Raw genomic sequence first — 222,998 nt, 5'->3', positions numbered from 1 at the left:
CATCAACGAGACCGACGTCGTGTTCGGCGGCGAGAAGCGCCTGTACAAGGCGATCAAGGAAATCATCGAGAAGTACGATCCGCCGGCGGTCTTCGTCTACCAGACCTGCGTGCCCGCCATGACCGGCGACGACATCAACGCGGTCTGCACGGCAGCCTCCGCCAAGTTCGGCAAGCCGTGCATTCCCGTCAATGCACCGGGCTTTGTGGGCCCGAAGAACCTCGGCAACAAGCTCGCCGGCGAGGCGCTGCTCGACCACGTCATCGGCACCGTCGAGCCGGAGGTGACCACCCCCTACGACCTCAACATCATCGGCGAATACAATCTTTCCGGCGAGCTCTGGCAGGTGAAGCCGCTGTTCGACGAGCTCGGCATCCGTATCTCCGCCTGCATCTCCGGCGACGGCCGCTACAAGGACGTCGCGTCGTCACACCGCGCTCGCGCAGCGATGATGGTGTGCTCCAAGGCGATGATCAACGTCGCCCGCAAGATGGAGGAGCGCTACGGCATCCCGTTCTTCGAGGGCTCGTTCTACGGCATCCAGGACTCCTCGGATTCGCTGCGCGAAATCGCGCGTCTCCTGGTCGAGCGCGGCGCTCCGGCCGATCTGCTGGATCGTACCGAGGCGGTGATCGCCCGCGAGGAAGCCAAGGCCTGGGCGGCGATCGAGCCGTTCAAGCAACGGCTCACCGGCAAGAAGGTGCTCCTGATCACTGGCGGCGTGAAATCGTGGTCGGTGGTGGCGGCGCTGCAGGAGGCCGGCATGGAGCTGGTCGGCACCTCCGTGAAGAAGTCCACCAAGGAGGACAAGGAGCGCATCAAGGAGCTGATGGGCCAGGACGCGCACATGATCGACGATATGGCGCCGCGCGAGATGTACAAGATGCTCAAGGACGCCAAGGCCGACATCATGCTGTCGGGTGGCAAGTCGCAATTCGTGGCACTGAAGGCGGCGATGCCCTGGCTCGACATCAACCAGGAGCGCTCGCACGCCTATATGGGCTATATCGGCATGGTGAAGCTGGTCGCCGAGATCGACAAGGCGATCTACAACCCGATGTGGGAGCAACTGCGCAAGCGGGCGCCCTGGGAGACGGCCAGCAACAATTGGCAGGCCAGGGCGATCGCTCAGGCCAATGCCGAAGCTGCCGCGCTCGCGGCCGATCCAGTCGCAGCTGAAGCCGCGCGGCGTGCCAAGAAGATCTGCCACTGCAAGACGGTCGACCTCGGCACCATCGAGGATGCGATCAAGGCGCATGGCCTCACCGACGTCGCCGGTGTGCGCACGCACACCAACGCCTCTGGCGGCTGCGGCGCCTGTGCCGGTCGGGTCGAGGACATCCTGGCGGCGCAGAAGGCGCCGGCCGAGCTGCTGCAGGCGGCGGAGTAGGAGCGCTCATGGCCAAGGTCATCATCGGAAAGAAGGCCTGCGCGGTCAATCCGCTGAAGATGAGCCAGCCGATCGGCGGCTCGTTCGCCTTCCTCGGCCTGCGCGGCGCGATGCCGCTGTTGCACGGCTCGCAGGGCTGCACCTCGTTCGGCCTGACCTTGTTCGTGCGCCACTTCAAGGAAGCGGTGCCGATGCAGACGACCGCGATGAGCGAGGTCGCCACCGTGCTCGGCGGCTACGAGAATGTCGAGCAGGCGATCCTCAACATCCACAAGCGACAAAAGCCGGAGATCATCGGCATCTGTTCCACCGGGGTCACGGAGACCAAGGGCGACGACGTCGACGGCTACATCAGGCTGATCCGCGAGAAGCATCCGGAGCTGGCGAACTATCCGCTGGTCTATGTCTCCACGCCGGATTTCAAGGACGCGTTCCAGGATGGCTGGGACAAGACCGTCGCCAAGATGGTCGAGGTGCTCGTCGACAAGCCGACGTCGACAAGGCGCGATCCAGCGCGGGTCAACGTGCTGCCGGGCTGTCATCTGACGCCGGGGGACATCGAGGAACTGCGCACCATCATCGAGGATTTCGGGCTGGAGCCGTCGTTCCTGCCGGATATCGGCGGCTCGCTCGACGGTCACATCCCCGACGAGTTCACACCGACGACGATCGGCGGCATCGGGCTGGAGGAGATCGCGGTCATGGGCAGCGCGTCCTGGACGATCGCGATCGGGGCGCAGATGAAGCGCGCGGCGGAGGCGATGCAGGCCAGGACCGGCGTTCCATACCGGTTGTTCGAACGTCTCTGCGGGCTGCTGCCGAACGACGAGTTCATGACGTTCCTGAGCGAGATCTCGGGACGCCCGGTGCCAGCGAAGTATCGCCGGCAGCGTGGCCAGCTCGCCGACGCGATGCTGGACGCGCATTTCCACATCGGCGGCCGCAGGCTCGCGATCGGCGCCGAGCCGGACCTGCTGTTCGACGTCGCCAGCATGCTGCACGACATGGGGGCCGAGATCTCGGTCGCCATCACCACGACGCAGTCGCCGGTGCTCGAGCGGATGCCGTGCGAGGAGGTGCTGATCGGCGATCTCGAGGATCTGGAGAATCTCGCGAAGCAGCGCGACTGCGGGCTGATGATGACGCATTCGCACGGCCGCCAGGCTGCCGCGCGGCTGAAGATCCCGTTCTACCGGATCGGCTTTCCGATGTTCGACCGGCTGGGGGCAGGGCATCTGCTGACGGTCGGCTATCGCGGCACCCGCGACCTGGTGTTTGCGCTGGCCAACCTGATCATCGCCGACCGCGAGGACAATCATCAGCCGACGCCGGATACCTGGATCGATCCCTGGAAGGATTTCCAGCAGGCATCGCCCGAATCCGCCGTCGTGGCGCCTTTGCATTGACGCTTGAGGAGAAAGGACCGACGACATGAAAGTCGCATTCGCTACCCAGGATCTGAAACGCGTCGATGCCCATTTCGGCTGGGCCAAGAACATCGCGATCTACGATCTCGATCCCGAGGGCTACCGCTTCGTCGAGAGCGTCGAGTTCGACGGCGATCTCAAGGAGGACGGCAACGAGGACAAGCTGGCGCCGAAGATCGAGGCGATCAAGGATTGCGCCATCCTCTATGTCGCCGCGATCGGAGGCTCCGGCGCAGCGCGCGTCGTCGCCAACAACATCCATCCGATGAAGGTCAATCAGCCCGAGGAGATCACCGATCTCCTGGGCAAGCTGCAGACCGTGCTGAAGGGGACGCCGCCGCCGTGGCTGCGCAAGGCGCTGGCGAAGGGCCAGGAACGCGCGCTCGATTTCGAGGAATGAGGAAACCACCATGTCCGATACCGCGGTAGCCGTCGAAACCGTCCCCGCCGAGCAGCGGCCCTTTGTCAAGGAGCTGATCAAGGTCTGGCGTGCCCAGGACACCCATGGGGCTTGGGAGGGCAAGAAGGATGTCGATCTGCTCGAGCCCTACATCCTGGACAAGGAGAAGCGGCGCGCTTTGCCGATCATCGGCGATCCCGATCCGGAGACGATCTGGCGGCTCGAGCTGTTCTTCAACGCGGTCGCGCTGTCGATCGAGAAGGCCACCGGCGTGATGATCTCGCCGATGCTGAAGATGAGCCATGAAGGCTTCGGCCGCATGGTGCTGATCGGCGGCCGGCTGATCGTGGTCAACAAGCAGCTGCGCGACGTGCACCGCTTCGGCTTCGACAATCTCGCCAAGCTCGCTGACGAGGGCGACAAGTTCGTCAAGGCCGGCGTCGAGATGATCGAGAAGTTCAAGGATGTCGCGAATTACTGAACTGTGAGGATGAGAGATGAGCGACCTGGACACCCTGAAGGCCGAGATCAAGAAGCTGTCGGCGCGCGCTATGGATGCCAAGATGAACCTGCATGATCTGTCGGAGGAGCTGCCCATCAACTGGGACCAGATCCTGCCGACGGCGCAGAAGGCCCACGAGGCGTTCGCCGAGCTGGAGAAGAAGCGGGCCGAGCTGAAGAAGCTCGAGGCCGCGTGAGCCTGTACAAGGACCCGTCACCATGTCCAATTCAACCCGTGACGGCCGCGACTGGCGGCCGGACTACCTAGTCGCGATCGATGCGGCCAAGTGCATCGGCTGCGGGCGCTGCTACAAGGTCTGCGGCCGCGAGGTCATGACCCTGAAGGGCATCAACGACGAGGGCGAGTTCGTCGAGCTCGACGACGACGAGGATGACGAGGTCGAGAAGAAGATCATGGTCATGCACGACACCGGCGCCTGCATCGGCTGCGGCGCCTGCGCCCGGGTCTGCCCGACCAACTGCCAGACCCATTCGCCGGCGGCCTGAGACTGTCGAGCGTGCCGTCATGCTGCGGATGGAAGCAAAGTTCACAATCGGCCAGGTGACCCGGCATCGCGTCTACGACCTGCGCGGTGTCGTGTTCGACGTCGATCTGTCGTTCTCCGAGGAGGAGGGCTGGCGGGCGATCACGATGGATACGCGGCTCGATCGGGAGCAGCCGTTCTACTATCTGCTCGCCGAATGCGGCGACAGCAGCTACATCGCTTATGTGCCCGAACAGAACCTGGTCGCCGACGTCTCGGGCGAGCCGGTCAAGCATCCGGACATCGGCGAGCTGTTCGACGTCGATGACGGCGGCGGCTATCACTACCGTGGCCGGATTTTTCAGTAGCAGGGACGGATGCGCGCCACAGCGTCATTGTCATTGCGAGTCGCCGCAGGCGACGAAGTAATCCAGAGTCCTCGCGCCGCCCTGGATCGCGTCGCTGCGCTCGCGATGACGGGCATTGGTCCGTAGGGTGGGCAAAGGCGCCTGGGCGGTCTCTCAATAGGGGATTCGGTCTCACGCGCCGTGCCCGCCGTCCATCTGCGCATCCGGAACGATAATGGTGGCACACCATCGGACGCCGATTCGCGTCGCCCGACGGCTTTGCCACCCTACGAGTCTTTTCCTGCCGCATCCATAGCGGCACAGTTCATCCATGCGTCATTCCGGGGCATCGCGCAGCGATCAGCCCGGAATCCATAGACACGAATGTTTCTTGTTTTCGCAGACAGGCGCCACGGACATCTCGCGCCTCATAGCCGGTCGTTGCTATGGATTCAGGGCTCGCACTGCGCGCGCCCCGGAATGACGGCGGAGGGAGGTGCGCACCACTCCGAATGTGGCGCCTACTCGATTCCCTGTTCCCTGGCCTTCCACATCGCGGCGATGCGGAAGCGTTCGTTGATTGCGGCGGGGTTGGCGAGAATCTCGGCCTGGGCGGCGGCAAACGCGCTCTCGACGATCGCGGCCTCGTCCTTCGTCAGCGTGATCCGGCCGGCCATGTGGGTGGCGTCGGGCGCGGCCTCCCAGATCTTGCGCCGGTTCGGATGCAGCTTCACCTCGACCAGCTCGAACGCCTCGAGCTCGCCTTCGAGGCAGATTGCCAGCCCGATCACCTCGACCTTGCGGCCGTCCTGCGTCGTCTTGACCAGGGTCTTTGCCATGCTCGTGCTCCCGCCATCCAAGTCGCTTTGTCACGCCGCCGCCGGCGTGTCGTCGAGCTGGCTCCATTCCGCCCAGGCGCCGTCGTGGACGGCCGCGTTCGGAACACCGAGGCGATAGAGCGCCAGCGCCAGCATGCAAGACGTGATGCCCGAGGCGCAGGTGGTGACGATCGGCTTCGCCAGATCGACGCCAGCGGCGGCGAAGCGGGCGCCGAGCGCATCAGAGGCCAGCAGTTCGCCGGTGTCGGGGTCGACCAGATCCGCCCAGGGCAGATTGACGGCGCCGGGAATGTGGCCCTGGCGCTTGAACGTGAACACGTCCGCCTGGGTGCCGTCGAACTTGCCCGGCCCACGGGCGTCGACCAACTGCGCGCCGCCACTGTGCAGCAAGCTCTGTACGGCGTCCGAGGTTGCCACAAGCTCCGGCCTGAAGCTCGCGCTGAAGCTCGCCGGCACGGGGCGCACAGGCGTCATCTCCGCCGGCTTCTTCTCCTTGGTCCATTTGCCGAAGCCGCCGTCGAGCAGGGCGACGTTGTCGTGGCCGAAGGCGCGGAACATCCACCACACACGGCCCGCGGCCGAGCCGCCATAGTGACGGTCATAGACGATGACCCGGTCGGCATTGCTGATGCCGAGCAGCCCGACCTTGTGGGCGAAATCCTCCGATGACGGCAGCATGTGCGGCAGCGGGCTCGACTTGTCGGCGATCTGGTCGATGTCGAAATGCACCGAGCCCGGCAGGTGCCGGCCGCGATATTGCGTACGGCCGTCCAGGTTGGTGCTCGGATGGTGCCAGGTGCAGTCGAGGATCTTGATAGCAGGGTCGGACAGATGTTGTGCCAGCCATTCCGAGCTGACCAGGGCGTCAGAGGTGTCCGTGTTCATGGATGCGCTCGCGATGTCGTTCCAACAGAGATGCCGATCCGATGATTGCACGTGGCGCGTCAGAGCGTCTTCGGCATCGGATAGCCCGGGCGCGGATGCGTGTCGTAGTATTCCGGACGCTCCGGCCAGCCGCCTTCGGCGATGATCTTGAAGGTCGCGACCGTGACCGGCGCGCCGGGCGAGCATGATATTTCGGTGAACTTGATCTCGCGCTCGCCTGGGCCGGCGGAGAAATCGGCGACAGTGGTGCCGTCCGCCTTGCGCGCCCGCGCGAAGCCAGGCGTGCCGACGGTGGCCGCCGGTACCGATGCCGCAACGAAGTTCGGCTGCTCGAGGCCGTCCGCCGCGGGGCCGAAGGCGGGCGAGCCGAACGTGAAGGTTGCGAGCACGCCGCTGCGGTCGACGGCCTTGTCTGCAGTGATCGGGCGTGCCACTGAGTAGACCGTCAGCGTGCCGCCAGCCAGCGCCGCCTTGATGTCGTCGAGCGAGCTCTCGACGAATTCCAGTGCCACGTTCATGTCGATCTCCTTACAAAGCCGCGTTTGCAGGAGAAATTTTCAAGTTCTGTGCCAGTCTCCCGCAGCGGCGAAGAAGGCGAGGCGAACAGGCGGAGTTGCGCGAATCTTGCAACGTGGTCCTTCAGCGAGCCGACCGCCGCTCTCGCTGGGCCGAGAGCGGCAATGTCGGACATGCGCCAGACATCGATGAGGCCTGACATGACGACCGACGTCGCCTACGCCATCTGCAGCTTCAACGACATTCCGAGCCGCCGCGCCATGGGCTTTCAGCTCATGATCGTGGCCGAGGACGGCAGCCATCGTCCGTGGCCGATCTTCGTCATCCGCTGGGGCAAGCAGGTGTTCGGCTATCTGAACATGTGCCCGCACGACAAGGTCAATCTCGACTGGGAACGCAACCAGTTCCTGGACGGCAACGGCCTGCGCATCCTGTGCGGCAAGCACGGCTCGCTGTTCGAGATCGGCACCGGACTCTGCGTCGACGGCCCGTGCAAGGGCGAGAGCCTGACGCCGGTCGCGCTGAGTGTCCTCGACGGCGACATCTGCGTGACCGGCGTGACCCTGGTCGAGGATGACGAGGAGGCTGAAGAGACGGGTCTTCAGTGTGAAGAAGGCTGAGCTCTCACACGAAGTCCCGGCGCGAGCGCCGGGACTTCAGCTTGCGCGTGAAGGAACGAGAGTCAGACCGGCCGGTTCTCGTTACGGTTCTTCACCGGCTCCATCTTGGCCAGCGCATCTGCATAGGCGATGACTTCATAGCTCTCGCTGAACTTCTTGGCGGCATCGAGCACGTAGTCGAGCTTGCCGGCGGTATCGAGCTTCTTGATGTCGTTCTTGTCGATTCCGAGGAGATCCATCATCTCCTTCCAGACGGTGGATTCGTCGCAGGGCAGCACATAGAACGTGACGTCGCCCATCTTGATGCGGTACTTCGCCAGCAGATCGATGTTGTTGCAGAACATGAAGTAGCTGCCGTCCGGCGTCAGCAGGCCCTTGAGCACCTCGACCGCGGTCTCCAGATAAGCCAGCGAGTGGATGTAGCCGACGAGCACCGGAATCGTCGCCTCGCCGTCGTTGACGATCGTCAGCACCTGCTCGATCGAGAAGTCCGGCGGGCGCTTCTCGTCCGCAACCTGGGTCTGGAATTTCAGCGCGATGTCGCCGCGGAAGCCGAACCGCCCCGGCTTGGTGGTCGGCGCCTTGAGTACGGCGTTCAACAGCCGTCCTTCCTTGTCGAGCTGCGCGAGCGCGGTGGTCTCGATTGCAACCGTCTTCTCCAATGTCGTCATCAGCAATTCTCTCGCATGTCCTGGTCAGCCGTTCGCCGCACGGCGCGGTCGAAAAGGGCTGGAATGCAAATTGTCTGCCGATGTGTGCTGCGCCTTGATTCACTTGGTCTTTCGCCCGCGACCTCCGGCATTGTCGGGTTTCCGCCGCGACATTCCTTCGGCACGTCCGTGGCCCGGCGTCGGTCATCCGTGTCGGAAACCCGACACGCGTCGGAAACGCCACAGCGACGGCATGAAAACATGAGGTCTTTCAGGCGATTGTTGCATGGCACGGGACTTGCCAATCCCATTCGCAACAGCCGAATGGGAAAGGGCGAGACGATGATGATCAACCTGACCGACAGCGCCATCAATGCGGTTCGCAACGCGATCACGACCTCCGACAAGCCGGTCGACGGCCTCAGGATCATGGTCGAAGCCGGCGGCTGCGCCGGGCTCAAGTACAACATGGGTCTCGTCAGCGGCAGCGAGCCGGAGGACACCGTGATCGAGCGCGAGGGCGTGCGCGTGCTCGTCGATCACAAGAGCCTCGAATATCTCGAGGGCACGACGATCGATTTCGTCATCGCGCTGGAGGGGTCCGGCTTCACCTTCGAGAATCCGAACGCGAAGTCGAGCTGCGGCTGCGGCAAGTCGTTCGCCTGATCTTTCGCTCGATCATTCAAAACGCGAGAAGTGAAACCATGCTGGTCGAATCCCAGGGCATCGTCGAAGCGCCGTCGCAGATGAGCGAGCGCGAGCGGATCATCCGGGCCGTGATCGAGGAGGTCCGTCCGAATCTCAAGCGCGACGGCGGCGATTGCGAACTCGTCGAGATCGACGGCAACAAGATCATGGTCAAGCTCGCCGGCGCCTGTATTTTCTGCAAGCTCGCCAGCGCGACGCTCGAAGGCATCCAGGCGCGCATGATCGAAAAGCTCGGCGAGTTCGTTCGCCTCGTTCCGGTGGCCGGCGCAGCCAAGGCGCGGCATTAAGGAGCGGTCTTGCGCCCGGTCTATCTCGACAACAACGCGACGACCCGCGCGGATCCCGAGGTCGTCGCCGCGATGTTGCCGTTCTTCACGGACCAGTTCGGCAATGCGTCGTCCTCGCATGCGTTCGGCAGCGAGGTCGCCGGGGCCGTGAGGCAGGCGCGCAAGAGCCTGCAGACGCTGCTCGGCGCCGCTTTCGACCACGAGATCGTCTTCACCTCGGGCGGGACGGAATCCGACAATGCCGCGATCCTGTCGGCGCTCGACGCGCAGGAGGGCCGGAACGAGATCGTCACGACGGCGGTGGAGCATCCCGCGATCCTGTCGCTCGTCGAATACCTCAGGGACAAGCGGGGCGTCGCGGTGCATCTGATCGGCGTCGATGCCGCCGGCCGCCTCGATCTGGAGGCTTACCGGCGCGCGCTCGGGCCGCGCACGGCGATCGCCTCGGTGATGTGGGCAAACAACGAGACCGGCACGCTGTTTCCGGTTTCCGAGCTGGCCAAGCTCGCGCATGAGGCCGGCGCGCTATTCCACACCGACGCCGTGCAGGCGGTCGGCAAGATCGCGATCGATCTGAAGAGCGCCGATATCGACCTGTTGTCGCTGTCGGGCCACAAGCTGCACGGTCCCAAGGGCATCGGTGCGCTGTATGTCAGAAAGGGCACGCCGTTCGTGCCGCTTCTGCGCGGCGGCCCGCAGGAGCGCCGGCGACGTGGCGGCACCGAGAACGTGCCCGCGATCGTCGGGCTCGGCAAGGCGGCCGAGCTCGCTGGCCGACATCTGGCCGATGAGCAGGGCCGGGTGCGCAGTCTGCGCGACCGGCTGGAGCAGGACATCATCCAGAGCGTCGGCCATTGCGCCGTGCTCGGCGATCCGGACCATCGCCTGCCGAACACCTCCAACATCGCCTTCCAGCATCTGGAAGGCGAGCCGATCGTGATGCGCCTGAACCAGGCCGGCATCGCGGCTTCGCTCGGCTCCGCCTGCGCGTCCGGCTCGATGGAGCCGTCGCATGTGCTGCGCGCGATGAACGTTCCGGCCGATCTGCTGCGCGGCGCCGTCCGCTTTTCCTTGTCGCGCGACACGTCGACCGAGGACATCGAGCGCGTGCTGCAGATTCTGCCCGATATCGTCGCCAGGTTGCGCGAGACCTCGCCGGCCTGGCTGCAGCATCATCCTCCGCAATCGGCGGACCCCCTTCGATCCACGGAGCTCACGCAATGAAAGTCATGATCCGCCGCTCGCCGGAAACGGGCCTGTCGATCTACGTCCCCAAAAAGGACCTCGAGGAGCCCATCGTCGAGTCCGAGCACGAGTCCTTGTGGGGCGGCTGGATCCGCATCGCCAATGGCTGGGTGCTGGAATTGCCGCAGATGGCCGCCGACACGCGGCTGCCGATCACGATCAATGCGCGCAAGCGCGGTGGCGAAGGGGACGAGTGATGAACGCGCCGCTTCCTCATATCGACATCGTCAAGCAGGCCGATGCCGAGGCCCTGCTCAAGGACGTTGTCGCCGGACTGAAGGCCGGCAAGGTCGTCCCGTTCCTCGGTCCCGCCGTGTCGGAGCAGTCCGGCGCCGACGTGCCGATGAATCCTGAAGCGCTGGCCGCGTTCTTCGGCACCAAGGTGGCGCTGCCGCGCCGCGCCAAGGGCAATGCGTGGGCTTCAGCCCAGCACATCGAGAGCACGCGCCACCGCTCGACGGTGACGGCGCTGATGGCTGAAGCCTTTGCCGCGCCGGTCGCGCCGACACCGCTGCAGCAGCATCTGGCGTCGCTGCCGCTGCCGATGATCGTCGACAGCTGGTATGACGGCGCCATGCGGACGGCGCTGGCTGGACGTACTGACTGGGGCGAGGTGCAGGGCATCACCCGTGCCGGCATCGGCGAGGACCGCTGGTATCGCTTCTATGACGCCGCGGGCGCCGAGAGCGATCGCGAGAAGGCTGCAAGCTGGACCACGCTGCTCTACAAGCCGCATGGCGGGATCACGCCGGCCAAGAACTTCCTGATCACCGATGCCGACTATGTCGAGGTGCTGACCGACATCGACATCCAGACGCCGATACCCGACACGGTCAAGGACCGGCGCACCGACCGCAGCTTCCTGTTCATCGGCTGCCGCTTCAACGACCAGCTGCTGCGCACCTATGGTCGCCAGGTGATCAAGCGCTCCGGCGCCGAGCATTACGTCCTGGTCGAGCCCGACTCATTGTCGAAGAACGAGCTGAAGTTCTTCATCGCCGAGCGGTTGACGCCGATCGCGATTCCGCTGGTCCGCGCCACCGAGATCATCATCGGCGGCTGAATACAACCAATCGATCGGATCATCGGACAGCGCGGTCGCATGCCGCGCTGTCTTGCTGTTCGGCTTGAGGCCTTGGCCGAGTCTGTAACGTTTCTAACATCCGCGCGATCGCGAGCCTCTCGCATGTTGGCAAGGCGACAGGCGCAATCATTTCACTAACACGTTGATAGTCCGGCGAAATGACCGCTTCCGCAGCGTGGCACGCGAGTTGCTGAACCATCGTCAAGGCGGTTTGCGGCTCGCCAGCAACGTAAGGAGCGGACATGGACGCGTCAGTGCAGCACGAACAGGCGACGATACCGGACGGCGACAAGCTGAGCTCGGTGATGCAGACCATCGCGGAACACAAGGGTTGCGGCACCTCGGGCGGCAGCGGCAAGGCGAGCTGCGGCTCGGGCGCAGGCGAGAACGACCTTCCGCCGGAGATCTGGGAGAAGGTGAAGAACCATCCCTGCTACAGCGAGGAGGCGCATCATCACTACGCGCGCATGCATGTCGCGGTCGCGCCCGCCTGCAACATCCAGTGCAACTACTGCAACCGCAAATATGACTGCGCCAACGAGTCGCGTCCGGGCGTGGTCAGCGAGAAGCTGTCGCCGGAGCAGGCCGCCAAGAAGGTGCTCGCCGTCGCCTCGACCATTCCGCAGATGACCGTGCTCGGGATCGCCGGTCCCGGCGATCCGCTCGCCAATCCGGAGAAGACGTTCAAGACCTTCGAGCTGATCGCCCGGACCGCCCCGGACATCAAGCTCTGCCTGTCGACCAACGGCCTCGCGCTGCCCGACCATGTCGACACCATCGCCGGATTCAACGTCGATCACGTCACGATCACGATCAACATGGTCGACCCTGAAATTGGCGCCAAGATCTATCCCTGGGTGTTCTGGAAGCACAAGCGCTACACCGGCGTCGAGGCGGCCAAGCTGCTCACCGATCGCCAGCTGCAGGGCCTGGAGATGCTTACCGAGCGCGGCATCCTCTGCAAGGTCAACTCGGTGATGATCCCGGGCGTCAACGACAAGCACCTCGTCGAGGTCAACAAGGCGGTGAAATCGCGCGGCGCGTTCCTGCACAACATCATGCCGCTGATCTCGTCGCCGGAGCACGGCACGGTGTTCGGCCTGACCGGCCAGCGCGGCCCGACGGCGCAGGAGCTGAAGGCGCTGCAGGACGAGTGCGAAGGCGAGATGAACATGATGCGGCATTGCCGCCAGTGCCGCGCCGACGCCGTGGGCCTGCTCGGCGAGGATCGCTCGGCCGAGTTCACCACCGACAAGATCATGGCGATGGAGGTGAACTACGACATCGACAGCCGCAAGGCCTATCAGGAGGCGGTGGAGAGCGAGCGCGTCGCCAAGGTCGTGGCGAAGCAGGAAGAGCTCGCCTCGCTCGCCGGCCAGTCGAGCGACATCAAGCTCTTGATCGCGGTCGCGACCAAGGGCTCGGGCCTGATCAACGAGCATTTCGGTCACGCCAAGGAGTTCCAGGTCTACGAGCTCTCCACGGCCGGTGCCAAGTTCGTTGGTCACCGCCGCGTCGACCTGTACTGCCAGGGCGGCTATGGCGACGAGGACAGCCTGGAGACCGTCATCCGCGCCATCAACGACTGCCATGCGGTGTTCGTGGCCAAGATCGGCGGCTGCCCGAAGAGCGACCTGCAGGCGGCGGGCATCGAGCCGGTCGACCAGTTCGCGCACGAGTTCATCGAGAAGTCCGCGATCGCCTGGTTCAAGAGCTATCTCGACAAGGTGAACAGCGGCGAGATCCAGCACGTCGTGCGCGGCGACGCCGAGATTCGCCAGGGCGCCCTGATCTCGGCGGCGTGACATCAGACCCCGGCGGCGCGATCCCGCCGCCGGGTCCCTTCGACAGGAGCCTTTGATGACCTTGAAGATCATTGCCTCGCAGTGCACGAGCTGCTCGGCCTGCGAACCCGAATGTCCGAACGTGGCGATCTCGGAGAAGAACGGCACCTTCGTGATCGATCCGAAGAAGTGCACCGAGTGCATCGGCCATTTCGACGAGCCGCAATGCGCGGCGGTCTGCCCGGTCGACAACACCTGCGTGATCGACAATTCGTTCCCGCGCTACCAGCCGCCGGCTTGAGGGAGACCGAGATGAACTTCACGCTCACGCCGGCCGCGCAGAAATTCATGCGCATGATGCTGCGGGCCGACGGCACTGCGGGTTCCGGCTTCCGGCTCGCCGTCTCTCCCGGCGGCTGCTCCGGGCTCGCCGCCGACATCAGCGTCCTCGCCGCACCCCAGCCCGGCGATGCGGTGGTCGAGCGAGACGGCGTCAGGCTGTTCCTGCCGGCAGAGAGCCGGCTGCTGCTGGACGGCGTCACCATCGACTTCGCGGATACCGCGACGCAGACCGGCCTCGTGTTTCACGATCCGAAACAGGTCTCGTGCTCGACCCATGCCTTGAAGGCGCTGGAGCACTAGGACAGCTCGCCATGCCCACCGATGCCCGGCCCAGCTCTCAGACTGCCATCGAGGACGCGCTGCTCGCCGACGCGCTGCTCGGCGGCGGCCTGCCGGAGGAAGCCGAGTATCATCTGTGGCAGGCGGGCCAGAGCTATCATCTCGACGAGGTTGCGGAGACGCATCTGAAGGAGGCGGACGCGCTAGCGCCTGGGCATGCGGCGGTCCTGATCGGCTTCTACCGCTTCTATTTCTACAAGGGACGGCTCGCTGACGCGCTGCGGATCGCCAAGCGGTGCCTCGCCAAGGCGGCCGTCGAAAACCGCTTGCCACCGCACTGGCGCGACGTTCGCGCCGGTCATGCCGAGTTCGGCAGCTATGACAACATGCTGCCGCGCTTCTTCATGTTCACCTTGAAGGGATACGCCTATTTGCAGATGCGCCTCGGCAATCTCGTCGAGGGACGGCTTGCGGTGCAGAAGCTGCTCGAGCTCGATCCCAGCGACAAGATCGGCGCACGCGTCCTGCTCGAGGTGGTCGACCGGGTGGAGCTCGACGATGAATGACGACATCGACGAGGCCATCGACTGGCAGGGCAACGAGATCAGTTGCGCGGGCTGCGAACACGCGCCGCTCAACGCATCCGGCGGATGTCGCCTTCGGCACGCCTGCGTGCACGATCGCTACGCCCGTCGCATCGACCGCTTCTTCAATTGGAATCCGGCGCTCGCCAACGGCTACGTCAAGCATCCGCACTTCGAGGTTCGTGCGATCGCGGCGAAGCATGCCAGCCCGTTCTTTCTGCCGCCGCTGCTCGATGATCCCGAGGAGACGGTGCGCTGGAACGCCGCGCGGCGGCTGCCGAAGCGGCTGGTGCTGCGGCTGCGCCATGATCCGCATCGCGAGGTCCGCATTCGGATCGCGACCGTGCTCGATCCGGAAGACCTGATGCCGATGATGATGGACGACGACTATTACGTCCGCCTCGTCGTGGCGCGCCGCATCGTGCCGTCTGTGCTCGGCCGCATGATGGGGGACCCGGAGGCCGAGGTCCGCCGCGTCGTCGCGCGGCGCATCCCGAGCGACTGGCTGCTCGGCATGATCAGCGACCCCGATCCACGGGTACGGCTCGAGATCGCCGAGCGCCTCGTGCCTGATCTTCTCACCGCGATGCGCAAGGACGCCGATTGGCGTGTGCGTCACGAGGTTGCGAGCCGGATCGCGCTCAGTGAGCTCGCCGAGTTGGCGCGCGACGAGGATCCGCTGGTGCAGGAGATGGCGCGCGGCCGGCTCGACAATCGTTCCGGAGCTGCGATGGAGAAACCGGCATGAGCAACATCGTTCGTGACAGCGAGGTCGTGGAGCTGTCCGCGCCGCCGTATTTCGCGTTCGGCGAGAAGGTCAAGGCCAAGCGTACGATCCGCAACGACGGCACCTATGCAGGCAAGGAGATCGGCGAGATCCTCGCGAAGAAGGGCGAGGTCGGCTACGTCGTCTCGATCGGAACCTTCCTGCAGCAGTTCTACATCTACGGCGTCGAGTTTCTCGAGAGCGGAAACCGCGTCGGCATGAAGCGCAAGGAGCTCGAATCCACCGTTCCCCGCGGGGAGGCCGAGGACGAGCTGCCGCTGCCGGGAGCAACCAGATCATGATCGAGCCACGTCTGCCTAGATATCAATGGGGTCAACGCGTGAAGGCGCTGATCGATCTCGTCAACGACGGTTCGTTCCCGAACGCGCCGGCCGAGGCGAAGCTCGTCGGTGTCGGCGACTTGGGCGAGATCGTCCAGGTCGGCACTCACACCGAGGCGAACATGCCGATCTATCTCGTCGAGTTCGGCGAGCAGCTCGTCGTGGGCTGTCTCGAAGAGGAGATCGTCCCGGTCTAGGGAGATGTTCTGCCATGATCGCAGCCGCGCTCGAGCCCAGCGTCGTCCTGCCTGCGCATCCCAACGAACTGGATCGCAAGCGGATCGAACGCGCGCTGAAGTCGCGCAAGCGCTATCGCTACGTCGAGCCGACGGTGTCGCCGGCGACTGAGGGCTATCACGTCCAGAGTCCGTGCTGCTCGCGCAACATCGACAAGGACGGCGGGGTGATCGACGTCGCGCTGCTGCGTCATGACGCCGCGAACGCAATGTGGAAGCTGTTCTGGAGAGATCACGGTCGGGGGATTTGGGAGCTGCACAGCGTGCATCGGCGGTTGACCGCGGCGGTTGACGAACTGAACGCCGATCCCGAGCGGATATTCTGGCAGTAGCAAAGAGGACGGGTGGCATGGCGCTTGCCGAGCAGGAACTGAATGAGATCGAGCAGGTCCTCACCGGACCAGATGCCGGCAGCGCGGCGTTCGGCGAACTGCGCCGTCGGTTTCCCAAGCTGGCGCTGACGCGGTGTGATGCCTCCGACGTGACAGAGGCGCCGTTCCGCAGCTATCCGGCGTTCGATCTGCATCTGCTCGACGCCAGCGAACATTGCGCTGGGGTCACCGACGATCCGGCGAAGGCCACCGGCCTGATCCTCGCCCGGCGGAGCTGATCATGATCAATCCCGTTCTGGTGCACGATGCGGATCGACAGGAGCAGGACGAGACCGAACTTACGCCGGTTGGCTCCGACTTCATCCCGCTGTCCGATCCCGACATCACGACGGCGGAGATCGCGGCGGTCGAGGCGACGCTTCGCTCGCCGCGGCTGTCCTGCGGTCCGCTGGTGGAGGAGTTCGAGGCAACGTTCGCCGCCTATCTCGGGCGCAAATATGCCATCGCCGTCCCGAGCGGAACGCTCGGTCTGCTGCTGATTCTGAAGGCGATGGGGATCGGGCCCGGCGACGAGGTGATCGCGTCGTCGTATTCGTTCCGCGAGATCGCGCATGCGATCAGCATCGCCGGCGCCAAGCCGGTGTTTGCCGATATCGACTACTATTCGGGCACGCTGGCCCCGAGCAAGATCGAGGCGCGCATCACGGAGCGCACCAAGGCGATCCTGGCCGGCAACACCAACGGCCACCCGGCCAAATGGTCTGAGCTGCAGGCGATCGCGAAAGCCCACGAACTGCCTGTCATCGAGGATTCGACCGAGGCTATCGGCTCGAGATACAAGGGGGCGCTGGTCGGCACATTCGGTACGGCCGCGGTGTTCGACTTCTCGCAGCCCTTCGCGCTGACCTGCGGCGAGGGCGGCATGGTCGTCACCGACGACGTCGACATCGCGGTGGCCGTGCGTCGGCACCGGTCGCACCGGCTCGACGAGCGCGCATCGGTCGTGGTCAGCAGCAGCGCGTCGCACCAGGCCGTGATGAGCGACGTGACCGCCGCGCTCGGGCTGGCGCAACTGAGGCGGATCGACGAGATCCTCGAGCGGCGCAAGCTGATCGAGCAGATCTATTACAGCGAGGTGCAGTCGTTCGAGGGCATCAAGGATCCCTATGTCGGTCCAGATGTCACCGAGGTGAACTGGTTCCTCTACCAGGTCCATCTCGGCACCCGGTTCTCGAAGTCGAGCCGGGACTCGATCGTCGAGGATCTCAGGGTCGAGCAGGTCGAGGCGGTGGCCTATTCGAATCCTCTGCATCTGCAGCGACACTATTTCGACATGGGCTATCGCCGTGGCGATTATCTCGTGACGGAGAAGGTGGCCGATCGTGTGGTGGCCCTGCCGTTCCACGTCCATCTCACCACGGACCAGATCGCCTTCATCGTTGCGACGATGAAGGACGCCTCGGTCAATGTCGGGGCGGGCGCCGCGATCTACTGACACCAGTTGAACTCAACCCAGCAAAGGAGACATTCAATGGCAACTCTGACGGTCATGCCCTCCGGCAAGACGATCGAGGTGGGCGAGGGCACCACCATTCTGGCAGCGCTGCTCGGCGCTGAGGTCGAGATCCAGCACAAATGCGAGGGCCAGGCAAAGTGCGGCTCCTGCCACATCTTCCTGCAGGAGGGACGCAAGGGCGTGTCGAAGGTGACGAAGCTCGAGAACGAGAAGCTCGACACCATCGTCGGCGTCGGCTCGAAGTCGCGCCTCGCCTGCCAGGCGACCATCCTTGGCACCGAGAACGTCAAGATCGAGCTGCTCGGCTTCGGTTCAGGCCTGTAAGAGGAGGATACCATGGACAATTTGACGCTGCATGTCCGCTTCGCCAATGACGGCACTGTCGCCGAGATCAGCGAGCGCCCCGGGGACCTGACGCCACAGCAATGGTTCGACAAGTTGAGTGCTGCGATCGGCATGAAGGCCTATCAGACCTTTGCCGGAGGCCGCGGCGTGTTCAAGGTCGACCGTGACCAGATCGAGGCCCTGAAGACCGCAGCCGTCTCGTGACGGCGGCGGTGTGACCTTCGATGCGAGCGGCAGCATGAGCGCGGATGCGGGACAGGCGTGTCGATTCTTCGTCTCGTACACCGGCGTCAAGCTGCCGCTGCGGCTGGTGACTGCGATCGCGCCGGAGCAGCTCTCGAACCGGAACACGTTCATCCGCGGCTATTTCGATGCCGACGGCGTACTGACCGGGTTCGAAAAGATCGTCTATGGCGAGATCGAGCTCACGCACTGCTACAGCTACCATGCCAATGGGGCGCTGAGCCGGGCCGAGATCGTGATGCTCGACGAGGATCCGGTGACGCTGAATTTCGACGAGACCGGCGCGCCTGTGGCCGCGCACGACGCTGCGTGAGCGGGAGGGACCGTGACTGTCGCCAAGCTGATCGAGGCTCTTGCCAGCATGCCGAAGGACGCTATCGTGCTGATGGACAGTGGCGGCGGTTTGTCGCGTGTCGATGCGCTGGAGCTCGTGGACCAGCAGGGCCCGGGGGCGCCGGCTGAGGTCATCCTGCAGCCGAGCTTGGACGAGTAGAGACAGGAACGACCGATGGCGGATGCTGGGACTTCAGAGACCGGGACTTCAGAAGCGGGACCGGTCGTCACGCCCTATGAACGAATTGGCGGCGCCGTCGTGGTCGATCGTCTGGTCGAGTCGTTCTACCACCGGATGGATACTCTGCCCGAGGCGAGGGCCATCCGCGACATGCACGGCACCAATCTTGGGCCGATCAAGCACATCCTGAAGCGATACCTCTCGGAATGGCTCGGCGGCCCGAAGCTGTATTCACCTGAGAAGGGGCATCCGCGGCTGCGTCAGCGCCATATGGGCTTTCCCATCGGCAATGCCGAGCGCGACGCCTGGCTGCTCTGCATGCGCGGCGCGCTCGAGGAGACCGTCAGCGACATCGAGGCCCGCCAGGATGTCGACGCCGCGATGACCAAGCTTGCCGACTGGATGCGCAACCAGGCCGGCAATCCGCACGACGCGCGGGCCGCGCGACCGTGAGCTGAGAGGTAAGCCGCGGTGCTCAAGAATGGGCCCTCTCTCCTTGTGGGAGAGGGCATCGCCGGCCTCTCCACATATTTGGTCGGGTGAGGGGGGCTCTCTGCGAGGTGGCGCCCGGCGAGAGAGACCCCTCACCCAACCGAGTCTGCGGCGCTGTCCTGCATGCCCTCTCCCACAAGGGGAGAGGGCGCTGTATCGCGCAGCGAGCTTGTAGGTGATCCGAAGGTTCTTGTAGTCCATCGGACCACAACTAGTACCCAACTAATACAACGGAACGCCGAAGAAATTCTCGTCGTCGCCGCCCCAGGCGCGGTGCAGCGCCAGCGCGTTCTGCCATTGGACCAGCTCGGTGCCGCTGGCGTTGCGGTGGGTGATCTTGCCGTCCGGATGCTCGGCGAGCAGAAAAGGCTTGCCGTTGCGGATGAAGCGGTTGAGATCCTTGGTGTCGTTGGGGCGCACCACGCAACGTGGCCGCTCGTCGATCAGGATGGTGGTCGGCAGCATCGCGACGCTCTCACTCCATCGGATTCTCAATCGGTCGGCGGTCCCATGTCGTCGTCGGCCTTCTTCTTCTTTTTCTTGTCGGTCTTGGCGAGCGCGTAGGCGCCGGCATTCTTCAGCGTGATCGGCGGCTGGCCGACGACGTATTGCGAGATCCACGCCAGTGTCCGCTCATGTGCCAGCGCGGCTGCAGATTCATCATAGGTCTCGCCGTTGCCGTCGAACGCATGCGCGGCATTCGGATAGGAGAATGCGCTGACCTCGGGATGATAGGCGCGGAACATGGTCACCTCCGCGAACGGCACGACGATGTCGGCCTCGCCGAAATGGAGCAGGGTCGGAATCTTGCGCTTGGCGCCGGCCGCATTGACGACACCTGTCGCGTAGTAGCTCACCGCGCAGGCCACGCCGGAGACGCGGTTGGCCGCGTCATAGGCCAGACCGCCGCCGGCGCCGAAGCCGACTACCGCCACCTTGCCGCAGTCCTTGACGCTGTCGACGGTCGACTGGACTTCGGCGAGCAGCGGCGTTGCCGGATCCGGCACGGACTTGGCCGGCTCGCCCTCCACCGTCGATTCGATCGCCGCAGGAGGTGACAGCTCCGGCGCAATCACGACATATCCGCTGGCCGCAAAGGCATCGGCGATCTTGCGTAGCCTGCCGGCAGCGTCAGCGCCGTCCGGCAGGACGACGATCGCCCCCTTCGGCGCGTCGGTGGGATCGGCACGAAACGCCTGAAAGGTATGGCCGTCGCTGGCGGTCAGCTTGATCGTGCTCTCCGTAGGCATGTGATGCTCCTGCTTCCGTTGCGCGGTTGGCGCGCGTTACAACAAACCCAGCTCCAGCGCGGTCTCTTCGGACATGCGCGACTTGTCCCAGGGCGGCTCGAACACGAGCGTGACTTTCACCGATGCGACGCCGTCGACGGCCTGCACGGCGTCCTCCACCATGCGAACGATCTCGCTCGCGACCGGGCAGCCGGGCGCCGTCAGGGTCATGTCGATCTCGACGGCGCCGCCGCCCTCGTGCGCGATCCGATAGACCAGCCCGAGATCGTAGACGTTCACCGGAATCTCCGGGTCATAGACCGTTCGCAACGCCGCAATCACGCTCTCGGCTGCACTCTGGGAGCCGGTCGCTACGGCGGTCTGCGCCGGGGAAGGAGGGGGCGGGGCGTGCATGGTCATCATGCGTTGGTTCCTCTCATGATCCTGGTTCGCACCGGGGGATGGTCGTTGCAATTCGAGTCATGTTTCGCTTCGCTCGTGCATGGCGTCGCCTCATTCCGGACCGAGCCCCTCGGCCAGCGCGGCGACGACCGGCCATCCGACGGCGCCGGTGGGATCGAGTCGCCGCAGCGCCGCGAGCATTTCGGCTGCACCCTCGGAATCAGTCTTGCGCAGGTGGATGAAGGCGAGGGCCTTCAGCGTGTAGAGCGCGAAGCGGCCGGCGCCGTCCGGCAGCGGATCATGCGGCGTCCAATGCCGCCAATCACGTGGCCAGCCGGCCTGGCGCGCCGCTTCGGCAAGGCCCAGCTCGGCGACCGCCTCTGCCTCGTCGAGATGGCCCTGATAGGTGTGAATCTTATATAGGCAGAAGTAGGTCGGAAGCTGCTGCGGAGCGGCCGCCAGCGCCTGGCGAAACAGCCGATCCGCTTGCGCGTGGTCGCGGCGGTACGCCGCCACGCCCTGTTGCAACAGGGCATCGATCTCTTGCGGCAGATCGCCGAAGTTGATCGTGTCGGGTTCGCTGACGAGTTCGAGCATCTGCATTGACCTCGATCAAATCACTGCAAGACACGGACCGTTTTCGCGCGGGCGCAGCAGTGTCGAAGCCGGCACGAGGCGGGTGGAAGAACGGGCCGATGTTGGATTTTGAACGCCGCTTCCTCGCCGCCCCGCGGCCGATGTCGCAAACACGACGCGACGCTTGCGCGATTTGGCGTGGACACGTCGTCAGATGCCGGCGAGCCGGCGATTGCGGCGCGCAAATGACTGGTTCGGAGCTTGCATGATGCCGTCATCAATCCAGCGGAGCAGCAGCGATGGCGATGGCAGCAACGGATATCGAGCGTCTGATCAAGGAGGCGTTCCCGGATGCCGTTGTCGTGATCGAGGATCTGGCAGGCGATGGCGACCATTATTCGGCGCGCGTCACCTCACAGGCCTTCGCTGGGAAGAGCCGGGTGCAGCAGCATCAGATGGTCTATTCGGCTCTCAAGGGCCAGATGGGCGGCGTGCTGCACGCGCTGGCGCTCGAAACGTCATTGCCGAAGTGATCGTTGCGGCCCGGCTGATCGGTCGCATTCAGGGAAAGGATCCAGTCCATGTCGACATCCGAACGCATTCAGAAGCTGATCGACGGCAGTGATGTCGTGCTGTTCATGAAGGGCGTGCCGGCCGCGCCGCAATGCGGCTTCTCCGCCGCGGTGGCGCAGATCCTGGCCAAGCTCGACGTGGCGTACGAGAGCGTCAACGTGCTCGCCGATCCCTTCATTCGCGAAGGCATCAAGGAGTTCTCCAACTGGCCGACCATTCCACAGCTCTACGTGAAGGGCGAGTTCGTGGGTGGCTGCGACATCGTGCGCGAGATGTTCCAGGCCGGCGAGCTCGCGACACTGCTCGCCGACAAGGGCATCAAGGCGCCTGCGTCATGAGCGATGCCGATGTCGCCGAGGCGGATGACGCGTTCGAGATTCCGCAGCTCTACAAACACCACGCCTTCGTCTGCCTGACGCAGCGCCCGCCCGGACATCCGCGCGGCAGCTGCGGCGCGCTCGGCGTGCAGCCGCTGTGGGACCGGCTGACCAAGACCATCGAGGCGCAGCGGTTGACGGACATCGGCGTCACCGCTGCCGGCTGCTTCGGCTTCTGTAGCGCCGGACCGATGATGGTGGTCTATCCGGACGGCGTCTGGTATCGGCCGACCACCGCTGAGGATATCGACGAGATCGTCGAATCCCACTTCAAGCAGGGCAAGCGTGTCGATCGCCTGGTCATGGTGTTGAAACGCTGACGTGCTGACCGGAGCCGCTCAGCGCGGCTCCGGACAAGGTGTCGACGCCTCCGGACGCGTGCAGCCCTGGACGTTGTCCAGATCGTCGCACTGCCGAAGCAGCGAGATCACGGGTTCACGATCGAAGCCGGCGCAGCACTGGCCGCCGGCTTCGATCAATGGCCGGCGGATCAGCAGCGGATCCTCGAGCATCAGGTCGATGGCCGCGACGGCTTCGATCGTCTCTGGCTCGATCTCTCCTGATTTCACGCGCGGCGAGGCTGGATTGAACCAGGCCCAGACGGGAGTCCCGGCGAAATACGCACGCAGCCGCTCGCCGGTCCAGGGCTCGGTCAAGAGATTCCTGGCGACGACATCGTGGCCGGCGCGCGTCAGCATCAGCTTCTGCCGGGCGTTGGTGCCGCAGCCCGGCTTCTCGTAGAAGACGACGGTCGTCACGTCAGGCGCCGCCGAGCTGGACGAGCTGCGCGCCGCCGGCGCGGCCGAGAATGGTGTCGACCTTCTTGCGCACCGACTCGATCGTGAGCGGCTTGACCACGGCGCCATGCGCGCCGGCCTTGAGACCCTCGATCGCGATCGCCTCGTCCGCCTTGGCGGTCACGATCAGAATCCGCACGCCCTTGAACTTCGCCAGGATCTCGCGGACGAGCTCGGGTCCGCGTTGCTTCAGGAAGGACACCCCGAGCAGCACCACGTTCGGCGCCAACCAGTCGACGCCCTTCTCATACGCCTCCTCCGGAGTCGCCAATTCATGTGTCTCGATCTCGTCGTGCAACATGAACTGCAGGGCCGCGCGCGTGATCTCGTCGTCGTCGATCACGAACACGCGCCGCTGGTCCACGGCCTTGGCCGTCTCCACTCCGATCTGCATTGCATCCTCCTCAACGTTGTCAGCGTCTGTGCCGCAGGGCTGCGGAGAGGACCTAGCAAATCTCGTTCCGGGCGCCGCGCGGCTGAAAAGTCGCCGCCGTTGTGTCGTTTCGGACAGCACCGCGCGTCGTCGCATCTTGCGAAGCATTCCGATGTCGGGTTTGCAACAACCCGCCATCGCGCACGGAATGCTCCGCATCTCCTTTAAATCATGACTGTTTTTGACGCCGTGCGCGTGCTGGCACAGCCGTTGCAAAACTGGGCCCAGGCAATGGTTGAGGGCTGAGTGCACGCCGACGCTTCGGACGAGCGATGCTCTCCTTCCCAACAACCCGTCTGCCGGTTCGGACACAGAGAGGACGCGGTCACGCCTCGCGAACAGCGCGGGCGCGACATAGGCAATCGGTTGATGGAGAGCAGAATGTCATCACTGCGACAAATCGCATTCTACGGCAAAGGCGGCATCGGCAAATCGACGACGTCGCAGAACACGCTCGCGGCGCTCGCCGAGATGGGTCATCGGATCCTGATCGTCGGCTGCGATCCCAAGGCGGATTCGACCCGTCTGATCCTGCACGCCAAGGCGCAGGACACCATTCTCAGCCTGGCCGCCGCCGCCGGCAGCGTCGAGGACCTCGAGATTGAGGAGGTCATGAAGGTCGGCTATCGCGACATCCGCTGCGTCGAGTCCGGCGGTCCGGAGCCGGGCGTCGGCTGCGCCGGCCGCGGCGTCATCACCTCGATCAACTTCCTCGAGGAGAACGGCGCCTATGAGGACATCGACTACGTGTCCTACGACGTGCTGGGCGACGTGGTGTGCGGCGGCTTCGCGATGCCGATCCGCGAGAACAAGGCGCAGGAGATCTACATCGTGATGTCCGGCGAGATGATGGCGATGTATGCCGCCAACAACATCTCGAAGGGCATTCTGAAGTATGCCAACTCCGGCGGCGTGCGCCTGGGCGGCCTGGTCTGCAACGAGCGCCAGACCGACAAGGAGCTGGAGCTTGCCGAGGCGCTGGCCAAGAAGCTCGGCACGCAGCTGATCTACTTCGTGCCGCGCGACAACATCGTGCAGCACGCCGAGCTGCGCCGCATGACCGTGCTGGAATACGCGCCGGACTCGGTCCAGGCCGGCCACTACCGCTCGCTGGCTCAGAAGATCCACAACAACGGCGGCAAGGGCATCATCCCGACGCCGATCACGATGGACGAGCTCGAGGACATGCTGATGGAGCACGGCATCATGAAGGCCGTGGACGAGAGCCAAATCGGAAAGACTGCCGCCGATCTCGCCGCAACGGCTTAAGCAGTCTTGGTACCGGCCTTCCTCCCGTCGGAAGGCCGGTACCTCATCGCATGTCCCGTCGACATGGCGGCAGGGGATCGCGCTATGACCATCGCAATCGTGGGCGTCTCGGAATCCGTTGCTGCCGGCCTGCAAAAGTCGCCGCGCAGCGGCTCGTTCGAAGAGGACAAGCGGCATCACGGCCGCGAGATCTACCGCCTGCTGACCGGCGTCGATCCCGAGGACGCGCTGATCGACAGCGACATCGGCTTCGACCGTCACGTCATCGCATCGATCCTCTCTGTCGCGGCGATGGAGCACGGCGTATTGGCGGAGCGCGCCGGCCTTTCGACCGTCGAGCTGATTGCACTGCTGGCGCAGTTGTTTCCGGCAGCCTCGATCGACTCCTCATGGCTGCCGTTCACCGGGGCCGTGGCCGCGCCAGACGACGACGAGATCACGATGGTCCGCGATCTGCTCGCCGCGCAGCGCTCCACGGACGGCGAGGTCGGCCGCTGGCTCGCGGCCATGGTGGCGCGTCGCGCGATGGAGCCCAACCATCTCTGGGAAGATCTGGGCCTGCGCGAGCGGTCCGAGCTGTCGCGGCTGCTGATGCGCCACTTCGCGCCGCTGGCGAGCCGCAACGCCAGAAACATGCGCTGGAAGCGCTTCTTCTACCGCATGCTGTGCGAGGACGATGGCTTCGTGATGTGCACGACGCCGGTCTGTACCCAGTGCAACGACTTCGAAGTTTGTTTTGGCGAGGAGAGCGGCGAGAGCCGGATGGCCGAACGGCGACGCGAGGTGGCGCTGCAGGAGGCGGCGGGCGCCGCGATGTGAGTTCGAGGACCGTGACGATGTTGTTGGACAGCCAGCTTGGATTCCCGTGCAACTCCGACAGCGGACGTTGTCCCCAGGCGGAGACTTGCGAAGCTGGCGAGATCCTGATGCGTCGATGCGAGGACGCGCTGCGTCGGGCCGGGTTGCGTCCTACCCAGCAGCGTCAGCAACTGAGCCGGATTCTGTTCGGCGGCGGCGACCGCCACATCACCGCCGACGCGCTCTATGCCGCTGCCGTTGCTTCGGGCATGAAGATCTCGCAGGCCACCATCTACAACACCCTCAACCAGTTCGTGGAGCTCGGACTGCTGCGGCAGATCGGCGTGGACGGCTCGAAATCATTCTTCGACACCAATACGACCGTGCATCCGCACTTCTTCTATGAGGACGAAGGCGAGCTCGTCGACGTGCCCGAACAGGTCGCGTTCGAGCAGTTGCCCGAGCCGCTGCCGGGCTACGGCATGGAGCGGATCGACATCGTCATCCACCTGCGCCGCAGGCGCCACGCCTGACGGCAGCCTTGGTCGCCGCGCGGTCCAGGCGCGGCGCTGGCATGTCTCTCCGCATCGACGTTCGATGTCCGACGCTGTCACGAATCCGACAATCCGGGACGTTGGAAAAACAATCGGATATTCAATTGGTTGGCGTGGTGTCCGGCGGTGGCATGGCCGTTGCTGAGTGAATGGCAGGCCGCAACGGAGCGTCGTGCTTCTGGCGGCCACACACAGGTTGCGACGGAGCGAGTGAATGCCAGACGTCTCCGGACAGCGCGGGTCCAGGAATGCCCGAGATGCCGGCTCTGCCAACGGGAGCGCGGTCTCGGGGAGCCCGATGCCCCGGGTCATCCTCAACGATACCACGCTCCGCGACGGCGAGCAGGCGCCGGGCGTCGCCTTCGCTCTCGGAGAGAAGGTCGCGATCGCCCGTGCGCTGGCGCGAGCCGGCGTTCCCGAGATCGAGGCCGGCACGCCGGCAATGGGGGCCGACGAGATCGCTGCCATCAGGGCGATCGTCGAGGCCAGTCTGCCCGCGACCATCATCGGCTGGTGCCGGATGCGCGAGGCGGATGTCGATGCGGCGATCGCGGCCGGCGTCTCGATGGTGAATGTCTCCATCCCGACATCCGACGTGCAGATCGCCGCCAAGCTCGGCGGCAGCCGCAGTGCCGCGCTGGAACTGCTCAAGCGCGTGGTCGGCTATGCGCGGAGCCGCGGACTGGCCGTTGCCGTCGGCGGTGAGGATTCCTCGCGCGCCGATGTCGGCTTTCTCGCCGAGGTGATCGCGACCGCAAAGTCGGTCGGCGCCCGGCGCTTCCGCGTCGCCGATACGCTGAGCGTGCTCGATCCGGACGCGACGTCAGCTCTGGTCGGCGCCTTGCGCGCGACCACGGACCTGGAGATCGAGTTTCACGGCCATGACGATCTCGGTCTTGCCACCGCCAACACGCTGGCGGCGGTCAAGGCGGGCGCGACCCATGCATCGGTCACCGTGATCGGCCTCGGCGAGCGCGCCGGCAATGCTCCGCTGGAGGAGGTCGCGGTCGCGCTGCGGCAGCTCTACCGGCGCGAGACCGGCATCGTGCTGGCCGAACTCGATCACGTCGCCAATGTCGTGGCGGCCGCTGCGGCGCGCGCCATTCCACTCAACAAGGCCATCGTCGGCGAGCACGTCTTCACCCATGAATCCGGCATTCACGTCGATGGCCTGCTGAAGGATCAGCGCACCTACCAGGCGCTCGATCCGGTGCTGTTCGGCCGCTCCAACCGGATCGTGATCGGGAAGCATTCCGGGCTGTCGGCGATCACCTCGCTGCTGTCGGATCTGCGCCTGCCGGCGAGCGCCGACCAGGCTCGGCACATCCTGGCGCGCGTGCGCAGGCATGCCGTCGTTCACAAGGGGCCGGTGCCGAAAGAGGCCGTTGCGGCCATCTGGCGCGAAGTCTGCGATCACCCGCTGGCGAGCTTTGCCTGATCATGAGCGACATCGTCGATACCCCCATTGCAAAGCCGATCGTCGTCGAGGCGAGCCGGCCCTCGCTGCTCCGCCTGATCCGCGAGGACATTGGCTGTGTCCGCTCGCGCGATCCGGCGGCGCGCAGCGAAATCGAGACCCTGCTGACCTATCCCGGCATTCACGCGCTGATCTGGCATCGCCTGGCGCATCGGCTGTGGATTCGCGGCTGGCGTTTTCCGGCACGATTGTTGTCGTGGCTCGGACGCTTCCTGTCGAATGTCGACATTCATCCGGGCGCCGAGATCGGCCGCCGCTTCTTCATCGATCATGGGGCCTGCGTCGTGATCGGTGAAACTGCCGAGATCGGCGATGATGTCACGCTCTATCACGGCGTCACCCTGGGCGGCACGTCGTGGTCGCCAGGCAAGCGGCATCCGACGCTGGACAGCGGTGTCGTCGTCGGCGCCGGCGCCAAGATTCTCGGCCCGATCACGATCGGTCCGCGGACCCGCGTCGGTGCCAACTCCGTCGTCATCCAGAGCACGCCGCCCGACGTCACCGTGGTCGGCATCCCTGCCAAGGTGGTGCGGCCTGAATTCACCCATCGGCGGACCGTCGGACGCATCGATCTGGATCATCATCTGATGCCGGATCCGGTGGGTGAGGCCCTTGCCGTGATGCTGGACCGGATCGAGTTTCTCGAAGCGCAGCTCGCTCACATCAGGCAGAAGGTGCGCCAGGGACCGCCGCCTCCGGCGCCGACCTCGTTGTGCGAGGTTGATCCGATTTCGAGTCAAGGAGCAAAGCAATGACTGTGGCAACGCCGAACGTTCTGGACCAACTGAAGCAGACCTCTGCTGCCGAGGAATTCTTCAAGCTGCTCGGTGTCGACTACGATCCCAAGGTCCTCAACGTCTGCAGGCTGCATATCCTCCGCCGGATGGGACAGTACCTCGTCAGCGAGGACTTCTCCGGCGTTTCCAATGAGGACGTCGCAGCCCGCTGCAAGTCGTACCTCGAGAAGGCCTATCAGGACTTCCTCGTCTCGACGCCGCTCGATCAGCGGGTGTTCAAGGTGCTCAAGGAGGCGGTGGCGCCGCCGAAGCCGGCTCCCAAGCCATTCGTGTCGCTGACGACGCTCAAGTAACGCATGAACTAACGATCGCTCCCAGAAGCGCCGCCAGCACCACTGGCGGCGCTTCTGCTTTCAGGCGAGCGGTGCGCTCTCAAAGTCCTGTCGCATTCCCGACGCGTGTTGCTTGCGACGTGTCGGACCTCGGCGGCGAGTTATCAGAAGCAGTTCAGGTTCATGCGCCAAGGTGTTGAATCCGTGCCGATAATCATCGCGGCCGAAACTGGTACGACAATTGCTGTCCTGATCGCAGGCCTACACACCCGGAGTGATCGCATGCATATCGTCGTCTGCATCAAGCAGGTTCCGGACTCCGCGCAGATCCGCGTTCATCCGGTGACCAACACCATCATGCGCCAGGGTGTGCCGACCATCATCAACCCCTACGACCTGTTCGCGCTCGAGGCGGCGCTGCAACTGCGCGACAAGTTCGGCGGCGAGGTGACGGTGCTGACGATGGGGCCGCCGTCCGCCGAAGACTCGCTGCGCCGGGCACTGACCTACGGCGCCGACCGCGCCGTGCTGCTGACCGATCGCTTCTTTGCCGGCGCCGATACGCTGGCGACCACCTATGCGCTGGCGACAGCCATTCGCAAGATCAGCGAGACCTTCGGAGCGCCGGACATCGTGTTCACCGGCAAGCAGACGATCGACGGCGACACCGCGCAGGTCGGCCCGGGCATCGCCAAGCGTCTGGGCCTGCTGCAACTGACCTATGTGGCGAAGATCAACGAGGTCGATCCCGTCGCGCGCACGATCGAAGCCGAGCGTCGCTCCGAGGGCGGCGTTCAGGTGCTGAAGACCAGGCTGCCGTGCCTGGTGACGATGCTGGAGGCGACCAACGAGATCCGCCGCGGCGCCATGGCCGATGCGCTCCGTGCGGCGCGCGCTCAGATCGTGACCTGGAGCGCCAAGGACGCCGGCGTCGAGGACATCTCGAAGTGCGGCCTGAAGGGCTCGCCGACCATCGTGAAGCGGGTCTTCGCGCCGTCGGCCCGGGCGGAGAAGGCGACCATGGTCGACTTCTCGAACCGTGCGCCGGCCGACGCGCTGATCGAGGAATTGTTCAAGCGGCAGCCGAAGCTCGAGGCCGAGCTGACGACGTCAGCACACGGCTTCTGATCCAGACGGCTTTTGACGGACCAAGGGACGACGATCATGAGCGAACCCACCAAAGCACCGCCCGCCGCAGCCGGTCGCGCCGCGACCAAGAAGGAGCTGCCCGAGCATTTCAAGGCCTACAAGCACGTCTGGGTGTTCATCGAACAGGAGCGCGGCCAGGTTCACCCGGTGTCCTGGGAGCTGATGGGCGCCGGACGCAAGCTCGCCGACAAGCTGAAGGTCGATCTCGCGGCGGTCGTGATCGGTCCTCCCGGAGACGCCGTGCAGCATGCTGCCGCGGAGTCGTTCTGCTATGGCGCCGATCTCGCCTATATCGTCGCGGACAGCGTTCTCACCGACTATCGCAACGAAGCCTACACCAAGGCGCTGACCGACGTCGTCAACACCTACAAGCCCGAGATCCTGCTGCTCGGCGCGACCACGCTCGGCCGCGACCTCGCGGGCTCCGTCGCGACGACCCTGCTCACCGGTCTGACCGCCGACTGCACCGAGCTCGACGTCGATGCCGACGGCTCCCTGGCCGCGACGCGGCCGACCTTCGGCGGCTCGCTGCTCTGCACGATCTACACGCTGAACTACCGGCCGCAGATGGCGACCGTCCGCCCGCGGGTGATGCCGATGCCGGACCGCGTCGAGAGGCCCGCGAGCCGCGTCATCGAGCACAAGCTCGGTCTCGTCGAGGAAGATATCGTCACCAAGGTGCTGTCCTTCATTCCGGATCGCGATTCCGCCAAGTCCAATCTCGCCTATGCCGACATCGTCGTGGCCGGCGGGCTCGGGCTCGGCTCGCCGGAGAATTTCCAGCTCGTCAAGGGACTCGCGTCGGTGCTCGGCGCCGAATTCGGCTGCTCCCGGCCGCTGGTGCAGAAGGGCTGGGTGTCCTCGGATCGGCAGATCGGCCAGACCGGCAAGACCATCCGGCCCAAGCTGTATATTGCCGCAGGCATTTCCGGCGCGATTCAGCATCGGGTCGGTGTCGAGGGCGCCGATCTGATCGTCGCCATCAACACCGACAAGAACGCGCCGATCTTCGACTTCGCGCATGTCGGCATCGTCACCGACGCGATCCGGCTGCTGCCTGCGCTGACGGAGGCATTCCGTGCGCGTCTGTCGCCGCATTCGCGCGATCGCATCGCAAGCTAGGCACCAGAGAGGGAGCAGGGCAATGATCGAGGAACGTTTCGACGCGATCGTCGTGGGTGCCGGCATGGCCGGCAATGCGGCTGCGCTGACCATGGCTCAGCGCGGCATGAAAGTGCTGCAGCTCGAGCGCGGCGAGTATTCCGGCTCGAAGAACGTGCAGGGCGCGATCCTCTACGCCGACATGCTGGAGAAGCTGATTCCGGACTTCCGCGAGGAAGCGCCGCTCGAACGCCATCTGGTCGAGCAGCGCTTCTGGATGCTCGACGACAAGTCGCATGTCGGCCTGCACTACAAGTCGGACGACTTCAACGAGGAGAAGCCGAACCGCTACACCATCATCCGTGCCCAGTTCGACAAGTGGTTCTCGTCCAAGGTCAAGGAAGCCGGCGCCACCGTGCTGTGCGAGACCACCGTCACCGAGCTGGCGCAGGACGCCTATGGCAAGGTGATCGGCGTCAGGACCGATCGACGCGATGGTGAGATCCATGCCGACGTCGTCGTGCTGGCGGAGGGCGTCAACGGCCTGCTCGGGAGCCGCGCCGGCCTGCGCGAGCGACCGAAGCCGGAGAACGTCGCGCTCGCGGTCAAGGAGATGCACTTCCTGCCGCGCGAAACGATCGAGGCGCGCTTCAACCTGAAGGGCGACGAGGGCGCCGTCATCGAGGCCGTCGGTACGATTTCCCGCGGCATGACCGGCATGGGCTTCATCTACTCCAACAAGGAGTGCATTTCGCTCGGCATCGGCTGCCTCGTCTCCGACTTCCAGAAGACCGGCGAGACGCCCTACGGCCTGCTCGAGCGGTTCAAGCAGCATCCGTCGGTGGCGCCGCTGATCGAGGGCTCGGAAGTCAAGGAGTACTCGGCGCATCTCATTCCCGAAGGCGGCTACAACGCGATCCCGCAGCTCTGCGGCGATGGCTGGGTCGTGGTCGGCGATGCCGCCCAGCTCAACAACGCCGTTCACCGCGAGGGCTCCAATCTCGCGATGACCTCGGGGCGCATCGCGGCCGAGGCGATCTTCCAGGTGAAGTCGCGCCGTGATCCGATGACCAAGGAGAACCTCGCGCTCTACAAGAAGATGCTGGAGGACTCCTTCGTCATCAAGGATCTGAAGAAATACAAGGACATGCCGGCGCTGCTGCACAACCAGTCGCAGAACTTCTTCCTGACCTATCCGCAGCTCGTCTCCAAGGCGATGCAGAACTTCGTGCGCGTCGACGGGACGCCGAAGAAGGAGAAAGAGAGCAGCACCGTGCGCTCCTTCGTGAATGCAAGGTCATGGACCGGCCTGTTCGGCGACGCCTTCAGGTTTGCCCGGGCGTGGCGATGATTGGTGAATGAACGAGACAGCTTAAGCGAGGGAGATCAGACATGAGCACGGACGTCGCAGTCAGGGTCGAAGACAAGCTGTTCTACAATCGCTATCAGGTCGATCCCGGCCGGGCCCATATCAAGGTCCGTCCGCATACGACGCCGACGCCGCAGTTGAAGGCGCTTCTCAAGGCCTGCCCGGCACGCTGCTACGAGCTCAACGACAAGGGCCAGGTCGAGATCACGGTCGACGGCTGCATCGAATGCGGCACCTGCCGGGTCATCGGCGAGGCCAGCGGCGACATCGAGTGGAGCTATCCGCGCGGCGGCTACGGCGTGCTGTTCAAGTTCGGCTGATGCCCGTCGGATCGCGCAGGTCGACGAGGCGCCGCAAACCGGTGCCGGATCATCAATCCTATATCGTTCTTGATATAGGTCATTGAGTTCGGGCCCACGTTCTGCTTACATGCTGGGGCAGCAGCGAAGCGCAATCGATGAGGAACAGCACGTGAAGCTGAGCGCACGAAACGTCTTGCCGGGACGGATCATCTCGGTTGAAAAGGGAGCGACCACCGCCCACGTCAAGGTGGAGCTCGCCCCGGGACTCACGGTCTTCTCGGCGATCACCAACGAGGCGGTGGAGGAGCTCGCGCTTGCCGTCGGCGACAGCGTCTCCGCCGTCATCAAGTCGTCGGATGTGATGATCGGCAAATAGGAACATGGCGCCGAATTGTTGCGCCGATCAGCCGGTCGATGCGTGGCGCGCGCGCAGGCCGAGCCACCAGGTTTCCATCGCCGAACGTGACGGCTGCAGCAGCGTGCCGAAGTCGCCCGCAAAGCTCCGCCAGTCGTCGATGCATTTCTGCGGCACGGCCGTCAGTACCGGAATGCCCGAGGTGATCGCGTCGGCCAGCTCGCCGCGCAACCCGCTTCCCGCAGCCTCCTGCTTGGAGAACTTGTTGATCACGATGAGGTCGGCATGGGCTGCGATCGCGCGGTGAACGGCCATGCCGGCTTCGGCAAGGCCCGCGGTGTCGAGCTTGCAGGCCGTCGATCCGGCGCCGAGGTCCTGGCAGATCGAGATCGTGTCGCCATTGCCGAGATCGATCACGTCCATTCCGCTTTTCTTGCCGACCTCGTCTCTCGTATTGCGCTGAACGATGCCGCCGACCCGGACGCCCCGTCGCAGCAGCTCCTGGGCAAAGGCGTCCAGCAAGGCATCGGCATCGTCGCCCGGTCCATAGAGAATCGCGGCGAGACGGGGCTGATTGACCTCAACGGGGGCAGGAAGATCGTGCGGGATCATGCGGGGCCTGGCGATCGGAGACGGGCAGCGACCAGGGTTTATATAGAGGATGCAGCCTGTGGAGAAAGAGCAGATGTCGCGCGCGCCGACCATCGCTACGCACAATGATCTCGAAGCGCTGCTCCGCGACGATGTCCCCTATGGCGACCTGACGACGGAGACGCTCGGGATCGGCGCCGAGCCGGGCCTGATGCACTTCGCTGCGCGCGGCCGCATGGTGCTGGCATTGGCCGAGGATGCGGCGGCGTTGATCGAGCTCACGGGCTGCCATGTCGAACTGTTCGCCGGCAGCGGAACGGTGCTGGAGGAGGGGGCTCCGATCCTCCGTGCAGACGGCGCGGCGGCAGGCCTGTTGCGGAGCTGGAAGGTGGCGCAGACGCTCATCGAGATCTGGTCCGGCGTCGCGACCGGGGCGGCTGCGATCGTCGGCGCGGCGCGGGCGATCAGGCCGGGCATTGCGGTCGCCTGCACGCGTAAGAACGTCCCCGGCACCAAGCCGTTCGCCGTCGCCGCGGTGAAGGCTGGCGGCGCGGTGATGCATCGGCTCGGCCTGTCGGAGACCGTGCTGGTCTTTCCGGAGCACCGGGCGTTTCTCGGCGATGCGTCGCTTGCCGACGTCGCGGAGCGGTTGCGGCGGAGCGCGCCGGAGAAGCGGATCGTGATCGAGGTCACCACGGTCGAGCAGGCGGTCGCCGCCGCCGTGGCCGGCTTCGACGTGATCCAGGCCGAGAAATTTCTGCCTGCCCAGATCGCTACGCTGGCGGAGCGGATCGCCATCAGCGCGGCGCTACAGCGTCGGCCGATCATTGCGGCCGCGGGGGGCGTGAATGCGCAGAACGCCGCCGCCTATGCTGCGGCGGGCGCGGACGTGCTGGTCACCTCGGCGCCCTACCTCGCACGTCCCTGCGACGTGCAGGTGCGGATCAGCCCTGCCTCAGCCGCGGCTTGACCGCACGACCTGGCTACTGTGGGTGCCGCGGCGCGGCGCGCTTCTGGCGGTTGGCTCGCCATTCCATGAATTCACGGAACAACCGGGGATCGGCTGAAACGCCGCTCGCCTGCATATCGTTGACCTGTGCATTCGCCCCCAGCATCTGGGGAGGCGGCGTATTGCGATCGAGCCAGTCCTGTGCCGTCTTGAATCTTGTCCAGCCCGCGATCGGCGCCAGCGGCGCCACCTCCTGCCATTTCGGGTGGTATGGCGGCCGTTGCAGCGCCTGCATGTTGCTGAAGAAGGCTTCGACCAGCAGAGACAGCCGGCGGTGACGGTCGCTGCCGGCCGGCCAGTTGAACGACGCCAGCACGGCCTCGGCCGCGATCGTGTTCACCGGCGCCGAGGCGCCGACGAGGTTCGGATAGTCCTCGGCGGACAATTGCGCCGGCAGGTAGTCGTCGTGCAGAGCCTTGTCGTAGTCGACGGGCACCAGGTGCAGATTGGGATCGTTGACCTGGCTCAGCCATTGCACCGGCTTGCCCTCGACCGTGATGATCGCGTCGATGTCGCCCTTGCGCAGCATATCCAGCGCCAGCCGCGGTTCGATATAGAGCAGATGCGGCCTGATCCCGAGGCGCTCGAACACGTTGATCGAGGTGACGAAGGTGCCGCCGTCGGGCAGGTCGACGGCGATGGTCTTGCCGTCGAGCTCGCTCAGGCTGGTGATAGATCTCGGCGCCAGCACGTGCATCTCCTCGTTGAACAGCTTGGTGACATAGACCAGTTGCTCGCGGATGTTGTTGGCGAAGTCCTTGCGCTCGAGAAAGGCCAGGGTGTCCTTGCGGATGATGCCGGCGTCGACGCCGCGCAGCAGCAGGATGTCGGCGACCGATTGCACCGAGCCGCGGCCGATCACGGGAAGGATGCGCAGCTCCGTCCCCTTGTCGAGCGCCGATGCGAGGTCCGCACCCATGTTGGCATAGGTGCTGCCGAACGAGCCGGTCATCAGCGTGACGGTATTGGCATTCAGCTGGTTGGCCAGATCGCGCTTCGCCGTACCGTAACGGAAAATGGTCTTGAAGGAATCGCTGACACTGCCGGGATCGATACCGCTCCGCACCGGACCGAAGCGCTGCCACTTCCCGCCGGTGAACTGCATCATCTGCATCTGCTCCAGCGGCGCGTGATCATGGGGGCTGGTGTTGACGGTGATGCCGGGCGTCAGCATCGGCAATTTGAGGCTCTTCAGGGATGCCGCCTGCTTCATGATGTTGTCGCGCGACAGGTCGTCGCCGCAACTCCGCAACACCGCGACCATCGCGTTTGCCGCGAGGTAGCCGAAGGTCGCAAGACCATTGCTTCTCGGTACGTCCGGCAGATAGCGGTCCATGAAGGCGGACCATTCGCGGTAGGATGGATCGCCCGCCGCCGCGGCCTCCTCGCCCTCGTAGTAGTAGCCCGCGGACAGGATGCCTTCGGCATTCTGCAGGCCGGCCGGCTGCATCACGGCGGAGACCGATTCCGAGACTGTCGAGATGATGTGGTCCGGATGCCAGCCGAGCTCGGCCGCGCGGCGGATCGCCATCACGGCAAATTTGGGTGTGGTCACGTCGAAGAAGATGTCGGCGCCGGAGGCCTTCAGCGTGGCGATCTGCTGATTGACGTTGGCGTCCGTCACCTTGTAGCCGGCTTCCGCGACGATCGGAAGCTTGCCGCCCAGGCCGTCCTTCAATCCCTTGACGTAGTCCCTTCCGAAATCGTCGTCCTGATAGAGAATCGCGATCTTGCCGCGGCTGTGGGTCTCCAGCAGGTACTGGGCATAGACGTGCGCCTCGGCCTGGTAGCTTGGCTGAAAGCCCATGGTCCACGGAAAGTCGTGCGGCTGGTCCCATTGCGAGGAGCCGGATGCCACGAACAATTGCGGGACTTTGTTGGCGTTGAGATATGGGCGCACCGCCAGGTTGGGGGCCGTGCCCAGGCTCGCAAACATCAGCAGGACGTTGTCCTCCTCGACGAGCTTGCGCGTCATCTCCACCGTCCTCTGCGGCGCATAGCCGTCGTCGTAGGAAATGAAGTTGATGCGCCGGCCGTTGATGCCGCCCTCGGAATTGATCTTGTTGAAGTAGGCCGCGATCGTCTTGCCGATGACACCATAGGCGAGAGCCGGGCCGCTATAGGGCATGGTGTTGCCGATGCGAATCTCGTTGTCGGCGGCGACCGCTCGATGCCCGGCCAGCGCCAATGTTGCGGACAGAGCCAGGACGAGGCATGCGGCTGTTCGAGAGCGGCTGTTCGTTGCATCCCGTGGTTTGCGACGTCGGCTCCATCTAGCGGCCAAGCAGGCGCGAGCTGCAGCATGGATGCCCTGCATCACCAGTCCTCCCATCGATATGTGATTCTCGAGCGCAGCAGATCGCGGCCGCCCGTCTCGCCGGGAGCGGTCCGGGTCGCGTCTCGAGCGCTCCGAGATTGATGCGTTACCGTGCAGCCGAGATGCGTCGGCTGGCTTCCGGCGATCCTTGCTCCGCAGCCCTGAGATACCAGGCCCGTGCCTTGGCTGCGTCGGGAACGGCACCGAGCAACCGTGATTTCGTCAGTTCGGCCGGGTCGTAGGTGCGCGCGAGCAGGAGGGAAGCGTCCGCAATGCCGGCGTCGGAAAGCCGCGTCAGAATCAGCCGCGCGCTGGCGACGTCGCCCGCGGCGAGCAGGTCGCGTCCGCGCTTCATCAGCCCGTCGACCTCGTCTCGCGGCAGCGGAACGGTCGGGCGGGGCGAGGCCATCGGCAGCGCAGGGGAGGGAGGGGAGACCGCCGGCGCTGCGGCGGCCGGCGCTGGCGACGTCGGCGTCGAGGGCCATGGCCGCATCGCCAGTTCTGTACTGCTGGGAGCCGCGAGCGCGGCGACCGTCTGCGGGGGATCTTCCTGGGCAACCTTGGCTTCCGCGGGATCGATCTGGGCCAGGCTTTCCAGCACGGCGGTCGGCATGATCGGGCTCTTGCTGCCCGGTGTCGGCCCGCCATTCTCGAAGGAGACCATGTTGACCACCATCATGGCGATGGAGGCCGCGATGCCGACGGCGGCACCGATCTTGATGATGCTGCCCAGCCGGAACGATTTGTCCGGATCCTCCGGCGGCAGCGGCATCACGACGGGATCGAGCTTCGCGCTCCAGGCGCGATGCACCTCCTCATCGTCGAGGTCAAGGGCCGCCGGCCGCGCCGGCAGGGAGCTTGGCCGGGACACCAGATGATGCGGCAGGGGCACGCCGTCGGCAGGCGGATCGAACGTCGTCGGGCCGGCCTCCGTCTGGCGGCGGCGCGGCGCATATCTGCGGAGCTCTTCGCTCGCCCAGGGCGGCGCTGGCTTTGCCGGATCGTTCTGATCTGGAGCACTCATCACTAGCCTCCTGTCTCCGACGAACGGGTCGTGGGAGATAGCTTCAGGACGTCGGGCGCGCGCGGTCCAACCGAAGCGCACATGATGCGACATCGGGGACATTGCATCAACGCTTCCGTCGAGACCGACAGGTCCGGTTTCCTTCCGACATGCACGCCATTGTTTTCGCGCGCCCTGGTCACAATCGATGTTGCTTGGTCCCTAAGCTGATCAATGTTCTTGTCGGGAAGGGTGAGCAGGTAAGGCTATTTGATGGAAATTTCCCGGCGCGCCGCATCGGTGATTGCTCGCGATGCGCGAGACCGGGGGCGATTTCTGCGCTTTGCAGAAAGATCGGGTGGAGTATCTGGATGCCGCAATCCTCTCGACTTTGCCGCGAGGTCAGGGGCTTAGCGGGCCGAGGAGTTGCAGGCGCGCCAGGAAATTCTGCAACTTAGGCGAGAGGTGGGGAAAAACAAATGCGGCCGGACAATGCCGGCCGCATTCACATATCCGATCGATTTTTACTCCGCCGCCAGCGCGACGGACACACAAGCGGCTTCGATCGCAACGGCAACCGACTGGATGATGGCGGCAAAGCGGACGGCGGTCTGGATCGTGGCCGCGGGCACGCCCGCATCCTGCAGGACCTTCTCATGCGAATCGATGCAGGTGCCGCAGCCGTTGATGGCGGACACCGCGAGCGACCACAGCTCGAAATCGGCCTTGTCGATGCCTGGGTTGGCGATGACGTTCATCCGCAGCCGGGCCGGCATCGTCGCGTACTCCTTGTTCGAGGCAAGGTGCACGAAGCGGTAGTAGACGTTGTTCATGGCCATGATCGCGGCGGCCGATTTTGCCGCCGCCAAAGCGGCGGGCGACAGCTGCGTGGCTGCAACCGATTCGAAGGCCGCAACGACGCTCGGATTGCGAGTCGCAATCGCGCAGGCGACGAACAGGCCATATTTGGCCTGCGGCGACAGCGTCTCGTCGGACGCCATGGATGACAGATTGAGCCTGACATCCTTGGCGAAGTCCGGGATCTGGTCCTTCAACTGCTCGATCGACATGATCAGGCGACCTTCAGGGTCTCGCCGCCGACTTCGCGATTGCACGGGCAGAGCTCGTCGGTCTGCAGCGCGTCGAGCACGCGCAGCGTATCCTTCGGAGCGCGGCCGACATTGAGGTTGGTCGCATAGACGTGCTGGATGGTGTTGTCGGGATCGACGATGAAGGTGTAGCGGTAGGCGACGCCATCCGGCGAACGAACGCCGAGGCCGTCGACCAATGCGCCCTTGGTGTCGGCGAACTGCCAGATCGGCAGCTTGTGCAGATCCTTGTGGTCGCGGCGCCAGGCGAGCTTGCAGAACTCGTTGTCGGTCGAGCCGCCGAGCACCACGGCATCGCGGTCCGCGAAGTCCTTCGCCAGGCGCGCGAACTCGGCAATCTCGGTCGGACAGACGAAAGTGAAATCCTTCGGATAGAAGAAGATGATCTTCCACTTTCCAGGGAAGCTGGTCTCGGTCAGGGTCTCGAAGGCGCTCTCGCCCTTCTCCTCCTGCAGATGAAAGCCGGGTTTCACGCCGACGATTTCAAACGATGGCAGCTTGCTTCCAATTCCGAGCATTTTGCACTCCAAGAAAATTATTGCGCTGCAATAGCGAGGCGCATTGTGCATTGCAAGCGATATGCCATTCGTTTTTAGTATCAGGGGATTGTCGAAAATCCGACACTCGGCGGCGCCATGCTGCAAATGCGAGGACGTGGCGGCGGGGAGCTTGCAGATGCCGCCCGCTTGGGCGGTTTCGAACGTCGGCTTCGCGACATGGTGGTCCGACATTGAGCGGCGGCAGCCGGAGGGCACGCATCGTTGTCTCGTCAACAGGAGGTTGACGTCCCGCCTGGTCTGGGCGCCGCGCGACCTCGTATTGACGGTCGAGCCGGCGGCCGACGTGCAATTTCTTTGTGCGGCCCAAGTGGCAAAATTGACATTATCGCCTTTGTTGCGATGCACGTTTGACCACGGCGACTCCTGAAGCGGCAGCAAGGCGACAAGCCGTCGGCAGATCACGGCGCGGCACGGCGCAAGGTGTCGCACAGCGCACAGTGTTGTCAGCTTTTCAGCAAATCGCGTCTGTTATTTCGCCTTGCTGCACGACGACCCGACCATAGTCTCCTCGCAGATTTTCATTGGCCTGGGAGGAGTTCATCACCATGAGCGAAACTGTCTCGGCATCAAATGCAAGCGCGAGCCTGTCGATCGACCGACGACGATTTCTCGCAACCTCGGCCGCGCTCGCGGCAGGATGGGGAGCGTCCTCGCTGTTCGGAACCAGGAGCGCGGCGGCGGCGGGACTGAAGACGGTGCGCTTTAGCGAGGCCGTGCACAATCTCGGCTACATCAATCTCTACGTCGGCATGCATGCCGGCATCTTCAAGAAGAACGGTCTGGACATGCAGGTGAGCGCCGCTGGCGGCGACACCCAGACCTTCGCCGCGGTGCTCGGCGGCTCGGCCGATTTTGCCATCGGCGACGCGACCATGGCACAGATATCGCGTGAGAACGGCGGTCCCGGCGTGGTCGTCGGGACGGTCGTGCAACGCGCGCACTATTTCGGCGTCTCCAAGACGCTGGAGCCGATCACCGACCCGAAGGCGTTCAAGGGTCTCAGAATCGTGACCTCGCCCGAGCCGAACACCAACTACAGCGTGGCGAAGCGCCTTCTGGAGAAGGCAGGACTGAAGGTCGGTGTCGATGCGACCATCGTCCCCGTCAACCCCGGCACCGAGATCGCCGCGATGCTGGCGGGCCAGGCCGACATCGCGATCGCCTATCAGCCCAGCGTGGCCGCGGCGGAGGCGCAAGGCGCCAAGGTTGTGTTCGACTTCTCGAACTACATCGGTCCGTTCTGCAATACGGGGATCATGGTGCTGCCGACCACGATTCAGAAGGACCCCGAGATGGTGCAGGCGCTGGTGACCTCGTTCGAGGAAGCCTCGCGCAAGACCTACGCCGACCCCGCCTTCTCCAAGGAAGTCGCACGCAAGGAGTTCCCGGACCTGCCCGGCGAGGTCGTCGACAAGGCGATCGACGCCGAGCTGAAATATCTCATTCCGGCGCAGTCGGTGATCACCAAGACGGACCAGTGGGCGAACCTGATGGAAATGCAGGTCTATCTCGGCAACGCCAAGGGCTCGGTGCCGTTCGATCAGATCATCGACAACTCCTTCGCAGAGAAGGCGATCGCCAGCCTCAAATGACCGAGGTGACCGGCATGATGCAGGCCGCGCCGGGCGCCATCGCAGCGCCTGCGCCGCCGCTCGTCGTCGAGCATGTTGCCAAGAGCTACGAGCTTGACGGCGGCCGCGTGGTGCCGGTGATCGGCGATCTCAGCCTGACATTGCGAGAGGGGGAGATCGTCAGCATCGTCGGCCCGTCCGGTTGCGGGAAGACGACGCTCCTGAACACGCTGTGCGGATTGTTGGCGCCGGATGCCGGCCGCATCCGCTGGCACGGCCGCGAGGTCGCCGGCCAACCGCAGAATGTCGGCTACATGTTGCAGAAGGATCTGCTGCTGCCGTGGCGGACCGCGCTCAGCAACACCATGCTGGGACTCGAGATACATGGCGTTCCGGCCGCCGAAGCGGAGGACCGCTGCCGGGCCTTGCTCGACCAGCTCGGGCTGCACGGCTTTGCCGACCACTATCCCGCGACCCTGTCCGGTGGCATGCGCCAGCGGGTGGCGCTCGCGCGCACGCTGGTCAATGAGCCCGACGTGCTGCTGCTCGACGAGCCGTTCGCCGCGCTGGATTTCCAAAGCAAGCTCCTGATCGAGAACGACACGGTGGGCCTGGTCCGGCAGGGGCGCCGTTCGCTGCTGCTGATCACCCACGACATCGAGGAGGCGGTGTCACTCGCCGACCGGGTGATCGTGCTGTCGAAGCGGCCGACGCAGATCAAGGCGGTCTACGACATTGCGCTCGGCAGCGAGCGCCGCGACGTGATCTCGGTGCGGCAGACGCCAGGCTTCAGTGACTACGTCCGCAGCATCTGGGCCGATCTCGACGTGGTGCTGCAATGACCGCCGACATCGACGCGCCGCCGGTCCGCTCGGCACCGACACCGGTCTCCGAGGCACGGGCGGTTCGGACGCCGACACGTGGGCGGCGATGGCTGCATCTGCGCACCACGCTTGCCGTGCTCGTCACCCAGCTTCTCGTCCTGGCGGCCTTCCTCGCCTTCTGGGAATATGCGACCGGGCAGAACAAGGCTGCCGCCTTCATGTTCGGCTCGCCGTCCGCCATCCTCAAGTTTCTCTCGCAGATGGCCTATGACGGCAGCCTGTGGCGCGATACCTCCGTCACCGGGCTGGAGACGCTGCTCGGCTTCTTCGTCGGCAACTGCATCGGCACATTGATCGGACTGTCGCTGTGGTATTCGCGCTTCGTCTCGCGCGTGGTCGAGCCGTTCGTGATCGCGCTCGGCTCGATTCCGATCATCGCGCTGGCGCCGATCATCATCATCTGGTTCGGCACCGGGCTGATCTCGAAGGTTGCGATGTCGACTTTGTCGGTCGTGATCGTCGCCCTGGTGACCTCGTACAAGGGTGCCACCGGCGTCGATCCCGACCAGATCAATTTGTTCCGCACTCTCGGCGCGTCCAAGTTCCAGATCTTCCGCAAGCTGGTGGTGCCGGCGTCGCTGACGGACATCTTCGCGGGGCTGAAGCTCACCGTCGGCTTTGCCCTGATCGGCGCGATCGTCGGCGAGTTCATGTCCTCCTCCGAAGGGCTGGGGCACGCCATCTTCAAGGCCGGGTCGCTCTATATCATTCCGAAGGTGTTCGCCGCGCTGGTTGCGACGATCGCGCTGGCGCTGGTGCTGACTTTTGCGGTCGGCAAGATCGAGCGGCTGCTGATGCCGTGGCGGCGGCAGCCGCGATGATGCAACGACGTTGGAGATAGCAGGAGTGATCATGTCAAAGCGCATCGGCAAGGCCGGCAACATCAAATACGCGCTGTCGGGCGACAATGAGTTCATCGCGACCGTCGATCCCGGTGAGATCTTCGTCGTCGAATGCGCGATCAATGTCAACGACGGCACCATCCGCGCGCTCGGCCAGCAACTGGTCGAGAGCGACGTGACGCTGCCCTACGTCAACGGTGCGACTGGCCCGATCGAGGTGCGCGGCGCCAAGCCTGGCGACATGTTGCGGCTCGACATCATTGACATGGAGCTCGACCGGCTCGGCTTCACCGCGCTGTGGCCGGGCATCGGCATGTTTCCGGACTGGGTCCGGCGCAAGGAGTTCGGCATCCAGACCCGCGTCGTCGCGGTCGAGGACGGCCACGTGCTGTGGAACGAGCATGTGAAGCTTCCGGTCCGGCCGATGATCGGCGTTGCCGGGGTCGCGCCGGTGCATGGCGCGGTGCTGACGGTGGACAACGGGCCGCATGGTGGCAATCTCGACGTTCAGGAGATCACCTCCGGCAACTCGGTGTTCTTCCGCGTCAACAAGGACGGCGCGCATCTTTTCCTCGGCGATTGCCACGCCATCCAGGGCGACGGCGAAGCCAACGGCATGGGCGCGATCGAGATCGCCGCGAACCTCACCGTGAAGGTGTCGTTGGACAAGGCTCCGGCGCGGCTGAACCATCCGCGAATCGAGACGCCGACGCACATCTGCACGCTGGGCTGCGCGCGCCCGCTCGAGGACGCGATGCGGATCGCGTTCGAGGAGATGATCAACTGGCTGGAGGACGATTGGAGGATTCCGGCGCCGGAGGCCTACATGCTGCTCGGCCAGGTCGCCGAGGCGCGCTGCACCCAGGTGGTCAATCCGAAATACACCTACATCTGCAAGGTCAACAAGGCTCTGCTCGCCGGCTATCACGGTTGAAAACCGAAACTGATTGAAAGGAGACGATCATGGATCTGGGATTGGCCGGCCAGAGCGTGCTGGTGACGGGCGGCAGCAAGGGTATTGGCCTTGCGATCGCGGAATTGTTCGCCGAGGAAGGCGCCGGTGTCGCGATCTGCGCGCGCGACGGCGACGCAGTCGGCAAGGTCGTGACGACACTTGCGTCGAAAGGCGTGAAGGCGTGGGGGCAGGGCGTCGACGTCGCCGATCCCGTGGCGCTGAAGGGCTGGGTCGACGGCGCGGCAAGGGAGCTGGGCGGAATCGATTGCGTGGTCTGCAACGTCAGCGCGCTCGCCGTGGGCGACTCTCCGGAGACCTGGGAGAAGTCCTTTCGCACCGACATGATGCATACGGTCAACGCGATCGCGGCAGCAATTCCTTACCTGGAGCAGTCGAAGTCGGCCTCGATCGTCATCATCTCCAGCGTGTCGGGCTTTGAAGTCGATTTCGCCGCCGGATCCTATGGCGCGATCAAGGGTGCGCTGATCCATTACGCCAAGGGCCTCGCGCATCAACTGGTCGGCAAAGGCATTCGCGTCAACGCGGTGTCGCCGGGCAACACCTATTTCGAGGGCGGCATCTGGCAGAACATCGAGAATGGATCGCCTGACCTGTTCAAGACCGCAATGGGCTTGAATCCGACGGGGCGCATGGGAACAGCCCAGGAGGTGGCCTACGGCGTCGTGATGCTCGCAAGCCCGCTCGCAAGCCGCATTTCGGGAACCAATCTGATCATCGATGGCGCCCTGACGAAGGCGGTGTAGGTCCGACGAGATTGCCGGTCGCGCTGTTCGACCGGCAGGCGCGGCCGCACCATGCGGCCATGCCGAACCGACGTCCCTAGATGCGCTGGACGGCCGTGAGCGGCCAGTCTCCGATGATGCCGAACCGCTGGCGGGCGTTGGGCTGGCGGAACAACACGATCCGGTCGATCCGGAGCTCTGTCAGCGACAGCGCCGCAAATCTCTGCTGCAGCATCGTCAGGATCGGCCGGCGTCGTTCGTCGGACAGCCGGCAGGTCAGCGTCATGTGGAAGCGGAAATCCTCCATGACATAGGGATAGCCCCAGCGATCGAGATGATCGCGCTGTCGTGGTGTCAGCAGGTCCGGCTTGCGCCGTGCACGGTCCGCGGCGGTCATCGGCGCGCGAAACGGCTCGAACGCCCGGACACAATCGGCTGCGAGCTGTTGCAGCGCCGGCGAGGGCTCGCCAGGGATCATCGCGACGAAGCCGCTGATCGAGTCCACGATGGGACGAATGATCGGAATGGCGCGCGGCCTTGCCGCGAACTCCGCACAGGCGTCGCGGAGCGAGGCTTCGCTCTGCGCATCGGCCAGTTCGAACGGCGCCTTCAAAGTGGCGTGGAAGCCATATTTGCGCGGGTCCGCGCTCAGCTCGGCCCAATCGGGAACCGCGCGAACGACTTCTTCCGGAAAGCTCGGCTCGTCGCCGCTCCAGGCGTCGTAACCCAGCAGGCTCGCGCCGAATCCGGCCAAGCCCGTCGTCGCCGCCGGGGCGTAGTAGATCGCGTAGCGGGGCGCATCGACCATGATCTGCTACTCCGCCGCGATGGTGCGCACGGGCACTGCGTTCAGCCGATGGGTCTCGGCCAGATAGACCAGCCGGCCGGACGCGATGACGGCGACGACGCGGGGGCGCAACGGCACGCGGTCATCGACCAGAATGACGTCGGCGCGGCGGCCTTCGGCCAGCGTCCCGCGGTCCGCCAGTCCGGCCGCGCGTGCGGGGCCGCCCGAGATCAGATCCCAGGCGCGTGCCAGCGGCAGAACGCCGTCCGCCGCGAGCCGATACGCCGCCAGCAGCGGCGCTGGATAGTAGTAGTCGGAGGCCAGCACCGAGCAGAGGCCCTTGGCGATCATGTCGCTGGCTCGCGTCCACCCGGTATGGCTGCCGCCCCGAACGACGTTGGGCGCGCCGAAGACGATCGCGTCTCCGCCCTGAGCGGCCTCGCGCGCAGTCTCCTCGTTGACCGGAAATTCCGCGATGGTCACGCCCTGGCTGCGAAACGCCTTGCGCATGGCCGGGCTGTCGTCGTCGTGCGACAGCATGCGGACGCCAGCCTTGCGTGCGATGTCGGCCAGCCGCGCGATCGAGGCTGGAACGGCATCCGCGCGAGAGGCGATGCGCGCGACCAGCCGGTCGAACTCCGCGCCGGGCAGGCCGGTGCGGTCGACCATGCGCTGGCGCTTGTGCGGCGTGTCCAGGCTCGCGACCGTCGAGTCCATGTGATCGTTGAAGGCGAACAGGTCGACGCGCCGATCGGCGAGCCACTGGCCGATTTCCTCCTCGTCGTCGAGATTGAAGGTCTCGTGGCGCAGATGAAAGCGCGTGTCGGCCGCGAGCTGCGGGCGCAGCGCTTCGATCGATTCGAGCAGCCGCCGCGCATTGTCGGCGCTGCGCAGGCCCGGCTCCCATGACCAGGTCGTTGCGTGGAAGACCGTGGTGATGCCATTGCTGACGGCCTGGCGGTCGCTGTCGATCAGCGCGACGTCGGTCGGGAAATCGACCCCGGCCCGCGGCATCATCTGGCGCTCGAACGCATCACCGTGGATGTCGACGATGCCGGGGAGCACGGTGAGCCCCTCCGCGTCGAGTTCGAGACCTGACCGGCACCCCGGTGTCCCGATGCCGGCGATGACGTCGCCGGATATGATCAAGGAGGTGTCCACGAGCTCTGTGTCGACGAGGCAGCGGCCCCGCGAGATTGAGATATCGGTCATGGGGCGGCACTCTGCCGTACCGGGACGCGGGCGTCGAGAGCGGCCTCGTATTTATCCAGGAACGCGGTGATCTCGAGCTTGCGGAAATCGGGCAGCGCCGCGCGCAGCGCCTCGTGCTTCCAATCCCACCACGCCAGATCGAGCAGCCGCTGCTCGACCTCGCGCGGAAACCGGCGCTTGACCGGGCGCGCCGGATTGCCGGCGACGATCGTATAGGCCGGAACGTCCTTGGTGACGATGGCGCCAGCCGCCACGACCGCGCCGGTGCCGATGTTGCGGCCCGGCAGCACGATCGCGCCATGGCCGATCCAGACGTCGTGTCCGATCCGGACATGATGCTCTCGCCGCCAGGCGAAGAACTCGGCATCGTCGGGCTCGCCTGGAAAATAGGCGCTGGCGCGATAGGTGAAATGGGCCTGCGTCGCCCGCTGCATCGGGTGGTTGCCCGGGTTGATCCGGGTCATCGCCGCGATCGAGCAGAACTTGCCGACCGTCGTGTAGGTGATCTGGGAATCGTTGACCACGTAGGAGTAGTCGCCCATCGTCACCTCCTGCAGGATGGTGCGGGCGCCGATCTCGCAATAGGCGCCGAGCGTCACGTCCTGGAGCTTGGCCGAAGGGTCAACGGTAGGTTCAATCGAAAGCAGCTTGCCGGCCATCTCGCATCCTGTCTCTACGCCTGTGAAGGTGTTGGGTCTCCCCTATGACAGAGGCGTGACATCTGCATGACTGCCGACCGGCATGTGGACGGATGTGGCGCCGCAGTGTTGCTGTCACATAACTGTAGAATCGAGACGTTAGCGATAGGCCAAAGCGAGGCGTCTGGAGAATTCAATGCTGGTGGTGGATGGCCTGACGTGCCGTTTTGGCATGAAAGCCGCGGTCGACAATGCGTCCTTCTCTGTTGCACCCGGCAGCTTCGTCGGCGTGATCGGGCGTTCCGGCGCGGGCAAGTCGACCCTGCTGCGGTCCATCAATCGCCTGAGTCCTGTGAGCGGCGGCCGCATTCTCTTCAAGGATCTCGATGTGACGGCGCTGCGCGGCCGCGACCTGCGGCAGTGGCGCGCGCGCTCGGCGATGATCTTCCAGCAGTTCAATCTGGTCGGCCGATTGGACGTGCTCACGAACGTCCTGATGGGGCGACTCGCCGAAATCCCGTCGTGGCGCTCTCTGGCGCAGCTCTGGCCGGCGGCGGATGTTGCCATGGCGCTGTCCGCGCTCGAGCAGTTCGACATGGCCTCCCTCGCCGCGCAGCGCGCCGATCAGCTTTCGGGCGGGCAGCAGCAGCGCGTCGCGATCGCGCGCGCGCTGGTCCAGAATCCGGAAATCATCTTGGCCGATGAGCCGATCGCCTCGCTCGATCCGCGCAACACCAAGATCGTCATGGACGCGCTGCTGCGCATCAACAAGCATTTCGGCATCACCGTGATCTGCAATCTGCACTCGCTCGATCTGGCGCGCGGCTATTGCGACCGATTGATCGGAATGGCGAATGGTCGGGTCGTGTTCGACGATCTGCCGGCGGCGCTCACCGGCCAGATCGCGCGCGAGCTGTACGATCTGGAGGCCGACGAGGTGATGCCGCCGGCAATGCCCAAAGCTCCCGAATCCGTTCCGGCTGTCGGCAAAGTTGCCGTCGCCTGATTGCCTGCGTGCTGCGGGCGCATCTGTCGTGTCAATCCTGACATCGTCCCCTGAAACTTGAAGGACGTTCCATGATCAATCGTCGTCTCATTCTGGCCGGTTTGGCCGCTCTGTCGTTCGCTTCGTCCGCCTCGGCCGAGGACTGGCGAACCAAATATCCGGAGATCACCTTTGCCGCGATCCCGGCCGAAAACGGCTCGGGTGTCGTCGAGCGTTACACGCCGTTCGTGAACTATCTTTCCAAGGAGCTCGGCGTCAAGGTGACGCTGCGCGTCGCCAATGACTATGCCGCGGTCATCGAGGGCCAGCGCGCCGGCAACATTCACATCGGCTATTATGGTCCGGCCTCCTTCGCCCGCGCGCGCGTGACGGGCGTCAAGACGGACGCTTTCGTGATCGACGTCAACTCGGACGGCTCGAAGGGCTATTATTCAGTGTTCTACGTGCTCGCCAAGAGCCCGTACCAGAAGCTCGAGGATCTGAAGGGCAAGAATCTCGGCCTGGTGGACCCGAACTCGACCTCTGGCAACAACATGCCGCGCTTCAAGATGAGCCAGATGGGCATCGACCCCGACACCTATTTCTCCCAGGTCATCTTTACGGGCAGCCACGAGAACGCCGTGCTTGCCCTGGCGCAAGGAACCGTCGACGTCGCCGCAAACTGGTGGAACAACGGAGATGACTCCAACCTGACCCGCATGCTCACCAAGAACATGGTGAAGTCGGCCGACGGCACGCCGCTGAAGAAGGAAGATTTCCGCATCATCGGCAAGTCGGACATGATCATCAACTCGCCCTACGCCTATCTCAGCGACCTGCCCACCGACATGAAGGCCGCAATCAAGCAGGCCTTCCTCGACGCGGCAAAGAAGGATCCGGAAGCCTTCGCCAAGCTGTCCGACGGCAAGAACAAGCCGTGGGAGGCGATCTCGACGGAGGACTACAACAAGACTGTCGAGCTGATCAAATTCGTCGACTCCCTCCGCAAGAAGGGCTCGTAAGCGTTGCATCGGGCCGGCGGTACCGCGTCCCCGAACCCCCCGCCGGCCGATTTGCGCCCTTGCACCGACAAACATGTCGTCAGCCGTCGCCATCCTGCCTGAACAGCAGCTCGAACCTCTGCAGCGCGCCTACCGCAAAGCGGTGGCGCGCAAGCGTCTGCGTGCAGTGGTCGTGCTGGTTGCGTGCGGCCTCGTGCTGTTCGTTTCAGCCATCGGTTCGGAGGTCAACCTCCGAACGCTCGTCACCTATCTCGGCAACTTCCTCAGCTATTTCGACCGGCTCTTCACGCTCGACGACGGACACCGGGTGTGGACCAACCTGCCGGAATGGTTCTGGGGTCTGCGCAAATGGACGCGGCTTCTCGGTGAGACGATCCTGATCAGCTATGTCGGAACCATGCTCGGCGCCGTCCTGGCGTTTGCATTGAATTTCCTCGCGGCCGAGAACACCTCTCCTGCATCCTGGCTGCGCTTCGCGGTCCGGCGCCTGCTCGAGTTTGCCCGCACGGTGCCGGGCATCGTGTTCGCTCTGATTTTTGTCATGGCCTTCGGATTGGGGCCAATGGCCGGCGTATTCGCCATCGCGATCCACTCCTGCGGTGCGCTCGGCAAGCTGTTTTCGGAGGTCGTCGAAAACGTCGACATGAAGCCGGTCGAGGGAGTCCGCGCGACCGGTGCCGGCTGGCTGTCCTGCATGCGCTTTGCCGTCCTGCCACAGGTCGTCGCAGGCTACACGAGCTACACGTTGCTGCGGTTCGAGATCAACGTCCGCGAGGCGTCGGTGATGGGCTTCGTCGGTGCGGGCGGCATCGGCCAGGAGCTCGTCGTCGCGATCCGCAAGTTCTACTATTCCGACGTCAGCGCGATCCTCGTTCTGATCATCCTGACGGTGTTTGTCATCGACATTGGCACGGGGCTGCTGCGCAGCCGTCTCTTCGGCAGCGAAGGCCGGGCATGATGCGAAAGCTGGACGAGATCGATACCGCCGCGCTGCGATCGCGATACCCAGGCGTGTTCGAGCGGCCGGCGTCCGCCCGTCTGGCGACGCCGCTGGTGGCCGTTGCCGCGATGGGCATCTTCGTGTTCGGCCTCGTCGAGCTCGGCTTCTCGCCGACGAGGCTGTTGACGGGCATCAGTCAACTCGGTTGGATCACCCTGATGATGCTGCCGCCGGATCCCGGCGCGTCGCTTCCGACCTATCTGAAATCGATGGGAGAGACGCTGTCGATTGCCATGCTCGGCACGATGCTCGCGGCCGTGCTCGCGCTGCCCGTCAGCCTGCTCGCGGCGCGCAATATCGTCCCGTCCGCAATCTTCCGCTTTCCGGTACGGCGGCTGTTCGACAGCATCCGCGGCGTCGATACGCTGATCTGGGCGCTGGTCTGGATCAACGTCGTTGGACTCGGTCCATTCGCCGGTGTGCTCGCGATTGCCGTGTCCGACTTCGGCGCGTTGGGCAAGCTGTTCTCGGAGGCGATCGAGGGGGCCGACCGGCGCCAGGTCGAGGGCGTTCGTGCAGCCGGCGGCAGCGCGCTGCATGAGATCCGCTTCGGCCTCCTGCCGCAGGTTCTTCCCGTGATTGCCGGCCAGGTGCTCTACTTCATCGAATCCAACACGCGCTCGGCGACGATCATCGGCATCGTCGGCGCCGGCGGGATCGGGCTGCAACTCGCCGAGCAGATCCGCGTGCTGGAATGGCAGAAGGTGTCGTTCCTGATCCTGATGATCCTGGTGGCGGTGGCCGCGATCGACTGGATCTCGGGCAAGCTGCGGTTTGCGATCATCGGCCGCCGCGCCATCGCTTGAACGGCGTGGCATCCGAAGGTTGCGATCGTTTGCCTACGAACGATCAGGGTGCGGCGTCCGCTGTGTGTGCTGCACCCGGTGTCGCAAATCCTTCATGTGCCGCCTTTAGGGGAAGCTCCGGAACTGGCCGTGATGCCAGGAATACGGAGTCTATCTTCATGAAGCTCACCCGCCTCGTTCTCGCGCTGCTCGCGCTGTGCGTCGCCGCATCGTGGCAGCCGGCCAAGGCTGCGGACGTCATCTGCTACAACTGTCCGCCGGAATGGGCCGACTGGGCCTCGATGCTCAAGGCGATCAAGACCGATCTCGGCTACGACATTCCGCACGACAACAAGAACTCCGGCCAGGCGCTGGCGCAGATCCTTGCCGAGAAGAGCAACCCAGTCGGCGACATCGGCTATTTCGGAGTCACCTTCGGAATGAAGGCGAAGACGCAGGACGCGCTCGAGGCCTACAAGCCGGCGAACTGGGATCAGGTCCCCGCCGGCTTGAAGGATGCGGATGGCTACTGGACCACGATCCACTCCGGTACGCTCGGCCTGTTCGTGAACAAGGATGCGCTTGGCGGCAAGCCGGTCCCGGCCTGCTGGAAGGATCTGCTCAAGCCGGACTACAAGGGCATGGTCGGCTATCTCGACCCGAGCTCGGCTGCCGTCGGCTATGTCGGCGCCGTCGCCGTCAATCTCGCGCTCGGCGGTTCGCAAGCGAATTTCGAACCTGCCGTCACGTTCTTCAAGGACCTGCGCAAGAACGATCCGATCGTGCCAAAGCAGACGTCCTACGCGCGTGTCGTCTCGGGCGAGATCCCGATCCTGTTCGACTACGATTTCAACGCCTACCGCGCGAAATATACCGAGAAGGGCAATTTCGAGTTCGTGATTCCCTGCGAAGGCTCGGTGGTCTTCCCCTACGTCGTCGGCCTGGTGAAGAACGCACCCGACAAGGACAAGGCGAAGAAGGTGATCGACTATCTGCTCTCCGACAAGGGCCAGGCGATCTGGACCAATGCCTATCTGCGCCCGGCGCGCCCGATCGAGCTGCCGGACGCGGTGAAGAACAAGTTCCTGCCGGACAGCGACTACGCCCGCGCCAAGAGCGTGAACTGGGGCGATATGGAAGCCGCGCAAAAGGGCTTCGTCGATCGCTATCTGTCCGAAGTCCGCTGAAGGAGCACCGCGCCTCCGCCGGAGAGGATCCGGCGGAGGCGCACTTGATCACATGTCGCACAGTTCATTCGTCCGGCTCTGCCTGCTGCCATTGGCAGCCGTCACCGCGGCCTTCTTCCTGCTTCCGATGGCGAGGCTGCTCGTCACCGGCGCCGAGGGACCGCACGGTCTGGCCGAATATCTCGCGATCATCCTCGAGCCGCGCTACCGCACGACACTTCTCAACACGCTGGCGCTGGCGGCGGCCACCACGATCGCGACCCTGGTCATCGCGACGATCGCCGGCCTGTTCCTGCAGCGTCACCGGTTTCCCGGCCGCGCGCTCCTGGTCGCGATCCTGACGTTTCCGCTCGCGTTCCCGGGCGTCGTGGTCGGCTTCATGATCATCCTTTTGGCTGGCCGCCAGGGGCTGATCGGCGAGATCTCGTCCCGGCTCACCGGCGACAAGCTCGTATTCGCCTATTCGATCTACGGGCTGTTCCTCGGCTATCTCTATTTCTCGATTCCGCGGGTGATCCTCACGATCATGGCTGCCGCGCAGAAATTGGATCCGGGCCTGGAGGAGGCCGCGCGCTCGCTCGGCGCCGGCCCCTGGGCCGTGCTGCGCGACGTGATCCTGCCGGCCTTGACGCCGGCGCTGATCGCGTCCGGCGCGATCGCGTTCGCGACGGCGATGGGCGCGTTCGGAACGGCATTCACCTTGGCCACGAACATCGACGTGTTGCCGATGCTGATCTACACGGAGTTCACGCTGGCCGGAAACCTTGCCACCTCGGCGGCGCTCTCGGTCGGGCTTGGCCTGATGACCTGGCTGATGCTGGCACTGGCGCGCTCCTTCGCCGGCAGCTCCGTGGCAGCGGCAGGGTAGGCACGTGCGCGACAGAGCCATCTTCATCCTTCAACTGCTGTTCACATTGCTGGTCGCTGCCTTCCTGGCCGTGCCGGCCGGCCTTTCGATCGTGGCGGGTGTGACCGTCAACTACTTTCGCGGCATTCAGTCCGGCGTGACCTTGCAGTGGGTGGCCCAGGTCTGGGAGCTCTACGCGGGCACGATCATGGCGTCGATCCTGATCGCGCTGGGCACGCTGGCGGTCACGCTCGTGGTCGGTGTTCCCGCGGCCTACGCGCTGTACGTTCGCGGCGGACGGCTGGCGCGGCTGGTCGAGGAGATCATCACCTTGCCGCTCGCGATTCCCGGGCTCGCCATCGCGCTGGCGCTGTTGCTCACCTATGGCGGGGCCGGAAGCTTCCGTCGCTCGTGGCTGTTCATCCTCGTCGGCCATGTGATCTTCACGATGCCGTTCATGGTGCGGTCCGTCATGGCGGTGTTCTCGACGATCGACGTGACATCGCTCGACGAGGGCGCCGCATCGGTCGGCGCGGCGCCCTGGCGACGCTTCATCGACGTCATCGTTCCCAATGCCGCGCCCGGCATCCTGGCGGGCAGCCTGATGGTGGTGACGCTATCTCTCGGAGAGTTCAACCTGACCTGGATGTTGCACACGCCGCTGACCAAGACATTGCCGGTCGGCCTCGCCGACAGCTATGCGTCGATGCGTCTCGAGGTCGCGTCCGCCTACACGCTGATCTTCTTCGTCATGATCATCCCGCTGCTGGTGGCCATGCAATGGGTCGACGAGAGAGGAAGCCTGCGGTGAGCACGATGACCCGGCATGGAGCCGCCCTCAAGGTGGAGAATTGCGGCAAGACCTTTGCCGACGGGACGTGCGCACTCGCGCCGGCCACGCTCGACATCGCACAGAGCGAGACGCTGGTGCTGCTGGGGCCGTCCGGTTGCGGCAAGACCACGCTGCTGCGGATCGTGGCCGGGCTCGAAACGCCCGATGCGGGGGGGCGCGTGCTGTTCGACGGCAAGGATCTGACGCGACAGCCGATCGAGAAGCGCAATGTCGGCATGGTGTTCCAGTCCTACGCGCTGTTCCCCAACATGACGGTTGCGGACAATATCGGCTACGGGCTCAAGATCCGCCGCGTGGCCAAGCCGGAGCGCGCCGCGCGCGTCGCCGAGCTGGTCGCGCTGACCAATCTGGGCGGTCTTGAAGACCGGCGCATCGATCAGCTCTCGGGCGGTCAGCGTCAGCGCGTCGCGCTGGCGCGCGCAGTCGCCATCCGCCCGAGCGTGCTGCTGCTCGACGAGCCGCTCACCGCACTCGATGCCGCCTTGCGGGAGCGCCTGCGCGGCGAGCTCAACGGCCTGTTGCGCACGCTCGGCATCACGGCGATCTACGTCACGCATGATCAGGCTGAAGCCATGGAGCTCGGCGACCGCATCGTCGTGATGCGCAAGGGCGCGATCGCCCAGATCGGGACGCCGCAAGAGGTCTATTTTGCGCCGGCCGATCGTTTCGTCGCGGAGTTCGTCGGCGCGGCCAACATCATCGAGGCGCCGCTCGACGGCGGCCAGCTCGTTCTGCCGGGAGGCCGGCAGCCGATCGCCGATCCCGGTCCGCGCAGCCAAGCGGTGGCGATGGTTCGGCCGGAAACGATCGCGATCGTCGACCCCGCGGCATCGAGCCTGAGCGGCGTCGTCGACAGCGTCCGCTTTGCCGGCGACCGGCAGCGGATCATCGTCCGCGATGCCGCCTCGATCGCACTGACCGTGGACGCGCCGAATACGATCAGGGTCGCTGCGGGCGAGCGGATCGGCCTGCGGATTGCGCCCGAGTCCATTCGTCTGCTGCCGGAGAAGGGTTGATCAGCCGATGACCAAGAGCCCCGTCACCATTGCCCAGATCTCCGACCTGCACATCAAGGCGCCCGGCCGGCTCGCCTACCGCCGCGTCGATACGGCGCGTGCGCTGGCCCGTTGCATCATGGAGCTCAACCGGTTCGCGCCGAAGCTCGATCTGGTGGTGATCTCGGGCGATCTCGCCGATACGCCGTCGCCGGCCGAGTACGATCATCTGAAAGATCTTCTTGCCGGCCTCGAGATTCCATTCGCCGCCGTACCAGGCAATCACGATTCCCGCGAACTGATGCGCGCGGCGTTTCCCGGCGCTGCTCATGAGCAGTCGGCGCCACTGAACCAGCATGTGGAACTGGCCGGTCTCGATCTGCTTCTGCTCGATTCCAGCGTGCCCGGCCATCCGCATGGCGAATTGGACGAGGCGAGTCTACAATGGCTCGATGCCAGGCTGTCCACCTCCAGCGAAAGGCCGGCCCTGCTGTTCCTGCACCACCCGCCATTCACCACCGGCATCTGGCACATGGACCGGCAGAACCTGCGCAATGCCGACGATCTCGCGGCGATCCTCGCGCGCCATCCGCGGGTGCAACTGATCGGATGCGGTCACGTTCATCGCGCGACGCTGACCCGGTTTGCAGGCATTCCCTGCACGATCTGTCCAGCGCCGAACCATGCCGTCGCGCTCGATCTGGCCGAGCTGCGCCCGCCATCCTTCCGGGTCGAGCCGCCGGCCTTTCACCTTCATGCCTGGTTTCCAGGACCGGGATTCGGAACGGTCGTCACCCATCAGGTGCCGATCGGCGATTTCGACGGGCCGCATCCGTTCTTCAATCAGGACGGCTCGCTCATCGACTGAGCGCGCACGGGGGAGTAGCGGACGTCTGGTCTAGCTCTCCACCTCGAACGTCACGCGCTCCGCGGCGAAACGCGAGCGCTTGCTGACGAGCGGCGTCCCGTCGGCATCGACATCGGTGCTGTCGACCACCAGCACCGGACGGCCCAGCGCGAGGTCGAGCCGCGCGGCGTCGCTCGCGTCGGCGATTGCCGCCGTGATCCTGGTCGCGCCGCGGCGATAGTCGCGAATGCCGTAATAGGCGAGCAAGGCCGTCATCGAGCGCACCGACGCGAAGATGTGGCCGGCCTCGGGGAAACGCTCGGCCGACAGCCAGGATGTGCTCACGCAGATCGGCGTCTTGTCGGCGAGACGCAGCGCCTCGATCCGCACCAATGGTGCGCCCGTCTTCAATCGCAGCTCGCGCGCGAGCTCGCGCGTCGCGGGCTCTTCGGACGCTGCGATCAGCTGTCCACGCGGCTCGCGCCCGCCGGCCCCCACGATCTCGGAGAACCTGGTGCGCGATCTCAGAGGATATGACAGACGAGGCGCTTCGACATAGGTGCCGCTGCCGCGCTCGGCGCGCACGAGGCCGCGCTCCGCCAAGGTCGCGAGCGCGCGACGCACCGTATGACGGTTGACGCGATAGGTTTCGGCGATTTCGGTCTCGCCGGGCAGGCGCGTTCCGGCCGCGAAGCGGCCGTCGGCGATGTCGCGCTCGATGCCGTCGGCCACCCGCCGCCACAGCGCCACGCCCGAGTCGGCGCCTTGCATGCTCATCCACGGCTCTCCGCTGTCCGGCCTGAAATCACGCCCATGTCATCAAACAGTCATGGCGCTTCGCTACGAAGTTGTCTATTAACATAGACAACTTCGAGACGGCAAGATCGGGATGACGATGGACGGCGAGACCACGATGCAGGACCGGCGCAGGGCGGCGATGCGGGTATTGGCGCATGCCTCGCATGCGGACATCCGCGCCAGGCTGAATGACCTCGCGGTGCCTGAGTATCGCGATCTTCGTCCGGCGGAGAATGGCCTGGTGATGCTGCGGGGACGGATCGGCGGCGACGGTGCGCCGTTCAATGTCGGCGAGGCGACGGTGTCGCGCGCCGCGGTGCGGCTCGAGAGCGGCGAGGTCGGGTTCGGCTATGTGCTGGGACGCGACGCCGGCAAGGCGCGCCTGATCGCGCTGTGTGACGCGATGATCCAGTCATCAAGCCATGTGCGATCGATCGAGACGCAGGTGGTCGCACCGCTGCAGGCGCAGATGCGTGCATCGCGGGCCCACCGCGCGGAGCAGGCTGCGGCCACGCGTGTCGATTTCTATACGATGGTGCGAGGAGAAGGCTGATGGGTGCCGCCGCTTCCGATCTGCAGCCCGGCTTCGCCGACAATGTGCTGTCCGCGCAATCCACCTTCCGTATCGTCATGGAGGCCATGGCGCGTCCGGGAAGTCTGCGACAGGTCGAGGGCAATGTCGGCCGGCCGTCGTCGTTGATGCCAGGTGCCGCCGCGATCGCGTTAACCCTGTTCGATCACGATACGCCGATCTGGCTTGATGCGCCGCTCGCCGGCACGTCCGAGGTCGGCGCCTGGCTCAAGTTTCACACGGGGGCGCCGATCGTCGCCGACGCGGCGCTCGCCTGCTTTGCAGTCGCGGCGGACCCGGAAACGCTTCCCGATCTGACTTCATTCGCGCTCGGCAGTGCCGAATATCCCGATCGCTCGACGACGCTGGTCCTGCAGGTGCCGAGCTTGTCCAGAGGTCCGGCGTTCGAGCTGCGTGGTCCGGGCATCGACGGGACGACATCGTTCCGTGCGACGGTCGCGCCGACTGACCTGTTCGAGCGGCTGTCGATCAATGAGAGGCTGTTTCCGCGTGGTGTCGACGTCGTGCTGGTCGATGGCTCGTCCATCGTCGCCATCCCGCGAACGACCCGGCTCGTTTCCGCAGGAGAGTGAGGCATGTATGTCGCCGTCAAGGGTGGCGAGCGCGCCATCGAGAACGCGCACCGGCTGCTGGCGCATGAGCGCCGGGGTGATCGCGATGTGCCGGAGCTGTCGCTGGCGCAGGTCTCCGAGCAGTTGGGGCTCGCCGTCGATCGCGTGATGAGCGAAGGCTCGCTGTACGATCGCGAGCTCGCGGCGCTGGCGATCAAGCAGGCGCGCGGTGATCTGATCGAGGCGATCTTTCTGGTGCGCGCCTTCCGCGCAACGCTGCCGCGCTTCGGCGCGAGCGAGCCGGTCGATACCGGCGCAATGCGGGTGCAGCGGCGTGTCTCGTCGACCTTCAAGGACATTCCCGGCGGCCAGGTGCTCGGGCCGACCTTCGACTATACGCATCGGCTGCTCGATCCGCAGTTGGCGGCCGGCGTCGAGCCGGAGCTGCCGGCCCGTGCCGAGGCGCCGAATGCGCCGACGCCGCGCGTCACCGACATTCTCGGACAGGACGGGCTGATCGAGCCGTCGCCGCAAGCCGAGGTTGGCGCGCCGGTCGGCGATCTCACCCGCGATCCCCTGAGCTTTCCCGCCGATCGCGATCTGCGGCTGCAGAATCTGGCGCGTGGCGACGAGGGCTTTCTGCTCGCGCTCGGCTACTCGACCCAGCGCGGCTATGGCCGCAACCATCCCTTTGCCGGCGAAATCCGCTTCGGGGACGTCGAGGTCGAGTTCGTGGCCGAGGAGGTCGGCTTCGCGGTGCCGCTCGGATCGGTCGAGCTGACCGAATGCCAGATGGTGAACCAGTTCAAGGGGTCGGCGACCGAGCCGCCGTGCTTCACCCGCGGTTATGGCCTCGCCTTCGGGCAGAGCGAGCGCAAGACGATGTCGATGGCCCTGGTCGACCGTGCCCTGCGCGCGCGCGAGCTCGGCGAAGACATGGTTGCACCGGCGCAGGACGAGGAGTTCGTGATGTCGCACTCCGACAATGTGCAGGCGACCGGGTTCGTCGAGCATCTGAAGCTGCCGCATTATGTCGACTTCCAGTCCGAGCTCGGCCTGCTGCGCAAGCTGCGCCAGGAGTTCGCCGAGGCCAATGCCGCTCCCGAATTGAAGGAAGCTGCGGAATGAACGCACCGGCCTACAACTTCGCCTATCTCGACGAGCAGACCAAGCGGATGATCCGCCGCGCCATCCTGAAGGCGATCGCGATTCCCGGCTATCAGGTGCCGTTCGCGAGCCGCGAGATGCCGATGCCCTATGGCTGGGGCACCGGCGGCGTGCAGGTCACTGCGGCCATTCTCGGTCCCGACGACGTGCTCAAGGTCATCGACCAGGGCTCGGACGATACGACCAATGCGATCTCGATCCGCAAGTTCTTTGCCAAGACCGCGGGTGTCGCCACCACGACCTCGACGGAAGCGGCGAGCGTGATCCAGACCCGGCATCGCATTCCCGAGGCGCCGCTTCACGAGGGGCAGGTGCTGGTCTATCAGGTGCCGATCCCGGAGCCGCTGCGCTTTCTCGAGCCGCGCGAGACCGAGACCCGCCGCATGCATGCGCTGGCCGAGTATGGCCTGATGCACGTCAAGCTCTATGAGGACATCGCGCGCTTCGGTCACATCGCGACCTCCTACGCCTATCCGGTCAAGGTCAATGCGCGCTACGTGATGGACCCGTCGCCGACGCCGAAGTTCGACAATCCCAAGATGGACAATTGCCCGGCGCTGCAATTGTTCGGCGCGGGACGCGAGAAGCGAATCTATGCCATTCCGCCCTATACGTCGGTCGTCTCGCTGGATTTCGAGGACCATCCGTTCACGCGCTACAAGTTCGACGCGCCCTGCGCGCTGTGCGGCGCGGAGGATTCCTACCTGGACGAGATCGTGACCGACGACAAGGGCAGCCGCATGTTCGTCTGCTCCGACACCGACTACTGCGAGGGCCGCCAGGCATCCGGACATTGTGGCGCGCAGAGCGCCGCGCCGCACAAGGAGAGCGCCCATGGCTGAGATGATCATGGCTGAGATGATCAGCGCATCCGATCAGCCGCTGCTCGTCGCGGACGGGCTCGCGAAGAGCTACGGCCGGTTGGCGGCCTGCCGCGATGTCTCCTTCGTGCTCTATCCCGGCGAGGTGCTCGCCATCGTCGGCGAGTCCGGCTCGGGCAAATCGACACTCTTGCAGATGCTGTCGGCGCAAATGGCGCCGACGTTGGGCCGCGTGTCCTACCGCATGCGCGACGGCGTGCTGCGCGATCTTGCCGGGCTTGGCGAGGCGGAGCGCCGCTTTCTGTTCCGAACCGATTGGGGCTATGTCCATCAGGACCCGGCGCAGGGCCTGCGCATGGCGGTCTCCGCCGGCGCCAATGTCGGTGAGCGGCTGATGGCGGTCGGCTGGAACAACTATGGCCGGATCAGGCAGACGGCTTCGTCCTGGCTCGATCGCGTGGAGATCGATGTCGCCCGCATCGACGATGCGCCGCGGACCTATTCCGGCGGCATGCGGCAGCGGCTGCAGATCGCACGCAATCTGGTGACCGAGCCCAGGCTCGTGTTCATGGATGAGCCGACCGGGGGCCTCGATGTCTCCGTGCAGGCGCGCCTGCTCGACCTGATGCGCAGCCTCGTCAATGAGCTCGGCCTGGCCGCCATCGTCGTGACCCACGATCTGGCCGTGGCGCGGCTGCTGTCGCACCGCGTGATGGTCATGAAGGAGGGGCGGGTGATCGAGACCGGCCTCACCGACCAGGTGCTCGACGATCCGCGTGAGCCGTACACACAGCTCCTCGTGTCCTCGATCCTGCCGCCATGATGCAAGAGCCCAATGCGATGACCGTGATGATCGATGTCGAGAATGCAGAGAAGACCTTCACCATGCATCTGCAGGGCGGCATCTCGCTGCCCGTGGTGCGCGGCGTGTCGTTCCAGGTCAGGTGCGGCGAATGCGTCGTGTTGTCGGGACCGTCGGGCGCTGGCAAGTCGTCGATCCTGAAGATGATCTTCGGCAATTACCGCTGCGACGGCGGACGCATCGGCGTCCGGCACGTGGGCGCGATGACCGATCTCGCCGGCGCCGAGCCGCGCCTGGTCCTGAATGCGAGGCGGCAGACCATCGGCTATGTCAGCCAATTCCTGCGCGCGGTGCCGCGGGTCCCTGCACTCGATGTCGTCGCCGAGCCGCTGCTCGCGGCCGGCGTGCCGCGCGAAGACGCCCGGGGGCGGGCAGGCGCGCTGCTGCGGCGGTTGAACATTCCCGAGCGGCTGTGGTCGCTGCCGCCATCGACCTTCTCGGGCGGCGAGCAGCAGCGGGTCAATATCGCCCGCGGCTTCATCTCCGACCTTCCGGTGCTGCTGCTGGACGAGCCGACCGCGTCGCTCGACGCGGCCAACCGTGCGGTCGTGGTCGACCTGATCGCGGCAAAGAAGAAGGATGGAGTGGCCATGCTCGCGATCGTCCATGATGACGAGATCCGCGCGCAGATTGCGGATCGCACGGTCGACGTCACGACATTCGCCGCGGCGGCATAGAGGTAGACATTGCAGATGAGCGCGAACATGTCCGATATCGTGATAGGCAATGCCAGGCTGGTCCTCGCCGACCGCGTCGTCGAGCAGGGCTGGGTGGCGATCGCCGGAGGCCGGATCGCGGAATTGGGCGAAGGGGCTGCGCCGGCCGGCAGCCTGGATGCCGGCGGCGACCTGCTGATGCCCGGACTGGTCGAACTGCATACCGATCACCTCGAAGCGCATTTCGTGCCGCGCCCGAAGGTCTATTGGGACCCCGTCGCTGCGGTCATTTCCTATGACGGGCAGCTTGCGACCGCGGGCATCACGACGGTGCTGGATTCGCTGCGCGTGTGGAGCGAGGAAGGCGCCGAGGGCGTCGACGGTCAAGCCAATGTGCTCGCGGAGGCGATCGCGACGGCGCGCGACGGCGGCCTGCTGCGGTCCGATCACTTCCTGCATCTGCGCTGCGAAGTGCCGATGCCGACCGTGGTCGAGGAGGCGCGGCAACTGGCGGGGCGTCCGGATGTGCGGCTGATGTCGCTGATGGATCATACGCCCGGGCAGCGCCAGTTTCGCGACGAAGGCAAGCTGCGCGACTACTATCGCGGCAAGAGCGGCGGCAAGACCGATGCCGAGCTCGACGTGATGTTCGCGCGCCGCTTCGCCTATCAGCAGGCCTACGCGGCGCCGAACATGCGCGGCATCATTGCGCTGGCAAAGACCCATGACGTGCCGCTGGCCAGCCACGATGACACGACGGAGGAGAACGTCGCCGACGCAATCAAGGACGGCATCGCGGTCGCGGAGTTTCCGACCACGATGGAGGCCGCGCGGGGCCTTCACCAGGCGGGCATCAGCATCCTGATGGGCGCGCCGAACGTCGTGCGCGGCGGGTCTCACTCCGGCAATATCGCAGCCGTGGACCTCGCGCGCGAGGGCCTGCTCGACATTCTGTCGTCGGACTATGTGCCGTCGAGTCTGCTGATGGGCGCGCTGCAATTGCCGCAGCGGGTGCCGTCCATCGAGCTTGCCGCCGCCGTCCGCACCGTCACCAAGGCGCCTGCGGACGCCGTCGGCCTGCATGATCGCGGCGAGATCGCCGTGGGCAAGCGTGCGGACCTGATCCGGGTTCATGTCGCGGGCCAGTTGTCGGTCGTGCGCAGCGTCTGGCGGGAAGGATTGCGGGTGGCATGAGCGGAATCGAGCCTGCTTCAGCGACGACATCCGGGAAGCTTGGTCCGGGACGCCTGATCCTGGTGGTCGGGCCGAGCGGCGCGGGCAAGGACACCTTGCTCAACGTGGCGCGTCGCGAATGCGCCGGCGATGACCGGGTCGTCTTTCCGCGGCGGATCGTCACCCGCGAGGCCTCGGCTTTCGAGGATAATCTCGAGATGAGCGCGTCCGCTTTTCGTGAGGCGCTCGGTGCCGGTGAGTTCGCACTGCACTGGGAGGCCCACGGGCATGACTACGGCGTGCCGCGCGCGATCAAGGATGACATCCTGGCCGGCCGCACCGTGGTCGTGAATGTCTCGCGAACGATCATTCCCGCCGCGCGCCGGGACTATGCCGACGTCGTCGTCGTCGCCATCACTGCTCCGGCGGATGTTCTCGCCGAACGGCTCGGCAAGCGGCACCGTCCGAGTGACGGCGATATCGGTGAGCGCCTTCACCGGGTGGTGAGCGAGGACGCCGCAGCGGATGTCACGATCGTCAATGTCGGCGATCCCGAGCCGCACGGTCACAGACTGGCGGATATCATCAAGCGGCCGATCGACGCAGGACCGATCGGATCAGAGGGGGGACGCGGCCATGTCGATCATCACAACGATTGAGCAGCTCGAGGCGATCTATGGCGAGACGGGGCTGGCCTCGACGGCGAAGGTGGCTGATCGCGTGACGCCGCACTACCGGATCATGATCGAGCAGTCGCCGTTCGTGGCGCTCGCGACATGTGGTCCCGAAGGTCTCGATTGCTCGCCGCGCGGCGATCTCCCCGGATTCATCCGCATCCACGACGACAAGACGCTGATGATGCCGGACCGCCGCGGCAACAATCGCGTGGATTCCTTGCGCAACATCGTGCGCGACCCGCGGATCGCTCTGCTGTTCCTGATTCCGGGATCAGGCAACACGCTACGTGTGAACGGGCATGGTCATCTGTCGACGGCCCCCGATCTGTTGGAGTCGTTCCGGATGGAAGGCAAGCTGCCGCGCTCCGTCCTCATCATGACGGTGGAAGAGATCTACTTCCAATGTGCCCGCGCGATCGTTCGTGCCGATCTCTGGAACCCGGATAGGCGTGTCGATCCGCAGCAACTGCCGACGCCGGGGCAGATTCTCGCGGCGATGACGGCCAACGACATCGACGGCGCGGCGTACGATCGCGAGTGGCCCGAGCGTGCGCGGAAATCCATGTGGTGAGTTCGGCGCGCAGCGCTTCGAAGGGCGGGCCGCGCTCCGAAACATCAGGCTGCGACATCGAGCAGGCGTGAGGATCCCCTGACGAGCACCTTGCGGCCGGCCATCGTGAGTGTCGCTGCGCCATTGTCCATAGAGACGAGTCCAAATGCGGTGAGCTCGTCGACAATCATGCCGTTCAGCCTGCGGCGTTCACGCGCGGGAACGCGAAGCGCCTTCAGCGTCTCCCATTGGTCCGGCGTGAGTTCGTGTTCGAATTCCGCGTTCATGCTGCCTCGAATGTTGGCGTCCCGCACCCGTCTTAGAAAGTCCGCGTGACGAAGATGCGACCTTCATGCATCCGTACTGATACGGTCCACGTCATTACGCTCGAACCCGTCCGCGATTAATTCAAATTTGAATGATCGCAAATGTGGTGCTGCATTGCAGCTCGCCGTGTTGGTAGCGGTGAACGATCGTCCGTCGTTAACAAATAATTAAGGCATGGGGGCAGCGCACAATGGTAACGCCGCTGTCACATCGGTGTGTCACACGGCGCCATCGTCCTGCTCGAATCGGCCGGCGCAGGCTTGAAGCGAAAACACGTTGAATGGCTGACCTGATCGACGTTCCGCCGCTGCCGTCGAACCGCAGAATCTGGTGGCGCAGCCTGGGCGGACTGGCCTTGAGCCTGTCGATCGCGGCTGTGGCGGTGTACGTTCTCACACGCGCCGTCAAGAAGCTCGACTTTGCCCATGTCCTGTTGATCGTCGAGGCCACCGACCGTCATCTGATCGCGGCGGCGCTGGCATTCGTCCTCCTCTCCTACGCCAGCCTCACGCTCTACGACCTGTTCGCATTGCGGACGATCGGCCGCCGCGACATTCCCTATCGTGCGGCCGCGCTTGGCAGCTTCACGAGCTATCCGATCGCGCACGGCATCGGCGCGGTCGCGTTGATCTCGCCGTTGGTTCGATACCGGATCTACGCGCCGTACCGGCTCGGGGCGATCGACATCGCCAATATCAGCTTCCTGACCGGGCTGACCTTCTGGCTCGGCAATCTCACCGCCCTCGGCCTGAGCTTGATGATCGATCCGGACGCCTTCGGCTGGGTGGAGTATTGGCCGCCGGCGCTCAACCGGGTCGTTGCGGCCGCGCTGCTCTGCGCCGTCACCGCCTTCGTGGTGTGGAGCTGGCCGGGGCGGCGAAGCAGACGATGGCCTGTGCGGCTGCCGTCCGGGCCTGCCGTGCTGATGCAGATCGCGGTCGGGCTGTTCGAGCTCAGCACCGCGGCGCTGGCAATGTATGTGCTCATGCCGGCCGAGCTCGGCATCGACCTCGCGCGGCTGATGGCGGTCTTCATCGCCGCGACCTTGCTTGGATTCGCCAGCCATGCCCCGGCCGGCATCGGCCTGTTCGATGCAACGATCCTGCTGGGTCTGGGCGGCGTTGATCAGGAGCGGCTGCTCGCGGCGCTGCTGATCTTCCGTGCGCTCTATCACCTGCTGCCGTTCGTGATCGCCCTCATCGTCTTCGGCAGCGTCGAGCTGTCACGATCCTGCCGGAGGCCGTCGACGGTGTCAGACCGGCGAGTTCAGCTTCAGCCCGATCATGCCGGTGATGATCAGCGTGAGGCAGAACAGTCGCGTCGGATCCGCCGGCTCGCTGTAGAGGACGATGCCGGCGAGGATGCTCCCGGCCGCGCCGATCCCGGTCCATACCGCATAGGCGGTGCCAAACGGCAGTGAGCGCAGCGCAAGCGACATCATCGCGAAGCTGAGCAGGATCGCGGTCACGGTCGCGACGCTGGGCCAGAAGCGTGTCAGGCCGTCGGAATGCTTCAGGCCGAGCGCCCAGATGATCTCGAGCATTCCAGCCGCAAACAGAGCAAGCCAGCCGTTCATGACGGCCGTGCGCCCAGGCGCGCGACAACGCCCGCGGCTCTGAAGCCTGCTTCGCGAAGCCGCGGATCGCTTGCACCGATCAGTCCGGCCATCTGGTCGTCTCCGCGCCGGTCGAACCTGATCTCCATCTGCATGGTTTGCGCGACGCGCTGATGACATTGCGGGCGCCCATGCAGCCATCGGCGCGCGGCTTTCTATCTCTCCTCCATCATCGTGAACACGAAGCCCGTCATCGTCGCGCCGACGGCAAATGACAGCGTCAACACACCGACGAAGATCACGAACGTCACGTGCGGATCGACACTGTGGGCGATCAGGGTCGAGATGCCGAACGCATCCAGTTGGGTCAGCCCGAAGGCGAAGCCGAGCCCCATGGCGATGCCCATCAAGGTGTGGCAGGCCAGCTCGATCAGGATGGCCGGATTGACTACTGCGCTGCGTCGCTTGGGCGGCATGGGCTCGGACTCCACGCTATGGCCGATGAACGCTGGAACGGCGATCGTTGTTCCTGTGCCGGCTGGCAAAGCCGATTGCCAAACCCAGCCGACTGCGGCTACGGAAGACCGAGGTTCGGTCGCGGAGAAGCACAGGCTCGAACGGCCCGCAAGGGGCCGGCGCGCGACCGGGCGGCGCGGCGTCGCGCAATCCGAACAGGGAGGATGACAACCCATGACGAACGCCATTCGTTTCCACAAGACCGGCGGTCCCGAGGTTCTCGCCTGGGAGCAGATCGAGGTCGGCAAGCCCGGCCCCGGCGAGGCGCGCATTCGCCACACGGCGGTCGGGCTCAACTTCATCGACATCTACAATCGCTCCGGGCTCTATCCGGTCCAGCTTCCGAGCGGGCTGGGCAGCGAGGGCGCCGGTGTGATCGAGGAACTGGGCGAAGGGGTGACGGACCTGAAGGTGGGTGACCGCGTCGCCTACGGCTCGTCCCCGCTCGGCGCCTATTCCGAGGCGCGGCTGATGCCGGCCGCGCTGCTGTTGAAGCTGCCCGACGAGATCGACGACAAGACCGCCGCCGCGATGATGCTCAAGGGCCTGACCGCCCAGTACCTGATCCGGCAGACCTACCGCGTGAAGGCGGGCGAAACCATCCTGCTGCATGCCGCGGCCGGCGGCGTGGGCCTCATCCTCAGCCAATGGGCCAAGCATCTCGGCGTTCACGTCATCGGCACCGTATCCAGCGACGACAAGGCGCAACTCGCCAAGGCCCACGGCTGCGAGCACACCATCATCTATACGCGGGAGGACTTCGTCGCACGCGTCGGCGAGATCACCGGCGGCAAGAAGGTGCCGGTGGTCTATGATTCCGTCGGCAAGGACACGTTCCTCAAGTCGCTCGATTGCCTCGCGCCGCTCGGCTACGCCGTGCTGTTCGGCCAGTCCTCCGGCACGGTCGATCCGCTCAATCTCGGGCTGCTCGCCCAGAAGGGATCGCTGTTCGTGACCCGGCCGACGCTGTTCACCTACGCCGCCAGGCGCGAGAGCCTGGTCGCGATGGCCAACGAGCTGTTCGACGTGGTCAAATCGGGCGCGGTGAAGATCGAGGTCAACCAGACCTATCCGCTCAAGGAGGCGGCCCGGGCCCACGCCGATCTCGCGGCACGCAAGACGACCGGTTCGACCGTCTTTCTGGTCTGATCTGGCGCAGCCGGATCAAACCTGCTCGTGCTTGCGCAGGTCGTGGAGGTGATCGAACCGGACGGCCTGCAGGTCGGCGTTCCGCCCATCGATCTCGGGCAGGGCGGCTTCGGACATGATGTCGGCGGTGACGTCGGCAACCGATCGGTCGACGATCTCGTGGATGAAGCTGACGTTCGCATATTCGCCCGACGCGATGCGCGCCACGACGTCGCGCCGGGTCATCTCAGGATCGACCACGGCCTCGCGTCCGCGCCGGCCGTAGTCGATCATCACGACGAAATACTGCATGGAGCGCCGGTTCGCCTTCGGCTGACTGTGATGCTCCATTATTTCTTAAAATCAGAATTTTGTCAAGACTGATTCGGTCCACCCTCGCCTCACCGACTCCATCCCAGCCTGCGCGGCCATCACCACACCGGCATCAGCCGCGGAAATAGTCCAGGCGATGTAGCGTGGCGTCCGGAAGCATGTTCCCGCACGCCATGAAGACCGCGTCATCGCCCGTTACTGCACGTTGAACGTCGCGCCGGGACATTCGGTGGTCACGCTGATCGGGATCGCCTGCGCCGCCGCCGCGGTCGGCTTCGGCTTCGCAACCACCTTCCAGCGGCCGGGCTTGTTCAGCCAATATCTGTGCCTCGATGTCGCAATGCGGCGCTCGGTATAGGTCGTGCCCTTCCAGATCAAGGGGCCCTTCGGCTTCGGTGCCGCGACCTCATGCCATGGTCCGAACTCGCCGAAGTCCATGAACCACAGATGCCATTCGAGCTTCTGATATTCATGGTGGGACGCAACCACCTCGACGATGGGGCGGCCGTTCAGCCACGACACCTCGTCCTCGAGCGGCTTGATCTGCTGGCAACGGGTATGCAACGGCTCCTGAACGCGAAGCAGATCGTCTCGCTGGCCTTGCGTGAGCATCGCCGAGGTGACGGGCAGTCCCACGTTCGGATCATCGGCCGGATATGAGCAGATCGGCACCGTCGGCGGCCCCTGGCCCGTCCAGGGATTGTTGCTGCAATAGACTCGCCTCGTCACCGACGAAATGCCGGTGGTCGCCGTTTCCTCCGCCTTTCCGGTTTCCCGGTCCCAGACACCGCTGAACGTCGTCTTTTGATTCGGCGGACAGGCCACGGTCTTGTGGGCCGTCCACCAGTGCGAAACCTCGAATTCATAGTACGAGTAGCGCGGCTCCGGATACAGCACGGCCCTGACGCTGGTCAGCGCGTGATGCGCTTCGCACGCCGTTCCATAGGTATCCAGCCAGCACACGAGGTGGAAGTTTTCGTTCGGCCAGCATCCCGCACGCGCCGACGACGTGAAGCCGAGTGCGGCGATCACCAAGCTAAAGGCAAGAAGATATCTCCGCATGGCGTTTCCCATGATGGCGTTTCCCCATGTCCTGCCTGTGCAGCCACAGGTTGATGGTGAGTTTGCTCTGGCGCGGCGTCTGGTCCTTGATCGGGATCAATCCGCTTGCGCGACGTCGTCGACCTCGGCCGGATATCGGCGATGACGCGACGGCGCAGCAGGTCCGGCTCGCTGTCGGGCGCGTGTATCGTCGGGGCGGGCCACCGCTTGGAGCCGAGATAGCGCAAGACCAGCCTGTCCCACCAGTCGCTCTGCGTCGTATCCAGGATTGCAGCGTTCAGGCGCTTTCGAATTGGGCTGCCTTCCGCGAGAGATGGCGAGCAGCTGCGGGTCGAGGACTGATCCGGGCGCCAGGCGCGGCTGGTGGCAAGGCGTCACGCCCGTCGGGCGAATCAGGGGCGATGCGCCCGCACGATGGTCCGTTTCATGGCCTTCGATCGCCTGCAGACGACGTGTGCGGAAACGCTTGTTTTGGGCGAGGCTTCAACGCATTGCCCCGGTCCGGCCCGCCGGGCCGAAAAATTCTTCTTTCTCTTTTTCAGAATTCGTGATTGTCTAGGCGCATCCCGCCTCGTGGAGAGGGCGTATCGCGGTCGTCACGACACGTGGAGGCGGGGAGTGATGGGCGAGCCGGTTTGCAGCGTGGTCATTCGCGCGGACGACCAACATCGGCTCGCACGGTCAAGTCGCGTGGTCCTGATACTCCGATGCCAGTATCAAGCCTGCGCCGGCGCTGACAGCGCCGCGTGGGTGACGGTGACCAACAAGCCCGGCGCACCGGGGAGAACGCGAAGCAGCCGTGAAAACCATCGCGCAGGGAGGGCCGGATCGTTCCGGCTGGACCTGTGGTACCTGCCGCCTGCATTTTTTGAGCAGGCGGGCCACGGGCCTCAGTCGAGGTCCGGCCTTCCCTGCACCCTCTCGTTTGAAGAGGGTGAGACCACTGTATCACTCGGACGCCTGGGGCGCCGCGAGACCATGGACGCACATCCCCATATGTCGCTCAGAATTGTCGATCACGACGGCGCAACAGGCGCGGTGCCCACCCTCCCCTGGAGGGAGGGGATGCAGGGGGAGCGCCTCGGCGTCCCCTGCATCCGGCCTCGAGTCTTACTTGTTTGCCGCGCGGGCGCGCGACTTGGCGGCCGCCTTGGCGCGGATCCGCGAGATCTGGCCGCGCGGCAGGGTGACGAAGATCTCGCCGATCCAGTCCAGCTTGACCCCCACGATCGGCTTGGCGTTGAAGCTCTTCAGATTGACCACGGACGGCGATTTGCCCCGTTCGATCGTCTTCAGGTAACGCTCGCCGGACTTGAGGCGCACCACCGCCTCCTCGCCGTAGAAGCTCGACAGCGGGTGGCGCTGCTCGCGGTAGACCACGATCACATCGCCGTTCTCGTATTTCGGCAGCATCGAATCGCCCGTTACCTCGAAGGCGATGGTCTCCTCGGAGATCGGGAAGGGCAGGGCGACCTCGCCGAGGCCCTCGACGGGCACCTGCTCGTAATCGGGCTCGATCACCGAGCCGGCGCCGACCCGGCCCATGATGGGGACGGAATTGAGCTCGAGATACTCCGTAATGAGCGGAATCTCGGCCGCCTTGATCAGGCGCTGGCCGCCGAGGATCTCGGAGACCGCGCCCGGCCGCACGCCCATGGCGCGGGCCAACCCTCCTTTCGTCTTTCCTGGCTTCTCGAGTGCACGCTCGATCATGGCAACGTCCAACATGGCTTTGACCTCTTTTGCGAATCTCGGAAGACATTATATGTTTCGAATAATCAGAACTCAAGCTTGACTTTTTCTTCGGAATATCGGAAGATTTGGCCGTCGGGTGAGCCGGCGGGTCCGGCGGCCCCGACCCAGAAGGAAGAGGCGAGAATGCAATCCACAGATTGGCCAGACCAGCATTCCAAGATGCTGTGCGAGCTTCATGCCCAGGGGCGGTCCTATGCCGAGATCGCGCGCGCCCTCAATGCGCAGTTCGGAACCGCCTATACCCGGAACGCGACGCTTGGCCGCGGCAGGCGGATCGGGCTGGCCGCGCCGGGCGGGCCGAAAGCCGCGCGATCCACGCCCCGGCCGATGTCCGCGGCGCCCCGAACCGGACGGCGGAGCCCGGACGCGGCGGCCCGGCCGATGCCATCCGCGGCGAAACCCGCGGCGGCCGTCAAGCTGCGTTGCGTCGGCATCAGCCCGCGCCTGCTGTCCCTCGACCAGCTCGAGCGCAACGATTGCCGCTATCCCTATGGCGGCGACCGAGACGACGATCCCATCACTTTTTGCGGTCATCCGCGCCAGCCCGGCTCCTGCTACTGCACGCCGCACTACCATCTGACGCGGCTTCCGCCCGAGGAAACCGCTTCGCGCCCCGCCGGCCCTTTGATCCTGCGGCTGGTCGCGGCCGCGTAGAGCGCGGCAAGCCCGACCCGAACCGACCCCATTCATTTTCCGGAGACGAGACATGGCGCGCCCCCGACGCAGCAAGCCCCATCGCATGTCCAAGACCCACGACCGCAGAGCTCACGACCTGCCGCGAAATGCAGACGTGATTCCCGTAGAGATCGACGACCCGCTGGCGCTTGAGCCCGGCGAAAAGATCGTCGCGTTGCGATCGGTCCGCAGCGACCCGCTCGGCCGGCTGCACGCGCACAAGCAGATCGATGACGCCCAATACCGGGCCGGACGGGCGTTCCAGAACGATTGGGAGCGGGCCGAGCGAGGCCCGCAGGCGATCGATCCCTCGCGCGAGCACGTTGACGGCGCCCGCGGGCGCGAGCCGGTCACCGAAGGCCAGAGGCGGGCGGTGCTGCGGCTCAACCGCGCCGAGCGCGAGCTCGGCGCCGACGGCGCGGCGATTACCCATGACATCCTGGTGCACGGCCTGACCATGGAGCAGGTCGGACACAAGCGGGGGCTCGCCAGCCAGCGCTGGAACGACTATTTCGCCCGCCGCTTCAAGGAGTGCCTGGACCGGCTGGCCGTGGTCTACGGGTTTTCCACCGACAGGGTCCCCAGGACATGCGATGGGGCCGTGCGATCGGGCCATCGGGGCGAGAGCTAACGGCTGGCCCGACCGGCCTCGTTCCGTCGTCGACGGTACGAGCGCCGGTCGGACAATCGTTTCGTTCAGGGATGGGGCGCCACGACATAAGTGGTGCTGTAGGGCTCGACGCGCAGCGAGGCATGCGACAGCAGAGCAATCTTGGCCGAAGGTGCAATCTGCAGCTCGCCGTTCGGGCCGCGATGAACGTTGTACTGCCAGGCCGCGAGGTCGCCTTTCTGCGCCAATGCGCGCGCAACGGCGCTGGCATCGTTCCCGCCGATCGTAGCCAGCTCTTCGCTATTGAGACCGATGACGATCTCATCCTTGACGGTCACCACCTTGAACAGCGAGGTCGCGCTGTCGCCGGCGCTCGCCATCGAAGCGGTGAGCGCCAGCGTGGCGACGGCGCTGAAGAATGGGCGTGTCAGTCTGGAAGGCATGAGGACTCCTGTTGCCGACGGCATGATGGACGGCGTCGGTGTGCAGCCATTGGTTCCCGACGGGCGGCCATCGGTTCGCAGAAATCGATGCGGCGGTGGGCTGAACCAGGAGGCGTGACGTCGCGTCTAAGCACGATTGCGGGATGCGTACGTGCCGCCGGACGGCCGGTTCGTCCTGAGTTGACACAGGTCAAGCTGCACGCCCGGCCATGTTGTATTCGGGAATGAGTGAAGTGAAGGGTGATGCCATGTTCAGCGGGAAATATCGATCTCCTTCGGCCGGTGGAAAAATCGCGATTGCGGCCGTCGCGGCCATCGCCGTGGTGGCAAGCGCGCCGGCGCCGGCCCATGCGCGGGTGGCGGGTCCGGCCAACAAGCCGGCGGTCGCGACGGCGACAGCCGGCGATTTGACTGATCTCAGCGCTCGCCGGCGCTACCGCCGCGTCTACAGGGGCAATCCAGCCGCCGGCTTGGCCATCATGGGTGCAATGATCGGCACCTTCGGCGCAATCGCCGCGCATCAGAACGACGACTATTATTACTATGGGCCCGGCTATTATCCCGGCCCCGGCTATTACGGGCCGCCGCGGGTGTACTACGCACCGCGGCCCTACTATGTTCGCCCGTATTACGGTCACCCGTATTACGGCCCGCGCGGTTACTATTATCCGTACTGAGGTGACGCGGCGCTCCGTCGACGTTGCGGCGTTGGCTCAGAAGCCACCGGCGCTGAAACGGAGCGGCTGCACGACGTCGTATGCCGCCTTGCTGATCGGGACCGCGTAGTCGACGGTAAGCGGTCCGAACGGCGAGGCCCAGGTCATGCCGACGCCGACCGAGGAGCGCAGCACGTTCCTGTTCGCCACCTGGACATTCTGGGTCGGGCCGCGGTAGCCGAACACGGTCCCGGCGTCGACGAAGGCCGATGCACGCAGGCCGTATTCCTGCGGCAATCCGGGAATGTTGCCCTGCAGCTCCGCCGTGGTCGCCCAAAACAGGCTGCCGCCGACATTGTCCATCGTCGATCCCGGCGTCAGATCGCGCGGTCCGAAGCCGCCCGGCGCGAAGCCGCGCACCATGGTGGGACCGCCGAAGAAGCTATTCAGCAGCGGCGCCTGCTGGCCGCCCCATCCGGTGATATAGCCGCCTTGCGCGCGCACCATGCCGGTCAGGTCGCTGTTGATCGATCGATAATAGCGGACGTCGCCTGTGGTCCGTAAGAAGCGAACGTCGCCTCCGAGGCCGGCGAGATCCTGCGTCAACTGTGAGCGGATGCCGCTGGTCGGCACCTTGTTGTTGTCGAGGGTGCTGTAGGTGACGGTATTGCCGAGCGAGGACACCGTCTGCCGTCCGGCTGCGACCGCCTGCCGGACCGGCAGGGACACCGCCGCCGGCGAGATCCCCGGTGCGAGCACCACCCTCTGGTCATAGAGCGAATAGCGCCACAGCATGGCCGTCTGCTCGCTGACCGGCATGCCCAGGGTGAGGGCGCCGCCATAGGTGTTGCTGCCGAACGATTGGAACGTGCTGACCATGCTCTGTCGCGCGAACAGCTCCATGCCAGGTGTCGTTCGACCGAGGGCGTAGGGCGAGGTGAACGACAGGCTGGCGCCTCGCGCGAACTGGCCGTAGGTGAAAGTGGCCTGCGCAGTGTTGCCGGTGCCGAGCACGTTGCGGTCACCGATCTTGACCTCGGCGAGCAATCCGTCCGTGGACGAATAGCCGCCCGAGACGTTGAAGTCGCCGGTCGCCTGATCGATGGCCTCGACGTCCAGCACCACGCGATCGCTGGCCGAGCCCGGCCGCGTCGAGATCTTGACGGTCTTGAAGTAGTTGAGGTTGCGCAGGCGACGTTCGGCGCGGTCGATCAGCGTCCTGTTGTAGGCATCGCCCTCGCTGACGTCGAACTCGCGTCGAATCACGTCATCATGCGTGCGCGTGTTGCCGTGGATCTCGATGCGCTCGACATAGCTGCGCCGTCCCTGCTCGATCTGGAAGATGACGTCGGCCAGCCGATCCTGCGCATGGCGCGTGATCCTGGGCTCGACCTGCGCAAACGGAAGGCCGAGCTTGCCAAGCTCGGCCGTCAGGACCTCGGAGGTCTTGTCGATCTTGCTCTGGTCGAACGTGTCGCCCTGCTGCGCCAGCACCAGCGGACGCAGGCGCTCGCACGTCAGCCCCTGCACGTTACAGGAGATGTCGACCACCGCAAGCCTATAGAGGACGCCTTCCTCGATCGCAAAGGTGAGGTTGTAGCCGCCATTTGCCGCGTCATAGTCGACGCTCACGTTCGTGACCTCGGCATCGGCGTAGCCGTGGTTACGATAGTATTGCCGCAGCAGTTCGCGGTCCTCGTTGACGCGATCGGCGTCGTAGACGTTGCCGCCGGTCACGAAGCTCAGCACGTTGGTGGCCGAGGTCTTGATCACTGCGTGCAATTGCCGTGCGCCGTAGGCCCGGTTGCCGGTGAAGCTGATCGCCCTGACCGGCGTCTTCCTGCCTTCGGTGATGGTGAAGACGAGATCGACGCGGTCGTTGCCGCGATCGATGATCTCCGGGACCACGCGGACGTCGTCGCGTCCCACACGATGATACGCCTGGATGATGCGGGCGACGTCGCCCTGGACAGTTGCGCGCTGGAGGCCGGCACGCGGCGTTGATAGCACCGCGCCCGTGAGCTCCGCATCCTTCACCTTCTTGTTACCTTCGAAGGCGACGCGATCGAGCACTTTTGCTTCCGAGACGCGGACCACGGTCCGTCCATCGGCGCGGCTGATCTTCACGTCGTCGAACAGTCCGCTCCCAACCAGCGCCTTCAAGCCGGCGTCGAGCGCGGCGGCGTCGTATCGCCCGTTGACGTCAGCGTGAAAATAGGATCGCACGGTGTCGGCATCGACGCGCCGATTGCCCTGTACTGCAAGGGCTTCGCCCGCTACGGCCGGCGGCGCAGACGTCAGCACCGACAGTGTCGCAACGATCAATGCGACGTGTCGCGATCTGCTGTCTCCGCGGTGACGGCTGTTCCGGGCGGTCAACATGCACGCATCTGCCTGCTCGTCATGCCCAGATGCAAGAGCCGGTGGACGGCCAAATCATGTCGAGGCCGTGGAGACTTGGCGGCCTGCGATCACGCCTGCGAAGGGTGGCCGGCAGGGAACCGAGCACGGCCGCAGATTCGACGCAGAGTCGATTCAAACGGCGTGCAGCATCGTCCTCATCCGTACGCGCCAGCAGATGCTGATGCGGCGAACGTTTGTCGGGAGCAGACCATGCGCGCGATCGCCTTGGCCCTCATCGCTTGCACTTTCGTTCAATCAGCTCTTGCTGCTGCGGTCGTCCCGGAGATCGACCCACGCGCGTCGCTCGGTGTCGTCCAGAACTGGATCTACAACTATCGCACCAAACCCGACTACGCCCATGTGCCGGCGGCGGTCCGGGTGCTATTCCATTCACAGACGTTCAAGGAGCCGGAGAACGCGGGCATCTATCTCGGCTTCATCGCGGGGGCGATCGGCTCCAATCCCGCCAAGGCCGAACAACTCGTCAACAGCTTCTTTCCCGTGCCTCCCGAGGAGGAGTGGGTGGTCGTGCGAGCCATCGCTTATTCAGGTCTGCCTGACTGGCGCAATCTCATGCGCAGGGTGGCGCCGAAGATGCCGGGCCGCCGCGTGATGATCGACGGCTATCTCAGCGGCGCACAGCCGACCTTGATGGACATCCCATTGGAGGAAACGAAGCCTGGCGTGATGGACAAGCTGCGTGGCGCATTGACGCAGAATCCGTTCAAGAAGGAGGAACGCAAGCTCGACACGCGGCTCAGCTACGCGACCCACCAGGATCTGCTCGACATCCTCTGGGGCTATTACTTCGCAACCGGCTCGCGCGTACCGATCCAGCGTATCGTCCAGATGCTGCCTTGGTCGAAGAGCCGAGACACGGTCGACAAGCTGACGATCGGCAGCATGGCGCGCTATACGCTTGCCAGCTACTCGGTGCGCGATGCCAGCCTGCGCGACTATCTCCGGGAGGAACTGGCGCGGCAGTCGGGACCGGTCAAGGAGCCGCTCAGGGAGGTGGTCGAGGCCGCCGATACGGTGCAGCTCGGCGCCGTCCGCAAGGATGCCGTCGCCGCCGTCGAGGAGCTGAAGACCAAGGGCTCGGATGCCCGGCGCAACATGGATTTCTGGGGACAGCTCGGCGTCGGCGCCCTTGCGCTCGGTTGTGTCTCGGCGGCCGCGCTGGGGCAGGTCGCCGTCGGCATCCCGTGCGTGATCGGCGGTTCGGCCTCCCAGGGCCTGCTCTCGTTCTGGGAGAAGCAGCAATAGGCCCTCGGTGGTGCAGCGGCGGCGTGCGTTGGAGGCCGAGGAAAGGGAGAGCCGGTCGAGTCGATCGGCGGGGCGTCGGGCACTCAGGGGGCTCTTGATGCCGAAGCGGCCCGATCGCGCGCCCGATGTGCACACTCAAGAGTTGTTCGGCTTTTCGTATCCTCTACGAAAAGTAGAAAAAGCAGTCGGCGCGCAGTCACTGCTGGCACGCCTATGAAAAAATCAGGACAGGCTGGCTTTCACTGCGGCCGGATAAACCGGCTCGCGGTGAACCTCCGCGCCAGATTCGTCGACGACGACGATGGACAGCCTGCGGTCGGTGATGCGCGGGTCGTGCCGGAGGCGCCGGGCCAAATCCCGGCTGTGCTCGATCGCCCCTGCACTCGTCGCAAATTCCAGGCCGGTCCGGTCTCTGGTCGGAATGCCATCCTTCATATCGAAATAATAAGTGCGCATGGTCTTCCTGCAGCCGCTGTGTCGCGGGAGTGGGCACGGATCCCGGACAGGATCCGCAACCCATTCTTCCCCCAAGCAAACTATAGAAGACCTCTAATGTGGAGGACAAGCTTACCGCTTCCGTAATCCCCCCGCCTCGTTCGGTAAACGACCGTTTCCACTGGTATCGTCAGCCAGAAACTGCCAGAAGGCTCAAATTGTGACGCCGAAATCAACCAACCGGTCAGTTCGGCTTGCTGCAAGAGTTGTTCGCTGGCATACTTTCAACCTCTTCGGGTTCCGCACGGTCGATTTCCAGGCGGGCCATCCTGAGGATCAGGGTCGCAGTCGTCAGACCAAGACTTTCAGCCTCGATTGCTGCAGTATCTACCTTGCGTGCAAGGCCTTCACGTTTGCTAAGGACTGGCATTACTGTTTCCTGCCAAAGGTGCGAGATGAAGAATTCAACATTCATCGCGGAGCTGCACACGAAGCTCGGAGCCCCATCGAGCGAAGCCGTGGAAAGCCTTCGTCTGCTGAAGGCATTCCTGAAGCTGGCTCCGGGCCAGCGCATCGAGGTGATCGAGATGGTTGAGCGGTTGACCGCGGAGTCCCTTTCGGAGACCGATCGCCCTCTGTCCTGAGCTCATCCCTCCCGATTGCATGCAATGGTTGCGGGCGGTCGCGTCGCGATCGCGTAGATTGCATCATCCAGCGCTTCCGATTCGTGCAGCGTCCCGGCCGGCAGCAGAATCTTGTCGCCGGCCGTGCAGATGCGCTCGCCGCCTTCCCAACGAAACGTGAGCCGTCCCCGGATCACGACGAGGATTTCGTCGACCGGGTGGGTATGAAAGGCGTGAACCTTGCCGGCCGCATCGTGCTGCAGCTCGATGCAGCCCTGCGTCGGCAACAGCGCCAGGATGTCGGGATCGATCGCAAAGCTGGTCTTCGTTCCAGCGATGATCTGGGTCATGCGGCCTGCTCCTTGTCTGCGATGGACGATGGCTTGGTCTGCGCCAGCTTGTGGAAGGGACAGGCCGGCGGCGGCTGGTTGTCGTCGTAGAGGAAATACTGCTTGAACTCCCGGCCCTCCGGATTGCCGTAGCGTCCGAGCTGGGGCGACGGCGCCGTCGTGTCGAACGGGACCAGCCGTTTGCGCACCTCGCCGAAGGCCTTGGCGGCGGCCTCATCGGTGCCGAGCATCCGTTCGAACACCCAGCGCGGTTGGAAGGTCAGCATGAATGCGCTCGAGCGACGGCTTTGCCGCATCACATGCGCGGGTGTGCTGCAGACCACGAAGATCGGCTCTCCGGCAAACGAGAACTCCCACATCGGATGATCGACGGTCTCGGGAATTTCGGCCGGCCACGGCTGGCTGTCGACGCGGGCCAACTGATCGAGGATCTTCCAGAACTTCTTGTAGTAGGAGTCGATGGTCTGAACCGGGCGCGGGCGGGTGAACAGCACCAGCGAGGTGTTGGGCCCGTGCGAGCGGCTCTCGGAGACGAACAAGGCGAGCTGCTGGCCGAGCACATCGATGTCGATGGGGTCGAGAAACAGATAGCGAAGCTGATCGTGACGATAGCCCGCGACGCCGTATACGCACGGAAAGGGTCTTGCTTCGCTGCTCATCTGAGCCTCGAATTCCGAAAACAGGACGCTCTGCCAGCTTCCGGCCTGATGGCCGGATCGGACTTCGTCCCTTCTCAAATACAAACGCGACATACTGACCCTCTCTGTTTTTTATGCTTAAGTACGAAGTATCAATTTGCGCCTCATCATCAGCGGCCCAAGCAGTCCAGGAAGCGACATCAGGAGAAGAATCTCGATCAGGGCTGCGTAGCCGGAATCGCTGGCAGCACTGCGCAGGCTTGATCCGATGTCGGGGTTGAGGCCGCTCGCACTCACCATGGCAAAGGCGATCACCGGCTGAGCCAGTCCGGCAAAAATGCCGGCGGCCGTCGTATTGATCGATGCGCCGACGCCGATGCGCTCCGCCGTGTAGAGATGCTTGGTGCTTTTCAGGATCAGCGGCACGGTGCCCCCGGCCACCAGGCCGAGCAGGGCGAACACCGCGCCGACATAGAAGAAGCCGAAGCTGTGCGCCATTGCCGGCAACAGCATCACGACGAGCAGCATGCGCAGGAAGGTGATGGAGATCAGAGCTGCATTGAGCGACTGCATCCGGTCCGCGGCATGGCCGAGAAAGATTGATCCGATGGCGTTGCCGACCATGAAGGCGAGCAGGGGGCCGCCGGCCGCCGAGGGCGAGATGCCGAAATAATGCGCGACCATCGGGATGCCCCATACGCCGGCGAGCGTGGTCACGACCGCGAAATGCGCGGCGAAGCTCATGGCGCAGCCCCATGTCGCGGCCGATCCGAGCGCATGCCAGCTCGTGACCAGGACGCTCTTCAGCGTCCTGCTGGTGTAGTTCGCCGGTGCGGATTTCAGGGTCGCGGACGCGCAGGCGAAGTTCACGACGCCGACGCAGGCGATGAAGAGAAAACAGGCGCGCCAGCCGAAGCCGCTGACCGCAGCAGCGAGCGGAGTCGTGGCGAGGACGCCGCCGACATAGCCCGATACCTGGGAGACGCCGGACATCAGGCCGAAACGCTGGTCGGAAAAGCTCTGCGCGACGAGCTTCAGCAGCGCCGTGAACACCAGCGCGTCGCCGCAGGCCACGACCACGCGCGCGATGAAGACGTCGAGCAGGGTGGGCGACAAGGCGAAGGCGGCGCTGCCGAGCACGGATGCCGTCATGCTGCACAGCACGACGCGCTTCACACCGTAGCGGTCGACCAGAACGCCCGCGGGGATTTGCATCAATGTGTAGCCCCAGAAGTAGCTGGAGGCGAGCATCGCGACGCCGGAGGCGTCGGTGCCGAAGTCCCGCATGAAGTCGAGGCCCACGGTCTGCGGCGACATCCGCTGCAGGAAGGCGATGGCGTAGGCGAACGCGACCGTTCCCCACGCGACATAGGCGCGATCGAAGAACCGGAGCGGAGAGGACGCGACCGCCTGTTGTCCAAGCGCCGCCATCACACCCTCGCGTAGCCGACGGAGAACAGGGCGTCGGCGGAATCCGGGATGATCCGCGACATCGCGGTCTCAACCAGCGAGGCCCTGCCGTGATAGTCCTGCCTGATGTGCTGGATGTGTCCATAGGCGCCACGCATGATCATGTGGGGCACCTCGAGCTGCTTGCCCGGATAGATCGTCGCACACATCTCGACGCAGGCGGCCTGCAGCTCGGCATCCGCGGACTCGTCGAGCAGCGACGGCGCGACTCTCTCGCAAATCTTGGCGTTGGCCGCCCACACGATCGGGTTGCGCGTTCGCCATCCGTACAGAATTTCCTCGCCGGGCGTGGCCGACCCAGGATGCTTGAGGATCTGCGACGTAAAGAACCCATACAGGCCACGGCCCTGATGTGCGGGTAGTACTTCGGTCCCACTGCGGTAGATGGCCAGCCGCTGCGCGATCGTCATCACGCGATAGACCGAGAACGCGACCAGTCCGATGTGATCGTAGACCAGAACGAGGCTGTATTTGCTGTCGAATGGCGACGAGGTCGCGGTCCAGTGGGGTTCGATTGCTTTCCAGTTAATGGCAATGATCGAATTCATCGCATCCATGATCGGCTGCCGATCAGGCTGCTGGATCTCCGACGCATCGGAGAAGCTGTAGACGGTGTAGTCGTCCCAGGGCGAGGCGACCGTCTTGTATCGGCCGTCCAGGTTGCGCGACATCGCGTGAACTCCAGCACTGCAAGGTCGAGCTATACAGGCGGGGCTCCGATGGCTTAAAGGACAATATGCCCTCGAATTCTGCCAACTCTCCCCGGCGTGCTGCGGTGCGTCGAGATGGTGCCGAAAGGCGGCTGGCGATCTTCGCCTTTCCTGGAGTGACACTGCTCGACGTCTCCGGCCCGGCACAGGTGTTTGCCGAGCTCAGCGAGATCGAGCTGCCGGCGCCGGGCTATGTGCTGAGCTACGTGTCCAAGGAAGGCGGGCTTGTGCCGACCGATGTCGGCCTGATGATCGACACTGCGCCACTCTCATCCCTGAAGCCTGAGGAGGTCGATACGCTGCTGATTCCGGGGGGGCCCGGCATCTGGAAGCTGCGGCAGGACGAGACGGTGATGCAGTGGATCGGCCAGGTGCTTCCCGGCGCCCGCCGCATCGCGTCCGTCTGCCTCGGCGCCTTTGCGCTGGCCTGGGTCGGAGCGCTGGAGGGCAGGCGGGCCGCGACACATTGGCGCTATTGTCCGCGCCTGCAGGACAGCTTTCCGAACGTGAAGGTCGAGCCCGACGCCATCTTTGTGCAGGACGGCCGGGTCTGGTCATCCGCAGGCGTGAGCGCCGGCATCGATCTCGCGCTGGCGATGATCGAGGAGGATTTCGGTCATACGATCGCACTCGACGTGGCGCGACGGCTCGTCGTCTTTCTGAAACGTCCTGGCGGCCAGAGTCAGTTTTCGACCGTGCTGGCGGCGCAAGCGTCCGACGTCGAGGGTCGGTTCAGTGCGCTGCATGCCTGGATCATCGAGAACATCGCCAGCGATCTGCGGGTCGAGGCGCTGGCCGCGCGAGCCGGCATGACGCCGCGTACCTTTGCCCGCACCTATGTCAGCCGTACCGGGATGACACCGGCACAGGGAGTCGAGGCGCTCAGGGTCGAGACGGCGCGCCTCCTACTCGAAAGCCGCCAGGTCGAAAACGTGGTCGAAATCGCCAAACGGGCTGGCTTTGGCGACGACGAGCGCATGCGGCGGGCGTTCCTGCGGCATCTCGGTGTGTCGCCGTCGGAGTATCGGCGTCGCTTTTCGGGCTGATCGGCGCTTGCCGCGACCGCGGCTGACACTTTTCGCCGGAGTCGAGGCCGCTCCCTTTGCCTTCAAGTTAATCCCGTCGCTCGCGTTGCGGCCAGAGCGGCCATGAAGTGTGCGATCGCTCTAAGGCTTCCGTAAAATGCCACGGGTAAAACGCTGAAAATTCGATGCAGATCCGCCCCTGCAGAGCAGTGGGGAAAGGCCAATGACCAACATCGTTCCCTTTCGCACGAGAGTACTCTTGCCTCACGCCGCCTTTGCAAGGGCGCAAGCGAAGGCCGCGGTTGTGGTGGCCGGGGCCGTCCACACGGACAACGTGCGAGCCGGTGCATTCGGCGTCAGGGAAGATGTGAGAAGAACTGTCCTCCTCCTCGATCTTGCCCTGCAGCATGCGCGAGAACTCTCAGGCTTCGTTTCGGACGAGCGCGCGCGGCTGACCTATGATCGTCATCTCGCTTCGATCGAGCACGCGCTGCAGATCGCGCGCCAACGTCTGGCCGCGCTCTGACAGGCGCTTGCCGGCTTCTTCCCGCATCCATTTGCACGGCGACGCAGGGAGTCGGATGTGGTAGTTGGATCTGTCGTGGAGGACGCAACGATGACCCAAACCAAACTCGAAGTGCCCGCTGAACTGCGGGACCTGGCCGAAAAGACCATCTCGCAGGCGGAAAAAGCGTTCGAGATGTTCTTCGACGCAGCCGGCAAGTCGATCGGCACGGTTCCCGGGCCTGCCGCCGACATGTCCAAGCAGGCGCTCACTCTCACCGAGCAGAACATCAAGACGGCTTTCGAGCACGCGCGAAAGCTCGTTCACGCCACCGAGCTCGAGGAGGCGATGCGGATCCAGTCCGAGTTCCTGCGCAGCCAGTTCACCAACGCCGGTGAACACATGAAGACGATCACGGCGAGCATCATGTCGGCCGCGAGCAAGGCGACCGAGCCCAAGAGCTGAACCGCGAGCCTTGCCGTCGCAGGAGCGACGGTCTGCATGGACGGAGCTCGGCGGCAGCGCTGCCGCCGAATGGGCGCGGGCGGACCAGACGGGCGAAGGAGCCTAGCCCTATTTTCGCAGGCTGCCGATATAGGCGGCGATGTCGGCTGCCTCCAGCCGGTTGAGCGGAAAGCTTGGCATCTTTGGATGCGGGTCGAGCAGGAAAAACGCGACCTTCTCTGGCGTGAAATCCGTCTTCTTAGCAATCTGGGCGAAGGAGGGAACGTCCGCGCTGGCCTGCTTCTGCGTCCCTTCGATGAGGTGGCATGAGGCGCACCAGCGACGGGCCAGATCTCCGCCGTGATCCGGATCGGCGGCCCAGGCCGGTGTCGATGCCGCAGCCGCGATCGCGATCGCGATAACTCTCATCACCGAGGCGTGCATCAAGAAACTCCTGATCTTTGTCTGTTGGGTGGTGGCGCACCTCGCCCAAGTGGCGGCGAGCGGCTCATGAAGGAATGTTTCGCCCCTGGAGAGGGGCGATCTTGGCCGTTCCGCCGCGCAGGCACGCGGCGCGTCGATGAATCTCGACGTCAATTACAGCACGATTTGGGAAAGTGGGACAGGTCGATCCGGCTGACGATCGCCTTCAGGAGCGCGGTCGCACGGCGCAGCCAAGACATATCGGTCGGGCGAGACACGTCGGGCGAGGCGGTGATCGTCAACTCTTCCGCAACGTAGGACATGTCGAGCCCTCCCTGTCGCTCAGCATCTTTCCGCTCAGCCTGTTGACGAGGTGCGTACCGCCACATGCGGGGCATGCGGCCGCCTCATAGGCGTCGAACTGGTCGGCAAGAGCCGGGTGTGGCCAAGCCGATCTGAACGTTCGATCCCGTCTGGGAGCAGCGAAAAACGAGAGTTTCCATCGTCTGAACATGACAAATGCCGGCATCGATGCCTTGATCTGTCTCAACAGACGATGAGCCGACCGGCGCTCGCCGGACTGCCAGGGAACAGAATGTCAGGTCAGGCTATGCGATACAGCCTTCGCCCTGTCGATCCGTTCGGCGACGTTCACCGTGGACACGGAACCCGTCTGGGCCGCACGGAGGGCCGCATCGATCTTCGACTTCACGCGCCGCGCCGCGAGCGCGGCGAGTCTGGTCTGGGTGCGTCCGGTCTTGATCTGATCGCCAAACTCGTACCGCCATTCCCAAATGTCCGGTTCAGCAGTCGCCACGACCGTATATTGGACACCTCGGTGGATCACGGAACCCCCCTGTCAACACTTCCACTCAAAGTCAACGTCTAACCAATCTACAATCAATCCGGGCAAATACGGGACTGGAACAATTGCCAGCTCCGCGGTTGGTGAGATGGTTAACACCACCATGCCGACAATGTTCCGCAGGCACCCGGCTTCCGTGCACACTTTTCCAGTGCGGATATCGGCTGTGCACAATCGGCAAATCGCGCGGGGCAACCTGAAGACGCAGACGGGGGGCGCGTTCGAGGGCCCGAAATCTGCCAGAAGGGCGGACGACGCGTGTTTCGGATTCGAGTTCCGATCGATGACCGGCAGGAGATATTAAGGCACGACATGCCGGAGTCGATGTTGGTCCGCCATCCCGAGACGAGGTCCATCTTGTTTGCCGATGATCAAGAGCTGGCGAAGACAGATAGCGTGGCAGCCGGCAACGGGAACGGCAACGGACGGCGTGACCTCCGGGTCGACGCGTGCCGGGGTCTCGCCCTCTGGTTCATCTTCATCGATCATGTTCCAGACAACTCGCTGGCGTGGCTGACGCTGCGCAATTACGGTTTCAGCGACACCTCCGAGGTGTTCGTCTTCATCTCCGGCTACACCTGCATGCTGGCCTATGGCGGAGCGCTGCGGGACCAGGGCTGGGCGACCACGGTGGTGCGGGCGTTGCGGCGTGCCTGGGAGATCTATGCGGCGTTCCTGGTCCTGCTGCTCGCCTATGCGGCGCTGGTCTGGGTGATCGGCGGCGGCACGCGCTTCGTCGACGAGACCAACACCGGCTTCTTCTTCCGCGAGCCCGGGCCGACGCTGGTGCACGTGGCGCTGCTGCAATTCGCGCCGGTCAACACCGACATCCTGCTGACGTTCGCAATCCTGCACTTCTGCTTTCCCGTCGTGCTGTGGCTGATGATGACCAGCGCGACGCTGACGCTGGTGCTTTCATTCCTGCTCTACATGATGGTTCAGCTGTTCAGCTGGCAGGTGCCGGCGTGGCCGAGCGGCGAGCTGTATTTCAATCCGTTCGCCTGGCAGTTCCTGTTCGTGATCGGCGCCTGGTACAGCTATGCCGGCACCACGCGGCTGCGCCGGCTCCTCGACTCGCCGATGCTGCTGGTCGTGGCGATCGGCTATCTCGTCTTCAGTCTGCTGATGGCGCTCAGCTGGGAGTTCAAGAGTCTCGAGAGCCTGATCCCGTCCGGCATCAGCGGCCTGATCTATCCGATCTACAAGAGCCACCTTGCGCCGGTGCGGCTGTTGCATTTCCTGGCGCTTGCCTTCGTGGTGTCACGGCTGGCGCCGCCGCAATGGAAGGGGCCGATCCGTCCGCTGACGACGGCCATGATCAGGTGCGGTGAGAGCTCGCTCTCGATCTATTGCGTGGGTGTGCTGCTGGCCTTTCTCGGCCAGGTCGTGCTGACCGATGTGGCGAGCGGGTTCGCGATGCAAATTCTGATCAGTGTCGCGGGGATCGCGATCATGATCATGGTCGCCACGCTCCTGACCTGGGAGTCGCAGCTCGACCGGCGTGGACCGCGGCTGTTCTGAGCGCCGCCCTTCAGCGCCGGCGCGCGACCGCGACCCCGAACAGGAAGGCGACGAACAGGCTCGCGAGCGGCGCCTCGCGGGTGATCGCGCTGACGGTCGACAGAGCGGTCCCGGGCCGCCGCGCGTCCCTTGCCGCTTCGCTGAGCCGGTCGACGGCCGCACTCAAGGTGCCGACCATCTCCCCGAGTGTGCGCGACATGTCGGTCGCGGTGTCGAGCGCGCGTTCGGCGACGCCCGGCTGTGGAGGAGTTTCGAACGTTTCGCTGCTCACTTTGGTCGCCTTCCTGCCGCGGCTCGTCGGATTGGCCCCCCGTGCCGACGCGATTCGGCCGAGGGCGGATGTGACGTTCCTGAAAATGCCGTCTGATGCGATTGGTTCCCATGGACCGAGACGCATCGCCGGCGAAGCACGCGGTGCAAAATCGCGCTACGCTGGGCGGCCGGCCGTCGATGAAAGGATTCCGTCTTGGCTTCTCCAGACCTTACAGCGCCACATCGCATTGCCGTCCTTGGTGCGCCGATCGATCTCGGCGCGTCGGTCCGCGGCACGCTGATGGGGCCGGCTGCGCTGCGCACCGCAGGTCTCATCAACGTGCTGGAAAGCCTAGGGCTCGACGTTACCGACTACGGCGATGTCGGCATCGCCGACATGACGGAGTCTGCAGACGAGCCGCCGGCGAGGGCCAAGCACTATCGCCAGATCCAGCGCTGGTCGCGGGTGCTGGCGCGCCGCAGCCATGACCTGGCCCGGACCGGCGCCATTCTGGTGTTTCTCGGCGGCGACCATTCGCTATCGATGGGGTCGGTGAACGGGGTCGCGCGCCATTGCCGCGAGATCGGGCGGGAGCTGTTCGTGCTGTGGCTCGACGCACATGCCGACTACAACACGCCGGACACCACGATCACGGCGAACATGCACGGCATGTCCGCCGCGTTCTTGTGCGGCGAGCCGGGTCTCGACGGCCTGCTCGGCGACGAGGCACGCGCGTCCATCCCCCCGGATCAGCTGGAGCTGTTCGGCATCCGCTCGATCGACAGGGCGGAAAAGGAGCTGCTGCGTCTCCGGCGTATCAGCATCGCCGACATGCGCGCCATCGACGAATTCGGCGTCGGCGTGCTGATGCGCCGGATCCTCGACAGGGTTCGTGCGCGGAACGGCGTCCTGCATGTGAGCTTCGATGTCGACTTCCTCGATCCCGAGGTGGCCCCCGGCGTCGGCACGACCGTACCTGGCGGCGCGACCTATCGCGAGGCGCATCTCATCATGGAGATGCTGCACGATTCCGGCCTGGTCCGTTCGGTCGACATCGTCGAGCTCAACCCGTTCCTCGACGAGCGCGGCAAGACTGCGCGCGTCGCGGTCGAACTGATCGCGAGCCTGTTCGGTCAGCAGATCACGGACCGGCCGACGCCGACCAATGCGATCGTTCCGGATCAATAGAGCGGATGCCTCCTCGCTCGACCTCGGTGAGCCCGAGGCATCCGCGATCTCGGGCTCAGTAGCGGGCGTCGTACATCTTCGACTCGACGAAGCCGAGCAAATCGTTCGGCGCGGGGCCCGTGGCGAGCCCGTTCTGATAGGCAACGCCGGCCACCGCGGCGCCGATATGGGCAGACACCTCGCGGATGCGCGGCAGCGCCGGGTAGAGGCTGCCCTGCTCGAGATCGGCGCCGGTGACGCAGTTCGCCAGGGTATGCGCGGCGGCCATGAACATCTCGTCGGTCACCAGCCGCGCGCCGCTGGCGATGGCGCCGAGGCCGACGCCGGGGAAGATGTAGGAGTTGTTGCCCTGACGCGGCACGAAGGTCTTGCCGTCGAGCTTGACCGGATCGTAGGGGCTGCCGCAGGCGAACAGCGCGCGGCCCTGGGTATAGCGATAGGCCGACTCCGCCGAGCATTCCGCCTTCGAGGTCGGGTTGGAGAGCGCAAAGATGATGGGGCGCTCGTTCAGCTCGGCCATGGCCTGCAGCACTTCCGGCGTGAAGGCGCCGCCGACGGCCGCCACGCCGATGATCGCGGTCGGCTTCAGCGTCCTGATCGCGGTCAGGAAGTCCGCGATCGGCGCCTGGTCGTGCGCATAGCGCAGCTTGTGGCCGTGCAGGTTCTCCCGCCCCTTGATGACGAGGCCGCGCGAGTCCGTCAGCCAGTTGCGCCGCAGCGACTCTGCTTCGGACAGGCCCTCGGCCATCATGGCGGAGACGACGAGATCCGCGATGCCGGTGGCCGCCTCGCCGGCGCCGAGGAACAGCACCGTCTGGTCGCGGAGCTTGCCGCCGGTGATGCGCAGCGCCGAAAACAAGCCGGCGAGCGCCACCGCCGCGGTGCCCTGGATGTCGTCGTTGAAGACGCAGGCGTCGTCGCGATATTTGTGCAGCAGCTTGAACGCGGCGTGGTTGGCGAAATCCTCGAACTGGATCAGCACGCCCGGGAAGGCGGCGCGGGCCGCGGTCATGAACTCGTCGACGAAGGCGTCATAGGCTTCGCCAGTAAGGCGCTTCTGGCGCAGCCCGATGTAGTAGGGGTCGGCCAGAAGCTCTTCGTTGTTGGTGCCGACATCGAGCATGACGGGCAGGCACTCTTCCGGATGGATGCCGGCGCAGGCCGAGTACAGCGACAGCTTGCCGACCGGAATGCCCATGCCGTTGGCGCCGAGATCGCCGAGACCCAGGATGCGCTCGCCGTCGGTGACGACGATCAGCCTGGCGCGATACGGCCAGTTGGCGAGGATCTCCGCGATCCGGCCGCGGTCGTTGGCCGAGATGAACAGGCCGCGCGGACGCTGGAAGATCAGACCGTATTTCTGGCAGGCGAGGCCGACGGTCGGCGTGTAGATCAGCGGCTGGATCTCGTCGATGTTGTCGCAGACCACCCGGAAGAACAGCGCTTCGTTGCGGTCATGCAGCGCGTTCAGTGCGACATACTTCTCCAGGTCGCTGGACAGGCTGCGAAGATTGACCAGGATCCGCTCGGCCTGGGCCGGCATCGACATGACCCCGGCGGGCAGGAAGCCGCGCAGGCCGAGCGCATCGCGCTCCTGCTCGGTGAAGCCGGTGCCCTTGTTGAGCAGCGGATCGCGCAGCAGCGCGAGTCCGCGCGGAGAATAGGGGGGGAGCGTCGATGCGCTCATGCGTTGCGGCTGGGTCAAGGCAGTCTCCGAGGTCCTTTGTTCGAGCACCGCCATACCGGCGCGCGCCCGGCGTTGATCGGCATCAATCGCGGCGGGATGGCGGGAACGGACTGTTAACACAGTTTACGTTCCGCGTTGCACCAATGACGTTGTGCAACTGCGTTGCAGCCGACGCAGAGGGACATGCGATGGCCGCTAGGCGCGGCCCGTGACGAATGACCACAGCAGCGCCAGCACGGCGATGGCCATGATGCCTGTCCCCATCCATCCCAGGGCGATCAGCCAGGACCGTCCGCGGAAGCGGCCCATCAGCCCGGCATTGGACACGATCACCATCATCATCGCCATGATCGGCACGGCGGCGATGCCGTTGAGCACGGCGCTCCACACCAGCATGTGGATCGGGTCGATGCCGGTGAAGCCGAGCCCGAAGCCGATGATCGTGGCGGCAGCAATGATGCTGTAGAAGCCGACCGCCTCGTCCGGCTTGGCCTCCAGGGTCGCGTGCCAGCCGAAGATCTCGGCGACGGCGTATGCGGCCGAGCCCGCCAGCACCGGGATCGCCAGCATGCCGGTCCCGATGATGCCGAGCGCGAACAACAGGAAGGTGAAGTCGCCCGCGAGCGGGCGCAGGGCTTCGGCCGCCTGCGTCGCCGAGTCGATTTTGGTGATGCCATGCGCGTGCAGCACCGTGGCGGTCGTCACGATGATGAAGAACGCGATCGCGTTGGAGAAGATCATGCCGATCGTGGTGTCGATCCTGATCCGGCGGAGGTCGGGGTGGTCCTTCTTCGACAGCTCGCGCAAGGGACGGTCGACCTTGCCCTGGTTCATCTCCTCGACCTCCTGCGAGGCCTGCCAGAAGAACAGGTAGGGGCTGATGGTGGTGCCGAGCACAGCCACCACCGTCAGCAGATAGTCGGCCTCCGTCGAGAGGCTGGGCCAAACCGCCGCGAGCAGCGCCGTGCTCCAGGGTACTTTGACCATCAAAGCGGTCGCGACGTAGGCGAACAGGCTGAGGGTCAGCACCTTGATGAAAGGTGCGTAGCGGCGGTAGGGCAGGAATACCTGGAGCAGCGTCGACCCGGCGGCGAAGATGAGCGCGTGCTCATGATTGAGACCGCCGATCACCAGCGACAGCGACTCCGCCATCGCCGCGATATCGGCTGCGATGTTGAAGGTGTTGGCGCCGACCAGCAGCGCGACGAGGCCGAAGACGATCCCGCGTGGCGCAAGCGCGGTGATGTTGGCCGCCAGCCCTTTGCCGGTGACACGGCCGATGCGCGCGCTCACCAGCTGGATCGCGATCATGAAAGGCGCTGTCAGAAAGACCGTCCACAACAGCCCATAACCGAACTGCGCGCCGGCCTGGGAGTACGTTGCTATTCCCGACGGGTCGTCGTCAGCGGCACCGGTCACGAGACCTGGACCCAACAGCCGGAATACGCTCCAGGGCGACCGTCTCGGTGTGTTCGGTTCAGATGCAACGGTCGTGGCCATGGCAGCGCTCCCCCGGCGGTGTATGTCTCGAAGTCGCACGCCCCCTTTTTGTTCCCGGCTCCGGAACCGGAGGGGAGTACCAGCGTTCCAGATCACGTCGGATTTCGACCAGGGGGAGCGCGTGCCGGACGAGCGGCAAACAGGGCATGATCAGGAGCTCGGCTTGGCCGAGCGCGAGAGGCTTTTTTCCGGAGGCAGCGAGCTGGCCGGACTGATGTTGCGGTTCGATTGGGAGGGCACCTCGATCGGACCGCCGGAGCGTTGGCCGCAGAGCCTGAAGACGGCCGTCAGGATCATGCTGACATCCCAACAGCCGATCTGGATCGGTTGGGGAAGGGAGCTGATCTATCTCTACAACGATGCCTACAAGACCATCATCGGCGGCAAACATCCGTGGGCTCTCGGCCGACCGATCTCTGCAGTCTGGCACGAGATCTGGGAGGACATCGGTCCGTTGCTGGCCAAGGCCGGCGGCGGTGACCAGGGCACCTATGTCGAGGCGCAACTCCTGATCATGGAGCGCAACGGCTTTCCCGAGGAGACCTACTACACGTTCTCCTACAGTCCCATTCCGGACGACGATGGGTCAGCCGGAGGAATCTTCTGCGCCAACACCGATGACACTCAGCGCGTGATCAGCGAGCGCCAGCTCTCGTTGCTGCGCGAACTGGCAAATGCCGGGGCCGGGGCCCGCAGCGTCGATCAGGCCTGCGCAAGCTGCGCGGACGCCTTGGCGCGGGAGTCGCGCGACCTTCCGTTCGCGATGATCTACATGACCGACCCGGACGGCGAGGCGGCGCGACTGGAGGCCTTGACCGGTATCGACCGTGATCATCCCGCCGTTCAGCCGAGGCTGAGAATTCAGCCGGAAGGAACGTGGCCTCTGGCTGAAGCGCTGAAGCTGCAGAATGCGGTGCTGGTTCGTGACCTTCCGCGGCGGTTCGGCCTCAGCTTTCCGACCGGCGGATGGCGTCAGCCGCCACAGCACGCCGTTGTGCTTCCGCTGCCCGCGTCGGGGGAAGCCGGCGGCTTCCTCATCGCAGGTCTCAATCCGTTCCGCCTCTACGACGAGAGCTATGCCCGCTTCCTGAACCTCGTCGCGGGGCAGATTGCAGCGGCCGTCAGCAATGGCGGGGCCTATCAGGCGGAGCGGCGCCGGGCGGAAGCGCTGGCCGAAATCGACCGCGCCAAGACGACGTTCTTTTCCAACATCAGCCACGAGTTTCGTACGCCGCTGACGCTGATGTTGAGCCCGCTGGAAGACCTGCTCGGCCGCGCCGAGGCCCAACTCACCTCCGAAGCGCGATCCACCCTCAGCCTGATCCACCGCAACGGCATTCGTCTGCTGAAGCTCGTGAACACGCTGCTCGACTTTTCGCGCATCGAGGCCGGCCGCATGACCGCGCATTTCGAGCCGATCGATCTTGCGGGTTTCACTGCCGAGCTCGTGTCCAACTTCCGCTCGGCGACGGATCCTGCCGGCCTGCGTCTCACCATCGACCCCACGCGCCTGTCCGAGCCGGTGTATGTCGACCGCGACATGTGGGAGAAGATCGTTCTCAATCTAATGTCGAATGCGTTCAAGTTCACCTTCGAAGGTGAAATCGCGGTGTCGATCGGCTTGTCCACGGACGGCGATCATGCCGAGCTCGAGGTTCGCGACACCGGCACCGGCATCCCGCCCGGCGAGCTGCCGCATTTGTTCGAACGCTTTCGTCGCATTGATGGCGCGCGCGGCCGATCCTTCGAGGGTAGCGGCATCGGTCTCGCTCTCGTTCAGGAACTGGTGAGGCTTCATGGCGGGGAGATCGCCGTAGACAGCGAACTCGGCCGCGGAACGGTTTTCACCGTGCGAATTCCGCTAGGCTCGGCGCATCTGCCGGCGGGCCAGATCGGACCTTCCCGTGTCCTGGCCGTTACCAACGTCCGTGCCGAAGCCTACATCGAGGAGGCGCTCGGGTGGCTGAACGGCGGTGGGCCGTTCGAGCCTCCTCACCCGTCATCATCCGATGACCTCGGTGTTCGCTCCGCGACGGCATCGGCCCGTGATCGCGTGGTGCTCGCGGACGACAATCCCGATATGCGCGACTACGTCCGCCGTCTGCTTGCCGAGGACTATGACGTGGAGGCGGTCGGCGATGGCGTCGCGGCCCTCGAGGCCGTCCGACGGCGCCGCCCCGATCTGGTGCTGACCGACGTCATGATGCCGGGGCTCGATGGCTTCGGCCTGCTGAGAGCGCTGCGCGGCGATGCGCAGCTTCGCGACATTCCCGTGGTCATGCTGTCGGCGCGCGCCGGCGAGGAGGCCAAGGTCGAGGGACTCGATGCCGGGGCGAACGACTATCTCACCAAGCCGTTCAGCGCGCGCGAGCTGCTGGCGCGGGTGCGCGCCAACATCGATCTGTCGCGGGTGCGGCACGAGGCCGAGATCACGCTGCGTGAGCTGAACGAGCGTCTGGAGACGCAGGTCTCCGAGCGTACCGCGGAGCTGCAGGCCAAGGAGGCGCGCCTGCGGACGATCTTCGAGGCGAGCTACACGTTCCAAGCGCTGCTCTCGTCCGATGGGACGCTTCTGGACGCCAATGCGACCTCGCTCGAAGCGATCGCTGCGCCGCTGCACGAGGTCGCAGGGCTGCCCTTCTGGGAGACGCCGTGGTTTGCGGGTACGCCCGGCATGCCCGAGGTGATCAGATCGCTGGTTGACGCCGTCGCTCGCGGCGACGAGGCCCGCCAGGAGCTGCAGCTCGAACTGCCGGTCGGAGGCTCACGCTGGTTCGACTTCCAGATGCGGCCGGTGCGGGATGAGAACGGACAGGTGACGGCCATCGTGCCCGAGGCGGTCGAGCTGACCGAACGGCGCCAGGCGGAGGAGGCGTTCCGCCAGGCCCAGAAGATGGAGGCGATCGGCCAGCTCACCGGCGGCGTTGCGCACGACTTCAACAATCTGCTGACCGTGATCCGGTCGTCGGCGGACCTGTTGCGCCGGCGGGAGCTGTCCCCGGAGCGCATGCGGCGCTACGTGGATGCGATCTCGGACACGGCGGATCGCGCCGCCAAGCTCACCGGACAGTTGCTCGCCTTCGCGCGGCGAACGCCGATGGAGCGCCGCGTCTTCGATGCCGCTGTTCATATCGAGCGGATCGAGGAGATGCTGCAGACCGTGCTCGGCGCACCGGCTGTGATCAAGCTCGATCTCGCTTTGCGCCCGCTTCCGGTCGACGTCGACATCAATCAGTTCGAGACGGCGCTCGTGAACCTCGTCGCCAATGCGCGCGATGCGATGGAGGGCCGGGGCGTCCTGACCATTCGCGGCGAGATCGTCCGGGAGGACGGTCGGTCCGGGCAGCCGTCGTTCGTCTCCATTGCGGTCAGCGACACCGGATCCGGCATCCCTCCAGATCAGATCGACCGGATCTTCGAGCCGTTTTTCACCACCAAGGGTGTTGGGCGCGGCACCGGTCTCGGCCTGTCCCAGGTGTACGGCTTCGTGCATCAGTCCGGCGGACGGGTGCTGGTCGATAGCGAGCTCGGCAGGGGCACGACGCTGACATTGTTGCTTCCGCTGACGGACAAACCACTGGGACCGCGCGAGCGGAGCGAGCAGGATGCCGAACAGCTCGCTGCGCGCTGGAGCGTGCTGGTCGTCGAGGACAACCCGGAGATCGGCGAATTTTCCACGCAATTGCTCGAGGACCTCGGCTACCGGACGGTGCTTGCGCGCAGCGGAACGGATGCACTGCGGATGATCGACGAGAATCCCGAGAGCTTCGATCTCGTGCTCAGCGACGTCGTGATGCCCGGCATGGACGGGGTGACGCTCGGCCAGGAAATCCGCCGGCGGTTGCCGATGATCCCGATCGTGCTCAACAGCGGTTACAGTCATGTCCTCGCTGACGGTGACCGCCACGGTTTCAGCCTGATCCAGAAGCCTTACTCGGTCGACGAGCTGTCGCGCGTGCTGCGCCATGTCATGGCCACGCGAGCGGCAGGCGCGAAGCCGGCGCCGTCGGCATGAGACGCGCGGCAGCTTTCCCCTGACCCCGGTCGGCTTCGCGCGATCAGCACTTGAAGGATCGCGCTTGACCGGCGTATTTTCGGTGCTGGGGGAAGTCTCATGGCACACGAGGAATGGCGGCTGCGCGGCGGTCGGACGCAGCGGCAGATATCTGCTCTTGTCGCGGGCGCGGCACTGGTCATGAGCGGCAGTGCCCTTGCCAAGGACGATGAGGCGGATGAGCCGGCGGGTCTTGCCAACGTCTATATCGATTTCCGCACGAACTACGCCTATCTGCCCGGCGGGGCGTTGTCGACGGGCCTCGGCGACACCTCGCTGTTCGGAACGCTGTCGCAGCTCGCAACCTTGCGCAAGCTGCTCGACCGGCCAACCTTGCCGGGGCGCCCGCAGCTCTCGGCCCCGACCAACCAGGGCGTCGGCGTCGACGTTCCGCTCACGGCGGATCTCGGCGACGCGCTCTCGCTCTATGGCGGCTTCACCGGCAGCGCGTCCTACAACGGCCTGTCCGGTTGGTCTGACGTCGCGGTGACGAGCTGGTTCCTCGGCTTCCAGGCCGATGTCTATCAGCAGAACGGTGGCGCATTCCCGACCTTGACGCTGCAGTCGACGCTGACGCGGTCGGTGCCGGACTCGCCGTTGGCGACAACGTCGTTCAATACGGTGGTCGAGGCGAAATACGCGCTCGACCCCGACGAGATGCGCGGCTGGCTGGCGGGCATCCAATATGCTCACACGGAGATCGACACCGTTCTGGCGCGGATCGGCGACACCACCGCCGGCTATGTCGGCGGCTTCTATCAGTGGGACAACAACTGGAAGGTCTCCGCGCGGGTCGGGCTGCAGTCGTTCGGCGGTGCGCAGCTGCTCGCCCTCGCGCCGATCGCGGCCTACACGCAGCCACTGGTCAGGCTCGATCTCGATCGCATGGATGACGACGACAATCGCCTGTTCGGCATCACGGCGCAGATCGCATGGGCGCCGAAGCCGGTCTATCAGCTGACCGTGCGAACGCCGCTCTACGCGATCAAGAACTGATCGTCGACGCTGCTATCGCATGCTGACAAACTTGCCCCAGAGGCCCGCAAGCAGCGCACCCGTCATCATGTAGTGCGGCTTATCGCAGAACAGGCTGCCGTAGCTGCAGACGTCGGCACCGACCGATCCGAGCTGATGCTGCGCGGCCGCGTAGAACAGCGCGGACAAGGCGGCCAGAACGACTGCGACGACATACATCAAGAAACCTCCTTCCGGCTCAGCCCGACGAGCTGCGAAATGAACTGACGATCGGCGCGCATTTGGGCGCTTGACACGTCGGGCAAATCAGGCGCATTTTGCCAACGTCGAAAAAATCATAGAGCCCGCGCCGATCAGTCGGCAGCGGGCTTTTTATGTTTCAGGAAAGGAATTCGCGCGGCGGTTATCGAAATCGGAAAACCCGATCGCCGCATTTCGATCAAATTTGACACGTCGGGCAAATCACTGACAAAATGTCAGCATCGAAATTTCCGAAATTGCGGTGGCCGCAGCCCGCCAACAGCGGTGGGCTCCTGTTCGGGGATGCTGGCGCGACTGCTTCCGGATCACCTCATTTTGCCGTTCGGCAGCGTGTGCTCTCATAGTCATCCGGATGTTGACCGTCCCGCGCGAACGGGGTGGTCGCGGGCACGATGATCGTCGTCGTGCCCGCAGCGGTCCCTCACGCGAGGGATAAGGTTCGCGCCCGAAGCGATCGCGTTGGCCGCGATCCGCCGCGCCTTTCTGTTTTCAACCGATCGGGACAGGACGATGACCGTCTATCTGATTTCGCTCGCCCTGGTAAGGCTCGTCGCGATCGCCGCCGGCGATGCGCTGTCGTGACCACGTTCCAAATCCACTTTGCAAGATTCCGGAAGCGACCATGTCGAAGACGATCACTGAAATGAGAGCCGATTTCCAGCACCTGCGGCGCTGGCGCAAGAGCGTGGAGCAGGCTCAGAGCTACACGTTCAAGGCCGTCATCACGGTCATCGCGACAGGTCTGATCGGTGCGATCTGGCTCGGCATCAAAGTCGTGCTCGGAAGGTAATGCCGTGCCAGCCAGGACCTTACGGCGAGACCGCCGCTTCCGCATCAGGGAGGTCGACGCTTGCGAGCCTGACGTTCTCGACACCTTGAAGGAGCTCCATGCGCGCACATTCCTCGATTGCGCGCCTCTGCCTGATTTCGAGAGCGGACAATGGTGGATATCGACCGAGCTCGGACGGCCCGTTGCCTTCGCCGGAATGACGCCGTCATCCCTCGGCAAAGGCATCGCCTACCTTTCGAGGGTTGGTGTTCTCCAAGAGCGGTGTGGTTACGGCCTGCAGCGGCGGCTGATGCGTGCGATCGAGCTGCGCGCGCGCCGCTCGGGACTGGATTGCATCGTTTCGGACACGACCTGCAACATCGTTTCCGCGAACAATTTCATTCGGTGCGGATATGTGTTGTTCCAACCGGGCCGGCCCTGGGCCTGGGGGAACTCGCTTTATTGGTGCAAGATGATCCGGCGGTGAGCTGTCGACCGACGCCTTATGCAGATTGCATTGCGCTGCAGCAGAACTAGCCCGGCTCGACAGCTCCGAGCCAGGCTTTTTTTGCGGCTGCCGTTGAGCTAACCATGCGTTGTCGGGATGTTGGAGACAAGCTGCGCCCGGCAGTGAATGGAAGATCGCTTCAGACGATCAAAGCAACGGGAAGGACTCTGGGATGCCGGCCGAGGTCACCCTGCCAGAGCGTGCGCCACGGCCGCCTGACGCGCCGACCGCGCTGGCTGGTCTGCTGGTGATCGACTTCACACGTGTCGTCGCAGGGCCAGCGTGCACACAGACGCTGGCCGATTTCGGCGCCGAGGTGATCAAGATCGAGCAGCCACTCACGGGGGACGATACCCGGGCATACGAGCACGCCGAGCTCGGCGGAGAGAGCGCTGCGTTCCTCAGCCTCAATCGGAACAAGCGCGGCATGGTGTTGGATCTCACGATCCCGCAGGCCAGAGACGTCGCGCGTGCGCTGATCGCCAAGGCCGACATCGTCGTGGAGAATTTCTCGTCGTCCGTCATGGAGAAGTTCGGGCTGGACTATCAGGCATTGTCCAGCACCAATCCCGGGCTGATCTATTGCTCGATCTCGGCTTACGGACGCTCCGGTCCATTCGCGTGGCGATCAGGGTTCGATCCGATCACCCAGGCCGAAAGCGGGTTCATGTCCCTCAACGGTTTCGCCGACGGTCCGCCGGTGCGGACCGGTCCTCCGATCGTTGATCTGGCCACCGGCATGTCCGCCTGCAATGCCATCCTGTTGGCACTTGCCGCCCGGCAGCGGCTCGGTCGCGGGCAGCACGTCGAGGTGGCGCTGTTCGACATCGCGTTGGCGATGACAGGCTTCTCCGGAATGGCGTATTTGATGAATGGCGTGAACCCCACGCGAACGGGAAATTCGCCGAACGACTCTCCGACGGTCGGCGTCTTTGAAGCGTCAGATGGCCCGCTCTACATCGCATGTGCCAACGATCGGCTCTACCGCCGGCTGTCGACTGAGGTGCTTGGTCGTCCGGATCTCCTGAGCGATCCTCGCTTTGCCACGCGAAGGGCGCGATGGGTCAACCGTGCGCAACTGCGCGGCCTCATCGCCGACATCCTTGCCACGGAACGGATGGATGTCTGGATATCCCGGATGAACCAGGCTGGAGTTCCGGTTGGACGCGTTCGAACGGTCGAGCAGGCGTTCAACGCGGCCGAGGTCCGGATGCGCGACCGCACCTGTCGTATTCCGCACCCGACAGCAGGCTCGATACCCAACGTCGAGCCTGCAATCACCATGAAGCTCACACCAACCGTCGAGCCGACGGCGGCGCCGCGGCTCGGTGAGCATACGGCCGCAATCCTGCGCCACAGGCTTGGGTACACCGAGCAGGAGATCGAAGCCCTGCGTCGGGTAGGGACGTTCGGACGCAATAATCCGGGAGCCTGAGGGCATCGTCACTGGTGCCGGACACGGAGGAGCGGCAGCGTCCTCAGCAGCCATCAGCCGGCTTTGGCCATCTCATCGTCTTCCGGTGAGTTCAGGTACATGCCCGACATGGTGTCGACCCAGCACAGATGATCATGCACCTTCTTGACGCCAGAGATGTTCTCGGTGGCAACGATTGCCGCCTGCCGCGACCGCTCCTCGGTAATGACGCCGCTCAGATGAACGATGCCGTCCTTAACGATGACGGACAATCCGAACGGGCACCAGTCGTTCTTCTCGAGGGCGTCGATCACGCGGTTGCGGATGTGATCGTCGTCGGCCGTTGGATCCGGAACCTGCCGCCCGAGCGCGGCGACCGCTTGCAGCAGGTTCGCCCGTGACACGATGCCGATCACTCGGTCTCCCTTGACCACGGGCAACCGCTTCACGTGGTTCTTTTCCATCAGTTCCACGATCTCAGCCAGCGCGGCGTCCTCGGTGATCGTCAAGGGAGACTTGGTCATCACCTCTGACACTTTGCGACCATGCTCGTGGACGAAGTCGGCCGCCGACTTTCCGGGCCCGAGAATGAATCGCAGCCAGCGGCCGCGCTTTCGCCCGGTGCCGATCTCCGTTCGGCGGATGAAATCGCCTTCCGAGACGACGCCCACCAGCTTTCCGCCGGGATCGACCACTGGAAGGCCGCTGACGTGCCGTTGAAGCATGATATTTGCCGCATCCACGATGGAAGTGTCAGGGGTGACGGTGATGACGGGGCGGGTCATGATCTGATGGGCGCGCATGGCGAACTCCAATGTCAAAAGCTAAGAAAAAGTAACCCGCTGCCACGGTCTCGAATTGACGCAGGTCAAAGCAGGTGCCGCCGCCGTCATTGACGCAGCTCAAGGTCTTGGCTTTGAATTGCAGCTATACGGCCTTCTGATCCAGCGAGAGGAGAGGTGCCCATGTCCGAGTTCTCCGGGACCAAGATCCTGGCCGACGAAACGGCCGAACTGTCCGAACGTGTCGCTCTCTCCAACAAGCACGCACTTGAGCTGCTCGTTGGTTCCCAGCAGATCATCATGGAGGAGATTCTGTTTGCCAGCAACGAAGTGCTGGATCGCGCGCGTACGGAGACGCATCTGCTGGCCGAGTTCGTGTCGAAGCTGGCCGGCGTGCATTCCGTGACGGGAATCCAGGCGATGGTTCAGGAATGTGGACGGCATCAGATTGATTTCGTCAGGCGTGATTGCGATCGACTTTTCAAGCACGGGCAGCGCCTGATTGATGCCAGCGTGAATCTTATGGGGCAACGGTGGCGAAACTGAAGAGTGCGGGTGTGTCGCGTCCCGAACGGGAACGCGAAGGAACGACCGACAACGACCGAAGCAGTGCCGTTGTCTCTGCAGGGACCTCTTTGAAGCCGGCTGCTGCGCTCGCCGCATCCGACGCAAAGTTGCTCTCCCGCGAAGCCGACGCGAGTTCCGGCGAGCTTCGACGCGAGGATCACGAGCTGGACAAGGCCTTCAGCGCGATGCTGGCTCGGCTCACCGGCGGAATTTCCCCGGCCGCTCTATCAATGGCGTATCTGGATTGGGCTTGTCATCTGGCCACTGCACCTCAGCGCCAGATCGAAATCGTTCGAGATGCCTGGTACGGCGCAAAGCACGTCGCTGAACGGTCCCTGCATTTTGCAGACCCGAATCGTGGTCCTTGGGACCTGATCAAACCGCAGGCGAACGATCATCGCTTTTCCACGCCGCAATGGGCGACGTACCCGTTCAACTTGTTCGCCCAGGCGTTCCTGCTCGGGGAAGATTGGTGGCACAAGGCGACGACCGGCATTCGTGGTGTCGACCCCGCCAACGAAGCCGTCGTCGACTTTTCAATTCGTCAACTGCTCGACATCTTCGCACCATCGAACTTTGCCGCGACCAACCCGGAAGTCTTGGAAAAGACGTTTCAAAGCGGTGGAGAGAACCTGATCTTCGGCTGGCAGAACTGGCTCGCCGATATCATGCAGGTAATGCAGCCCGGAAAGATATCGAGCAATGGTGAGTTCGTCGCCGGCAAGACCGTCGCGACCGCACCGGGCAAGGTTGTGCTTCGCAATCAGTTGATTGAGCTGATTCAATACCTGCCGACGACCGAGAAGGTGCGACCAGAGCCGGTCCTGATCGTACCGGCTTGGATCATGAAATATTACATCCTGGATCTATCGCCGCACAATTCGCTGGTCCGATACCTGACCGACCAAGGCTTTACGGTTTTCATGATCTCCTGGCGAAACCCCGGCGCGGAAGACCGGAATCTTGCGTTTGACGACTACCGCTCGCTGGGCGTCATGGCGGCCCTGGAGATGATCGGAACGATCATTCCGAATACGCCGGTTCATGCCGCAGGCTATTGTCTCGGCGGAACGCTTCTTTCGATCACGGCGGCGGCCATGGCACGGGACGGTGACCAGCGTCTGAAGACGATCACGCTGTTTGCGGCGCAGACCGATTTCACCGAAGCGGGAGAGCTGACGCTCTTCATCAATGAAAGCCAGGTCGCCTTTCTCGAAGACATGATGTGGGAGCGTGGATATCTCGACACCACGCAGATGGCGGGCGCATTTCAATTGCTGCGCTCCAACGATCTGATCTGGTCGCGTGTCTCGCGCGACTATCTTCTCGGTGAGCGCGCGAATCCGAACGACTTGATGGCATGGAACGCAGATGCGACGCGGCTGCCGTATCGGATGCACTCCGAGTATCTGCGCAAGCTGTTCCTGAACAACGATCTCGCCGAGGGGCGATATCGGGTCGAGGGGAAACCCGTTTCGCTCTCGGACATCCACACGCCGATGTTCGTGGTCGGGACCCTGCGTGATCACGTTGCGCCCTGGAAGTCGACTTACAAGGTCCACTACGAAGTTGATGCCGACGTCACTTTCGTGCTTGCGAGCGGCGGCCACAATGCCGGCATCGTGGCGCCGCCGGGCGAGCAGGGGCGCTCCCATCAGATGCGGACCAAGGCAGCCGACGCGCCATATCTCGGGCCGGACGAGTGGCAGAGCACCTCGCCAAAACTGGAGGGGTCATGGTGGCCGGCGTGGACGGCGTGGCTTGGACAGCAGTCGGGTGCACCGGGCGCGCCGCCGCAACTCGGGGCAGATCGTTCAAATGATCTCGGAGACGCGCCGGGCGACTACGTGCACACGTAGTCGCCGCTTGTGGCGGTCAGGCAGCGTTATTCCACCGGACTCAGGTGCCGATCCGGAGCAATGATCGGCTTCGTTCCAGTGTCGTCTCGGCCGTGCCCGACGCATCCACCCGGAGCCAATCCAGGGCGCCGATGTCGTAGCGTTCCTGATCTTCGGCAATTCCAACCGTTGCATCGGACGCATCGTCGACTCGATGGTGGATCCGCTCCTGCCGGCTGCGCAAATCTGCGACGAGGAAGAGGCCGGCAAAGGGCACCTTCAGCCGGTTCGCGAGATCATGGATCGCCTGTCGTTCATCCGAACGTGCAAACACGGCGTCGACGATCACCGTGAAGCCTTGTGAGAGCACGCGGCCGGCCTGCGTCGTCAACTCTCGATAGACCCGTGCACTCGATGCCGGCGTATAGGCCGCAGCTGGGAGGCGTTCGGTTTCCTTCACGCCGGATAGTTGCTTGCGCAGCACGTCGCTGCGCAACACGATTGCTCCCGGTGGAGGAGCCAAGAGGGGAGCCAGAGCCCGGGCGAGCGCAGATTTTCCCGTTCCCGATAATCCGCCGACGGCGACCACCCTCGGCTCCGCCGGCCGAATGAGGCTGCGCGCAAGTTGGAAGTAGCTCTCTGCGATCCCGATGGTCGCAGAGCGGTCTGCCTCCGAGTGTTCGGCATCACTGCGGTCGAGCCTTGCAAGAAAGACTTGCGCACGGATAGCGGCCCGGATCGCCATGAACAGAGGCAGAGCAGCCAATCCACCGGTCTGGTCGGGCGCAGCGATCGAGAGGTAGCGATTCAAGAGATGGTTGGCGGCGATCGACTGCCCGAAGTGCAAGAGGTCCATCAATGGAAACGCGAGATCGTAGAGGACGTCGATCGTGGCTATCCGGTCGTCGAACTCGATGGCGTCAAACAGCACCGGCTTGTCGTCGATGAGAACGATATTTGCGAGATGGAGGTCGCCGTGGCAGCGCTTCACGTGCCCCTCTTTTGCGCGTTGCTCGAGCAGGGGACAGAGCCGTGTGAAGGCCGAGTGGCAAAGAGCGCGGAGTTCTTCGATTTGCGTAGCGTCAAATAGTGGGACGTTTCGAAAGCTGGCGACGAACGCGTCGACCCAGACTGGAAGCGACTGCGTCCACGCGTTGGACGGCATCCGGGTGGCCACGGCATGCGACGCCGCGATCGTCTCCGCCAGACGTTCGCCCAAGCCGATCTCCAATTGCTGGTGGCCAGCGAGGTGATCGAGTGTCCGGCTGTCATCGAAGCGACGCATCTCGACGGCATATTCGACCGGAGTGCCGGATCCATCGACTTCGAATGATCCGTCTGGCGCCTTGGTGATGGCGACGACACGCCGATAGATGTCTGGAGCAAACGGGTGATTCATCTCCATTTCCTTCGCGCACGCTGCCTTGCGCCGATCGAGCGTCGAATAGTCCAGAAATGGCAGCCGAACGGCGCGCTTGATCTTCAGAGCGCGGTCGCCGATCAGGAACACTGAAGCCGCGTGCGTGTCGATCCGGCGGACACCTGGATGTCGGGTGGTATTGCCCAAGAAGGAGAAGACCAGTTCCTGATCGGATGGTGATGCCATGGGCGGGGTTACCACATTCACTTCAAAAGTCCGGGATAAGCACCGCCGCGCCGACGACGTCACCCCGCCTCAGGCGGGCCAGAACGTCATTTGCGTCGGACAGCGGATAGGGCGTCGTATGGGTCCGTATCTGAGCCTGCTGCGCGACCTGCAGGAAATCGAGACCGTCCTGTCGCGTCAGGTTGGCGACGGACACCACTTGGCGTTCTCCCCAGAGAAGGGAATAGGGAAACGTCGGAATGTCGCTCATATGGATACCTGCGCAGACCACCCGGCCACCCTTCCGAACAGCCCGCAGAGCGGCCGGAACAAGCTCGCCAGCTGGCGCGTAGATGATGGCCGCGTCCAGAGCAACATCGGGACGCTGGCCCGCCGCTCCGGCCCATGTGGCGCCAAGTTGGCGAGCCAGATCCTGCGCAGCCTCGTCGTGCTCGCGGGTGAACGCATAGATCTGACGCCCCTGCCAGCGGGCCACCTGGGCAACGATGTGACCGGCCGCGCCGAATCCGTAGATGCCAAGCCTCTCGGCTTCCCCTGCCATGACCAGGGATCGCCAGCCGATCAGGCCGGCGCACAACAGCGGTGCGGTGGCGATGTCATCCTCCAGACCATCGAGCGGGAATGCATAATTTGCGTCGACGACGGTGTGGGTCGCATAGCCGCCATCGCGCGTATAGCCGGTAAACGTCGGCTGGTCGCAGAGATTTTCCATACCACGTGCGCAGAACGCGCAATGGCCGCATGTATGCCCCAGCCATGGAATTCCGACGCGTTCGCCGAGCCTGTGCGTCGTCACACCAGGACCAATCTGATCGACATGACCGACGATCTCGTGTCCGGGGATGAGCGGATACCGGATGTCGGGAAGCTCACCGTCGTACACATGCAGGTCAGTGCGACACACGCCGCATGCCCTGATCTTGACGCGGATCTCACCGGGACCAGGATCGGGGTCCGCGAGTGTCTCGGGCTGCAGAGGCGCTCCAGGCTTTCGCAGAACCATCGCTCGCATCGGAGAGCCTCCCGGACGAATTTGCAGGGTAATAAGATAATCAGCCCGGCAATCGTTTGATGCTCATCAAGGACTTGGTCCGAATACTGCGGCCTACCGAGCAGAACCGGCAGGCGCAGTCAGGGAACGGAGCGGGGTTGCATCCGTCACCATGCTGGGATGATAAGTCGCGCTAGACCGGCTGCGGATTGAAACTAAGATCAGTCTCCGGGATTCACCCGCCTTTCACCGACTGATGTTGGACGTGCAAATGTCGACCTACCGAATGCGGAACCTGCTTTTGCCACGCTCCATCGCTCTGATCGGAGGAAGTCCGCGACCTAACTCGGTAGGGAAGGCCATTCTCGACAATATCGTCAAGGCGCGGTTCGAGGGCAAGCTTGGCCTGGTCAATTCTCGCTATCGGGAAATATCCAATATCGCAGCCGTTGGCAGCCTCTCCGAACTGGCGTTTGTGCCGGAACTGGTGGTGATCACGACGCCCCCCCCTTCGATCCCGGATCTCATTCATCGCGCAGGCGCGTTGGGGACGGCAGGGGCTTTGATCATTACCTCGGGTCTCGGGCACGGAGAGGGGTCGCTCGCCGACCAGGCCGAGAAGGCGGCGCAGAAATACGGCATGCGTCTCATTGGGCCGAACTGTCTCGGAATCATGATGCCTACCATCAAGCTCAATGCGAGCTTTTCGGCACACATGCCGGTTGCAGGAAGCCTGGCGCTCATTTCCCAGTCCGGCGCTATCGCGGCGGGGATGGTAGATTGGGCTGCTCAGCGCGGTGTAGGGTTTTCTGGAATCGTCTCGATCGGCGATCAGTTGGACGTCGATCTCGCAGATCTTCTGGACCACTTCGCGTTGGACGGTGGGACCCGCGCGATCCTGCTCTACATCGAAGCCGTCAAGGACGCGCGAAAGTTCATGTCCGCGGCGCGAGGGGCGGCAAGGGTCAAGCCGGTTGTGGTCGTAAAGTCGGGCCGCGGTGCCGTCGGTGCGCAAGCTGCGGCGACACACACGGGCGCGCTGGCGGGAGCCGATGCCGTCTATGATGCGGCTTTTCGCCGGGCCGGCGTTCTGCGGGTCTCCGATCTGCGCGAGTTGTTCGACTGCGCCGAAACGCTGGGGCGGGTGGAGTCGCCCATGGGCAAGAGGCTCGCCATTCTCACGAATGGCGGCGGGATCGGCGTGCTCGCCGTGGATCGACTGGTCGAGCTCGGAGGCGTGCCTGCCGCACTTTCGCCGGTCGTACACGACAAACTTGACGCCATCCTGCCGCCGACCTGGTCCGGATCCAACCCGGTCGACATCGTCGGCGATGCCGATGCCGCACGCTACACGCTCGCGCTCGAAGCGCTGCTCGCCGATCAAGCCAACGATGCAATTCTCGTCATGAATGTTCAGACCGCGATTGCATCCGCGAGCGCCATCGCCACGGCTGTCACCGAGTTCGTCAGTACCTATCGAAAGCAGCACCGGCGCTGGGCAAAGCCGGTTCTGGCGGCATGGGTCGGCGCGGAGCAGCCGGTCATCGAGACCTTGAGCGGGGCAGGAATTCCGAACTATCCAACCGAGGATGATGCCGTTCGCGGCTTCATGCATCTCGTTCGTCATCGGGAGGTGGTCGAATCGCTTGCCGCTGTCCCGCCGGCCATGCCGAGCTCTTTTGCGCCCGACGTCGACGCAGCCCGCGGAATTATAGCGACAGCCCTCGCCGACGGGCGGACCTGGCTCGATCCGGTCGAGATCAGTCGCCTGCTGGAGGCTTACGATATTGCGATGGTGCCGACGTTCGCTGCGTCCTCGGTCGACGAGGCGGTCGGGTATGCGGAACAGTTGTTCGCTCAAGGCACAACTGTCGTTCTCAAGATTCTGTCGAGAGATATCATTCACAAATCCGACGTCGGCGGTGTCGTGCTCAATCTCACCACGGCCGAGGCCGTGCGTAACGCGGCGAACGAGATCATGGCCCGCGCGAAGGCCCTTCGGCCCGACGCACGGATTTCCGGCGTGATCGTGCAAGCCATGATCGTCCGCGCCAAGGCGCGGGAGCTGATCATGGGCATTGCCGACGATCCGATCTTCGGAACCGTGATCGTGTTCGGCAGGGGCGGTACCGCCGTCGAGATCATCAACGACAAGGCGCTCGGTCTGCCTCCGCTCGATCTCCATCTGGCGCGAAACCTCATCGAGCGGACGCGCGTCTCACGATTGCTGCGCGCTTATCGTGATGTCCCCGCGGTCAAGCCCGATGCAGTCGCACTGGTGCTGGTCAAGCTTGCGCAGCTTGCAGCAGACGTTCCCGAGATTCGCGAACTCGATATCAATCCGCTGCTCGCCGACGAGAGCGGCGTCATGGCCGTCGATGCGCGCGTCGCCGTCGGCAGGGTTCCGCCGAAATTCAAAGGCTCTGGTCCGTCGAATTTCGCCGTTCGGCCCTATCCGAGCCAATGGGAACGGCATCTCCAGGTCAAGGACGGCTGGCGGATCCTTGCGCGACCGATCCGACCCGAGGATGAGCCAACCATTCATGAGTTCCTCAAGCATGTCACTCCGGAAGACCTGCGTCTTCGATTCTTTGCCCCCATGAAGGAGTTCACGCACGAGTTCATCGCGCGCCTGACGCAGCTCGACTATGCGCGCGCGATGGCTTTTGTGGCGCTCGATGAAGCGACAAACGAACTGGTCGGCGTCGTGAGGATTCACTCCGACTCGGTTTACGAGAGCGGGGAGTACGCGATCCTGTTGCGGTCGGATCTCAAGGGACGCGGACTCGGCTGGGCATTGATGCAGCTGATCATCGAATACGCCAAGTCGGAGGGCCTGAAAATGATCTCCGGCGACGTCCTGCAGGAGAATGTCGTCATGCTGGAGATGTGTAGGAACCTCGGTTTCGAGGTCAGAACCGATCCAACCGAGCGCGACCTTTGCAATGTCAAACTCAGGCTCTAAGCTTAGTGTTTGGTGTCCTCTCACCGGATCCATCGGTTCAGGTCGGATGGTGGTCGTCATTCGACGGCGGCCTCGCCGCCTCGCCTTCGGAGGCGCCATGCGAGCGGAGAGTTCTGATGATCATCGTCGCAACGGGAACGATGAGCAGCGGAATGAGGCTGTTGAGCGGATGGTTGACCACGCTCGAGATCCGGGACTGCAAAGCTCGTGCTTCCAACTGCAGCGAGTCCATCGCCGAGGAGTGAATCTCGTTGGCTAGTTCGAGTTCCCGGCCGGACGGTGCACGGGATGCGATGATCAGGAGGATCGCCGCAATCGCGATATTGCAGGCTCCGAGTGCTGCGGCTGCCACGACCGCAGAGGTGATCTGGACCAACGCAAGGTAGGCCGCCAGCTCGAACATCAGGAGGCCAAAGACGGCGATCAGCGCCGCAAAGGCCCGGAGGCCGAGTCCGACGAGCAGATGCCGGAGCCTGATGTCGGCAATGACCCGGTCCGTCCGCCAGAGAAGGCGCAAATGTTTAACGACATTTTCGGTATCCACTTAAGTTCTCCGCAGCAGGAGGCCAACCGCGAGCCCGAAGGCGAAGGCCGAAGCTGTCGCCGCGATCGGACGATCCCTGATCATCCGCTCCACCTGAACGTCGGTCTCACTTAGACGCATGTCTAGCCCCTCGATCGCTGCAGCGAGCATTCCGGCAGCTGGTTGCGCGTCCGGGTTGTCACGCGGCGCACCCGCGCCCCGCAACAGCTGGCTTAGCTCGCGCGTCAGGCTCTCCAACTCGGTCCGGAGCGTCGTCGGGTCGATGGCCATGTTTTGTCCTCGGGTCAAAATCACTGTAGAACGTAGCTCGGCACGATGCTTGATTTCGCTCAACCCGTTGCGCTGACGGGATTGACGCAGATCAAGCGAGGCAGATCGGCGCGATTTAGGAACGGGTGTGCCTCGGCACGCCGAATGAGGGAGACATCCAATTGCGTGCTCATCCGGGACTTACCGCCGCGACGACGGAGGATGTGCTCGAGCTTCGTCCGAGCGGATCATGGGTGTCCCTGAACGTGGCAGAGCTCGAGAGCTTGACCAGCTCTGTCGGCAACAGCATCAACAGCGCGACTGCGGTGAAGCTTGATCTTGGAGCCGTCAGCGAAATCGATACCGTGGGGGCTTGGTTGCTTGAGAAGCTCGGCCGCCGGGCTGCTGTTGGCGGTCGGCGGGTCGAGACGACCGGGGTGGCAGAAAACTACATCGGCCTCGTCGAGGAGGTCCGGCAGGTCAATCGGCGAGCCGTCGCGCCGGCACCGAGACTGAACCCGATCCTTGCCAAACTCACCGACCTCGGTCGTTCGAGTCTGGGGGCCGCCCAGGATATCAAGGTGTTTCTGGACATGTTGGCCGCGCTGTTCTTTGCGCTGCTGCGGACGCTGCGCCGGCCGCGATCTCTGCGCGTGACCTCCCTCGTCTATCAGATGTACCGCATCGGATGGCAGGCCATTCCAATCGTGGTGTTGATCACGTTCCTGATCGGCGCCATCATTGCCCAGCAGGGGATCTTCCATTTTCGACGTTTCGGTGCCGAGTCTTACGTCGTCGACATGGTCGGAATTCTGGTCCTGCGCGAGCTTGGCGTTCTGATCGTCGCGATCATGGTGGCAGGACGGTCGGGAAGCGCCTACACGGCCGAGCTTGGATCGATGAAGATGCGCGAGGAGATCGATGCGCTGGTGACGATGGGACTTGATCCTGTCGAGGTGCTGATCCTGCCCCGTATCGTTGCGTTGATCTTGACCTTGCCAATTCTCGCCTTCATTGGCTCGATGGCTGGCCTGTATGGAGGAGGGCTGGTGGCCCAGCTCTATGGCGGCATGGGACCGGCAATCTTCATCGCCCGGTTACACGATGCCATCTCGGTGACGCACTTCGAAGTGGGAATATTGAAGGCGCCGTTCATGGCCTTGGTGATCGGCATTGTTGCCTGCAGTGAGGGACTTCGTGTGAAAGGTAGTGCCGAATCGCTGGGGCAACAGACTACGACATCCGTGGTGAAATCCATTTTCCTGGTCATCGTGCTCGATGGTCTTTTCGCCGTGTTCTTTGCGTCCATTGGAATGTAGCAATGGATGATCTTGGCGTGTCCAGCGCGATCCGCGTGACCGATCTCGTTGTCGGGTTCGGCCGGCAGCTCGTTCTGAACGATCTTTCGCTCGACGTTCGTCGCGGTGAGATTCTCGGGTTGGTAGGCGCGTCAGGCGGCGGAAAATCCGTCCTGATGCGGACGATCATCGGGCTCATTCCTCGGCGCAGCGGGTCTATCGAGGTCATGGGGACAACCCTTGGGAGCGCCGAGGAGCGGACGACGCAGGCGGCAGCGAAGCGCTGGGGAATTCTGTTCCAGCAGGGAGCTCTGTTCTCGTCACTGACGGTCAAGCAGAACGTTCAGTTTCCGCTGCGCGAGAGCCTGCAGATGTCGCAGGAGTTGATGGATGAGATCGCGATAGCCAAGCTCGAAATGGTCGGCCTTCGCGCAGAGGACGGTGATAAATTCCCAGCCGAGCTATCCGGTGGCATGACGAAGCGCGCGGCGCTGGCGCGCGCCCTCGCTCTCGATCCGGCGATCGTATTTCTTGACGAGCCGACCTCCGGCCTCGATCCGATTTCCGCCGGCGACTTCGATGCCCTGATCAAGACGCTCCAGCTGACGTTGGGATTGACGGTGTTTATGGTGACCCATGACCTCGCCAGCCTCAACACGGTCTGCGACCGTGTCGCTGCGTTGGCCGATGGCAGGATCGTGGCGATTGGTCCTATGAGCGACCTCCTCCGATCAGAACATCCATGGGTCAAAGCCTATTTTCACGGCAAGCGATCCCAGATGCTGCAACCAAAAGCGAGTTGAAAGATGGAAACCCGTGCACCCTTCGCTGTCATCGGCGGCTTCGTGCTGGCGGCCATCGTCGCAATCTTTGGCTTCGTTTACTGGCTCAACAACACCGGAGGACTCGGTCCTCGCACGACCTATCACGTGCAGTTCGAGGGCTCGGTGCCCGGCCTGCTGGTCGGGGCTGCCGTTCTGTTCAATGGAATCCGGGTCGGCGAGGTGACCGAGCTCGGTCTGGCGGCGAACGATCCGCGTCGGGTCAACGCAACGATTTCCGTGGCGTCGACGACTCCCGTGCGCGCCGACACCAAAGTAGGGTTGGAATTTCAGGGGCTGACAGGAGTGCCGGTGATCGCGCTGGAGGGTGGCGCGTCGGCAGGAGCGGCGAGTGCCGTATCGACCTTGATTGCAGAACCGGGCGCCGGACAAAGCATGACGCAGGCCGCCCGGGACGCCCTGCGGCGTGTCGATGCAGTTCTTGCGGAGAATGCAGGGCCGCTCAAAGATACGATCGCCAACCTCAAGACATTCTCAGACGGCCTTGCGCGGAATACCGGCAAGCTCGATGGAATCGTCTCGGGTCTGGAGAAAATGACGGGAGGCGGTGCTCCAGCACAGAAAGTCACCTATGATCTGAGCGCGCCGCGAGAACTGGGGCCGGTCAACAAGACCATCAAGGGGCAGCTTGCGATACCTGAGCCCACGGCCGTGGCGATGCTGCAGACTCAGCGCATGCTATTCACGCCAACAAAGGATTACCCGGGGTTCGGTGATTTCCTGTGGGCTGACAGCATCCCCAAGTTGTTGCAATCACGTCTGATCGATGCCTTCGAGAATTACGATGTGGCCCACGCTCCGCTGCGGACATCCGATCTGGGCCAGCCGGATTTTCAGCTGCTGATTGATGTCCGCCGTTTCCGGATCAATGCCGATACCGCCGCGGTGGAGATCGGCCTGTCGGCTCGCCTCGTCGACAAGAACGGCAAGGCCATCGCGTCTCGGCTGTTTGACGAAAACCAGCCCGTTGTCCGGCTTGATCCTGCTGATGCCGTGTCCGCCTTCGACGAGGCCTTCGGCCGGATTGCCAAATCGATTTTGACCTGGACGATACAGGCGCTCTGAATCGACGGGGCTATTCCAAGCTCTTCAAATACGAGAGCAGATCGTGGATCTGCGGCGGCGCGAGCTGGAATTGGGGCATGGCCGGGTGACCAGTCATGATCCCCTCCGCGAGCGCTTCGCCCAACGATTCGATCGGGTAGCGGAGATGCAGGCTGCGGAACGGAGGGGCCGGTTCGAAGGGGCTCTCTCCCGTTCGACCGATGGCGTGACATCGTGCGCAGTGGGCCTTCGCGAAAGCCTGTCCGCGTTGCTCTGCTGTCGACGCTGCGTATGACGGTGTCGCCAACATCGTGGCGGCGAGAAGGTGGCACAGAACAAGCCGCTGCATTCACGATATCCATTGGTGTTGGGAGTGGCGGCCACGATAGGGCCCGGATTGTTGGTTCGTTTGATTTGAATCAATCGGAACTTCGAGCGTCCGTTAGAATGCAACCATTCGCTTTGCGCTTGGCCCACCGGAGCCCTCGTATGAAGACGTCTCTTGTTGCAATCGATTTCCACGGGCAGGCCTGTGCCGATTGTGCCGTGCGGGGATTCAGTGTCTGTGCGTCGCTCGACCAGTTTGAGATGCGCGAATTCGAGCACCTCAGCCGCCGAGCCCATTTTGCGACCTGCGAGACGGTTTTCGCGCAAGAAGATACGTCGTCCTGCTTCTACAATTTATTGGATGGGGTCATGAGGCTCTACAAGCTTCTCCCCGACGGACGCAGGCAGATCGTCGGATTTGCGCTGCCCGGCGACTTCGTCGGCATGACGACGGAGGAACGGCACGGATTTTCGGCTGACGCGATCGGTCCCGTCACCGTCTGCCAGTTCGCGAAGGGACCGTTCGGACGCTTTGCCGAGGACAAGCCGAATCTGCTGCGCCGGATGAACGAACTGGCCGTGCAGGAGCTGAATCAGGCGCGTGATCACATGGTACTTCTCGGACGCCGATCAGCCGAGGAGAAGGTCGCGACATTCCTCGTTGGCTGGAGGGATCGGCTGGTGGAGCTTCGGGGGGCCTCTAACATGGTACCGTTGCCGATGAGTCGGCAGGATATCGCCGACTATCTCGGGCTCACCATCGAGACCGTCAGTCGAACGTTCACGAAGCTCGAACGGGAGGGCATCATCGCGATCCTGCCCGGGGGCGTCTCGCTTCGGGACTCGGCGCGAGCTGAAGCAATGGCTGCTGCCTGACATCGCGGGCGAAATCCGTATTGCATTGATCTGGATCAAGGACTGTCGCGCAGCCGATAGGGAACTGTGTCTCAAACTCGAACAGGGGGAGAGAGACATGCCGCTGGACGCTATGATGGTCAGCTTTGCAGTTGTGGGGGTTTTTGTCGGGTTCGCTGCGGTCCTGCTTTGGGCTGATTCACAGACAAGGCATCGGGTGTGAGGTACAGGCTGCCCTTGGGCTGCGGCATCTTGCGCTCAGAAGAGTAGCGCTGCCGGTCCGACGGGGCGGCTGGACGACTCTCACGCGTTGCACAATGTATGCAGGGCCCGTCCCGGCGGCGTAAACGCCTCCGGCGTCGATTGGCACATGGCTTCGCCGTTGAGCGTTCGCCGCATTTTCCTGGACAATCCGCCGATCTGCCGTATTCCGAGATGCAATGAAATCGAGGATCGGTGGTCGCAAGTCCGAGGGATCGTTTTTGCTGGTGGCTGTAGGCGTGTCCATAGTCCCCTGATATCCGCGGGGCCTTGGCCACCAGCTTTGGACATTTCCCTTGGGCGGCGGTATTCGGACGCCTGGGAGATGCGGTGTGACTGAGGAAAAGCGGGCGAGCGTCCGACCTACCAATAACGGCAAACTGTCGGTGCTGCGTCAGCATCCGATTTTTCGTGAGCTCGAGGCTGATGCGGTCGATCAGCTCTGCCGCTACGCCAAGCCGACATCGCTCAAGCGCGGTGCAACCATCTTCTCAAAAGGCGATCCTGGCTCGAGCTTATATGCCGTGATCAGTGGCACCGTCAAAATCAGTGTCTCGTCGCCCGACGGCCGCAATGCCATCCTGAACCTGATCAGCGCGGGTGAGATATTCGGCGAGGTCGCCGTGCTCGACGGACGAGAACGCACAGCCGATGCAACGGCCAACACGAATTGCGAGATACTGGTCATCGATCGGCGCGAATTCCTGCCGTTCGTGAAGAGCCAACCGGTGCTGGCAATGAAATTCATCGAGCTGCTTTGCGATCGGCTGCGCTGGACCAGCGACCAGGTCGAGCAGGTCATCCTTCAGGATCTTCCTCGCCGCCTTGCCAGTGCACTGCTCGGCCTGACCGACAAGCGCAAGCTGGATGCCGCGAGCCGCACCATTGCCATCACTCAGCAGGAGATCAGCGAAATGGTCGGCATGACGCGGGAGAGCATCAACAAGCAATTGCGTGCGTGGGCCGCGCGGGACTGGGTCCGCCTCGAGCACGGGGCGATCGTTCTTCTGAATCCCGAGCCGCTACGCGGATTGGCAGAGACCGGTCAAGACGAGGACGAGTAGGGGCCGAGAGGCATTTTCCGGCGTCCTGCTGAACCGATGATGGCCGCATCCGGCCAGCGATCGATCGTGATCTTGACCGCATCCTTGGCTGGAACCTGCCGGCTGTGGGGATGGTCTTCGCGATAGGCGAACACGGTACAGAGCAGGATCCGCGAGAAGCCGAGCAGCAGTCCCGGGAATATACCCGCCATGAGCAGCGCGCTGATCGAGAACGCCCCACCGGTCGCGCGCGAGTACAGGACGGCGTTGTGGCTTGGTGGCGCCAGTACAACAGGACGGCCATCGGTTCGGGCCAGAAGGTCGCGCTGTTCAGGACGTAGGCGCGTGAAGACCGCCCAAAGGATGAGGGCTGAGATCAGCACGAGCGCCGTCACGCCCGCGATGACGCAGGCGAGATGCAGCGCATCCATCGCCGGAGATGGAGTCCGGCCATCGTAAGCCTCCCGATCGTCCGAACCGAGCGCGCGGTCTACGCGATGTCCTGAATGCGCTTAATCAGTTCTTGGTGCTTCGGACCGTATTTGTCCCAGACCGGCTTTACGGCCTTCTGGAACGGCGCCTTGTCGGCGATTTCGACGATTTCGGAGCCGGCGGCCCTGGCCTTCTCCATCGCTTCCCGCTCGTAGACCTTCCAGAGTTCGCGTTCCTCCATCTGTGCTTCGCGTGCGAACTTCTTGATCAAGGTCTGGTCGTCGGTCGACAGGTTCGCCCAGGCGCGCTTCGAGAACGCGAGGACTTCTGGAATGACGAGATGCTGGGTGAGCGAATAGTACTTCGCGGCCGTGTAGTGACTGCTGAAGACGTAGCTCGGTAGATTGTTCTCGGCCCCGTCGATCACGCCGGTCTGCAGCGCGCTGAAGACCTGATCGTACCCCATCGCGACGCCGTTGCCGCCGAGCGCGTTCATCATGTCGATGAAGATGGGATTGCCGATCACGCGAATCTTCAGCCCCTTCACGTCCTCCACCGTCCTGATGGGCTTCTTGGTATTGTAGATGCTGCGCGCACCCGAATTCATCCAGCAGAGTGCGACGAGATTTGCGCTGGCATTGGCGCTGACGCGGTCCAGAAGGTCCTGACCGATCGGACCGTCCATCATCTTTTCCGAATGTTCGATGCTCTTGAACAGGAAGGGCATGTTGACGACGTTGACGTCATCGACGATCGGGCCGAGCGCGCCGGCGCTGACCCGCAGCATCTGGATCGCCCCGATCTGGGTCTGCTCGATGGTCTCTTTCTCGCCGCCGAGCTGAGCGGACGGATACATCTGGATCGACAGCCTGCCGCTGGTGGCCGCCGCAAGCTTCTTGCCGAGGTTTTCTGTTGCTGCAACCGTCGGATACCCCGGCGGCTGAACGTCGGATGCCTTGAACACCGCCTTCGATTGCGCAAGGGCGGCCGAGATCGGCGGCAGCGTTGCAACGCCCGCAAAGCCCACGCTCAGTCTGATGAAATCGCGTCTTTTCATGGCGTCTCTCCGCCGAAGTGATCGTGTCGCCGCAAGGTTCGATGCGATCATCTCGCTAGCTTGGTTGATCGAAATACTCTGGATTCTTGGTCTGAATTTCAGAGATGTCGTCGAGCAGGCGTTCCAGATGACTCGCCATGGCAGCCCGGGCACGATCCGGATCGCGCCGTTCGATGGCCTGAAGGATTGGTTCGTGCTCTGCGATCACTTCGGCCATCCGTCCGATCTGCGGCAAGGTCAGGCGGCGATAGCGGTCGACGTGAACCTTGACCTGAACGATCAGCTTCCAGATACCGGGATAGCCGGCGACCTCGGCGATGCCAGCGTGAAACATCTCGTCGGCCTGGTGGAAGGCTTCGCGATCCTTTGCGGCGCAGGCCTCGCGCTGACGTTCGAGGGTCGCATGCAGGTTGAGCAACTGGCTCGATGTTGCATGCTCGGCCGCCAGCCGTGCGGTGGTCTCTTCGAGAGACTTTCGGATGATGATGGTCTCGGGGAGTGCTGCGACCGGAATGCGCGAGACGAAGATGCCGGACTGCGGAAAGATCTCGACCAGCCCTTCGTCCGAGAGCTTCAGAATGGCCTCGCGGACCGGTGTCCTGCTGACGCCATAGGCCGTCGCGATCTGCGCTTCCGAAATCGGTTCGCCCGGCAGGCGCACGAGCGACACGAGTTCCGACCTGAGATCGGTGTAGATGCGTGACGCTGCTGTCGCGCCGCGGGGTCGACCATTGCGGCGCATGCGGGCCACCACGGGCCGTGGCGCTGCGGCCAATTTCCTCGGGGGGCGACCGGACATTTTCGTTTCCTCAACTGATATATTAATATATGAAACTCGCTTTGCAATCGAAATTGCCGTCAGCTGAGGGCTCGTGATGGTGCGCTGCGATGTAGACCGTCGCAGGCAGCAAACACGAGCACGCAACAAAGCCTATCGTCTTTTCTTGCCGTCTTCATCTCGCCCCTAACGGCGGATCAGCCGTCGTCGGCGGCGACTTGTCCACGTCCAGAACCAGATCTGCGGTGATGCAGACACGTACGAATCTTGTTCATGCGAATGCCTCGCGAATGCTCTCGGCGGATGCATTCTTTGATGCTACCAATCGGGCATGAACCAGCAGACCCGCGTCGATATCCGCCATTCCACCTGCCCGCACGATTGTCCGTCCGCCTGCGCGCTCGACGTCGAAGTGCTCGATCGGAAGACGATCGGCCGCGTTCGCGGCTCGAAACGGCAGACCTATACGGCTGGCGTGGTTTGCGCTAAGGTCGCGAGATATGCCGAGCGGATTCATCATCCTGAAAGGCTGATGCATCCGATGCGTCGCGTCGGTCCGAAAGGATCAGGGCATTTTGCACGCATCTCTTGGGACGAGGCATTGGACGAGATCGCGGAGCGGTTTCTCCAGGCGGAGCGGGATTTTGGCGCTCAGTCGGTATGGCCGTATTATTACGCGGGCACGATGGGTCTCGTGATGCGCGACGGCCTCAATCGTCTCACCCATGTGAAGAAGTATTCGCGATTCTACTCGACGATCTGCGCCAATGTCGCGCGTATCGGCTTTGCCATCGGCACCGGGAAGATCGCCGGCGTCGATCCGCGGGAAATGGCGCTCTCGGACCTGGTCGTGATCTGGGGCACGAACCCGGTGAACACGCAGGTCAATGTCATGACTCATGCCGCGCGCGCCCGAAAAGAGCGGGGCGCCAAGATCGCCGCGATCGATGTCTACGACAATGAGACGATGAAGCAGGCCGACATCAAGATCATCCTGCGCCCGGGCACCGACGGCGCCTTTGCCTGCGGCGTGATGCACGTGCTGTTTCGCGACGGCTTTGCCGACCGCGCCTATATGGAGAAGTACACGGACTGCCCTGCGGAACTCGAAGCGCATCTGCAGACGCGGACGCCGCAATGGGCATCGCAAATCTCTGGCGTTCCCGTGGCCGAGATCGAGGCGTTCGCCCGTCTGGTCGGAGAGACGAAGCGCACCTTCTTCCGGCTGGGTTACGGCTTCACCCGTAGCAGGAACGGTGCCACGCAGATGCATGCGGCATCCTGCATTCCCGCGGTGACGGGCGCCTGGCAGTACGAAGGAGGCGGGGCCTTCTTCAACAACGCCGCGCTTTGGCACTTCGATGAGTCGATCATCGAGGGCCATGACGCCGTGGATCATTCCACCCGCTTCCTCGATCAGTCCCAGATCGGGCGCATCCTGACGGGAGACGCGGTGGCCCTCTGTGGAGGCCCGCCAGTCAAGGCGATGCTGATCCAGAACACCAACCCGATGACGGTGGCGCCCGAGCAGGAGCTGGTTCGCAACGGATTTGCGCGCGAAGACCTTTTCGTCGCCGTCCACGAGCAGTTCATGACCGAGACGGCGCAGATGGCGGACATCGTGCTGCCCGCCACGATGTTCATGGAGCATGACGATCTCTATTACGGCGGCGGCCATCAGCACATCTCGGTCGGACCGAAGCTGATTGATCCACCGGGTGAGTGCCGCTCCAACCACGAGGTGCTGCAAGGCCTGGCGCGGCGGCTGCGGGCTGTGCATCCGGGCTTCGAGATGTCGCCGCGCGAGCTGATCGATGCGACGTTGAAGAAGAGCGGCCATGGCGATATCGCCGGGCTCGAGGCCGATGTCTGGCGTGACCTTCAGCCGGACTTCCGCACGTCGCACTATCTCGACGGCTTCGCGCACAGGGACGGCAAATTCCACTTCAAGGCCGACTGGGCTCATCCGCCATTCGGACGCGTCATGGGCAATCCGGAGCGCATGCCGTCATTGCCCGACCATTGGGCGGTGACCGAAGAGGTCGATCAGCAGCATCCGTTCCGGCTTGCAACCAGTCCCGCACGCTCGTTCCTCAACACCTCCTTCAACGAGACGCCATCGTCGCAGGCGCGGGAAGGGGCCCCCTCCGTCATGATCCATCCGCTGGATGCAGCCCCGCTCGGCATCGTCGACGGCGACATCGTCACGCTCGGCAATGAGCGCGGACAGACCTCGCTTGCGGCCCGGCTGTTCGACGGAGTCCGGCGCGGAGTGTTGATCGCCGAATCGATCCATCCCAATCGCGCCCATGTCGGGGGACGCGGCATCAACGTGCTCACCGCCGCCGACACCGTCGCCCCGATCGGGGGCGCGGCCTTCCACGACAACAAGGTCTGGCTGCGCAAATCGGCAGGCTGACCCACTGGGGCAAGCCGAGTTATCGAAAATCCCTTCTGATTCGAGGGCCTTATTCGCCCCTCACCCCGAGAGGCGGGGCTCGCAGGATCATTTTACCCTTCTTGACGTTTCACATTCTCTTCTTGAGCGCCGCTCAAAAGCGCGATATATATTTTGAGCGTTGCTCAAAATATGGAGAAGTCTCATGCAGGTTCTCGACTCTCGCGCTCCCCATTTTTTTTCGACCAATGCGCCGACAGGACTGAACGGTCTCGCGCGGTTCGCGTCTCACCTTTTGACGGCGCGCGTCGAGCGGATCGCAAATGCTTGTGATGTTGCCGGTCTGCTGGCTGCGCGGCGAACGAGGCGGCTGGCGGGACAACGTCTGTTTCGTGCCGCCGGGCGCGAAGGGCACCGGCTGCGCCGTGGCGGCCTGTTCGGCTGCTTCCACTACCTGAGCGAACTGACCTGACCTCGTCTCAAATCCCGATCTGATGCGCAACGAAGCGGTCACCATGTCCTCGCGTCCCACCCCCTCCGTCCCGTTGCCATCGGTCTGGATAAGCCTTTTGCACACGACCTTCGCGCTATTTTCCATCCTGGTCGGCGACCAACAACAGAACGCCTAACCGCATGACCGCGTCTAACGGGATGCATCGCCGGCTCCGCCTCATTTCATCACCAACCTTCAAGACTCTTGCGATCCTTGCGGCCAAGCCGCTGCAGCACATCAGGAATCGATCATGATCAAGCAGTTGATGTCGTCGCGCCGTTTTGCCCCGCTGTTCTGGGCTCAATTCTCCTCGGCGCTGAACGACAACGTCCTGAAGAATGCGCTGGTCATCATGCTGCTCTATGGCGCCGTGGCAACGCATGGCGACGCGCTTGTGACCGTGGCGGGCGCCGTCTTCATCTTTCCGTTCTTCATCCTGTCCGGGCTCGGCGGCGAGCTGGCGGATCGATATGTTAAGGGAATCGTGGCGCGCCGGCTCAAATTCGCGGAGATCTTCGCCGCAACCTTTGCGGCGCTGGGCTTCTTTCTGCATTCGATCCCGCTGCTGTTCGTCGCCCTCGGCATGTTCGGTGTCATTGCCGCGCTGTTCGGTCCCGTGAAATACGCCATGCTGCCCGATCAACTGACGGTCGGTGAGCTCGCAACCGGCAACGCGCTGGTCGAAGGCGCGACCTTCATGGCCATCCTGATCGGCACCATCGCCGGCGGCCAACTCGTCTCCGGCTCGTCGCACATGGGATGGGTCGCTCTCGCCGTCATCGGCCTCGCGTTGATCTCCTGGGCGTCGGCCTCGCGCATTCCGCATACGTCGCCGTCGGCCCCCGATCTGCGCATCACGGCCAATCCCTGGACCTCGACCTCGCACCTTCTCAAGTCGCTGTACGCCGCGCCGCGGCTGTGGGACGGCATGGTGATCGTGTCCTGGTTCTGGCTGGTCGGCGCCGTCGTGCTGTCGCTGCTGCCGGCGCTGGTCAAGGATGTCGTCGGCGGCACCGAGGGCGTGGTCACTCTGTGCCTCGCCATCTTCGCGATTGGCATTGCCATCGGCTCGCTGTTCGCAGCGCATCTCAGCCACGTCAGGCCGAATCTCGCGCTGGTGCCGATCGGCGCCATCCTCATGGGCGTGCTCGGCCTCGATCTGTCCTGGGCGATCGGGACGACCGAGGCCGCAAAGGGCCTCACGCCGCTCGCCTTCGTCGGCTCTTGGGCGGGCGCGCGCATGCTGATCGATTTCGCCGTTTTCGCCTTTGGCGGCGGCCTGTTCGTGGTTCCGGCGTTTGCCGCCGTGCAGGCCTGGTCGGAGCCGACCGAGCGCGCCCGGGTCATCGCTGCCGGCAATGTGCTGCAGGCCGCCTTCATGGTGGTCGGCTCGCTGGGGGTGGCCGGCCTGCAGGCCGCAGGCGTCTCGATCGCCTGGATCTTCCTCGGTCTGGCTTTGGCGAGCTTCGGCGCCGTCTGGTTCGTGCTCAACAAATGGGGCAGGGAGGGCGTGCGCGATTTCGGCGCGATGCTGTTCCGTGCTCTGTTCCGCACCGAAGTGCGCGGCCTGGAGAACCTGCCGCCAGCCGGCACCCGCATGCTGATCGCGCCGAACCATGTCAGCCTGATCGACGGTCCGCTGCTACACGCGGTGCTTCCGATTGATGCGACCTTCGCCGTGGACACCGGGATCTCCAAGGCCTGGTGGGCGAAGGTCTTCCTGAAGCTGGTGAGCCACATCACGATCGACCCGACCAAGCCGCTCGGTGCTCGCGACCTGATCAAGCTGGTCGCCAGCCAGGAGCCGGTGGTGATCTTCCCCGAGGGCCGCATCACTGTGTCGGGCTCGCTGATGAAGGTCTATGACGGCACCGCAATGATCGCCGACAAGGCCGACGCCATCGTGGTGCCCGTTCGCATCGAGGGCGCGCAGCGCTCGCATCTCAGCTATCTCAAGGATGGCCAGATCAAGCGCTCCTGGTTTCCCAAGGTGACGGTGACGATCCTGCCGCCGGTGAAGCTCACCATCGATGCGGCTCTCAGGGGCAAGACCCGCCGCAATGCGGCCGGCGCGGCGCTGCAGGACGTGATGATCGACGCCATGGTCAAGAACGCCATGCTGGATCGGACGCTGTTCGAGGCGCTCGCCCATGCCCATCGCGACCACGACACCGGCAAGGTGATGATCGAGGATCCGCTCGGCACCAAGCTGACCTATCGCAAGCTGCTGCTCGGCTCGCAGGTGCTCAGCCGCAAGCTCGAGCAGGGCACGATGGTGGGCGAGAACATCGGCCTGTTGCTGCCGAACTCCGCCGGCGTCGCCGTGGTGTTCATGGCGCTGCAGTCGATCGGCCGCGTGCCGGCAATGCTGAATTTCTCCGCCGGCCCGGTGAATGTGCTGGCGGCAATGAAGGCGGCGCAGGTCACGACCGTTCTGACGTCGCGGGCCTTCATCGAGAAGGGCAAGCTCGACAAGCTGATCGCGGCGATCGAAGGACAGGCCCGCCTGGTCTATCTCGAGGACGTCAAGGCCTCCGTCAGCCTGGCCGACAAGATCAAGGGGATGATCGACGGCACCAAGCCGCGCGTCGCCCGCAATGCCGACCATCCGGCGGTGATTCTGTTCACGTCCGGCTCCGAAGGCACCCCGAAGGGCGTCGTCCTGTCCCATCGCAACATTCTCGCGAATGCCGCGCAGGCATTGGCGAGGGTCGATGCCAACGCTAACGATCTTGTGTTCAATGTTTTGCCGGTCTTTCACTCCTTCGGCCTCACTGGCGGCATGATGATGCCCATGTTGGCGGGCATTCCGATCTACATGTACCCGTCGCCGCTGCATTACCGGATCGTGCCCGAACTGATCTACCAGACCGGCGCCACGATCCTGTTCGGCACCGACACCTTCCTGACCGGCTACGCGCGCTCCGCTCATGCCTACGATTTCCGCACCCTGCGGCTGGTCATTGCCGGCGCCGAGCCGGTCAAGGATCGGACACGGCAGATCTACATGGAGCGTTATGGCATCCGCGTTCTCGAAGGCTATGGCGTCACCGAGACCGCGCCGGTGCTGGCGATGAACACGCCGATGGCCAACCGTGTCGGCACCGTCGGCCGCCTGTCGCCGCTGATGGAGTATCGGCTCGACAAGGTGCCGGGCATCGAGGAGGGCGGACGGCTTTCGGTCCGCGGCCCCAACGTCATGCTCGGCTATGTCAGGGCCGAAAATCCCGGCGTGCTCGAGGCACTGCCGGAGGGCTGGCACGACACCGGCGACATCGTCACCATCGACGCGCAGGGCTTCATCACGATCAAGGGCCGCGCCAAGCGCTTTGCCAAGATCGCCGGCGAGATGGTGTCGCTGACGGTGGTCGAGCAGATCGCCGCGGCTTTGTGGCCGCAGGCAGCCTCGGTCGCGGTGTCGATCCCCGACCAGCGCAAGGGCGAGCGCATCGTGCTGATCACGACGCAGAAGGATGCCGAACGCTCCGCGATACAGCGTCAGGCCAAGGCGCAAGGCGCGCCGGAGCTTGCGGTGCCGGCCGTCGTGATGGTGGTCGACAAGATCCCGCTGCTCGGCTCGGGCAAGACCGACTATGTCGGCGCCAAAGCGCTTGCCGAGGCGAGTGCGGCAACCGCTACGACGGAGCGCGAGCCGGAGGAGCGGGAAGTCGCGTGATCGCATCGCTGCGCCGGCGTTCTCAGCACAGTGGCCCCCGCGACGCGGGGGTTGTGCTGCTGCATGGCATCGCCGGCCGGTCATTGATGCTGCGTCCGCTGGAAAAGCGGTTGCAGCGCGCAGGTTTTGCGACGCTGAACCTCGACTATGAGAGCCGCAAGAAGCCGCTCGAGTTTCTTGCTGACGACATCCGCCCGGCGATCGCCGATTTCGCCGCCGGGATCGACGGTCCGGTCCATTTCGTCACCCACTCGATGGGCGGGCTGCTGGCACGGGTCGCGATCGCGAAGCATCGGCCGGCGCGGCTCGGCCGTGTCGTCATGCTCGGAACGCCCAATGGCGGCAGCGAGCTCGCCGACCGGCTGCAGAACGTCGGGCTGTATCGCGCCTATTTCGGGCCGGCAGGCCTGCAACTGGTGACCACGAAAGACGTCACGCTCGCCTCCTTGCCGGCCGCCGACTACGAGATCGGCGTGATCGCCGGCAACCGTTTCCTCGACCCGATCGCCGGGCTGTTCCTGCTGCCATGGCCGAACGACGGCCGCGTCTCGGTCGAGAGCTGCAAGCTCGTCGGGATGACGGACTACACGACCGTCAAGGCCTCGCACGTGGGACTGCTGGTGCATCCGACGTCGTTCCGGCAGACCATCGCGTTCCTGCGTACCGGCCAGTTCGAGCCTGCGCGTCCGCTGCTGCGCGGCGTCATCGATGAGATCGGCCGCCGCGCGGCCTCCTGACGCAAGTTTTCCTTGCTCCTCGCGGCTATCCCGCGACAATCTCGCATCCGACAGCAAGCGACAGGCAAGGCGATGACCGACGACAGCGTGATTCTCGACAAGCGTGGGCAGGCCCTCTGGATCACCATCAATCGTCCGGAGAAGCGCAACGCGCTGAATGGCGACGTCATCGCCGGCATCTCGCGCGGCTATCGCCAGGCGCATGACGATCCCGGGGTGCGCGTGATCGTGCTGACGGGGGCGGGCGACAAGGCGTTCTGCGCGGGCGCCGACCTGCAGAACTCCGGCGCGGCGTTCGCGATGGATTTCTCCCGTCCCAATGTCGACTATGCCGATCTGCTCAGGCTGTCGCAGAATGCCACCAAGCCGGCGATCGCGCGGGTCGGCGGCGTCTGCATGGCCGGCGGCATGGGCCTGCTGTGCATGACCGACATGGCGGTCGCGGCCGATCACGTCCTCTTCGGCCTTCCGGAGGTGAAGGTCGGCGTGTTCCCGATGCAGGTGCTGAGCCTCTTGCAGAGCATCGCGCCGCCGCGGCTCGTCAACGAATGGGCGCTCACGGGCGAGCCGTTCGACGCCAAGGTCGCGCAGGCCGCCGGGCTGCTCAACCACGTCGTTCCCGCCGCCGAGCTCGACGGCAAGATCGACTGGCTGATCGGCCGTCTCGTCGACAAGTCGCCGACAGCCATCCGCCGCGGCAAATACGCCATGCGCGCCATCGCCTCGATGTCGTTCGACGAGTCCATCGCCTATCTCGAAAGCCAGATTGCGCTGCTCGCGATGACCGAAGACGCCAAGGAAGGCCTGAAGGCATTTGCCGAGAAGCGCAAGCCGGTGTGGCCGGGGAAATGATTTCGCTCGTATGATGAGGTCGTCATTCCGGGGCGCGCGTAGGGCGAGCCCGGAATCCATACTCCCGATGGCGGTTATGGATTCCGTGCCCACGCGTTGCAGGCGCCGTCCGGAATAACGCTGGTGGAGACGTGCGCGTGTTCTCAACATCGTCGCCATCGTCAAGCAACAGAATATATTCGTCAGCAATCTCGCGGCGCCGTGCGCCCGAGTCCCGTTCTGGTCTCAGCACTCAGAGATGAAGAGGGCGCAGGGCAGGTGAATCGGCTTATACGTGATCTCTCTGGTGCCCCGGGCTTTCTGGTCACCGTCACGTGCGTGCGGCCTGCCGTCTTTGAGGAGCACCTGTTCCTCGGCTAGCGTGCAACTCTACGCCCGCCACGGGGACCCACTCCCGGCGCTCGTTTCTGCACAGGCCAAGCGCTCTGAGCGGCATCAATCGGATCATGGGTGACGAGATCAAGGATCTCGTTGTTGGCGAAGCCGATCGCCATGGGGCGCACCACGTCTGCCACCACGCCCAGATCGTAGAATTCGGTTACCGCCCCGTCGATCCGAAACCAGTTTTCGCAGACACCGGTATCGAGATTGATCAATTGGATTCCGCACCACGGTTCGGAATCGGTTTCGGCTAACCGGCGATCCAGTGCGAGACCCTCGAACCGCTCATAGCGAGGTTTCGACAAGCCAACGAAGGCATAGTTGCCGAAAAACGCGAGCCCGCGCACGAAGCCGGGACAGAAGGCCAAAACCTGGAACGTCGCGCCGGCTGCTGAATGCGCGATCCACCCGATCTCCCCTGTGCCCGAGTTAAGCACCCACAATCTCCCGCGATAGAGTCGGGGGGAATGAGGCATCGAGAGACCGCCGATCACTATCTCGTTGGAGTGCACGTCGACGACGATGCCGCCATCGGAGCGACGGTCGCGCCAGCCATCGACGGTATCCGATTTGCTGATCGCGGTAACGTAGCGAGGGGTGCCGTCTTCGATGGCAAGTCCGTTCAGGTGACATCGGTCCTCCTTGACGATCTTCGAAATGAATGAAGGCTTCCACAGCGGCGTGAAGCTGTGCCGTTCCGATATTGAAGCAAGACAATTGTAAAGCGTGTTGACGAAGACGATGCGGCCATCGCTCAGCACCCCGACGTCGTGAACATCGAGCTCGCCGGTGGTGAATATCTGGCGCGGGACATAACAGGCATCGTGCAGATCGTTGATCCGCTGGCCGGGCGCAAGCACGTTCCTGAATTTCAGGATTTGGAACATCGTGGCGAGCAGAATCGTGTCTCTGTCCACGACGCAGAGTCCCATAGCCTTGTGAAAGAGGCGCTCGTGGACCAAGAGCCCGCCATCGACGTTCTGACCGAGGAAATAGAGTTTGCCGGATTGATAGGACGAACCCACGATGGCGATGCGCTGAGAACCAAGAAACTCGGGCAGTCCGGGGGACATGGAGTACCGAAGCGCCTCCCCGCCGGCTTGGCCGACCTGTTCCGCGGGAAGGCGCAGGCCAGTTTGATCGGCGGGCAAAATCTCGTTTGATTCGAATGTCGGCACATCGTCACGACAGCACATGGATGCTTCCCCAAACGGCGGTGGACCCGACAAGAGGCCGCGCCTCTTCAGCGCGGCCCAGGAGAGCGCCTCGAAAGACGGGATCGACCTACGACTTTGTGATCGAAGTGCGGCATCTCCTGGTTGTCGAGTGATTTTTGACATATAAAGGTTGAATTTCCCAGCCCAAGGAGGGGGGCGCTTGTCCGACAGGTCTCTATGCCGGCAGCTGGTGCTGTCGTCTTCGATGCTGGTGGGTGCTGTTTCCGGCTATAGCCGCCGGGCCTACTCTGCTTGCGCCAATGTGGGCGGTTCCAATTGGGAATGCTCGGGGGCCAGCACCGCCCAGACGATTTCGGGCGCCAACGCGCACGTGACTGCGCTATCGGGATTCCGCATTACCACTGTCTCCGCGAATGCCCTCACGATCACCGGCGCTGGCGACCTTTCATATACCGACACGAACTCCTCTCCGTTTACCGCGAGCGCCGGTAACGGACTCAATATGACGACGACAGCCGGCGTTCTGGGCAGCATCACAGTCAATACCAACGGTGATATCACCGCCCTCAACTACGGCATTCGGGGCCGCAACCAGGGCACCGGCGCGCTCAACATCACGACCAATGGCGATGTCGTCAGCACGGGCACAACCGCGGTATCGCGGGGAATCGTGGCGATCAATTTCGGCACTGATCTGACCGTGACAACCGGCGCGGGCTCCAACGTTAGTGGCGCACGCTACGGAATTCTGAGCCGCAACTACGGCACTGGATCGACGACCGTGACGGTCAATGGTGACGTCACAGCCGCCGGCACGACCGGCAGCGATTTCGCGCTTCTCGCGAGAGGGAACGCGGATGTCACGGTGACCACAACCGCCGGAACCGCCGTGAGCGGCCAGGAGAGCGGCATCTTTGCGCGGAGCGATGGTAATGGCGCGGTAAAGATTACCATCTCGGGCGACGTCACAGGAACCAATACGACGGGCATATATGCGAGAAGCGGAACGAGCGGATCGATTGCGATTGCGATCGGTGCCAGAAGCCAGGTGACCTCGAATGGTACGGGGGCGGATGGTTTCGCCATTGATACATCGAGCCTCGTCGTCAGCCCCACGACTCTCACTGTGGCCGGCACGCTCAACGGCGGTGCAGGCGGCGCGGCGCGATTTCATGGTTCGGCGAACCGGCTTGAGCTTCATCCAACCGCTGTGATCAACGGCAACGTCTTCGGCGGCGGCAGCGACACCCTTGCACTGGGCGGCACGGGTACAGCGAGCTTCAACGTCGCAACGGTCGGTGCAGGCCTGCAATACCAGGGCTTCGGGACGTTTCTCAAGGAGGGCAGCAGCCACTGGACGCTTACGGGCGCCACTCCGCTCATCTCCAGCTTTGCCGTGAGTGGCGGCCTGCTCGAGGTTGACGGAAGCATGCCAAACACCTCGGTCACGGTGAATAGCGGCGCACTGCAACTCGGGAATGGCGGCAGCGGCGGCTCGATCGGCGGCAACGTCAACGACAATGGCACCTTCGCGATCAATCGTTCCGACAGCTACACGTTCGGTGGCATCATTTCGGGCACCGGGACGTTCCAACAGCTTGGCTCCGGCTCGACCATCTTCTCTGGCGCGAACACTTATACCGGCGGCACCACCGTCAGCGCTGGGACGCTGCAACTCGGGAATGGCGGCACCAGCGGCTCGATCGTCGGCGACGTGATCAACAACGGAATCTTGGCCTTCAATCGTTCCGACAATTACACCTTCGGTGGAACGATCTCGGGCCCTGGTACCCTTGAGCAGAACGGCAGTGGCACGCTCGTCCTGAGCGGGGACAGCAGCTATACCGGTCCGACGTTCGTCAACGGCGGAATACTGGACGTCACGGGGAGGCTTGCATCGACCGTGTTCGTCAACTCCGGGACCCGGCTCACGGGCAATGGCACGATCGGGGGGCTCGGTGTCGCGAGCAGCGGAGTCGTTGCGCCAGGCAATTCGATCGGGACGCTTAATGTCTCCGGCGATCTATCCTTTGCCTCTGGCTCCGCCTACGAAGTCGAGACCAACGCGACCGGGGCCGCAGACCGGATCGCGGCGACCGGCACGGCAAGACTCAATGGCAATGTTGTTGTCCTGCCGCAAAGCGGTGCCTATGGCTTCCGTACGACCTACAATATTCTCAATGCCGCCGATGGCGTCATTGGTACCTTCTCTGGGGTGAGCAGCAACTCTGCGTTCCTGTTTCCCAGCCTGAGTTATGATGCCAACAACGTGTTCCTCTCGCTGACCCAGTCGACCTTCTTTCCGAGCGTCGCGCGGACGGCAAACCAGCTGGCCGTAGCCACCGCTCTCCAGGAAAGCTCGCCGGACAGCCGGCTTTTCGGCAGCGTTATCTTCCAGACGGCGGCCGGCGCGCAGCAGGCGTTCGACGCGCTATCGGGCGAACTTCATGCCAGCGCACGGACGTCCATTGTTGAAGACGGCCATTACGCCCGGGATGCCGTCCTCGGACGCTTGCGTCAAACTTCGTTTGAGGACCGTTTTGGGGCCTTTGCGGGTTTTGGCTCCGAAGGTCCGGCCGTGATCTACGGTGATGCCGATCGATCCCCGCCGAAGCACCTGGCCTATGTCGATACGGGCAGGCACATTTTCCGCGCTGGCAGCATTCCTTTGTCGGCCAACGCATCCACATCGCGGAATATTGCCTGGTGGGCTCAGGGAGTGGGGGCTTGGGGCACGGTTCATGGTGACGGGAGTGCTGCTGGTATGAGCAGACGCCTGAGCGGCTTCTTCAGCGGAGTAGACGGGCGGCTGGGAGACAACTGGCGGGCAGGCGTTGCACTCGGCTACACCAATTCGAGGATGAGCATCGATGCCCGTGCGAGCTCGGCCGATATCGAGAGCGCATCTTTCGGCGTCTATACAGGGTTGGGCGTGGGTGCCTGGAACGTCCGCTCGGGGGCACTTCTGAGTTTCAGCACGATTGGGAGCGCTCGCTCGATCAGCTATCCCGGTTTTCTCGAACGGGCGACCGGGCGCTATGGCGCGTTCAGCTCACAATTATTTGGTGAGATTGGGTATGATCTAAACCTCGCGAATGCTGTTGTGGAGCCATTCACAGGTTGGTCCTGGATCCATCTCCATACCAATGGCTTCGATGAGGCCGGTGACGTTGCCGCACTTTCCGTCGCATCGCGCGAGGAGGACGTGGGTTATACCGCGATCGGGTCGCGCGCGTCGGCGGTGATTGGATTGTCGGGCGGAATGGCGCTCAAACCTTCAGCATCGCTCGCTTGGCAACACGGGTTCGGCCAGCTTAAGCCGGAAGACTACCTGCTTTTCAGAAGCACGGGCGCTCGATTCGACATCGCCGGGGTGCCGCTCGCCCGCGATGCCGCCCTGGTGCAAACCGCGCTTGATCTGCGCACAGGCGCCAATACTGTCATAGGATTGTCCTATCGCGGCAATCTTTCGACCAGCACCCAGGATCATTCGGTCGAGGGGCACATCAAAATTCAATTCTAGCTCTATCCGGCAAAAGATATTCGGAGCGATGCACGAGGCGATTCGGCATCTTATCGAGACGTGCCTACGATTTGCCCGCGACTGCGCAGCACACTTTCGAGCGTTGCCTGGTTTTGTCCTTGCCGCAGATGAACAATGAGCTTGGATGATCTTCGTTTGCGACTGAAACCTTACAGCAGAATTGGCTACGCAGGTTGCTCCGAGCTTCGCACGGCGTCATGATTGATGGATCCTGCGGCATTCGGATCGAGGAGAACATGACGCCATCGGCCGGACATCCCAACGCTGACGGCCTGCGCATCCGGCCGATGCGCCCGGACGAGATTTCGCTCGCCATCGATTGGGCGGCGGCCGAGGGCTGGAATCCCGGCCGGTCGGATGCGGCCTGTTTCGCCGTGGTCGATCCCGGCGGCTTTCTGATTGCCGAGCGTGAGGGCGTGCCGGTCGCAACCGTGTCCTGCGTGAACTACGACGACCGCTTCGCCTTTCTCGGCTTCTACATCGTCCGTTCCGAGCTGCGCGGGCACGGCTACGGCTTGCGGCTCTGGCAGGCGGCGATGGCCCATGCGGGTTCGCGGGTCGTCGGGCTCGACGGCGTGGTCGCGCAGCAGGACAACTACCGGAAATCCGGCTTCAGCTATGCGTATGCCAATATCCGCTACGGCGGGCGACCCGTAGCCCTGCCGCAGTCGGTGGAGCGATCAGGTGTCGTCACTCTGGGCGATGTGTCGTTCGCCGATATCGAAGCGTCAGACGCGACCGTGTTTCCTGCCCCGCGCCGTGCATTCCTGCGGGCCTGGATCGACACGCCCGGTCATCTCGGCCGGGCGCTGATCCGCGACGATACGCTAGCCGCCTGGGGTGTGATCCGTCCGTGCCGCATCGGCTACAAGATCGGTCCGCTGGTTGCCGAGAGGCGCGATGATGCCGAGGCCGTAATCGCGGCTCTGTTGAGCACGGCCGGCGAAGCCGAGGTGTTCCTCGACGTGCCCGCGATCAATTCCGCGGCGGTGGCGCTCGCCGAGAGCCTCGGCCTCAAGCCGGTGTTCGAGACCGCGCGGATGTACACCGGGCCAATCCCGCCGCTACGGATCGAGCGGGTGTTCGGCGTCACCACCTTCGAGCTCGGTTAGCCCAGCGGCCGCGCGAAGCTCAGTTCATGACCGTCGGGATCGGTGAGGTGAAAATAGCGCTCACCCCATTCGGCGTCGCGCGGCTCGGTCGAGGGCGTGAAGCCGGCGCCGAGCGCCTTCGCGTAGACGGCGTCGACGTCGGCGACATGGAAGATGATGCGGCCCCACCAGCTCCATTGCTTGTCCTTGGGCATGGCGATCAGGTTGAGAAAGCCGAAGCCGACCCTGAAACTCGTGAACGGCGTGTGGGCGCCGCCATGAGCGATGTTGTCGAAGCCGAGCGCGCGATAGAAGGCGACGGCACGCGCCATGTCGTGGGTGGCGATGGTGATCGCGCTGATGCTCTCGATGGTCATGAAGGCGCTCCGAGCCCTAGTGGAAGCCGCGTTGCAGGAAAGCGTATCCTGCCGGTGTCAGGCAAGGGCAGCGTCGCGGCTCATCGCCAGCGCCGCCGGCTCATTGCCGCTCCCAACGCAATAAAGACCGCGGCGCCGAGCGCGACCGTCATCGCGCGCGCGACATCACCGGGCACCAGCAGGGTCTGCTGGGCCGCGCCGCGGCTGAACGAACCGCGGGTGCGGTGCAGGCGCGTCACCGGGTGATCGAGATTGTCGGTGCGGTCGGGCACCAGCGGCACATCGGTCTGTTGCCCGGCGATCGCCTTGGCTGCGAGGTAGCGGTCGAGCAAAGCCGGCGCGACGGCGTTACCGAGGATCGTGAGCAGTGTCGGCCAGCCGATCCAATATTCGCGGAAGCCGCCGTCGGCAACGCGATAGACGGCGTCCGCGATCACCTCGGGCTCCACCGGCCGGCCCATCGGGCGTGGCGTATGCGCAAGGTGCGCGCGGGCCCAGTCGAATTGCGGTGTGTTCACCGCGGGCAGATCGACGATGCTGAGCGTGATGCCCGAGCGCTCGTGCATCAGCTCGGCACGCAGCGAGTCGGTGAAGCCCCGGATCGCATGTTTGGCGCCGCAATAGGCCGCCTGCAGCGGAATGCCGCGATAGGCGAGCGCCGAACCGATCTGAATGATGCGGCCTTCGCTGCGCCGGCGCATCGAGCGCAGCGCCGCCATCGTGCCGTGCACGAAGCCGAGATAGGTGACCTCGGTGACGCGGCGGAATTCTTCCGGCGTGATGTCCGCTACGGTCGAGAACACCGTCTCCATGGCGTCATTGATCCAGATGTCGACCGGACCCAGGCGCTGCTCGAGCCGCTCGGCCGCGTCGAACAGGGCCTGCGCATCGGCGACATCGACGGCCTCGTATTCGGCATGGGCAAACCGCGCCTGCAGCTCGCGCTGGACGTCGCGCAGCGCTTCCTCGTCGCGCGCGATCAGGCCGATGCGATCGCCGGCCTCGCCGAAACGCTTCGCGATGGCACGGCCGACGCCTGCGGAGGCGCCAGTGATGATGATGGTGCGAGTTCGTCTGCGAGGCATGTCCGGTTTCTCCACGCGCCCCTTGGTACAAACGTGCGGCGGCCGGCAATGTTTCGGGCCGGTCAAGCCGGCCGAATGAATTCTCCGTCAGCTTTTGACGGCGCCGGGGAGTTCGACGCGCGATCCACCGAGCTCCGAGAGGGCACGCCAGTCCCCTCGAGATCGTTGGAACGGTAGAATTCGCAGAGCTTTGCTGTGCGACCGAGCTCAGCCCGCATTGGCCTTGAGGCCGGCGGCTTCGATGCCGGCGACCGCGCAGATCTCGTCATTGTCGGAGGTATCGCCGGAGACGCCGACGGCGCCGACGAGCGTGGTGCCGTCCATGATCAGCACGCCGCCGGGCACCGGGACCATGCGCCCCTGGGCCAGCGTGTTCACGGCGTCGATGAAATAGGCCTGCTCCTGCGCGCGCTGGAACAGGGCGCGGGAGCCGAGGCCGAGCGCGAGCGCCCCATAAGCCTTGCCGTGCGCGACCTCGGCCCGCATCAGGCTGGTGCCGTCCTGCGCGGCGGCCGCTTTCAGGCAGCCGCGGGCGTCGAGCACCATCACGGCGAGCGGCTTGAGCTTCTTTTCAAGGCCTTTGGCGAGGGTGGCATCGAGGATCTTGCGGGCGGTGTCGAGAGAGAGGTCGGCCATGTCTGTGAGTCCCTGTGTCATTAACTCAAACGAAGCTGCGTAGGGTGGGCAAAGCGTAGCGTGCCCACCATCTTGCGAAGCGGAAGGTCCGCGGTGGGCACGCTTCGCTTTTGCCCACCCTACGGACTACGTAGATGCTCGCCCTCGCTCCAGGCTCATCGCCAGGAGCTGCGCGGCGTGAACGGCGCCACGATTGGCGCCGTCCTGGATCTGGTGGCGGCAGGAGGTGCCGTCGGCGACGATGAACGTTGCAGCGTCGGCCTTGCGCACGGCTGGTAGCAGCGACGCTTCCGCCATTTGCAGCGAGACCTCGTAGGTCTCCGCGCCATAACCGAAGGCGCCGGCCATGCCGCAGCAGGAGGATTCGATGGTCTCGACCTCGAGCTCCGGAATCAGCCGCAGCACCTGCTCGACAGGCTTGAAGGCGGCGAAGGATTTCTGATGGCAATGGCCGTGCAGCAGCGCCTTGCCGGGCAGGGGGGCGAGCGGCAGCGCGAGCCGGCCGCTCTCGGCCTCGCGCGCCAGAAACTCCTCCAGCAGCAGCGCATGTGCGCTGATCGTTTTCGCGGTCGCGTCGTTGCGCAGCGACAGCAGCTCGTCGCGGAGCGTCAGCAGGCAGCTCGGTTCCAGGCCGATGATCGGCACGCCGCGCGATGCGAACGGCGCGTAGGTTTCGACCAGGCGCTGCAGCTCGGACTTGGCTTCGCCGACGAGGCCGGCGGAGAGAAAAGTGCGGCCGCAGCACAGCGGGCGGCCACCATCCGTCGGCTTCGGCACATGCACGCGATAGCCGCCGGCGATCAGCACGCGCAGCGCGGCGTCGAGGTTTTCGCGCTCGTAGACGCGGTTGAAGGTGTCGCCGAACAGCACGACCTCGCGGCCATCAGCCGGACCGAACGCGTCGGCGTCGACACGGAAGGTGTCGCTGCGGAAGGCCGGCAGCTTGCGCCTGGCGCTGATGCCCGCGACGCGCTCCATCAGTGCGCGCAGGGGCGCGACGTGATTGCGCAGGTTCACGAGCGGCGCGAAGCGGGCAGCCATATCGGCATAGCGCGGCAGATAGGCGACGAGCCGGTCGCGCAAGGTGAGGCCATGCGTGGTCGCGCGGGCCGCCAGCACCTCGATCTTCATCTTGGCCATGTCGACGCCGGTCGGGCACTCGCGGCGGCAGGCCTTGCAGGACACGCAGAGCTTCAGCGTCTCCATCATCTCGTCGGACGACAGCGCGCCGGGACCGAGCTGGCCGGAAATCGCGAGTCGCAAGGTGTTGGCGCGGCCGCGCGTGACATCCTTCTCGTCGCGGGTGGCGCGGTAGGACGGGCACATCACGCCGCCGTCGAGCTTGCGGCAGGCGCCGTTGTTGTTGCACATCTCGACCGCGCCCTGGAAACCGCCGGCGGCGCCGGGATAGGCCGACCAGTCGAGTACTGTCTTGATGTCGTCGACGCGGTAGTCCGGCGGATAGCGGAACAGCGAGCGGTCGTCCATCCTGGGCGGATCGACGATGCGGCCGGGATTGAGCACGTTCGCCGGGTCGAAGCGCCGCTTCACTTCCTTGAAGTCGGCGAGGATGCGGCTGCCGAACATCTGCTCATGGAATTCCGAGCGCACGATGCCGTCGCCATGCTCGCCGGAATGCGAGCCCTTGTACTCGCGCACCATGGCGAACGCTTCCTCGGCGATCGCGCGCATCGCCTTCACGTCCTTCTCGAGCTTCAGGTTCAGCACCGGACGGACATGCAGGCAGCCCTCGGAGGCGTGCGCATACATCGTGCCGCGCGTGCCGTGCCTGGCGAAGACCTCGTTGAGCCGTGCGGTGTAGTCGGCGAGATGCGGCAGCGGCACCGCGCAGTCCTCGACGAACGACACCGGCTTGCCGGCCTCCTTCATCGACATCATCACGTTGAGGCCGGCGGCGCGGAAGTCGGCGACCGCGGTCTGCAGCGCAGGGTCGGAGATCTCGACCACGCCGCCCCATTTGCTGATCTCGTTGCTCCAGGAGAAGCCGAGGTCGCCCATCAGCTCGGAGAGCTGCTTCAGCTTGGCGAGGTTGTCGTCGGCAGTCTCCTCGGCGAACTCGACCACCAGGATCGCGTCGGGATCGCCCCGCACGGCCGCCGCGATCACCGGCTGGAACATCGCGATGTCGCGGCCCAGCCCGATCATGGTGCGGTCGACCAGCTCGACGGCGATCGGCTTCAACTTCACCAGATGCTGGGCCGCATCCATCGCCTGATAGAAGCTCCCGAAATGGCAGACTCCGAGCACCTTGGTGCGGATCAGCGGCCACAGCTTGAGCTCGATCCGGGTGGAGAACGCGAGCGTGCCTTCCGAGCCGACCAGCAGGTGGGCCATGTTGTTGGCCGCGTTGCGCGGCGTCAGCGCGTCCAGATTGTAGCCGCCGACGCGGCGCTGCACCTTGGGAAACTTGTCGGCGATCTCGGCCGCCTCGCGCTCTCCCAGCGCCAGCATGTCGCGAAACAGCGCGCGGGCGCCGTCGGGCGCGCTGACGTCACCAAGGTCGCGCGGCACCTCGCCGAAATGCGCCAGCGTGCCGTCGGCCAGCGCGGCGTCGATCGCGATGGTGTTGTCGCGCATGGTGCCGTAGCGCAGCGAGCGGCCGCCGCAGGAATTGTTGCCGGCCATGCCGCCGATCGTGGCGCGCGACGCCGTGGAGACGTCGACCGGAAACCACAGGCCGTGTTTCCTGAGCTGGCGGTTGAGATCGTCGAGCACGATGCCCGGCTCGACCACGCAGGTCCGGGCCTCGACATCGAGCGAGACGATGCGGTTCAGGTGCTTGGAAAAATCGACGACGATCCCCGCGTTGACGGTCTGGCCGCATTGCGAGGTGCCGCCGCCGCGGGGCGTGACGATGCGGCCGTCGTCGCGGGCGATGGCGAGTGCGCGCAGCGCCTCGTCCATCGTGCGCGGCACGACCACGCCCGCCGGGATGACCTGGTAGAACGAGGCGTCGGTGGCGTAGCGGCCGCGGTTGAAGCGGTCGAAGAAGACGTTGCCCGTGATCTCGGCGCGGAGCTTCTGTTCGAGCCTGGACGGACCGGCTTTGGCGTTCGGCATGGTGATCCCTGGTCGGGCCCGGCTGTCGTCCGGCGGGCGCTGTTCCGCCCGGTGTCATTCATTTCCGCAAATGCGTCAATCTGATTGCATGCAAATTTGCGCAATCCCGGGCGTTATTCGACCTTGTCCGGCTTGGCTCCCGCCAGCGGCGGCTGGCTCTCTGCGAAGTAGGCGATCGCAGCCGCGCCCTTGTTGCGCAGATGCTGGAACAGGATGTCCGACAGCTCGCTTCCGGCGCGGCGGCGCAGCGCATCGAGGATCAGCTCATGCTCGCGCATGGCCTCGCTCCAGCGCTCGCGCTTGCGGGCGAAATTGGCGGAGAAGCGCACCCGGCGGATGCGGCCCGCCAAGCTCTCATAGGTCGCATGAAGGGTGGCATTGGCGGCGGCGTCGACGATCGCGCGGTGGATCAACTGGTTCATGCGGAAATAGCCCTGCATGTCCTGCCGCATGTAGAACCCGTACATATCGTGATGATATTGCTCGATTTCCGTGATCGCTTCATCCGAAATCTTCTCGCAGGCGAGGCGCCCGGCGAGGCCTTCCAGGCCTCCCATCAGGTCGAACAATTCATGGATGTCGGCGGCGCTGAGAGGGCGCACCCGGGCGCCGCGATTGGGCAGTAGCTCGACCAGCCCTTCGGCTGCGAGCACCTTCAGCGCTTCGCGCAAGGGCGTGCGGGATACCCCCAGCATTTCGCAAAGCTGGCGCTCGGACAGGCGTCCGCCGTCGGCGACGTGGCCCTCGACGATGTAGTCGCGCAGCCGTGCCAGGATCTCGTCATGCAGCGAGGTCTCGTCCCGCGCGGGCACGGATCGACCGCTTGGCCCTGCCAAGGGCGGCGTCTCGATATCGGGAATCGTGGAATTCATCTTACCCATTGTAGCGGTAGTTACAGATGTGGTCGACCTCATCCGTGAATGCGTTTAAGCTCTTGCACGTCAAGAAATTGAATGCAATCATGGGTGCCAGAATGCCGTCGTCTCCCTGGAGTTCTGCCGTGACCCGTCCCCAAGGCCGTCATTTCCTGCATATTCCGGGCCCAAGTCCGGTGCCCGAGCGGGTGCTGCGGGCCATGGACATGCCGGTGATCGATCACCGCAGCGCCGAGTTCGCCGAGCTGGGGAGGGCCGTGCTCAGCGGCTCGCAGACAATCTTCAAGACCACGAGCCCGGTGATCATCTACCCGTCCTCGGGCACCGGTGCCTGGGAGGCTGCCATCGTCAACACGTTGTCGCCGGGCGACAGGGTGCTGATGGTCGAGACCGGCCACTTCGCCACGCTGTGGCGGCAGATGGCGGCGCGGTGGGGCATCGAGGTCGACTTCATTCCTGGCGACTGGCGCCGTGGCGTCGATCCCTCTGTCATCGAGGAGAAGCTGGTCGCCGATGCCGGCCATCGGCTCAAGGCGGTGATGGTCGTGCACAACGAGACCTCGACCGGCGCGACCAGCCGGGTCGGGGAGGTGCGTGCCGCCATGGACCGCGCCAAACATCCGGCGCTGCTGATGGTCGACACCATCTCTGGTCTCGCCTCGGCCGACTTCCGCTTCGACGAGTGGAAGGTTGATGTCGCCGTATCCTGCTCGCAGAAGGGTTTCATGCTGCCGCCGGGGCTCGGCTTCAACGCCATCTCGGACAAGGCGCGCCTTGTTGCCAAGGGCAACAAGATGCCGCGCTCGTTCTGGGACTGGGAGGACATGCTGAAGCTGAACGCGAATGGCTTCTTCCCCTATACCCCGGCGACGAACCTGCTCTATGGCCTGCGCGAAGCGATTGCCGTGCTGCTCGAGGAGGGGCTCGATCAGGTGTTCGCGCGCCACCAGCGCCTTGCGGCCGCGACCCGCGCCGCGGTCGAGCATTGGGGCCTCGAGGTGCTGTGCCAGGAGCCAAAGGATTTTTCGCCGGTGCTGACCGCCGTGCTCATGCCGCCGGGCCATGACGCCGATCAGTTCCGCCAGGTCGTGCTCGATAAGTACAACATGTCGCTCGGCTCGGGCCTGTCCAAGGTCGCGGGCAAGGTGTTCCGCATCGGCCATCTCGGCGAGTGCAACGCGCTGACCTTGATGGCTGCGCTGAGCGGTGTCGAGATGGGGCTGCGCGCGGCCGGCGTGCCGCATCGCGCCGGCGGTGTCGATGCCGCGATGGCCCTGCTCGACGAGCCATCGCAGGGCAATGCGCCGAGTCATCTTGCGGCGGTGACATGAGGCCAAATCGCGTGCCGCAAGCCGGGGTGCCCCGCTATGCCGCACTGCACAGAAGAAGGGGATTTGTGTGCATCTGAGGGATGTCAGCCCGGAGCGATCGGTGCTTGCGTCTTCTTTATTGACGCCAGCGGTCTGGCGGGAGAAAAGCGCGGCGAGCGCGTGGCATGCCACGTCCGCGCACCAACCAAATGACCGGGGATGGACGCCAATGACTGTGCACACGGGACGGCATTTTCTTCAGATTCCGGGGCCGACCAACGTACCCGACCGCGTGCTGCGCGCGATGGACATGCCGACCTTGGACCATCGCGGTCCTGAGTTCGCCGAGCTCGGCTTCGCGGTGCTGGCGGCCAGCCAGCGCATCTTCCGCACCAAGCAGCCGGTGATCATCTATCCGTCGTCGGGAACCGGCGCGTGGGAAGCCGCGATCGTCAACACGCTCGCGCCCGGCGACAAGGTGCTGATGGTTGAGACCGGCCAGTTCGCTGTGCTGTGGCGGGGCATCGCCGACAAGTTCAAGCTCGACGTCGACTTCATCCCCGGCGACTGGCGTCATGGCGCCGACATCGCGGCGATCGAGCAGCGTCTGGTCGACGACAAGGCGCACAAGATCAAGGCCGTTTGCGTCGTGCACAATGAGACCTCGACCGGCTGCCTGACGCCGCCGCTCGAGGTGCGCAAGGCGCTCGACCGGTCCGGCCACCCGGCGTTGCTGATGGTCGACACCATCTCCGGCCTCGGCTCGATGGAGTATGAGCACGACGCGTGGGGCATCGACGTCTCCGTCGCGGGCTCGCAGAAGGGCCTGATGCTGCCGCCGGGCCTCGGCTTCAACGCCGTCTCGGAGAAGGCGCTCGCCGCCGCCAAGGCCAATCCCGGCATGCGCTCCTACTGGGACTGGCAGGAGATCATCACCTTCAACAAGCTCGGCACCTTTCCCTATACGCCGGCCTGCAATCTGCTGATGGGCCTCAACGAGGCGCTGAAGATGCTGGAGGAGGAGGGCCACGAGAATGTGTTCGCCCGCCACCGCCGCCACAGCCTTGCGACGCGCGCCGCTGTGAAGGCGTGGGGCCTCGACACGCAATGCGCCGATCCGCAGGCGCATTCGCCGGCGCTGACCGGCGTCGTCATGCCCGACGGCCATGATGCCGATCAGTTCCGCAAGACGGTGCTGGAAAACTTCGACATGTCGCTCGGCACCGGCCTCAACAAGATCAAGGGCAAGGTCTTCCGCATCGGTCATATCGGTCATTTCAACGACCTGATGCTGATGGGCACGCTCTCCGGCGTCGAGATGGGCCTGGCGCTCGCCAACGTGCCGCATCGCGCCGGCGGCGTGCTCGCGGCGATGGATGTCCTGAAGGCGCGCGAGGCCGCGCCGATTCCGAAGGTGGCCTGATGACCGCGCCTGTGACCGGCTCCGACGATCTCATCTATGCCGTCGACGACGGCATCGCCAAGATCACCTTCAACCGGCCGCAGGCGCGCAACGCGATGACGTTCGCGATGTACGACCAGATGGCCTCGATCTGCGAGGCCATCAATGGCGATCGGTCGATCAAGGCGCTGATCCTGACCGGGGCCGGCGACAAGGCCTTCGCTTCGGGCACCGACATTTCACAGTTCCGCGCCTTCAAGACCGCGCAGGATGCGCTCGACTATGAGGCGCGGATCGACCGCGTGCTCGGCACGCTGGAACTGTGCCGTGTGCCGGTGATTGCGGCGATCGCGGGCGCCTGCACCGGCGGCGGCGCCGGCATCGCCGCCTGCTGCGACATCCGTATCGGCACAGAGACCACGCGCATCGGTTTTCCGATCGCGCGTACGCTCGGCAACTGCCTGTCGATGTCGAACATTTCGCGCGTGGTCTCGCTGATTGGGCCTGCGCGCACCAAGGATCTCATCTTCAAGGCGCGGCTGGTCGAGGCGCCCGAGGCGCTGGCGCTCGGTCTGCTCAACGAGATCGTGCCCGACGTCGAGACGCTGCAGACACGCGCGCTGGAGACCGCGAAGCTCATCGCCTCGCACGCGCCGATCACCCTCGAGGTGACCAAGGAGGCGGTGCGCCGCATCCGCCGGACCCTGTCGCGGGACGAGGGCGAGGATTTGATCCTGCGCGCCTATATGAGTGAGGATTTCCGCGAGGGCATGGAGGCGTTCCTCAACAAGCGGACGCCGAACTGGAAAGGCAAGTAGTCCGATGCCGTGCTTGCGACCTTATGCCGAGGAACATGAGGCCGCATCGTGCTTGTGTTCTTGAACTGACCACAATAAGCCAGCAGTATCCTGGTAGGATGCAAGCTGGCGTTTCGAACGGGGAAGAAAACACGTGCGCAAACTGATCAAGATCGCGGCCGCGACGGCGGCCATTTTCACAAGCGCTCCGGCCTTTGCCGGCTGGGAGCCGACCAAGCCGGTCGAGATCGTCGTCGCCGCGGGCGCCGGCGGTGCATCCGACCAGATGGCGCGGATGATGCAGGCTGCCATTCAGAAGAACAATCTTCTGAAGCAGCCGGTTGTCGTGTCGCTGAAGGGCGGCGCGTCGGGCGCCGAAGCCCTGATGTACATGAAGTCCAGCGACGGCGATCCGAACAAGATCCTGATCGCCTATTCGCTGATCTACATGCTGCCGCTGTCGGCCAAGCTGCCGTTCGACTGGCACGAGCTGTCGCCGGTTGCGGTGATCGCACTCGACCAGTTCGTGCTGTGGGACAACGTCAACGGCCCAAAGACGGTGAAGGAGTTCATCGATGCCGCCAAGACGTCGGCCTCGCCGTTCAAGATGGGCGGTACCGGCTCCAAGCGAGAGGACCACGTGCTGACCGTCTTCATGGAGAAGAAGACCGGCGCCAAGTTCTCCTATCTGCCTTACAAGTCGGGGGGCGAGGCCGCGACCCAGCTGGTCGGCGGTCACACCGAATCCAACGTCAACAATCCGTCGGAAAATCTCGAAGTCTGGCGCGCCGGCCAGGTGCGTCCGCTCTGCGTATTCGACAAGGAGCGCATCTCCTACACGACGAAGGTCACCGAAACGCAGTCCTGGAACGACATTCCGACCTGCAAGGAGCAGGGGCTCGACGTGCAGTACCTGATGCTGCGCGGCATGTTCCTGCCGGGCAAGGTGACGCAGGAACAGCAGGAGTTCTACATCGACCTGTTCAGCAAGCTGGTGCAGACATCGGAGTACAAGGACTACATGGAGAAGCAGGCGCTGAAGCCGATCTTCCTCACTGGCAAGGACATGCTGCAGTTCCTCGAAGAGGATGGCTCGCTCAACAAGCAGCTGATGACGGAAGCGGGCTTCGTCGCCAAGTAAGGCTGGACGGGGCGAGGGGATGAGGAGGATCGATGTCCAACGCTGAGCTCGAGATTGCCGTCGACGATCCGACCGCGCCGGAGGAGAATTCTCCGGCCGTCACCTCCACCGGGACCGTCGACGTCGCGGTGTCGCTGCTGCTGCTCGCGCTCGCGGTCGTGCTCGCCTGGGACAATTGGCGGACCGGTGCGTCCTGGGACTCGACCGGTCCGGAGCCCGGCTACTTTCCGTTCTATCTGTCGGTGATCCTCGGCGGCGCCAGCCTTTACGGGATCGGCGCCGCCTTCCTGTCGAGCAAGGAAGCAGTCGAGACCTTCGTGACGCGCGCGCAACTGCGCCGCGTGATGGCCGTGTTCGTGCCGACCTTGTTGTTCTGCATCGCGATGCAGTTCCTCGGCATCTATGTCGCGAGCTTCCTGCTCATCGCCGGGTTCATGCGCCTCGTCGGCAAGATCGCGATCTGGAAATCGCTGCTCACGGCGTTCCTGTTCAGCGCCGTGATGTTCGTGACGTTCGATGTCGTGTTCGACGTGATCATGCCGAAGGGCCCGCTCGAAGCGGCGTTCGGGTACTGATACCGGTCTCTCCCCGTCATTGCGAGGAGCGAAGCGACGAAGCAATCCAGGGCTGCGCATTCGACTCTGGATTGCTTCGCTGCGCTCGCAATGACGGCAAAATAGCTGGAATGGAATCATGGAAGCCTTGGGTCTGCTGCTGCACGGGTTCGCGGTCCTCCTGACCTGGAAGACGCTGCTCTTGATGATGGTCGGGCTGGTGCTCGGCGTCTTCGTCGGCGTGCTGCCCGGGCTGGGCGGCCCCAACGGCGTCGCCATCCTGCTGCCGCTGACCTTCTCGATGGACCCGACCTCGGCCATCGTGATGCTGTCCTGCATCTACTGGGGCGCGCTGTTCGGCGGCGCCATCACCTCGATCCTGTTCAACATTCCCGGCGAGGCGTGGTCGGTGGCGACCACTTTCGACGGCTATCCCATGGCGCAGCAGGGCAAAGCAGCGGAAGCGCTGACCGCCGCCTTCACCTCGTCGTTCATCGGCTCGCTGGTCGCGGTGATGCTGATCACCTTCCTGGCACCCTGGATCTCGTCGTTTGCGCTGAAGTTCGGTCCGCCTGAATTCTTCGCCGTGTATCTCCTGACCTTTTGCTCGTTCGTGGGCCTGGGACGCGAGGACAAGCACAAGACGGTCATTGCGATGGCGCTCGGTCTGCTGCTTGCCGGCGTCGGCATGGACACCGTGTCCGGTCAGTTGCGGATGACCTTTGGCTCGACCGATCTGTTGCGCGGCATCAACTTCCTGGTCGCGGTCATCGGCCTGTTCGGCATCAGCGAGATCCTGCTGACGATGGAGGAACGCCTGGCGCTGCGCGGTCACGCGGCCGCGATCTCCTTGCGCACGGTGCTCGCCGTCTGGAAGGACCTGCCGAGATACTGGATGACCCTGCTGCGTTCCTCAGTGATCGGCTGTTGGCTCGGCATCACGCCGGGCGGCGCGATCGCGGCCTCCTTCATGGGCTACAACCTCGCCAAGCGCTTCTCCAAGGACCAGGACAGTTTCGGCAAGGGCCGTATCGAGGGCGTGTTCGCGCCCGAGACCGCAGCGCACGCATCGGGCACCGCGGCGCTGTTGCCGATGCTGGCGCTCGGCATTCCCGGCTCGGGCACCGCGGCGATCCTGCTCGGCGGCCTGATGGTGTGGGGCCTCAATCCCGGGCCGCTGCTGTTCGTGGAGCACAAGGATTTCGTCTGGGGCCTGATCGCCTCGATGTATCTCGGCAATGTCGTCGGCCTCGTGCTGGTGCTCTCGACCGTGCCGATCTTCGCCTCGATCCTGCGCGTGCCGTTCGCGGCGGTGGCGCCGATGATCGTGGTGTCCTGCGCGATCGGCGCCTACGCCATCCAGAACGCGATGTTCGACGTGTGGCTGATGCTCGGCTTCGGCGTCGTCGGCTATGTCTTCAAGAAGATCAAGATCCCGCTGGCGCCGTTCACCTTGGCGCTGGTGCTCGGTAGCCGTGCCGAGGATGCATTCCGGCAGTCGATGATCATCTCCGGCGGCAACATGAAGGTGTTCTGGGCCAACGGTCTCGTCGGCACCATCACGACGCTGGCGATCCTGCTGCTGTTCTGGCCGCTGATCGATCGGCTGGTGGCGAGCTTCGGCAAGTCCAGCGCGCCTGCGGCGAAGGCCGAGGCGTAGGGCAAGCTGGCCGCGACGTATTGGGCCTCATGGTTCGAGACGCGCCGCGCTCGACCGTTGCCATTTTCGTTGGTCTGGGCGCGGCGCTCCTCACCATGACGGGCTAGGGACCGAGCGGCCGCCTTACACGAGGCCATGAACACGCCGACCGCGTATTCATGGAGAGAATCTTGATCGCGCCGCGGATTCAGACCTCGTCCTGAGGGGCCCGCCCCTTGGCGGGCGTCTCGAAGGATGGCCGCGGAGAGGTGAGCGCCGCGCCAGCTCTCACCACGCGTAGCGCACGGTCCCTTTGCCTGCATAGGAGCGCGTGACGTTCGAGAGCTCGCTCTCCAATGTGGCCATTGCGCTCCAGCCGTTCAGCCAATTCATCTCGACCGATGTGGTCGCTAGCGCGGAATCGCGCGCCTGCGCTGCGCCGTTCACGACGAAGCTCACGCCCGGCAGCGTCTGGAAGGTCGCGGCGACTGAACGATCGGGATTGAAGTCGTGCGCCCAGGCGAGTCGGCCGCGCAAGGTGAGAGTGCCATCGCTCAAGGCATAGGACTTGTCAGTCCGCAGGCCGAGCTCAGTGCGCGTATCAGCGACCGTCTTGCCGTTGTAGCTCAGCGCGAACGTCGAGGCCCCGGCGACGGCTTGCTCGACGTAACCGGGCAGCCGCAGGCTCGTGACCTGCGCCGCTGCGTACGGCGTCAATCCGATGCCGCCGACCGGCGCAAGGAAGCGGGTGCCGCCCTCGATGCGGCCGGTCCAGGCGTGGGCCTGATAGGTCGCGCGCAGCCGGTCGGCGCCGGCGATGGTGACGGCACGGTCGGTGGTGACGTCCTGCCAGCCATAGGCCAGGGCGGCTCTGAGATAGCTCGGGCCGATATGATGATGCAGATAGGCGCCGGCTTGGAATAGGTCAGAACGGCCGGAGCCGAGGCCGCCGACGCTGAAGTTGGTGCCGCCGCCGCCGAGCGCGAAGCCTGCAATGGTCTGCGGCGCGATCCGGTAATCGGCGCCGACAGCGGTGCCGGCGATGCGGCTGGTGGTGTCGCTGGAGCCGACGCCCGCATTGCCGCTGGTCGATTGTGAGCCGCCGAAGCCGGCCGCCCAGACATTCCAGCGCTGCGCGAAGTCCGCCGGCCTGTCGTCGGTCAGCATCGCAAAGGCATCGGTGCGCTTGCGCGTGGGGTCCGCATAGCTGCTCGCGCTGCCACTGCCGGTACCGCGGCCAGCACGCTGTGCGAACGGATCGGTCAGCAGTCCCGCGAACTGGCTCATCGCGTTGAACGTCGTCTGCTGGCTCCCCGTCGCGCTCTCACCGGACGCCTGTGTGAGCCCGGCTTGATTCATCTTGCCGAACACGACCGGAATGTCGCCGCTGCGATCGAAGAAGGCCGAGAGCGTATCGCCGACCGCCTTCTGATTGCCGTTGAGTCCGCCAGGCAGGGCGAAGGCGAGGATCAGGTCGAGATAGACGTTGTTGGCATCGTAGCTCAGGCTGGTCTTGAAGCCGGAGGGCAGGTTGGTCTTCACCACCGAGCCGAAGCTGCCCGTAATGCCGCCGCTCGTCGTCAGAATGGTGTAGCGCTTGTCGACATAGCCGCCGGCGTCGAACTCGGCCTTGACGGTCGCGCCGCCGAGCGTGGCCGATCCGGTGACGCTGGCGAACGAGGCCGTCGTCGGATCGATCTGCACCAGATAGAACGCGCCGGACTGGAAGGCGAGGTTGCCGACGATGGTCATCGACGACCCCGCGGTGCCGTTGCCGGGCGCCAGCGTGCCGCCATCGTTGATGCCGACGGTCATGGGTGGATCGACCAGGCCCGCGCCCATCAGCGTGCCGCCGGCGTTGACGGTCACACCGGACGTGTTGGTGATCGCGCCCTCGACGTCGAGCACGCCGCCGTTGATGATGGTCGCACCCGTGTAGCTGCTGGTGCCAGTGAGCGTCATCCGGCCGTTGCCGGTTTTGGTGAAGCCGCCGCTGCCGGAGACCGTGCCTGAGAAGGTCGTATTGCCGTTGTTGCCGCCTGATGTCAGCGTCGCCGCGCCGAGCAGGACGCTGCCGCTGCCGGTGAGCGAGCCGATGGACTGATCAAAACCGTTGAGATCGAGCGTCGCACCCGGCGCGATCATGAACGCGCTGGCCGAGGCGAGCACGCCGGAGGCGCCGGCCTGCAAGGTGCCGGCGCCGATCGTGGTCGCGCCGGTGTAGCTGGTCGGCCCGTCGAACCGCATCGTGCCGGTGCCGACCTTGGTGAAGCCGCCGCTGCCGGAGATCGTGCCGGTGTAGCTCGTGCTGGCGTTGTCGCCGCCTGACGTCAGCGTGCCCGCGCCGAGCAGCACGGCGCCGCCGCCCGTCAGCGAGGCGATCGTCTGATTGAAGCCGTTGAGATCGAGAGTGCCGCCATTGTCGACCTCGATGGAGCTTGAGGGGGCGAAGGCGCCGGCCGCGCCGGCGCGCAGCGTGCCGCCATCGACGATGGTCGCCCCGGTGTAGGTGTTGGTGCCGCCGAGTGTGAGCACGCCCGGGCCGCTCTTGACGAAGGTGCCACTGCCCGAGATCGTGCCCGAGAACACGGTGGCGCCGCCATTGTCGCCGATCGCCAGCGACCCGTTGGTTCCGAGGAGGACGCTGCCGCTGCCGCCAAGTCCGCCGATGGTCTGGCCCGTGCCATCGATGTCGAGCGTCGCACCGCTCGCGATCATGTAGCTGCTGGCGACCGAGAGAACGCCGGACGCACCGGTCCGCAGGGTGCCGCCGCTGATGACGGTGTCGCCGGCAAAAGTGGTCGTCCCGGTCAGCGTCAGGGTGCCCGCGCCGAGCTTGGTCAGTCCGCCGCTGCCGGTGATCGTGCCGCTGAGCGTGGCGTTGTTGCCGTTGGTGTCGAAGCTGCCGCCGCCGGCATTGAGCGTGATGTTGCGGCTGGAGCTGAAGCCCGCGAGATATTGCAACGTGCCGCCGCCGAACGAGAGCCCGCCGGAGGCCGCGCCGAGGCTGGCGTCGGAGGAGACCGCGAGCGCACCCTGGTTGATGGCCCAGGACGTGACGGCGGTCGTGGTGCCGGTCAACGTCCAGGTGCTCGTGCCGGTCTTCACGAAGCTCGAGAAGCCTTGATACTGCGCCGAGGCGCCGATCGTGGACGCGTCGAAGGTGCCGTTCACAGCGCCGCCGAGCCGGAAGGTGTCGCTGCCGGTGCCGACCACGTTGCCGTTGATGATCGAGCTCGCCCAGATCTCCAGCGTGTTGCTGCCGCCGGTGAAGGTGATTGCGTTGGCGCTGGTCACGGCGACGCCGCCGGTATTGAACCCGGCCGAGATCGTGCCGCTGTTGATGATGGTGAGATTGGCGCCGGTGACGCCGGCCCCGGCCGGACGGTAGTCGCCGTCGTTCGCATTTGGGCCAACGCCCTTGTTTCCTGAAGCGCCACCGCTGATGCTCCCGGAGTTGATCAAGGTTCCACCGGCTGCGAAGACCGCGCCTGCACCGCCATTGCCGCCATCGCCACCGGCGTGGAATTGGATGCTGTTGGCGGTGTTGCCGCCATCGCCGCCTACGCCACCGAAAATCCCGCCAGAATTGACCAGGATACTGGTGCCGGTCAGATAGACGCCGTAACCACCATCGCCGCCGTCGCCTCCACGACCAGTGCCGTTGGCGACGCCGCCGGGACCGCCGCCACCAGCAGTGATCACCCCAACGTTCGTGTACGTCAGGCCGCTGCCATCCACGACCACCCCGTAGCCGCCCGCTCCACCGCCGCCGGCTCCGAAGCTGAGGCTGGTCGAGCCGCCCCGTCCGCCATTGCCGCCGGTTACGGTTGTCGAATTGACGTCGTTCGTGATGACCACCGCGCCATGAGCGCCACCACCGCCACCGCCGCCGCCGGTGCTCCCGCTGCCGCTTTCGCCGGCATGTCCCCGCTCGCCCGCGCCGATGCCGCCTTGGCCCCCCAGGGTCTGGCCCGTGCTGTCACCTCCGCCGTTGCCGCCGTTCACACCCGCGCCGCCGCCGCCGCCTCCTTGCGCAATGTTGGCTCCGGCACCGCCATCGCCGCCCGAACCAGTGGCCGAACTCGTGCCGCCATTCCCAGTCGCTGCGCCGCCGTCGCCGCCACTCGTCGCCTGGGCGAGGACTGGGCTGGCGAGCATGACGGTGAGTAGCGCTGTCGTCGCTGCCAGCCAACGCAACTGAGTACGTCGGAGTGAATCGGCCGATGTCTCGTTCTTCAATCTGCCTGGGATCAGCACTTCAGCCCTTCGCGCGACTCGATATCAGGCCGGTGCCGATCGACGGACGCAGGCCGTCGTCCAAAGCACGCAAATTTGCGGGGGCGGGAATTGTGACTTTTTGGGTGAATTGAGCGGCATTGCAGATCGTAATCGGACTGTGGCACCGCCGACACGTTTACGAGAGGCCGGATCGGCAGCGACGGACCGTTGTTCGAATCGCTTCCGCGCTTCTCCAGAGGTTGTGTCTTTGCGATGACAGCATTTTAGGCAGCACAGTGGTAGGCTTCATTCATGGGCAGACGTCGTGCTGCTCACGCGCGGTGCCTGATCTCTGGTCATCGCGCCCTGATGTTTCCTCCCGAGACGATCACCTTGCCCGGCGCGTGCGTCGGGCTTTTTTTTGCATTCGGTGGATCAGGGTTCGCAGCTCATCCCGTCACCCTCGAAAAGAAAAAGCCTCCGTCCGGCTTTTCGGAACGAAGGCTTCGAGCAAAGGTGATGTAGGTCAGCGAGGACGCGAACCCGAGGCAGGTCAGCCTCAGTTGGCCTTCTCCGCGACCGGCATGTGGTACCAGTCGGACTCGTTGTCCAGCATCGTCTCATCGAAGGGCAGCGCGCCGTCGTGATTCAGAGCGGCGGCGTTGACGTCGCGGACGATATCCATCGCCGACAGAAACTCGTTCAATTCCGATGCGCTCATGACCCGCTACTCCTCAAGCCCGCGGGCCCCGGGGGTCCGCGATCAACTGATGAGAAGAGGTTAACGCGGTCTCGCTCTGGCCTCAATCCCGCCCAGGTCGAAGTTCCAACGTGGTGACATCTGGGCCACAGCGGCGGGATGCCGCAGCTTGGTCATATTGCACTTGCTCACACGACGCGATGCAGCCGGAGATCGGCGATCTCGCCGTCGGTGAAGCCGAATTCCGAAAGGATCTCCTCGGTCTGCTCGCCGAATTCCGGCGGCCGCGCCGCCATCCGGCTCGGCGTGCGCGACAAGGTGAAGGGCTGCGCCACCAGCGTGATGTCACGGCCGTCGTCGCTGGCGACCTGCTGAGCCATCCCGAGATGCTTCACTTGCGGATCCTCGAACATCTGATCGATCGCGTAAATCGGGCCGCAGGGCACGCCGGCGGCGTTGAGCTCGGCAACCCATTGCTCGCTCGTCTTTGCCAGCGTGCGCGCGTTGATCTCGGCGTTGAGCGCGTCGCGGTTCTTCGAGCGCGCCGGCGCGGTGGCGTAGTCCGGATTGTCGATCCATTCGGGCGCGCCGAGCGTCTGGCACAGCCGCTCCCAGATCCGCCCGCCGGTCGCGGCGATGTTGATGTAGCCGTCGGAGGTCTTGAACACGCCGGTGGGGATGCTGGTCGGATGGTTGTTGCCGGCTTGAGGAGCGACCTCCTTCTCCATCAGCCAGCGCGCGGCCTGGAAGTCGAGCATGAAGATCTGCGCCTGCAACAACGAGGTCTGCACCCACTGGCCCTCGCCGGAGACCTCGCGCTCGAGCAGCGCGGTGAGAATGCCCATCGCGCAGGACAGGCCCGCCGAGAGATCGGCGATCGGGATGCCCGCACGCATTGGCCCTTCACCGGGCGCGCCGGTGATCGACATCAGCCCGCCCATGCCCTGCGCGATCTGATCGAAGCCGGGCCGCTTGGCATAGGGGCCGTCCTGGCCGAAGCCGGAGATGCTGCCATAGACGATGCGCGGATTGACCTTGCGCACCGCCTCGTAGTCGATGCGGAGCTTGGTCTTCACGTCGGGCCGATAGTTCTCGATGACCACGTCGGCCTGCTTCGCCAGCCGCATGAACACGTCGACGCCTTTGGGATCTTTCAGATTGAGCGTCATCGCGCGCTTGTTGCGATGCAGGTTCTGGAAGTCGGAACCGCGGCGCGGGCCGCCGAGCGCCTCGCCGCCGTCTTCCATCATGGCGTCGATCTTGATGACGTTGGCGCCCCAGTCGGCGAACTGCCGCGCGCAGGTCGGGCCGGCGCGGACCCGCGTCAGATCGAGCACGGTGAAGCGGGACAGGGCTTTGGACGCGCGCGGAAAGGCCATGCGGACGAACTCCGAGAGACGGGACATGGCTGTATAGGAGAGCGCGCGTGATGCGACAATTGCGTGGGGGCGGTGCGCGCCGCCGCGCTCATGCCGCTGGTGCAGGGCTTCCCGCTACGGGGACAATGAGAGGAATTCACCGCTCGTCGGCGATCACCTTGCCGTCGTTGGGCAGCGCGCCTGGCGCGACCAGCTCGATGCCGCCGCCGAGCTTGGTGATGTTGCGCAGGCTGGCTGAGAGCGCGTCCTGCAGGCCATCTGACGGCGAGGCGCATTCCGCCTTCAGCGTCATCGCGTCGGTCTCGCCGGCACGGGTCACGACCAGCCTGAGGCGGCCGAGCTCCGGGTGGCGCTTGCCGATCTCGGCGACCTGCTCGGGGCGCACGAACATGCCCTTGATCTTGGTGGTCTGGTCGGCGCGGCCCATCCAGCCCTTGATGCGCATGTTGGTGCGGCCGCAGGCGCTGATGCCGGGCAGGGCGGCGGTGAGGTCGCCGAGCGCCAGGCGAATCCAGGGGTGATGAGGATCGAGCGACGTCACGACGATCTCGCCGACATCGCCTGGCGCCACCGGATCGCCGGTGCCGGGGCGGACGATCTCGAAGATCAGGTCCTCGTTGACGACCATGCCGTCGCGCGCTGCGGTCTCATAGGCGATGATGCCGAGATCGGCGGTGCCGAACGCCTGATAGGCATCGATGCCGCGCGCCTTGATTTCGGCCTGCAGCGACGGCGGGAACGCCGCGCCCGACACCAGCGCGCGCTTGAGCGAGGAGACGTCGCGGCCAGCGCTGGCGGCGCCGTCGAGCAGGATTTTCAGGAAGTCGGGCGTGCCGCTGTAGCCGATCGGGCGATAGGCCTCGATCAGCTCGAACTGCGCCTCGGTGTTCCCTGGTCCCGCCGGAATGACAGCGCAACCGAGCGCGCGCGCCGAGGCATCGAAGATGAAGCCGCCCGGCGTCAGATGATAGCTGAAGGTGTTGAGCACGACGTCGCCACTGCGCAAGCCCGACGCGAACAGCGCGCGGGCGCCGCGCCAGGGATCGTTGTGCGCTGCCTCCGGCTCGAAGATCGGTCCGGGCGATGTGAACAGGCGCGAGAACGCGCCGGGCGCCTGCGCGACGAAGCCGCCGAATGGCGGCGCCGCCCTGTGCAGCGCCGGCAGCTCCGATTTGCGCAGCACCGGCAGCTGCGCCAGCGCGGCGCGGGTCGTGATGTCTCCGGGATCGATGCCCTGCAGCAGCGCCGCATACGCCGGTGCCGTCGTCGCCGCGCGCAGCACGTCGGGCAGGCGGCCGAACAGCTCCTGCTCGCGGGCTGCGGGATCACGGGTTTCGAGGGCGTCGTAGTGGGTGGTCATTGCTCGTGTCCTGGCACGTCATTCCGGGACGGTTCGCTGCGCGAACTGGCGAAGCCATTTGGCGCACTGGACCGAACCCGGAAATCTCGAGATTCCGGGTTCGCGCGTGCCGCGCGCCCCGGAATGACGGAGTGTGACGTTCACAGCCACCGCTTCCGCCGTTTGAAGCTCTTCAGGTTCTTGAAGCTCTTGCGCTGGTCGCCGGCGCCGCCGAGGTAGAATTCCTTGACGTCCTCGTTGTCGCGCAAGCTCTCGGCGGTGCCGTCGAGCACCACCTTTCCCTGCTCCATGATGTAGCCGTGGCTGGCCACCGACAGCGCCGCGCGCGCGTTCTGTTCGACCAGCAGGATGGTGACGCCGAGATCGCGGTTGATCTCCTTGATGATCGCGAACACTTCCTTGACCAATAGCGGCGACAGTCCCATCGACGGCTCGTCCATCAGGATCATCTTCGGCCGCGCCATCAGCGCGCGCCCGATCGCCAGCATCTGCTGCTCGCCGCCGGAGAGATAGCCGGCGAGGCCGGTGCGCTCCTTCAGCCGCGGGAAATAGTTGAACACCATCTCGATGTCGCTTGCGACCTCGCGATCGGATCGCGTGAAGGCGCCGAGCTTGAGGTTCTCCAGCGACGTCATGTCGGAGACGATGCGGCGCCCCTCCATGACCTGGAAGATGCCGCGGCGAACGATCTTCTCCGGATCGATGCCGTCGATGCGCGCGCCGTCGAACATGATCTCGCCGCGCGTGACCTCGCCGTCCTCGGTCTTCAACAGGCCGGAGATCGCCTTCAGCGTCGTCGACTTGCCGGCGCCGTTGGCGCCGAGCAGCGCGACGATCGCGCCCTTGGGCACATCGAGGCTGAGCCCGCGCAGCACCAGGATGACGTCGTCATAGACGACCTCGATGTTGCGGACGGAGAGCAGGGGGGCTGCTGTCGCGCTGGCTGCGCCGGTTCGCGGAGTGTCGAGTGTTTCGGTCATTGTGGCTGTCCACCGCTGTCGTCCCCCGCGCAGGCGGGGGACCCAGTATTCCAGAGACGCCGATGCTTGATCGATGAGCCGCGGCGTACTGGATCCCCGCTTTCGCGGGGATGACGATCGTGTGTGGGGCGACTGCTGAGTTCACTCAACCGTCGCCGATCAACTTACCAACCAGCCCATTCCGCCTTGCGCGGCAGCTCGATGGTCTTGACCTTCTCGAGCTTGATCACGCCCTTGGCCATGAGGTCGTTGAGGTCGCCATCGGTCGGACCCGTCACGCGGGCGCGATAGAGGTCGACCTTCATGGTGCCGCGGTGGTCCTTGTCCGTCCAGGTGGACGGGCTGCAGACGCCCTCCATCCCGGCCGGCACCCAATCTTTCTTCTGATAGAAGCCCTTGGCAACGTTCTCGCCGGTGGCACCGCCGTTCTTCGCAGCCCACTCGATCGCCTCCTTCATGTAGAGCGAGGAGCAGACCGCGGCGACGTAGTGCACCGGGCGGTAGACCTTGCCGGTCGGGTCGGACATCTTCGAGATCTCCTGCACCGTCTTCATGCCCGGCGCATCGCCACCCCAGGCCACCGAGGTGCGCAGCGGGAAGATCACGCCGTCGGCGGCAGCGCCCGCGGTCTTGGCGGCGTTCTCGTCCATGCCCCAGACGTTGGACAGGAACTGCACGTCGACGCCGGCATTCTTGCAGGCCTTCATCACCGAGATGTTGGAAGCCGCGGTGTTGCCGAGATAGGCGTAGTTGGCGCCGGAGCTCTTCAGGCTCAGGCACTGGGCGCTGTAGTCGCCGGGCGCCAGCGCGAACACCAGCGGCGGCAGCACCTCGAAGCCGAGCTCGGTGGCGAGCGCCTCGCCGGCCGCCTTCGGTGCGTTGGGGTAGGGGTGGTTGGCGCCCATGTGGACGAATTTCGGCTTGCCCGGCTTGCCCTTGGCCTTCCAGTCCTCGGCCGCCCAGGTCAGCTCGGCGCGCAGCGCATCCGAGTAGCTCGGGCCGTAGAAGAAGTTGTACGGCGCCGGCTTCGCCTTGCCGCTGGTGCCTTCCGGATCGGTCAGCGCGGCAGCGTAGGAGCCGGACATGTCCGGGATCTTGTCGTTGGCGAGGAAGCCGGTCAGCGCCTCGGTGTCGGCGGTGCCCCAGCCCATGATCGCCGCGACCTTGTTGTCCGGTGCCGACCACTTCTTGTACAACGCGATCGCGCGCGGCACCTGGTAGCCATAATCGTTGCTGTCGACTGCGAGCTGCTTGCCGCCGATGCCGCCGTTCTTGTTGACCCAGGCGAAGGTGTCCGCGACGCCCTGGCCGTAGGGCGTGCCGACGTCGGACGTGCCGCCTGAGAGATCCTGCAGATGGCCGATCGCGATCTGCTGCGCCTGCGCCGACGGGGCGAATGCGCCCGCCAAGAGCGCCAGTGCCGCCGAGCCGAGCCATGATTTGATCGTCATAGTGCTTCCTCCTGTGGTGGGTTCGGGCCGGATTGCCGCCGGTCCCTGTTGGTTGGAATCAATGTGAGAACGGATAGAGCTTCCAATAGGTCTTGATCTGGCGCCAGCGATGCGCGAGCCCGTCGGGCTCGAACATCAGGAAGCCGATGATGATCAGGCCGATCGCGATCTCGCGCAGAAAGGTGATGTTGTTGTTGAGCGCGAGCGCCTTGTCGATCGCGCCGCCCTTGAGGAGATGGCTGAGCCACTCCATCGATTCCGGCAGCAGAACGACGAAGGCGGTCCCCATCAGCGTGCCCATGATCGAACCGGTGCCGCCGATGATGATCATCGCAAGGAACAGGATCGAGCGCTCGATGCCGAAACCTTCCTGCGAGATCACCAGCTGGTAGTGCGCATAGAGGGCGCCTGCAATGCCGGCGAAGAACGCGGCGAGGCCGAACGACAGCGTGCGATATTTGGTCAGGTTGATGCCCATGATCTCGGCCGAGAGATAATGGTCGCGGATCGCGATCAGCGCCCGGCCGTCGCGGGTGCGCATCAGGTTGGTGACGAGGAGGTAGCAGACCAGCACATAGGCCAGCACGACATAAAAATACTGCCGGTCGCCGCGCAGCGTGTAGCCTAGAATCGAGAACGGATTGGCCGAAGCCGGCACCGAGCCGCCGGAGAACCATTCGGCCCGGGAGAAGAAGTCGAGCAGGATGTATTGCGCAGCGAGGGTGGCGATGACGAGATAGAGCCCCTTCAGGCGCGCCGCCGGAAGGCCGAAGACCAGACCAACGAGGGCCGTGATCACGCCGGCGAGCGGGATCGCGAAGAACACCGGGATGGCATAGGCGTTGTTGATGTAGGCCGAGGTGAAGGCGCCGAGCAGGAAGAAGCCGGCCTGGCCGATCGAGATCTGGCCGGTGAAGCCGACCAGGATGTTCAGCCCGAGGGCCGCGATCGCGAAGATGCCGATCTGGATCGAAACCGACAGCCAGTATTCGGAGAACACCTGCGGCGCGAAGCACAGCAGGATGACACCGGCGATCGCGAAATTGCGGCTGGTCCTGGTCGGGAAGATCGTGGTGTCGGCCGCGTAGGAGGTGCGGAAGTCACCGGCGGGTATCGTGGAACGTGCGACCATGGTTCAGATCCGCTCGATGTCTTTGGTGCCGAACAGGCCGTAGGGCTTGATCATCAGGATGATGATCAGGACGTAGAACGGCGCGATCTCGTACAGATTGCCCCAGTGCAGATACTGGCTGTCGACATATTGCGCGATATTCTCCAGGAGGCCGATGATGATGCCGCCGAGCACGGCACCGCCGACCGAGTCGAGGCCTCCGAGGATCGCCGCCGGAAACACCTTGATGCCGTAGGCCGACAATCCCGAGGACACGCCGTTGACGACGGCGACGACCACGCCGGCCACGGCGGACACGGTCGCCGAGATCGCCCAGGCCATCGCGAACACGCTCTTGACGGAGATGCCGAGCGATTGCGCGACCTGCTGGTTGAAGGCGGTGGCGCGCATCGCGAGGCCATATTTGGAGGCCTTGAAGAACCAGGCCATGCCGAGCATCATCAGCAGCGACACGACGAGGCTCATGACGTAGACCGTCTGGATCTGCAGTCCGAACAGGTCGACGGACGTGCTTGCGAACACTGGCGGGAACGGCTGCGGATTGACGCCAAACATCCATTTCAGCGCCGCCTGGAACACGGTCGACAGGCCGATCGTGACCATGATGACGGAGATGATGGGCTCGCCGATCATCGGCCGGAGGATCACAACCTGGATCGCGATGCCGAACGCGAACATGAAGACCAGCGTCAGCGGCATGCCGACCCAGAACGGCACCTGATATTTCGTCAGCAATGCCCAGCACACCCAGGCGCCGATCAGGAGCAGCTCGCCCTGCGCGAAATTGACGACCTGGGTCGCCTTGTAGATGAGCACGAACGACATCGCGACCACGCCATAGAGCGTTCCGACGACGAGGCCGTTGACCAGGAGCTGGATGAGGAAGGCGGTGTTCATGATCGTTCTCACTCGTCATCGCCGGGCTTGACCCGGCGATCCAGCTTTGTCGGAAGAGGATGGATGCGCGGGGCAAGCCCGCGCATGACGATTGGGTGTGCCGAGCCGGCGTGGCTCTTACCCTCTCCCCTTGTGGGAGAGGGTGGCTGCGCGCAGCGCAGCCGGGTGAGGGGTTCTCTCCGCGGGCGAGCGAGAGGAGAGGGACCCCTCACCCGACCGCGTTTGCGTTGACCGGCCGAGATGCCCTCTCCCACAAGGGGAGAGGGCGCAGTCATGCGCAGTGTTTCGCGCTGCTCGTCATCGCCGGGCTTGACCCGGCGATCCATCGTGAGAGAGGCGTTGGCAAGAAGATGGATGCGCGGGTCAAGCCCGGGCAGGACGACCGAATATGACGATAAGCACATCACTCTGCGGCCTCCGCCATGGGGCCGTGGCTGCCCAGGTCCACCACCTTCAGCGTGGTGCGGATGCGCTGGGTGGTGCCGTCCTGGAAGCGGATGACCGTGTCGACGGGGATCGCCGGCTTGCCGCCATAGATGCCGTCGATGATATCGGCGTACTTCTCGTTGATGACGCTGCGGCGCACCTTGCGCGTACGTGTGAGCTCGCCGTCGTCGGCATCGAGTTCCTTGTACAGCAGCAGGAAGCGGGAGATGCGCTGCGCCGGCGGCAGGTGGGCATTGACGGTCTCGACCTCCTTCTGCAGCAGCGCATAGACCTCGTTGCGCGAGGCGAGATCGGAATAGGTGGTGAAAGCGATGCGGTTCTTCTCGGCCCATTTCGAGATGATCGAATAGCGGATGCAGATCATCGCGGCGAGGTGCTCGCGGCCGGCGCCGAGCACGACGGCCTCGGCGATATAGGGTGAGAACTTCAGCTTGTTCTCGATATATTGCGGTGAGAAGCGCTCGCCGCGCGCGGTCTCGGCGAGGTCCTTGATGCGGTCGATGACGACGAGCTGCTTCGCGTCGTTGAAATAGCCGGCGTCGCCCGAATGCATCCAGCCGTCCTTGACGTCGGCGGTCGAGGCTTCCGGGGCCTTGTAGTAGCCCAGGAACATGTTCGGGTGGCGTACCAGGATCTCGCCGATGCCCTGGCTGTCGGGCTGGTCGATCCTGATCTCGATGTCGTCAGCCATCGGCACGCCGGTCGAGTCGGGATCGACCTTGTCGTCCGGATGCAGCGTGTAGGCCCCGAGCAGCTCGGTCTGGCCGTAGAGCGTGCGCAGCGGCACGCCCATGGCGCGAAAGAACTTGAACGTATCGGGCCCGAGCGCGGCACCGCCGGTGGCAGCCGAGCGCAGCCGGGTGAAGCCGAGCCGGTCGCGCAGCGCACGGAACAGCAGCATGTCGGCAAGGCTCGAATGCCGGCCCTTTTCCAGGGCCGCAAGGCCGGTCGACATGCCCAGATGGTAGAGCCGCTGCTTCAGCGGCGAGGCGTCCATGACGGCGGCACGGACGTCGGCCGCGATCTGCTCCCACACCCTTGGTGCAAACAGCACGAAGGTCGGCGCGATCTCGCGGAAGTCGTTCATCATCGTGTCGGGCTCTTCGACGAAGTTGACCTTCATCCGGCAGAGCAGTCCTTTGCCGAGCACGTAGACCTGTTCCATGATCCAGGGCAGCGGCAGCACCGAAACGTATTCGTCCTCCGGCCCCTTCGGATCGAACGCGAGATAGGTCGCGCAGTGCTTGAGCACGCGCGCGGCCGAGAGCATCGCGAGCTTCGGATGCGAGGTCGTGCCCGAGGTGGTGCAGAGAATGGCGACGTCGTCGCCGACGGTCGCATCGACCATGCGGTCGTACAGATCCGGCTCGCGCGCGGCCCGATTGCGGCCGAGCTCAGCGAGCTTGTCCGCCGGCATCAGCCTGGGATCGTCATACTTCCGCATGCCGCGCGGATCGGAATAGACGATATGCTTGAGCGCCGGCACGCGCTCGGCGAGGTTGAGCAGCTTGTCGACCTGCTCCTCATCCTCGGCGAACACCAGCCGAGCCTCGCCGTAATTGAGCAGGTAGGCGGCCTCGTCGTCGAGCACGTCGCGATAGAGCCCGAGGCTGTAGCCCCGGATCGCATGCGTTGCGATCTCCGCGGCAACCCAGTCCGGCCGGTTGTCACCGATGATGCCGATCACGTCGTCCTTGCCGAGCCCAAGCTCGACCATGCCGAGCGTGAAATCGCGCACGCGCGCCTGGTAGTCGGCCCAGGTGAAGGTGCGCCACAGCCCGAGATCCTTTTCGCGCAGCGCGATCTCCGTCCCGTGCTCTTTCGCGTTCAGCCGCAGCAGCTTCGGATAGGTGTCGGCCTGCCGGACGCGACCCGCATAGTCCATCATGCCGCGTCCTCCGCGATGGACGGCGCCTCGTCGGGATCGACCAGCAGTTCGTCCTCCTCGCCGAGATAGGCGCGCTTGACGTGGGGATCGGCGAGCACCGCGGCCGGGTCGCCCTCGGCGATCTTGCGGCCGAAATCCAGCACCATGACGCGGTGGGAAATGTCCATCACCACGCCCATGTCGTGCTCAATCATCACGACGGTCATGCCGTATTCCTCGTTGAGGTCGACGATGTAGCGCGCCATGTCCTCCTTCTCCTCGAAGTTCATGCCGGCCATCGGCTCGTCGAGGAGAATGAGATGTGGCTCCAGCGCCATGGCGCGGGCGAGCTCGACGCGCTTGCGCAGGCCATAGGAGAGCGTGCCGGCCGGCGCCTTGCGCACCGACTGCAGGTCGAGGAAGTCGATGATCTGCTCGACCTTCTCGCGGTGCTTCAGCTCCTCGCGCCGCGCGCCGGTGAGCCAATACAGAGAGCCGGTGAGGAAGTTGTTCTTCAAGAGGTGATGGCGCCCGACCATGATGTTGTCGAGCACGCTCATGTGGTGGAAGAGGGCGAGGTTCTGGAAGGTGCGGCCGATGCCGATATTTGCGCGCGCGCTCGGCGGCAGGCCGGTGATGTCGCGGCCGCGATGGAACAGGCGGCCCTCGGTCGGCTTGTAGCGGCCGGAGATGCAGTTGACGATCGAGGTCTTGCCGGCACCGTTCGGGCCGATGATCGAGAACAACTCGCCCTCGCGCACGCCGAAGCTGACGTCGGTCAGGGCCCGCACCCCACCGAAACGCAGCGACACTCCGCGCGCTTCCAACGTATAGTCCAAGTCGTCCTCCCGAATTGTCTTGGGCGCTTGGCGCGCTCTTCAAGGCATCGTGTCGCGCGACGTTGAGCTCGTCGCGTCGGCTGCAATCCTATCCCGGGCATCGGTTCCGCGCCATCCGACGAATGACGGGCCACCCGGGCGGGCGCATTTTGCCGCATCTCGGATGCACCTCATCGGAGGCGCGAGTCGAGAGCAGTGGCCCTCGATAGGGGAAAGCGCTATCAGGAACTGTCTTGCGCCTGACATTTCCCAGGCTAAATTCACCGCTGGATTGTTGCGATGCAATATGGCTGCCGCGAGCTTCGACGAGACGAGATGACGGCTTGATCTCTCCCGATACCCTTCTGCGCATCGCGCCCTGGTCCCGCCATTTGAAGCCCGAGGAAATCGACACGGCCGCGGCCGGCGTCGTCGAGCGGTCGTTTGCGGCCAACGAACACATCTTCGTCCGCGGCGACCAATTCGACTACTGGACCGGGATCGTCACGGGTCTGGCGCGCATGAGCACGGTGTCGCGCGGTGGCAAGGCGACGACATTCGCCGGCATGTCGGCCGGCGCCTGGTTCGGCGAGGGCAGCGTGCTGAAGAACGAGCCGCGCCGCTATGACGTCGTGGCGCTGCGCGATACGCGCGTCGCGCTGATGGAGCGGCCGACCTTCATGTGGCTGTTCGAGAACAGCGTCGGCTTCAATCGCTTCCTCGTCACCCAGCTCAACGAGCGGCTCGGCCAGTTCATCGGCCTGGTCGAGGTCGGCCGCACGCTGGATGCGACGGCACGGCTCGCCCGCAGCATCGCGTCACTGTTCAATCCGATCCTCTACCCGAATACGACCCGCCACCTGGAGATCACCCAGGAGGAGATCGGCGCGCTGTCGGGCCTGTCCCGGCAGAACGCCAATCAATGCCTCAAGACGCTGGAGCGGGAGGGCCTGCTGCGCGTCGAATATGGCGGGGTGACCGTGCTCGATCTCGACCGGCTGCGCTGCTACGGGGACTAGATCCCGCCTTGCGTCGCGCCGATACGGGATTGATCCAACGCCTTGTTTTCCGTCGAGCTTGACCGGCGGCTTCGGCTGTGGACTGCTCGCCGGGAACTTCGGCCCGAGGGGGCGCGACGGTGTTGGAGTGAGTATGGCGGGGAAGGATTGCAGCGGCCGCGTGGCCCTGATCACGGGCGTCACGGGCCAGGACGGCGCCTATCTGGCCGAATATCTGCTCGGCCTTGGCTACACTGTGCACGGCATCAAGCGGCGGTCATCGTCCTTCAATACCGCGCGGGTGGATCATCTCTACCAGGATCCGCACGAAGGCAACGTCCCGTTCCTGCTGCATTACGGCGACATGACCGATTCCACCAACCTGATCCGGCTGGTGCAGCAGATCCGCCCCGACGAGATCTACAATCTCGCGGCCCAGAGCCATGTCGGCGTCAGCTTCGAGAGTCCGGAATACACGGCCAATGCCGACGCGCTCGGGGTTCTGCGCTTGTTGGAAGCCATTCGCATTCTCGGCATGGAGAAGCAGACGCGGTTCTACCAGGCCTCGACCTCGGAGCTGTACGGCCTGGTGCAGGAGATCCCGCAGCGGGAGACGACACCGTTCTATCCGCGCTCGCCCTATGGCTGCGCCAAGCTGTACGGCTACTGGATCACGGTGAACTATCGCGAGGCCTATGGGATGTTCGCCTGCAACGGCATCCTGTTCAACCACGAGAGCCCGATCCGTGGCGAGACCTTCGTGACCCGCAAGATCACCCGCGGCGTCGCCCGCATCGAGACCGGCCTGGAGGAGACGATCTATCTCGGCAATCTCGAGGCCAAGCGCGACTGGGGCCATGCGCGCGATTATGTCGAGGGCATGCACCGTATCCTGCAGGCCGATACGCCTGACGATTTCGTGCTGGCGACCGGCGAGACCCATTCGGTGCGCGAGCTGGTCGAGCTCGCCTTCGCCGAGGTCGATCGCCGCATCGAATGGCGCGGCGAGGGGGTCGAGGAGACCGGGATCGACGCGAGATCCGGCAAGGCGGTGGTGCGGATCGACCCGACCTATTTCCGCCCGACCGAGGTCGACCTCCTGATCGGCGATTGCAGCAAGGCGCGCGACAAGCTCGGATGGAAACCAAGGACGAGCTTCGCCCAACTGGTCAAGGAGATGGTCGCCAGCGATCTGTGCGCCGCACGGCGGGAGGCGAGCAGTGGCCACGCCATTTGATCTCCGCGGCAAGCGTGCCTTCGTCGCCGGCCATCGCGGCATGGTCGGCAGCGCGCTGGTGCGGCGGTTGGCGAGCGAAGGCGTCGAACTGCTGACGGTGCCGCGCAGCGAGGTCGATCTGCGCGACCAGGCGGCGGTGTTCTCATGGTTTGCGCGCGCCCGGCCGCAGGCCGTTTTCCTCGCCGCGGCGAAGGTCGGCGGCATCGTCGCCAACAACACGCTGCGTGCCGAGTTCATCTACGAGAACATCGCCATCGCCACCAACGTCATCCACGCCGCGCATGTGAACGGTGCCGAGAAGCTGATGTTTCTCGGGTCCTCCTGCATCTATCCCAAGCTCGCCCCCCAGCCGTTGCGCGAGGATTCGATGCTGACCGGGCCGCTGGAGCCGACCAACGAGCCCTACGCGATCGCCAAGATCGCCGGCATCAAGATGGTCGAGGCCTATCGCAGCCAGTATGGCGCCGATTTCATCAACGTGATGCCGACCAATCTCTATGGCCCCGGCGACAACTACCATCCCGAGTACAGCCACGTCGTTGCGGCGCTGATCCGCCGCTTCCATGAGGCGAGGCTCGCCGATGCGCCGGAGGTGGTGGTCTGGGGCACGGGAACGCCGCGGCGCGAATTCCTCTATGTCGACGACATGGCGGATGCCTGCGTGTACCTGATGAAGACCTATTCGGAGGCGGGGCTGGTCAACATCGGCACCGGCGAGGACATCACGATTGCCGATTTCGCCCGTGTGGTTGCGGCGACGGTCGGCTATCAGGGACGGATCAGCTTCGACACCTCGCGCCCCGACGGCACTCCGCGCAAGCTGCTCGACGTCTCGCGCCTGGCGAAGCTCGGCTGGCGCGCGACGACGTCGCTGAAGGAAGGCATCGCGCGCGCGTATCAAGCGTTTCTGCGGGAGACGGGGCAGGCGGCCGCCTAACCCGCCGCTGTCGTCCCGGCCTTGCGCGGGACCCATACCGCGTGATGTCTGAAACGGGCAGGCCGCGCGTTCCACGCGTCTCACGCCGTTCGGTGGCTATGGGCCCCCGGGTCAAGCCCGGGACGACACCGTTAGTTGGAGGCCGATTGCTGCGCCTTCACACCCAGCGCCTTGGCCATCGCCGAGATCAGCGGCTTCATGAAATAGGCCTCGCCCGCCGGTGTGATCGACGGCGTCAGCCCATGCGCAGCCAGCTCCTCCGTCACCACAGGCCCGACGGAGGCGATCTGCGTGCGTGCCAGTCCCTCACGCAGGCGTGCCTCGACGCCGTGCGCCCTGGCGACGTCGAACAGCCGCCGCGGCTGGCCCGAACTCGTCAGCGCGATCGCGTCAACCTTGCCGGCGATCATCTCGTCGATCGCGGTGAGGATGTTCGCATCCGCCGCCTTGGCATCATAGACATAGGGCAGCACCGGATCGACCTCGGCGCCACCCGCCTTGATCGCACTGATCAGCGCCGAATGATCCTTGTCGGGATAAAGCTGCAGGCCGAGCCGATGGCCCGCGAGGTCGTAGCTCGCCAGCAGTTCGGCCACGCCTTCCGAGGTCGGCTTCTCCGTGGTGACCTGCGCCTCCAGGCCGAGCTCGCGCAAGGCGCGCCCCGGCTTGGGGCCGCGGGTGAAGGTCCGGGCCTTGCCAATCGCGGCGATGAACTCGGCCTCGACGCCGATCCGGCGCGCCACCGTCATCAGCCGCCTGAGGCCCTCGCCGGTCATCAGCACGAGATCGTCAAACGGCCGTTCGTTACAGCGGCGAATCCAGGCTTCGATCGGCGCCGGGTCCGGCGCATCCTCGATCGTGAACATCGGACATTGCAGCACGTCCGCGCCCTGCTCGGCGAGCAGCCGCGAGAACTGCGCCTCCTCGCGGGTTTCCAGGATCAGGATGCGGTTGCCGGTCAGCCTGTCAGCCATGACGATGCTCGAAGTTTGAGAGTTGATGTTTTGTTCATCCTGCCCACGGGCCGAGCGTTGGCGCAAGCGCGCGGAGGGTGATAGAGCAGGGCCCGAACGGGCGCCAAGCCTGCCGCATCATTCACCCCTTCGTCATCCGCCCGGTAACGTCACGCCATGTCCGACCACCAATATGTCCTGACTCTGTCCTGCCCGGATCGTCCCGGGATCGTCTCGGCCGTCTCCACCTTCCTCGCCCATAACGGCCAGAATATTCTCGACGCCCAGCAGTTCGGCGACTTCGAGACGGGTCATTTCTTCATGCGCGTGGTGTTCACGGCGGCCGACCTCGCGGTCAACCTGCCGGCGCTGCAGACCGGATTCGCCGCGATTGCCGAACGCTTTGCGATGGATTGGCAGATGCGCGACCGCGCCGGGCAGCGCCGGGTGATGCTGCTGGTGTCCAAGTTTGACCATTGCCTGGTCGACATCCTCTATCGCTGGCGGACCCGCGACCTCGCGATGATCCCGACCGCGATCGTCTCCAACCATCCGCGCGAGACCTATGCCGGGCTCGATTTCGGCGACATTCCGTTCCACCACATGCCCGTCACCAAGGACACCAAGCGCGACCAGGAACAGGCGATCCTGAAGCTGGTCGAGGAAACCGAGACCGATCTCGTCGTGCTCGCGCGCTACATGCAGATCCTGTCGGACGAGATGTCAGCGAGCCTGTCCGGCCGCTGCATCAACATCCATCATTCGTTCCTGCCGGGCTTCAAGGGCGCGAAACCCTACCACCAGGCCTATGAGCGCGGCGTCAAGCTGATCGGCGCTACCGCCCATTACGTCACCCGCGATCTCGACGAGGGCCCGATCATCGACCAGGACGTCGAGCGAATCAGCCATCGCGACACCCCCGACGATCTCGTGCGCAAGGGCCGCGACATCGAGCGGCGCGTGCTGGCGCGGGCGATCCGCTATCACCTCGAGGACCGCGTCATCCTCAACGGCCGCAAGACCGTCGTCTTCATGGATTGATGTCGCCGCCGTCAGCGGCCGGGGGCGGTCGCCTGCGCGTTGGCGTTCGACTGCGTCTGCTTGTCGCGTTCGGCGGCCGGCAACTGCCGCTGCCGCTCGCGCTCCTGCATGAACCGGTCGTATTCGGGGGTGCCCGGCCGGGGTGGCGCGTCGGCCGGCAGGCCGCCGGCCCATTGCGGCATTAGATCGCCCATCCCCGCGCCGACCTTCTCATTGATCGACGAGCAGCCGGCGAGGATCGGCCCGGCCGCGGCCAGAAGCATCATCGCGGCCGGAAAGAGCCTGGTCCGGTGGGGGCGTCTGGCCGGCATTGACGGGGGACCTTTCGTGCTGCGGGCGACCCGCGGCCCGGACCCTAACGACTTGCCATCAATTGGTAAAATTTGGCCGTTCGATGGTTTAGGTATTAATATACCAATCACGGATCGGTGGTCCGTTGCGGAAACCTACCGTTCACGAAGCCTCCCATGATCGCCATTGACAACGGGGTCCCAAGTCCGCAGCGATGCGCCCGCGATATCGTGAACGAGATCGCACGGTTAAGACAACAATGGCCGGGGGCTGCGGTCCTGATCCGACCAGGGAGGTAGTTTCAATGTTCGTGCGAAACAAGACACTGACGCTCGCCGCCAGTGCGGCGCTCGCCGCGGCTGCGCTCGCGTCCGGTGCGGCGCGGGCCGAAGACGTGTTCAAGATCGGCCTGATCGTGCCGATGACCGGCGGCCAGGCGTCGACCGGCAAGCAGATCGACAATGCCATCAAGCTCTACATGCAGCAGAACGGCGACACCGTCGCCGGCAAGAAGATCCAGGTCATCCTCAAGGACGACGCGGCGCTGCCCGACAACACCAAGCGTCTGGCGCAGGAGCTGATCGTCAACGACAAGGTCAACGTCATCGCCGGTTTCGGCGTGACACCGGCGGCCTTCGCCGCCGCGCCGCTTGCCACCCAGGGCAAGATCCCGGAGGTCGTAATGGCGGCCGGCACCTCCATCATCACCGAGAAGTCGCCCTACATCGTCCGCACCAGCTTCACGCTGCCGCAGTCCTCGACGATCATCGGCGACTGGGCGGTCAAGAACGGCATCAAGAAGGTCGCCACGCTGACCTCGGACTACGCGCCGGGCAACGACGCGCTGGCCTCGTTCAAGGAGCATTTCACCGCCGGCGGCGGCGAGATCGTCGAGGAAATCAAGGTTCCGCTGGCGAACCCCGACTTCGCTCCGTTCCTGCAGCGCATGAAGGACGCCAAGCCGGACGCCATGTTCGTGTTCGTGCCGGCCGGCCAGGGCGGCAACTTCATGAAACAATATGCCGAGCGCGGCCTCGACAAGAGCGGCATCAAGGTGATCGGACCGGGTGACGTCACCGACGACGACCTGCTCAACGACATGGGCGACGCCGTGCTCGGCGCCGTCACCGCGCACATCTATTCGGCGGCGCATCCGTCGGCGAAGAACAAGGAGTTCGTCGCGGCCTACAAGAAGGCGTTCAACAGCCGTCCGGGCTTCATGGCGGTCGGCGGTTACGACGGCATCCATCTGATCTACGAGGCGCTGAAGAAGACCGGTGGCAAGACCGACGGCGATTCCCTGCTTGCTGCGATGAAGGGCATGGCCTGGGAGAGCCCACGCGGTCCCATCTCGATCGATCCGGAGACGCGCGACATCGTTCAGAATGTCTACATCCGCAAGGTCGAGAAGGTCGACGGCGAGCTCTACAACGTCGAGTTCCAGACCTTCGAGGCCGTCAAGGATCCGGGCAAGGCCAAGAAGTGACGCGATAGGCGTCATCTCGAGCGCGCACGAACGGTGCGCTCCCTCCCCCGCGTGCGGGGGAGGGCTGGGGTGGGGGTACCCCACGGCACACGCGTCGTGTGGAGAGATGTCCCCCACCCGGATCACATCGTTCAGATGCGATCCGACCTCCCCCCGCAGGCGGGGGAGGCGCAGACCGAGCAAGCATTGAATGCATGCCCTTCGGATGAAGGGATGACTGGGGACTGAAACTAGACTCCATGACCGCCATCCTCACCAACCTCTTCGACGGCGTCGCCTACGGCATGCTGCTGTTCGTGCTGGCCTGCGGGCTCGCCGTGACGCTCGGCCTGATGAACTTCGTCAACCTCGCCCATGGCGCCTTCGCCATGGCCGGCGGCTACGTCTGCGCCGTGCTCGTCAACCGGATGGGATGGCCGTTCTTCGCGGCGCTGCCGCTGGCCTTCGTCGCGAGCGCCATGATCGGCGCGCTGCTGGAGCGGACGCTCTATCAGCATCTCTATGCGCGCAGCCATCTCGACCAGGTGCTGTTCTCGATCGGGCTCGTCTTCATGACGGTGGCGGCGGTCGACTACATCATGGGCTCCTCGCGAATCTTCATCAATCTGCCCGACGTGCTGCAGGGCCAGTTCGACGTCTTCGGCGTTGGCATCGGCCGCTATCGGCTGATGATCATCGTCATCTGCGGGCTGCTCACGGTGGGGCTGCAGCTGGTGCTCTCCAAGACGCGGTTCGGCAGCCGGCTGCGTGCCGCCGTCGATGATCCGCGCGCGGCGAGCGGCCTCGGCATCAACGTGCCGCAGGTGTTCGCCTTCACCTTCGCGTTCGGCTGCGGGCTCGCCGGCCTGGGCGGCGCGCTCAGCGCCGAGATCCTCGGCCTCGATCCATACTTCCCGCTGAAGTTCATGATCTACTTCCTGATCGTGGTCACCGTGGGCGGCTCGTCGTCGATCACCGGCCCGTTCCTCGCCTCGCTGCTGCTCGGCATCGGCGACGTCGCCGGCAAATATTATGTGCCGAAGCTCGGCCCCTTCGTCATCTACACCATCATGATCGTGATCCTGATCTGGCGTCCGAACGGCCTGTTCGGCCGCACGGCGACGCGGTGAGGATCGCATGACCACGAACGCACAAACCGAGGTCGGATTTCACGCCAGGCAGCACGGCCGCTGGCACTGGAGCGAGTTCGCCTTCTGGATCGTCGTGCTGGCGGTCGGACTGGCGTTTCCCTCGCGCTACCTGATCATGACCGAGATCCTGCGGCTGGCGCTGTTCGCGCTGTCGCTCGACCTGATCCTCGGCTATGCCGGCATCGTCTCGCTCGGCCACGCCGCCTTCTTCGGCGTCGGCGCCTATTGCGCGGGCCTGCTCTCGGTGCACGGCATCATCAACGAGCCGGTGCTGGCGCTGATCGTGGCCGGCCTCGCCGCCACCGTGCTTGGCTTCGCCACCAGCTTCCTGGTCATCCGCGGCGTCGACCTGACGCGGCTGATGGTGACGCTCGGCATCGCGCTGTTGATGGAGGCGCTGGCGGAGCGCTTCTCCAACATCACCGGCGGTACCGACGGTCTCCAGGGCATCGACATCCAGCCGATCTTCGGCGTGTTCGCCTTCGACATGTTCGGCAAGACCGGGTTCTTCTATGCGCTCGCGGTGCTGTTCGTGCTGTTCCTGCTGGCGCGGACGATCGTGCATTCCCCCTTCGGTCTGTCGCTGCGCGCGATCAAGAACAATCCGTTGCGCGCCGCCGCCGTCGGCATTCCCGTCAACAAGCGCCTGATCGCGATCTACACCGTCGGCGCGTTCTACGCCGGCATTGCCGGGGCGCTGTTCACCCAGACCACGGCGCTGGCCTCGCTCGACGTGTTCTCGTTCGAGCGCTCCGCCGACCTCGTGCTGATGCTGGTCATCGGCGGATCCGGCTATCTCTATGGCGGGCTGATCGGCGCCGCCGTGTTCCGGATGCTGCAGGAGCTGTTCCAGTGGATCACGCCGCAATACTGGATGTTCTGGATCGGCCTCGTGCTCGTCGTCATCGTTCTGGTCGGCCGCCATCGCATCCACGCCTATGCGCTGTGGCTGCCCAATCTCATCCTTCGGCAGATCGCCGGCCGCAAGGCCGCGGTGGCCCTCACCGATAACGAGGCGCCATGACCTACGCATTGGAAACCCGCGGCCTCGACAAGCATTTCGGCGGCCTCCATGTCACCCGCAATCTGTCGCTGCAGATCGCGCCGGGCGCGCGCCATGCGCTGATCGGTCCGAACGGCGCCGGCAAGACCACAGTCATCAATCAGCTCACCGGCGTGCTGGAGCCGAGCGCGGGGCGCATCCTGCTCGAAGGCCAGGACATCACCGACCTGCCCGTGCACAAGCGCGTGCTGCGCGGCCTGTCGCGCACCTTCCAGATCAACCAGCTCTATCCGGACCTCACGCCGCTGGAGACGATCGGGCTCGCGGTCTCCGAGCGACTCGGCGGCGGCGGCAACTGGTGGCGGCGCATGGGCACGCGCGACGACATCAATGCCGAGATCGCCGAGACCTTGGAACGCTTCCGGCTACTCGACGTGATGAACGATCGCACCTCGACCTTGCCCTATGGCAAGCAGCGCCTGCTGGAGATCGCGGTCGCGATCGCCGCGCGCCCGCGCGTTCTGCTCCTCGACGAGCCCGCCGCCGGCGTGCCCGAGGGCGAGCGCAAGGATATTCTCGCCGCCGTCGCGGCGCTGCCGCGCGACGTGACGGTGCTCTTGATCGAGCACGACATGGATCTCGTCTTCTCCTTCGCCGACCGCATCTCGGTTCTCGTCTCCGGCGCGCTGCTGGTCGAGGGCGCGCCCGACGAGGTCGCGCGCGATCCGCAGGTCAAGGCCGTCTATCTCGGCGAGGCCGCGTGATGACCGATCTGCTGACAATCGAGAACCTGCGCGCCGGCTACGGCCAGGCGGTCGTGCTGCCGGACATGTCGCTGAAGCTGCCCGAGGGGCAGGTGCTGGCGCTGCTTGGCCGCAACGGCACCGGCAAGACCACGCTGATCAACTCCATCGTCGGAGTCACCCGCCGCTTCTCCGGCAAGCTCGCGTTGGCCGGCACCGACATCACGGCTCTTCGCGCCGACCAGCGCGCCCGCGCCGGCATCGGCTGGGTGCCGCAGGAGCGCAACATCTTCCGCTCGCTCACGGTGGAGGAGAACATGACCGCGGTGGCGCAGCCCGGACCCTGGACGGTCGAGCGCGTCTACCAGATGTTTCCGCGGCTCAAGGAGCGGCGCAACAATTTCGGCAACCAGCTTTCCGGCGGCGAGCAGCAGATGCTGGCGATCGGCCGCGCGCTGACGCTCAATCCCAAGGTGCTGCTGCTGGATGAGCCGACCGAAGGCCTCGCGCCGATCATCGTCGAGGAGCTGCTGGCTGCGATCGGCACCATCAGCCGCGCCGGCGGGCTGTGCTCCATCATCGTCGAGCAGCACGCGCAGAAGCTGCTGGCGCTGGCCGACCGTGTCGTGATCCTGGAGCGCGGCACCATCGTGCACGATGCGCCGTCGAGCGCCTTGAAGGCCGATCCGGCGCCCCTGGAGCGGCATCTCGGCGTCGCGAGCGCCGCCGCGCACTGACCTGATCGATAGGCTTGAACGCGACGAGCTGAAGCGTCATCATTGGTTGCGGGGACAGCGTGGCTCGCGCAATCGACCGAGGTCGCGCGGAAGGTCTGGCGGTATGGCGCGGCCGTCGTCAACATCGGTATGCAGAATCCAGTTGTGACGGCCTGGCGGCCGGAGCCTCGTTATCCCGAGGGCGCTTTGCCTGGAGACGGATTTGATGGGGTCACCTCAAGATTGCCCATCGAACGCGGTCGGAATTGGCCAGACCACCGCACCTGGCATGGATTGCGCCGTGCCTCTCCACGATCTCTCTTCGACAGAATTGTATACCGACCGGATACGGGGTAGGGGATGGACCCAGTCCATCACGCTTTGCCCAGGTGACCAGCCAGGACAGATCGCGGGTCCAACAACCCTATCCAACGAATCGACGCCTTCCAAGGAGTGAGCACATGCAACGCACCAAGCCCCCATTCCGCGCCGACGAAGTCGGCAGCCTCTTGCGGCCGCAGAAGATCAAGGAAGCCCGCGCCAAGCTCGAGAAGGGCGAGATCTCGGCGGCCGACCTCGCAAAGATCGAGGACATGGAGATCGAGAAGGTCGTGCATCGCCAGGCCTCGACCGGCCTGAAGCTTGCGACCGACGGCGAGTTCCGCCGCTCCTGGTGGCATTTCGACTTCCTCGCCAAGCTGACCGGCTGCGAGCTGTTTCACCCGGACGCCGGTATTCAGTTCACCGGCGTGCAGACCCGTCATGACGCGGTGCGCGTCATCGGCAAGCTCGACTTCCCGGCCGATCATCCGATGCTCGACCATTTCCGCTTCCTGAAGAAGCACGCCGATACGGCGCATGTGACGGCGAAGATGACGATCCCGTCGCCGGCCGTGCTGCACTTCCGAGGCGGCCGCAAATCGATCTCCAAGGACGTCTATCCCGATCTCGACGCCTTCTACGAGGATCTCGGCAAGACCTACCGCAAGGCCGTGAAGGCGTTCTACGACGCCGGCTGCCGCTATCTGCAGTTCGACGACACCGTGTGGGCCTATCTGTGCTCGCAGGACGAGCTGAAGAAGGCGCGCGAGCGCGGCGACAATCCGGACGGCCTGCAGCAGATCTATTCGCGCATCATCAACTACGCGATTGCCGAGCGTCCCGCCGACATGACCATCACCACCCATGTCTGTCGCGGCAATTTCCGCTCGACGTGGATCTCCTCGGGCGGCTATGAGCCGGTCGCCGAGACCATGCTCGCCAACACCAACTACGACGGCTATTTCCTGGAATATGACAGCGAGCGCGCCGGCGGCTTCGAGCCGCTGCGCTTCCTGCCCAAGGGCAACAAGGTGGTCGTCGTCGGTCTCGTCACCTCGAAGGTCGGCGAGCTCGAGAAGAAGGACGATATCAAGCGCCGCCTGGAAGAGGCCTCGAAGTTCGCCCCGCTCGACCAGCTCGCGCTGTCGCCTCAATGCGGCTTCGCCTCCACCGAGGAAGGCAACATCCTGAGCGAGGAAGAGCAGTGGGCCAAGCTGCGCCTCTGCGTCGAGCTCGCCGAGGAGATCTGGGGGAAGTAATTCAGGCAATCAATGCAGCGCCCGCCTGCGACAGCAGGCGTCGCTGTGATGATTGATCAGTGGTGCGGGAGCGGGGCCGGAGCAATCCGCCCCGCTTCGTTTTTGCGCAGCAGCGTGCGGCGGATCAGCCGCTGGGCGGGGGCCTCGAAGCCGGCATAAGTGAGATATGCCGCCGTCAGGGTCAGTCCCATGAAGCCGATCCAGAACAGCTGGCTGCCGTACGGGATCGGTTGGCCCCAGGACGCGAATGCCAGCGCGATCATGAGCTGGATCGGGAAGTGCAGCAGGTAGCACGAATAGGTCATGTTGCCCGCGGCCTGCAGCAGATCTTCGACACGCTTGGGCAGTGTCAGCGGGGTTGTGCAGACGAACAACAGGAGCGGTGTGTAGACGAGCAGGAGCGCTGCCGCGCGCTCGGCGAGCGCGATGCCTGACACCCGCAGCGCCAAGGGAATGCCGACGACGGCGCAGGCGGCGAGCGCCTCCAGTTTTGGCCGGTACGGGGCATCGGCAACGCTCTGCCGCGCCATCGCGGCGAGGCCACCAGCATAGAAGAACACGAAACATTTTCCGACCAGCGTCCCGCTCGCGATCCCGGCCAGGATCATCGCCAGGTTCAACAGCGGCGATGCGGTGACGAAACGCAGCGCCAGGAAGAACGCGGCATAGACCAGCACCTCGATCGAGACCGACCAGATCGGGCCGTTGAAGCTGACCCCGGTCGGCGGCAGCCAGTCGCTCGCCATGAAAAGCTGGGCGACGAAATGAGCGAGATCGTTGCTCTGGTAGACGAAGAAGAAGCCGTGCTGCGCGACATAGAGGGCCTGCAGCCCCGCGACCAGCAGCAGCGTTGCGAGATGCAGCGGATAGAGCCGCGACAGCCGGTTGACGAAGAAGGTCCAGCCGTCGACCGCGCCATCCGGGATGAGCGCGCTGTACTTCCAGAAGAAGATGAACCCGGAGATGCACCAGAAGATCACCACGCCGTATTCGCCGAGCTCGTAGAACGGGAACAGCACGCGGTAGAATGGCAATTCGCTTCGGACGAGATCGACCGGCGCGTCGGCGACGTAGGCGAAGTGCGGATAGTGCCACAACAGCACCGAGATCGTGGCGATGAAACGCAGCAGCTCGAGCCCGAGCAGCTTGTGAGTCCCAGACGATGTCGATGTGTGAGGCAGGGCCATGCGGTGATCGTTAACCGTCTCGACGGGATGTGCGCCCAATCCTAGCCGGCGCGAAGTGAAGGAATGTTTTCGCAGCCTGCGGATCAGCGGCAGGCGAGCTCGGTTCCTTGCAGGATCGCCTGGTCCCAGGACCGATAGCCCGTGGCATTCAGATGGATGCCTTCGAGCGTGAACGGCGATTCCATCGGCGGCAGGGGCAGGAAGGTCGCGCCGGTGCGCCTTGCGAGGTCCGGCAGCACGGCGCGATAGCCGGTGATGCTCGCCGTGGCGGCCTTCTCCATGGCCGGCGTGAATGGCCCGCGCGCCTCGACGGAGGGAAACTCGGCGATGAAGATGCGCGTGGTGAGCTTCGACAGCTCGCGCAGCAGGGCCTCGTAGCGCGCAGCGAAGACCTCGCTGGAGTCGGGCTTGGCGGCCAGCGCGTCGTTCACGCCGAGCGAGACGATGATCGCGAACGGCCGTTTCGGCCCGAGTGCGGGCTTCAGCCAGCCGGCGAGATCGCTGCGCGTCCCGGCGCCGGCGAGACCGGCGTTGACGACCGGATGCCCGCAGGCGCTGGCCGGCAGCGTCGCCGCCTCGACGATGCTGTCACCGAGCACGATGATCGGGTCATCGGGGCGAGCCAGCAGATTGTAGTGGACGACGAGCTGGCGGACCATGCGGTGGTCGCTGCCGGACGGTGTCGCCGAGCGGCGTGCCAGCACGAACGTCGCGGCTGCCGCGGTGATCACCGCAAACAGCACGAATCCCAGCCGCGCCTGCTTTTTCGCTGCCATATGGACGATCGATGCCCTGATGTGACCCGACCGTAGTATGAATTCGCAAACGGAGCTCTAATTCGTCCGCGTCCAGGTCGAGGAACGGCAGATGACGCCGCCGAAGGCGCAGCCGGCCGTGGTCAGCGTGCCGCCGGACAGGGTCATCTTGGCATCGTAGGTCTTGCCGTCGTCGGGATTGCTGTAGCTGCCGGCCCAGGCGTTGGGTCCGGTCGGCTTCATGCCGGAGAACAGCCGCTGGCCGACCTTGGCGGGGGTAACCGTGCCTTCCTTGATCCAGACCAGCGTGCCGCAGATGGCGCCGCCGCAGGGCGCGAATCTGACCTTGGAGGCGCCGCTTTCGCGCAGCCAGACGCCGCTGACATCGTCGGCGAGCGCCGGGCCTGCCGCCAGCGCGAGCGACACACCTAGTCCGACAACGAAACGACCGATCATGCGAGCCTCCCTCATCCTTCGAGACGAACTTGTTGCTAGCGGATCGTGTCGGCGATGCGGCGGGCCGACGGCGACACGCTTGGTCTCCATTGTTCAGAAAGGATATCAGGATTCGGGCGTGCCGCACCTGTCTCGCGGGCTGTGATGGTCGGGCTGTGGCAGTGCCTGCCCAGCCGCAGGTTTATCTCGCCGCCAGATAGACTTCGCCAAGCAGCGAGGAATTCGACCACGGCACCTGCCGGTTCTTGGTGCCGGCCACGACCTCGGCGCGTACGCGCGTCAGCATCTGCTGCACCTCGAGCCCGGGCGTGCCGATGTGGCGGGTCAGCGCCGCCGAGAACGGGCTGTTGTCGCCGTCGCCGTCGAGCGCGACCTTGCCCGGCGCGGTCGCGAACGCGATCAGCGTGCCGGCCCCGGACGTCGCGCCAGCACCGAGCGACGATGGTGCGGCCAGCCCGGTGGCGCTGAGACCCCGGCCGGGTCCGGCGCTTGCCGTCTCCGGCGGCGCGAACGGATTGTTGCGGCAGGCATCGAGGATCAGGATGTTGGTGCGGACCTGGTCGTCGAGCCCGGCCAGGATCTGGTCCATGTCGACCATTGCCGTGACCACATCGCTGCCCGCGGACGGTGCGATGTCGGTGGGCAGGAGATAGTTGCGGCCGTCGATCTGCACGCCGTGGCCGGCATAGAACACGACGGCCACCTGCGCCCGCGTCGCCTCGCGCAGGAAGTCGCGCGTCTTGGCCTGCATCGCCGCGCGGTCGAGATCGATGCCCTCAGTCACCGTGAAGCCGATGTCGCGCAGGCTCCTGGCGATTGCTCGCGCATCGCGCGGCGGATTGGGCAGTGGCTGCACGTGAGCGTAGGCCCCGTTGCCGATGACCAGCGCCATGCGCTGCCCCGTCGGCGCCGCTGCGGCCGAGGAGGGGGCCGTGGATTCCGGCCGCGGCTGGGGGCGCACCACCGCCTCCGACAGCAGCGACAGACGCACCCTGGCGGTGGCCTGGTTGGCCTTGCTGCCGGCATCGGATGCGGTCGGCGTCAGCGCCGCGGCGTAATCCGCCTTGGCCGCGTCGAACTCGCCCTTGGCCTCATAGGCCAGCGCACGATGCACATGGGCAGCGATGACGACGCTGCCCGGCGGCGTCATCACGTTGGCCGGCGGATTCTGCGCGAGTCGGACCGCCTCCGAAGCGTCGGCGACGGCGCGGTCGAGATGGCCCTTGGCGCGCCAGATCACACTGCGGTTGATCAGCGGCGAGGCCAGCGCCGGATCGAGCCGGATCGCCTCGTTGATGTCGCCAAGCGCGCCGTCGAGGTCGCCCGTCGCTTCCTTGGAGATGCCGCGATTCTGCCAGGACAGCGCGGATTTCGGCATCAGCCTGATCGCCTGGTCGTAGTCGGCGATCGCCTTGGCGTAGTCGCCGGTGCCGCGATAGGCGTTGCCGCGGTTGTGGAAGAGCGTGCCGCTCGGCGCGCCGCTCTTGATGGCGTCGTTGAAGTCGGCGATCGCGATCTCGTACTCGCCTTTGTCGTAGTAGGCCGAGCCGCGCAGATTGTAGATCGCCTGCGCCGGTGCCAGCCGCAGCGCCTCGGTGGCATCGGCGATCACGTGGGTGTAGTCGCCCTTCTTGTTCCAGCCGACCGCGCGCCAGAAATAGATCGTCGCCAGCTGGCTGCCGGAAAACACCTTCAGCGCGATGATCTTGTTGCAGGCGGCGATCATCTGGTCCGCAGGCGCCGTCTCGGTGGTGCAGATCAGGCCGAGCTGGGACTTCGACTGGGCGAGGCCGGGAGACGTCCAGAGGGCAGCCAGCAGCGGTATCAGCAGCAGGAGGGAGCGGCGCATCGGCACGGACCGTGGGGACGAGAGGCAGGAACCTATCCGGTTTGTTGCGTCCGGAAGGGTCCGGGTTCAGGCTCTTTCCAATGGTGGGCAGATGGTGCTAGGACGTTGGGCCAAGGGCGCGCTGCCCACTTACATTTCCCACCCGTCGGACCGAATGAAGAACGACCAGCTGCTCGCCCAGATCACGGAGTTCTGCCGCCAGTCGGACATGGCGGAATCGACGTTCGGCCGCCGGGCCGTGAACGACGGCAAGCTCGTGCAGCGGCTGCGCGAGGGCAAGCGCATCACCATCGATACGCTGGACCGCATCCAGGCCTATATCGCGGCTTCCACCGGCACGCTGCCGCCGCCGCGGCTCGACGTCGTGCCGGAGAAGCGCGATCCCAAGAGCAATTTCCGCTTCTTCGAGAACCGCCAGAAATACCTGCTGTTCGTGCACACCTGCAGCGAGAAGCGGGTGGTGGCCGAGCGTGTCGGCCTCGAGCTCGCCAGCATCCATCCGCGGCCGCCGGCGCTGCGGCTGTTCGACGCCGGCGTCGGCGACGGCACCGTGCTGTCGAAGGTGCTGCGCACCATGCACGGCCGTTTTCCGCACATTCCGTTCTACGTCGCCGGCAAGGAGCTGAGCCTCGAGGACGTCCGGCTGACACTGGAGAAGGTGCCGGACCGGCTGTTCGAGCATCCGGCCAGCGTGTTCGTGTTCACCAACATGAATTATGCCGAGGCGCCCTGGCTGACGCCGGCGTCGCCTTCGGTCGCGGCGTCGATGGTCTGGCACGAGGTCGTGCTGCAGGGCGATTCGTCCGGGGATTTCGAGGCCCAGATCACCGCGCTGAAGCCGTTTCTGGAGCAGAACTGGCGCGCCAACGTCTCGCAGCGCACCGGCATGCCGGTCTATGAACGGCCGATCGCGCTGGTGCTGTACCGCGAGGACCACCGCTTCCTGCTCGACGGCATCATCCCGCGGGCCGGACGGGTCGAGGCCAATTTCGACCTGATCATCGCCTCCCAGCCCTACCGTGCCCGGTCCTCGGTCAATTTTCGCGCCAAGCGCATCATCGCACCGCTGGCGCGTGCCTTAAAGCCGGGCGGTCGGCTGATCGGAATCCACTCCCACGGCCAGGATCCCGGCCTGGACATCATCCAGGCGGTCTGGCCCGGAGAAAATCCTTTCTCGGTCAGCCGCCATGAGCTATTGCGCGCCGTGAAATACGAGCTGGGCTCCAGTGGGCGAGACTTAAATTTTAACGCCTATGCGGACAATCGCTCGATTTTCAGGTATGAGATGGAGGCTCTGCCCAACGAGGTCACCGGTGCGATCGGAACCTCGACGGCCTTTGCAGCCTGGAACGCGGCGGTGTATGTCGCGCAGATCGAGGAAGACCGCCTGACAGAGGTGGCCCACTCGTCTCGTGCGCTCGACGCCGCCAGAGAGGTTCTGCGAAAGCACAACGGGCTCTGGTTCTACGACGAGTCCTACGTCATCTCGCGGCGTCGCGACTGACATCCTGGGATCAGGACAGTTGGGATCAAGAGACTTGGGATCGAGAGACTTGGGATCAATACAAATGACCGCCGTGGGCGGCAAAGAAGGGGTTGCTTGATGCGCGCGTCTTATCTGTTCACCTCGGAGTCGGTGTCCGAGGGCCATCCGGACAAGGTCTGCGACCGTATTTCCGACGAGATCGTCGACCTGTTCTACCGTGAAGGGCCGAAGGCCGGCATCGACCCCTGGCAGATCCGCGCCGCCTGCGAGACGCTTGCCACCACCAACAAGGTCGTGATCGCCGGCGAGACCCGCGGCCCGGCCTCGGTCACCAACGAGCACATCGAGCACGTCGTGCGCGAAGCCATCAAGGACATCGGCTACGAGCAGGAAGGTTTTCACTGGAAGACCTGCGACATCGAGATCCTGCTGCATCCGCAGTCGGCCGACATCGCCCAGGGCGTCGACGCGCTGCAGCCCGGCGAAGTCAAGGAAGAGGGCGCCGGCGACCAGGGCATCATGTTCGGCTACGCCTGCAACGAAACGCCCGATCTGATGCCGGCGCCGATCTTCTACGCCCACAAGATCCTGCGCCTGATTTCCGAAGCCCGCCACTCCGGCGTCGAAAAGGTGCTCGGCCCGGACTCCAAGAGCCAGGTCACCGTGCGCTATGAGAACGGCAAGCCGGTCGGCGTGCGCGAGATCGTCGTCTCGCATCAGCATCTGGTCGAGGACATGACCTCGGCGCAGGTGCGCGAGCGCGTCGAGCCCTACGTCCGCGAGGCGCTTCCGAAGGACTGGATTACCAAGGACACGATCTGGCACATCAACCCGACCGGCAAGTTCTTCATCGGCGGTCCCGATGGCGACACCGGCCTGACCGGCCGCAAGATCATCGTCGACACCTATGGCGGCGCGGCTCCGCATGGCGGCGGCGCGTTCTCCGGCAAGGATCCGACCAAGGTCGACCGCTCGGCGGCCTATGCTGCGCGCTACCTCGCCAAGAACATCGTGGCCGCTGGTCTGGCTGATCGCTGCACGCTGCAGCTCGCTTACGCGATCGGCGTGGCGCGGCCGCTGTCGATCTACATCGACACCCACGGCACGGGTAAGGTTTCCGAGGACAAGCTGGAGAAGGCGGCGGCCGAGGTCATGAACCTCACCCCGCGCGGCATCCGCTCGCATCTCGACCTCAACCGCCCGATCTACGCGCGCACCGCGGCCTACGGTCATTTCGGCCGCACGCCGGACAACGAGGGCGGCTTCTCCTGGGAGAAGACCGACCTCGCCGAGGCGTTCAAGCGCGCGGTGTAAGCATTGCCGGCGCTTGCCGCCTGAATGTTCGAGGCGTCATGGCCGGGCTTGTCCCGCCTGCGCGGCCGAAGCCGCTTCGGCGAGGCGGAGGCCCGGCCATCCACGTCTTGAGTTGAGGTGACTGATACGACTGACGACGTGGATGCCCGGCACGAGGCCGGGCATGACGAACCATTGCTGTTCGATTTGCTGAATGTCGCGTTCGCGCGAAGACAGAGGATGATCTCATGACCGCCTTCAACGACTACATCGTCAAGGACATTTCGCTCGCCGAGTTCGGCCGCAAGGAGATCTCGCTCGCTGAGACCGAGATGCCCGGCCTGATGGCGACGCGCGAGGAGTATGGCCCGAAGCAGCCGCTGAAGGGCGCGCGCATCGCAGGCTCGCTGCACATGACCATCCAGACCGCGGTCCTGATCGAGACGCTGAAGGCGCTCGGCGCCGACATCCGCTGGGTCTCCTGCAACATCTATTCGACCCAGGACCACGCGGCCGCCGCGATCGCCGCCGCCGGCATTCCGGTGTTCGCCGTCAAGGGCGAGACGCTGGTCGACTACTGGGACTACACCGCAAAACTGTTCGACTGGCATGGCGGCGGCCATCCCAACATGATCCTCGATGACGGCGGCGACGCCACCATGTACGTCCATCTCGGCCTGCGCGCCGAGAACGGCGATGCGGCGTTCCTCGACAAGCCGGCCTCCGAGGAAGAGGAGGTGTTCTTCGCGCTTCTGAAGAAGCAGCTCAAGGAGAAGCCGAAGGGCTACTTCGCCGAGATCGCCAAGTCGATCAAGGGCGTCTCGGAGGAGACCACCACGGGCGTGCATCGCCTGTACGACATGCAGAAGGCCGGCACCTTGCTGTGGCCCGCGATCAACGTCAACGACAGCGTCACCAAGTCGAAGTTCGACAACCTCTATGGCTGCCGCGAGTCGCTGGTCGACGGCATCCGCCGCGGCACCGACGTGATGATGTCGGGCAAGGTCGCGATGGTCGCGGGCTTCGGCGACGTCGGCAAGGGCTCGGCCGCCTCGCTGCGCCAGGCCGGCTGCCGCGTCATGGTCTCCGAGATCGACCCGATCTGCGCTCTGCAGGCGGCGATGGAGGGCTATGAGGTCGTCACGATGGAGGACGCCGCGCCGCGCGCCGACATCTTCGTGACCGCCACCGGCAACAAGGACATCATCACCATCGAGCACATGCGCGCGATGAAGGATCGCGCCATCGTCTGCAACATCGGCCATTTCGACAACGAGATCCAGGTCGCCTCGCTGAAGAACCTGAAGTGGACCAACATCAAGCCGCAGGTCGACGAGATCACCTTCCCCGACGGCAAGCGCATGATCCTGCTGTCCGAAGGCCGCCTCGTGAACCTCGGCAATGCGATGGGCCACCCGTCCTTCGTGATGTCGGCGTCCTTCACCAACCAGACCCTGGCGCAGATCGAGCTTTACGCCAACAACAAGGACGGCAAGTACAAGAAGGAAGTCTACGTGCTGCCGAAGTCGCTGGACGAGAAGGTGGCGATGCTGCATCTCGCCAAGATCGGCGTGACCCTTACCAAGCTGCGTCCCGACCAGGCTTCGTATATCGGCGTCAAGCCGGAAGGCCCATTCAAGTCGGACCACTACCGCTACTGAGTTCCGGCGCGACGCGCGGCGAGACGACGAAGGCCGGGGCATTGCCCCGGCCTTTTGCCTGAGTCATTGACGGTGCGGCAGTGGGGCGCCGTCATTGCGAGCGAAGCGAAGCAATCCAGAGTCGTGGGCGGGACTCTGGATTGCTTCGCTCCTCGCAATGACGGAGGTAGTGGCGCGCTCTACGACATCGATGACCGGCTACCACCTGCAGCGAACGAGACGATCACCCCGTCCGCCGCGACGCCAGCGCCGACGCGCGGACCGCCTTCGCGCGCTTGGCCGCGTGATGCTCCGGTCGCGCGGCGATCCGCTTGCGCTTCTTCGTCTCCGCTGCCGCCACCTTCACGGCTGGCGCGCGATGCTTGGCATATTCCTCGCCGTCGACCGGGCCGACATGCGGCGGGTCGCGGTCGAGATAGGGCCGGCCGATGCCGAACGTCTTGCCGTTGGCGTCGACCCATTTCCACAGCGCCTCGGTCGCGATCCAGCGCTGCGCGCGCGTCGCGCCGTTGACGCTGACGATGTCAGCCGCGAGTCCATGGCCGTAGCCGCCGCGCAGGCTGCCGCCGTGATAGGAGCGGTTGCTGGCGGCCTTCAGCCCGCTCGCGATCTCCTGCCGATAATCGTCGCGGAATCCGCTGGTGATGCCCGGCGCGAGACCCGCGGCCTCGGCGGCGTGCAGGGTATGAAACAGCTTCAGCTTGAAGCCGCGGTCCATGCCGCCGATCACATACTCCATCATGCTGCGGCCGACGCGGTCGGCCGCCTTCGGATCCTTCCAGGTGAAGTCATTGTCGACGAGCTTGGTGAACGCGCGCGTCACCTTCACCATGCGGCCCTTGCGCTTGACCGTGACGACGCGGCGCTCGGTCTCCCGGATCTTGTCGAGCTTCGGCGCGCGCTCATACAGCGCGAACAGATAGCGGTCGATGCAGGCATCGATGTCGGGGCACTCGTCGAGGATCTCGATGCGGTCGGCGCTGGCGACGGTGGGCCGGGGCGGTTCGGTTGCCGCGTCGGGCGCGGCCTGTTCGTCCGCGGGCAGGACGGCCGATGGGGTGATCGACGCGGTCGTCAGCGCAGGCTCGGCTGCGGTCGGCTGCGGCGACGTCGCGATCGGCTCCGCGACGATGGGCGGCGTCGCCGCCTCGATCTCGGCGGCAGCCGCGGGCCAAGCCGCCGCACAAGCTACCAGGACAACGGACCGACACAACGCACGCGTCAGAAGCTGCTGCGAGCTCATCATCCGGTCTCCCCAAAATCCGAGCCCCTGCTGGTGAGGGGCGGTCAGGTATCCGATACCTGCGATTGTTCGGCGCTTGGCGGCGAGGTGCAATAACACGACGCCCGTGGCGAGCGGCTTTTGCGGGAACTGTGACATCAGCGCAACGGTGCGCGATTGTGAGTTCCGTGTGTCGCTTATGAGTCGACTCTTGTGCTGGACTGCTGCCCACGCTGCATCGTTCGCCGCAGCAGCTTGCGTCCGGTCAGCATGGCGCGGGCGAGATTCTCGTGCTGCAGGCGGCTCACCAGCACGACGCCGGCGACATGCAGCACCACCAGCGGGATCAGCAGATAGGACGTCACCTCGTGGGTGTCCTCGACCCACCAGATGCCGAAGAACCGCACGGTCACCTGCATCGCGCCGGTCACCGCGGAGACGATCAGCAGCAGCAGCAGTGCGAGCTGCATCGCCGTGCCGGCGGGATTCAGCCCGAGATAGCGCCCGGTCCTGCCGCGCCGCAGATTCCACAGGTAGGCCGGCGTCGCGCGCAGCCGGGCACGGAGACTGCGGAAGCGCGAATGGCGCGTACCGATGATGCCCCAGATCAGGCGAAAGGCGAGCAGGCCGAGGATCGCGTAGCCCGCAATCCGGTGCAGCCCGTCGTGGACGTTCGGCGTCACCCAGGCGATGAGCACCAGCACGGCCAGCATCCAGTGCCACAGCCGCAGCGGCAGGTCCCAGACCTGCACGGTGTCGGCGGTGTCCTGGCGTTTCAGGCTGGCTCTGGGGGCTGTGCCGTGCATGGCTCTCACGTCACGTCGTTCAGCACGCTGGACGACGCTTGCGCCAACTACTTGGCGATCGTGTGCTTCAGGCTGAGATCCTCGGGGCTGTAGAACAGCTCATACAGCTTGCCGCCCTTGACGCCGTAGACCTCGTAGCAGGAGCCCTCGACCTTCGAGCGGCGCACCTCGTAGCCCGCTTCCTTGGCCTTGGCTTCCGCCTCGGCCGCCGGCTTCCACTGGGCCTTGTCGAGCTTGGTGCAGTCCTTGTAGCCGTCGGCCAGAGCCGGCGAGATGGCGAAGCCGGCGAGTGCGGCACCGAGCACGGCGGCGATGGTCAGTCTCATCAATCCCTCCAATGAGCAAATTCAAATACGATGCATCGTGGGATCAGTGGAGACGGCAACCGCCCCGATGTGTCAACGGAGCGGCGGCTGGAATCGCTCTTAGAGCTTTTCCAAGTTCGTGAGGGTCGCGATTTCGGCCGAGAATCGCAGATGGCGCGATGCGCGACGTTACGTCTCGCTCGTGCCGCCCGTCGCGACGCTGTGGGCTGGCGTCCGCTCTCGCCCTGTCCCGGGCGGCGGGACAGGGCAGGGCTGCGAATGCCGGCGTCAGAATTCCAGGTTCGCCCCCAGATAGAACGAACGTCCGGGACCGGGAACGGCGGTGCCCCACATCGTCGCAGTGCCCGATACGCCGCCGCCGGTGGCAGCGACGGTCCCGGCCTCCTTGTTGAACGACATTGATGCGCCCTCGCCGACATAGGCGCCGCCGAGCGGCAGGTAGTAGAGCTTGTTGAACAGGTTCTCGACGCCGAAGCTGATGCGCAGCTTCTGCCAGGTGTAGTTGCTGCGCAGGTTGACCAGGCTGTAGCCCGGGGTCTTCAGCTCGTTGCGCGCGACGGAGACGTCGGACTTGCGGCCCACCATCACCAGCTCGAGGCCGCTGTCCCAGCCGTCGAGCCGGTGCGTGAGCGTCAGCTTGCCGTTGATCGGCATGATGTTGTAGAGGCCGCTTCCGGTGTCGAGGTTCCTGCCGTTGGTGTAGCTCAGGACTCCCTTCAGGCCGAAATCGCCGACCGGCGTGCTGCCCAGCGGCACCTTGCCGGACAGATCGAAGCCGTACAGCCGTGCCGGCTGGTTCATGTACTTCATGATCACGAACTGGTTGGCGACGGCAGGCACGGCAGCGGTGTTGGTGGCGGCCTTCCACTGCACCGCATCGATGTAGTCGCGCACATGGGTGTAGTAGGGGGTGAGCCGAAGCTCGGCCTCATGGTCGGCGCTGTGCCAGGCGCCGGTGAAGCTCACGGTATGGGCGACCTCGGGTCTCAGATCGGGGTTTCCGAGATAGCCGTTGCCGTCGCCGACGAAGTTGTTCATCTCCAGCGCCATGGTGTTGCGCGACCAGGAATAGCGTTCGTACAGATTTGGCGACCGGGTCTTCTGCATCGCGCCGAACTCGAAGGTGAGATTGACGCTCGGCGTGTTCCGGAACAGCGCCGTCAGGTCGATATTGTTGTCCTTTCGCGAGCGATCCATGGCGTTGAACGCCGCGCGGGAGCCGACCGAGCTCGTCTCGTACATGCCCGACATGAATCCCGATGTCAGCGGCGTGGTGCTGGTGTTGTAGCCGACGACCGGTCCGGTGTCGGTCTCGACGCGCTCGAACCGGACGCCCAGCAGCGACAGCCAGGACGGGCTCCACTTCGCCTCCCACTCGCTGAACACGCCGACCCGGTCGCGCTTGCCGCCGTTGATGTTCCAGAACGTCAGCGGCGCCATGCCGCCGATGCAGTTGCCGACGCCGCAATCGGGGGCCGGCGGCCACCAGTCGTCGAGACGGTAGGTCTGCAGATCGACGCCGACGCGGACCACGTCGCGGGGCGACAGCGTGATGTCGGCCTTGGAGGTCAGGCCGTTGGTTTTGGTGCGCGTATACATCGGCATGCCGTTGACCGGATAGCTTGCTCCCGTCGTGTTCGGCGACTTCAGCGTGCCATACGAGAACAGCCGATCACCGCCGAAGTTCATGTAGTGATCGACGGACTGGTGGTAGAGGCGGGTGTCCAGATCGCCCCAGTCGAACCGGCCGAGATGGTGCAGGTTGACGCTGTAGGCATCGTTGCCCAGCATGTCCATGCGCTGGTTCGGGTAGAGCTGATAGGGGACCTCCTGCACCCCCGCCTTCAGCTCGATGAGCTGGCCGTCCTTGCTCCAGGCGACGCCCATCAGATGATTCCTGGTCTCGTAGGCGGATGAGCCGACCTGATCGAGGGGGAGCACCGGCGTGATCGAGCTCCTCAGGGTGAAGTTCTTGAAGTTGCCGCCGGCCGTATAGTTGTCTGCCTTGACCGCAGCGCCGCTGTAGCTGACGCTGTAGTTCTCGGTGGCCATGGTGGCCGACAGGTTGACGCCGCGCACGTTGCCGTTGCTGCGGTAGAACGTGCCGATGCTGCCTTTGGTCAGCAGGCTCTGCCCCGGCGCCGCGAACAGGGCCGCCGGCGAGTTGACCGCGACGGTGCCGCCGATCGAGTCGCCGCCGACGCTCACGGGCGTGATGCCCGCCCAGACCTTGGCCGCGGCGACCTGGGCCGGATCGATGTAGGACAGCGCCGGGTTCATGTGATTGGGACACGAGGCGATGGTGTCCATGCCGTCGACCTTGATGCGCAGGCGGTCGTCGGCGAGGCCATGGATCGCTGGCAGGCTCGAGACTCCGCCGGCCGAATAGAGGCTGACGCCGGGCACATCGGCAAATAGCGCAGCCGTGTCGTTCGTGGTGGCCCGCTTCGCCAGGAAGTCACCCGGCGCAACCGAAGTGGCGCCGGGTGGCGCGGCGATGCCGTCGGATGAGGCCGCCTGCCGCGGTGGCGCAGCTGCCGGATTGATCGTCGCCGCATGTGCGCCCCTGCGGCGGACTGCCGTTCGGGCGGCCGGGCGGGGCTGTGGGACAGTGACCGTCACCTGCGGCAGCGTGGTGCCGGAGCGAGCCTGCGATGGGTCCTGCGCGAGTGCGGGACTCGAAAGAGCGAATGCCAGCAGCGCGGGCGATGTGAGCACGGTGGTTGAGCGGAGCAACCGCCGCCGGACGGGTGTCGAACAATGGTCCATGATGGGATCTCGGAATAGGAATGGGAGAGGCGCCTGGCGGCGAGCGCGCCGTGGCCTCGTGAACATGTCGCGACGAGGCGGCTGCGGGCACGCTGCGGCGGCCGCCGGACGGCAGCCTACAGCGCGCGCCGACGAGACCGGCCGCATCGTGACGGGATGAGACGTCTGGAGTGTCGGCCTAGACGGCCGCCGGTGGTCCGCGAGCGACCGGCAGTTCGAGCGCAGGCCGGGGTGCCGCAACGAGGTCGGTCCGCTCGATCAGGATCGCCACGACCATCGGCATCGGCCGCGCCACGGCGGGTACGTGCGGGACGGTGACGCCGCGCCCGAGCGCGCAGAACGGACAGCTCGCGCATTGCTTGGCCGCAGTGCCGATGTCGTCCGACGACGGCGCGTCGGCGGAGCTCTGACAGATGATGGCGACGGCGTCGGGAGCCGCAACCGCAGCGCTCATCGCGGAGAGCGCCAGCGCGGACTGGAAGATCAGGGCCCATGCCGCAAACCAGACGAGAGCGCCGCCGAGCCGCGACAGCGCTGCGCGCCGCCGCGCTGAGCGCATGCGCGCCTCACGTCGTCCTGATGCGATGCCTTGTCGTTGACGCCCCTGACGAGCCACCGGCTGACGCTCCCGTCCCTTGGAATGACCTACAGGAGCGGGCATCGCATTGGCAATGGAGTATGTGGGATGTCGTCTTCTCCCGTCACGGTGGATCAATTCGGCAACATTGAAGTGGCTTCAACTCAGTCGTGAACCGCAGCGTGCGTGACATGCAGGCGGTTGCGTCCTGCGAGTCAAACTCAATCGCGGCGCGGTTTCGAGCAACCGATGAGGCCCAGCCTGGACGCCGTCGCGAATAACTGTCAAATATATCCTCATGACCTTCCGCATTCACGTCGCAGGCGCTGCACTGAGCAGCCGAATTACCGACCCGGCCTGATCCGTCGGGCCGGGCGCTTTGCCTGTGAGAACTGCCTGTGAATGCTCTTGGCGCCCGAAGCGGCGCCGTATGCGAGGTCGTCCATGTCTTCTCATCCTGCCACGCTGCACCTCGTGTGCGGCAAGATCGCTGCGGGCAAATCGACGCTCACTGCCGCGCTAGGCCGGCGCACAGGCACCATCGTGATCGCCGAGGACGACTGGCTGGCGCGGCTCTATCCCGGCGAGCAGAGCACCCTGGCCGACTACGTGCGCAATTCATCACGGCTGCGCAGCGTGATGGGGCCGCACGTCGTTGCGCTGTTGCGGGCCGGCGTTTCCGTCGTGCTCGACTTTCCCGCCAACACGCCGGCGAGCCGCGCCTGGATGCGCGGCCTGTTCGAAGCAGCCGGCGCGCCGCACCAGCTGCATCATCTCGACGTGCCCGACGAGGTCTGCAAGGCGCGGCTGCGCGCGCGCAACGCGGAAGGCCGCCACGCCTTCACGGTGACCGACGAGGAGTTCGATCTGTTCACGAGCTACTTCGTGGCGCCGACGGCGGACGAAGGGTTCAACGTGATCGTACATTAGCTGGAAACCTGAGACAGTTGCGTGGCCCGGATGAGCACAGCGACATCCGGGCTACGGGCTGCGGCGGGCCTGCAAATCAGGGGCTTTGGCGACACGCGCGACGTCCGCGACGTTACGTCTCGCTCGTCACTTGGAAGCCCAGAGCGACCCGCCAGGCCGCTTCAAATTCGGAAGCCGAGATATTGCGCGCGGAAAATCCGCTGAGATCATTGATCTCGGAAATGGACGGAATCGCGCCTTCCGGCATCATGTCGCGCCAGTTCGCCTGGGCGTAGCTGCAAGTCTCAAACCGGCCGCCGGGATACTTCCTGATCCATCTGATCGGATAACGATCCCGATCGAGCTCGCCATAGCACTCGATTTCGATATCGCCGTCCGGGGGATTGATTGTGTGCATGTAGCTATCGGGCGGCCCGACGGACGGCGGTGGTGGTAGGGTGCGGAGATGGTTTATGAAGTCGAGCGCGGCTTGCTGGCTTTCGGGCGGCGCGATCCAGCTCGTGTCCTGTTCCGTCAAGCTCAGCGCCGCGAGGAGTTCGGCGAGCAAGATTGCGACCCCATGTGTGGCGAGCTCAGCGCCATCGATGAAGGCCGTCGGTCCCGTCTCGCCGAGATGCTCGACCGCATGGCGAAGCTCCATCAGAAGAACAGTGCGCCCCGACCCGAGCCTGAGGAGCACGCCTGAGGCGTCGCCGAGTCCGTCCTCCTGCCAAGTCTCCGCCGTCCAGCCATGGCTTGCCGCGAGCTCGGTCAGCGGCCGTCTCACTTTCACGATGGCCATGTCGATGTTCGGAAAGCGATAGTCGAAGATCTGTTCAACGCGCGGCATTGGCTGATCCGGTCCCTACGCAGCTGCTTACGCTCACAAGAGATCTAACGGGCTTCTGTCAACGTGTACCCGTCATGCTGGCTCCGTCCCAAGCGTCAGCCTGCTTCCTCGACATCGAATGGCGCTGATGATCGGGACGAATCGCGGCGAAGCGGAGCTGACCATCCGGGCTGCGGGCTGCTATGCTTGGCCGAGCCCAATCCTGAACCTTCGGTTCTGCCGTCCCTTGTTATCCACCTTGAGGATGCGGATGCGCCGCGCCTGCGCCGTCGAGACCAGATGCGTGCCGCCGCAGGCCTGGCGGTCGAGGCCGTCGATGTCGACGATGCGGATCAGGCCGTCGGCCTGGCGCGGCGGGGCGACCGACTTGGCGCGAAACAGTCCCGCGGTCGCCTGCGCGTCGTCATAGGGCATGTCGAAGGCGCGTACCGGGCGATCGTCCGAGATCGCCGCGTTGACCGCGTCCTCCACCGCGCGCAGCTGCTCCGGCGCCACCTTGGGCAGGTCGAAGTCGACGCTGAACTCGTCGGTCTCGGTCATGCGGACGCCGGTCAGCAGCGCGCCGTCGAACAGGGTGTAGACGGCGCTGTTGACGAGATGCGCCACCGTGTGCTGCTCGCTCATGCGCTGCCGGAACGCCGGATCGACGCGCAGCTCGATCGCCCCGTCCGGGATGGCGTCATCACCGATCAGGTGCCAGATGCCGTCGGCGGTCGGCTCGAACCCGGTGACGACGCGGACGATCCCGTTCCACGCGATCGTGCCGCGGTCCGGCAACTGGCCGCCGCCGCCGGGATAGAATGGCGAGCGCGCCACCAGCACCGCGCCGGGGCGCGCGTCGAGCGCGGTGATGTCGAGCTCCAGCACGTCGGGACGATCGACAGCGAAAGGGCGGGGCAGGAAGTCGGTCATGCAGAACGGCTCGCAATCGCATAGCTCGGATGAGCGGAGCGACGTCCGGGTTCATCGAGACGGCGCGTGAGGCCCCGCATATGGCTGCGCTCATGCGGGCCACGAAACTACGACGATACGCAGTATCGCCGCGCTGCGCAAATGGCCCTTCCTGTCTCGGCCGCAGCGCCGGGTCTCAACGGCATGCGGCCACCGTGAACCACGCCATGCGAAACGCGCCATCGCCCAGGCGCAGGCACACGGTGTCGCCCGGCTGCAACCTTTCGTACAGCGCCTGCGCAACATGTGCATCGGTGGCTCTCGCGAACGGGCCCCACGGCTCGAGCGTCACCTGATGTGTGGCGAGCCGGCTGTGGCCGAGATGCTTGGCGAGCACGCGGCTGCGCAGCAGCGCCGGCGCCGAGCGGTCGAGTGCGGTGTTGAACTGGCCAAGCGCCCCGAACGCATAGGCGGCGACGAACAGAGCGGCGAGCAGCAGCCGCCAGCCGCGGCGGCGGAGTTGGGTTTCGAACCGCGCGGCGACGATGAGAAAAATGATCGCGACCGCGGCCGCGAAGGCCGTCAGCGGCAGCCAGCTGACGAGATTGACGTCCGACAGCGTGCGCGCGGCGAGCGTGCCGGCCGCCACGATGCAACCGGTGCCGAGATTGGCGCCGTAGCCGGAGCCGAGGCCGATGCGGAACCGCCCGGGAAAGCGCAAGGTGAGGACGAGCGCCAGCAGCGGAATGACGGTGACGACCGCGATCAGCTGGCCGGCCGGAAAGCTCGGGAAGAGCGACCAGGCTGCGAGCCCGATTGCGAACAGCGAGAAGCCCAGGGCGATGCGCTGTGACGGCGCGCCACTGCCGTCCCGGCTGTCGCCGTCGCCGGGCCTGTCGTCGCGCGGGTGGGGAGCGTTCATCGCCAGATCCGTATCGAGGGTGTTTCCCGCTGATAGCGGAGGAGGGTTGACCGACGACGAATGCGCCGGCGATTTGACAGCGACGGGCCGGGTTGCGACTGTCCGCAGCCAGAGCAAGAAAGCTGCACCAGGAAACGCCAGGAACACCACATGTCAACAGAGCATGTCGACGTGCTGATCGTCGGCGCCGGGCTGTCCGGCATCGCCGCCGCCTATCATCTGCAGCACAAGTGCCCGGGCAAGCGCTTCGCGATCCTGGAGGGGCGGGGCGCGATCGGCGGCACATGGGACCTGTTCCGCTATCCCGGCATCCGCTCCGACAGCGACATGTACACGCTTGGCTATTCGTTCAAGCCGTGGACAGATCCGAAGGCGATCGCCGACGGGCCGCAGATCCTGAAATATGTCCAGGACACCGCGACCGAGAACGGCATCGACCGCCACATCCGGTTCAACCATCGGGTCCGGCGTGCGTCGTGGTCGAGCGCGGACGCATGCTGGACCGTCGAGGCCGAGCGCCGGACGGAGCAGGGCACGGTCGAGACCGTGCGGATGACCTCAGGCTTTCTGTTCATGTGCTCCGGCTACTACCGCTACGAAAAGGGCTACCTGCCGGACTTCAAGGGCATGGCCGATTTCAAGGGCCGCATCGTGCATCCGCAGGCCTGGCCTGAGGACCTCGACTATGCCGGCAAGCGCGTCGTCGTGATCGGCTCCGGCGCGACCGCGGTCACATTGGTGCCGGCGATGGCCAAGTCCGCCGCGCATGTGACGATGCTGCAGCGCTCGCCGACCTATGTGGTGTCGCGCCCCGCGCAGGACGCGCTCGCCAACAGGCTCCGCCGGCATCTGCCCGCTGCTCTCGCCTATCACCTGATCCGTTGGCGCAACGTGCTGTTCGGGATGTATTTCTTCCAGCTCAGCCGGCGCAAGCCGCAGCGGGTCAAGCAGCTGATCCTGGGCGGGGTGCGCGCCGCGCTGGGTCCCGATTACGACGTCGCCACCCATTTCACGCCGCGCTACAACCCGTGGGACCAGCGGTTGTGCCTGGTGCCGGACGGCGACCTGTTCAAGACCATTCGCGAGCAGCGTGCCTCGGTCGTGACGGCCGGGATCGAGACCTTCACCGAGCGCGGCCTGCGCCTCACCGACGGCCGCGAGATCGAGGCCGATGTCGTGGTCACCGCGACCGGCCTGGTGCTGCAGGTGCTCGGCGGCCTCGAGGTCGTCGTGGACGGCCGCACCGTCGATTTCGCCAAGACGCTCAACTACAAGGGCATGATGTATTCCGACGTGCCGAACCTGGCGGCGACGCTCGGCTACACCAACGCGTCGTGGACGCTGAAATGCGACCTCACCTGCGAATATGTCTGCCGGCTCCTCAACTACATGGACCGGCACGGCTACCGCCAATGCGTGCCGCACAATGACGACGCCACCGTCACGCCGCTGCCGTCGCTGAGCTTCAGCTCCGGCTATGTGCAGCGCTCGGTCGCCGAGCTGCCGAAACAAGGCTCGAAGCGGCCGTGGCGGCTGTACCAGAACTACGCCCTCGATATCGTCTCCCTGCGCTTCGGCAAGGTCGACGATGGCGTGATGCGGTATTCGTGAGGGCAGGGCGCTCCGTCGGATCGTCGGCGCGATCTCGGGCCTCATGGTTCGACACGGCGCTTCGCGCCTCCTCACCATGAGGGGAAACATCTCGCCACCGCAGAGGATTTCGCCACGCACTCGATCCTCATCCTGAGGAGCCCGCCGCAGGCGGGCGTCTCGAAGGATGGCCGCAACGACGGTGTCAGCGTCAGTTCTTATCGGGCGCGACCGTGCGCATGATGGGGTGGAGCAGGAGCAACCTTCACCGCTCCTCCGCCGCCCCCTCCCGCAGCGGCGCGCGGCTGAGGTCGTTGGCGGCGGCGATCGCCTTGCGCATCAGGCGCACCAGCTCGTTCGCCTCGGCCGCGCTGAGGCCGCGCACCATCAGCCGCTGCGCGGCCTCGACCGCCGGCGTGATCGCCTCCAGCGTCCTTTTCCCCTCATCGGTGATCAACAGCTCCCGTGACCGGCGGTCGCGCGCGCTCGCTCGGCGGACAACGAGGCCTTTCTGTGCGAGCCGGTCGATCACGCCGGTGATCGTGGTGCGGTCATAGGCGATCAGGCCAGCGAGCGTGATCTGGTCGATCGCCGGGTTGGCCGCGATCGCCGCCAGCGCCGCATATTGCACCGGCGTCAGGTCGAAGCCGGCCGCTTCCACCTCCGCCAGAAACACCGCCACGGCGATCTGCTGAAACCGGCGCGCCAGGTGCCCCGGCATGTCCCGCATCTCGGTCAATTCGAATCTCCTGTCACCAGCTTGACAAGCATACTGATGATCAGCATACTGATCAATAAGGAACAGCGAGGGAGGGTGGTCACGTGCAGTTTCATCTCAATGGCTTCCAGCCGGGCGATCCCGAAATCTTCGACACGGCCGAACGTGTCGCGAGCGCCGGCGCGAGCAGCCCGCTGCCGGCCGAGGCCGACGTCCTCATCGTCGGCTGCGGCCCGGCGGGCCTCAATCTCGCCGCCCAGCTCTCTGCCTTCCCCGACATCAAGACCTGCATCGTCGAGCAGAAGCCCGGCCGGCTGCTGCTCGGCCAGGCCGACGGCATCGCCTGCCGCACCATGGAGATGTTCCAGGCCTATGGCTTCGCCGAGAAAGTGCTGAGGGAAGCGTGCTGGATCAACGAGACCACGTTCTGGAAGCCCGATGACGCCGACCGCGCGCATATTGCGCGCAGCGGCCGCGTGCAGGACGTGGAGGATGGCCTGTCGGAGATGCCGCATGTCGTGCTCAACCAGGCTCGCGTGCACGACTTTTTCCTGGACGTGATGCGCCGTTCGGCCGCGAAGCTCGAGCCGCACTACGCCCGGCGACTGCGGGACCTTCATATCGATCCGTCCGCAGGCAATGACGCACACGGCGTGACCGTCAGCTTCGACCGCATCGATCCGGAGCATGAAGGCCAGGTCGAGACCATCAAGGCGCGCTACGTGGTCGGCTGTGACGGTGCACGCAGCATCGTGCGCAAGGCGATCGGCCGCGAGCTGCACGGCGATTCCGCCAATCACGCCTGGGGCGTGATGGACGTGCTCGCCGTCACCGATTTTCCCGACATCCGCTTCAAGTCGCTGATCCAGTCCGCCAAGGACGGCAGCCTGCTGGTGATCCCGCGCGAGGGCGGCTATCTCGTCCGGCTGTATGTCGAGCTTGCCAAGCTTGAGGTCGGCGAGCGCGTGGCGGGCCGCAACATCACCGTCGACGAAGTGATCGCCAAGGCGCAGCGCATTCTCGCGCCATATACGCTTCAAGTGAAGGAGGTCGCGTGGTGGTCGGTCTATGAGATTGGCCAGCGCATCACCGACAAGTTCGACGACGTGCCGGAGGCGGAGGTCGCAACGCGGCTGCCGCGCGTGTTCATCGCCGGCGACGCCTGCCACACCCACAGCCCGAAGGCGGGGCAGGGCATGAACGTCTCGATGCAGGACACGTTCAATCTCGGCTGGAAGCTCGCCGCCGTGCTGGGCAAGCGCTGCGCGCCGGAGCTCCTGCACAGCTATTCGGCCGAGCGGCGGGCCATCGCCCAGGAGCTGATCGATTTCGATCGCGAATGGGCAGGAATTCTCGCTTCCGCCGCCAAGCAGGGCGGCGCCGATGCGGCCAAGACGCAGGACTATTTCGTGCGCCACGGCCGCTACACGGCGGGCACCGCCACGCACTATCGGCCCTCCGTTCTCACCGGCGACGACACCTTCCAGCCGCTCGCCACAGGCTTCGTCATCGGCAAGCGCTTTCACTCGGCGCCGGTCATCCGGCTCGGCGACGCCAAGCCGGTGCAGCTCGGCCACGTCGTCCAGGCCGACGGCCGCTTCCGCATCTTCGCCTTCGCGGCGGCAGAGGATCCGGCCGCGCCGGGGTCCGCGATCCGCCGCCTGTGCACATTCCTCAGCGAGGATTCCGCCTCACCCCTGCGCCGCCACACCCCGGCGGGCGCCGACATCGACTCCGTGATCGATCTGCGCGCGGTGTTCCAGCAGGGGCATCGCGAGCTCGCGCTCGAACGAATGCCGGAGCTGCTGCTGCCGCGCAAGGGGCGCTACGGCCTCATCGACTACGAGAAGATGTTCTGTGCCGATCTGAAGAGCGGCCAGGACATCTTTGCGATGCGCGGCATCGATCGCGCGGCGGGCTGCATCGTGATCGTGCGGCCCGATCAGTATGTCGCCGACGTCCTGCCACTCGACGACGTCAGGAGGCTGTCGGCGTATTTCGATCGTGTGCTGCTGCCGGTCCGCTGAGGGATGCAGAGGGTAAACGAAATCCAAATCCGGCCCCTGGATTTCAGGGCTTGGCGCTAGTCAGATCCCAAGGTTTCCTCGCTACAAACGAGGTCTCCGGAATGGACGATCGAGTGGGTGAGACGTCGAAATGTTGATGTTGGCGAACCGTCGCAAGAGTGAACGTCGGCTGTGCAGGAGGATCGCGAAGATTCACTACGGCAACGGCAGCCTGCCGCGCGACTGCACGGTCACGGATATTTCCGACGGCGGCGTCAAGGTGATCGCCGAATTCGTCGAGATTCCCCCGCAGTTCACCATCGTCTTCGCGCCCGACCACCAGCGCAAGTGCCGGCTGGCCTGGCGCATCGGCTGCGAGTTCGGCGCCGAATTCATCGATTGAGGCGGGCCGGCCGCGCCCGCTTAACGGGACCTTAGGGTTAATCTGCCAGCGTGCAGATCATCTGGTCCCGAAGTAGTTCAGTTGCATGCGTACGCGGCCCCTCCGCTCTCTCCCTCTGCTCCGGCCGGCCGCGTTCGCGCTGTCGTTCACGGCCGTCCTGCTCGGTCTCGGCGCCTGCCAGACCACCGATCTCAGCGAGGTCACGGGGGCACTGGGCGGCAATCCCGAAAAGAGCCGCGCTGCCGCCGCCGACCCGCGCGCCGAGATCGACCAGCTTCGCGAGCGCTTCCGCGCCAGTCCCGACGATCCCGAGGTGGCGCTGCGCTATGGCAGCGCCCTGCGCGCCACCGGCCAGCGCTCGCAGGCCGTCGCCGTGCTGGAGCAGGCGAGCATCGCAAGCCCCGGCAACAGGACGCTGCTTGCGGCCTATGGCCGTGCGCTCGCCGACAACGGCAATTTCCAGCAGGCGTTCGACGTGCTCAGCCGCGCGCATTCGCCCGAGGATCCCGACTGGCGCATCCTGTCGGCGCAGGGCGCCACGCTCGACCAGATGGGGCGCAACGAGGAGGCCCGGCAATACTACATGACGGCGCTGAAGATCGCCCCTGACGACCCGTCCGTGCTGTCCAATCTCGGTCTCTCCTACGCGCTCACGAACGAGCTGCCGAAGGCCGAGGAGCAGTTGCGCAAGGCGAGCGCGCATCCCGATGCCAGCCCGCGGGTCAGGACCAACCTCGCCGTCATCGTCGGGCTGGAGGGCCGGATGAGCGAGGCCGAGAGCATCGCGCGATCAGGACTGCCGCCGGAGCAGGCCAGCGCCAGCGTCGCCTATGTCAAGCGCATCCTGGAGCGCCGCAAGATCGCGCAGCGCGAGCTGTCGCCGCGCCGTGACCGTCCGGTGGCCGGCGAGCCCGACAAGGCGCTGGCGCGGGCGCTCAGCCGATCCGACGACTGAAGCGCTATTTCGCGCCGAGCAGCTTTGCGATCGGCGCCAGCAGCGAGCTGCGCTGCGGCTTGTGGTCGATCCGCCCCGTCAGCCGGTTGGCGATGTCCTGGAACAGTTTTGGCGTGCGGCTCAGCGCCGCGATCTCCGCGATCATCTGGCCGTTGTTGGCGGCGGTGCCGAACAGCTTGCAGTCGAACGGGATGATCGCGACCGGCTCGGCCTCGACGGTCTTGGCGAAGCGCTTCAGGTCGATCTCCGGCCGCTTGGGCATGCCGACCTGGTTCAGGCAGTACAGCGGCGGCCGGTCGTTGGGACGCGAGGCCTTGAGCACGCCGAGCAGGTTCTTGGCGTTGCGCAGGTTCGCCAGATCGGGCTCGGCGACCACGAGGATGTCGTCGGCATTGATCAGCGCGTGCCGCGTCCAGGCCGACCATTGGTGCGGCACGTCGAGCACGATGCATTGCTGGGTCATGCGCAGGGTGTCGAAGATGGCGTCGAACGCGTCGGCGCCGAAATCATAGACGCGGTCGAGGGTCGCGGGCGCGGCGAGCAGGTTGAGATTTTCGGTGCATTTGGCGAGCAGGCGCTCCATCAGCGCCGTGTCGGGCCGATCAGGCTGGAACACGGCGTTGGCGATGCCCTGCAGCGGATCCTGGTTGTAGTCCAGTCCCGCGGTGCCGAACGCCATGTCGAGATCGATGACGACGGAATCCAGCGTCAGGTCGCGCGCCATGCTCCAGGCGACGTTGTGGGCGACGGTGGAGGCGCCGACGCCGCCCTTGGCGCCGACCACGGCGATGATGCGGCCGGTGATGACGGCCTCCGAGGCCGAGAACAGGCTGCAGACCGAGCGGATGACGTCGATGGTCTCGACCGGCCCGATCACGTAGTCGTTGACGCCGCGCCTGACCAGCTCGCGATAGGCGACGCCGTCGGCCGGGCTGCCGATCAGCACCACGCGGGTGCCCGGATCGCAGACGCTGGCGAGATCGTCGAGGCCGCCGAGAATGTCGCCGCCGGGCCTGGTCTCGATCACGATGACGTTCGGCGTCGGCTGCGAATGATAGGTCTCGATGGCGCGCGCCATGCCGCCCGCCTTGATCGTGATGTGCGCCTTGCCGAGCCGGCGGTCCTGGCTGGCTGCGAGGATCGCGGCCGAGGTCTGGTCGGTCTCGCAGAACGCCTGCACGGAGACGCGCGGCACCGGCGCGATGTGGTCGTCGAGCACGGGGCCGCTGGGGGCGGCCGGCTCGTCCTGGCTTTGACGGGACGCGTTGATCATTTGCCTGTATCGCTGAGCTTGGCCTTCTCGGACTCCGGATACGCCACCGCCGTCGACTCGCCCTTGCGGTACTTCTCGAACAAAGCGGAGCGGCGCGGCGTGTAGGCGGCCATCTCCGAGCGCGGCTGCTCGAGATCGGCCGGGTTGTCGATCATCGCGGCGAGGTTGCGCTGCGTGGCGCAGCCGAAATTTTGATAGTGCTGGTTGCTGCTGTAGCCGCGATTGTCGAGGTTCGGCCCGAGATCGTCCGGCCACAGCCCGCAGGGACCGGCGACGGCGGCGATCTTCGGATAGCTCAGCCGGATGACGGCGAGCTGCCGCGGATCGTCCGGCATGGTGTTGCGCAGGGTGATCGCGTGCGAGGGAACGCCGCCGGCGGTCAGCACGGCGCGGATCTCGCGATAGGCGTCGGCCGCGGCGCGCGCGTTCGACGTGCCCGTCGGCACCTCCGCCATGATTCCACCGGTGCCTTCGCGCAGCCATGAGCGCGCAAGCCCCGCGACGTCGACGCGCTGCTGGTAGGTCAGGCCGCCGCGGCCGCTGCCGACGAAGACGACGGTCGACTGCCGGCCTTCCTCGATCGCGATCGGATGGCGAATCCTGTAGTCGTCCGGGATCGTCGCGACGACCTCACCGGTGGTGGCGTTGCAGGCGCCGAGCGTGAGCGCCAGCCCCGCGATGGCGCCGATCCGGCGCAGCGTGCGTCCGCCGTCTCGTGTGGATGTTGCCGACATGATCGTTCCCCCGTGCCCCGTCGTCCCGCAACCTCAGTCGATGATGAAGCCGAAGCCGGCCGGCTGCCCCGTGGCCGCGTCGACCTTGGCGGCGATGCCGTACAGCCGGTTCATGCGGCCGAGCAGCGCCGACTCCGAGTCGGTGGCCGGCGCAAAGCCGTCGTCCGGACGCGACAGCTCCTTCTGGGCGACGGCGCGCACCACATAGGGCGTCACCATCACCATCAGCTCGGTCTCGTTGTTGACGTAGTCCTGGCTGCGGAACAGCTGGCCGAGCACCGGCAGCTGATTGAGCCCGGGCAGGCCGTTGATCGCCTGCTTGGTCTGGTTCTGGATCAGGCCGGCCATCGCCATCGAGCCGCCCGAAGGGATCTCGACCGTGGTCTCGGCGCGGCGGGTGCGGATGGCGGGGATCGTCACCGACGAGGTCGAGGCCGAGGTCAGCGCATAGGACACCGTGATCGCATTGTCGTTCGACAGCTCCGACACCTCCGTCATCACCCGCAGGCTGATGCGGCCTTCGCCGAGCACGACGGGCGTGAAGTTGAGCGAGATGCCGAACTTCTTGTAGGTGATCGACGTGCTGCACACCCGCGTGGTCGGATCGCAGGAATAGCCGCCGGGAATCGGGAATTCACCGCCCGCGATGAAGGTCGCGGATTCGCCGGAGATCGCGGTCAGGTTGGGCTCGGCCAGCGTCTTGACGACACCGGCCGTCTCCATCGCGCGCAGCGTCGCCGAGACCGACGACAAGCCGCCGCCGGTGGCGGACAGGCCGTTGGTCCCGACCAGCGACTTGCCATAGGCGGTGAACGGGTTGGTGTTGTTGAAGTTCACCACCGCGGTGCCGTAGTTCAGGCTGGCGCTGAGATCGATGCCGAGCTGCTTGACGATCTCGCGACGGACCTCCGACACGTTGACCTTCAGCATCACCTGGTCGCGGCCGCGCACGACGATCGAGTTGACCACCTTGTCGGCGCCGCCGACCAGCCGTGCGGCGATTTCCCCGGCCTGCTGCGCCTCGACCGGGCTCGACACCGATCCGGTCAGGATCACGCCCTCGCCGACGCCGTCGATCTTGACGCCGGGAATGCTCTGGCTCAGCGCCTGGCGCACGCCGTTGAGGTCGCGCTTGATCGCGATGTCGTAGGCCGCGACCTGCTGTCCCTCGCCGTCGAAGAACACCACGTTGGTCTGGCCGACCGCCGCGCCGATGATGTAGGCGCGCCGGGCCGAACGGACGACGGCGTTGGCGACCTTGGGATCGGCGACCAGCACGTCCTTGACGTCCTGCGGGAAGTCGACGACCACGGACTTGCCGATGCCGAGGGAGAGGAAGCGCATCTTCGACGAGCCGACCGACACCACGGGTGTCTCGAGCCTGTCGTCAGCCGCCTTCACCGGCGTCAGCGCCGGATTGAGCGCAAGCCCGATCACGGCCGATGTCGATAGCGCGCGGACGACCCACGTCCCGAACGTTGCGCGTTGATGCCCACCCATCATCTTCCACGTCCTTTCGATCACTTCTGCGCCGTGAGCGAGCTCGTGATCCCATAGCGAATGATCTCGATGGCGCTGCCCCGTCGCGCCATCTGCTGCTGCTGTTGCTGTGCCTCGGTCTTGTTGCCGTCGGCTGCGTTCACGTCGGCGATGCTGCGCAGCGCCAGCGCCAGCGAGCCGGCTTGGCGCGCGCGCGCCAGGGTCTCGGCCTGCTCGGGCCTGAGCTCGAGCGTCACCGTCTTGCCGACGACGGTGTTCTGGCCTTCCTTCTCCTTCGGTGCCTGGTCGATCGCGAGCACGCGGACGTTGGAGAGAATGATCTCGGAGCTGACGAAGTCGGCGGCGCCGGGCTTGTCAGGATTCTTGTCGCGCTTCGACAGGATGACGTCGACGCGGTCGTTCGGCAGGATGAAGCCGCCGGCGCCGGTCTCGGGCGAGATCTCGGTGGAGATCGCGCGCATGCCCGCGGGCAGGATCGCCGCCATGAAGCCGGAGCCGTCCGCCTTCACCAGCTTCTGCTCGCGGATCGGCTCGCCGATCACGAAGGGCGAGCGGGCGATGGTGCCGACGAGCTGATTGGCCGCTTCGGGACGGTCGCCGCGCCGGATGAAGATGTTGCTCGCGGCCTCCGGCCATGTCTGCCAGATCAGGTCGCCGGGCTTGATCGCCTGTCCGAGTCCGATGTCGGTCTTGGCGACCAGCACCTCGACCGTCGGCAACTGCACGACCGGCGCCACCGGCGCCTGCCGCTGGCCGTCGGAATTGCTGACCAGATAGGCCGCAACGCCGCCCGCGCCGAGAGCGATGGTTAACACCACGATGCGTGCGGTCATCATACGCGTGACTACTCTCTTACTCATACACCGGGAGCAAACACGCTGACGACTGACAGCCGTTCTCCCTCACTAACGACTAAGCGCCAATGGTATAAGCAGACTTGAACGCGGCGGGCCGCGGCACCCGCATCAAGCAACGATTGCGCAAGTGGTGAACAGGTTGTTAGCGTGCAAATAGTGAAACGCCGCGAATGTGTTAGCTATTTGCGCACGGCGCGCCTGCACGCATCCGTCGGCGCGCGCGCGACAGAATGAGATCATGAGTTGCAGCCGCGCCTCAGTGGGAATCTCGTTAAGCTGAATCGTTTGCTAACAACACGAGCGTAGGAACGCGACCCCGTCGACGAGGTTGTGCCGTCGCGCGAGGCAGCGCGGATCGGCCGATCACGACTTGCCTCTGCGCCACGCGAAACGTCCGCGCTGAACTCTCCATGGGGGCGAACGATGCCGACACTGCATGCCATGCTGCACCGTAATCAGACGGGGTCGCATCTTCAGAAAGCCGAAACGGGTTGGACATACGATTCCGTTGAGCGGGATTTCCGTCTCGACATTCAGATTTCCTCAACAATTTGCGCGCACGGTCCGGGCACGGCGGCTATGCCCAATTCGATTTAGTACGACCTAAAATGCACGCAGAAATTGTAACTAGCGCATCGTGCCGCGGCGGCGGCCGGGCCATCGTCGGGGACATCATGGGGGCGAGGGGAGACGTGCAATGTCGGTTGCTCGATTCCTGAAGCAGCGCGCGGTCAGGATTCAGACGGTCGGGTCCTACACGCTTCCGAACTGGTATTCCCCGGAAGGACGGCTGCGATCCTTCGCCTGCCGCACCACGCGGGTGTCGCCGTTTCGCGCGCTGCTCGAGGTGCCCGTCGTCGGCAAGGTCGGCGATCGCCTGACCTCGTATTTCCGCGATTTCGGCAAGTTCGAAGGCGAGATCAGCGACACCGTGCATGGCGGCTTTCTGCTCGAGCTGGAGATGACGCGCGCCGAGCGCGCCAAGCTCGCCGAGAAGCTGGTCTGGCTGGAGAAGAAGCAGAAGGATCCGTCGATCCGCGATTCCCGCCGCGACGCGCGCTTCGTGCCCAACTCGCCGCATTCGGCGCTGACGCTCGCCGACGGCAGCATCATCCCGTGCTTCGTGATCGATGCCTCGATGTCGGGCGCGGCGGTCTCGGCGGAGATCCAGCCGGAGATCGGCACGCCGCTGGCGGTGGGCAGTTGCATCGGCCGCGTCATCCGGCATTTCCCCAGCGGCTTCGCCGTCCGCTTCGTCGATCAGTTGCCGGGCGCCAATGAACTGGAGCGGCGGGTCATCACGCCGCCGGTCCGCCCGATGCGGCGGAATCTCGTGGCCCACGGCGATGACCGCCTGATCGGGGCGCCCGAGGACTTCTTCATGGTGTGACGGCGGCGCTGCCGCGGCGCGCGACAGGCGCCGCTCCGGCCTGCGCGGTTTCGCGTATGGAGCGGCGGCGGGAATCGCGGCATGGGAACTGGCGGCCGTCCGCACGGTTAACGCGATGTTAATCGGCATCGTGACAGCCTGCGCGTGCCGGGTGCATTGCCAGGAGGACCAGTCCCATGGAGGCCCAGAAGACCGCGGTGGATGCCATCGTCGTCCTGACCGGCTGCGACCGCGATGCGGTGGCCGCCTTCATCCGCCGCATCTATCTCGCCGGCGTCCGCGATCCCAAGCGGCTGACCTTCAAGGGCCTGCAGGAGCTGACGCGCGGCTAGCGCGACCGCCAGCCGGGGCCGGGGGCTGTTGCAACGGGGCCACGGCGCAGAACTTTCAACCCGGATGTCCGCCTGCAACCGACGTGCAAATGATGCGGCCCGCCGCACTTGCGGCTAAATTGGGGCTCTAGCGGCCGGCATCAGAGCACCATTTCGATCGCCAAAAAGGCGACATATCTGCGCAACACGCTCAGAGCGGCCGGATCATGGGTCCCGGACATGCTCAGACAGCTCTTCGCGCCTCAGCTCATCGGCCTCTACATCCTGATCGGGGCCACCATCTACGTCCACTTCCGCGGCAAGCAGCGGCTGCGCTTCGCCCGCCAGCTCGGCGACCACTCGACCTATCTCGCCCCCTACAACGTGCTGATGTATGCCGGCTCGGCCGTGCCCAACACGCCGGTCATCCCGGTCGAGCAGTTTCCAGAGCTCTCGAGGCTCACCGACAACTGGCAGGAGATCCGCGAGGAGGCGGTGCGTCTGTTCGACGAGGGCTTCATCCGCGCCGCCGCCGCCAACAACGACTGGGGCTTCTACTCGTTCTTCAAGAGCGGCTGGAAGCGCTTCTATCTGAAATGGTACGACGACTTCCTGCCGTCGGCGCGCACGCTGTGCCCGAAGACCGTCGAGCTGCTGAACTCCATCCCGAACGTGCATGGCGCGATGTTCGCGATGCTGCCGCCCGGCGGCAAGCTCGGCGCCCACCGCGATCCCTTCGCCGGCTCGCTGCGCTATCACCTGGGGCTGGTGACGCCGAACTCCGACAAGTGCCGCATCCTGGTCGACGGCGTGCCTTGCGTCTGGCGCGACGGCGAGGCCTTCATGTTCGACGAGACTTTTATTCACAGCGCCGAGAACGCCACCGATGTCAACCGCATCATCCTGTTCTGCGACGTCGAGCGCCCGATGAAATACGGCGCCATGACCGCCATCAACCGCTGGGTCAGCCACCACATCGTCAAGGCCTCCGCAACCCAGAACGTCGAGGGCGAGCACGTCGGCGTGCTGAACAAGGTGTTCGGCAAGCTGTATGAGTTTCACCTGGCCACGCGCAAGGTGAAGGCGTGGAATCGGACGGTGTACTACGCGGCGAAGTACACGCTGACGGTCGCGATCGTCGGCGCGATCGTGGTGTCGGCGTTTCGGTGAGGGCGGGATAGAGTAGGGCGGATTAGCGAAGCGTAATCCGCCGTCGTTGCCCGCGGATGCGCGGCGGGTTACGCCTGCGGCTAACCCGCCCTATGGTTGTCGCTAAAGCCGGAACCTCGATGCGTCTCTAGTTGATGGGCGGCATACGCTCCCGGGAGTTGATCTTGAACGAGGGGTTTCTTCGCGAGTTCGTCTCGCCGGATGGTACGGCGACGATCATGGTCGAAGACGATGGCCGGGTCGCCTATGCCTATTGGCTCGACTCCGAGCGAGCGATCTGCGGCGACGTCTGGCTCTACAACCGCTGCTCAGCTCCTGAGCAGCCCGAATGGACCGATCGCGACGCGGCGCCATATGCCAATCCCCTGGCCTTCGTAGATCAGACGGCCGAATTCTTTCCACCGTCGTCTGCTTCTTCCGTCACGGTCAGCTGGGATCGGCTGGGCTCCGAGACGGCTGCCTGCATTCGCGTGTCGGAAGTGGTGTTGGCCAGACTGATTAAGGGAAGCAAACCCGGCTGGTCCCGTTTGGCTGCTAAGGATGGACCCTTGGCGTTGTGTTTGCGAGGTGATCGTTGCCGCTGCTTGTCGCGCAACAGGTATGGCAGAGTAGGGCGGATTAGCGTAGCGTAATCCGCCGTTGTTGTTCCGGACGAGCGGCGGGTTACGCCTGCGGCTAACCCGCCCTACGCTCGCGAGGTGGGGTAAGGACCAAGGTCATGCTTCGCGAAGCACTGCGCGGCTTTCTTCATTTGTTGATCTTTGTCGATTTCGGATGCGGCGCTGTGCTTCTCCTTTTGGGAGTTCAGCAGACGTTGGTCAGAGCCGGTGAGTACCGCGATCGACGCGGCAGCCTCTTCTCACTCAGAAGGCCACTCCCCAGCGGATTTTCGCAAGAGTATTACGGTTCGTGGCGTCGATCAGTGTGGTTGGCCGTTGCCTTTTTTGCGGTACTCGCCATAGGCGCGCTGTTGTTGTGGCTCCATGCACTTATCTTCGGTGCTGTGAACTAGCGGACGGAGTAGGGAGGATTGGCGCGGCGTAATCCACCGTCGTTGTTCCGGATGGGCGGCGGCTTACGCCTGCGGCCGATCCGCCCTACGCTCGCTCGGGCCCGTCGTCGACCTCAATATGGATATATCGTGTTGCCGTATGTCGCAGACTGAACTCCTGATTGTCGAACAAGTATTCCAACTTGACGGAATCGGTTTGGCTATCGTGCCCGACTTCTCGGTCCCGGAGGCAGGTTGGAAAAATGGCTCTCATCGGGTGCGCGTAGTGAAGCCGGATGGCAAGCATTTCGACGCTGACGCGAATTTTCATGTTGTGCATTTCAACATTCGCGATCCATCGGTGCCACTCGACCAACGTTGGCGGGTGGTCGTCTCGCTCCCGTTTCTGACAAGAGACAGTCTGCCTCCCGGCAGTAGGATTCTGGGAGACCGCTCTTTGGCGGCGGTGCTTGAGCCACGAGCTTCCTAAGTCTGTTCCGGGTCATTGGGACGGTCAAAGAGGTGATTAGTTGATACCCGCGTCCACGCTTACCGAGCTGTCGGTCAAATCACGGTAATCAGAATATCCTGTCAAGCGCTTCCGAAAAACATAAGCGGATTGACAATTTCGCCAAATCAGCATTACAGTCCCGCCCATCCCGTTGCACGGTAGGGGACGGTTCGCGGTCGTCACGGACGTTGGCAGCGGGGAGCGGTGGACGCGGGCGGCGGCGTGCTGTTGGCACGGACGAACGCTTGTCTCGCGGACGGTGAAGGCGTGTGGTTCTGATACTCCGACGCTAGTATCCAGCGTAATGCGCGAAAGCGCATTGCGCGACATGGTGGCCAGAAAGCCCGGTGCACCAGGAAGAGCGCGCTATAGCCTGTTAAAACCATCGCGCGGGGAGGGCCGGGTGTGTTCGGCCAGACCTGTGGTACCTGCCGCCTGCATTTTTTTCGCAGGCGGGCCACGGGCGCGGCCAGCGCCCGGCCTTCCCTGCGCCCTCCATTCGGAGAGGGCGGGAATTGGAGCATCACTCGGGCGCGGGATGCGTCGCGAGGCCGTCGATGCTCGCCCCGGATCGACGCGATGCTGTTTGAGAATGTGGAGATGATAATGCTTGCGCGGCGTGGTGCGCCGCTACGAGTACGTGGGGCTGCCGCGACGATGGACCGGGGCAGTTTGTGACTCCGTCATGCCCGGGCTTGTCCCGGCCATCCACGTCGTCCTGCGCATGCCGAGCGACGTGGATGGCCGGGACAAGCCCGGCCATGACGACCTGGAAAGAGGCGAGCGCAGCACGCCGATCGTCAGTTCGGATTGCCCGCCGCGAGGGGACTGGGCCGCCAGAGCGGCGGGCGTGTTCGTGCTCTCGGCGACTTGCCCCCAATGAAAAAGGCCGCGCGGGGCGCGGCCTTTTTGTCGTTCGAAGCTTGGAGGCGTTGGCGGCTTACTTCGCCGCTGGCCCGATGCTCACCTTCAGCGTGCCGACGCCGTCGACGCCGCATTCGATCTTGTCGCCGGCCACCACGGCCGCGACGCCGGCGGGGGTGCCCGTCATGATGATGTCGCCGGCGGCGAGCTCGACCTGCTGGGACAGCTTCCAGATGATCTCCGGCACGTTCCAGATCAGCTCGGAGAGGTCGCCGGTCTGGCGCTCGGTGCCGTTGACCGACAGCCAGATCTTGCCCTTGGCGGGGTGGCCGATCTTGGCCGCGGGCACCACGGCCGAGCAGGGCGCGGAATGGTCGAACGATTTGCCGACCTCCCAGGGGCGCTGCATCTTGCGCGAGGCGAGCTGCAGGTCGCGGCGGGTGAGGTCGATGCCGACGGCGTAGCCGTAGACGTGGTCGAGCGCCTTGTCGGTCGGGATGTTCAGGCCGCCGCTCTTGAGCGCGACCACCAGCTCGACCTCGTGATGCATGTCCTGGGTCAGTGGCGGGTAGGGGATCACGGCGCCCTCGGGCGCCAGCATGTCGGCGTGCTTGGCGAAGAAGAACGGCGGGTCGCGCTCATCATTGCCCATCTCGCGGATGTGCTCGAGATAGTTGCGGCCGACGCACCAGATGCGGCGGACCGGGAAGACACCGGCTTCGCCGACGACAGGAAGAGAAGGCTGCGGAAAGGCCGGGATGACGGTGGAGGCGCTCATGAAAGGTCTCGATGCGGTGAAATGGGCTTTTCAGGATGTCGCGGTCACGAAGTCGCGGTCATGGGGATGACGTTCGGCCCCATGTCGCGCTGTTGCAGGCGGAAGAACGAAGCATAGCGGCCGCCACGGCGCAACAGATCGTCATGCCGGCCGCGCTCGACGATTTCGCCGGCCTCGACGACGAGGATGGCGTCGGCGTTCATGATGGTGTGCAGGCGATGCGCGATGACGATGGTGGTGCGGTTCTGGCAGAGATGCTCGATCGCCTCCTGCACCTGGCGCTCGGATTCGGAATCCAGCGCCGCGGTGGCCTCGTCGAGCAGGATGATCGGCGCATTGCGGATCAGGGCGCGGGCAACCGCGATGCGCTGGCGCTGGCCGCCGGAGAGCTGGGTGCCGTGCTCGCCGACCGGCGTGTCGTAGCCGAGCGGGAAGCCCATGATGAAATCGTGCGCGCACGCGGCCTTCGCCGCCTCGATGATCTCGGCCTCGGTGGCGTCAGGCTTGCCGAAGGCGATGTTGGCGCGGATCGAGTCGCGGAACAGATAGACGTCCTGGCCGACATAGGCGACCTGCTCGCGCAGGCTGCGGCGCGACACCTGCGCGATCGGCTGGCCGTCGATCAGGATGTCGCCCGCGGTCGCCTCGTAGAACCGCAGCAGCAGCGCCAGCACCGTCGACTTGCCGCCGCCGGACGGGCCGACCAGCGCGGTGACCTTGCCGGGCTCGGCCACGAAGCTCATGCGCCGGAGCACCGGATCGTTGTCGCGATAGGCGAAGGAGACGTCGCGCAGCTCGATCTTGGCGTCGCTGAGCTTCAGCGCCGGCTTGTCGTCATCGGGCCGCTCGCTGGCCGGGCTGTCGACCACCTCGAGCAGCATGCGGGCGCCGACCAGCTGGCTGTTGAGGTCGATGTTCAGCCGCGCCAGCCGCTTCGCCGGCTCGGTCGCCATCAGGAAGGCGATCATGAACGAGAAGAACTGGCCCGGCGTGGCGTTGAGCGCGACCACCGAGTAGCCGGCATACATCAGGCAGCCGGCGACGGCGAAGCCGCCGAGCATCTCCATCAGCGGGTTGGAGCGGTTCGACACCCGCGCCATCTTGTTGGCGTTGCGCTCGACCACCGCGATGTTCTCGTCGATGCGCGCGCGCATCGTGTCTTCGAGCGTGAACGCCTTGACGGTGCGGATGCCCTGCAGCGATTCCTGCATCGTCTCGAGGATGTCGGCGGTGCCGGTGAACTGGTTGTAGGCGAGGCCCTTGATGCGCTTGACCAGCTTGCGCAGCACCAGCATCGCCGGCGGCACCACGAGCAGGCCGAGCAGCGACATCCAGGGATCCTGCATGACCATCACGCCGATCATGGCGATCAGGGTCACGAGATCGCGCCCGATGGCGTTGATCAGCATGTTGAGGATGTCGGTGATCGACTTGGCGCCGGACGTGAGCCGCGCCAGGAACTCCGACGAATGGCGCTCGGAGAAGAAGCCGACACTCTCGTTCATCAGCTTGGCGAACAGCTGCCGCTGATTGTTGGCGAGGATGGCGTTGGAGATCTTGGACAGGATGACGGCGTAGCCGTAGGTGGTCACGCCCTTGACGAACAGCAGCAGCACCGTGACGCCGGAGAGCACGACGATGCCCGGGATGCTCTTCTCGACATAGGCCTTGTTGATGACTTGGCCGAGAACGTAGGTCGCCGCGGCGCTCGCTCCGGCCGCCACCGCCATCAGCGCGAAGGCGGTGAGATAGCGCCGCCAGTAGGCGAGGCCCTGTTCCATCACGAGGCGGCGGATCAGGATCGCGGCGCCATAGGGATCGTCGGTGATCTTCTTCGGAAAGTCGGCCATTCTGGTCCCTGGCCGCCGGGGCAAATCGCCGGGCGGCCAAGTGTGCTTGCCCGCTCGGGGCGGCTTTTTCAAGCCCCCCGGCCTCCGGCTAAGTGCTTGATTCTAGGCCGAGGCCCGCTGCAGCGCGCCGCTGTGGCGTTCCAGGAACAGTTTCTCCTCCCAGGCCAGCGCGTGGGCGGCGATCGTCTCCAGATCGTCATAGGTCGGGGTCCAGTCGAGCAGCGCCTTCAAACGGCTGGTGTCGGCGACCATGCTCATGATGTCGCCGGGGCGGCGGGGCGCGTATTGGACGGGAATGGCGCGGCCGGAGACGCGCCGGACGGCCTCGATGGTCTCGAGCACGGAATAGCCGCGGCCGTACCCACAATTCAGCGTGACCGAGCCGCCACCGGTGCGCAGATAGGCCAGCGCGGAGCGGTGCACCTGGGCGAGATCGCAGACATGGATGAAGTCGCGGACGCAGGTGCCGTCGGGGGTCGGATAGTCGGTGCCGAAGATGTCGATCTTGGCGCGCTGGCCGGTGGCGACCTCCATCGCGATCTTCATCAGATGCGTCGCGCCGACGGTCGCAAGCCCGCTGCGTCCGAACGGATCGGCGCCGGCGACGTTGAAGTAGCGCAGCACCACGTAGTTGAGGTCATGCGCCGACGCCACGTCGTGCAGGATGATCTCGGCCATCAGCTTCGAGGTGCCGTAGGGCGAGGTCGGCCGGGTCGGCGCGCTCTCGGGCACCGGAACCTCGTCCGGATTGCCGTAGACCGCGGCGGTCGAGGAGAACACGAAGCGGCTGACGCCGCGCGCGACTGCCGCATTCAACAGGCTGCGCGTGGTCATGGTGTTGTTGCGGTAGTAGAGCAGCGGATCGCGCACCGATTCCGGCACCACGACCGAGCCCGCCAGATGGATGATGCTGTCGACGCCGTGCTGGCTGATGACGCCGTCCACGAGATTTTCGTCGCCGGCATCGCCGATGAACAGCGGCACGCCGTCGGGCACGAAGGCGGAGAAGCCGGTCGAGAGGTTGTCGATCACCACGACGCTTTCGCCGGCTTCCGCCAGCGCGAGCACCATGTGGCTGCCGATATAGCCGGCGCCGCCGGTCACGAGCACGGTCATTGTTTGACGCGATCCCTGTTTGTTTTGCCGCAGACTAACGCCCGCGAAATGAAGGACCTGTTGCGTGCATAGCGAACTGGCGGCGATGCTTAATGTTGCGTATAGGGAACCGCTGCAATTGGAGTGAGTAGTGCAAGCCGAGCCTGTTTCTGCCGCCGATCTCGACGTCATCGTGCCCAACCTGCACCGGCGCTATTCCGGCGTGACCGCGACCAACCGGATGGTGGCGCCGAAGCTGGCGAGGCTGGTGCGCGCGGCGTGGCTCGGCTCCTACGCGCCGGAGGGGATCGCGCGGATCGGCGCGAGCGATCTGTTCAAGCTGTGGGGCCGGCGGCGGTCGCTGATCTGGCACGCGCGCCGCAACGACGAGATGATCGTCGGCGTGGTGTTGCGGGCGCTGGGCTGGCCGTTGAAGCTGGTGTTCACCTCGGCCGCGCAGCGCCATCACAGCTGGATCACGCGCTGGCTGATCCGCCGCATGGACGCCATCATCGCCACCAGCGACATCTCGGCGTCCTATCTGAAGCGCGAGGCGACGGTGGTGACGCACGGCGTCGACACCGAGATCTATGCGCCGCCGGTGGATCGCGCCGCGGCCTTCGCCGAGAGCGGCCTGCCGGGCAAATATGCCATCGGCTGCTTCGGCCGCGTCCGCGCGCAGAAGGGCAGCGACGTGTTCGTCGCCGCGATGTGCCGGCTGCTGCCGCGTTTTCCGGATTTTTCCGCGGTGCTGGTCGGCGCCGTGACGCCCGAGCAGATGCCGTTCGCGAGCGAGCTGAAGAAACAGATCGCCGCCGCCGGCCTGGAGCAGCGCATCGTCATCACCGGCGAGCTCGACATCGCCGACGTCCAGCGCTGGTACCAGCGGTTGACGATCTATGCCTTCACCTCCCGCAACGAAGGTTTTGGCCTGACCTTGATCGAGGCGATGGCGGCAGGCGCCGCGCTGGTCGCAGCGCGCGCGGGCGCGGCGGAGATCGTGGTCAAGGAGGGCGTCACAGGCGTGCTGGTGCCGCCGGGGGATGTCGATGCGCTGGTCTCAGCGCTCGAACCGCTGATGCAGGATCCGGCGGCGGCACGTGTGATGGGCGAGAAGGCGCGAGCGCGCGTGGTGGAAAAATTCAGCCTCGAGGCCGAGGCCGACAAGATCGCCGCCGTCTATCGCGGACTGGTCTGAGCGATGATGTCGGCGACGAACGCGTCGAGGTCGCCGCCGGCGAACAGGAAGCCAGGCAGGCCGGCGGCTTCGGCCGCGGCCATGTCGGAGGCCCGGTCGCCGATCACGAAGCTGCCCTCGCGCCGGATCGGCCAGTGCTGCATCAGGTCGAGGATCATGCCCGGCGCCGGCTTGCGCCAGGGATGCTCGCGCAGATATTGCTCGACGGAGCCTTCGGTATGGTAGGGGCAGTAGCGGATGTCGTCGATGACGGCCCCCTGCGCCGCGAGCTCGGCCCGCATCCAATCGTGCAGGCTAAGCACGTCGTCCTCCGAGAACAGCCCGCGCGCAACGCCCGACTGGTTGGTGAACAGGAAGACGTGATAGCCGGAGTCGTTGAGTCGCCGGATCGCCTGCGCCACATTCGGCATCCAGCGGATGCGCTCGGGCGAGCCGATGTAGTTGTCGTCGTGATTGATCACGCCGTCGCGGTCGAGAAACGCCGCCGGCTTGAGCTGATCGGTCGTCATCTAGCCCTCGTCCTGCATCAGCGTCGCCTCGATCACCTCGCAGATGCCATGCGCGGTGGCGAGGTGGATCTGCTGGATCAGCGGTGTGTCGTCGCTCGGCGCGACCAGCAGCTCGTCGCACAATTCGCCCATCGCGAGGCCCTTGGCACCGGTGAAGCCGACGGTGCTCAGTCCGCGCTCGCGCGCCTTTCGCAGCGCGTTGAGGATGCTCGGCGACCGGCCGGAGGTCGAGATCGCCAGCAGCACGTCGCCGGGCGCGCCGAGCCCTTCGACCTGGCGGGCGAAGACGTGATCGAAGCCGTAGTCATTGCCGATCGCGGTCAGCGCCGAGGTGTCGGTGGTCAGTGCGATCGCCGCGTAGGCCCGCCGTTCCTGTTTGTAGCGGCCGACGATCTCGGCCGCGATGTGCTGGGCATCCGCCGCGCTGCCGCCGTTGCCGACGATCAGCAGCTTGTGGCCGCCGCGCAGCGCCGCGATGATCGTCGCGGCGATCCGCCCGGCGCAGGCGAGCATCGCGGCATCGTCGGCCGCGCGCTCCATGGCGGCGCGGGAGCGGGCGAGATGGCTGGCGATCGGGTCGGGGGCGCGGGTCACGGTGGCGGCTCGGGTTACGTCAGCGCCGGTGTATGGGGCGCGGTGCCGCTTCGCAAGCTAGGGCGCGACCGGGATCGCCGCGTCGGCAAGGACCCGCTGGGCGGTGGCGGCGACCTCGGTCGCCGGAATGTCGCGCATGCAGCGGTGGTCGTTCATCCTGCAGACTGGCCGGTGGCAGGGCTGGCATGGGAGCTGGGTCCTGGTCTGGACCGTCGCCGCGAGGCCGTTCAGCGGCGCCCAATGGTACGGGCTGGTCGGGCCGAAGATGCCCATCGTCGGCGTCCCCAGCGCCGCGGCGATGTGCATGAGCCCCGAATCATTGGAGATGGCGACGCCGGCCGCGGCCATGGCCAGGATGCCGTTGCGTAGGTCGGTTCCGGTCAGGTCCCGGACGGCAGGGCCGCCGGTGGCGACGATCTCGGCGGCCAGCGCCTTCTCGCCTGGGCCGCCGACCACCCAGACGTCGAGGCCGGCCTCGCGCAGCAGCCGGGCCGCCTCGCCGTAAAAAGGCCAGCGCTTGGCGGCACCCACCGACCCCGGGGCCAGTGCTACGGCCGGGCGGTTCCCCAGGCCATGGGCCTCGCGCCAGCGTGCGACGTCGTCCTGAGGCACCCGCAGCTGCGGTACGGGCCATTCCGGCGGCAGCGGCGCCCGGTCGGGCAGCGCCAGCGCGGCATTCTTGTCGATGAAGCGGGGGAGCGCTTTCTCGCCCCAGCGCCAGCGGTTGAGCAGGCCGAAGCGGACCTCGCCGACGAAGCCCACGCGCTCGGGGATGCCGGCGAGCGCGGGCGCCAGCGCCGATTTCCAGGTCCGCGGCATCACCAGGGCGGTCCGATAGTGGCGTTCGCGCAACATCGCAGCGAGCTGCCATTGCCGGCCGAGCGCCAACCGGCTGCGCGGCAGGTCCCAGACGATGCCGGAGCGGACGCCGGGCATGTAATCCACCAGCGGGGCGCAGAGCGAGGTCACCAGCAGGTCGACCGGCCGGTTCGGCCAGCGCTCCTTGAGCACCCGCACCACGGTATGGCCGCGCACGAAATCGCCGATCCACATATAGGGAATGATCAGGATCGGGCTGGTGTCCGCGGTGTCCACCTCCACCTTGGTCGAATTCGAATTCATTCTTTGTCTGCCTGGCTCAGGCGCGCTGGTAGCCGCTCGGCCGCCGCACGTAAAGTGGGCCGAGCGGGCCGTCACCAAAGCGCTTACACTTTGCCGTCGCATGCGCTACGCGAGGGCCGGGGTTTTCGGGATCAGGACGGGTTGCTGAATGTTGCTGGTGACCGGCGGCGCCGGGTTTATCGGATCGAATCTGGTTGCGGCGCTGAACGATGCGGGCCGCACCGATGTCGTCGTCTGCGACACGCTCGGCAGCGAGGGCAAGTGGCGCAACCTCGCCAAGCGGCAACTGGCGGACGTCGTGCCGCCATCCGATCTGGACGCCTGGCTGAAGGGTCGCAGGCTCGAGGCCGTCCTGCACATGGGCGCGATCTCCGCGACCACGGTGGTTGACGGCGACCTGGTGATGGAGCGCAACTTCCGCAGTTCGCTGCGGCTGCTCGATTGGTGTACGGCGAACACCACGCCGTTCATCTACGCCTCGTCGGCGGCGACCTATGGCGACGGCGCGCAGGGCTTCGTCGATGATCCGTCGCTCACCGCGCTGAGGACGCTGCGGCCGATGAATCTTTACGGCTGGAGCAAGCATCTGTTCGACATGGCGGTCGCAGCGCGCGCCGAGCGCGGCGAGCGGCTGCCGCCGCAATATGTTGGGCTGAAGTTCTTCAACGTCTTCGGTCCCAACGAGTACCACAAGGGATCGATGATGAGCGTGCTGACCCGCCGCTTCGACGACATCAAGGCCGGGCACACCTTGCAGCTGTTCAAGTCGCACCGCGAAGGCATCGCCGATGGCGACCAGCGCCGCGACTTCATCCATGTCGACGACGTCGTTCGCGTGATGTTGTGGCTGTTGGCTTCTCCCTCCGTGTCGGGCCTGTTCAACGTCGGCACGGGCCGGGCGCGCAGCTTCAAGGACATGATGCTCGCGGCCTATGCCACGCTCGGTGCGACGCCGCGGATCGAGTACATCGACATGCCCGAAGCGATTCGCGGCAGCTACCAGTACTTCACCCAGAGCAACGTCGACCGGCTGGTGGCCGCCGGCTACAACGGCGGCTTCACGTCGCTCGAGGATGCGGTCGCCGGTTATGTCCGAGATTATCTCGATTCCTCCGACCGCTTCCGCTAGACGATCTGGTTCCGACCATTGCACCGAGACTGCCGCTGATGTTCGACTTTGACGATCTCTCGCAAGCGATCGCCCGCCAGACGGTGCTGTGCATCGGCGACCTCATGCTGGACGAGTTCGTCTATGGCGAGGTGTCGCGCATATCCCCCGAGGCGCCTGCGCCGGTGATCGCGGTCCAGCGCAGCGAGATCAATATCGGCGGCGCCGGCAACGTCGCGCGCAACATCGCCGCGCTCGGTGCCCGCTGCATCTTCGTCGGCCTTGTCGGGCAGGATGCGGCTGGCGACCAGATCGAGGCCGAGCTCGCCAGGGAGGCTGGCATCGAGAGCGTGCTGGTGCGCGATCCTTCGCGCCCGACGACGCGCAAGGTGCGCTTCGTCTCCGAACATTTCTCCACCCACATGCTGCGCGCCGACTGGGAGCGCGCCGCACCGGCGTCCGGCGAGATCGAGCAGAAGCTGATCGAGGCCATCCTGCCGCTGATCGCGCGGGCCGACATCGTGCTGCTGTCCGACTACGCCAAGGGCGTGCTGACGGCGCGCGTGCTGCGCAACGTCATCGACGCGACGCGCAAGGCCGGCAAGCGCGTCATCGTCGATCCCAAGAGCGCCAATCTCGCGATCTATCGCGGCGCGAGCGTGCTGACGCCGAACCGCAAGGAGTTTTCGGAAGCGACCCGCAGCCGGGCCGAGACCGATCACGAGATCGCCGCGGCCGCGCAGGATGCGATCTATCTCGCCGACTGCGAGGCGATCCTGGTGACGCAGAGCGAGCGCGGCATGACGCTGGTCCCGCGCGAGGGCGATCCGATTCACGTGCCGGCCTATCCCGTGAAGGTGCGCGACGTCTCCGGCGCCGGCGACACGGTCGTCGCCGTGCTTGCCGCGACGCTCGCGGCGGGCGCCGCCTGGGAGGATTCGTTGCGGATGGCGAGCGCCGCGGCGGCTGTGGCCGTCAGCAAGCAGGGCACCGCCAGCGTGACGTCGGCCGAACTGCGCCGAAAGATCCTGCCGCATGCCTATCGCGCGGCCGAGGAGAAGATCATCGAGAGCGACGACGAACTCGCCGCCCGTGTCGAGGGATGGCGGGGAGAGGGCCTGCGCGTCGGCTTCACCAACGGCTGCTTCGACATTCTGCATCCCGGCCACGTCAAGGTGCTGACCGCGGCGCGCGCCGCCTGCGACCGTCTCGTGGTCGGTCTGAACAGCGATGCTTCCGTCAAGCGGCTGAAGGGCGAGAGCCGTCCCGTGCAGGACGAGCGCGCGCGCGCCGAGGTGCTGGCCGCGCTCGAGGCGGTGGATCTCGTCGCCATCTTCGCGGAGGACACGCCGCTCCGCCTGATCGAGCTGGTCCGGCCGAGCGTCCTGGTCAAGGGCGGCGACTACACGCGCGAGCAGGTGGTGGGGCACGAGGTCGTCGAGGCCTCCGGCGGCGAGGTGATCCTGATCGACATCCTGAAAGGGCACAGCACGACCGCACTCGTCGATCGCGCCCGGAGCGAGGCGCGATGACGACGCTGGCAGGTCATCCCGGCCCGGCGCTGCTGGCGCGCCGCTGGCGCGATCCGGCGGCGTGGCGGACGACGGTCGATGTCGTGGCGATTCTGCTGGCCGCCTCGCTGCCGTGGTCGACCTCGCTGGTGTCGATCCTGGGCGTCGTCATGCTGATCACGATGCTGCCGTTTCTCGACGTCGAACGTCTGCTGCAGGTCCTGAAGCGGCCGATCGCGCTGGCGCCGATCGCGCTGTTCCTGCTGGCGCTGGTCGGAACGCTGTGGTCGGACGTGGCGTGGGGCGCGCGGTTCTACGCGGTGGGACCCGCGGCGAAGCTCCTGGTGCTGCCGGCGCTGCTCTATCACTTCCAGCGGTCGGAGCGCGGGCTGTGGGTCTTCACCGCGTTTCTCGCCTCCTGCGTGCTGATGGTCGCGATGTCGACCGCGGTCGCGTTCAATCCGGCGCTTGCGCTCAAGGCCAACGCCGACCGCGGCATTTTCGTGAAGAACTACATCGACCAGGGCCAGGAGTTCTCGCTCTGCGCCGTGGCGCTGGCCTATCCGATCGCCCAATTGCTGCGCGCACGCCGCTTCGTGCCGGCGGGCCTGCTCACCGCGATCATGGTCGCGTTCCTCGCCAACATGATCTTCATCGTGGTGTCGCGCACCGCGCTGGTGACGATCCCGATCCTGCTTGCGGTGTTCGGGCTGATCCACTTGAAATGGCGCGCCAACCTGCTGATCGCGGCCGTTGCCCTTGCGCTGGGCCTCGCGGCATGGACCGTGTCCCCCCAATTGCGGGGCAAGGTGGCGACGTTCACGAGCCAATATCAGGACTACAGGAACGATCGCGCCGTGACGTCGATCGGCGAGCGGCTCGAGTTCTGGCGCAAGTCGTTGCGGTTCCTGGCCGACGCGCCGCTGATCGGACACGGCTCGGGCTCGACGCGTCACCTGTTCGAGCTGGCCGCGAGCGGGTCGCGCGACCTCTCCTCGAGCCAGGTCGTCGGCAACCCGCACAACCAGACGCTCTACGTCGCGGTCCAATGGGGCGCGCTGGGGATCGTGATTCTCTACGCGATGTGGGCGGCGCATCTTCTGCTGTTCCGCGGTGACGGGCTCGTGGCCTGGATCGGGCTGCTCGTGGTGGTGCAGAACATCTTCACCTCGCTGTTCAACTCCCACATCTTCGATTTCCACGAGGGGTGGATGTATGTCATCGGCGTCGGCGTGGCCGGCGGAATGGTGCTGCAATTGCGGACGTCTGCTGACACGGTGCAAGGGACGCTCGAACCATGACGCGTCCGTCTCAACTGACCTATCGGAATATGCTGATTGCCGCGCATGACCTCCTGGTCAGCGTCGTCGCGCTGTTCGCCGCGTTCTACATCCGCTTCGAGGGCGCCAGCACCTTCTGGGAGCGGGTGCCGCTGCTCTTTCAGATCCTGCCATATTTCATCGCCTTCAGCTTCGTCGTCTTCTACTTCTCGAACCTGCTGACGACGAAATGGCGGTTCATCTCGTTGCCGGACGCGCTGAACATCGTCCGCGTCGCGACGGTGCTGACGCTGGCGCTGCTGGTGCTCGACTACATCATCGTTGCGCCCAACGTCCGCGGCACGTTCTTCTTCGGCAAGCTCACGATCATTCTCTATTGGTTCCTTGAGATCTTTGCGCTGAGCGCGCTGCGGTTCGCCTATCGCTATTTCCGCTACACGCGGGTCCGGCGGCACGCGCGGTCGGAGGACGCGGCGCCCGCGCTCCTGATCGGCCGTGCGGCCGACGCCGAGGTCGTCCTGCGCGGCATCGAGAGCGGCGCGGTCAAGCGGATCTGGCCGATCGGCATTCTCTCGCCGTCGGCCGCCGACCGCGGCCAATTGATCCGCGGCGTGCCGGTGCTGGGTGGCATCGACGACGTCGAGGATGTCGCGGCCGACTTTGCCCGGCGGGACCGGCCGATCGCGCGCGCCCTGATGATGCCGACGGCGTTCGATCCGGACTGCCATCCGGAGACCTTCCTGATGCGGGCGCGCCGGTTGCGCTTGATCGTGAGCCGCCTGCCGTCGCTGGAGAGCGGCGATGCGCCACGGCTCGCGCCGGTCGCGGTCGAGGACCTCCTGCTGCGGCCGAGTGAGAAGATCGATTACGGCCGGCTGGAAGCGCTGGTGCGTGGCAAAGCCGTCGTGGTGACCGGCGGCGGAGGCTCGATCGGCGCCGAGATCTGCCAGCGCGTCGTGGCATTCGGCGCGGCGCGGCTGCTCATTCTGGAGAATTCCGAGCCGGCGCTCTACGCGATCACCGAGGCGCTCGCGGCCGATCCCGAGGCTGCCGTCGCCGTCGAGGGGCGCATCGCCGACATCCGCGATCGCGACCGGGTGTTCGCGCTGATCGGCGATTTCAAGCCGGATCTGGTCTTCCATGCCGCCGCCTTGAAGCACGTGCCGATCCTCGAGCGCGACTGGAGCGAGGGCGTCAAGACCAACATCTTCGGCTCGATCAACGTCGCCGATGCCGCGGTGGCCTCGGGCGCCGAGGCGATGGTGATGATCTCGACCGACAAGGCGATCGAGCCGGTGTCGATGCTCGGTCTCACCAAGCGTTTCGCCGAAATGTACTGCCAGGCGCTGGACCGCCAGCTCGCCGACCGGCCGGCGGGACGGCCGCCGATGCGGCTGATCTCGGTGCGGTTCGGCAACGTGCTGGCGTCGAACGGCTCGGTGGTGCCGAAGTTCAAGGCGCAGATCGAGGCGGGCGGTCCCGTCACGGTGACCCACCCGGACATGGTGCGCTACTTCATGACCATTCGCGAGGCCTGCGATCTGGTGATCACAGCAGCCTCGCATGCGCTGGCGCCGCAGCGTCCGGATGTCTCGGTCTACGTGCTCAACATGGGCCAGCCGGTTCGCATCGTCGAGCTCGCCGAGCGCATGATCCGCCTGTCGGGCCTGCAGCCAGGGTACGACGTCGAGATCGTGTTCACGGGCATCCGGCCGGGCGAGCGCCTGAACGAAATCCTGTTTGCGAGCGAGGAGCCGCCGGTCGAGATCGGCGTCGCCGGCATCATGGCCGCCAACCCGAACGAGCCGCCGATGCCGACGCTGAAGGCCTGGATCGCGGCGCTCGATCAGGCGATCGCGCGCAATGATCCGGTGACGATCAAATCGGTGCTGAAGGATGCGGTGCCGGAATTCGGCTCGAGCGCGGCCTGAGTCTTCAATGGCGCCGCCGCGAGAAGCGGCTCAGCACCCAGGTGACGGCGCCGAGCCCGAAGACGAGCAGGATGGCGTCGACCGTCATGGAACGCTGCGCGACCGAGATGGCTGCGAGGGTCGCAAGCACGACATTGAGGATGAACACCTCGCTGACGACGCGCGAGACGGTGAAGCCGTTATCGGTGGCCTGTTGATAGAAATGCGTGCGGTGCGCCGCCCAGAACGGCTCGCGCCGCGCCATCCGCCGCAACAGGGTGAAGGTGGCGTCGATCAGATAATACAGCGGCAGCAGCAGCGCCGCGGCGATGGAGCCCTGCCAGGCCAGATGGAGCAGGCCCCAGCCGAGCAGCAGCCCGATCGGCAGGCTGCCGACATCGCCGAGAAAGACCTTTGCGACGGGACGGTTGAAGGGCGCAAAGCCGAGCATGGCGCCACCCAGCGCCGCAGCAATGGCGGTCGCCGGCCAGGGCAGTTCACTGGAGAGGCCGAACAGGACGAGCGTCGCCGTGATCGGCACCGCCTCAGCCACGGTCATCAAATCGAGCCCGTCCATGAAGTTGACGAGGTTGACGAACCACAGGCCCGCGATCAGCAGCAGCGTGCGCTCGATCGCCAGCGGGATCGGAAACAGCCTGAGATCGTCAGGCGCGGTGAATACGACGAGGCCAACGGCCAATCCCTGCAGGATCAAGCGCGGCAGCACCGGGATCGGCCTGATGTCGTCGACCAGGCCGACCAGCGCCAGCATCGGCACCGCGATGAACAGCATCAGCAGCGGTGCAAAGCCCATCGCGGAGGCAAAGGCGCCGCCGACCACGAGCGTTGCGCCGACCACGGCTATGCCGGCGCCCTGCGGCGTGGGGATATTGTGCGACGAGCGCGCGTTGGGCCGCGCCAGTGCGTAGCGCTGCAGCACCGGGCGCAGCAGCACGATCAGCACACCGCACATCGCGGCCGCGAGCACGGCGATGGCGGCGAGGACTCCGGTGGGATGGGCGATCATCCGCGCGCGTCCGGCGCCGCGGTGAGGCGGTCATAGAGCGCCACCACCGAGCGGCCGATGATCCTGGCCGAGAGCTTGTCCTCGACCAGTTGACGGGCCGCCGTGCCGTAGCGCGCGCGCAACTCCGGCGATGTCGCCAGTTGCGCCATGGCCTGCGCCAGCGCGGCCGCGTCCTCGACCGGCACCGAGAGCCCGGTCTGGCCATGGATCGCGATCTCGCGGCAGCCCGGCGCATCGGTGGAGATCAGCGGCCGGCCACAGGCGGCAGCCTCCAGCAGGCTCACCGGAAGACCTTCGCGATGCGATGGCAGCACGGCGATGTGGCAGCGCCGCCAGAGCTCGGTGATGTCCTTGATCTGGCCGAGCAGGGTGATGCCGGGTTCGTTCCGCCAGGCCTCGACCTCCTCGGCCGAGACTGAGGCGGGATTGGCCGGATCGGGGGAGCCGGCGATCAGCAACTGGTCGCTGCGGCCCTGCTGGCGCAGCATGCGGTGGGCAGTGACCAGGGCGCGCACGCCCTTGTCGGTGAGCAGCCGTCCTGCAAAACCGAAGGTGATCGGCCCGTCCGGTTCCGGCAGCGGCTGGAAGCGGTCGGTGTCGACGCCTGACCCCGGGATCAGCGTGATCTTGTCGCCGCGGACGCCCATGGCTTGAAGTGCCTGGCGATCGTCCGGATTCTGCACCAGCACGCAGCTCAGTGTCCGGTTCATGAGCCGCGGCAGCAGCCACAGCAGGCTCTGCTTGAGCAGGCGCGAGCGCCAGCTCGCCGAGGTGAAGACATAGCCGAGCCCGGTCATGGCGTTGACGACGGGCGTGGTGCGTCCGAGCGTGGCGAGCGAGCCGAGCACGCTCGATTGCAGCCCGGAATGATGCACCACGTCGGGCCTGATCGCAGCCTCGACGGCGCGGATCGCGCGGATCGTGGGCAGGGCTGATGACGGCGACAGCCCGCCGCGCCGGAACGGGATCGGATGCAGCACGAACCGCTCGGCGGCGATCGCGGCGGCGCCGGCGTTGACGTTGGTCGCGACATGCACCTCGTAGCCGGCCTCGCGCGCCGCGCGCGCCATCGGCAGGCGATGCATCAGGAAGGCGTAGTCCTCGTTGGCCACGTACAGCAGGCGGCGCGGCGAAGCGGAGCGGGGCAGGGACATCGAACTCACGGTCTTGGGCGGTCGAAGCGCCGTATAGGCCAAGAGCGGCCCTCGCGCGAGCCGTTATCTGTCCTGCGACTGGCGGAAAACCGCCCGCCGGTGCCGACAACGATGAGGGGCGGCCCTCGGAATGCCGCCCCGGTCTCAGACCAGATGAAAGCTCGACAGGTGGGACAGCAGCTCGGCCGCCGACACGTGCTGGATGGTGATGGTGTCGAGTGCCGCATCGGTGATGACGGCGTTGCCCGCCGCGTCGTCATGGATGGCGGCCTGCAGTGCGGACTGCTCCGCGAAGATGCTCTGGCTGAACACGATCTGGTCGGTGCCGGGATTGAAGTCAGAGACCGTCACCTGACCGAAATGCTCGGCGAACACGAAGGTGTCATGTCCCTGCAGCGACACCGATGAGGACGCCGCGCCGGAGATCGAGGTCCCGGAGATCAGCGTGCCGCCCTGGCCGTCGGCTGCGAAGTGAAAGCTGTCCTGCGACAATGGGCCGACGAAGTGCAGCGACGCGCTGTTGGACCCGTCGCTCAGCGACAGCAGCCCGCTGGTCTCGTCGAAATGCATCTGAAGCGACGTGAAGGCGATGCTCTTGAGATCGATCTGAGCGGCCGTGCCGCCGAATCCGATGAGATTGCCGCTGAAGGAAGGCGCGGCGAGGACAAGGTCGGCCGCGCTCGACGTCGTGGCCGCCTCTGCGCTCGCCGTCACCGAGCCGATGGTCGGGATCCCGATCGTGCCGTCGCCATTCAGGTCCTGATGGAAGCTGGTCTCGAGGGCTTCAAGGGACGACGAGCTGCCGGAAACGGCGCCGATCGCGTTGCCGGTATAGTTGCCGCTGCTATCGGTGTTCCAGACCGTGTAGAGGTCGGTGCCGGCCATCTTCCAGGCAACCTGATAGCCGCTGCCAGAGGCCTCCGCAGCGATCGCCGCCCAGCCGCTGAGCTGGCCGGCAACGACGACGTTGCCGCCGAACATCACCTGCGTTGCGGTCCCCCCCGACACCGGCGCCATCAGATAGGTCGTGCCCGACAGCGACAGGCTGGTCGACCCGAGCGCTTCGATCACGCTGCCGCTGGGTGTCACGCTTGGGGCGCCGATGGTGCCGTCGCCGTTCAGATCCTGGTGGAAGCTGGGCTCCAGCGCTTCCAGGGATGCGGAGCTTCCCGCAACCGCGCCGATCACGTTGCCGGTATAGTTGCCGCTGCTGTCCACGTTCCAGACGGTGTAGAGATCGGCGCCGGCCATCTTCCAGGCGATCTCATAGCCGCTGCCGGACGTCTCCGCGGCGATGGGCGCCCAGCCGTCGAACTGACCGACGGTCACGATGCTGCCGCCGAACATGATCTGCGGACCGGTGCCGCCGGCGACGGGATTGAGGAAATAGCTCGACCCGGCCAGCACCAGGCTGGTCGAACCCGCGGCCTCGATGACCGTGCTCGGAATGCCGATCGTGCCGTCGCCGTTCAGGTCCTGGTGGAAGTTCGGCTCCAGCGCCTCGAGCGCGCTGCTGGCCCCATTGACTGCGCCGATGGCGTTGCCCGTGTAGTTGCCGCTGCTGTCGACGTTCCAGACGGTGTAGAGATCGCTGCCCGCCATCTTCCAGGCGATCTGATAGCCGCTGCCGACGGCTTCGGCCGCGATCGGTGCCCATCCGCCGAGCTGCCCGGGGCTGACGGTGCTGCCGTTGAAGCTGACCTGCGGGCCCGTCCCGCCTGCGACCGGATTGAGGAAATAGCCGTTGCCGGATTGGACCAGGCTCGTGGCTCCCGCGGCCTCGATGACGGTGCTGACGACGCCGATCGTGCCGTCGCCGTTCAGGTCCTGATGGAACGACGTCTCAAATGTCTCGAAAGCGGACGAGCTTCCGGAGACGGCGCCGATCGCGTTGCCGGTGTAGTTGCCGCTGCTGTCGACGTTCCAGACGGTGTAGAGATCCTGCCCCTGAAACTTCCAGGCGACTTCGTAGCTGCCGCCTCCGTTGGCCTCGACGCCGATCGGCATCCAGTTGCTCAGCTGGTGAACGACGACGTTGGCGCCGTTGAACCGCAGCGCCACCGATGTGCTCGCACCGATGGTGTTGAGATCGTAGATGACACCGACCTGGGCGAGGCTGATCGATCCGAGCGCCTCGACGATGGTGTTGGCGAAATAGGGGGCCGATCCGACCGCGGGATTGATCTGGGCGAGACCCGCGCCGGCGACCGCCGGATTGGCCATCGGCACCGCGGTCTGCTGCAGGATCTCCGAGACGTCGGCGTAGCTCAGCGTCGAATTGGCCGTCAGGATCAAGGCCGCGATCGCGGCAACGCTGGGGGCGGCTGCGGAGGTGCCGTAGAAGTCGGTCATTCCCGTGACGGTCGTCGAGATGTTGTCGATGCCGGAGACCACGACCGGGCTGAGCTGGAGCGGCGTCGCAAGGCGCGTGCCGTCGTTGGCGAACAGGATCTCGGTCCCGGCGCCGGACGATGAAAAGCTTTCCGAGACCGGTGTTGCGCCAAAGGCCGGCGTGTTGGCGGCATTGACGGCTCCGACGGTGATCACCCCCGGCGTCATCGCGTGACCGAAGACCGTCCCGACATTGGCGCCGCTGATGGAGACCGGGAGGCCGTTGCCTGCCAAAATCTCCTTGATCGTGGAAGGAGGAGTAAATCCCGTGTTGGCGATCACGATCTGGTAGGTGCCCGAGACCGAGAAATGCAAACCAACCCACGGATTCAGCGAATTGTTCGCAACGTATCCGAGGAACTGTCCATTCTGAAACACGTCGACCGCGAGATGTGACGTGTCTTGACCCCAAGCCTGGTCCCATTGCACGAGCAGGTTCGCGCCCGCGGTCACGGTGATCGTCTGCGCGATGCTGCCGCCGAAGCTCAGTGCATTGCCATCGAAATACTTTCCGCCGATGCTGCCCGAGGTCGAGGTCCAGGACGTCTGATAGGCCGAGCTGCCGTTGTTGCCGGCCGACGTCACATAGGTCACGCCCATGGCCTGAGCGGTCTGAATGGCCTGGGCGACAATGCCGTTCTGGAAGAATGGCTCGTCCGAATAGCTCACATCGTCGACGATGACCTTGCAGCCGGCATTGGCGAGCGCGATGATGCCGTCGGCAAAATCCTGCTCGCTCTGGAACGCGGTGTAGAAGGCGAGACTGGCGTCAGGCGCGATATCGTGGATGACCTGCATCATCGCACGGCCTTCGTCCGTCCCGCCCGATGGCATGTCCTTGAGGATCTGAATCTTGGAGGCCGAGGGCAAGGCTCCGCTGGCTTCGTCCGCTGCGGCGCCGCCGAGATTGTTGAAGCTGCTGGAGAGGACGCCGATCTTGATGCCGGCTCCCGTCACGCCCGTGGAGTTGCCGCCGAGCGCCTGAACGACCTGGGCGCTGGTCGCGCCTTGTGCACTGACCGCCGAGGCGATGGCTTCCGTCACTGCGTCCTGGAGCGATGGCGCCGGCTCGCCGCTCGGTCCGGCGTGCGCCGTCGCGGGCTTTCCGAGGCTGCCGAACGACCATGTCTGCAGCGATGCGCTGGCGCCTGACCACATCTCGACGCTGATCGACAGGACGACGCCGCTCGCGCTGGCACTCTGCCCGGCATGCGCCGGTTCGACGGAGCTGTCCGCAATCGGCGTGGCCGGATGGAGGGACGTCTCCTGGGTGACTTGCCAGGTCGAGCCGGCCACCACCGTCCGAGCCGTTGGCTCGGCCGCCGCCTGGGCCTGCGCGCTCACGTCGAAGAGTTGTGTGACCACCGTTGCCTCGGCGTCGCCATGCGCGAGGAGGCTGGGCGTCTCGCTCGGAGCATCAGCGCTTGGCGCCGGGGCTGCAGGATCGATCAGCTCGGCCGGGCCATGCTGGACCTGCGCGATGGCGGGGGCCGGCTCGGCTTCGTCTGCGGCGTCCGCAGCAGGCTGCTGCACATGCAACTCGTGACGTTGGCCAGCAGCAGGATCGAAAATGAGGGACTGGGCGGCTTCACGCCAGCGGTCAGGAATGTCTTCGGTACGGCCGGATTCGTAAAGCATGCATGCAACGATGGTGATCCTGTCCTCGAGGCCGACAGGCGGGATGGAATTGAAGCATCGGGCAGTGATGCCCCCCGATCTTGTATAAAATGGTACCGAAGAATGGCCGCTTCGGCCATACGTCATTGTTCGATCTGTTCGATCGAATTCAACTATTGATTGTGTTCGGGGAGGCGGCTATTGCCGCGGGCCCAAGCCAGCCTTCGCAGGGGCAACTCCGGACGGGGGCAGAGATCGGAGCGGGCACAGCAGGGATTTGCTCCCCGCGAGCCCGCCCCGAAGATTAAGGGCGCCGATCAGACCAGGTGGAAACTGGACAAATGGGTCAGCAGGTCCGCCGTCGTGACGTGCTGGACGGTGATGGTGTCGTGCGCGGCATCGGTGATGACGGCGTTGCCGGCCGCATCGTCGTGAATCGACGCCAACAGCGCCGCCTGATTCGCGAAAAGCTCGTGGCTGATGACGATCGTGTCGCTGCCCAGATGGAAGTCGGCGACGCTGACCTGGCCGAAATGCTCGGCGAAGACGAAGGTGTCGTGTCCTGCCAGGGAGACGGCTTGCGGAGCGGGGCCGCTCGCCGGACC

At 65.0% G+C, this 222,998-nt stretch carries 226 protein-coding genes and 1 pseudogene (1 of these 227 running past the window's edge); 133 read left to right on the top strand and 94 right to left on the bottom strand.

Annotated features, from left to right (window positions below; all coding sequences use genetic code 11):
- The 7 genes in view from nifE to hspQ are tightly spaced (at most 25 nt apart) and all read left to right on the top strand, a layout consistent with a single transcriptional unit that may run on beyond the window.
- Positions 1-1,390: the 3' portion of a nitrogenase iron-molybdenum cofactor biosynthesis protein NifE gene (gene nifE / locus QW845_RS22380; protein ID WP_315803694.1), read on the top strand. It extends 284 nt beyond the left edge of the window; only the last 1,390 of its 1,674 coding nucleotides appear in the window; the start codon falls outside the window, past its left edge; the stop codon is at positions 1,388-1,390.
- A gap of 8 nt (positions 1,391-1,398) precedes the next feature.
- The gene (nifN, locus tag QW845_RS22375; RefSeq protein WP_315803693.1) at positions 1,399-2,796 is read left to right on the top strand and encodes a nitrogenase iron-molybdenum cofactor biosynthesis protein NifN; all 1,398 of its coding nucleotides are present in this window, start codon (positions 1,399-1,401) and stop codon (positions 2,794-2,796) included.
- 25 nt (positions 2,797-2,821) lie between these two features.
- On the top strand, positions 2,822-3,217 hold the full coding sequence (nifX, locus tag QW845_RS22370; RefSeq protein ID WP_315803692.1) for a nitrogen fixation protein NifX: 396 nt from the start codon (positions 2,822-2,824) through the stop codon (positions 3,215-3,217).
- A gap of 10 nt (positions 3,218-3,227) precedes the next feature.
- Positions 3,228-3,698 carry a NifX-associated nitrogen fixation protein gene (locus QW845_RS22365; RefSeq protein WP_315803691.1) on the top strand — a complete coding sequence of 157 codons (471 nt, stop codon included), beginning with the start codon at positions 3,228-3,230 and terminating at the stop codon, positions 3,696-3,698.
- Between the two features lie 16 nt (positions 3,699-3,714).
- Positions 3,715-3,915: a CCE_0567 family metalloprotein gene (locus tag QW845_RS22360; RefSeq protein WP_006609662.1), complete on the top strand. Its 201-nt coding sequence runs from the start codon at positions 3,715-3,717 to the stop codon at positions 3,913-3,915.
- A 22-nt stretch (positions 3,916-3,937) separates the two neighbouring features.
- Positions 3,938-4,225, top strand: a complete 288-nt coding sequence (gene fdxB / locus QW845_RS22355; RefSeq protein ID WP_008960273.1) for a ferredoxin III, nif-specific — start codon at positions 3,938-3,940, stop codon at positions 4,223-4,225.
- A gap of 19 nt (positions 4,226-4,244) precedes the next feature.
- Positions 4,245-4,571, top strand: coding sequence for a heat shock protein HspQ (gene hspQ / locus QW845_RS22350; RefSeq protein WP_315803690.1), 327 nt, complete (start codon positions 4,245-4,247; stop codon positions 4,569-4,571).
- A gap of 500 nt (positions 4,572-5,071) precedes the next feature.
- Here hspQ and QW845_RS22345 read toward each other — a convergent pair whose 3' ends face one another.
- From QW845_RS22345 to QW845_RS22335, 3 genes are read right to left on the bottom strand one after another with little or no spacing between them, the layout of a single operon-like run.
- Positions 5,072-5,389, bottom strand: a complete 318-nt coding sequence (locus tag QW845_RS22345) for a hypothetical protein (protein WP_315713146.1) — start codon at positions 5,387-5,389, stop codon at positions 5,072-5,074.
- Between the two features lie 30 nt (positions 5,390-5,419).
- The gene (locus QW845_RS22340; protein WP_315803689.1) at positions 5,420-6,274 is read right to left on the bottom strand and encodes a sulfurtransferase; all 855 of its coding nucleotides are present in this window, start codon (positions 6,272-6,274) and stop codon (positions 5,420-5,422) included.
- A 59-nt stretch (positions 6,275-6,333) separates the two neighbouring features.
- Complete coding sequence (locus tag QW845_RS22335; RefSeq protein ID WP_315803688.1) at positions 6,334-6,792, bottom strand: hypothetical protein; 459 nt, start codon at positions 6,790-6,792, stop codon at positions 6,334-6,336.
- Positions 6,793-6,990: 198 nt separating this feature from the next.
- On the opposite strand from QW845_RS22335, the gene QW845_RS22330 reads away from it, so the two are divergent.
- Positions 6,991-7,410 carry a Rieske (2Fe-2S) protein gene (locus tag QW845_RS22330; protein WP_315803687.1) on the top strand — a complete coding sequence of 140 codons (420 nt, stop codon included), beginning with the start codon at positions 6,991-6,993 and terminating at the stop codon, positions 7,408-7,410.
- A gap of 62 nt (positions 7,411-7,472) precedes the next feature.
- Here the strand turns inward: QW845_RS22330 and QW845_RS22325 are convergent, their stop codons facing one another.
- The gene (locus QW845_RS22325) at positions 7,473-8,081 is read right to left on the bottom strand and encodes a hypothetical protein (protein WP_315803686.1); all 609 of its coding nucleotides are present in this window, start codon (positions 8,079-8,081) and stop codon (positions 7,473-7,475) included.
- Positions 8,082-8,405: 324 nt separating this feature from the next.
- On the opposite strand from QW845_RS22325, the gene QW845_RS22320 reads away from it, so the two are divergent.
- The 20 genes from QW845_RS22320 (at position 8,406) to QW845_RS22225 (ending at position 19,119) form a co-directional block, all read left to right on the top strand.
- Positions 8,406-8,726, top strand: a complete 321-nt coding sequence (locus QW845_RS22320) for a HesB/IscA family protein (protein ID WP_257170758.1) — start codon at positions 8,406-8,408, stop codon at positions 8,724-8,726.
- A gap of 38 nt (positions 8,727-8,764) precedes the next feature.
- Positions 8,765-9,055: a NifU family protein gene (locus tag QW845_RS22315; protein ID WP_315713137.1), complete on the top strand. Its 291-nt coding sequence runs from the start codon at positions 8,765-8,767 to the stop codon at positions 9,053-9,055.
- Positions 9,056-9,064: 9 nt separating this feature from the next.
- Positions 9,065-10,279, top strand: a complete 1,215-nt coding sequence (nifS, locus tag QW845_RS22310) for a cysteine desulfurase NifS (RefSeq protein WP_315803685.1) — start codon at positions 9,065-9,067, stop codon at positions 10,277-10,279.
- On the top strand, positions 10,276-10,497 hold the full coding sequence (gene nifT / locus QW845_RS22305; RefSeq protein ID WP_315713133.1) for a putative nitrogen fixation protein NifT: 222 nt from the start codon (positions 10,276-10,278) through the stop codon (positions 10,495-10,497). Before nifS ends, nifT begins: the two co-directional genes overlap by 4 nt.
- Positions 10,497-11,363: an SIR2 family protein gene (locus tag QW845_RS22300; RefSeq protein ID WP_315803684.1), complete on the top strand. Its 867-nt coding sequence runs from the start codon at positions 10,497-10,499 to the stop codon at positions 11,361-11,363. Before nifT ends, QW845_RS22300 begins: the two co-directional genes overlap by 1 nt.
- A 263-nt stretch (positions 11,364-11,626) precedes the next feature.
- Entirely contained in the window at positions 11,627-13,189 is a 1,563-nt protein-coding gene (gene nifB / locus QW845_RS22295) for a nitrogenase cofactor biosynthesis protein NifB (RefSeq protein WP_315803683.1), read from the top strand.
- A 55-nt stretch (positions 13,190-13,244) separates the two neighbouring features.
- Entirely contained in the window at positions 13,245-13,469 is a 225-nt protein-coding gene (locus QW845_RS22290; RefSeq protein WP_006609676.1) for a YfhL family 4Fe-4S dicluster ferredoxin, read from the top strand.
- Positions 13,470-13,480: 11 nt separating this feature from the next.
- Positions 13,481-13,810: an iron-sulfur cluster assembly accessory protein gene (locus QW845_RS22285; protein ID WP_315803682.1), complete on the top strand. Its 330-nt coding sequence runs from the start codon at positions 13,481-13,483 to the stop codon at positions 13,808-13,810.
- Positions 13,811-13,821: 11 nt separating this feature from the next.
- Complete coding sequence (locus tag QW845_RS22280) at positions 13,822-14,355, top strand: hypothetical protein (RefSeq protein ID WP_315803681.1); 534 nt, start codon at positions 13,822-13,824, stop codon at positions 14,353-14,355.
- On the top strand, positions 14,348-15,121 hold the full coding sequence (locus QW845_RS22275) for a 4Fe4S-binding leucine-rich repeat protein (RefSeq protein WP_315803680.1): 774 nt from the start codon (positions 14,348-14,350) through the stop codon (positions 15,119-15,121). Before QW845_RS22280 ends, QW845_RS22275 begins: the two co-directional genes overlap by 8 nt.
- Positions 15,118-15,441, top strand: coding sequence for a nitrogen fixation protein NifZ (locus QW845_RS22270; protein WP_315803679.1), 324 nt, complete (start codon positions 15,118-15,120; stop codon positions 15,439-15,441). The genes QW845_RS22275 and QW845_RS22270 overlap by 4 nt, the downstream gene beginning before the upstream one ends.
- On the top strand, positions 15,438-15,677 hold the full coding sequence (locus QW845_RS22265; protein ID WP_315803678.1) for a nitrogen fixation protein NifZ: 240 nt from the start codon (positions 15,438-15,440) through the stop codon (positions 15,675-15,677). The genes QW845_RS22270 and QW845_RS22265 overlap by 4 nt, the downstream gene beginning before the upstream one ends.
- Before the next feature lie 14 nt (positions 15,678-15,691).
- Positions 15,692-16,048, top strand: coding sequence for a DUF3024 domain-containing protein (locus tag QW845_RS22260; protein ID WP_315803677.1), 357 nt, complete (start codon positions 15,692-15,694; stop codon positions 16,046-16,048).
- A 17-nt stretch (positions 16,049-16,065) separates the two neighbouring features.
- Positions 16,066-16,326: a hypothetical protein gene (locus QW845_RS22255; RefSeq protein ID WP_315803676.1), complete on the top strand. Its 261-nt coding sequence runs from the start codon at positions 16,066-16,068 to the stop codon at positions 16,324-16,326.
- 2 nt (positions 16,327-16,328) lie between these two features.
- Positions 16,329-17,543, top strand: coding sequence for a DegT/DnrJ/EryC1/StrS family aminotransferase (locus QW845_RS22250; RefSeq protein WP_315803675.1), 1,215 nt, complete (start codon positions 16,329-16,331; stop codon positions 17,541-17,543).
- Between the two features lie 36 nt (positions 17,544-17,579).
- Positions 17,580-17,888, top strand: a complete 309-nt coding sequence (locus QW845_RS22245; protein WP_315713113.1) for a 2Fe-2S iron-sulfur cluster-binding protein — start codon at positions 17,580-17,582, stop codon at positions 17,886-17,888.
- Positions 17,889-17,900: 12 nt separating this feature from the next.
- Complete coding sequence (locus QW845_RS22240; RefSeq protein ID WP_315803674.1) at positions 17,901-18,113, top strand: hypothetical protein; 213 nt, start codon at positions 17,901-17,903, stop codon at positions 18,111-18,113.
- A gap of 34 nt (positions 18,114-18,147) precedes the next feature.
- Positions 18,148-18,465, top strand: a complete 318-nt coding sequence (locus QW845_RS22235; RefSeq protein WP_315803673.1) for a DUF6156 family protein — start codon at positions 18,148-18,150, stop codon at positions 18,463-18,465.
- A gap of 12 nt (positions 18,466-18,477) precedes the next feature.
- Complete coding sequence (locus QW845_RS22230; protein ID WP_315803672.1) at positions 18,478-18,645, top strand: hypothetical protein; 168 nt, start codon at positions 18,478-18,480, stop codon at positions 18,643-18,645.
- Between the two features lie 15 nt (positions 18,646-18,660).
- On the top strand, positions 18,661-19,119 hold the full coding sequence (locus QW845_RS22225) for a group II truncated hemoglobin (protein ID WP_315803671.1): 459 nt from the start codon (positions 18,661-18,663) through the stop codon (positions 19,117-19,119).
- A 261-nt stretch (positions 19,120-19,380) separates the two neighbouring features.
- Here the strand turns inward: QW845_RS22225 and QW845_RS22220 are convergent, their stop codons facing one another.
- The 4 genes from QW845_RS22220 to QW845_RS22205 form a co-directional block, all read right to left on the bottom strand.
- Entirely contained in the window at positions 19,381-19,623 is a 243-nt protein-coding gene (locus tag QW845_RS22220; protein ID WP_315803670.1) for a hypothetical protein, read from the bottom strand.
- Between the two features lie 26 nt (positions 19,624-19,649).
- Entirely contained in the window at positions 19,650-20,408 is a 759-nt protein-coding gene (locus QW845_RS22215; protein ID WP_315803669.1) for a dienelactone hydrolase family protein, read from the bottom strand.
- Positions 20,409-20,444: 36 nt separating this feature from the next.
- Positions 20,445-20,807 carry an iron-sulfur cluster assembly protein gene (locus QW845_RS22210; protein WP_315803800.1) on the bottom strand — a complete coding sequence of 121 codons (363 nt, stop codon included), beginning with the start codon at positions 20,805-20,807 and terminating at the stop codon, positions 20,445-20,447.
- A gap of 93 nt (positions 20,808-20,900) precedes the next feature.
- Complete coding sequence (locus tag QW845_RS22205; protein WP_315803668.1) at positions 20,901-21,392, bottom strand: hypothetical protein; 492 nt, start codon at positions 21,390-21,392, stop codon at positions 20,901-20,903.
- Between the two features lie 272 nt (positions 21,393-21,664).
- On the opposite strand from QW845_RS22205, the gene QW845_RS22200 reads away from it, so the two are divergent.
- Genes QW845_RS22200 through QW845_RS22190 form a run of 3 tightly spaced genes read left to right on the top strand, consistent with a single transcriptional unit; the run spans position 21,665 to position 22,635 of the window.
- The gene (locus tag QW845_RS22200) at positions 21,665-21,898 is read left to right on the top strand and encodes a BolA/IbaG family iron-sulfur metabolism protein (RefSeq protein ID WP_006609694.1); all 234 of its coding nucleotides are present in this window, start codon (positions 21,665-21,667) and stop codon (positions 21,896-21,898) included.
- Positions 21,899-21,946: 48 nt separating this feature from the next.
- A complete protein-coding gene (gene grxD / locus QW845_RS22195) occupies positions 21,947-22,276 on the top strand; it encodes a Grx4 family monothiol glutaredoxin (protein ID WP_315803667.1) in 330 nt (109 codons plus the stop codon).
- Complete coding sequence (locus QW845_RS22190) at positions 22,273-22,635, top strand: (2Fe-2S) ferredoxin domain-containing protein (RefSeq protein WP_315803666.1); 363 nt, start codon at positions 22,273-22,275, stop codon at positions 22,633-22,635. The genes grxD and QW845_RS22190 overlap by 4 nt, the downstream gene beginning before the upstream one ends.
- A gap of 18 nt (positions 22,636-22,653) precedes the next feature.
- On the opposite strand, the gene QW845_RS22185 is transcribed toward QW845_RS22190, so the two are convergent.
- A complete protein-coding gene (locus QW845_RS22185) occupies positions 22,654-23,181 on the bottom strand; it encodes an ArsC/Spx/MgsR family protein (RefSeq protein ID WP_409997947.1) in 528 nt (175 codons plus the stop codon).
- Positions 23,075-23,506, bottom strand: a complete 432-nt coding sequence (locus QW845_RS22180) for a response regulator transcription factor (RefSeq protein WP_315741025.1) — start codon at positions 23,504-23,506, stop codon at positions 23,075-23,077. The genes QW845_RS22185 and QW845_RS22180 overlap by 107 nt, the downstream gene beginning before the upstream one ends.
- Before the next feature lie 420 nt (positions 23,507-23,926).
- On the opposite strand from QW845_RS22180, the gene nifH reads away from it, so the two are divergent.
- The 11 genes from nifH (at position 23,927) to QW845_RS22125 (ending at position 33,009) form a co-directional block, all read left to right on the top strand.
- Complete coding sequence (gene nifH / locus QW845_RS22175) at positions 23,927-24,814, top strand: nitrogenase iron protein (RefSeq protein ID WP_315803664.1); 888 nt, start codon at positions 23,927-23,929, stop codon at positions 24,812-24,814.
- A gap of 84 nt (positions 24,815-24,898) precedes the next feature.
- A complete protein-coding gene (locus tag QW845_RS22170; RefSeq protein ID WP_315803663.1) occupies positions 24,899-25,633 on the top strand; it encodes a nitrogen fixation protein NifQ in 735 nt (244 codons plus the stop codon).
- 17 nt (positions 25,634-25,650) lie between these two features.
- Complete coding sequence (gene irr, locus QW845_RS22165) at positions 25,651-26,145, top strand: Fur family transcriptional regulator Irr (protein WP_315803662.1); 495 nt, start codon at positions 25,651-25,653, stop codon at positions 26,143-26,145.
- Positions 26,146-26,464: 319 nt separating this feature from the next.
- On the top strand, positions 26,465-27,604 hold the full coding sequence (gene nifV / locus QW845_RS22160; protein WP_315803661.1) for a homocitrate synthase: 1,140 nt from the start codon (positions 26,465-26,467) through the stop codon (positions 27,602-27,604).
- Between the two features lie 2 nt (positions 27,605-27,606).
- Positions 27,607-28,398, top strand: a complete 792-nt coding sequence (gene cysE, locus QW845_RS22155; protein ID WP_315803660.1) for a serine O-acetyltransferase — start codon at positions 27,607-27,609, stop codon at positions 28,396-28,398.
- A complete protein-coding gene (nifW, locus tag QW845_RS22150) occupies positions 28,395-28,733 on the top strand; it encodes a nitrogenase stabilizing/protective protein NifW (RefSeq protein ID WP_315803659.1) in 339 nt (112 codons plus the stop codon). Before cysE ends, nifW begins: the two co-directional genes overlap by 4 nt.
- A gap of 261 nt (positions 28,734-28,994) precedes the next feature.
- Entirely contained in the window at positions 28,995-29,840 is an 846-nt protein-coding gene (locus QW845_RS22145; protein WP_315803658.1) for an electron transfer flavoprotein subunit beta/FixA family protein, read from the top strand.
- 36 nt (positions 29,841-29,876) lie between these two features.
- Positions 29,877-30,983 (top strand): electron transfer flavoprotein subunit alpha/FixB family protein, encoded by a 1,107-nt coding sequence (locus QW845_RS22140; protein WP_315803657.1) that lies wholly within the window; start codon positions 29,877-29,879, stop codon positions 30,981-30,983.
- A gap of 22 nt (positions 30,984-31,005) precedes the next feature.
- Entirely contained in the window at positions 31,006-32,313 is a 1,308-nt protein-coding gene (locus tag QW845_RS22135) for an FAD-dependent monooxygenase (protein WP_315803656.1), read from the top strand.
- Between the two features lie 41 nt (positions 32,314-32,354).
- Positions 32,355-32,651, top strand: a complete 297-nt coding sequence (locus QW845_RS22130) for a ferredoxin family protein (RefSeq protein ID WP_172112536.1) — start codon at positions 32,355-32,357, stop codon at positions 32,649-32,651.
- 151 nt (positions 32,652-32,802) lie between these two features.
- The gene (locus tag QW845_RS22125) at positions 32,803-33,009 is read left to right on the top strand and encodes a molybdopterin-binding protein (protein ID WP_315803799.1); all 207 of its coding nucleotides are present in this window, start codon (positions 32,803-32,805) and stop codon (positions 33,007-33,009) included.
- A gap of 27 nt (positions 33,010-33,036) precedes the next feature.
- Here QW845_RS22125 and QW845_RS22120 read toward each other — a convergent pair whose 3' ends face one another.
- Positions 33,037-33,600 carry a DUF2478 domain-containing protein gene (locus QW845_RS22120; protein WP_315803655.1) on the bottom strand — a complete coding sequence of 188 codons (564 nt, stop codon included), beginning with the start codon at positions 33,598-33,600 and terminating at the stop codon, positions 33,037-33,039.
- Between the two features lie 73 nt (positions 33,601-33,673).
- Here QW845_RS22120 and modD point away from each other — a divergent pair, with 73 nt between their 5' ends.
- Positions 33,674-34,549 carry a ModD protein gene (modD, locus tag QW845_RS22115; RefSeq protein ID WP_315803654.1) on the top strand — a complete coding sequence of 292 codons (876 nt, stop codon included), beginning with the start codon at positions 33,674-33,676 and terminating at the stop codon, positions 34,547-34,549.
- A gap of 13 nt (positions 34,550-34,562) precedes the next feature.
- Here the strand turns inward: modD and QW845_RS22110 are convergent, their stop codons facing one another.
- From QW845_RS22110 to QW845_RS22095, 4 genes are all read right to left on the bottom strand, one after another.
- Entirely contained in the window at positions 34,563-36,905 is a 2,343-nt protein-coding gene (locus tag QW845_RS22110; protein ID WP_315803653.1) for an ABC transporter substrate-binding protein, read from the bottom strand.
- A gap of 106 nt (positions 36,906-37,011) precedes the next feature.
- Positions 37,012-37,929: a sel1 repeat family protein gene (locus QW845_RS22105; protein ID WP_315803652.1), complete on the bottom strand. Its 918-nt coding sequence runs from the start codon at positions 37,927-37,929 to the stop codon at positions 37,012-37,014.
- A 503-nt stretch (positions 37,930-38,432) separates the two neighbouring features.
- The gene (locus QW845_RS22100; RefSeq protein WP_315803651.1) at positions 38,433-38,978 is read right to left on the bottom strand and encodes a carboxymuconolactone decarboxylase family protein; all 546 of its coding nucleotides are present in this window, start codon (positions 38,976-38,978) and stop codon (positions 38,433-38,435) included.
- A gap of 2 nt (positions 38,979-38,980) precedes the next feature.
- Positions 38,981-39,535 carry a peroxiredoxin gene (locus QW845_RS22095; RefSeq protein WP_315713058.1) on the bottom strand — a complete coding sequence of 185 codons (555 nt, stop codon included), beginning with the start codon at positions 39,533-39,535 and terminating at the stop codon, positions 38,981-38,983.
- 587 nt (positions 39,536-40,122) lie between these two features.
- On the opposite strand from QW845_RS22095, the gene QW845_RS22090 reads away from it, so the two are divergent.
- From QW845_RS22090 to QW845_RS22070, 5 genes are read left to right on the top strand one after another with little or no spacing between them, the layout of a single operon-like run.
- Positions 40,123-41,169 (top strand): ABC transporter substrate-binding protein, encoded by a 1,047-nt coding sequence (locus QW845_RS22090; RefSeq protein WP_315803650.1) that lies wholly within the window; start codon positions 40,123-40,125, stop codon positions 41,167-41,169.
- Positions 41,170-41,186: 17 nt separating this feature from the next.
- A complete protein-coding gene (locus tag QW845_RS22085) occupies positions 41,187-41,990 on the top strand; it encodes an ABC transporter ATP-binding protein (protein WP_315803798.1) in 804 nt (267 codons plus the stop codon).
- Positions 41,987-42,853, top strand: a complete 867-nt coding sequence (locus QW845_RS22080) for an ABC transporter permease (RefSeq protein WP_315803649.1) — start codon at positions 41,987-41,989, stop codon at positions 42,851-42,853. Before QW845_RS22085 ends, QW845_RS22080 begins: the two co-directional genes overlap by 4 nt.
- Positions 42,854-42,884: 31 nt before the next feature.
- Positions 42,885-43,808, top strand: coding sequence for an acetamidase/formamidase family protein (locus QW845_RS22075; RefSeq protein ID WP_315803648.1), 924 nt, complete (start codon positions 42,885-42,887; stop codon positions 43,806-43,808).
- A 29-nt stretch (positions 43,809-43,837) separates the two neighbouring features.
- Positions 43,838-44,593: an SDR family oxidoreductase gene (locus QW845_RS22070; protein ID WP_315803647.1), complete on the top strand. Its 756-nt coding sequence runs from the start codon at positions 43,838-43,840 to the stop codon at positions 44,591-44,593.
- Positions 44,594-44,669: 76 nt separating this feature from the next.
- Here the strand turns inward: QW845_RS22070 and QW845_RS22065 are convergent, their stop codons facing one another.
- Genes QW845_RS22065 through QW845_RS22055 form a run of 3 tightly spaced genes read right to left on the bottom strand, consistent with a single transcriptional unit; the run spans position 44,670 to position 47,230 of the window.
- Positions 44,670-45,380, bottom strand: a complete 711-nt coding sequence (locus QW845_RS22065; protein ID WP_315803646.1) for a DUF1045 domain-containing protein — start codon at positions 45,378-45,380, stop codon at positions 44,670-44,672.
- Between the two features lie 6 nt (positions 45,381-45,386).
- Entirely contained in the window at positions 45,387-46,571 is a 1,185-nt protein-coding gene (locus QW845_RS22060) for an alpha-D-ribose 1-methylphosphonate 5-triphosphate diphosphatase (protein ID WP_315803645.1), read from the bottom strand.
- Positions 46,568-47,230 carry a DapH/DapD/GlmU-related protein gene (locus tag QW845_RS22055; protein WP_315803644.1) on the bottom strand — a complete coding sequence of 221 codons (663 nt, stop codon included), beginning with the start codon at positions 47,228-47,230 and terminating at the stop codon, positions 46,568-46,570. Before QW845_RS22055 ends, QW845_RS22060 begins: the two co-directional genes overlap by 4 nt.
- A 175-nt stretch (positions 47,231-47,405) precedes the next feature.
- On the opposite strand from QW845_RS22055, the gene phnC reads away from it, so the two are divergent.
- From phnC to QW845_RS22010, 9 genes are all read left to right on the top strand, one after another.
- Entirely contained in the window at positions 47,406-48,215 is an 810-nt protein-coding gene (phnC, locus tag QW845_RS22050; RefSeq protein WP_315803643.1) for a phosphonate ABC transporter ATP-binding protein, read from the top strand.
- Between the two features lie 71 nt (positions 48,216-48,286).
- Complete coding sequence (phnD, locus tag QW845_RS22045) at positions 48,287-49,216, top strand: phosphonate ABC transporter substrate-binding protein (RefSeq protein WP_315803642.1); 930 nt, start codon at positions 48,287-48,289, stop codon at positions 49,214-49,216.
- A gap of 73 nt (positions 49,217-49,289) precedes the next feature.
- Positions 49,290-50,174 (top strand): phosphonate ABC transporter, permease protein PhnE, encoded by an 885-nt coding sequence (phnE, locus tag QW845_RS22040; protein ID WP_315803641.1) that lies wholly within the window; start codon positions 49,290-49,292, stop codon positions 50,172-50,174.
- The gene (gene phnE / locus QW845_RS22035; protein ID WP_315803797.1) at positions 50,174-51,022 is read left to right on the top strand and encodes a phosphonate ABC transporter, permease protein PhnE; all 849 of its coding nucleotides are present in this window, start codon (positions 50,174-50,176) and stop codon (positions 51,020-51,022) included. Before phnE (QW845_RS22040) ends, phnE (QW845_RS22035) begins: the two co-directional genes overlap by 1 nt.
- Before the next feature lie 158 nt (positions 51,023-51,180).
- Positions 51,181-52,188 carry an ABC transporter substrate-binding protein gene (locus QW845_RS22030; protein ID WP_315803640.1) on the top strand — a complete coding sequence of 336 codons (1,008 nt, stop codon included), beginning with the start codon at positions 51,181-51,183 and terminating at the stop codon, positions 52,186-52,188.
- 52 nt (positions 52,189-52,240) lie between these two features.
- Positions 52,241-53,056, top strand: coding sequence for an ABC transporter permease (locus QW845_RS22025; RefSeq protein ID WP_315803639.1), 816 nt, complete (start codon positions 52,241-52,243; stop codon positions 53,054-53,056).
- Positions 53,057-53,060: 4 nt separating this feature from the next.
- The gene (locus tag QW845_RS22020) at positions 53,061-53,846 is read left to right on the top strand and encodes an ABC transporter permease (RefSeq protein WP_315803638.1); all 786 of its coding nucleotides are present in this window, start codon (positions 53,061-53,063) and stop codon (positions 53,844-53,846) included.
- A gap of 5 nt (positions 53,847-53,851) precedes the next feature.
- Positions 53,852-54,904, top strand: a complete 1,053-nt coding sequence (locus QW845_RS22015; protein ID WP_315803637.1) for an ABC transporter ATP-binding protein — start codon at positions 53,852-53,854, stop codon at positions 54,902-54,904.
- A 7-nt stretch (positions 54,905-54,911) separates the two neighbouring features.
- On the top strand, positions 54,912-55,751 hold the full coding sequence (locus QW845_RS22010) for a phosphodiesterase (RefSeq protein ID WP_315803636.1): 840 nt from the start codon (positions 54,912-54,914) through the stop codon (positions 55,749-55,751).
- Positions 55,752-55,781: 30 nt separating this feature from the next.
- Here QW845_RS22010 and phnF read toward each other — a convergent pair whose 3' ends face one another.
- Positions 55,782-56,507, bottom strand: coding sequence for a phosphonate metabolism transcriptional regulator PhnF (gene phnF / locus QW845_RS22005; RefSeq protein WP_315803635.1), 726 nt, complete (start codon positions 56,505-56,507; stop codon positions 55,782-55,784).
- Between the two features lie 118 nt (positions 56,508-56,625).
- Here phnF and phnG point away from each other — a divergent pair, with 118 nt between their 5' ends.
- Genes phnG through QW845_RS21960 form a run of 9 tightly spaced genes read left to right on the top strand, consistent with a single transcriptional unit; the run spans position 56,626 to position 63,598 of the window.
- Positions 56,626-57,081 carry a phosphonate C-P lyase system protein PhnG gene (gene phnG / locus QW845_RS22000; protein ID WP_315803796.1) on the top strand — a complete coding sequence of 152 codons (456 nt, stop codon included), beginning with the start codon at positions 56,626-56,628 and terminating at the stop codon, positions 57,079-57,081.
- Positions 57,081-57,692: a phosphonate C-P lyase system protein PhnH gene (phnH, locus tag QW845_RS21995; RefSeq protein ID WP_315803634.1), complete on the top strand. Its 612-nt coding sequence runs from the start codon at positions 57,081-57,083 to the stop codon at positions 57,690-57,692. The genes phnG and phnH overlap by 1 nt, the downstream gene beginning before the upstream one ends.
- Before the next feature lie 3 nt (positions 57,693-57,695).
- The gene (locus QW845_RS21990) at positions 57,696-58,799 is read left to right on the top strand and encodes a carbon-phosphorus lyase complex subunit PhnI (RefSeq protein ID WP_315803633.1); all 1,104 of its coding nucleotides are present in this window, start codon (positions 57,696-57,698) and stop codon (positions 58,797-58,799) included.
- Positions 58,796-59,680, top strand: coding sequence for an alpha-D-ribose 1-methylphosphonate 5-phosphate C-P-lyase PhnJ (locus QW845_RS21985; RefSeq protein ID WP_315803632.1), 885 nt, complete (start codon positions 58,796-58,798; stop codon positions 59,678-59,680). Before QW845_RS21990 ends, QW845_RS21985 begins: the two co-directional genes overlap by 4 nt.
- Before the next feature lie 7 nt (positions 59,681-59,687).
- On the top strand, positions 59,688-60,482 hold the full coding sequence (gene phnK / locus QW845_RS21980) for a phosphonate C-P lyase system protein PhnK (protein ID WP_315803795.1): 795 nt from the start codon (positions 59,688-59,690) through the stop codon (positions 60,480-60,482).
- A gap of 17 nt (positions 60,483-60,499) precedes the next feature.
- Positions 60,500-61,198, top strand: a complete 699-nt coding sequence (phnL, locus tag QW845_RS21975; protein WP_315803631.1) for a phosphonate C-P lyase system protein PhnL — start codon at positions 60,500-60,502, stop codon at positions 61,196-61,198.
- 15 nt (positions 61,199-61,213) lie between these two features.
- Positions 61,214-62,371, top strand: a complete 1,158-nt coding sequence (locus tag QW845_RS21970) for an alpha-D-ribose 1-methylphosphonate 5-triphosphate diphosphatase (RefSeq protein ID WP_315803630.1) — start codon at positions 61,214-61,216, stop codon at positions 62,369-62,371.
- Positions 62,368-63,009, top strand: coding sequence for a phosphonate metabolism protein/1,5-bisphosphokinase (PRPP-forming) PhnN (phnN, locus tag QW845_RS21965; RefSeq protein WP_315803629.1), 642 nt, complete (start codon positions 62,368-62,370; stop codon positions 63,007-63,009). Before QW845_RS21970 ends, phnN begins: the two co-directional genes overlap by 4 nt.
- A complete protein-coding gene (locus tag QW845_RS21960; RefSeq protein WP_315803794.1) occupies positions 62,987-63,598 on the top strand; it encodes a pyridoxamine 5'-phosphate oxidase family protein in 612 nt (203 codons plus the stop codon). The genes phnN and QW845_RS21960 overlap by 23 nt, the downstream gene beginning before the upstream one ends.
- Positions 63,599-63,642: 44 nt before the next feature.
- On the opposite strand, the gene QW845_RS21955 is transcribed toward QW845_RS21960, so the two are convergent.
- The 3 genes from QW845_RS21955 to QW845_RS21945 form a co-directional block, all read right to left on the bottom strand.
- Positions 63,643-63,864, bottom strand: coding sequence for a hypothetical protein (locus QW845_RS21955; protein WP_315803628.1), 222 nt, complete (start codon positions 63,862-63,864; stop codon positions 63,643-63,645).
- A gap of 1,292 nt (positions 63,865-65,156) precedes the next feature.
- Positions 65,157-65,480, bottom strand: a complete 324-nt coding sequence (sugE, locus tag QW845_RS21950; RefSeq protein WP_315803627.1) for a quaternary ammonium compound efflux SMR transporter SugE — start codon at positions 65,478-65,480, stop codon at positions 65,157-65,159.
- Between the two features lie 194 nt (positions 65,481-65,674).
- Positions 65,675-66,163 (bottom strand): hypothetical protein, encoded by a 489-nt coding sequence (locus QW845_RS21945; protein WP_315803626.1) that lies wholly within the window; start codon positions 66,161-66,163, stop codon positions 65,675-65,677.
- Between QW845_RS21945 and QW845_RS21940 the strand changes: the two genes are divergently transcribed.
- Complete coding sequence (locus tag QW845_RS21940; protein ID WP_315803625.1) at positions 66,150-67,124, top strand: quinone oxidoreductase; 975 nt, start codon at positions 66,150-66,152, stop codon at positions 67,122-67,124. The genes QW845_RS21945 and QW845_RS21940 overlap by 14 nt on opposite strands.
- 15 nt (positions 67,125-67,139) lie before the next feature.
- Here the strand turns inward: QW845_RS21940 and QW845_RS21935 are convergent, their stop codons facing one another.
- The 3 genes from QW845_RS21935 to QW845_RS21925 all read right to left on the bottom strand — a co-directional run bounded on the left by QW845_RS21935 (position 67,140) and on the right by QW845_RS21925 (position 70,226).
- Positions 67,140-67,415, bottom strand: a complete 276-nt coding sequence (locus QW845_RS21935; RefSeq protein WP_315803624.1) for a hypothetical protein — start codon at positions 67,413-67,415, stop codon at positions 67,140-67,142.
- Between the two features lie 216 nt (positions 67,416-67,631).
- Positions 67,632-68,498: a hypothetical protein gene (locus QW845_RS21930; protein WP_315803623.1), complete on the bottom strand. Its 867-nt coding sequence runs from the start codon at positions 68,496-68,498 to the stop codon at positions 67,632-67,634.
- A gap of 1,110 nt (positions 68,499-69,608) precedes the next feature.
- Complete coding sequence (locus QW845_RS21925; RefSeq protein ID WP_315713004.1) at positions 69,609-70,226, bottom strand: helix-turn-helix transcriptional regulator; 618 nt, start codon at positions 70,224-70,226, stop codon at positions 69,609-69,611.
- A 150-nt stretch (positions 70,227-70,376) separates the two neighbouring features.
- Here QW845_RS21925 and QW845_RS21920 point away from each other — a divergent pair, with 150 nt between their 5' ends.
- Complete coding sequence (locus tag QW845_RS21920) at positions 70,377-70,907, top strand: GcrA family cell cycle regulator (protein WP_315803622.1); 531 nt, start codon at positions 70,377-70,379, stop codon at positions 70,905-70,907.
- 52 nt (positions 70,908-70,959) lie between these two features.
- On the top strand, positions 70,960-71,559 hold the full coding sequence (locus QW845_RS21915) for a DUF6456 domain-containing protein (protein WP_315803621.1): 600 nt from the start codon (positions 70,960-70,962) through the stop codon (positions 71,557-71,559).
- A gap of 65 nt (positions 71,560-71,624) precedes the next feature.
- Here the strand turns inward: QW845_RS21915 and QW845_RS21910 are convergent, their stop codons facing one another.
- Positions 71,625-71,981 carry a hypothetical protein gene (locus QW845_RS21910; protein WP_315803620.1) on the bottom strand — a complete coding sequence of 119 codons (357 nt, stop codon included), beginning with the start codon at positions 71,979-71,981 and terminating at the stop codon, positions 71,625-71,627.
- 248 nt (positions 71,982-72,229) lie between these two features.
- Between QW845_RS21910 and QW845_RS21905 the strand changes: the two genes are divergently transcribed.
- Positions 72,230-72,658, top strand: a complete 429-nt coding sequence (locus QW845_RS21905; protein ID WP_315803619.1) for a hypothetical protein — start codon at positions 72,230-72,232, stop codon at positions 72,656-72,658.
- Positions 72,659-72,694: 36 nt separating this feature from the next.
- Here QW845_RS21905 and bamA read toward each other — a convergent pair whose 3' ends face one another.
- On the bottom strand, positions 72,695-75,016 hold the full coding sequence (bamA, locus tag QW845_RS21900) for an outer membrane protein assembly factor BamA (protein WP_409997953.1): 2,322 nt from the start codon (positions 75,014-75,016) through the stop codon (positions 72,695-72,697).
- Between the two features lie 234 nt (positions 75,017-75,250).
- Here bamA and QW845_RS21895 point away from each other — a divergent pair, with 234 nt between their 5' ends.
- Positions 75,251-76,306: a hypothetical protein gene (locus QW845_RS21895; protein WP_315803617.1), complete on the top strand. Its 1,056-nt coding sequence runs from the start codon at positions 75,251-75,253 to the stop codon at positions 76,304-76,306.
- Positions 76,307-76,528: 222 nt separating this feature from the next.
- Here QW845_RS21895 and QW845_RS21890 read toward each other — a convergent pair whose 3' ends face one another.
- Positions 76,529-76,762: a DUF6894 family protein gene (locus QW845_RS21890; RefSeq protein WP_315712992.1), complete on the bottom strand. Its 234-nt coding sequence runs from the start codon at positions 76,760-76,762 to the stop codon at positions 76,529-76,531.
- 223 nt (positions 76,763-76,985) lie between these two features.
- Complete coding sequence (locus tag QW845_RS21885) at positions 76,986-77,216, bottom strand: hypothetical protein (protein WP_315803616.1); 231 nt, start codon at positions 77,214-77,216, stop codon at positions 76,986-76,988.
- Here QW845_RS21885 and QW845_RS21880 point away from each other — a divergent pair.
- On the top strand, positions 77,197-77,385 hold the full coding sequence (locus tag QW845_RS21880; RefSeq protein WP_315712988.1) for a hypothetical protein: 189 nt from the start codon (positions 77,197-77,199) through the stop codon (positions 77,383-77,385). The two genes, QW845_RS21885 and QW845_RS21880, sit on opposite strands and share 20 nt — an antisense overlap.
- A gap of 2 nt (positions 77,386-77,387) precedes the next feature.
- Here QW845_RS21880 and QW845_RS21875 read toward each other — a convergent pair whose 3' ends face one another.
- The 4 genes from QW845_RS21875 to QW845_RS21860 form a co-directional block, all read right to left on the bottom strand.
- Positions 77,388-77,714, bottom strand: coding sequence for a cupin domain-containing protein (locus QW845_RS21875; RefSeq protein WP_315803615.1), 327 nt, complete (start codon positions 77,712-77,714; stop codon positions 77,388-77,390).
- Entirely contained in the window at positions 77,711-78,373 is a 663-nt protein-coding gene (locus QW845_RS21870; RefSeq protein ID WP_315803614.1) for a YqcI/YcgG family protein, read from the bottom strand. Before QW845_RS21870 ends, QW845_RS21875 begins: the two co-directional genes overlap by 4 nt.
- A gap of 117 nt (positions 78,374-78,490) precedes the next feature.
- The gene (locus tag QW845_RS21865) at positions 78,491-79,783 is read right to left on the bottom strand and encodes an MFS transporter (protein WP_315803613.1); all 1,293 of its coding nucleotides are present in this window, start codon (positions 79,781-79,783) and stop codon (positions 78,491-78,493) included.
- On the bottom strand, positions 79,783-80,493 hold the full coding sequence (locus QW845_RS21860) for a hypothetical protein (RefSeq protein WP_315803612.1): 711 nt from the start codon (positions 80,491-80,493) through the stop codon (positions 79,783-79,785). Before QW845_RS21860 ends, QW845_RS21865 begins: the two co-directional genes overlap by 1 nt.
- A 65-nt stretch (positions 80,494-80,558) precedes the next feature.
- Here QW845_RS21860 and QW845_RS21855 point away from each other — a divergent pair, with 65 nt between their 5' ends.
- From QW845_RS21855 to QW845_RS21845, 3 genes are all read left to right on the top strand, one after another.
- The gene (locus QW845_RS21855; protein WP_315803611.1) at positions 80,559-81,578 is read left to right on the top strand and encodes a GlxA family transcriptional regulator; all 1,020 of its coding nucleotides are present in this window, start codon (positions 80,559-80,561) and stop codon (positions 81,576-81,578) included.
- Between the two features lie 202 nt (positions 81,579-81,780).
- Positions 81,781-82,083, top strand: a complete 303-nt coding sequence (locus QW845_RS21850; protein ID WP_315803610.1) for a hypothetical protein — start codon at positions 81,781-81,783, stop codon at positions 82,081-82,083.
- Between the two features lie 90 nt (positions 82,084-82,173).
- On the top strand, positions 82,174-82,527 hold the full coding sequence (locus QW845_RS21845) for a phasin (protein WP_315713636.1): 354 nt from the start codon (positions 82,174-82,176) through the stop codon (positions 82,525-82,527).
- A 108-nt stretch (positions 82,528-82,635) separates the two neighbouring features.
- On the opposite strand, the gene QW845_RS21840 is transcribed toward QW845_RS21845, so the two are convergent.
- The 3 genes from QW845_RS21840 to QW845_RS21830 form a co-directional block, all read right to left on the bottom strand.
- A complete protein-coding gene (locus tag QW845_RS21840; RefSeq protein WP_315803609.1) occupies positions 82,636-82,950 on the bottom strand; it encodes a c-type cytochrome in 315 nt (104 codons plus the stop codon).
- Between the two features lie 149 nt (positions 82,951-83,099).
- Complete coding sequence (locus QW845_RS21835; RefSeq protein WP_315803608.1) at positions 83,100-83,252, bottom strand: hypothetical protein; 153 nt, start codon at positions 83,250-83,252, stop codon at positions 83,100-83,102.
- 275 nt (positions 83,253-83,527) lie between these two features.
- Positions 83,528-83,776, bottom strand: a complete 249-nt coding sequence (locus QW845_RS21830) for a hypothetical protein (RefSeq protein WP_315803607.1) — start codon at positions 83,774-83,776, stop codon at positions 83,528-83,530.
- 342 nt (positions 83,777-84,118) lie between these two features.
- Between QW845_RS21830 and QW845_RS21825 the strand changes: the two genes are divergently transcribed.
- Complete coding sequence (locus tag QW845_RS21825) at positions 84,119-85,315, top strand: OpgC domain-containing protein (RefSeq protein WP_409997952.1); 1,197 nt, start codon at positions 84,119-84,121, stop codon at positions 85,313-85,315.
- 10 nt (positions 85,316-85,325) lie between these two features.
- Here the strand turns inward: QW845_RS21825 and QW845_RS21820 are convergent, their stop codons facing one another.
- Complete coding sequence (locus tag QW845_RS21820; protein ID WP_315803605.1) at positions 85,326-85,586, bottom strand: hypothetical protein; 261 nt, start codon at positions 85,584-85,586, stop codon at positions 85,326-85,328.
- Positions 85,587-85,781: 195 nt separating this feature from the next.
- Between QW845_RS21820 and rocF the strand changes: the two genes are divergently transcribed.
- Positions 85,782-86,756: an arginase gene (gene rocF, locus QW845_RS21815; protein ID WP_315803604.1), complete on the top strand. Its 975-nt coding sequence runs from the start codon at positions 85,782-85,784 to the stop codon at positions 86,754-86,756.
- Between the two features lie 55 nt (positions 86,757-86,811).
- Here rocF and QW845_RS21810 read toward each other — a convergent pair whose 3' ends face one another.
- Both QW845_RS21810 and QW845_RS21805 read right to left on the bottom strand, forming a co-directional pair.
- On the bottom strand, positions 86,812-88,443 hold the full coding sequence (locus tag QW845_RS21810; RefSeq protein ID WP_315803793.1) for an NAD-dependent malic enzyme: 1,632 nt from the start codon (positions 88,441-88,443) through the stop codon (positions 86,812-86,814).
- Positions 88,444-88,638: 195 nt separating this feature from the next.
- On the bottom strand, positions 88,639-89,943 hold the full coding sequence (locus tag QW845_RS21805; RefSeq protein WP_315803603.1) for a divalent metal cation transporter: 1,305 nt from the start codon (positions 89,941-89,943) through the stop codon (positions 88,639-88,641).
- 121 nt (positions 89,944-90,064) lie between these two features.
- On the opposite strand from QW845_RS21805, the gene QW845_RS21800 reads away from it, so the two are divergent.
- Positions 90,065-93,958 (top strand): ATP-binding protein, encoded by a 3,894-nt coding sequence (locus tag QW845_RS21800; protein ID WP_315803602.1) that lies wholly within the window; start codon positions 90,065-90,067, stop codon positions 93,956-93,958.
- A gap of 99 nt (positions 93,959-94,057) precedes the next feature.
- Positions 94,058-94,993 (top strand): hypothetical protein, encoded by a 936-nt coding sequence (locus QW845_RS21795; protein ID WP_315803601.1) that lies wholly within the window; start codon positions 94,058-94,060, stop codon positions 94,991-94,993.
- A gap of 12 nt (positions 94,994-95,005) precedes the next feature.
- Here QW845_RS21795 and QW845_RS21790 read toward each other — a convergent pair whose 3' ends face one another.
- Positions 95,006-95,191, bottom strand: coding sequence for a hypothetical protein (locus QW845_RS21790; protein ID WP_315803600.1), 186 nt, complete (start codon positions 95,189-95,191; stop codon positions 95,006-95,008).
- A gap of 501 nt (positions 95,192-95,692) precedes the next feature.
- On the opposite strand from QW845_RS21790, the gene QW845_RS21785 reads away from it, so the two are divergent.
- The 4 genes from QW845_RS21785 to QW845_RS21770 all read left to right on the top strand — a co-directional run bounded on the left by QW845_RS21785 (position 95,693) and on the right by QW845_RS21770 (position 97,945).
- A complete protein-coding gene (locus QW845_RS21785) occupies positions 95,693-95,815 on the top strand; it encodes a hypothetical protein (RefSeq protein ID WP_315803599.1) in 123 nt (40 codons plus the stop codon).
- 40 nt (positions 95,816-95,855) lie between these two features.
- Complete coding sequence (locus QW845_RS21780; RefSeq protein WP_315713663.1) at positions 95,856-96,023, top strand: hypothetical protein; 168 nt, start codon at positions 95,856-95,858, stop codon at positions 96,021-96,023.
- A 4-nt stretch (positions 96,024-96,027) separates the two neighbouring features.
- Positions 96,028-96,489 (top strand): GNAT family N-acetyltransferase, encoded by a 462-nt coding sequence (locus QW845_RS21775; protein WP_315803598.1) that lies wholly within the window; start codon positions 96,028-96,030, stop codon positions 96,487-96,489.
- A gap of 193 nt (positions 96,490-96,682) precedes the next feature.
- Positions 96,683-97,945 carry a CoA transferase gene (locus tag QW845_RS21770; RefSeq protein WP_315803597.1) on the top strand — a complete coding sequence of 421 codons (1,263 nt, stop codon included), beginning with the start codon at positions 96,683-96,685 and terminating at the stop codon, positions 97,943-97,945.
- Positions 97,946-97,998: 53 nt separating this feature from the next.
- On the opposite strand, the gene QW845_RS21765 is transcribed toward QW845_RS21770, so the two are convergent.
- Positions 97,999-98,727: a CBS domain-containing protein gene (locus QW845_RS21765; protein WP_315753506.1), complete on the bottom strand. Its 729-nt coding sequence runs from the start codon at positions 98,725-98,727 to the stop codon at positions 97,999-98,001.
- A 162-nt stretch (positions 98,728-98,889) separates the two neighbouring features.
- On the opposite strand from QW845_RS21765, the gene QW845_RS21760 reads away from it, so the two are divergent.
- Together QW845_RS21760 and QW845_RS21755 are read left to right on the top strand one after the other, a co-directional pair.
- Positions 98,890-99,252, top strand: coding sequence for a hypothetical protein (locus QW845_RS21760; RefSeq protein WP_315803596.1), 363 nt, complete (start codon positions 98,890-98,892; stop codon positions 99,250-99,252).
- Between the two features lie 206 nt (positions 99,253-99,458).
- A complete protein-coding gene (locus tag QW845_RS21755) occupies positions 99,459-101,132 on the top strand; it encodes a PHA/PHB synthase family protein (RefSeq protein ID WP_409997951.1) in 1,674 nt (557 codons plus the stop codon).
- Between the two features lie 40 nt (positions 101,133-101,172).
- On the opposite strand, the gene QW845_RS21750 is transcribed toward QW845_RS21755, so the two are convergent.
- Positions 101,173-102,717, bottom strand: coding sequence for an AAA family ATPase (locus tag QW845_RS21750; RefSeq protein WP_315803595.1), 1,545 nt, complete (start codon positions 102,715-102,717; stop codon positions 101,173-101,175).
- 22 nt (positions 102,718-102,739) lie between these two features.
- Positions 102,740-103,729 carry a zinc-dependent alcohol dehydrogenase family protein gene (locus QW845_RS21745; RefSeq protein WP_315803594.1) on the bottom strand — a complete coding sequence of 330 codons (990 nt, stop codon included), beginning with the start codon at positions 103,727-103,729 and terminating at the stop codon, positions 102,740-102,742.
- Between the two features lie 250 nt (positions 103,730-103,979).
- Here QW845_RS21745 and QW845_RS21740 point away from each other — a divergent pair, with 250 nt between their 5' ends.
- The gene (locus QW845_RS21740) at positions 103,980-106,673 is read left to right on the top strand and encodes a bifunctional acetate--CoA ligase family protein/GNAT family N-acetyltransferase (protein WP_315803593.1); all 2,694 of its coding nucleotides are present in this window, start codon (positions 103,980-103,982) and stop codon (positions 106,671-106,673) included.
- A gap of 37 nt (positions 106,674-106,710) precedes the next feature.
- Here the strand turns inward: QW845_RS21740 and QW845_RS21735 are convergent, their stop codons facing one another.
- Together QW845_RS21735 and QW845_RS21730 are read right to left on the bottom strand one after the other, a co-directional pair.
- The gene (locus QW845_RS21735; RefSeq protein ID WP_315803592.1) at positions 106,711-107,217 is read right to left on the bottom strand and encodes a phage holin family protein; all 507 of its coding nucleotides are present in this window, start codon (positions 107,215-107,217) and stop codon (positions 106,711-106,713) included.
- Entirely contained in the window at positions 107,218-107,487 is a 270-nt protein-coding gene (locus QW845_RS21730; protein WP_315803591.1) for a hypothetical protein, read from the bottom strand.
- Between the two features lie 161 nt (positions 107,488-107,648).
- Between QW845_RS21730 and QW845_RS21725 the strand changes: the two genes are divergently transcribed.
- From QW845_RS21725 to QW845_RS21715, 3 genes are read left to right on the top strand one after another with little or no spacing between them, the layout of a single operon-like run.
- On the top strand, positions 107,649-108,785 hold the full coding sequence (locus tag QW845_RS21725) for an ABC transporter permease (RefSeq protein ID WP_315803590.1): 1,137 nt from the start codon (positions 107,649-107,651) through the stop codon (positions 108,783-108,785).
- A gap of 2 nt (positions 108,786-108,787) precedes the next feature.
- Complete coding sequence (locus tag QW845_RS21720; protein WP_315803589.1) at positions 108,788-109,567, top strand: ABC transporter ATP-binding protein; 780 nt, start codon at positions 108,788-108,790, stop codon at positions 109,565-109,567.
- A 3-nt stretch (positions 109,568-109,570) separates the two neighbouring features.
- Positions 109,571-110,671, top strand: coding sequence for an ABC-type transport auxiliary lipoprotein family protein (locus tag QW845_RS21715; RefSeq protein WP_315803588.1), 1,101 nt, complete (start codon positions 109,571-109,573; stop codon positions 110,669-110,671).
- A 10-nt stretch (positions 110,672-110,681) separates the two neighbouring features.
- On the opposite strand, the gene QW845_RS21710 is transcribed toward QW845_RS21715, so the two are convergent.
- The gene (locus QW845_RS21710) at positions 110,682-110,999 is read right to left on the bottom strand and encodes a cytochrome c (RefSeq protein WP_315803587.1); all 318 of its coding nucleotides are present in this window, start codon (positions 110,997-110,999) and stop codon (positions 110,682-110,684) included.
- 140 nt (positions 111,000-111,139) lie between these two features.
- Between QW845_RS21710 and QW845_RS21705 the strand changes: the two genes are divergently transcribed.
- Positions 111,140-111,853: a helix-turn-helix domain-containing protein gene (locus tag QW845_RS21705; RefSeq protein ID WP_315803586.1), complete on the top strand. Its 714-nt coding sequence runs from the start codon at positions 111,140-111,142 to the stop codon at positions 111,851-111,853.
- Between the two features lie 572 nt (positions 111,854-112,425).
- Positions 112,426-113,157: a Crp/Fnr family transcriptional regulator gene (locus QW845_RS21700; protein ID WP_315803585.1), complete on the top strand. Its 732-nt coding sequence runs from the start codon at positions 112,426-112,428 to the stop codon at positions 113,155-113,157.
- Here the strand turns inward: QW845_RS21700 and QW845_RS21695 are convergent.
- The 3 genes from QW845_RS21695 to QW845_RS21685 are packed head-to-tail and all read right to left on the bottom strand — an operon-like array spanning position 113,139 to position 115,367.
- On the bottom strand, positions 113,139-113,567 hold the full coding sequence (locus QW845_RS21695) for a TRAP transporter large permease subunit (protein ID WP_315803584.1): 429 nt from the start codon (positions 113,565-113,567) through the stop codon (positions 113,139-113,141). The two genes, QW845_RS21700 and QW845_RS21695, sit on opposite strands and share 19 nt — an antisense overlap.
- Before the next feature lie 59 nt (positions 113,568-113,626).
- Positions 113,627-114,625, bottom strand: coding sequence for a TRAP transporter substrate-binding protein (locus QW845_RS21690; RefSeq protein WP_315803583.1), 999 nt, complete (start codon positions 114,623-114,625; stop codon positions 113,627-113,629).
- A gap of 55 nt (positions 114,626-114,680) precedes the next feature.
- Positions 114,681-115,367 (bottom strand): GntR family transcriptional regulator, encoded by a 687-nt coding sequence (locus QW845_RS21685; protein ID WP_409997950.1) that lies wholly within the window; start codon positions 115,365-115,367, stop codon positions 114,681-114,683.
- A 367-nt stretch (positions 115,368-115,734) separates the two neighbouring features.
- Here QW845_RS21685 and QW845_RS21680 point away from each other — a divergent pair, with 367 nt between their 5' ends.
- From QW845_RS21680 to QW845_RS21660, 5 genes are all read left to right on the top strand, one after another.
- Positions 115,735-117,822, top strand: a complete 2,088-nt coding sequence (locus QW845_RS21680) for a molybdopterin oxidoreductase family protein (protein ID WP_315803581.1) — start codon at positions 115,735-115,737, stop codon at positions 117,820-117,822.
- A 184-nt stretch (positions 117,823-118,006) separates the two neighbouring features.
- Positions 118,007-118,273: a hypothetical protein gene (locus QW845_RS21675; RefSeq protein WP_315803580.1), complete on the top strand. Its 267-nt coding sequence runs from the start codon at positions 118,007-118,009 to the stop codon at positions 118,271-118,273.
- Positions 118,274-118,544: 271 nt separating this feature from the next.
- On the top strand, positions 118,545-121,970 hold the full coding sequence (locus tag QW845_RS21670) for an acyl-[ACP]--phospholipid O-acyltransferase (RefSeq protein WP_315803579.1): 3,426 nt from the start codon (positions 118,545-118,547) through the stop codon (positions 121,968-121,970).
- Positions 121,970-122,707 (top strand): esterase/lipase family protein, encoded by a 738-nt coding sequence (locus QW845_RS21665; RefSeq protein WP_315803791.1) that lies wholly within the window; start codon positions 121,970-121,972, stop codon positions 122,705-122,707. The genes QW845_RS21670 and QW845_RS21665 overlap by 1 nt, the downstream gene beginning before the upstream one ends.
- 72 nt (positions 122,708-122,779) lie before the next feature.
- Entirely contained in the window at positions 122,780-123,559 is a 780-nt protein-coding gene (locus QW845_RS21660; protein ID WP_315803578.1) for an enoyl-CoA hydratase/isomerase family protein, read from the top strand.
- A gap of 356 nt (positions 123,560-123,915) precedes the next feature.
- Here QW845_RS21660 and QW845_RS21655 read toward each other — a convergent pair whose 3' ends face one another.
- Positions 123,916-125,136, bottom strand: coding sequence for a TIGR03032 family protein (locus QW845_RS21655; protein ID WP_315803577.1), 1,221 nt, complete (start codon positions 125,134-125,136; stop codon positions 123,916-123,918).
- 181 nt (positions 125,137-125,317) lie between these two features.
- Between QW845_RS21655 and QW845_RS21650 the strand changes: the two genes are divergently transcribed.
- Together QW845_RS21650 and QW845_RS21645 are read left to right on the top strand one after the other, a co-directional pair.
- The gene (locus tag QW845_RS21650) at positions 125,318-128,641 is read left to right on the top strand and encodes an autotransporter domain-containing protein (protein ID WP_315803576.1); all 3,324 of its coding nucleotides are present in this window, start codon (positions 125,318-125,320) and stop codon (positions 128,639-128,641) included.
- Positions 128,642-128,949: 308 nt separating this feature from the next.
- Positions 128,950-129,774, top strand: coding sequence for a GNAT family N-acetyltransferase (locus QW845_RS21645; protein ID WP_409997949.1), 825 nt, complete (start codon positions 128,950-128,952; stop codon positions 129,772-129,774).
- On the opposite strand, the gene QW845_RS21640 is transcribed toward QW845_RS21645, so the two are convergent.
- From QW845_RS21640 to QW845_RS21620, 5 genes are all read right to left on the bottom strand, one after another.
- Positions 129,771-130,130, bottom strand: a complete 360-nt coding sequence (locus tag QW845_RS21640; RefSeq protein ID WP_315803575.1) for a VOC family protein — start codon at positions 130,128-130,130, stop codon at positions 129,771-129,773. The genes QW845_RS21645 and QW845_RS21640 overlap by 4 nt on opposite strands.
- Before the next feature lie 80 nt (positions 130,131-130,210).
- On the bottom strand, positions 130,211-131,215 hold the full coding sequence (locus QW845_RS21635; RefSeq protein WP_315803574.1) for an SDR family oxidoreductase: 1,005 nt from the start codon (positions 131,213-131,215) through the stop codon (positions 130,211-130,213).
- Positions 131,216-131,422: 207 nt separating this feature from the next.
- A complete protein-coding gene (locus QW845_RS21630) occupies positions 131,423-131,851 on the bottom strand; it encodes a GlcG/HbpS family heme-binding protein (protein ID WP_315803573.1) in 429 nt (142 codons plus the stop codon).
- 126 nt (positions 131,852-131,977) lie between these two features.
- Positions 131,978-134,932 carry an FAD-binding and (Fe-S)-binding domain-containing protein gene (locus tag QW845_RS21625; protein WP_315803572.1) on the bottom strand — a complete coding sequence of 985 codons (2,955 nt, stop codon included), beginning with the start codon at positions 134,930-134,932 and terminating at the stop codon, positions 131,978-131,980.
- A 113-nt stretch (positions 134,933-135,045) separates the two neighbouring features.
- Complete coding sequence (locus QW845_RS21620; protein WP_315803571.1) at positions 135,046-135,804, bottom strand: GntR family transcriptional regulator; 759 nt, start codon at positions 135,802-135,804, stop codon at positions 135,046-135,048.
- A 128-nt stretch (positions 135,805-135,932) separates the two neighbouring features.
- Between QW845_RS21620 and QW845_RS21615 the strand changes: the two genes are divergently transcribed.
- The 6 genes from QW845_RS21615 (at position 135,933) to QW845_RS21590 (ending at position 142,671) form a co-directional block, all read left to right on the top strand.
- Complete coding sequence (locus QW845_RS21615) at positions 135,933-137,138, top strand: alanine--glyoxylate aminotransferase family protein (RefSeq protein WP_315803570.1); 1,206 nt, start codon at positions 135,933-135,935, stop codon at positions 137,136-137,138.
- Between the two features lie 208 nt (positions 137,139-137,346).
- Positions 137,347-138,540, top strand: coding sequence for a pyridoxal-phosphate-dependent aminotransferase family protein (locus QW845_RS21610; RefSeq protein ID WP_315803569.1), 1,194 nt, complete (start codon positions 137,347-137,349; stop codon positions 138,538-138,540).
- Positions 138,540-139,337, top strand: a complete 798-nt coding sequence (locus QW845_RS21605; protein WP_315803568.1) for an enoyl-CoA hydratase/isomerase family protein — start codon at positions 138,540-138,542, stop codon at positions 139,335-139,337. Before QW845_RS21610 ends, QW845_RS21605 begins: the two co-directional genes overlap by 1 nt.
- A 133-nt stretch (positions 139,338-139,470) precedes the next feature.
- Positions 139,471-140,457, top strand: a complete 987-nt coding sequence (locus QW845_RS21600; RefSeq protein ID WP_315803567.1) for a Bug family tripartite tricarboxylate transporter substrate binding protein — start codon at positions 139,471-139,473, stop codon at positions 140,455-140,457.
- Positions 140,458-140,489: 32 nt separating this feature from the next.
- Entirely contained in the window at positions 140,490-141,032 is a 543-nt protein-coding gene (locus QW845_RS21595; RefSeq protein WP_315803566.1) for a tripartite tricarboxylate transporter TctB family protein, read from the top strand.
- A gap of 118 nt (positions 141,033-141,150) precedes the next feature.
- Positions 141,151-142,671 (top strand): tripartite tricarboxylate transporter permease, encoded by a 1,521-nt coding sequence (locus QW845_RS21590; RefSeq protein ID WP_315803565.1) that lies wholly within the window; start codon positions 141,151-141,153, stop codon positions 142,669-142,671.
- A 267-nt stretch (positions 142,672-142,938) separates the two neighbouring features.
- On the opposite strand, the gene QW845_RS21585 is transcribed toward QW845_RS21590, so the two are convergent.
- From QW845_RS21585 to QW845_RS21540, 10 genes are all read right to left on the bottom strand, one after another.
- A complete protein-coding gene (locus QW845_RS21585; protein WP_315803564.1) occupies positions 142,939-146,850 on the bottom strand; it encodes an autotransporter domain-containing protein in 3,912 nt (1,303 codons plus the stop codon).
- 580 nt (positions 146,851-147,430) lie between these two features.
- Positions 147,431-147,592, bottom strand: a complete 162-nt coding sequence (locus QW845_RS21580; RefSeq protein WP_315803563.1) for a hypothetical protein — start codon at positions 147,590-147,592, stop codon at positions 147,431-147,433.
- Positions 147,593-147,759: 167 nt separating this feature from the next.
- The gene (locus QW845_RS21575; RefSeq protein ID WP_315803562.1) at positions 147,760-148,950 is read right to left on the bottom strand and encodes a CaiB/BaiF CoA-transferase family protein; all 1,191 of its coding nucleotides are present in this window, start codon (positions 148,948-148,950) and stop codon (positions 147,760-147,762) included.
- 136 nt (positions 148,951-149,086) lie between these two features.
- Positions 149,087-150,310, bottom strand: a complete 1,224-nt coding sequence (locus QW845_RS21570; RefSeq protein WP_315803561.1) for a phenylacetate--CoA ligase family protein — start codon at positions 150,308-150,310, stop codon at positions 149,087-149,089.
- A gap of 140 nt (positions 150,311-150,450) precedes the next feature.
- On the bottom strand, positions 150,451-151,290 hold the full coding sequence (locus QW845_RS21565; RefSeq protein ID WP_315803560.1) for an ABC transporter ATP-binding protein: 840 nt from the start codon (positions 151,288-151,290) through the stop codon (positions 150,451-150,453).
- 164 nt (positions 151,291-151,454) lie between these two features.
- Positions 151,455-152,741, bottom strand: coding sequence for an ABC transporter substrate-binding protein (locus QW845_RS21560; RefSeq protein WP_315803559.1), 1,287 nt, complete (start codon positions 152,739-152,741; stop codon positions 151,455-151,457).
- Between the two features lie 58 nt (positions 152,742-152,799).
- Complete coding sequence (locus QW845_RS21555; protein WP_315803558.1) at positions 152,800-153,873, bottom strand: branched-chain amino acid ABC transporter permease; 1,074 nt, start codon at positions 153,871-153,873, stop codon at positions 152,800-152,802.
- A 3-nt stretch (positions 153,874-153,876) separates the two neighbouring features.
- The gene (locus tag QW845_RS21550; protein WP_315803557.1) at positions 153,877-154,770 is read right to left on the bottom strand and encodes a branched-chain amino acid ABC transporter permease; all 894 of its coding nucleotides are present in this window, start codon (positions 154,768-154,770) and stop codon (positions 153,877-153,879) included.
- A gap of 403 nt (positions 154,771-155,173) precedes the next feature.
- Positions 155,174-157,105: a long-chain fatty acid--CoA ligase gene (locus QW845_RS21545; protein ID WP_315803556.1), complete on the bottom strand. Its 1,932-nt coding sequence runs from the start codon at positions 157,103-157,105 to the stop codon at positions 155,174-155,176.
- Positions 157,102-157,923: an ABC transporter ATP-binding protein gene (locus tag QW845_RS21540; RefSeq protein ID WP_315803555.1), complete on the bottom strand. Its 822-nt coding sequence runs from the start codon at positions 157,921-157,923 to the stop codon at positions 157,102-157,104. The genes QW845_RS21545 and QW845_RS21540 overlap by 4 nt, the downstream gene beginning before the upstream one ends.
- Before the next feature lie 323 nt (positions 157,924-158,246).
- Here QW845_RS21540 and QW845_RS21535 point away from each other — a divergent pair, with 323 nt between their 5' ends.
- From QW845_RS21535 to QW845_RS21525, 3 genes are all read left to right on the top strand, one after another.
- Positions 158,247-158,921 (top strand): Crp/Fnr family transcriptional regulator, encoded by a 675-nt coding sequence (locus QW845_RS21535; RefSeq protein WP_315803554.1) that lies wholly within the window; start codon positions 158,247-158,249, stop codon positions 158,919-158,921.
- Positions 158,922-159,081: 160 nt separating this feature from the next.
- Positions 159,082-160,137, top strand: a complete 1,056-nt coding sequence (gmd, locus tag QW845_RS21530; protein WP_409997946.1) for a GDP-mannose 4,6-dehydratase — start codon at positions 159,082-159,084, stop codon at positions 160,135-160,137.
- Positions 160,121-161,074 (top strand): GDP-L-fucose synthase, encoded by a 954-nt coding sequence (locus tag QW845_RS21525; protein WP_315803552.1) that lies wholly within the window; start codon positions 160,121-160,123, stop codon positions 161,072-161,074. Before gmd ends, QW845_RS21525 begins: the two co-directional genes overlap by 17 nt.
- Positions 161,075-161,205: 131 nt before the next feature.
- On the opposite strand, the gene QW845_RS21520 is transcribed toward QW845_RS21525, so the two are convergent.
- A complete protein-coding gene (locus QW845_RS21520) occupies positions 161,206-162,048 on the bottom strand; it encodes a uroporphyrinogen-III synthase (protein WP_315803551.1) in 843 nt (280 codons plus the stop codon).
- A 156-nt stretch (positions 162,049-162,204) separates the two neighbouring features.
- Here QW845_RS21520 and purU point away from each other — a divergent pair, with 156 nt between their 5' ends.
- Positions 162,205-163,068: a formyltetrahydrofolate deformylase gene (purU, locus tag QW845_RS21515; protein ID WP_315803550.1), complete on the top strand. Its 864-nt coding sequence runs from the start codon at positions 162,205-162,207 to the stop codon at positions 163,066-163,068.
- An 11-nt stretch (positions 163,069-163,079) separates the two neighbouring features.
- Here the strand turns inward: purU and QW845_RS21510 are convergent, their stop codons facing one another.
- A complete protein-coding gene (locus QW845_RS21510) occupies positions 163,080-163,379 on the bottom strand; it encodes a hypothetical protein (RefSeq protein WP_315803549.1) in 300 nt (99 codons plus the stop codon).
- Positions 163,380-163,663: 284 nt separating this feature from the next.
- On the opposite strand from QW845_RS21510, the gene QW845_RS21505 reads away from it, so the two are divergent.
- The 6 genes from QW845_RS21505 (at position 163,664) to QW845_RS21480 (ending at position 170,017) form a co-directional block, all read left to right on the top strand.
- Positions 163,664-164,845, top strand: a complete 1,182-nt coding sequence (locus QW845_RS21505) for an ABC transporter substrate-binding protein (RefSeq protein WP_315803548.1) — start codon at positions 163,664-163,666, stop codon at positions 164,843-164,845.
- A 239-nt stretch (positions 164,846-165,084) separates the two neighbouring features.
- Positions 165,085-165,954, top strand: a complete 870-nt coding sequence (locus QW845_RS21500; RefSeq protein ID WP_315712905.1) for a branched-chain amino acid ABC transporter permease — start codon at positions 165,085-165,087, stop codon at positions 165,952-165,954.
- 7 nt (positions 165,955-165,961) lie between these two features.
- Positions 165,962-166,999 carry a branched-chain amino acid ABC transporter permease gene (locus QW845_RS21495; protein ID WP_315803547.1) on the top strand — a complete coding sequence of 346 codons (1,038 nt, stop codon included), beginning with the start codon at positions 165,962-165,964 and terminating at the stop codon, positions 166,997-166,999.
- Positions 166,996-167,742, top strand: coding sequence for an ABC transporter ATP-binding protein (locus QW845_RS21490; protein WP_315803546.1), 747 nt, complete (start codon positions 166,996-166,998; stop codon positions 167,740-167,742). The genes QW845_RS21495 and QW845_RS21490 overlap by 4 nt, the downstream gene beginning before the upstream one ends.
- Positions 167,742-168,458 (top strand): ABC transporter ATP-binding protein, encoded by a 717-nt coding sequence (locus tag QW845_RS21485; RefSeq protein ID WP_315803545.1) that lies wholly within the window; start codon positions 167,742-167,744, stop codon positions 168,456-168,458. Before QW845_RS21490 ends, QW845_RS21485 begins: the two co-directional genes overlap by 1 nt.
- A 440-nt stretch (positions 168,459-168,898) precedes the next feature.
- Positions 168,899-170,017, top strand: coding sequence for a cobalamin-independent methionine synthase II family protein (locus QW845_RS21480; RefSeq protein ID WP_315803544.1), 1,119 nt, complete (start codon positions 168,899-168,901; stop codon positions 170,015-170,017).
- 56 nt (positions 170,018-170,073) lie between these two features.
- Here the strand turns inward: QW845_RS21480 and QW845_RS21475 are convergent, their stop codons facing one another.
- The 4 genes from QW845_RS21475 to QW845_RS21460 form a co-directional block, all read right to left on the bottom strand.
- Positions 170,074-171,204, bottom strand: a complete 1,131-nt coding sequence (locus tag QW845_RS21475) for an acyltransferase (RefSeq protein ID WP_315803543.1) — start codon at positions 171,202-171,204, stop codon at positions 170,074-170,076.
- 83 nt (positions 171,205-171,287) lie between these two features.
- A complete protein-coding gene (locus QW845_RS21470; RefSeq protein ID WP_315803542.1) occupies positions 171,288-171,980 on the bottom strand; it encodes an SGNH/GDSL hydrolase family protein in 693 nt (230 codons plus the stop codon).
- A gap of 57 nt (positions 171,981-172,037) precedes the next feature.
- Complete coding sequence (locus QW845_RS21465) at positions 172,038-172,415, bottom strand: DUF2147 domain-containing protein (protein ID WP_315803541.1); 378 nt, start codon at positions 172,413-172,415, stop codon at positions 172,038-172,040.
- Positions 172,416-172,596: 181 nt separating this feature from the next.
- Positions 172,597-174,264 (bottom strand): caspase family protein, encoded by a 1,668-nt coding sequence (locus QW845_RS21460; protein ID WP_315803540.1) that lies wholly within the window; start codon positions 174,262-174,264, stop codon positions 172,597-172,599.
- A gap of 154 nt (positions 174,265-174,418) precedes the next feature.
- On the opposite strand from QW845_RS21460, the gene QW845_RS21455 reads away from it, so the two are divergent.
- The 3 genes from QW845_RS21455 (at position 174,419) to ahcY (ending at position 178,704) form a co-directional block, all read left to right on the top strand.
- Complete coding sequence (locus QW845_RS21455) at positions 174,419-175,768, top strand: hypothetical protein (RefSeq protein WP_315803539.1); 1,350 nt, start codon at positions 174,419-174,421, stop codon at positions 175,766-175,768.
- A 99-nt stretch (positions 175,769-175,867) separates the two neighbouring features.
- On the top strand, positions 175,868-177,064 hold the full coding sequence (gene metK, locus QW845_RS21450; protein ID WP_315803538.1) for a methionine adenosyltransferase: 1,197 nt from the start codon (positions 175,868-175,870) through the stop codon (positions 177,062-177,064).
- A 227-nt stretch (positions 177,065-177,291) separates the two neighbouring features.
- A complete protein-coding gene (gene ahcY, locus QW845_RS21445) occupies positions 177,292-178,704 on the top strand; it encodes an adenosylhomocysteinase (protein ID WP_315803537.1) in 1,413 nt (470 codons plus the stop codon).
- 223 nt (positions 178,705-178,927) lie between these two features.
- Here the strand turns inward: ahcY and QW845_RS21440 are convergent, their stop codons facing one another.
- From QW845_RS21440 to QW845_RS21420, 5 genes are all read right to left on the bottom strand, one after another.
- Positions 178,928-179,950 (bottom strand): hypothetical protein, encoded by a 1,023-nt coding sequence (locus QW845_RS21440; protein ID WP_315803536.1) that lies wholly within the window; start codon positions 179,948-179,950, stop codon positions 178,928-178,930.
- 173 nt (positions 179,951-180,123) lie between these two features.
- Positions 180,124-180,732: a cytochrome b/b6 domain-containing protein gene (locus QW845_RS21435; protein WP_315803535.1), complete on the bottom strand. Its 609-nt coding sequence runs from the start codon at positions 180,730-180,732 to the stop codon at positions 180,124-180,126.
- Between the two features lie 47 nt (positions 180,733-180,779).
- Positions 180,780-181,058 (bottom strand): PepSY domain-containing protein, encoded by a 279-nt coding sequence (locus QW845_RS21430; RefSeq protein ID WP_315768752.1) that lies wholly within the window; start codon positions 181,056-181,058, stop codon positions 180,780-180,782.
- Positions 181,059-181,325: 267 nt separating this feature from the next.
- A complete protein-coding gene (locus QW845_RS21425) occupies positions 181,326-183,776 on the bottom strand; it encodes a TonB-dependent receptor (protein ID WP_315803534.1) in 2,451 nt (816 codons plus the stop codon).
- Positions 183,777-184,005: 229 nt separating this feature from the next.
- Positions 184,006-184,386, bottom strand: a complete 381-nt coding sequence (locus QW845_RS21420) for a hypothetical protein (RefSeq protein WP_315803533.1) — start codon at positions 184,384-184,386, stop codon at positions 184,006-184,008.
- Positions 184,387-184,848: 462 nt separating this feature from the next.
- On the opposite strand from QW845_RS21420, the gene QW845_RS21415 reads away from it, so the two are divergent.
- Positions 184,849-185,334, top strand: coding sequence for an ATP-binding protein (locus tag QW845_RS21415; RefSeq protein WP_315803532.1), 486 nt, complete (start codon positions 184,849-184,851; stop codon positions 185,332-185,334).
- 112 nt (positions 185,335-185,446) lie between these two features.
- Here the strand turns inward: QW845_RS21415 and QW845_RS21410 are convergent, their stop codons facing one another.
- The 3 genes from QW845_RS21410 to QW845_RS21400 form a co-directional block, all read right to left on the bottom strand.
- Positions 185,447-186,163: a DUF6881 domain-containing protein gene (locus QW845_RS21410; RefSeq protein WP_315803531.1), complete on the bottom strand. Its 717-nt coding sequence runs from the start codon at positions 186,161-186,163 to the stop codon at positions 185,447-185,449.
- A 180-nt stretch (positions 186,164-186,343) separates the two neighbouring features.
- Positions 186,344-187,075, bottom strand: coding sequence for an alanyl-tRNA editing protein (locus QW845_RS21405; RefSeq protein WP_315803530.1), 732 nt, complete (start codon positions 187,073-187,075; stop codon positions 186,344-186,346).
- A 175-nt stretch (positions 187,076-187,250) separates the two neighbouring features.
- The gene (locus QW845_RS21400) at positions 187,251-187,976 is read right to left on the bottom strand and encodes a hypothetical protein (protein ID WP_315803529.1); all 726 of its coding nucleotides are present in this window, start codon (positions 187,974-187,976) and stop codon (positions 187,251-187,253) included.
- Between the two features lie 60 nt (positions 187,977-188,036).
- Here QW845_RS21400 and QW845_RS21395 point away from each other — a divergent pair, with 60 nt between their 5' ends.
- The gene (locus QW845_RS21395) at positions 188,037-189,587 is read left to right on the top strand and encodes a flavin-containing monooxygenase (RefSeq protein WP_409997945.1); all 1,551 of its coding nucleotides are present in this window, start codon (positions 188,037-188,039) and stop codon (positions 189,585-189,587) included.
- Between the two features lie 244 nt (positions 189,588-189,831).
- Here QW845_RS21395 and QW845_RS21390 read toward each other — a convergent pair whose 3' ends face one another.
- Entirely contained in the window at positions 189,832-190,287 is a 456-nt protein-coding gene (locus QW845_RS21390) for a MarR family winged helix-turn-helix transcriptional regulator (protein WP_315803789.1), read from the bottom strand.
- A gap of 101 nt (positions 190,288-190,388) precedes the next feature.
- Between QW845_RS21390 and QW845_RS21385 the strand changes: the two genes are divergently transcribed.
- From QW845_RS21385 to QW845_RS21375, 3 genes are all read left to right on the top strand, one after another.
- Positions 190,389-192,311 (top strand): FAD-binding monooxygenase, encoded by a 1,923-nt coding sequence (locus tag QW845_RS21385; RefSeq protein ID WP_315803528.1) that lies wholly within the window; start codon positions 190,389-190,391, stop codon positions 192,309-192,311.
- Between the two features lie 136 nt (positions 192,312-192,447).
- A complete protein-coding gene (locus tag QW845_RS21380) occupies positions 192,448-192,693 on the top strand; it encodes a PilZ domain-containing protein (RefSeq protein WP_315712872.1) in 246 nt (81 codons plus the stop codon).
- A gap of 85 nt (positions 192,694-192,778) precedes the next feature.
- The gene (locus QW845_RS21375; RefSeq protein ID WP_315803527.1) at positions 192,779-193,648 is read left to right on the top strand and encodes a tetratricopeptide repeat protein; all 870 of its coding nucleotides are present in this window, start codon (positions 192,779-192,781) and stop codon (positions 193,646-193,648) included.
- 4 nt (positions 193,649-193,652) lie between these two features.
- Here QW845_RS21375 and QW845_RS21370 read toward each other — a convergent pair whose 3' ends face one another.
- The 4 genes from QW845_RS21370 to cpaB are packed head-to-tail and all read right to left on the bottom strand — an operon-like array spanning position 193,653 to position 197,991.
- On the bottom strand, positions 193,653-194,921 hold the full coding sequence (locus QW845_RS21370) for a CpaE family protein (protein ID WP_315803526.1): 1,269 nt from the start codon (positions 194,919-194,921) through the stop codon (positions 193,653-193,655).
- Positions 194,918-195,655, bottom strand: coding sequence for a CpaD family pilus assembly protein (locus QW845_RS21365; protein ID WP_315803525.1), 738 nt, complete (start codon positions 195,653-195,655; stop codon positions 194,918-194,920). The genes QW845_RS21370 and QW845_RS21365 overlap by 4 nt, the downstream gene beginning before the upstream one ends.
- Positions 195,656-195,688: 33 nt before the next feature.
- Positions 195,689-197,158: a type II and III secretion system protein family protein gene (locus tag QW845_RS21360; RefSeq protein WP_315803524.1), complete on the bottom strand. Its 1,470-nt coding sequence runs from the start codon at positions 197,156-197,158 to the stop codon at positions 195,689-195,691.
- A gap of 17 nt (positions 197,159-197,175) precedes the next feature.
- Positions 197,176-197,991, bottom strand: a complete 816-nt coding sequence (cpaB, locus tag QW845_RS21355) for a Flp pilus assembly protein CpaB (protein ID WP_315712864.1) — start codon at positions 197,989-197,991, stop codon at positions 197,176-197,178.
- Positions 197,992-198,709: 718 nt separating this feature from the next.
- Here cpaB and QW845_RS21350 point away from each other — a divergent pair.
- The 6 genes from QW845_RS21350 to QW845_RS21325 all read left to right on the top strand — a co-directional run bounded on the left by QW845_RS21350 (position 198,710) and on the right by QW845_RS21325 (position 202,364).
- Positions 198,710-199,402, top strand: a complete 693-nt coding sequence (locus tag QW845_RS21350; protein WP_315803523.1) for a PilZ domain-containing protein — start codon at positions 198,710-198,712, stop codon at positions 199,400-199,402.
- A 176-nt stretch (positions 199,403-199,578) separates the two neighbouring features.
- Entirely contained in the window at positions 199,579-199,734 is a 156-nt protein-coding gene (locus tag QW845_RS21345; RefSeq protein ID WP_315803522.1) for a hypothetical protein, read from the top strand.
- Positions 199,735-199,953: 219 nt separating this feature from the next.
- A complete protein-coding gene (locus tag QW845_RS21340) occupies positions 199,954-200,883 on the top strand; it encodes an aspartyl/asparaginyl beta-hydroxylase domain-containing protein (protein ID WP_315803521.1) in 930 nt (309 codons plus the stop codon).
- 164 nt (positions 200,884-201,047) lie between these two features.
- Entirely contained in the window at positions 201,048-201,515 is a 468-nt protein-coding gene (locus QW845_RS21335; protein ID WP_315803520.1) for a hypothetical protein, read from the top strand.
- Between the two features lie 86 nt (positions 201,516-201,601).
- Positions 201,602-201,895 carry a hypothetical protein gene (locus QW845_RS21330; protein ID WP_315803519.1) on the top strand — a complete coding sequence of 98 codons (294 nt, stop codon included), beginning with the start codon at positions 201,602-201,604 and terminating at the stop codon, positions 201,893-201,895.
- A 139-nt stretch (positions 201,896-202,034) separates the two neighbouring features.
- Complete coding sequence (locus QW845_RS21325; RefSeq protein WP_315803518.1) at positions 202,035-202,364, top strand: hypothetical protein; 330 nt, start codon at positions 202,035-202,037, stop codon at positions 202,362-202,364.
- Positions 202,365-203,325: 961 nt separating this feature from the next.
- Here QW845_RS21325 and QW845_RS21320 read toward each other — a convergent pair.
- The 3 genes from QW845_RS21320 to galE form a co-directional block, all read right to left on the bottom strand.
- The gene (locus tag QW845_RS21320; protein ID WP_315803517.1) at positions 203,326-204,027 is read right to left on the bottom strand and encodes a fumarylacetoacetate hydrolase family protein; all 702 of its coding nucleotides are present in this window, start codon (positions 204,025-204,027) and stop codon (positions 203,326-203,328) included.
- A 44-nt stretch (positions 204,028-204,071) separates the two neighbouring features.
- Entirely contained in the window at positions 204,072-205,877 is a 1,806-nt protein-coding gene (locus QW845_RS21315; RefSeq protein WP_315803516.1) for an ABC transporter ATP-binding protein, read from the bottom strand.
- Between the two features lie 102 nt (positions 205,878-205,979).
- Positions 205,980-206,993: a UDP-glucose 4-epimerase GalE gene (gene galE / locus QW845_RS21310; RefSeq protein ID WP_315803515.1), complete on the bottom strand. Its 1,014-nt coding sequence runs from the start codon at positions 206,991-206,993 to the stop codon at positions 205,980-205,982.
- A 130-nt stretch (positions 206,994-207,123) separates the two neighbouring features.
- Between galE and QW845_RS21305 the strand changes: the two genes are divergently transcribed.
- On the top strand, positions 207,124-208,170 hold the full coding sequence (locus QW845_RS21305; RefSeq protein ID WP_315803514.1) for a glycosyltransferase family 4 protein: 1,047 nt from the start codon (positions 207,124-207,126) through the stop codon (positions 208,168-208,170).
- Here QW845_RS21305 and QW845_RS21300 read toward each other — a convergent pair.
- Genes QW845_RS21300 through waaF form a run of 3 tightly spaced genes read right to left on the bottom strand, consistent with a single transcriptional unit; the run spans position 208,152 to position 210,395 of the window.
- Complete coding sequence (locus QW845_RS21300) at positions 208,152-208,679, bottom strand: HAD family hydrolase (protein WP_315803513.1); 528 nt, start codon at positions 208,677-208,679, stop codon at positions 208,152-208,154. The two genes, QW845_RS21305 and QW845_RS21300, sit on opposite strands and share 19 nt — an antisense overlap.
- Entirely contained in the window at positions 208,680-209,273 is a 594-nt protein-coding gene (locus QW845_RS21295) for a D-sedoheptulose 7-phosphate isomerase (RefSeq protein ID WP_315803512.1), read from the bottom strand.
- A 57-nt stretch (positions 209,274-209,330) separates the two neighbouring features.
- On the bottom strand, positions 209,331-210,395 hold the full coding sequence (waaF, locus tag QW845_RS21290) for a lipopolysaccharide heptosyltransferase II (RefSeq protein WP_315803511.1): 1,065 nt from the start codon (positions 210,393-210,395) through the stop codon (positions 209,331-209,333).
- 148 nt (positions 210,396-210,543) lie between these two features.
- Here waaF and rfaD point away from each other — a divergent pair, with 148 nt between their 5' ends.
- Genes rfaD through QW845_RS21270 form a run of 4 tightly spaced genes read left to right on the top strand, consistent with a single transcriptional unit; the run spans position 210,544 to position 216,225 of the window.
- Positions 210,544-211,524 carry an ADP-glyceromanno-heptose 6-epimerase gene (gene rfaD, locus QW845_RS21285; RefSeq protein WP_315803510.1) on the top strand — a complete coding sequence of 327 codons (981 nt, stop codon included), beginning with the start codon at positions 210,544-210,546 and terminating at the stop codon, positions 211,522-211,524.
- 38 nt (positions 211,525-211,562) lie between these two features.
- Entirely contained in the window at positions 211,563-213,035 is a 1,473-nt protein-coding gene (rfaE1, locus tag QW845_RS21280) for a D-glycero-beta-D-manno-heptose-7-phosphate kinase (RefSeq protein WP_315803509.1), read from the top strand.
- Positions 213,032-214,315 carry an O-antigen ligase family protein gene (locus QW845_RS21275; RefSeq protein ID WP_315803508.1) on the top strand — a complete coding sequence of 428 codons (1,284 nt, stop codon included), beginning with the start codon at positions 213,032-213,034 and terminating at the stop codon, positions 214,313-214,315. The genes rfaE1 and QW845_RS21275 overlap by 4 nt, the downstream gene beginning before the upstream one ends.
- The gene (locus QW845_RS21270; RefSeq protein ID WP_315803507.1) at positions 214,312-216,225 is read left to right on the top strand and encodes a nucleoside-diphosphate sugar epimerase/dehydratase; all 1,914 of its coding nucleotides are present in this window, start codon (positions 214,312-214,314) and stop codon (positions 216,223-216,225) included. The genes QW845_RS21275 and QW845_RS21270 overlap by 4 nt, the downstream gene beginning before the upstream one ends.
- Positions 216,226-216,229: 4 nt before the next feature.
- Here QW845_RS21270 and QW845_RS21265 read toward each other — a convergent pair whose 3' ends face one another.
- From QW845_RS21265 to QW845_RS21250, 4 genes and pseudogenes are all read right to left on the bottom strand, one after another.
- Entirely contained in the window at positions 216,230-217,231 is a 1,002-nt protein-coding gene (locus QW845_RS21265; protein WP_315803506.1) for a glycosyl transferase, read from the bottom strand.
- On the bottom strand, positions 217,228-218,385 hold the full coding sequence (locus tag QW845_RS21260) for a glycosyltransferase family 4 protein (protein ID WP_315803505.1): 1,158 nt from the start codon (positions 218,383-218,385) through the stop codon (positions 217,228-217,230). The genes QW845_RS21265 and QW845_RS21260 overlap by 4 nt, the downstream gene beginning before the upstream one ends.
- 144 nt (positions 218,386-218,529) lie before the next feature.
- Positions 218,530-222,309, bottom strand: a complete 3,780-nt coding sequence (locus QW845_RS21255) for a S8 family serine peptidase (protein ID WP_315803504.1) — start codon at positions 222,307-222,309, stop codon at positions 218,530-218,532.
- Between the two features lie 401 nt (positions 222,310-222,710).
- Positions 222,711-222,998, bottom strand: a pseudogene (locus QW845_RS21250) (hypothetical protein); the annotation flags it as partial.

This window comes from Bradyrhizobium sp. SZCCHNS3002 (assembly GCF_032377435.1).
In the GTDB taxonomy this organism is placed as follows: Bacteria; Pseudomonadota; Alphaproteobacteria; order Rhizobiales; family Xanthobacteraceae; genus Bradyrhizobium.
This window is presented reverse-complemented; position numbering and strand designations above follow the sequence as displayed.

Coding starts and splice junctions, on each gene's coding strand:
- nifN (WP_315803693.1), top strand. CDS start 1,399: ATGGCCAAGGTCATCATCGGAAAGAAGGCCTGCGCGGTCAATCCGCTG.
- nifX (WP_315803692.1), top strand. CDS start 2,822: ATGAAAGTCGCATTCGCTACCCAGGATCTGAAACGCGTCGATGCCCAT.
- QW845_RS22365 (WP_315803691.1), top strand. CDS start 3,228: ATGTCCGATACCGCGGTAGCCGTCGAAACCGTCCCCGCCGAGCAGCGG.
- QW845_RS22360 (WP_006609662.1), top strand. CDS start 3,715: ATGAGCGACCTGGACACCCTGAAGGCCGAGATCAAGAAGCTGTCGGCG.
- fdxB (WP_008960273.1), top strand. CDS start 3,938: ATGTCCAATTCAACCCGTGACGGCCGCGACTGGCGGCCGGACTACCTA.
- hspQ (WP_315803690.1), top strand. CDS start 4,245: ATGCTGCGGATGGAAGCAAAGTTCACAATCGGCCAGGTGACCCGGCAT.
- QW845_RS22345 (WP_315713146.1), bottom strand. CDS start 5,389: ATGGCAAAGACCCTGGTCAAGACGACGCAGGACGGCCGCAAGGTCGAG.
- QW845_RS22340 (WP_315803689.1), bottom strand. CDS start 6,274: ATGAACACGGACACCTCTGACGCCCTGGTCAGCTCGGAATGGCTGGCA.
- QW845_RS22335 (WP_315803688.1), bottom strand. CDS start 6,792: ATGAACGTGGCACTGGAATTCGTCGAGAGCTCGCTCGACGACATCAAG.
- QW845_RS22330 (WP_315803687.1), top strand. CDS start 6,991: ATGACGACCGACGTCGCCTACGCCATCTGCAGCTTCAACGACATTCCG.
- QW845_RS22325 (WP_315803686.1), bottom strand. CDS start 8,081: ATGACGACATTGGAGAAGACGGTTGCAATCGAGACCACCGCGCTCGCG.
- QW845_RS22320 (WP_257170758.1), top strand. CDS start 8,406: ATGATCAACCTGACCGACAGCGCCATCAATGCGGTTCGCAACGCGATC.
- QW845_RS22315 (WP_315713137.1), top strand. CDS start 8,765: ATGCTGGTCGAATCCCAGGGCATCGTCGAAGCGCCGTCGCAGATGAGC.
- nifT (WP_315713133.1), top strand. CDS start 10,276: ATGAAAGTCATGATCCGCCGCTCGCCGGAAACGGGCCTGTCGATCTAC.
- QW845_RS22300 (WP_315803684.1), top strand. CDS start 10,497: ATGAACGCGCCGCTTCCTCATATCGACATCGTCAAGCAGGCCGATGCC.
- nifB (WP_315803683.1), top strand. CDS start 11,627: ATGGACGCGTCAGTGCAGCACGAACAGGCGACGATACCGGACGGCGAC.
- QW845_RS22290 (WP_006609676.1), top strand. CDS start 13,245: ATGACCTTGAAGATCATTGCCTCGCAGTGCACGAGCTGCTCGGCCTGC.
- QW845_RS22285 (WP_315803682.1), top strand. CDS start 13,481: ATGAACTTCACGCTCACGCCGGCCGCGCAGAAATTCATGCGCATGATG.
- QW845_RS22280 (WP_315803681.1), top strand. CDS start 13,822: ATGCCCACCGATGCCCGGCCCAGCTCTCAGACTGCCATCGAGGACGCG.
- QW845_RS22275 (WP_315803680.1), top strand. CDS start 14,348: ATGAATGACGACATCGACGAGGCCATCGACTGGCAGGGCAACGAGATC.
- QW845_RS22270 (WP_315803679.1), top strand. CDS start 15,118: ATGAGCAACATCGTTCGTGACAGCGAGGTCGTGGAGCTGTCCGCGCCG.
- QW845_RS22265 (WP_315803678.1), top strand. CDS start 15,438: ATGATCGAGCCACGTCTGCCTAGATATCAATGGGGTCAACGCGTGAAG.
- QW845_RS22260 (WP_315803677.1), top strand. CDS start 15,692: ATGATCGCAGCCGCGCTCGAGCCCAGCGTCGTCCTGCCTGCGCATCCC.
- QW845_RS22255 (WP_315803676.1), top strand. CDS start 16,066: ATGGCGCTTGCCGAGCAGGAACTGAATGAGATCGAGCAGGTCCTCACC.
- QW845_RS22250 (WP_315803675.1), top strand. CDS start 16,329: ATGATCAATCCCGTTCTGGTGCACGATGCGGATCGACAGGAGCAGGAC.
- QW845_RS22245 (WP_315713113.1), top strand. CDS start 17,580: ATGGCAACTCTGACGGTCATGCCCTCCGGCAAGACGATCGAGGTGGGC.
- QW845_RS22240 (WP_315803674.1), top strand. CDS start 17,901: ATGGACAATTTGACGCTGCATGTCCGCTTCGCCAATGACGGCACTGTC.
- QW845_RS22235 (WP_315803673.1), top strand. CDS start 18,148: ATGAGCGCGGATGCGGGACAGGCGTGTCGATTCTTCGTCTCGTACACC.
- QW845_RS22225 (WP_315803671.1), top strand. CDS start 18,661: ATGGCGGATGCTGGGACTTCAGAGACCGGGACTTCAGAAGCGGGACCG.
- QW845_RS22220 (WP_315803670.1), bottom strand. CDS start 19,623: ATGCTGCCGACCACCATCCTGATCGACGAGCGGCCACGTTGCGTGGTG.
- QW845_RS22215 (WP_315803669.1), bottom strand. CDS start 20,408: ATGCCTACGGAGAGCACGATCAAGCTGACCGCCAGCGACGGCCATACC.
- QW845_RS22210 (WP_315803800.1), bottom strand. CDS start 20,807: ATGACCATGCACGCCCCGCCCCCTCCTTCCCCGGCGCAGACCGCCGTA.
- QW845_RS22205 (WP_315803668.1), bottom strand. CDS start 21,392: ATGCAGATGCTCGAACTCGTCAGCGAACCCGACACGATCAACTTCGGC.
- QW845_RS22200 (WP_006609694.1), top strand. CDS start 21,665: ATGGCGATGGCAGCAACGGATATCGAGCGTCTGATCAAGGAGGCGTTC.
- grxD (WP_315803667.1), top strand. CDS start 21,947: ATGTCGACATCCGAACGCATTCAGAAGCTGATCGACGGCAGTGATGTC.
- QW845_RS22190 (WP_315803666.1), top strand. CDS start 22,273: ATGAGCGATGCCGATGTCGCCGAGGCGGATGACGCGTTCGAGATTCCG.
- QW845_RS22185 (WP_409997947.1), bottom strand. CDS start 23,181: ATGGCGCCGTGGTCAAGCCGCTCACGATCGAGTCGGTGCGCAAGAAGG.
- QW845_RS22180 (WP_315741025.1), bottom strand. CDS start 23,506: ATGCAGATCGGAGTGGAGACGGCCAAGGCCGTGGACCAGCGGCGCGTG.
- nifH (WP_315803664.1), top strand. CDS start 23,927: ATGTCATCACTGCGACAAATCGCATTCTACGGCAAAGGCGGCATCGGC.
- QW845_RS22170 (WP_315803663.1), top strand. CDS start 24,899: ATGACCATCGCAATCGTGGGCGTCTCGGAATCCGTTGCTGCCGGCCTG.
- irr (WP_315803662.1), top strand. CDS start 25,651: ATGTTGTTGGACAGCCAGCTTGGATTCCCGTGCAACTCCGACAGCGGA.
- nifV (WP_315803661.1), top strand. CDS start 26,465: ATGCCCCGGGTCATCCTCAACGATACCACGCTCCGCGACGGCGAGCAG.
- cysE (WP_315803660.1), top strand. CDS start 27,607: ATGAGCGACATCGTCGATACCCCCATTGCAAAGCCGATCGTCGTCGAG.
- nifW (WP_315803659.1), top strand. CDS start 28,395: ATGACTGTGGCAACGCCGAACGTTCTGGACCAACTGAAGCAGACCTCT.
- QW845_RS22145 (WP_315803658.1), top strand. CDS start 28,995: ATGCATATCGTCGTCTGCATCAAGCAGGTTCCGGACTCCGCGCAGATC.
- QW845_RS22140 (WP_315803657.1), top strand. CDS start 29,877: ATGAGCGAACCCACCAAAGCACCGCCCGCCGCAGCCGGTCGCGCCGCG.
- QW845_RS22135 (WP_315803656.1), top strand. CDS start 31,006: ATGATCGAGGAACGTTTCGACGCGATCGTCGTGGGTGCCGGCATGGCC.
- QW845_RS22130 (WP_172112536.1), top strand. CDS start 32,355: ATGAGCACGGACGTCGCAGTCAGGGTCGAAGACAAGCTGTTCTACAAT.
- QW845_RS22120 (WP_315803655.1), bottom strand. CDS start 33,600: ATGATCCCGCACGATCTTCCTGCCCCCGTTGAGGTCAATCAGCCCCGT.
- modD (WP_315803654.1), top strand. CDS start 33,674: ATGTCGCGCGCGCCGACCATCGCTACGCACAATGATCTCGAAGCGCTG.
- QW845_RS22110 (WP_315803653.1), bottom strand. CDS start 36,905: ATGCAGGGCATCCATGCTGCAGCTCGCGCCTGCTTGGCCGCTAGATGG.
- QW845_RS22105 (WP_315803652.1), bottom strand. CDS start 37,929: ATGAGTGCTCCAGATCAGAACGATCCGGCAAAGCCAGCGCCGCCCTGG.
- QW845_RS22100 (WP_315803651.1), bottom strand. CDS start 38,978: ATGTCGATCGAGCAGTTGAAGGACCAGATCCCGGACTTCGCCAAGGAT.
- QW845_RS22095 (WP_315713058.1), bottom strand. CDS start 39,535: ATGCTCGGAATTGGAAGCAAGCTGCCATCGTTTGAAATCGTCGGCGTG.
- QW845_RS22090 (WP_315803650.1), top strand. CDS start 40,123: ATGAGCGAAACTGTCTCGGCATCAAATGCAAGCGCGAGCCTGTCGATC.
- QW845_RS22085 (WP_315803798.1), top strand. CDS start 41,187: ATGCAGGCCGCGCCGGGCGCCATCGCAGCGCCTGCGCCGCCGCTCGTC.
- QW845_RS22080 (WP_315803649.1), top strand. CDS start 41,987: ATGACCGCCGACATCGACGCGCCGCCGGTCCGCTCGGCACCGACACCG.
- QW845_RS22075 (WP_315803648.1), top strand. CDS start 42,885: ATGTCAAAGCGCATCGGCAAGGCCGGCAACATCAAATACGCGCTGTCG.
- QW845_RS22070 (WP_315803647.1), top strand. CDS start 43,838: ATGGATCTGGGATTGGCCGGCCAGAGCGTGCTGGTGACGGGCGGCAGC.
- QW845_RS22065 (WP_315803646.1), bottom strand. CDS start 45,380: ATGGTCGATGCGCCCCGCTACGCGATCTACTACGCCCCGGCGGCGACG.
- QW845_RS22060 (WP_315803645.1), bottom strand. CDS start 46,571: ATGACCGATATCTCAATCTCGCGGGGCCGCTGCCTCGTCGACACAGAG.
- QW845_RS22055 (WP_315803644.1), bottom strand. CDS start 47,230: ATGGCCGGCAAGCTGCTTTCGATTGAACCTACCGTTGACCCTTCGGCC.
- phnC (WP_315803643.1), top strand. CDS start 47,406: ATGCTGGTGGTGGATGGCCTGACGTGCCGTTTTGGCATGAAAGCCGCG.
- phnD (WP_315803642.1), top strand. CDS start 48,287: ATGATCAATCGTCGTCTCATTCTGGCCGGTTTGGCCGCTCTGTCGTTC.
- phnE (WP_315803641.1), top strand. CDS start 49,290: ATGTCGTCAGCCGTCGCCATCCTGCCTGAACAGCAGCTCGAACCTCTG.
- phnE (WP_315803797.1), top strand. CDS start 50,174: ATGCGAAAGCTGGACGAGATCGATACCGCCGCGCTGCGATCGCGATAC.
- QW845_RS22030 (WP_315803640.1), top strand. CDS start 51,181: ATGAAGCTCACCCGCCTCGTTCTCGCGCTGCTCGCGCTGTGCGTCGCC.
- QW845_RS22025 (WP_315803639.1), top strand. CDS start 52,241: ATGTCGCACAGTTCATTCGTCCGGCTCTGCCTGCTGCCATTGGCAGCC.
- QW845_RS22015 (WP_315803637.1), top strand. CDS start 53,852: ATGACCCGGCATGGAGCCGCCCTCAAGGTGGAGAATTGCGGCAAGACC.
- QW845_RS22010 (WP_315803636.1), top strand. CDS start 54,912: ATGACCAAGAGCCCCGTCACCATTGCCCAGATCTCCGACCTGCACATC.
- phnF (WP_315803635.1), bottom strand. CDS start 56,507: ATGAGCATGCAAGGCGCCGACTCGGGCGTGGCGCTGTGGCGGCGGGTG.
- phnG (WP_315803796.1), top strand. CDS start 56,626: ATGGACGGCGAGACCACGATGCAGGACCGGCGCAGGGCGGCGATGCGG.
- phnH (WP_315803634.1), top strand. CDS start 57,081: ATGGGTGCCGCCGCTTCCGATCTGCAGCCCGGCTTCGCCGACAATGTG.
- QW845_RS21990 (WP_315803633.1), top strand. CDS start 57,696: ATGTATGTCGCCGTCAAGGGTGGCGAGCGCGCCATCGAGAACGCGCAC.
- QW845_RS21985 (WP_315803632.1), top strand. CDS start 58,796: ATGAACGCACCGGCCTACAACTTCGCCTATCTCGACGAGCAGACCAAG.
- phnK (WP_315803795.1), top strand. CDS start 59,688: ATGGCTGAGATGATCAGCGCATCCGATCAGCCGCTGCTCGTCGCGGAC.
- phnL (WP_315803631.1), top strand. CDS start 60,500: ATGACCGTGATGATCGATGTCGAGAATGCAGAGAAGACCTTCACCATG.
- QW845_RS21970 (WP_315803630.1), top strand. CDS start 61,214: ATGAGCGCGAACATGTCCGATATCGTGATAGGCAATGCCAGGCTGGTC.
- phnN (WP_315803629.1), top strand. CDS start 62,368: ATGAGCGGAATCGAGCCTGCTTCAGCGACGACATCCGGGAAGCTTGGT.
- QW845_RS21960 (WP_315803794.1), top strand. CDS start 62,987: ATGTCGATCATCACAACGATTGAGCAGCTCGAGGCGATCTATGGCGAG.
- QW845_RS21955 (WP_315803628.1), bottom strand. CDS start 63,864: ATGAACGCGGAATTCGAACACGAACTCACGCCGGACCAATGGGAGACG.
- sugE (WP_315803627.1), bottom strand. CDS start 65,480: ATGAACGGCTGGCTTGCTCTGTTTGCGGCTGGAATGCTCGAGATCATC.
- QW845_RS21940 (WP_315803625.1), top strand. CDS start 66,150: ATGACGAACGCCATTCGTTTCCACAAGACCGGCGGTCCCGAGGTTCTC.
- QW845_RS21945 (WP_315803626.1), bottom strand. CDS start 66,163: ATGGCGTTCGTCATGGGTTGTCATCCTCCCTGTTCGGATTGCGCGACG.
- QW845_RS21935 (WP_315803624.1), bottom strand. CDS start 67,415: ATGCAGTATTTCGTCGTGATGATCGACTACGGCCGGCGCGGACGCGAG.
- QW845_RS21930 (WP_315803623.1), bottom strand. CDS start 68,498: ATGCGGAGATATCTTCTTGCCTTTAGCTTGGTGATCGCCGCACTCGGC.
- QW845_RS21925 (WP_315713004.1), bottom strand. CDS start 70,226: ATGTTGGACGTTGCCATGATCGAGCGTGCACTCGAGAAGCCAGGAAAG.
- QW845_RS21920 (WP_315803622.1), top strand. CDS start 70,377: ATGCAATCCACAGATTGGCCAGACCAGCATTCCAAGATGCTGTGCGAG.
- QW845_RS21915 (WP_315803621.1), top strand. CDS start 70,960: ATGGCGCGCCCCCGACGCAGCAAGCCCCATCGCATGTCCAAGACCCAC.
- QW845_RS21910 (WP_315803620.1), bottom strand. CDS start 71,981: ATGCCTTCCAGACTGACACGCCCATTCTTCAGCGCCGTCGCCACGCTG.
- QW845_RS21905 (WP_315803619.1), top strand. CDS start 72,230: ATGTTCAGCGGGAAATATCGATCTCCTTCGGCCGGTGGAAAAATCGCG.
- QW845_RS21895 (WP_315803617.1), top strand. CDS start 75,251: ATGCGCGCGATCGCCTTGGCCCTCATCGCTTGCACTTTCGTTCAATCA.
- QW845_RS21890 (WP_315712992.1), bottom strand. CDS start 76,762: ATGCGCACTTATTATTTCGATATGAAGGATGGCATTCCGACCAGAGAC.
- QW845_RS21880 (WP_315712988.1), top strand. CDS start 77,197: ATGAAGAATTCAACATTCATCGCGGAGCTGCACACGAAGCTCGGAGCC.
- QW845_RS21885 (WP_315803616.1), bottom strand. CDS start 77,216: ATGAATGTTGAATTCTTCATCTCGCACCTTTGGCAGGAAACAGTAATG.
- QW845_RS21875 (WP_315803615.1), bottom strand. CDS start 77,714: ATGACCCAGATCATCGCTGGAACGAAGACCAGCTTTGCGATCGATCCC.
- QW845_RS21870 (WP_315803614.1), bottom strand. CDS start 78,373: ATGAGCAGCGAAGCAAGACCCTTTCCGTGCGTATACGGCGTCGCGGGC.
- QW845_RS21865 (WP_315803613.1), bottom strand. CDS start 79,783: ATGGCGGCGCTTGGACAACAGGCGGTCGCGTCCTCTCCGCTCCGGTTC.
- QW845_RS21860 (WP_315803612.1), bottom strand. CDS start 80,493: ATGTCGCGCAACCTGGACGGCCGATACAAGACGGTCGCCTCGCCCTGG.
- QW845_RS21855 (WP_315803611.1), top strand. CDS start 80,559: ATGCCCTCGAATTCTGCCAACTCTCCCCGGCGTGCTGCGGTGCGTCGA.
- QW845_RS21850 (WP_315803610.1), top strand. CDS start 81,781: ATGACCAACATCGTTCCCTTTCGCACGAGAGTACTCTTGCCTCACGCC.
- QW845_RS21845 (WP_315713636.1), top strand. CDS start 82,174: ATGACCCAAACCAAACTCGAAGTGCCCGCTGAACTGCGGGACCTGGCC.
- QW845_RS21840 (WP_315803609.1), bottom strand. CDS start 82,950: ATGCACGCCTCGGTGATGAGAGTTATCGCGATCGCGATCGCGGCTGCG.
- QW845_RS21835 (WP_315803608.1), bottom strand. CDS start 83,252: ATGTCCTACGTTGCGGAAGAGTTGACGATCACCGCCTCGCCCGACGTG.
- QW845_RS21825 (WP_409997952.1), top strand. CDS start 84,119: ATGTTGGTCCGCCATCCCGAGACGAGGTCCATCTTGTTTGCCGATGAT.
- QW845_RS21810 (WP_315803793.1), bottom strand. CDS start 88,443: ATGAGCGCATCGACGCTCCCCCCCTATTCTCCGCGCGGACTCGCGCTG.
- QW845_RS21805 (WP_315803603.1), bottom strand. CDS start 89,943: ATGGCCACGACCGTTGCATCTGAACCGAACACACCGAGACGGTCGCCC.
- QW845_RS21795 (WP_315803601.1), top strand. CDS start 94,058: ATGGCACACGAGGAATGGCGGCTGCGCGGCGGTCGGACGCAGCGGCAG.
- QW845_RS21790 (WP_315803600.1), bottom strand. CDS start 95,191: ATGTATGTCGTCGCAGTCGTTCTGGCCGCCTTGTCCGCGCTGTTCTAC.
- QW845_RS21780 (WP_315713663.1), top strand. CDS start 95,856: ATGTCGAAGACGATCACTGAAATGAGAGCCGATTTCCAGCACCTGCGG.
- QW845_RS21770 (WP_315803597.1), top strand. CDS start 96,683: ATGCCGGCCGAGGTCACCCTGCCAGAGCGTGCGCCACGGCCGCCTGAC.
- QW845_RS21765 (WP_315753506.1), bottom strand. CDS start 98,727: ATGCGCGCCCATCAGATCATGACCCGCCCCGTCATCACCGTCACCCCT.
- QW845_RS21760 (WP_315803596.1), top strand. CDS start 98,890: ATGTCCGAGTTCTCCGGGACCAAGATCCTGGCCGACGAAACGGCCGAA.
- QW845_RS21755 (WP_409997951.1), top strand. CDS start 99,459: ATGCTGGCTCGGCTCACCGGCGGAATTTCCCCGGCCGCTCTATCAATG.
- QW845_RS21750 (WP_315803595.1), bottom strand. CDS start 102,717: ATGGCATCACCATCCGATCAGGAACTGGTCTTCTCCTTCTTGGGCAAT.
- QW845_RS21745 (WP_315803594.1), bottom strand. CDS start 103,729: ATGCGAGCGATGGTTCTGCGAAAGCCTGGAGCGCCTCTGCAGCCCGAG.
- QW845_RS21740 (WP_315803593.1), top strand. CDS start 103,980: ATGTCGACCTACCGAATGCGGAACCTGCTTTTGCCACGCTCCATCGCT.
- QW845_RS21730 (WP_315803591.1), bottom strand. CDS start 107,487: ATGGCCATCGACCCGACGACGCTCCGGACCGAGTTGGAGAGCCTGACG.
- QW845_RS21720 (WP_315803589.1), top strand. CDS start 108,788: ATGGATGATCTTGGCGTGTCCAGCGCGATCCGCGTGACCGATCTCGTT.
- QW845_RS21715 (WP_315803588.1), top strand. CDS start 109,571: ATGGAAACCCGTGCACCCTTCGCTGTCATCGGCGGCTTCGTGCTGGCG.
- QW845_RS21710 (WP_315803587.1), bottom strand. CDS start 110,999: ATGCAGCGGCTTGTTCTGTGCCACCTTCTCGCCGCCACGATGTTGGCG.
- QW845_RS21705 (WP_315803586.1), top strand. CDS start 111,140: ATGAAGACGTCTCTTGTTGCAATCGATTTCCACGGGCAGGCCTGTGCC.
- QW845_RS21695 (WP_315803584.1), bottom strand. CDS start 113,567: ATGGATGCGCTGCATCTCGCCTGCGTCATCGCGGGCGTGACGGCGCTC.
- QW845_RS21690 (WP_315803583.1), bottom strand. CDS start 114,625: ATGAAAAGACGCGATTTCATCAGACTGAGCGTGGGCTTTGCGGGCGTT.
- QW845_RS21685 (WP_409997950.1), bottom strand. CDS start 115,367: ATGCGCCGCAATGGTCGACCCCGCGGCGCGACAGCAGCGTCACGCATC.
- QW845_RS21680 (WP_315803581.1), top strand. CDS start 115,735: ATGAACCAGCAGACCCGCGTCGATATCCGCCATTCCACCTGCCCGCAC.
- QW845_RS21675 (WP_315803580.1), top strand. CDS start 118,007: ATGCAGGTTCTCGACTCTCGCGCTCCCCATTTTTTTTCGACCAATGCG.
- QW845_RS21670 (WP_315803579.1), top strand. CDS start 118,545: ATGATCAAGCAGTTGATGTCGTCGCGCCGTTTTGCCCCGCTGTTCTGG.
- QW845_RS21660 (WP_315803578.1), top strand. CDS start 122,780: ATGACCGACGACAGCGTGATTCTCGACAAGCGTGGGCAGGCCCTCTGG.
- QW845_RS21655 (WP_315803577.1), bottom strand. CDS start 125,136: ATGTGCTGTCGTGACGATGTGCCGACATTCGAATCAAACGAGATTTTG.
- QW845_RS21645 (WP_409997949.1), top strand. CDS start 128,950: ATGCGCCCGGACGAGATTTCGCTCGCCATCGATTGGGCGGCGGCCGAG.
- QW845_RS21640 (WP_315803575.1), bottom strand. CDS start 130,130: ATGACCATCGAGAGCATCAGCGCGATCACCATCGCCACCCACGACATG.
- QW845_RS21635 (WP_315803574.1), bottom strand. CDS start 131,215: ATGCCTCGCAGACGAACTCGCACCATCATCATCACTGGCGCCTCCGCA.
- QW845_RS21630 (WP_315803573.1), bottom strand. CDS start 131,851: ATGGCCGACCTCTCTCTCGACACCGCCCGCAAGATCCTCGATGCCACC.
- QW845_RS21625 (WP_315803572.1), bottom strand. CDS start 134,932: ATGCCGAACGCCAAAGCCGGTCCGTCCAGGCTCGAACAGAAGCTCCGC.
- QW845_RS21620 (WP_315803571.1), bottom strand. CDS start 135,804: ATGAATTCCACGATTCCCGATATCGAGACGCCGCCCTTGGCAGGGCCA.
- QW845_RS21610 (WP_315803569.1), top strand. CDS start 137,347: ATGACTGTGCACACGGGACGGCATTTTCTTCAGATTCCGGGGCCGACC.
- QW845_RS21605 (WP_315803568.1), top strand. CDS start 138,540: ATGACCGCGCCTGTGACCGGCTCCGACGATCTCATCTATGCCGTCGAC.
- QW845_RS21595 (WP_315803566.1), top strand. CDS start 140,490: ATGTCCAACGCTGAGCTCGAGATTGCCGTCGACGATCCGACCGCGCCG.
- QW845_RS21590 (WP_315803565.1), top strand. CDS start 141,151: ATGGAAGCCTTGGGTCTGCTGCTGCACGGGTTCGCGGTCCTCCTGACC.
- QW845_RS21580 (WP_315803563.1), bottom strand. CDS start 147,592: ATGAGCGCATCGGAATTGAACGAGTTTCTGTCGGCGATGGATATCGTC.
- QW845_RS21575 (WP_315803562.1), bottom strand. CDS start 148,950: ATGGCCTTTCCGCGCGCGTCCAAAGCCCTGTCCCGCTTCACCGTGCTC.
- QW845_RS21570 (WP_315803561.1), bottom strand. CDS start 150,310: ATGACCACCCACTACGACGCCCTCGAAACCCGTGATCCCGCAGCCCGC.
- QW845_RS21565 (WP_315803560.1), bottom strand. CDS start 151,290: ATGACCGAAACACTCGACACTCCGCGAACCGGCGCAGCCAGCGCGACA.
- QW845_RS21560 (WP_315803559.1), bottom strand. CDS start 152,741: ATGACGATCAAATCATGGCTCGGCTCGGCGGCACTGGCGCTCTTGGCG.
- QW845_RS21555 (WP_315803558.1), bottom strand. CDS start 153,873: ATGGTCGCACGTTCCACGATACCCGCCGGTGACTTCCGCACCTCCTAC.
- QW845_RS21550 (WP_315803557.1), bottom strand. CDS start 154,770: ATGAACACCGCCTTCCTCATCCAGCTCCTGGTCAACGGCCTCGTCGTC.
- QW845_RS21545 (WP_315803556.1), bottom strand. CDS start 157,105: ATGATGGACTATGCGGGTCGCGTCCGGCAGGCCGACACCTATCCGAAG.
- QW845_RS21520 (WP_315803551.1), bottom strand. CDS start 162,048: ATGGCTGACAGGCTGACCGGCAACCGCATCCTGATCCTGGAAACCCGC.
- purU (WP_315803550.1), top strand. CDS start 162,205: ATGTCCGACCACCAATATGTCCTGACTCTGTCCTGCCCGGATCGTCCC.
- QW845_RS21510 (WP_315803549.1), bottom strand. CDS start 163,379: ATGCCGGCCAGACGCCCCCACCGGACCAGGCTCTTTCCGGCCGCGATG.
- QW845_RS21505 (WP_315803548.1), top strand. CDS start 163,664: ATGTTCGTGCGAAACAAGACACTGACGCTCGCCGCCAGTGCGGCGCTC.
- QW845_RS21500 (WP_315712905.1), top strand. CDS start 165,085: ATGACCGCCATCCTCACCAACCTCTTCGACGGCGTCGCCTACGGCATG.
- QW845_RS21495 (WP_315803547.1), top strand. CDS start 165,962: ATGACCACGAACGCACAAACCGAGGTCGGATTTCACGCCAGGCAGCAC.
- QW845_RS21490 (WP_315803546.1), top strand. CDS start 166,996: ATGACCTACGCATTGGAAACCCGCGGCCTCGACAAGCATTTCGGCGGC.
- QW845_RS21485 (WP_315803545.1), top strand. CDS start 167,742: ATGACCGATCTGCTGACAATCGAGAACCTGCGCGCCGGCTACGGCCAG.
- QW845_RS21480 (WP_315803544.1), top strand. CDS start 168,899: ATGCAACGCACCAAGCCCCCATTCCGCGCCGACGAAGTCGGCAGCCTC.
- QW845_RS21475 (WP_315803543.1), bottom strand. CDS start 171,204: ATGGCCCTGCCTCACACATCGACATCGTCTGGGACTCACAAGCTGCTC.
- QW845_RS21470 (WP_315803542.1), bottom strand. CDS start 171,980: ATGGCAGCGAAAAAGCAGGCGCGGCTGGGATTCGTGCTGTTTGCGGTG.
- QW845_RS21465 (WP_315803541.1), bottom strand. CDS start 172,415: ATGATCGGTCGTTTCGTTGTCGGACTAGGTGTGTCGCTCGCGCTGGCG.
- QW845_RS21460 (WP_315803540.1), bottom strand. CDS start 174,264: ATGCGCCGCTCCCTCCTGCTGCTGATACCGCTGCTGGCTGCCCTCTGG.
- QW845_RS21455 (WP_315803539.1), top strand. CDS start 174,419: ATGAAGAACGACCAGCTGCTCGCCCAGATCACGGAGTTCTGCCGCCAG.
- metK (WP_315803538.1), top strand. CDS start 175,868: ATGCGCGCGTCTTATCTGTTCACCTCGGAGTCGGTGTCCGAGGGCCAT.
- ahcY (WP_315803537.1), top strand. CDS start 177,292: ATGACCGCCTTCAACGACTACATCGTCAAGGACATTTCGCTCGCCGAG.
- QW845_RS21440 (WP_315803536.1), bottom strand. CDS start 179,950: ATGATGAGCTCGCAGCAGCTTCTGACGCGTGCGTTGTGTCGGTCCGTT.
- QW845_RS21435 (WP_315803535.1), bottom strand. CDS start 180,732: ATGCACGGCACAGCCCCCAGAGCCAGCCTGAAACGCCAGGACACCGCC.
- QW845_RS21430 (WP_315768752.1), bottom strand. CDS start 181,058: ATGAGACTGACCATCGCCGCCGTGCTCGGTGCCGCACTCGCCGGCTTC.
- QW845_RS21420 (WP_315803533.1), bottom strand. CDS start 184,386: ATGCGCTCAGCGCGGCGGCGCGCAGCGCTGTCGCGGCTCGGCGGCGCT.
- QW845_RS21415 (WP_315803532.1), top strand. CDS start 184,849: ATGTCTTCTCATCCTGCCACGCTGCACCTCGTGTGCGGCAAGATCGCT.
- QW845_RS21410 (WP_315803531.1), bottom strand. CDS start 186,163: ATGCCGCGCGTTGAACAGATCTTCGACTATCGCTTTCCGAACATCGAC.
- QW845_RS21405 (WP_315803530.1), bottom strand. CDS start 187,075: ATGACCGACTTCCTGCCCCGCCCTTTCGCTGTCGATCGTCCCGACGTG.
- QW845_RS21400 (WP_315803529.1), bottom strand. CDS start 187,976: ATGAACGCTCCCCACCCGCGCGACGACAGGCCCGGCGACGGCGACAGC.
- QW845_RS21395 (WP_409997945.1), top strand. CDS start 188,037: ATGCGCCGGCGATTTGACAGCGACGGGCCGGGTTGCGACTGTCCGCAG.
- QW845_RS21390 (WP_315803789.1), bottom strand. CDS start 190,287: ATGCCGGGGCACCTGGCGCGCCGGTTTCAGCAGATCGCCGTGGCGGTG.
- QW845_RS21380 (WP_315712872.1), top strand. CDS start 192,448: ATGTTGGCGAACCGTCGCAAGAGTGAACGTCGGCTGTGCAGGAGGATC.
- QW845_RS21375 (WP_315803527.1), top strand. CDS start 192,779: ATGCGTACGCGGCCCCTCCGCTCTCTCCCTCTGCTCCGGCCGGCCGCG.
- QW845_RS21370 (WP_315803526.1), bottom strand. CDS start 194,921: ATGATCAACGCGTCCCGTCAAAGCCAGGACGAGCCGGCCGCCCCCAGC.
- QW845_RS21365 (WP_315803525.1), bottom strand. CDS start 195,655: ATGTCGGCAACATCCACACGAGACGGCGGACGCACGCTGCGCCGGATC.
- QW845_RS21360 (WP_315803524.1), bottom strand. CDS start 197,158: ATGATGGGTGGGCATCAACGCGCAACGTTCGGGACGTGGGTCGTCCGC.
- cpaB (WP_315712864.1), bottom strand. CDS start 197,991: ATGATGACCGCACGCATCGTGGTGTTAACCATCGCTCTCGGCGCGGGC.
- QW845_RS21350 (WP_315803523.1), top strand. CDS start 198,710: ATGTCGGTTGCTCGATTCCTGAAGCAGCGCGCGGTCAGGATTCAGACG.
- QW845_RS21345 (WP_315803522.1), top strand. CDS start 199,579: ATGGAGGCCCAGAAGACCGCGGTGGATGCCATCGTCGTCCTGACCGGC.
- QW845_RS21340 (WP_315803521.1), top strand. CDS start 199,954: ATGCTCAGACAGCTCTTCGCGCCTCAGCTCATCGGCCTCTACATCCTG.
- QW845_RS21330 (WP_315803519.1), top strand. CDS start 201,602: ATGCTTCGCGAAGCACTGCGCGGCTTTCTTCATTTGTTGATCTTTGTC.
- QW845_RS21325 (WP_315803518.1), top strand. CDS start 202,035: ATGTCGCAGACTGAACTCCTGATTGTCGAACAAGTATTCCAACTTGAC.
- QW845_RS21320 (WP_315803517.1), bottom strand. CDS start 204,027: ATGAGCGCCTCCACCGTCATCCCGGCCTTTCCGCAGCCTTCTCTTCCT.
- QW845_RS21315 (WP_315803516.1), bottom strand. CDS start 205,877: ATGGCCGACTTTCCGAAGAAGATCACCGACGATCCCTATGGCGCCGCG.
- galE (WP_315803515.1), bottom strand. CDS start 206,993: ATGACCGTGCTCGTGACCGGCGGCGCCGGCTATATCGGCAGCCACATG.
- QW845_RS21300 (WP_315803513.1), bottom strand. CDS start 208,679: ATGACGACCGATCAGCTCAAGCCGGCGGCGTTTCTCGACCGCGACGGC.
- waaF (WP_315803511.1), bottom strand. CDS start 210,395: ATGAATTCGAATTCGACCAAGGTGGAGGTGGACACCGCGGACACCAGC.
- rfaD (WP_315803510.1), top strand. CDS start 210,544: ATGTTGCTGGTGACCGGCGGCGCCGGGTTTATCGGATCGAATCTGGTT.
- rfaE1 (WP_315803509.1), top strand. CDS start 211,563: ATGTTCGACTTTGACGATCTCTCGCAAGCGATCGCCCGCCAGACGGTG.
- QW845_RS21275 (WP_315803508.1), top strand. CDS start 213,032: ATGACGACGCTGGCAGGTCATCCCGGCCCGGCGCTGCTGGCGCGCCGC.
- QW845_RS21270 (WP_315803507.1), top strand. CDS start 214,312: ATGACGCGTCCGTCTCAACTGACCTATCGGAATATGCTGATTGCCGCG.
- QW845_RS21265 (WP_315803506.1), bottom strand. CDS start 217,231: ATGATCGCCCATCCCACCGGAGTCCTCGCCGCCATCGCCGTGCTCGCG.
- QW845_RS21260 (WP_315803505.1), bottom strand. CDS start 218,385: ATGTCCCTGCCCCGCTCCGCTTCGCCGCGCCGCCTGCTGTACGTGGCC.